General features: G+C 47.8%; 194 protein-coding genes, 6 pseudogenes and 1 riboswitch (2 of these 201 cut by a window edge). Of the genes and pseudogenes, 26 read left to right on the plus strand and 174 right to left on the minus strand.

The window, feature by feature from the left end:
- Positions 1-293, minus strand: partial view of a histidine kinase gene (locus tag MKY82_RS17380; RefSeq protein ID WP_339293949.1) — the 5' portion only. 1459 nt of this gene lie to the left of the window's left edge; 293 of the gene's 1752 nt are visible here — the first part of the coding sequence; it begins with the start codon at positions 291-293; its stop codon lies off the left edge, out of view.
- A 348-nt stretch (positions 294-641) separates the two neighbouring features.
- Between MKY82_RS17380 and MKY82_RS17385 the strand changes: the two genes are divergently transcribed.
- The 3 genes from MKY82_RS17385 to MKY82_RS17395 all read left to right on the plus strand — a co-directional run bounded on the left by MKY82_RS17385 (position 642) and on the right by MKY82_RS17395 (position 4284).
- Positions 642-2342 (plus strand): extracellular solute-binding protein, encoded by a 1701-nt coding sequence (locus MKY82_RS17385; RefSeq protein WP_194542899.1) that lies wholly within the window; start codon positions 642-644, stop codon positions 2340-2342.
- Between the two features lie 96 nt (positions 2343-2438).
- On the plus strand, positions 2439-3329 hold the full coding sequence (locus MKY82_RS17390; RefSeq protein WP_339217440.1) for an ABC transporter permease subunit: 891 nt from the start codon (positions 2439-2441) through the stop codon (positions 3327-3329).
- Positions 3330-3393: 64 nt separating this feature from the next.
- Complete coding sequence (locus MKY82_RS17395) at positions 3394-4284, plus strand: carbohydrate ABC transporter permease (protein WP_194542900.1); 891 nt, start codon at positions 3394-3396, stop codon at positions 4282-4284.
- 306 nt (positions 4285-4590) lie between these two features.
- Here MKY82_RS17395 and MKY82_RS17400 read toward each other — a convergent pair whose 3' ends face one another.
- From MKY82_RS17400 to MKY82_RS17435, 8 genes are all read right to left on the minus strand, one after another.
- Positions 4591-4971: a RidA family protein gene (locus MKY82_RS17400; RefSeq protein WP_339293950.1), complete on the minus strand. Its 381-nt coding sequence runs from the start codon at positions 4969-4971 to the stop codon at positions 4591-4593.
- 57 nt (positions 4972-5028) lie between these two features.
- Positions 5029-5925, minus strand: coding sequence for an effector binding domain-containing protein (locus MKY82_RS17405; protein ID WP_339217445.1), 897 nt, complete (start codon positions 5923-5925; stop codon positions 5029-5031).
- Positions 5926-6214: 289 nt separating this feature from the next.
- Entirely contained in the window at positions 6215-7930 is a 1716-nt protein-coding gene (locus MKY82_RS17410; RefSeq protein WP_339293951.1) for an ABC transporter substrate-binding protein, read from the minus strand.
- 117 nt (positions 7931-8047) lie between these two features.
- On the minus strand, positions 8048-8950 hold the full coding sequence (locus MKY82_RS17415; protein WP_339217449.1) for a carbohydrate ABC transporter permease: 903 nt from the start codon (positions 8948-8950) through the stop codon (positions 8048-8050).
- Positions 8951-9021: 71 nt separating this feature from the next.
- Entirely contained in the window at positions 9022-10002 is a 981-nt protein-coding gene (locus MKY82_RS17420) for an ABC transporter permease subunit (protein ID WP_071219042.1), read from the minus strand.
- A 206-nt stretch (positions 10003-10208) separates the two neighbouring features.
- Positions 10209-12449, minus strand: a complete 2241-nt coding sequence (locus MKY82_RS17425) for an AraC family transcriptional regulator (RefSeq protein WP_339293952.1) — start codon at positions 12447-12449, stop codon at positions 10209-10211.
- A gap of 403 nt (positions 12450-12852) precedes the next feature.
- Complete coding sequence (locus tag MKY82_RS17430; protein WP_339293953.1) at positions 12853-15012, minus strand: amino acid adenylation domain-containing protein; 2160 nt, start codon at positions 15010-15012, stop codon at positions 12853-12855.
- A gap of 205 nt (positions 15013-15217) precedes the next feature.
- Positions 15218-15312, minus strand: a riboswitch (cyclic di-GMP riboswitch).
- Between the two features lie 574 nt (positions 15313-15886).
- A complete protein-coding gene (locus MKY82_RS17435) occupies positions 15887-18718 on the minus strand; it encodes a hypothetical protein (protein WP_339293954.1) in 2832 nt (943 codons plus the stop codon).
- A gap of 173 nt (positions 18719-18891) precedes the next feature.
- Between MKY82_RS17435 and MKY82_RS17440 the strand changes: the two genes are divergently transcribed.
- Positions 18892-19116: a hypothetical protein gene (locus MKY82_RS17440; protein WP_339293955.1), complete on the plus strand. Its 225-nt coding sequence runs from the start codon at positions 18892-18894 to the stop codon at positions 19114-19116.
- Positions 19117-19148: 32 nt separating this feature from the next.
- Here the strand turns inward: MKY82_RS17440 and MKY82_RS17445 are convergent, their stop codons facing one another.
- The 45 genes from MKY82_RS17445 to MKY82_RS17665 all read right to left on the minus strand — a co-directional run bounded on the left by MKY82_RS17445 (position 19149) and on the right by MKY82_RS17665 (position 70227).
- A complete protein-coding gene (locus tag MKY82_RS17445; protein WP_194542906.1) occupies positions 19149-19709 on the minus strand; it encodes a methyltransferase domain-containing protein in 561 nt (186 codons plus the stop codon).
- A 7-nt stretch (positions 19710-19716) separates the two neighbouring features.
- Positions 19717-19917 (minus strand): hypothetical protein, encoded by a 201-nt coding sequence (locus MKY82_RS17450; RefSeq protein WP_194542907.1) that lies wholly within the window; start codon positions 19915-19917, stop codon positions 19717-19719.
- Between the two features lie 21 nt (positions 19918-19938).
- Positions 19939-21171, minus strand: coding sequence for a glycosyltransferase family 4 protein (locus tag MKY82_RS17455; protein WP_339293956.1), 1233 nt, complete (start codon positions 21169-21171; stop codon positions 19939-19941).
- Positions 21168-21899: a glycosyltransferase gene (locus MKY82_RS17460; protein WP_220685103.1), complete on the minus strand. Its 732-nt coding sequence runs from the start codon at positions 21897-21899 to the stop codon at positions 21168-21170. The genes MKY82_RS17455 and MKY82_RS17460 overlap by 4 nt, the downstream gene beginning before the upstream one ends.
- A gap of 35 nt (positions 21900-21934) precedes the next feature.
- Positions 21935-22531, minus strand: coding sequence for a hypothetical protein (locus tag MKY82_RS17465; RefSeq protein ID WP_162487533.1), 597 nt, complete (start codon positions 22529-22531; stop codon positions 21935-21937).
- A gap of 314 nt (positions 22532-22845) precedes the next feature.
- Positions 22846-23535, minus strand: coding sequence for an alpha/beta hydrolase (locus MKY82_RS17470; RefSeq protein ID WP_339293957.1), 690 nt, complete (start codon positions 23533-23535; stop codon positions 22846-22848).
- A 271-nt stretch (positions 23536-23806) separates the two neighbouring features.
- Complete coding sequence (locus tag MKY82_RS17475; protein WP_339293958.1) at positions 23807-24334, minus strand: GNAT family N-acetyltransferase; 528 nt, start codon at positions 24332-24334, stop codon at positions 23807-23809.
- Between the two features lie 26 nt (positions 24335-24360).
- On the minus strand, positions 24361-24672 hold the full coding sequence (locus tag MKY82_RS17480; protein WP_339293959.1) for a hypothetical protein: 312 nt from the start codon (positions 24670-24672) through the stop codon (positions 24361-24363).
- A 289-nt stretch (positions 24673-24961) separates the two neighbouring features.
- The gene (locus MKY82_RS17485; protein WP_339296685.1) at positions 24962-25948 is read right to left on the minus strand and encodes an aminoglycoside phosphotransferase family protein; all 987 of its coding nucleotides are present in this window, start codon (positions 25946-25948) and stop codon (positions 24962-24964) included.
- Between the two features lie 377 nt (positions 25949-26325).
- The gene (locus tag MKY82_RS17490) at positions 26326-27408 is read right to left on the minus strand and encodes a Gfo/Idh/MocA family oxidoreductase (RefSeq protein ID WP_339293960.1); all 1083 of its coding nucleotides are present in this window, start codon (positions 27406-27408) and stop codon (positions 26326-26328) included.
- A gap of 18 nt (positions 27409-27426) precedes the next feature.
- On the minus strand, positions 27427-28410 hold the full coding sequence (locus MKY82_RS17495; RefSeq protein WP_339293961.1) for a Gfo/Idh/MocA family oxidoreductase: 984 nt from the start codon (positions 28408-28410) through the stop codon (positions 27427-27429).
- A 130-nt stretch (positions 28411-28540) separates the two neighbouring features.
- Positions 28541-30232, minus strand: coding sequence for an extracellular solute-binding protein (locus MKY82_RS17500; RefSeq protein ID WP_339293962.1), 1692 nt, complete (start codon positions 30230-30232; stop codon positions 28541-28543).
- A 56-nt stretch (positions 30233-30288) separates the two neighbouring features.
- Positions 30289-31209 carry a carbohydrate ABC transporter permease gene (locus MKY82_RS17505; protein WP_194542918.1) on the minus strand — a complete coding sequence of 307 codons (921 nt, stop codon included), beginning with the start codon at positions 31207-31209 and terminating at the stop codon, positions 30289-30291.
- Between the two features lie 32 nt (positions 31210-31241).
- The gene (locus tag MKY82_RS17510) at positions 31242-32192 is read right to left on the minus strand and encodes an ABC transporter permease subunit (RefSeq protein WP_113059358.1); all 951 of its coding nucleotides are present in this window, start codon (positions 32190-32192) and stop codon (positions 31242-31244) included.
- A 512-nt stretch (positions 32193-32704) separates the two neighbouring features.
- Complete coding sequence (locus tag MKY82_RS17515; protein WP_194542919.1) at positions 32705-33847, minus strand: GntR family transcriptional regulator; 1143 nt, start codon at positions 33845-33847, stop codon at positions 32705-32707.
- Between the two features lie 317 nt (positions 33848-34164).
- Complete coding sequence (locus MKY82_RS17520) at positions 34165-35082, minus strand: GNAT family N-acetyltransferase (protein WP_339293963.1); 918 nt, start codon at positions 35080-35082, stop codon at positions 34165-34167.
- A gap of 64 nt (positions 35083-35146) precedes the next feature.
- The gene (locus MKY82_RS17525) at positions 35147-36262 is read right to left on the minus strand and encodes a hypothetical protein (protein WP_339296686.1); all 1116 of its coding nucleotides are present in this window, start codon (positions 36260-36262) and stop codon (positions 35147-35149) included.
- A gap of 179 nt (positions 36263-36441) precedes the next feature.
- Positions 36442-37368: a DUF2268 domain-containing protein gene (locus MKY82_RS17530; RefSeq protein WP_339293964.1), complete on the minus strand. Its 927-nt coding sequence runs from the start codon at positions 37366-37368 to the stop codon at positions 36442-36444.
- Between the two features lie 234 nt (positions 37369-37602).
- Positions 37603-39312 carry an iron ABC transporter permease gene (locus tag MKY82_RS17535; RefSeq protein WP_339293965.1) on the minus strand — a complete coding sequence of 570 codons (1710 nt, stop codon included), beginning with the start codon at positions 39310-39312 and terminating at the stop codon, positions 37603-37605.
- Positions 39309-40337: an ABC transporter ATP-binding protein gene (locus MKY82_RS17540; RefSeq protein ID WP_339293966.1), complete on the minus strand. Its 1029-nt coding sequence runs from the start codon at positions 40335-40337 to the stop codon at positions 39309-39311. The genes MKY82_RS17535 and MKY82_RS17540 overlap by 4 nt, the downstream gene beginning before the upstream one ends.
- Positions 40338-40424: 87 nt before the next feature.
- Positions 40425-41543: an extracellular solute-binding protein gene (locus tag MKY82_RS17545; protein ID WP_339293967.1), complete on the minus strand. Its 1119-nt coding sequence runs from the start codon at positions 41541-41543 to the stop codon at positions 40425-40427.
- A 41-nt stretch (positions 41544-41584) separates the two neighbouring features.
- Positions 41585-42403: an MBL fold metallo-hydrolase gene (locus tag MKY82_RS17550; RefSeq protein WP_339293968.1), complete on the minus strand. Its 819-nt coding sequence runs from the start codon at positions 42401-42403 to the stop codon at positions 41585-41587.
- Between the two features lie 39 nt (positions 42404-42442).
- A complete protein-coding gene (locus MKY82_RS17555; protein WP_194542925.1) occupies positions 42443-43594 on the minus strand; it encodes a GntR family transcriptional regulator in 1152 nt (383 codons plus the stop codon).
- 372 nt (positions 43595-43966) lie between these two features.
- Positions 43967-44761: a sugar phosphate isomerase/epimerase gene (locus tag MKY82_RS17560; protein ID WP_339293969.1), complete on the minus strand. Its 795-nt coding sequence runs from the start codon at positions 44759-44761 to the stop codon at positions 43967-43969.
- Positions 44762-44775: 14 nt separating this feature from the next.
- Positions 44776-45774: a phytanoyl-CoA dioxygenase family protein gene (locus MKY82_RS17565; protein ID WP_339293970.1), complete on the minus strand. Its 999-nt coding sequence runs from the start codon at positions 45772-45774 to the stop codon at positions 44776-44778.
- A gap of 104 nt (positions 45775-45878) precedes the next feature.
- On the minus strand, positions 45879-46763 hold the full coding sequence (locus MKY82_RS17570; protein ID WP_339293971.1) for an AraC family transcriptional regulator: 885 nt from the start codon (positions 46761-46763) through the stop codon (positions 45879-45881).
- A gap of 262 nt (positions 46764-47025) precedes the next feature.
- The gene (locus tag MKY82_RS17575) at positions 47026-48255 is read right to left on the minus strand and encodes a serine hydrolase domain-containing protein (RefSeq protein WP_339296687.1); all 1230 of its coding nucleotides are present in this window, start codon (positions 48253-48255) and stop codon (positions 47026-47028) included.
- 97 nt (positions 48256-48352) lie between these two features.
- Positions 48353-49021 carry a pentapeptide repeat-containing protein gene (locus MKY82_RS17580; RefSeq protein WP_339293972.1) on the minus strand — a complete coding sequence of 223 codons (669 nt, stop codon included), beginning with the start codon at positions 49019-49021 and terminating at the stop codon, positions 48353-48355.
- A gap of 117 nt (positions 49022-49138) precedes the next feature.
- Complete coding sequence (locus tag MKY82_RS17585) at positions 49139-49804, minus strand: TetR/AcrR family transcriptional regulator (protein WP_220685084.1); 666 nt, start codon at positions 49802-49804, stop codon at positions 49139-49141.
- Positions 49805-50174: 370 nt separating this feature from the next.
- Positions 50175-51110, minus strand: a complete 936-nt coding sequence (locus MKY82_RS17590) for an aminoglycoside phosphotransferase family protein (RefSeq protein ID WP_339293973.1) — start codon at positions 51108-51110, stop codon at positions 50175-50177.
- 88 nt (positions 51111-51198) lie between these two features.
- Positions 51199-52485: an FG-GAP-like repeat-containing protein gene (locus MKY82_RS17595; RefSeq protein WP_339293974.1), complete on the minus strand. Its 1287-nt coding sequence runs from the start codon at positions 52483-52485 to the stop codon at positions 51199-51201.
- Positions 52486-52513: 28 nt separating this feature from the next.
- Complete coding sequence (locus MKY82_RS17600) at positions 52514-53311, minus strand: polysaccharide deacetylase family protein (RefSeq protein ID WP_194542933.1); 798 nt, start codon at positions 53309-53311, stop codon at positions 52514-52516.
- Positions 53312-53486: 175 nt separating this feature from the next.
- The gene (locus MKY82_RS17605) at positions 53487-55754 is read right to left on the minus strand and encodes a rhamnogalacturonan lyase (protein WP_339293975.1); all 2268 of its coding nucleotides are present in this window, start codon (positions 55752-55754) and stop codon (positions 53487-53489) included.
- A 29-nt stretch (positions 55755-55783) separates the two neighbouring features.
- The gene (locus MKY82_RS17610; protein WP_339296688.1) at positions 55784-56818 is read right to left on the minus strand and encodes a glycoside hydrolase family 88 protein; all 1035 of its coding nucleotides are present in this window, start codon (positions 56816-56818) and stop codon (positions 55784-55786) included.
- 90 nt (positions 56819-56908) lie between these two features.
- A complete protein-coding gene (locus tag MKY82_RS17615; protein ID WP_339293976.1) occupies positions 56909-57643 on the minus strand; it encodes a DUF1961 family protein in 735 nt (244 codons plus the stop codon).
- Positions 57644-57737: 94 nt separating this feature from the next.
- Positions 57738-60314: a hypothetical protein gene (locus tag MKY82_RS17620; protein ID WP_339293977.1), complete on the minus strand. Its 2577-nt coding sequence runs from the start codon at positions 60312-60314 to the stop codon at positions 57738-57740.
- Positions 60315-60573: 259 nt separating this feature from the next.
- Entirely contained in the window at positions 60574-62898 is a 2325-nt protein-coding gene (locus tag MKY82_RS17625) for a helix-turn-helix domain-containing protein (RefSeq protein ID WP_339293978.1), read from the minus strand.
- 334 nt (positions 62899-63232) lie between these two features.
- Positions 63233-64828, minus strand: coding sequence for an extracellular solute-binding protein (locus MKY82_RS17630; protein ID WP_339293979.1), 1596 nt, complete (start codon positions 64826-64828; stop codon positions 63233-63235).
- A gap of 125 nt (positions 64829-64953) precedes the next feature.
- Positions 64954-65838, minus strand: coding sequence for a carbohydrate ABC transporter permease (locus MKY82_RS17635; RefSeq protein ID WP_071219006.1), 885 nt, complete (start codon positions 65836-65838; stop codon positions 64954-64956).
- Between the two features lie 24 nt (positions 65839-65862).
- Positions 65863-66825, minus strand: coding sequence for an ABC transporter permease subunit (locus MKY82_RS17640; protein WP_194544812.1), 963 nt, complete (start codon positions 66823-66825; stop codon positions 65863-65865).
- Positions 66826-67081: 256 nt separating this feature from the next.
- On the minus strand, positions 67082-67915 hold the full coding sequence (locus MKY82_RS17645) for a nucleotidyltransferase domain-containing protein (RefSeq protein ID WP_233355113.1): 834 nt from the start codon (positions 67913-67915) through the stop codon (positions 67082-67084).
- Between the two features lie 85 nt (positions 67916-68000).
- Positions 68001-68324: a hypothetical protein gene (locus MKY82_RS17650; RefSeq protein WP_194542939.1), complete on the minus strand. Its 324-nt coding sequence runs from the start codon at positions 68322-68324 to the stop codon at positions 68001-68003.
- Between the two features lie 15 nt (positions 68325-68339).
- Positions 68340-69068 (minus strand): NAD(P)H-binding protein, encoded by a 729-nt coding sequence (locus MKY82_RS17655; protein WP_339293980.1) that lies wholly within the window; start codon positions 69066-69068, stop codon positions 68340-68342.
- A gap of 315 nt (positions 69069-69383) precedes the next feature.
- Entirely contained in the window at positions 69384-69716 is a 333-nt protein-coding gene (locus MKY82_RS17660) for a helix-turn-helix domain-containing protein (protein WP_071219003.1), read from the minus strand.
- A 139-nt stretch (positions 69717-69855) separates the two neighbouring features.
- The gene (locus MKY82_RS17665; protein ID WP_194542942.1) at positions 69856-70227 is read right to left on the minus strand and encodes a helix-turn-helix domain-containing protein; all 372 of its coding nucleotides are present in this window, start codon (positions 70225-70227) and stop codon (positions 69856-69858) included.
- A gap of 246 nt (positions 70228-70473) precedes the next feature.
- Between MKY82_RS17665 and MKY82_RS17670 the strand changes: the two genes are divergently transcribed.
- Positions 70474-71052: an NAD(P)H oxidoreductase gene (locus MKY82_RS17670; RefSeq protein WP_339293981.1), complete on the plus strand. Its 579-nt coding sequence runs from the start codon at positions 70474-70476 to the stop codon at positions 71050-71052.
- Between the two features lie 48 nt (positions 71053-71100).
- Here MKY82_RS17670 and MKY82_RS17675 read toward each other — a convergent pair whose 3' ends face one another.
- Entirely contained in the window at positions 71101-71697 is a 597-nt protein-coding gene (locus tag MKY82_RS17675; protein ID WP_194542943.1) for a DUF1349 domain-containing protein, read from the minus strand.
- 247 nt (positions 71698-71944) lie between these two features.
- On the opposite strand from MKY82_RS17675, the gene MKY82_RS17680 reads away from it, so the two are divergent.
- A complete protein-coding gene (locus MKY82_RS17680; RefSeq protein ID WP_194542944.1) occupies positions 71945-72403 on the plus strand; it encodes a DinB family protein in 459 nt (152 codons plus the stop codon).
- Between the two features lie 156 nt (positions 72404-72559).
- Here the strand turns inward: MKY82_RS17680 and MKY82_RS17685 are convergent, their stop codons facing one another.
- From MKY82_RS17685 to MKY82_RS17730, 10 genes and pseudogenes are all read right to left on the minus strand, one after another.
- Complete coding sequence (locus MKY82_RS17685) at positions 72560-73708, minus strand: enolase C-terminal domain-like protein (RefSeq protein ID WP_339293982.1); 1149 nt, start codon at positions 73706-73708, stop codon at positions 72560-72562.
- Positions 73709-73873: 165 nt separating this feature from the next.
- The gene (locus tag MKY82_RS17690; RefSeq protein WP_071218998.1) at positions 73874-74224 is read right to left on the minus strand and encodes a DUF1048 domain-containing protein; all 351 of its coding nucleotides are present in this window, start codon (positions 74222-74224) and stop codon (positions 73874-73876) included.
- A 10-nt stretch (positions 74225-74234) separates the two neighbouring features.
- Complete coding sequence (locus tag MKY82_RS17695) at positions 74235-74582, minus strand: DUF1048 domain-containing protein (protein ID WP_194542946.1); 348 nt, start codon at positions 74580-74582, stop codon at positions 74235-74237.
- Between the two features lie 328 nt (positions 74583-74910).
- Entirely contained in the window at positions 74911-76608 is a 1698-nt protein-coding gene (locus MKY82_RS17700) for an NPCBM/NEW2 domain-containing protein (RefSeq protein ID WP_339293984.1), read from the minus strand.
- 22 nt (positions 76609-76630) lie between these two features.
- Entirely contained in the window at positions 76631-77686 is a 1056-nt protein-coding gene (locus tag MKY82_RS17705; protein WP_339293986.1) for a LacI family DNA-binding transcriptional regulator, read from the minus strand.
- A gap of 286 nt (positions 77687-77972) precedes the next feature.
- Positions 77973-78068 (minus strand): annotated as a pseudogene (locus tag MKY82_RS17710) (acetyltransferase); the annotation flags it as partial.
- Between the two features lie 102 nt (positions 78069-78170).
- Complete coding sequence (locus MKY82_RS17715; protein WP_194542950.1) at positions 78171-78395, minus strand: hypothetical protein; 225 nt, start codon at positions 78393-78395, stop codon at positions 78171-78173.
- 175 nt (positions 78396-78570) lie between these two features.
- A complete protein-coding gene (locus tag MKY82_RS17720) occupies positions 78571-79056 on the minus strand; it encodes a DinB family protein (RefSeq protein WP_194542951.1) in 486 nt (161 codons plus the stop codon).
- A gap of 184 nt (positions 79057-79240) precedes the next feature.
- The gene (locus MKY82_RS17725) at positions 79241-80053 is read right to left on the minus strand and encodes an arsenite methyltransferase (protein ID WP_339293987.1); all 813 of its coding nucleotides are present in this window, start codon (positions 80051-80053) and stop codon (positions 79241-79243) included.
- A gap of 370 nt (positions 80054-80423) precedes the next feature.
- Complete coding sequence (locus MKY82_RS17730; RefSeq protein ID WP_194542953.1) at positions 80424-80873, minus strand: MarR family winged helix-turn-helix transcriptional regulator; 450 nt, start codon at positions 80871-80873, stop codon at positions 80424-80426.
- 250 nt (positions 80874-81123) lie between these two features.
- Here MKY82_RS17730 and MKY82_RS17735 point away from each other — a divergent pair, with 250 nt between their 5' ends.
- From MKY82_RS17735 to MKY82_RS17745, 3 genes are all read left to right on the plus strand, one after another.
- Positions 81124-82077 (plus strand): ABC transporter ATP-binding protein, encoded by a 954-nt coding sequence (locus MKY82_RS17735; protein ID WP_339217517.1) that lies wholly within the window; start codon positions 81124-81126, stop codon positions 82075-82077.
- A gap of 2 nt (positions 82078-82079) precedes the next feature.
- A complete protein-coding gene (locus MKY82_RS17740; protein WP_194542955.1) occupies positions 82080-82913 on the plus strand; it encodes an ABC transporter permease in 834 nt (277 codons plus the stop codon).
- 292 nt (positions 82914-83205) lie between these two features.
- Entirely contained in the window at positions 83206-83922 is a 717-nt protein-coding gene (locus MKY82_RS17745; RefSeq protein ID WP_339293988.1) for a GNAT family N-acetyltransferase, read from the plus strand.
- Here MKY82_RS17745 and MKY82_RS17750 read toward each other — a convergent pair.
- The 20 genes and pseudogenes from MKY82_RS17750 to MKY82_RS17845 all read right to left on the minus strand — a co-directional run bounded on the left by MKY82_RS17750 (position 83906) and on the right by MKY82_RS17845 (position 105941).
- Positions 83906-84223 (minus strand): hypothetical protein, encoded by a 318-nt coding sequence (locus tag MKY82_RS17750; protein WP_339293990.1) that lies wholly within the window; start codon positions 84221-84223, stop codon positions 83906-83908. The two genes, MKY82_RS17745 and MKY82_RS17750, sit on opposite strands and share 17 nt — an antisense overlap.
- Positions 84224-84274: 51 nt before the next feature.
- A complete protein-coding gene (locus tag MKY82_RS17755) occupies positions 84275-84430 on the minus strand; it encodes a hypothetical protein (RefSeq protein WP_339293991.1) in 156 nt (51 codons plus the stop codon).
- Positions 84431-84449: 19 nt separating this feature from the next.
- Complete coding sequence (locus MKY82_RS17760) at positions 84450-84872, minus strand: DoxX family protein (RefSeq protein ID WP_339293992.1); 423 nt, start codon at positions 84870-84872, stop codon at positions 84450-84452.
- Positions 84865-85353, minus strand: a complete 489-nt coding sequence (locus tag MKY82_RS17765; RefSeq protein WP_339293993.1) for a phage tail protein — start codon at positions 85351-85353, stop codon at positions 84865-84867. The genes MKY82_RS17760 and MKY82_RS17765 overlap by 8 nt, the downstream gene beginning before the upstream one ends.
- An 86-nt stretch (positions 85354-85439) precedes the next feature.
- Positions 85440-85686, minus strand: a pseudogene (locus MKY82_RS17770) (effector binding domain-containing protein); the annotation flags it as partial.
- 287 nt (positions 85687-85973) lie between these two features.
- Entirely contained in the window at positions 85974-86462 is a 489-nt protein-coding gene (gene tnpA / locus MKY82_RS17775) for an IS200/IS605 family transposase (RefSeq protein WP_071223663.1), read from the minus strand.
- Positions 86463-86633: 171 nt separating this feature from the next.
- Complete coding sequence (locus MKY82_RS17780) at positions 86634-87902, minus strand: cytosine deaminase (protein ID WP_339217531.1); 1269 nt, start codon at positions 87900-87902, stop codon at positions 86634-86636.
- Positions 87871-89148: a cytosine permease gene (gene codB, locus MKY82_RS17785; protein WP_339293994.1), complete on the minus strand. Its 1278-nt coding sequence runs from the start codon at positions 89146-89148 to the stop codon at positions 87871-87873. Before codB ends, MKY82_RS17780 begins: the two co-directional genes overlap by 32 nt.
- A gap of 661 nt (positions 89149-89809) precedes the next feature.
- A complete protein-coding gene (locus tag MKY82_RS17790) occupies positions 89810-90817 on the minus strand; it encodes an SGNH/GDSL hydrolase family protein (RefSeq protein WP_339293995.1) in 1008 nt (335 codons plus the stop codon).
- The gene (locus MKY82_RS17795; RefSeq protein ID WP_339293996.1) at positions 90814-92190 is read right to left on the minus strand and encodes an FAD-dependent oxidoreductase; all 1377 of its coding nucleotides are present in this window, start codon (positions 92188-92190) and stop codon (positions 90814-90816) included. Before MKY82_RS17795 ends, MKY82_RS17790 begins: the two co-directional genes overlap by 4 nt.
- A 39-nt stretch (positions 92191-92229) precedes the next feature.
- The gene (locus MKY82_RS17800) at positions 92230-93243 is read right to left on the minus strand and encodes a glycoside hydrolase family 130 protein (RefSeq protein ID WP_339293997.1); all 1014 of its coding nucleotides are present in this window, start codon (positions 93241-93243) and stop codon (positions 92230-92232) included.
- Between the two features lie 34 nt (positions 93244-93277).
- Positions 93278-94180, minus strand: coding sequence for a carbohydrate ABC transporter permease (locus MKY82_RS17805; RefSeq protein ID WP_220685061.1), 903 nt, complete (start codon positions 94178-94180; stop codon positions 93278-93280).
- A 142-nt stretch (positions 94181-94322) separates the two neighbouring features.
- A complete protein-coding gene (locus MKY82_RS17810; protein ID WP_220685060.1) occupies positions 94323-95222 on the minus strand; it encodes a sugar ABC transporter permease in 900 nt (299 codons plus the stop codon).
- Between the two features lie 72 nt (positions 95223-95294).
- Positions 95295-96701 carry a sugar ABC transporter substrate-binding protein gene (locus MKY82_RS17815; protein ID WP_339293998.1) on the minus strand — a complete coding sequence of 469 codons (1407 nt, stop codon included), beginning with the start codon at positions 96699-96701 and terminating at the stop codon, positions 95295-95297.
- A gap of 130 nt (positions 96702-96831) precedes the next feature.
- A complete protein-coding gene (locus tag MKY82_RS17820) occupies positions 96832-98457 on the minus strand; it encodes a response regulator (RefSeq protein WP_339293999.1) in 1626 nt (541 codons plus the stop codon).
- Positions 98444-100198: a sensor histidine kinase gene (locus MKY82_RS17825; RefSeq protein WP_220687398.1), complete on the minus strand. Its 1755-nt coding sequence runs from the start codon at positions 100196-100198 to the stop codon at positions 98444-98446. The genes MKY82_RS17820 and MKY82_RS17825 overlap by 14 nt, the downstream gene beginning before the upstream one ends.
- 190 nt (positions 100199-100388) lie before the next feature.
- Positions 100389-103463, minus strand: a complete 3075-nt coding sequence (locus MKY82_RS17830; protein WP_339294000.1) for a family 16 glycoside hydrolase — start codon at positions 103461-103463, stop codon at positions 100389-100391.
- Positions 103464-103807: 344 nt separating this feature from the next.
- Positions 103808-104638, minus strand: coding sequence for an isocitrate lyase/phosphoenolpyruvate mutase family protein (locus tag MKY82_RS17835; protein ID WP_339294001.1), 831 nt, complete (start codon positions 104636-104638; stop codon positions 103808-103810).
- A 190-nt stretch (positions 104639-104828) separates the two neighbouring features.
- Positions 104829-105398 carry a YdeI/OmpD-associated family protein gene (locus MKY82_RS17840; RefSeq protein ID WP_339294002.1) on the minus strand — a complete coding sequence of 190 codons (570 nt, stop codon included), beginning with the start codon at positions 105396-105398 and terminating at the stop codon, positions 104829-104831.
- Between the two features lie 78 nt (positions 105399-105476).
- Positions 105477-105941, minus strand: a complete 465-nt coding sequence (locus tag MKY82_RS17845) for a VOC family protein (RefSeq protein WP_194542971.1) — start codon at positions 105939-105941, stop codon at positions 105477-105479.
- A gap of 98 nt (positions 105942-106039) precedes the next feature.
- On the opposite strand from MKY82_RS17845, the gene MKY82_RS17850 reads away from it, so the two are divergent.
- On the plus strand, positions 106040-106960 hold the full coding sequence (locus MKY82_RS17850; RefSeq protein ID WP_339294003.1) for a YafY family protein: 921 nt from the start codon (positions 106040-106042) through the stop codon (positions 106958-106960).
- A 19-nt stretch (positions 106961-106979) separates the two neighbouring features.
- On the opposite strand, the gene MKY82_RS17855 is transcribed toward MKY82_RS17850, so the two are convergent.
- The 18 genes from MKY82_RS17855 to MKY82_RS17940 all read right to left on the minus strand — a co-directional run bounded on the left by MKY82_RS17855 (position 106980) and on the right by MKY82_RS17940 (position 132691).
- Positions 106980-107474, minus strand: a complete 495-nt coding sequence (locus MKY82_RS17855; RefSeq protein WP_194542973.1) for a DUF4358 domain-containing protein — start codon at positions 107472-107474, stop codon at positions 106980-106982.
- Positions 107475-107478: 4 nt separating this feature from the next.
- Positions 107479-108618: a DHHW family protein gene (locus tag MKY82_RS17860; RefSeq protein WP_339294004.1), complete on the minus strand. Its 1140-nt coding sequence runs from the start codon at positions 108616-108618 to the stop codon at positions 107479-107481.
- A gap of 12 nt (positions 108619-108630) precedes the next feature.
- Positions 108631-110037: an MBOAT family protein gene (locus tag MKY82_RS17865; RefSeq protein WP_339294005.1), complete on the minus strand. Its 1407-nt coding sequence runs from the start codon at positions 110035-110037 to the stop codon at positions 108631-108633.
- Between the two features lie 35 nt (positions 110038-110072).
- Positions 110073-110756 carry a GDSL-type esterase/lipase family protein gene (locus MKY82_RS17870; protein ID WP_339294006.1) on the minus strand — a complete coding sequence of 228 codons (684 nt, stop codon included), beginning with the start codon at positions 110754-110756 and terminating at the stop codon, positions 110073-110075.
- A gap of 10 nt (positions 110757-110766) precedes the next feature.
- The gene (locus MKY82_RS17875; protein ID WP_339294007.1) at positions 110767-111468 is read right to left on the minus strand and encodes an N-acetylmuramoyl-L-alanine amidase; all 702 of its coding nucleotides are present in this window, start codon (positions 111466-111468) and stop codon (positions 110767-110769) included.
- 180 nt (positions 111469-111648) lie between these two features.
- On the minus strand, positions 111649-113469 hold the full coding sequence (locus MKY82_RS17880; protein ID WP_339294008.1) for a HAMP domain-containing sensor histidine kinase: 1821 nt from the start codon (positions 113467-113469) through the stop codon (positions 111649-111651).
- Positions 113466-114143, minus strand: coding sequence for a response regulator transcription factor (locus MKY82_RS17885; RefSeq protein ID WP_113058367.1), 678 nt, complete (start codon positions 114141-114143; stop codon positions 113466-113468). Before MKY82_RS17885 ends, MKY82_RS17880 begins: the two co-directional genes overlap by 4 nt.
- 412 nt (positions 114144-114555) lie before the next feature.
- Positions 114556-116007 (minus strand): extracellular solute-binding protein, encoded by a 1452-nt coding sequence (locus tag MKY82_RS17890; protein ID WP_339294009.1) that lies wholly within the window; start codon positions 116005-116007, stop codon positions 114556-114558.
- A 92-nt stretch (positions 116008-116099) separates the two neighbouring features.
- Entirely contained in the window at positions 116100-117128 is a 1029-nt protein-coding gene (locus tag MKY82_RS17895; protein WP_339294010.1) for an alpha/beta fold hydrolase, read from the minus strand.
- Positions 117115-119022, minus strand: coding sequence for a hypothetical protein (locus MKY82_RS17900; protein WP_339294011.1), 1908 nt, complete (start codon positions 119020-119022; stop codon positions 117115-117117). The genes MKY82_RS17895 and MKY82_RS17900 overlap by 14 nt, the downstream gene beginning before the upstream one ends.
- Positions 119003-120241 (minus strand): DegT/DnrJ/EryC1/StrS family aminotransferase, encoded by a 1239-nt coding sequence (locus MKY82_RS17905; protein WP_339294012.1) that lies wholly within the window; start codon positions 120239-120241, stop codon positions 119003-119005. The genes MKY82_RS17900 and MKY82_RS17905 overlap by 20 nt, the downstream gene beginning before the upstream one ends.
- A 23-nt stretch (positions 120242-120264) precedes the next feature.
- Complete coding sequence (locus tag MKY82_RS17910; protein WP_339294013.1) at positions 120265-121968, minus strand: hypothetical protein; 1704 nt, start codon at positions 121966-121968, stop codon at positions 120265-120267.
- A gap of 130 nt (positions 121969-122098) precedes the next feature.
- Positions 122099-123694 (minus strand): extracellular solute-binding protein, encoded by a 1596-nt coding sequence (locus MKY82_RS17915; protein ID WP_260067807.1) that lies wholly within the window; start codon positions 123692-123694, stop codon positions 122099-122101.
- A gap of 88 nt (positions 123695-123782) precedes the next feature.
- Positions 123783-124658, minus strand: coding sequence for a carbohydrate ABC transporter permease (locus MKY82_RS17920; protein WP_194542985.1), 876 nt, complete (start codon positions 124656-124658; stop codon positions 123783-123785).
- Between the two features lie 33 nt (positions 124659-124691).
- Entirely contained in the window at positions 124692-125654 is a 963-nt protein-coding gene (locus MKY82_RS17925; RefSeq protein WP_194542986.1) for an ABC transporter permease subunit, read from the minus strand.
- The gene (locus MKY82_RS17930; protein WP_339294014.1) at positions 125642-128146 is read right to left on the minus strand and encodes a heparinase II/III family protein; all 2505 of its coding nucleotides are present in this window, start codon (positions 128144-128146) and stop codon (positions 125642-125644) included. The genes MKY82_RS17925 and MKY82_RS17930 overlap by 13 nt, the downstream gene beginning before the upstream one ends.
- A gap of 276 nt (positions 128147-128422) precedes the next feature.
- The gene (locus tag MKY82_RS17935) at positions 128423-131452 is read right to left on the minus strand and encodes an Ig-like domain-containing protein (RefSeq protein ID WP_339294015.1); all 3030 of its coding nucleotides are present in this window, start codon (positions 131450-131452) and stop codon (positions 128423-128425) included.
- A 330-nt stretch (positions 131453-131782) separates the two neighbouring features.
- Positions 131783-132691: a LysR family transcriptional regulator gene (locus tag MKY82_RS17940; protein ID WP_339296689.1), complete on the minus strand. Its 909-nt coding sequence runs from the start codon at positions 132689-132691 to the stop codon at positions 131783-131785.
- A 152-nt stretch (positions 132692-132843) separates the two neighbouring features.
- Between MKY82_RS17940 and MKY82_RS17945 the strand changes: the two genes are divergently transcribed.
- Complete coding sequence (locus MKY82_RS17945) at positions 132844-133863, plus strand: alpha/beta fold hydrolase (protein WP_339294016.1); 1020 nt, start codon at positions 132844-132846, stop codon at positions 133861-133863.
- A gap of 173 nt (positions 133864-134036) precedes the next feature.
- Here MKY82_RS17945 and MKY82_RS17950 read toward each other — a convergent pair whose 3' ends face one another.
- The 4 genes from MKY82_RS17950 to MKY82_RS17965 all read right to left on the minus strand — a co-directional run bounded on the left by MKY82_RS17950 (position 134037) and on the right by MKY82_RS17965 (position 136903).
- Complete coding sequence (locus MKY82_RS17950) at positions 134037-134396, minus strand: DUF6463 family protein (RefSeq protein ID WP_339294017.1); 360 nt, start codon at positions 134394-134396, stop codon at positions 134037-134039.
- A 532-nt stretch (positions 134397-134928) separates the two neighbouring features.
- Positions 134929-135324 carry a VOC family protein gene (locus MKY82_RS17955; protein ID WP_194544817.1) on the minus strand — a complete coding sequence of 132 codons (396 nt, stop codon included), beginning with the start codon at positions 135322-135324 and terminating at the stop codon, positions 134929-134931.
- Between the two features lie 23 nt (positions 135325-135347).
- The gene (locus tag MKY82_RS17960) at positions 135348-135743 is read right to left on the minus strand and encodes a DinB family protein (protein ID WP_339296690.1); all 396 of its coding nucleotides are present in this window, start codon (positions 135741-135743) and stop codon (positions 135348-135350) included.
- A gap of 269 nt (positions 135744-136012) precedes the next feature.
- Entirely contained in the window at positions 136013-136903 is an 891-nt protein-coding gene (locus MKY82_RS17965) for a chromosome condensation regulator (RefSeq protein ID WP_339294018.1), read from the minus strand.
- Between the two features lie 152 nt (positions 136904-137055).
- Between MKY82_RS17965 and MKY82_RS17970 the strand changes: the two are divergent.
- Positions 137056-137484: pseudogene (locus MKY82_RS17970) on the plus strand (SDR family oxidoreductase); the annotation flags it as partial.
- Between the two features lie 277 nt (positions 137485-137761).
- On the opposite strand, the gene MKY82_RS17975 reads toward MKY82_RS17970, so the two are convergent.
- The 5 genes and pseudogenes from MKY82_RS17975 to MKY82_RS17995 form a co-directional block, all read right to left on the minus strand.
- Positions 137762-138856 (minus strand): alpha/beta hydrolase, encoded by a 1095-nt coding sequence (locus tag MKY82_RS17975; RefSeq protein WP_233354963.1) that lies wholly within the window; start codon positions 138854-138856, stop codon positions 137762-137764.
- A 282-nt stretch (positions 138857-139138) separates the two neighbouring features.
- A pseudogene (locus MKY82_RS17980) lies at positions 139139-140645 on the minus strand (dienelactone hydrolase).
- Between the two features lie 279 nt (positions 140646-140924).
- Entirely contained in the window at positions 140925-141557 is a 633-nt protein-coding gene (vat(I), locus tag MKY82_RS17985; RefSeq protein WP_194542997.1) for a streptogramin A O-acetyltransferase Vat(I), read from the minus strand.
- A gap of 415 nt (positions 141558-141972) precedes the next feature.
- Positions 141973-142617 (minus strand): arginine deiminase-related protein, encoded by a 645-nt coding sequence (locus MKY82_RS17990; protein WP_339294019.1) that lies wholly within the window; start codon positions 142615-142617, stop codon positions 141973-141975.
- Positions 142580-142714, minus strand: a complete 135-nt coding sequence (locus MKY82_RS17995) for a hypothetical protein (protein WP_259445240.1) — start codon at positions 142712-142714, stop codon at positions 142580-142582. Before MKY82_RS17995 ends, MKY82_RS17990 begins: the two co-directional genes overlap by 38 nt.
- Positions 142715-142883: 169 nt before the next feature.
- Between MKY82_RS17995 and MKY82_RS18000 the strand changes: the two genes are divergently transcribed.
- Complete coding sequence (locus MKY82_RS18000) at positions 142884-143792, plus strand: NAD(P)-dependent oxidoreductase (protein WP_233354965.1); 909 nt, start codon at positions 142884-142886, stop codon at positions 143790-143792.
- A 159-nt stretch (positions 143793-143951) separates the two neighbouring features.
- Here the strand turns inward: MKY82_RS18000 and MKY82_RS18005 are convergent, their stop codons facing one another.
- From MKY82_RS18005 to MKY82_RS18040, 8 genes are all read right to left on the minus strand, one after another.
- Complete coding sequence (locus MKY82_RS18005) at positions 143952-145370, minus strand: FMN-binding glutamate synthase family protein (protein WP_339294020.1); 1419 nt, start codon at positions 145368-145370, stop codon at positions 143952-143954.
- Between the two features lie 383 nt (positions 145371-145753).
- Positions 145754-146557 (minus strand): undecaprenyl-diphosphate phosphatase, encoded by an 804-nt coding sequence (locus MKY82_RS18010; RefSeq protein WP_194542998.1) that lies wholly within the window; start codon positions 146555-146557, stop codon positions 145754-145756.
- 121 nt (positions 146558-146678) lie between these two features.
- Positions 146679-147455 carry an NAD(P)-dependent oxidoreductase gene (locus tag MKY82_RS18015; protein ID WP_194542999.1) on the minus strand — a complete coding sequence of 259 codons (777 nt, stop codon included), beginning with the start codon at positions 147453-147455 and terminating at the stop codon, positions 146679-146681.
- Positions 147456-147701: 246 nt separating this feature from the next.
- Positions 147702-149069 carry an FAD-binding oxidoreductase gene (locus MKY82_RS18020; protein WP_339294021.1) on the minus strand — a complete coding sequence of 456 codons (1368 nt, stop codon included), beginning with the start codon at positions 149067-149069 and terminating at the stop codon, positions 147702-147704.
- A 247-nt stretch (positions 149070-149316) separates the two neighbouring features.
- The gene (locus MKY82_RS18025) at positions 149317-149736 is read right to left on the minus strand and encodes a VOC family protein (protein ID WP_220685024.1); all 420 of its coding nucleotides are present in this window, start codon (positions 149734-149736) and stop codon (positions 149317-149319) included.
- Positions 149737-149992: 256 nt separating this feature from the next.
- Positions 149993-152650: a phosphoenolpyruvate synthase gene (gene ppsA, locus MKY82_RS18030; RefSeq protein WP_339294022.1), complete on the minus strand. Its 2658-nt coding sequence runs from the start codon at positions 152648-152650 to the stop codon at positions 149993-149995.
- Between the two features lie 508 nt (positions 152651-153158).
- On the minus strand, positions 153159-153623 hold the full coding sequence (locus MKY82_RS18035; protein ID WP_194543003.1) for a phage tail protein: 465 nt from the start codon (positions 153621-153623) through the stop codon (positions 153159-153161).
- 76 nt (positions 153624-153699) lie between these two features.
- Positions 153700-154179 (minus strand): GyrI-like domain-containing protein, encoded by a 480-nt coding sequence (locus MKY82_RS18040; protein ID WP_071218938.1) that lies wholly within the window; start codon positions 154177-154179, stop codon positions 153700-153702.
- Positions 154180-154291: 112 nt separating this feature from the next.
- Here MKY82_RS18040 and MKY82_RS18045 point away from each other — a divergent pair, with 112 nt between their 5' ends.
- Positions 154292-155254 (plus strand): HTH domain-containing protein, encoded by a 963-nt coding sequence (locus MKY82_RS18045; RefSeq protein WP_194543004.1) that lies wholly within the window; start codon positions 154292-154294, stop codon positions 155252-155254.
- 25 nt (positions 155255-155279) lie between these two features.
- Here MKY82_RS18045 and MKY82_RS18050 read toward each other — a convergent pair whose 3' ends face one another.
- The 3 genes from MKY82_RS18050 to MKY82_RS18060 all read right to left on the minus strand — a co-directional run bounded on the left by MKY82_RS18050 (position 155280) and on the right by MKY82_RS18060 (position 157698).
- Positions 155280-156221, minus strand: coding sequence for a hypothetical protein (locus tag MKY82_RS18050; RefSeq protein ID WP_339294023.1), 942 nt, complete (start codon positions 156219-156221; stop codon positions 155280-155282).
- An 83-nt stretch (positions 156222-156304) separates the two neighbouring features.
- A complete protein-coding gene (gene dnaN, locus MKY82_RS18055; protein WP_220685021.1) occupies positions 156305-157447 on the minus strand; it encodes a DNA polymerase III subunit beta in 1143 nt (380 codons plus the stop codon).
- Positions 157444-157698: a hypothetical protein gene (locus MKY82_RS18060; RefSeq protein WP_071218935.1), complete on the minus strand. Its 255-nt coding sequence runs from the start codon at positions 157696-157698 to the stop codon at positions 157444-157446. The genes dnaN and MKY82_RS18060 overlap by 4 nt, the downstream gene beginning before the upstream one ends.
- Before the next feature lie 272 nt (positions 157699-157970).
- On the opposite strand from MKY82_RS18060, the gene MKY82_RS18065 reads away from it, so the two are divergent.
- Entirely contained in the window at positions 157971-158717 is a 747-nt protein-coding gene (locus MKY82_RS18065) for an EcsC family protein (protein ID WP_194543007.1), read from the plus strand.
- Between the two features lie 147 nt (positions 158718-158864).
- On the opposite strand, the gene MKY82_RS18070 is transcribed toward MKY82_RS18065, so the two are convergent.
- From MKY82_RS18070 to MKY82_RS18090, 5 genes are all read right to left on the minus strand, one after another.
- Positions 158865-159389, minus strand: a complete 525-nt coding sequence (locus MKY82_RS18070; protein ID WP_220685019.1) for an N-acetyltransferase — start codon at positions 159387-159389, stop codon at positions 158865-158867.
- Positions 159390-159413: 24 nt separating this feature from the next.
- Positions 159414-159866 carry a MarR family transcriptional regulator gene (locus tag MKY82_RS18075; RefSeq protein ID WP_339294024.1) on the minus strand — a complete coding sequence of 151 codons (453 nt, stop codon included), beginning with the start codon at positions 159864-159866 and terminating at the stop codon, positions 159414-159416.
- A gap of 157 nt (positions 159867-160023) precedes the next feature.
- The gene (sigJ, locus tag MKY82_RS18080) at positions 160024-160875 is read right to left on the minus strand and encodes an RNA polymerase sigma factor SigJ (protein ID WP_339217606.1); all 852 of its coding nucleotides are present in this window, start codon (positions 160873-160875) and stop codon (positions 160024-160026) included.
- Between the two features lie 45 nt (positions 160876-160920).
- Positions 160921-162111 carry an FAD-dependent oxidoreductase gene (locus tag MKY82_RS18085; protein ID WP_339296691.1) on the minus strand — a complete coding sequence of 397 codons (1191 nt, stop codon included), beginning with the start codon at positions 162109-162111 and terminating at the stop codon, positions 160921-160923.
- Positions 162112-162233: 122 nt separating this feature from the next.
- Positions 162234-162893: a DUF6273 domain-containing protein gene (locus MKY82_RS18090; RefSeq protein ID WP_339296692.1), complete on the minus strand. Its 660-nt coding sequence runs from the start codon at positions 162891-162893 to the stop codon at positions 162234-162236.
- A gap of 319 nt (positions 162894-163212) precedes the next feature.
- Between MKY82_RS18090 and MKY82_RS18095 the strand changes: the two genes are divergently transcribed.
- A complete protein-coding gene (locus MKY82_RS18095) occupies positions 163213-163554 on the plus strand; it encodes an MmcQ/YjbR family DNA-binding protein (protein ID WP_220685016.1) in 342 nt (113 codons plus the stop codon).
- Here MKY82_RS18095 and MKY82_RS18100 read toward each other — a convergent pair.
- From MKY82_RS18100 to MKY82_RS18110, 3 genes are all read right to left on the minus strand, one after another.
- Entirely contained in the window at positions 163532-164119 is a 588-nt protein-coding gene (locus tag MKY82_RS18100; protein ID WP_339294025.1) for a dihydrofolate reductase family protein, read from the minus strand. The genes MKY82_RS18095 and MKY82_RS18100 overlap by 23 nt on opposite strands.
- Before the next feature lie 224 nt (positions 164120-164343).
- Positions 164344-165138, minus strand: coding sequence for an SDR family oxidoreductase (locus MKY82_RS18105; protein WP_194543013.1), 795 nt, complete (start codon positions 165136-165138; stop codon positions 164344-164346).
- 477 nt (positions 165139-165615) lie between these two features.
- On the minus strand, positions 165616-171540 hold the full coding sequence (locus MKY82_RS18110) for an S-layer homology domain-containing protein (RefSeq protein WP_339294026.1): 5925 nt from the start codon (positions 171538-171540) through the stop codon (positions 165616-165618).
- Between the two features lie 561 nt (positions 171541-172101).
- Here MKY82_RS18110 and MKY82_RS18115 point away from each other — a divergent pair.
- Both MKY82_RS18115 and MKY82_RS18120 read left to right on the plus strand, forming a co-directional pair.
- On the plus strand, positions 172102-172695 hold the full coding sequence (locus MKY82_RS18115; protein WP_339296693.1) for a class I SAM-dependent methyltransferase: 594 nt from the start codon (positions 172102-172104) through the stop codon (positions 172693-172695).
- 84 nt (positions 172696-172779) lie between these two features.
- Positions 172780-172953, plus strand: coding sequence for a hypothetical protein (locus MKY82_RS18120; protein ID WP_181469777.1), 174 nt, complete (start codon positions 172780-172782; stop codon positions 172951-172953).
- A gap of 102 nt (positions 172954-173055) precedes the next feature.
- Here MKY82_RS18120 and MKY82_RS18125 read toward each other — a convergent pair whose 3' ends face one another.
- The 7 genes from MKY82_RS18125 to MKY82_RS18155 all read right to left on the minus strand — a co-directional run bounded on the left by MKY82_RS18125 (position 173056) and on the right by MKY82_RS18155 (position 178025).
- Complete coding sequence (locus MKY82_RS18125) at positions 173056-173490, minus strand: SRPBCC family protein (protein WP_220685013.1); 435 nt, start codon at positions 173488-173490, stop codon at positions 173056-173058.
- Between the two features lie 2 nt (positions 173491-173492).
- Positions 173493-173993, minus strand: a complete 501-nt coding sequence (locus MKY82_RS18130) for a MerR family transcriptional regulator (protein ID WP_220685012.1) — start codon at positions 173991-173993, stop codon at positions 173493-173495.
- A 244-nt stretch (positions 173994-174237) separates the two neighbouring features.
- Positions 174238-174831: a YdeI family protein gene (locus MKY82_RS18135; RefSeq protein WP_339294027.1), complete on the minus strand. Its 594-nt coding sequence runs from the start codon at positions 174829-174831 to the stop codon at positions 174238-174240.
- Between the two features lie 220 nt (positions 174832-175051).
- On the minus strand, positions 175052-176149 hold the full coding sequence (locus MKY82_RS18140; protein WP_339294028.1) for a hypothetical protein: 1098 nt from the start codon (positions 176147-176149) through the stop codon (positions 175052-175054).
- Positions 176041-176601 carry a pyridoxamine 5'-phosphate oxidase family protein gene (locus MKY82_RS18145; RefSeq protein WP_194543019.1) on the minus strand — a complete coding sequence of 187 codons (561 nt, stop codon included), beginning with the start codon at positions 176599-176601 and terminating at the stop codon, positions 176041-176043. The genes MKY82_RS18140 and MKY82_RS18145 overlap by 109 nt, the downstream gene beginning before the upstream one ends.
- Before the next feature lie 437 nt (positions 176602-177038).
- On the minus strand, positions 177039-177443 hold the full coding sequence (locus tag MKY82_RS18150; RefSeq protein WP_194543021.1) for a nuclear transport factor 2 family protein: 405 nt from the start codon (positions 177441-177443) through the stop codon (positions 177039-177041).
- A 111-nt stretch (positions 177444-177554) separates the two neighbouring features.
- Positions 177555-178025, minus strand: coding sequence for a DinB family protein (locus MKY82_RS18155; protein WP_194543022.1), 471 nt, complete (start codon positions 178023-178025; stop codon positions 177555-177557).
- A gap of 193 nt (positions 178026-178218) precedes the next feature.
- Here MKY82_RS18155 and MKY82_RS18160 point away from each other — a divergent pair, with 193 nt between their 5' ends.
- On the plus strand, positions 178219-179121 hold the full coding sequence (locus MKY82_RS18160; protein ID WP_339217628.1) for a LysR substrate-binding domain-containing protein: 903 nt from the start codon (positions 178219-178221) through the stop codon (positions 179119-179121).
- Positions 179122-179294: 173 nt separating this feature from the next.
- A complete protein-coding gene (locus MKY82_RS18165; protein WP_339294029.1) occupies positions 179295-180218 on the plus strand; it encodes an LD-carboxypeptidase in 924 nt (307 codons plus the stop codon).
- Between the two features lie 335 nt (positions 180219-180553).
- Here MKY82_RS18165 and helD read toward each other — a convergent pair whose 3' ends face one another.
- The 18 genes and pseudogenes from helD to MKY82_RS18255 form a co-directional block, all read right to left on the minus strand.
- Positions 180554-182971: an RNA polymerase recycling motor HelD gene (helD, locus tag MKY82_RS18170; protein ID WP_339294030.1), complete on the minus strand. Its 2418-nt coding sequence runs from the start codon at positions 182969-182971 to the stop codon at positions 180554-180556.
- Positions 182972-183259: 288 nt separating this feature from the next.
- Positions 183260-183741: pseudogene (locus MKY82_RS18175) on the minus strand (aldo/keto reductase); the annotation flags it as partial.
- Between the two features lie 629 nt (positions 183742-184370).
- The gene (locus MKY82_RS18180) at positions 184371-184985 is read right to left on the minus strand and encodes an NAD(P)H-binding protein (RefSeq protein WP_339217636.1); all 615 of its coding nucleotides are present in this window, start codon (positions 184983-184985) and stop codon (positions 184371-184373) included.
- 24 nt (positions 184986-185009) lie between these two features.
- A complete protein-coding gene (locus MKY82_RS18185; protein WP_339294031.1) occupies positions 185010-185315 on the minus strand; it encodes a MarR family transcriptional regulator in 306 nt (101 codons plus the stop codon).
- A 462-nt stretch (positions 185316-185777) separates the two neighbouring features.
- Positions 185778-187721 (minus strand): family 20 glycosylhydrolase, encoded by a 1944-nt coding sequence (locus MKY82_RS18190; protein ID WP_339294032.1) that lies wholly within the window; start codon positions 187719-187721, stop codon positions 185778-185780.
- Positions 187722-187821: 100 nt separating this feature from the next.
- The gene (locus MKY82_RS18195) at positions 187822-190047 is read right to left on the minus strand and encodes a glycoside hydrolase family 3 C-terminal domain-containing protein (protein WP_339296694.1); all 2226 of its coding nucleotides are present in this window, start codon (positions 190045-190047) and stop codon (positions 187822-187824) included.
- A gap of 35 nt (positions 190048-190082) precedes the next feature.
- On the minus strand, positions 190083-192629 hold the full coding sequence (locus MKY82_RS18200) for a glycoside hydrolase family 3 N-terminal domain-containing protein (RefSeq protein ID WP_339294033.1): 2547 nt from the start codon (positions 192627-192629) through the stop codon (positions 190083-190085).
- Positions 192630-192676: 47 nt separating this feature from the next.
- On the minus strand, positions 192677-193561 hold the full coding sequence (locus tag MKY82_RS18205; RefSeq protein WP_194543030.1) for a carbohydrate ABC transporter permease: 885 nt from the start codon (positions 193559-193561) through the stop codon (positions 192677-192679).
- 12 nt (positions 193562-193573) lie between these two features.
- Entirely contained in the window at positions 193574-194443 is an 870-nt protein-coding gene (locus MKY82_RS18210; RefSeq protein WP_194544829.1) for an ABC transporter permease subunit, read from the minus strand.
- A 396-nt stretch (positions 194444-194839) separates the two neighbouring features.
- Positions 194840-196354 carry an ABC transporter substrate-binding protein gene (locus MKY82_RS18215; RefSeq protein ID WP_339294034.1) on the minus strand — a complete coding sequence of 505 codons (1515 nt, stop codon included), beginning with the start codon at positions 196352-196354 and terminating at the stop codon, positions 194840-194842.
- 95 nt (positions 196355-196449) lie between these two features.
- Entirely contained in the window at positions 196450-198069 is a 1620-nt protein-coding gene (locus tag MKY82_RS18220; protein WP_220685002.1) for a response regulator, read from the minus strand.
- The gene (locus MKY82_RS18225) at positions 198044-199828 is read right to left on the minus strand and encodes a histidine kinase (protein WP_220685001.1); all 1785 of its coding nucleotides are present in this window, start codon (positions 199826-199828) and stop codon (positions 198044-198046) included. Before MKY82_RS18225 ends, MKY82_RS18220 begins: the two co-directional genes overlap by 26 nt.
- 85 nt (positions 199829-199913) lie before the next feature.
- Complete coding sequence (locus MKY82_RS18230; protein WP_339294035.1) at positions 199914-200912, minus strand: alpha/beta hydrolase; 999 nt, start codon at positions 200910-200912, stop codon at positions 199914-199916.
- Between the two features lie 303 nt (positions 200913-201215).
- Positions 201216-202295 carry a glycoside hydrolase family 88 protein gene (locus tag MKY82_RS18235; protein ID WP_339294036.1) on the minus strand — a complete coding sequence of 360 codons (1080 nt, stop codon included), beginning with the start codon at positions 202293-202295 and terminating at the stop codon, positions 201216-201218.
- A gap of 69 nt (positions 202296-202364) precedes the next feature.
- Positions 202365-204008, minus strand: coding sequence for an extracellular solute-binding protein (locus MKY82_RS18240; protein WP_339294037.1), 1644 nt, complete (start codon positions 204006-204008; stop codon positions 202365-202367).
- A 53-nt stretch (positions 204009-204061) separates the two neighbouring features.
- On the minus strand, positions 204062-204961 hold the full coding sequence (locus MKY82_RS18245; protein WP_220684997.1) for a carbohydrate ABC transporter permease: 900 nt from the start codon (positions 204959-204961) through the stop codon (positions 204062-204064).
- A 14-nt stretch (positions 204962-204975) separates the two neighbouring features.
- Positions 204976-205941 carry an ABC transporter permease subunit gene (locus tag MKY82_RS18250; RefSeq protein ID WP_233354967.1) on the minus strand — a complete coding sequence of 322 codons (966 nt, stop codon included), beginning with the start codon at positions 205939-205941 and terminating at the stop codon, positions 204976-204978.
- A gap of 210 nt (positions 205942-206151) precedes the next feature.
- A complete protein-coding gene (locus MKY82_RS18255; RefSeq protein ID WP_339294038.1) occupies positions 206152-208422 on the minus strand; it encodes a helix-turn-helix domain-containing protein in 2271 nt (756 codons plus the stop codon).
- Positions 208423-208818: 396 nt separating this feature from the next.
- Here MKY82_RS18255 and MKY82_RS18260 point away from each other — a divergent pair, with 396 nt between their 5' ends.
- Genes MKY82_RS18260 through MKY82_RS18275 form a run of 4 tightly spaced genes read left to right on the plus strand, consistent with a single transcriptional unit; the run spans position 208819 to position 213420 of the window.
- The gene (locus tag MKY82_RS18260) at positions 208819-210942 is read left to right on the plus strand and encodes an MMPL family transporter (RefSeq protein WP_339217652.1); all 2124 of its coding nucleotides are present in this window, start codon (positions 208819-208821) and stop codon (positions 210940-210942) included.
- 23 nt (positions 210943-210965) lie between these two features.
- Positions 210966-211637, plus strand: a complete 672-nt coding sequence (locus MKY82_RS18265) for a response regulator transcription factor (protein ID WP_194543040.1) — start codon at positions 210966-210968, stop codon at positions 211635-211637.
- Positions 211634-213052, plus strand: coding sequence for a HAMP domain-containing sensor histidine kinase (locus tag MKY82_RS18270; protein ID WP_339217654.1), 1419 nt, complete (start codon positions 211634-211636; stop codon positions 213050-213052). Before MKY82_RS18265 ends, MKY82_RS18270 begins: the two co-directional genes overlap by 4 nt.
- Positions 213025-213420: a hypothetical protein gene (locus MKY82_RS18275; RefSeq protein ID WP_220684992.1), complete on the plus strand. Its 396-nt coding sequence runs from the start codon at positions 213025-213027 to the stop codon at positions 213418-213420. Before MKY82_RS18270 ends, MKY82_RS18275 begins: the two co-directional genes overlap by 28 nt.
- A gap of 138 nt (positions 213421-213558) precedes the next feature.
- Here the strand turns inward: MKY82_RS18275 and MKY82_RS18280 are convergent, their stop codons facing one another.
- Positions 213559-213921, minus strand: a complete 363-nt coding sequence (locus MKY82_RS18280) for a DUF4181 domain-containing protein (protein WP_220684991.1) — start codon at positions 213919-213921, stop codon at positions 213559-213561.
- A gap of 176 nt (positions 213922-214097) precedes the next feature.
- Here MKY82_RS18280 and MKY82_RS18285 point away from each other — a divergent pair, with 176 nt between their 5' ends.
- A complete protein-coding gene (locus MKY82_RS18285; protein WP_194543044.1) occupies positions 214098-214487 on the plus strand; it encodes a hypothetical protein in 390 nt (129 codons plus the stop codon).
- Here the strand turns inward: MKY82_RS18285 and MKY82_RS18290 are convergent.
- The 9 genes and pseudogenes from MKY82_RS18290 to MKY82_RS18330 all read right to left on the minus strand — a co-directional run bounded on the left by MKY82_RS18290 (position 214482) and on the right by MKY82_RS18330 (position 224320).
- Positions 214482-215360, minus strand: coding sequence for an ADP-ribosylglycohydrolase family protein (locus MKY82_RS18290; protein WP_339217659.1), 879 nt, complete (start codon positions 215358-215360; stop codon positions 214482-214484). The two genes, MKY82_RS18285 and MKY82_RS18290, sit on opposite strands and share 6 nt — an antisense overlap.
- A 245-nt stretch (positions 215361-215605) precedes the next feature.
- The gene (tnpA, locus tag MKY82_RS18295; protein WP_339217207.1) at positions 215606-216079 is read right to left on the minus strand and encodes an IS200/IS605 family transposase; all 474 of its coding nucleotides are present in this window, start codon (positions 216077-216079) and stop codon (positions 215606-215608) included.
- Between the two features lie 124 nt (positions 216080-216203).
- Positions 216204-217561 (minus strand): IS3 family transposase gene (locus MKY82_RS18300; RefSeq protein WP_194543387.1). Its coding sequence is split into 2 segments (ribosomal slippage): positions 216204-217108 and positions 217108-217561, totalling 1359 coding nucleotides; the frame shifts between segments, so codons are not numbered across the junction.
- Positions 217562-217832: 271 nt separating this feature from the next.
- Positions 217833-219083, minus strand: a complete 1251-nt coding sequence (locus MKY82_RS18305; RefSeq protein ID WP_339294039.1) for an MFS transporter — start codon at positions 219081-219083, stop codon at positions 217833-217835.
- 251 nt (positions 219084-219334) lie between these two features.
- Positions 219335-219678, minus strand: a pseudogene (locus MKY82_RS18310) (SRPBCC domain-containing protein); the annotation flags it as partial.
- Positions 219679-219873: 195 nt separating this feature from the next.
- Entirely contained in the window at positions 219874-220371 is a 498-nt protein-coding gene (locus MKY82_RS18315; protein ID WP_339294040.1) for a DinB family protein, read from the minus strand.
- Positions 220372-220415: 44 nt separating this feature from the next.
- Complete coding sequence (locus MKY82_RS18320) at positions 220416-222671, minus strand: excinuclease ABC subunit UvrA (RefSeq protein ID WP_339294041.1); 2256 nt, start codon at positions 222669-222671, stop codon at positions 220416-220418.
- A 240-nt stretch (positions 222672-222911) separates the two neighbouring features.
- The gene (locus tag MKY82_RS18325; protein WP_194543049.1) at positions 222912-223688 is read right to left on the minus strand and encodes a TerC family protein; all 777 of its coding nucleotides are present in this window, start codon (positions 223686-223688) and stop codon (positions 222912-222914) included.
- Positions 223689-223948: 260 nt separating this feature from the next.
- Positions 223949-224320 carry an iron chaperone gene (locus MKY82_RS18330; RefSeq protein WP_194543050.1) on the minus strand — a complete coding sequence of 124 codons (372 nt, stop codon included), beginning with the start codon at positions 224318-224320 and terminating at the stop codon, positions 223949-223951.
- Positions 224321-224808: 488 nt separating this feature from the next.
- On the opposite strand from MKY82_RS18330, the gene MKY82_RS18335 reads away from it, so the two are divergent.
- Entirely contained in the window at positions 224809-225216 is a 408-nt protein-coding gene (locus tag MKY82_RS18335) for a FixH family protein (RefSeq protein WP_339294042.1), read from the plus strand.
- A 6-nt stretch (positions 225217-225222) separates the two neighbouring features.
- Here the strand turns inward: MKY82_RS18335 and MKY82_RS18340 are convergent, their stop codons facing one another.
- The 8 genes from MKY82_RS18340 to MKY82_RS18375 form a co-directional block, all read right to left on the minus strand.
- Complete coding sequence (locus MKY82_RS18340) at positions 225223-225909, minus strand: sulfite exporter TauE/SafE family protein (protein ID WP_339296695.1); 687 nt, start codon at positions 225907-225909, stop codon at positions 225223-225225.
- Positions 225910-226004: 95 nt separating this feature from the next.
- Positions 226005-226628, minus strand: coding sequence for a flavin reductase family protein (locus MKY82_RS18345; protein ID WP_339217670.1), 624 nt, complete (start codon positions 226626-226628; stop codon positions 226005-226007).
- Between the two features lie 177 nt (positions 226629-226805).
- Entirely contained in the window at positions 226806-227234 is a 429-nt protein-coding gene (locus MKY82_RS18350; RefSeq protein WP_339217671.1) for a disulfide oxidoreductase, read from the minus strand.
- 231 nt (positions 227235-227465) lie between these two features.
- Complete coding sequence (locus MKY82_RS18355) at positions 227466-227879, minus strand: nuclear transport factor 2 family protein (protein WP_220684981.1); 414 nt, start codon at positions 227877-227879, stop codon at positions 227466-227468.
- 20 nt (positions 227880-227899) lie between these two features.
- Positions 227900-228376 (minus strand): MarR family transcriptional regulator, encoded by a 477-nt coding sequence (locus tag MKY82_RS18360; protein WP_339294043.1) that lies wholly within the window; start codon positions 228374-228376, stop codon positions 227900-227902.
- 282 nt (positions 228377-228658) lie between these two features.
- Entirely contained in the window at positions 228659-230203 is a 1545-nt protein-coding gene (locus MKY82_RS18365; RefSeq protein ID WP_339294044.1) for a right-handed parallel beta-helix repeat-containing protein, read from the minus strand.
- Positions 230204-230279: 76 nt separating this feature from the next.
- Entirely contained in the window at positions 230280-230591 is a 312-nt protein-coding gene (gene trxA / locus MKY82_RS18370; RefSeq protein WP_220687390.1) for a thioredoxin, read from the minus strand.
- Positions 230592-230604: 13 nt separating this feature from the next.
- Positions 230605-230686 carry the 3' portion of a class I SAM-dependent methyltransferase gene (locus MKY82_RS18375; protein WP_339294045.1) on the minus strand. It continues 809 nt past the right edge of the window, so the window shows 82 of its 891 coding nt (coding positions 810-891); its start codon lies beyond the right edge, outside the window; its stop codon occupies positions 230605-230607.

Below are 230686 nucleotides of genomic sequence, written 5' to 3' on the forward strand. Positions count from 1 at the left end.
AACATCTCAAGCTGCCTACCGACATTCCCATTAAAGGACAGTTGTTGGGATACGTGATTCAGATTGTTCAGCGTGTTCTCAAGCGACAATCTGACCTGCTTTAAATTGCTTTGAATGCCGGATTGCAGCTTCGTATTCAGAATGGATGTAATGGTGTTGTATGAAAGATAACAGGTGCAGATGAAAGGGATCAATGTTGCTGCGGCGAACAGTAAAAGAATTCTATTTTTCAAGGTCAATCGCTTCAGGCGGGACTTCCAATTCTTTTCCGGTTTCAACGCTAGCATCCCCATCGATTATTGACTCCTCCTCTCTTCGAATCAGGTCTAAGACGTGCATAAATAGAAACAGGTGGGAAAAATCTTTCTAGAATATAACACAAATAAAAATGATTATTGAGCAAAGATTTCAATAATTCAGATGCCTGATCTGTTATCTTTCAGTTGAAAAAAACAGGGTAGACAAATGTCTTCTCCTTAGTGGGTGAAATGTCCAGCCACCCGGAACAGCCATCAATTTTTGTACATATGACCCCCTCATTTAGAAACCACCTTCTATCCTTGAAGGCGGTTTCATTGTGTTACAGTTAAATGGTCCATAGGGATAGTTATTCCATTCAATCTGATAGAAGGGGTGTAATTATGAAAAACAAGTCAAAAACGTTAGCGCTATTACTTGCCTGCTTTCTCGTTCTAGGTGCTTGCAGCAATACAACTAATAACACGCCGGCTGCACCGGAGAAAAGCGCGGAATCAAGCGAACCCGCTGATCCATTTGGCCGCTACGAAGAACCTGTCCAGATCAGCATCAGTATTGAAATCGATCCCACCGATAATGAATTGCCGCCTGGCGACACGCCGCTGGACAATCAATATACTCGTCAGATTAAGGAAGCGCTTAATGTGGACGTCGATCATCAATTCGCTGCCTCCGGCCAGAATCTTCGCCAGAGAATTAGTCTCGCCATTGCAAGTAACGATTTGCCGGATGCTATGGTCGTCAATGCCGTTGAGCTGCGCCAACTGGTCGAAGCCGACCAAATTGCCGATCTTACTGAGGTGTATGAGCAATATGCATCCCCGGAGATAAAGACCATCATTGAAAACACCAACGGTGCTGCCTTGGAGGCAGTTACATTCGACGGCAAAATCATGGCCCTTCCGGGTGTGCAGGCAAATGCCGACGGCATTCACCTCCTGTGGATCCGTCAGGACTGGCTGGATAAGCTGAACCTTGAACCGCCAACCACGATGGCAGAACTTGAGGCCGTCGCCCGTGCTTTCGTCGAAGATGATCCGGATAGCAACGGTCAGCGCGATACGATTGGGATCACTGGTCCGGAGAGTGGCGGTAAGCTGTATGCGAACTTCCTGGAGTCGAAGAACAATTTGTACGGTTTTGATGCCATTTTCTCCGCACACGACTCGTTCCCTGGATACTGGCTCGAGGGCGAGGATGGCAGCCCTGTGTACGGCTCAATTCTGCCGGAGACTCGCGAGGCGTTAGCTAGTTTAAGAGATTTGTATTCCAAGGGACTTATTGATCCTGAGATGGGTGTTCGTAACAAAGCGGATGAGCCCATTATCGCCGGAAAATCCGGAATGTTCTTTGCACCATGGTGGATGGCTTACGGCCCGCTAACCAATGCCGTTAAAAATGATCCCGAAGCCAACTGGCAAGCTTATGCCCTGCCTTTGAATCAAAATGGCGAATTTAGACCACATGCTGCTACACCTTCAACTGAGTTTGTGGTGGTTCGGAAAGATTACGAACATCCGGAAGTTCCGATGAAATTGCTAAACAATTTGTTTAAAAACGAACAAGAGAACACCTTTGACCCAAGCAAAGGCGGTCCTGGTTACTATCCGCTCCGCGTGGTGTACGCTCCATCCGATGAAATTGAATTTACAGTCAGAGCCCTCCGTGATGTGCTGGCTGGAAATAAAACCGCAGAGGATTTTGCGGATAACAAAGCTTACAAATTGCTGCCTTCGGATATCGCAAGCATCAAGACGATCAAAAACGAGCCTTACGATTCTATGGATCTTTCAACATGGAACCCTGAAGCGAACTGGGGAGCATGGACACGAGCGTACTCCATGATGGTGGGCGGAAGGCCGCTGGTTGATACCGAGTTTGAGGAGGTACCCAGTCTTCTGTATGAGCAGACGCCATTAATGGAGAGCCGTTGGGTGAATCTGCGAAAGTTAGAGGATGAGACCTTCCTGCGCATCATTATGGGCGCGGCTCCACTGGAGACATTCGACTCCTTCGTCGAGAACTGGAAACGTCAAGGCGGCGACCAGATTACCCAGGAGGTTAAGGACGCACTTGTGAAGTAATCTTAAGGCATATTACGAACCATATAACCAGAGCTCCCAGCACCTGTCAGGAGCTCTGGAACATTCGAAGTAGGATTCGGGGAAAGGAGTGCTGTCATGCGAATGAGAGGTTTCGCCAAACATTATTATCTGATGCTGATCCCGGGATTTCTATGGCTGCTCGTCTTCAGCATCGTTCCGATGTTCGGTATCATCATTTCGTTCCAATATTTTAATCCAGGCAAAGGAATCCTGGGCTCGGATTGGGCGGGACTTGAGCACTTCAAGTATATGTTTTTGCTGAAGGATACACAGGAAGTCTTCATGAATACGCTTGTCATCGCGTCCATGAAGATTGTCGCCAATCTGATTGCGCCTCTGCTGTTTGCACTGATGCTCAATGAGCTGCGTCTGATGATTCTCAGACGCTGGATTCAGACCATTGTCTATCTGCCTCACTTTTTATCCTGGGTTATTCTGGGGGGCATTGTACTAGATCTATTCTCCTATAATGGACCCGTTAATCAACTGACTGCTTTGTTCGGATTCCAGCCCAAACTGTTCTTTGCCGATTCCCAGCTGTTTCCGTTCCTCGTAGTCGGCAGTGACGTCTGGAAGGAATTCGGTTTTGGTACCATTATCTATCTTGCCGCGCTTACCGGTATCAACCCGGCACTGTACGAAGCTGCCAACATCGATGGCGCAGGACGCTGGAGAAGTCTCTGGCATATCACGCTGCCCGGGATCCGCACGACAGCCGTATTGCTTACGGTACTCAGCTTGGGTAATGTGCTTAACGCGGGCTTCGACCAGATCTTCAATCTGTACAACCCGCTCGTCTATTCTACAGGTGATATTATTGACACCTGGGTCTATCGTACAGGTTTGCTCAACCTCCAATATGAACTTGCGACCGCCGTCGGCCTGTTGAAGTCCGTTGTGGGCTTCCTGCTGATATCCGTCTCGTATTATCTGGCTTACCGTTTTGTTAACTATCGCATATTCTAAGGATTCATCCTGATGAAAGCTATGTAAACTCATACCATTCCAACTAGAGTAGGAGGTGCTGACCGTGGTCAGAGACCGGACGTTCGGCAACCGTGTGACGGATATTATACTGATTGTAGTCCTGATAGGCATTACTTTGTCATGCGTCCTGCCGATCTGGTACACGCTCTCCCTTTCGCTTAGCTCCAACTCTGCCGCTGCGGCCGGTAAGGTCTGGCTATGGCCAGTCGATTTCAATCTCAACGCATATAACCAGATTCTCAATGACAATCAGTTCTTCCGGTCCTTCTGGACATCGACCGAGCGAGTGCTGCTGGGGGTTATTCTCAATTTTATCATGGTTGTGCTCATGTCTTACCCGCTCTCGCGGACAGCGAGAGAATTCAAGGGGCGCAATGTGTTCATGTGGATTCTCATTTTCACGATGTTGTTCAACGGCGGTCTGATCCCCCTATATCTGACGGTCAAAGAGCTCAACATGCTGAACAGCATCTGGGCACTTGTCCTGGTCGGCGGCGCGCAGACACTCGTCTTCAATGTTATCCTCACGATGAACTTCTTCCGCAACCTGCCCAAGGAGCTGGATGAAGCCGCCCTTGTCGACGGCGCGGGACCATGGTACATCCTGTTCAAGATCTACATCCCTCTGGCCGTGCCGGTGCTGGCGACCGTCTCGCTGTTCAGTATCGTGTATCACTGGAATGAATTCTTGTACGGTCTGATCTTCATGTCCCGTGAGCAATTCTATCCACTCCAGACGTATATCCAGCAGCTTGTCGTCTCGGTCGATCCATCGACGATGTCCGAGGACCAGTACCGTCGCTTGTCGGAGTTGTCCAACCGGACACTCGATGCCGCCAAAATCTTCATCGCGATGCTGCCCGTCCTTATCGTTTATCCCTTCCTCCAGCGCTTCTTCATTCACGGGATTACGCTGGGTTCGGTTAAAGAGTAGCTCACACAGCAAGGACAACAGCAGGTTTCAGAGATCCATACCATTTTCTTAACCTTTATAATAAAACATATTGTAAATAGGGGCCGTCCCAAATGATCTTAGATCTTGAGAAACGGCCCCTTTTTACTGTTGCTTCGTCTATAAAAAACTCTAATATAATGGGACCATGAGCTTGTCTGTCTTCCTCTTTAACACGCATGCCGTATGATGGGTTAAGGCATATGGTGTTATCTAAAGGAGTCTGTTCTCTGTTCCCTGGTAATCATCCTTCCCCGTAACTTGGGTATCAAAATTATAGTAACAAAATTACTTCGCTGCAACGGCTTCGATCTCAACAAGCAAATCAGGCGATGCAAGGGCTTTGACAATAACTAACGTCATCGCCGGGGGAGGAGTCGGCAAGGCCCCTGCTCCAGCCTCCATGAAGGCACCCAGTTGATTTTCATCCGTTAAATAGATCGTGGATTTCACGATGTCGTTGGCATCCATATTCGCACCTGCAAGAACCTTGTATAAATTATGGATCGCCAATTCCGTTTGTTGCCGAATACCTACACCGGGAATTCCATCAGGACCTACACCTACTTGACCTGAGATGAACAGCATTTGTTGGAATGATGTGACCTCTACTCCGTGGTGATAAATGTCCGAGGAAACCATACCTGGAGGGTTGAATTTTCTTAGCATCTTTCCCATCTCCTTTATTAGCATATCGGGATTCGTGTTCAAAGTCGGATGCAGGCATTAGATTTTCCTAACGGCGAACCACAGTTCAACAGTGTGAAGGCCGCCTCTTTCGCCGCAAACTTGCATTTCCATTTCATCCACCTGCTCATTGCCTGACGTCGGGAGCCATTCCGCATAAAATCGTCGATACAACGTCTCAATGGTTTCACCAAATGCATCCGAAGCAATCGGTTCGGAGGGGAAGATGGCCCATGTTTGTGCGGGAATCGTTATGGTTGAATACCCTTTTGTGTTGCTGGTTGCGCTCTTAAAGGAACACAACATATAAGGGAACGTGTCGTTTCCTGTTTTTTTATAACTGCAAATTCCATGTACTTTGTTTGAATCTTGGCTTACAAAACGGGGCAAGTCGCCGGCGTTACAAGCAAGTCTCTCAACTTCGCCATTGGCGTGGGATTGCTGCCAGAATTGTGCCGGCGTGCTCGGTGCATCACCACTTTCATCACTTTGAAAAACTCGTTCAATACCGAAAACTTCGAATGATTCCTTCGTTTCAATACGATAATTCACCGCATCCACCCCCTTAATCGTAATCAGGAATGAGAGGCGTGGATAGGCTTTAAGAGCAATTCCGTCTTGGCGAGCCATTGCCGGCGTGATCCCATGAAGCGATTGAAATGCCCGCGCGAATGAAACCGGAGACTCGTAACCGTATTTTATGGCGATATCGATCACTCTAATTGCTTTGTTATTTTGCAATTCGAGCGCGGCAAGAGTGAGCTTTCTGCGCCGAATATACTCTGCCAGCGTTACATTAGTAATGAATGAGAACATCCTCTGGAACTGATGAGATGAGCAGCATGCTCTACGAGCAACTTCACTCAGTTCAATCTCTCCAGCTAAGTTTAATTCGATATAGTCCATCGCCCGATTCATCCGTTCAAGCCATTCCATCAGATTCCTCCTCTCGACAAAAGTATAATATCCCGACAATTTCGTACCGCAACTATTTGTGCACAAATTAGTTGCGTCTTCTTGGACAATGTTAATGTACATTCATTGTAGTACAAAGCCGAGCATGGACAGCGCCATCAAGGGAGCCGTTACAAATATTTTCGTTTAATACTCGCATTATCCTGCCCGTTAGCTTAATGAAATGTCTGGCGCCGAAATGATATCTCACAAGAAAAAAGGGCCCCGCTCGGCATAGCCGACTGCGGAGAACCCCATAACGATTCATCATTTACTTTTTCGCTTCCAAGGCTTTTTGGTAGATTTCAAGGTATTGGGTTAGCTGGAGTCCGTCTAATCCCTTGACGTAAGCATCCCATTCCTTATTGATGTCTTTAGAACCGGTAATAAATTGAGCCATGTTGGACTTCACGTAATCGATCAACGCAGTCTTGATTTGCGCCGCGATCTCCGCGTCTTCCAGCGCAATAAAAACTCCATTTGGGTATTGCTCCTTGGAATGGAACGCCTCATATTCCTTGGATACCTGATTCAGCCGCGTCCCATATCCATCCGGTGCCAGCGGATCTTGCGGTGCGGTCCAGGAAGCTCGATACGCATAAGTTCTTAAAGAAGGCCCGATCTGTTCCCATCCGTCATTATGCGTTGGCTTTTTGTCCGTTTTCGGAATCGACGTATATTTCGCTTGATTTCCGTTAATATCCAGCTCTCCGTCTTGTGCCTTTCGCCAACCTTTGCCTTCCGGGCCGTTCTCCTGCAGCAGAATTGCTTCTTCGGTGTAAAGGTAGTCCGCGAGGCGGATCGCTGCAATCTGCTGGTCGTTGGTCGCTTTATTCGTAATGGCAAACTGGGAATTACCAATGCCGGCAAAATTCAGGGTTTGCTGAACGCCGCCGGGCCCTTTTAGAGGTGGAACCACGACGTAATCCTTATGCCGCGGCGCTTTATCATCCATGCTGTAGGCATAACTGATCAGCGCGGTAGACAAAGCTCCCATAACGTTGTCTGGTTCCCGGTTGGCCATTTGCTGAACCGCGTCAGCGTTTTGTGTAAAGGCCGCCGGATCAATCAATCCCTCTTTGTATAACTTGTTTAAGTAAATCAACCCTTGCTTCCATTCATCCTTATTTGCCGTAAAATCAACCTTGCCGTCAATGACCCTTAGGAAGGTGCCCGCATTCTTCTCGGTATAATCATCTAAAATAAAGGAGTTCATCAGAAATGCCGAAACGTTTCCCGCCCACATCTCATCTGATCCCGAAAGCGGGAGTTCGTCGACCTTGCCGTTTCCATTCGGGTCCTTTTCCTTAAAAGCCTTCAGGACATTGTAAAACTCTTCTGTGGTGGTAGGAACGGATAGTCCCAGCTGATCGAGCCATTTCTTGTTGATCCACATTTTCAATGCGTTATCGCAGTGATAACATTCATTTACTTGAGGAAGGGCGTAAATATTGCCATCGGGGGCCGTTATTGAATCCTTCATATATGGGATATCCTGCATTGCCTTCTTTATATTCGGCGCGTATTGTTCGATCAGGTCGTTCAACGGGATAAACACGCCTTGCGATCCATACTTCATCTGTTCTTCCTTGGAGAGGTCCCCATGCAGGATGACTTCCGGGTAGTCTCCACTGGCGAGCATTAGCTGTTTGCGATCCTTCAAGGCATTGTTCGGAACCAGATCCCAATCGATTTTGATGTTCGTTTTCTCTTCCAGGAACACGGTAAAGGCATTGGTTTTCATATCCTCGATGGTCGGAAACTGCGGCGCAAACATTCTTATCGTCATCGGCTGCTTCACAATCGGATAGGTGCCGACCTCTGTAAACAATTCACTTTGTTCGGGAGGCGATTCCGCCCCTGTCTCACCAGCAGCAGCGTCCGGGTTCTCCGGATTGGAGGATCCTCCACAGGCACTCAGCAGCATCGTCAAGGTCAACAGACAGATTAACAACGCGATTAAAGACTTCGTCCACCCTTTGCGCATCAAAACAACTCCCCCATTCTTTTTCATGTTATTCCTGATCACAATCAGTAAACTTCCAATCACCCGTATCTTCCTTGAATAAAAGACCGCACCACCTCCCTTAAGCTGGTTTCCCACTTATCCTTTCAAGGAACCGATCATGACTCCTTTGACAAAGTGCTTCTGAACAAACGGATAAATGATCAGTACCGGTGCACTCGCGACCACGATCAGCGAATATTTTAATAGATCCTTCAGTCCTTGCTGCGCCTGCACCTGATCCACATTGGCCATCATCGACGGATCCACCGTGTTCAGAATCAAGACGTTGCGTAGAATGATTTGCAGCGGGAACAAGTCCGGAGATCTCAGGAAGATCAAGGCGTCAAAATATGCATTCCAATGTCCAACTGCGTACATGAGCGTCATGACGGCAATAATCGGTTTGGACAGAGGCAGGACGATGCTGAGAATGAACCGGATATCGCTGCATCCGTCCAGCTCCGCCGCTTCGGACAGTTCATCCGGGATGGTCGTCTGGAAGAAGGTGCGGGCAACGATAACCTGGATCACTCCCATGGCTCCCGGCAGAATCATCGCCCAACGGGTGTCGAGTAACTGAAGATCCTTCACCAGGAGATAGTACGGTATCAAGCCCCCGTCGAACATCATGGTAATAACCAGCACAATCATAAAGAAATGTCGGCCGTACAGCGTCCGCTTGGCAAGCGGATATCCAAACATGATTGTCAGTGACACGTTGATCGCCGTCCCTACGACCGTGTAGAACAAGGAGTTCATATAGCCGACGCCGATCTGCGGGTTCTGGAATACCGCCTTGTATCCATCCAATGTAAAATCGACTGGGAAGAGCCATACCTTTCCGGACACGACGGCCTGCGGCGAGCTTACGGATGAGCTGAGAATATAAATCAATGGCACGGCCACGATGATAAGAATCAAGGTCAGGAAAGCATAGATCAAAGCGACAAATATGCGGTCCCCCCGGGATTCCCGAATTACGGTTGTTGTTTTGGGCATTTTGTTCCCTCCTTGGCACCTTTTTCATTTAGGTATGGTTTCAGTCGGCCTCGGCGATGAATTCATTCGACTCACCACAGACTGCTGCTCGACAGCTTTCGGGCGATGTAATTCACGGCGATCAACAGGAGCAAATTCACCACCGAGTTGAAGAAGCCGATCGCCGCCGAGAAGCTGAAGCTCGACCCAAGCAGACCTACTTTATACACATAAGTAGATATGACTTCGGAAGAGGCGAGATTGAGAGGGTTTTGCATTAGATAGATTTTTTCGAAACCCAGCTTCATAATGTTACCAAGATTCAGGATCAGCATGATCACTGACACGGGAATCAGGCTGGGGATATCAATCTTGAGGATCTTCTGGATGCGGGAAGCCCCATCCACCCTGGCCGACTCATACAGCTCAGGATTTACTCCGGCGAGCGCAGCGATATAGATGATCGCCCCGTATCCGGTGTACTGCCACACATCGGACCAGACATAAATGGATTTGAACAGATCAGGCATACCCATAAAATTCGTATTGGTTACTCCCATCATTTCGAACAGCTTGCTGACCATGCCCACTTGGGGCGTCAAATTGACGATAATGATCGATACCATGATAACCGTCGATATAAAGTAAGGAGCGTAAGTTATCATTTGTACGCTCTTCTTGAACAGCCCATTTCGGATTTCGTTCAGGGCGAGCGCCAGAATAATCGGTGCCGGAAACCCGACGGCCAGACCATAGAAACTGATCCCGAGCGTATTTTTGATGTAGAGCCAGAAGTTTGGGGATTCAAAAAATTGTTCAAAGTATTTGAATCCAGCCCAAGGGCTTCCCCAAATCCCTTTAATGACGCTGTAATCCTTGAATGCAATCACGATCCCGGCCATCGGCACATATTTGAATACAATCAAGTAAAGAAAGGGGAGCAGGAGAACCAGATACAGCTGCCAGTGGCGCCTGATCCGGATCCACGTCGTTTGCGGGCGGGAGCGGGTGCCGACCTGAGCAGGACCGGGTAGCCCGGGACCGCCATGTAACTTATTGTTGAGACTTCGCATCAGCATGAACTCCTTTTCGTTGTATGTTGCGGATATCGTTAGCGCCCTTTTGGATGCGGCGGAATGTATTGCCATTGTAAACGCCCGATCTTGCGATCAACAAGAAACAAGAATAAACGGGTTAACCATTTTCGCCTGCATGATTTATAACGAAAAAGGCAGCGATGAGCTCGCCACCTTAACCGTTTTCTATAAAGAAACCGTTTTCAACTGTTCGTTTTGCGGAGCTGATTGCTGCGGTATTCGCCCGGTGCCGTTCCCATAATCCGTTTAAATACTCGCGTTAACGAGATGGCGTGGGTATAGCCAACCCGCTCCGCAATCTCTTGTACAGAGGCATCCGTCTCCAACAACAGCTTCACTGCTTCACGCATCCGTACCTGGATAAGAAAATCGACGAACCTCTGTCCGGTATGTCCCTTGAACAACTTGCTTATATATTTGGGATTCAGCTGAAAACGATCCCCGAGCATCTCCAGCGACAAATCCGGGTTGGCATAGTCCTGTTCGATCAGCTTGCAGATCTCCCGGATAAGCGCTGCATACTGCCTGCCTTCTTGTAGCTGACCCACGGATTCGAACAAACTGGTCATGACCTGCTTGATTTCAATCCGCAGCTGCTCCAGTGAACTGCCATGGTCCAGCATTTCCGTAAGTAGGGGAAGCTGTACCTGGGACCACTCGCGGTAGACATCCTTATTCATGTCCGAAAGCTCCCGGCCGACGTTATACAGTAAATAATTCATCAGGTTAAATATCTCTTCATTGGTAAGAAGGCTGCCCTTTAACTGTCCGAACCATGCCTCATATGCCTCCTCCCACCCTATGTTCAGCATTCGGTAGGATTGAATAATCGAGCTGATTTCTCCTAGGTGAGCGTACACTTCGGCATGGCTGGTGCCGGCGATATCCTCGCTGCGGATCAGTCGGTTTTCCCCGAGCACGATTTTGTATTTAAGCGCTTGGGCTGCGCTTTTATACGACTTGGACAGGTCTTGGATCCGATAAACCTCCTCGCCGCTTCCAATCGTAACGGTAAATTTCAAATTTTGCTCGGTCCAACCCCGCATTTTCGCGCCAAAACGGGATAAAGCTTCTCCCTCTCTCTCCTCTGTCTCGTCCCCCTCAAAGTAAATGACGGCAAGGCAGGAGGGCGACGTCCATTCCGACCACAAACGAATACTCTCCTTCATCGCAATCTCGTTCACCACGTTCCGGAGGACGAATTTCAGCAGATTCTGATCACTCGCCGTATACTTCCGGCAGAACTCTCCGTAGTTGTCCATTTCAATGATGAGTAACCTAAACCGGTCCAGCGGCTCGGGTAAATTCAGTATGGCGGCTTCCTCCTGCCACTCTTCCAGACTCATATCGGTTTGTCCCTCAATCAGCTGATGGAACAGATACCTTGTCCGCAGATGAAGATCTTCCTGGTATTTTTCCTGGTATTGCCTGGACTGCTCCAGGATATGATCGAACGCCGACTCAATAAATGCGAACTCATCGGGACTGCCTTTCCATAAGCCCGCGCCCCTTACAGGCAGGGAATAGTCGCTGAATCGCTCGGCGATCCGCTCGATCGGTCTGGCATTGCGCCGAGTCACATAGATCATCCAGATGAATCCGGCGGCGATCATGAGGAGTCCGATCACAAACCACAGATTATAGAGTTCTGAAATCGTGTTGACATATCCGCCATTGATGAGACCGCTTCCATATTTCCAACCGGTGTAGTCCGAGGTATATTCCGAGAAGAGCTCGGATTCTTTAACTTTCGCCTCACTCCCGAACAACAGCTGACCGGAAGCATCTTTAGCTTGGATAAAGCTGACCTTGGATTCGTACATATTCTCCGTCAATTTTTTCAGCGAATCTGCCGAAACGTTAACCACGATCATGCCGAGATTATTTTTCATGTATGGCGATCCCCGCACCAGACTGGCCACCTGTTTACCGCCAATCATTTTGAATTGCTCGAAACTGCGCCCACCAGTCCACTTCGGAGTCTTGGACACCTGATATTCTTCGATAAATTTGCGGTCAGGATATGAACCGATATAAGCGTTGGTTGCATCACTCAACACATATCCGTCCGAATATCGCACCAAGTAAATGGAATCGATCAAAGGATAGTAATTGATCAATTCCTTAAGCTTCTGCACGGCCCTGATGTTGATGTAGGCATCACTTCCTGAGTTTGCCTTAAAAAAATTGTTCAAAGACTCGCTGTTGATACTCTCGAGGACGATCATATTATCGATCACTTTGAGCGACGTATCCACGATCCGCATCGCCTGTAGGGACAGCGTCTTATTGGCATTCAGCGCCTCGCGACGGCTTTGCTCACTGAACATTTGAAAGAAAACAAAGAAAATAAACGTGATGACAATCATAAATACCGGCATGTAGGACAATAGTAGTCGTTTAAACCATGATTTGCGCATCATAACCCCGCCCCTATGTAATGTGGACATGCTTTTGTATTAATGAATTATACAACGGGGGGCAATCCCCTGTCGGTTGAAGTAACTTTAGAATAATTTTGATGATAATCCGACAGTGGCGGATGGAATAGCAAGGTTAAACTGTTCACAAAAGAAAAAGCAGTCAACCTTTGTTTAAGGTGACTGCTTGCCGTCATCATACTTTAGCCTTGACTTCTCTTTATCTGTTTTGTTCACTTTTTTCCTTCCTTGCTCCCTACCCAAATTAGTGTGCTCCCATCCATCATTGGTGATGACTGGACGATAAACATCGATAGATCGGGTCAAATGCGGTCTCGATTTGCTCCACATCCTTGTACAGCCAGATCTTTTTAAGCATTTGCTGCGTTTCGTTTAGCGGTTCGTCTCAGTTGACGAGCATCGGACGAAGAAGATCAGGGTCCGGCAGAGCTTTTTTATCGACTTTCCCGTTAGGGGTAAGCGGCAAACTTTCCATCTGCACCACAAGTGAAGGCAGGAAATATTCAGGCAAATTCCGGGCTAAATACGCCTTGACTTCCGTTTCGGACAACACCTGTTTCGCAACAAAATACGCACATATTATCGGATTTCCACTTCCGTCTGCTTTGACGGCTACCGCGGCTTTCGAGATTGCGTTGTGTTCCAATAGCCGGGTCTCGATTTCTCCCGGTTCCACTCGATACCCTCGGATCTTTACTTGATCGTCGATTCGCCCGATCATTTCGATATTGCCATCCGGCAGCCACAGGGCCAAATCCCCCGTTCGATATAACCTTTCCCCGAGGAGCGGATGTTCCACAAACTTGGCTTCTGTCAATTCCAGCTGATTCACATACCCCCGCGCGATACCGTCTCCTCCGACGCAAAGCTCTCCTACTACTCCGATCGGCTGAAGCTTCAACTGTTTATCAAGAATATAAGCGGATGAATTGCATATTGGTCTGCCAATTGGAATGGTCGATTCGAAATCACGTTCGATCGGGAAGTAAGTGGAGAACGTCGTGTTTTCCGTTGGACCGTACATATGGATCATCCGCAGATCGGGGCACCTCTTCCTTACGGCATTTACGTGCTTCGGCGATAACGCTTCTCCGCCGATTAGCAAGGTGTCTAACATACGAAAGGCGTCTGGGTCCTGTTCGGCCAGATTATGGAATTGAGCCGTAGTCAGAAACCAAGCCGTAATGCGGTGGCCGATGATGGTTTCCTTCAATTTGTAAAGGTCAAATAGGTCCGTGTCCTTCATCAAATACAAAGTAGATCCGTTCAAAAGGGATCCCCAAATTTCAAAGGTCGACGCATCGAATGTTATTGTACCGGTTTGCAAAATTCGATGCTCCTTGGAAAAGTTGAAATAATTGGTATTCTTGACCAGTCTTACGATGTTACGATGCTCAACCATGACTCCTTTCGGTGTCCCCGTTGATCCGGAAGTATAGATGATATAGGCTAGACTTTGCGAGGTTGCTGCAGATATCGTATGGGGACAGCTGTCAAGGCTTAGCTGCGCGTTGTCCCAATAAATTACTTTTCCCTCAAATGCTATGTCAGGCTTCCAGCTGGAAGGAGCCAGTAAAAATCCCGCTCGACTGTCCTTGAGCATATATTCGATTCTTTCGCACGGAAAATCGGCTTCGATGGGCATATAAGCGCCGCCAGCTTTCAATATGGCTGTAAGCCCGACAATCATATTGACAGACCGATCCGCGACAATGCCAACAACGCTCTCCGGCTTAATGCCGTGATCCTGCAGTGCTTTTGCAAGCTGATTCGCGCGTTCGTTCAATTCCCGATAGGACATCTGATGGTCCTCGGTCATGACCGCCGGGCGATCGGGGGTTAAACGGACCTGTTCCTCAAACAAGTAATGGACCGTTTGGCTGGAAGGATAGTCCGTCTTGGATCCGCTGAAAGCCTGAATCTGTCTCTCCTCTTCTTCCGACATCATACGTATGTCGGCAATCACCTTCTCGGGGAAATCAACTACTTCATGCACGATTCGGCTCAAGTGGCCGCTCATCTGCTCGATCGTTTCTTTTCTGTAGGAGCGGGTCGAATATTCAAGGTGTATCATGATAAATTCCTTCTTAAAAGCCGTCAAAGCAAGCTCAAACGTCCCCAGCTGATCGGATTCATAAGGAGTGGCATTGGCGTTTTGCCAAGTAAACGCCGCTTTGATGAACGGGTTGCCGCTCAAATTCTTTCGCATATTCCGATCTTCGAGTGCTTGCATCGTGGTATGCTTGACTTCTATCAGAAACTTACCTAATGGCTTATGTACAGTAGGAGAGTAACGTATAGGAAACATCTGTCTTTCCAACAGATACCCAATTACAGGATCATCCTCGCCGGTATATTTGGCAAGCAGGATCGCATAACAAGCCATAAGTGCCATATCCACAGTTATTCCGAAATTGAACGCAAGTTCATGGAGTTTTCGGGTCGTTGCAAAATCCAGGGAAAAACGAACCTGGTTTCCTTCATCGTTGGCCCATCCCCCCCTCGGCAATTCGTCAATTGATACATCACAAGTCGTTTGTTCCATGACCATCAACCTCCCGGATAATCGATTCATTAATGTCTGATTGTTAACGAACAGAAAAATCCTCTTCGCATTCTGCGATCAAGTAATGTCCCCCTTCAACCCCAAACTAGTTTTTTATAGCGAAGCCACCGTTGTTTTTTGGAACGTCAAAAAAACCCCTTTCTTCAATTCAAAATAATGAATAAAACGGAGGTTTCCCGTTGTATTCGGCAACTGGCTGGCATTGCGGTCGCAGTAGATCCCGCATTAGCCCCTATAGCTTTGCGTCGCCACCTTTCGGTGGGTTTGCTATTGTCGTACAAAAATAGTATTTAAATTGTAAACCATGATTATATTATGTATTCGATTTACAATTACTGTATCTTGTTTCCAAATGAAAATCGATAGGTCTTTTGTTCAATATTGTCTTTCAAGAATGGTTTTGATGATATTGATAACCCTCATGAAACACTAGGTCGTGATAGTTAATCTTTACTAATTTTTTCCACTCCTCGACTTCACTACACTTCATTTAACTATGTATTAAAGCTATTCTGTTCAAAAGAAAGGCTGCGATTTTCTGTAATTACTTGGATATTAGATGATGGCTGATCAAGAAAATAGTTCTATTTTTTAACTTCACTCCTATATCCATTGACCTAATTGCGACAGCAGAAATCATCAAACACTATAACTTTTGCCTCTTGTCAAACGGGACTAAATTACCGTCTTTAACTGGTAAGGACATCTCGCTTCCGATCAGAAAACTTTCATAAGTTCAACCCACTTGGTAATTCCATCCTTCAAGTTCCCGGTCTAATGGATCACTGGATAATAAAATAAAGAGCCGTTGTCCAGGACAACGGCCTCATATTGCTATATGTCATGAACAGTTTTAAAAAGGTCCGGTTATTTTCACCTTGATTTTATTGGATTCAACTGTTACCCCGTTCAATGTAATTCGAATCGACAATTCGGCTTGCCCCGGATGCTTGGCGATAATCTTTCCTTTGGGGTCGATCGCCGCCTTATCCGGACGGCTGCTCAAATACTCAATGTGAGCGCCGGATAACTCCTTAGTCGTTCTTCCTCTCTCAAGGAAGACTTCGTAGGAATAACCGACCTCATCTCCCGGGTGAAGCTGGAGCGATTCAGCCTCGAGTTGTACTTTGTCCAGCGGCATGACCAGATTCGGGTCGCTATACTTCATTAGCTCGCTGCCATATTTGAAATAGAAGTTGCCAAAGTCGTCCTGCGCCAGCTTTTCCGCATTGCTCTCCAACAAGATGGACAGCGATTTGCTTGCTGTGTCAATCTTAAACATCTTGCTCGTATAAGTATGGTCAGCAACATATCCCGTATAAATGGTACCGTACACATAGCCGTCCGTTCCAATGGTCAATCGAGGATTGCTGTGTGCATAATCTGCTGTAGGAAACATATCCTCACTGTAAATAATCTCTTGGCGTTCCGTATCATAGATGAACAGAGCCCCCAGCGCCATTCCCCATATGTTACCGTCCGGGCCCCATATCAAAGAGGTTACTGCTTTTTTGCCCGGAACAGGTACCTGTTCCAGCTCTACTCGGCCTGATGCTGTATCGTAAATGGCAAGTTTCCCCTCTCCGCCGGTCATCGCGCCGGTGGCCATAAACAGCTTTCCATTTTGGTAAAGCAACGAATTGATCGAATGACCGGATATAATGTCGCGCTTCACATCAAACTTTCCGGTAACAGGATTGTAGACGGTAAGTGCCCCGCCTGTTTTGCCTGCAATTGGATAGGAACCGATGTATAACAGGTTTTCTTCCTCGACCCCGAGCATGGCTACGGGCCGGTCTTGCTCCGAACCCAACTGACCAAGCCGCAGCGGATTATTCGGTTCTGATGGGTCCGTCCGGTTCCAAGGTTTGGCTGGATCGTATTCAAAGAGGGTCGCTCTAGGATAAACACCGAGATACATCTTTCCGTTCAATGAACCGAACCCTTCGACTTGACCGATTTGAGGATAATGCTTGGTCTCGTTACGGGTCGGCGAGTAAATTCCCATTCCCCCGCCTGAAATGAAGCCCGAAGACAGAATCTGCCCGTCTGTGCTCTTCCCGATATTAAACAATTCCACAAACTGTGCCGGAAACGGAAGCTCCGGCGTCTCAATCAAACCGGTTTCCAGATTGTAATAAAATGCCCTGCCGCTATTTCCGGCCAATCCGACCAAGGTCCAGCCCGGATACTTTGCCTGATCCAGCTGAACATAACCAAAAGCGACGCCTGCTCCTTTGACATCCACGCCCAGCGAGCCGTAAACCCCCGTATTCACATCATACGAATAAAGCGACCACTGCTGCCCGCCTCCCGGGAGAGTCTCATAATAGGTGTAGAACACCGTTTTGCCGTCTGGCGATATTGGTGAGAATCCCCGGGCATTATAGGCCGTATTTTTATTTACGATCCAACTGGAGGTATCGGGATCATAGACACACATAACGGGTCCTGGATCCACGCGCACGAAAAGTTTGCCCCCTGCATACCGGAGATCATAAACCGAAGTCATGCCGTTAAATTCAGGCGGATGAAGCGCGGTGGATCTTCCGCTTGCGAGATTGTATTGATAAAGCTTGGCGACATCGGCTCCCCCCACATAGATCACTTGACGATCGGAATCGTAAGCAAGGCTGCGGATATGAGACTCTTTCGAAGAAGTCTTGAAGGATTTAAGGATTCTGGTCTGGTCGGATGCGGGATCATATTCAAACAGCGTTTGGGAATATCCCGTTCCTCCATATACTTTGCCATCTTCCCCGGCTACAAGCGTCCAGATCACGGTATCGGTAGGAACCGGTTTGCCGATCGCCCGCAATGTATCCTCTGCCGGATCATATTGAAACAACGTCCCGTTCGGCGTACTGCCGATGTATACCTTTCCATCGGAGGCTGTCACAATCGCCCAAGCTGCCGATACGTTGCTTCCGTCAAGCGCAACCAGTGGATGTGTGGATTTCACTTCTTTCGAAGCTACATCCATTACGATGAATTGTGCCGGATCACCCTGTGCGACCGTAAACAAAGCATCCTGACCATTCTTGTCTTTACCGAAGGCTGCAGTCATCAGAGTTAGACTCGACGATTGCGGTCCCAAATTCGTTAAGTACGGTGAGGACGCATGCGTTTGCAATGTGACGCTGTCAACGAAATACCTGCCGGTTTGATCGCCATTAAACTTGAAGGCGACTTTGACCTCTGCAGCATTTTTAGGTGCCGCAGCAGCCACTCTTAAACTCTGCCATTGGCCCGATGGTTCATCGACCAGGCCGCTCACTACGGAGACAAGCTTTCCGTCTGCATCATAAAACCTGAGGTCTGCTTTGCCGCCTTGACCTTCATCCGAGAGCACACTTGCTGTCATGATGACATTGCCGAATGGCTGGACGGCGTATGCATCGCTGACCGCTCCGGAGCCTGCATCGGGCGACAGGCGTTCCACCTGAAGACTTCGTTTCCCGTCTGCGTACACGGACTCACTTACGGTAATGGCAGCTGTGTCTTCATCGGGCTGCCAGCCCGGCAAACGTCCATTTACTTCAGAATCCTCGAAGCCGCCGTTGATCATAACGTTGGTCAATTCTTCATCTGCGGCATACGTGATCGGCATGGCCCACGGGATAATTGCGAACATCATGATAACCGTTAGGACTGCGGCAACTCGACTCTTCCACTTGCTTCTCACTAAACTCTCCCCTTTACGAATAAATTTTTTCCCGGTTAGTAAACGCTTTCAATACGATCTCATCTTATCATATCCCTTTATTTGTATACAAGTAAAATACATGTAAATAACATGTGGACTCACTAGTCCCTTATGAGATTTAGAAATGTTATCATGGTGGTTCCTGTCTCTGATTGCAATATGGATATGCTCTGGCGGCAGCGGTCGAGCTGAGCCTGACCGACAGCAGCGTCAAAATCCGGTTGGCAGCCGTTCATGGTCTAACGCCAGTCAGCTCCGTCCTCTGGCGCCGTCATGAATTGAATACAAAAACAGCCGGGAATAACCCCGGCTGCTGCATTTGCTGGACACCCCAACCATTATTGTCTCTACGCCTGTCGATGGAAATGAATGCCTAATGCAAACATTTGTTATTCCATCGAAACCCTTATCACTCCGAAGAAAATAAATACGTTGAAAAATCCCGGTTAATATAGTCTTTAAAATGCCTTTTGGCTTTAACGGGGAAAGCATCAAGTTCCTCGGTAGTCCAGATGCTGCGGTGGGTCTCGAATTCATTGCCGTACACCGTGCCTTGCGGCCATTCCGATCCGATGGGAATGTTAAGCAGAACGTGCTTGCCTCTAGCAATGCTGGCATTCAACAGGGTAAGCGCCTTATCCTTATCGAAATGCTCCAGAACATCGCCCATAATCATGACGTCATATTCTCCGGGCGAAGTTGACGGAATAAATTCAAAAGCATCAGCGATGTGAATTTTATCGTAGAAATACGCATGGTAACGGTCAATGTTTTTGGGGAATATTTCAATTCCCTCCACCCTTACCTTCCAATCCTTACGAAATACCCGCCCTGACCACACATCGAGGAATTCGCGGCATAACATGCCCCAGCGGCCAAATCCAACGCCGACATCAAGTACCGAGGACGGCGATATCTGCCGGAGCAGTTCCACGCAATACGAAATATTTTGCCAATTGGATGTCCCCATATTGTTCTTACCACCCCACTTCTCGTTGAGGCGATGGTTCATCATTCATCATGAGATTGATGATGCGAAAATCTGGAATGGCGTACTCTTGAGGAAGTTTGGCGGCAATCTGATCCCATACCTGTCGGTTGACAACTATATGCGGCTGGGAAAGCTGGGTTAAAAACAATCCGTTGTATCTATCCCCGGGAACGTGATGCATGTTCATAACAAACACCGCCTTTTAAAATTAGGATTGTTTTTTTAGAGACAACTGCTCCGAATAAACCCCTGTCAAATGTTTGATCATCGTATGAAGTGACCGGTTTTTTAAGGCCCACTCCAGCGCATTGTCCCCAAGCCTGCGCCGGAAGGAAGGATCCGACAGCAGCTGACCCAAATACAGATAAAGTACATGCGCGTCTCCCGGAGGAGACAGCAATCCGTCAACATTATGCCGTACCGCTTCTTTTAATCCGCCTGCACTGGATGATACGATGGGCAGACCTGCTAACTGAGCTTCCATAACGGAGTAGGACAGGGTTTCCATCAAACTGGGCATTGCGAAAATTTCGGCCTGACTCAGCAAATAGGGGACGTCCTCCCGGCTTCCGAGGAAACGAACCGCCGACTGAATACCCATCTGGCGACATAACTCCTCGTATTCATATCGTTTATCACCGTCTCCGACCAACCAGCATTCCCAATCCTGGCGGTCCACGTGCAGCCTGCACAAGGCATTCAACAAGACGTGAATCCCCTTCTCGTAGCTAAGACGCGATGTGCTGATGATCACGGTTTTATCCTTGGGCTTCATGATCGGATTTCCGGAAACCTTACGCATGCTGCTTTGAAAAAAAGGGATGTCGAGGGCGTAAGGAATAAGGACAATTCGATCGGAAGGAGCCCTAAATTGATGGACCATCACTTCTTTAAGCCATTCGGAAGCAAGAAGGACTTTATCGCTTACCGAACTCCCCAAGTATTCCATAGATTTATAGTATTTCCAGACCAAGGAGCTAGTGGGGTCTTCCGAAGAAGTTTTGTTGTTCTCAAGCATATCCCGTACTGTAAGAGCTGCAGAAGCGTGAATGGAGGTCACTAACGGTATTTGTCCTGGTTTTATGCGTTTTATGGCAGCGGCGGCAAGAACGTCTTGCGCGTGTATGATATCGTATTGATCAAGACCGATAAAGGCGAGTGATAACTCCATGCAATACCTGTCGGTCTCCGCTTCCCTGACCCAGGGATGCTCCGCAATCAAAGGCGCGGTGGCAGGGGTTATCTTGTAATCGAACATTTCCTTGAAATGAACCTTCGGAACCTCCTGATTACTGTTGAAAATATAAAACCGATCCAGTCCGTTCCCAAAAAGATCCACCTGATGTCCCTCTCGTTCAAGCCCCTGCTTCACCTGCAACATATATTTCCATAATCCACCGACGTACGGGATTTGAAAAAAGGTAGCCAGCAAGATTTTCAAGGCTGCCACCCTCCTGTCAGTAATACCTGTCTCCGCTGCTCCAGTCTGTCGCCGTATATGGCCTGAAGGGTCCCGATTTCCCGCTTAAGGGCGTCTTTGTGCTTTAAGGTTCCCATGTTCGGATGATATCGGTAATGCAGAAGAATATCATGCAAATAATGAAATTCGTACCCGGCGAGCACGACCCGGCACCACATGTCGTAGTCCTGCGTGTATTTAATCTCTTCATTGAACATGCCGACATGTTCAAGGAGCTGCCGCTTCATCATGATCGTACAGCCATTAATTGGACATTCCCTCTTCAATCGATCAAGCAGCTCCAGATTCGAAGTAAACGAAAAATTCGGTGCTTCCATGAGCACTAAGTTCCGATCGTTGACGAAGTTGAAGTTTGTACTGCTGATCCATGCCCCACGTTCCAGCATAAACGACATTTGTCTTGCTGTTTTGTTGGGAAGATAAAAGTCGTCCGAACTGAGCCAAGCAATATAATCCCCTTTAGCTTCTCGAATACCGGCGTTAAGGGCGGAAGCCGTTCCCCCGTTGATCTTTCGGATATACCGGATGCGGTCAACATAAGGATTCAGGAGATCCATATGTTCGGTAGACCCGTCATCGACCACAATAACCTCTATCTCGGGATAGGTTTGCGCCAAAGCACTCTCTACGGCCTGTTGAACATAAACACAGTTGTAGAAAGGGATAATAACCGTTACCTTCGGTATCATGTTATCTTAACCTCCTACCCGCGTATTGACCCCGGTTAGGAAAGTACCGGTTTTCCTATCGGACTTTTTATAAATTCATTTTGGGTTAGATAGATCAGCTGATGTACGCTCCATTGAAAGAAGGAAAAAACGGAGGGGCCTTCCACTTTTCGCAGCGTTCGCCGCTCGCCGTAATAAATATGACCGCTCGGGGAGCTGTACAGGCGTCCGTTAAGCACCGGGTACTGAAGAAAAAAAGAGGCGTCGATGGTGTGTCCAATCTGCAAAGATTGAACCAAGGAATCCGGGACATGCACGATTTCGTCCATTTGACACCGCAAACGTTGGAAGACTTCTCCAGACTGGATCGGGAATAAACAATTGTCCATCCACAAAAAGATCCCGGATCCACCCCCCTTTACGAATAGCGTCGCCGGGGCGCACTTCGCCCACTGTCCCGTAACCGTCACGCCTTCTCCAAGGGGATACAGGTTAAGCAGCATATCCTCAAGCGGTATGATTTTCCTGGCCATCAGTTTGTAAAAATAAAAAGAATCGATATCCATAATGGGCCGTTTTTGGCCGTGTTCAATCAAAAATACAGCCGAGCCCGAGTCGCGGACAAGCGTTCCATCCGGGATCTTGGTAATCATGTTCTGGACATGGTTATTGTAGATAACAATCCCTCCCTTCACCAATCTTTAATAATATACTCTTTGTCTTAGCGGCCTGAGCCGACGCGTGACTATATCTTCAAAAAAAGACTCTTTGCAAGAGTGACTTGCAAGAGTCTTTTCCTTTCAGAAAATCGCATCCATGAAAAGTTATTCGTCTAGACTCGGGACACAAACTTGTACCGAAAAAACAAAAAAGCCGCTAAAATAGCGACTTTCAATATCACAACGCTAATTTCCCCCCACAGTCTCCTATCCGCAATAGCCATATCGGATGTGAAGCGTTCGGAAACTTACAAATCAAGGAACTTTTTTACGGCAGACAAGAAAGCTGGTAAATTATCATCATGCACAAAGTGCCCAGCATCCTGTATCATTACCAACTCGCCATTCGGAATAAGCTCAGAAACTTCCTGCAATTTGTTTTGAGGAATATGACTGGACCCACCGCCTATAATAAGAGTCGGCATGATGATGTCGTTAAGACGCAGCCACCATTCGGGATTAGGTTCATTAAGTTGCCGTAAAATCGAAGGCACTACCAGCCAATCAAACGGCATAGGATCAGAAGGTTCGGCAGGAACTTCGATCGGCTTATCCGGAAAGGGAGGTGGAGTGTCTTCAACGATCAACTTTTCTATCCTCGAAGGATATGTTTCCGAGAAAAGGTAGGATACTGTTCCCCCCATGGAATGCCCAAGAAGCGTAAATCGTTCCAAATTCATAGCATTTGCAAAATGAAACAAGTCATCGCACATCAGTTCAAAAGTGTATTTACCTATTCTTGCGCTCCCACCGTGACCCCGTTGATCTAAAGCTAAAACGCGGCATTTTTCTCCTAATGCAACTGCGACTTGATCCCATGATTCTGCGCTTTTTCCCAGCGCGTGAAGTGCAACAATCGGCGGTGCAGAAGGTTCCCCACTCTCTCGATATTGAAAAGTGCGTCCATTCAATTCAATTTGATTCACACGTGTTTCCATCTCTGATCATCCTCAAACCAATTTGGCCCAATAATAGAAGGCGCCTACTGGAATTTTTAGTATTATTTTATTATTGAATGAACATTTAGTCAATATAAAAATGAGGACTGCATCATATCAGCCGCATTCCTTGTCATTTTGCTCGTTACCTAAATAAAGCTGTTGTCAGGAACTTGACTGCTTATAACAAAAAAAGGGTATCCCTCCGTCATCTACTGATGACTTTCGAGACAGCCCCGTCTATTTTCATTATTGAGCGATCGTTTCCCGTTTAGTTAATCAAACTTTTTTGCATATAAATCACAACTTCTGTTCCAATTCCTTTATTTCCATTTTCGTCAATCTGTTCCCAGCTGATTAAAAAATCCCCGTGCCCCCAATCCACATAGTCTAATTTTTCATAAAGTCGTTTGGCTTCCGGATTATTTATTCCCACCTCTAACCCTATACACGTACAACCCTTTTCTTTTGCTAAACGTTCGGCTTCTCGGATTATGGCTGTTGCAACACCTTGCCTCCGATATTCATATACTGTTAACCCAGCCTCTAAGAAAGCGCTATGGGTAATATCCACTAATTTAGTTACAGGTTCATCATTAGGACCACTCCAGCGTAATAAGAAATGCCCAACAGGGGTGTTATGATGCCAAGCGATTAAGTATAGTCCCTCACCTCTCTTTTGTGCAGCATATCGGTTGTACTGAAACATGGGATTACCAGGTGAAAACTGAGTAACAAGTAAACTCAACTGGGATTCTTCTGCTTCTTTTATTTCCAAGCATAATTTGTCTTTATTCATTTCATCTTCTTTTCCTCTCGATATTCTTATACGCCTCTGCGTCCCCAGCCAAAGACTTTGACGTGCACGATGGCTTTGGTTACCCAATGCGAGAGCACATACAACACGATGAACAGGATTAACAAAGGCCTAAATAAGAGCACTGCCACAACCCAAGTGAGCAGAATCTGCCAATTCTTCATTTTCCGCAAAAATTTGACTGGCCACAAAAATATTTTAAATAACATTTCGTTATGTTGAAGCGCCTCTAGAAATTCATCCTGGTACTGTTTGTCTTCTGGATCTAAGCGAACGGCATTCCATATATACGTCTCTTTCAGCTTGTATTCCACAGCCAAATATAATGGTGATTCCGGACGCAGTTCAAGTGCATGCGAAAGTGCCGTCTTCGCTTGGCTTGGCCTGCCCTTTGTTCAGCATATTGGCTTGCAGATAATAATAAAAAGGCTCATATGGATCTACTCGTAAGGCCTCTTGCAGAGCTTCTTCGAAAGCCCGATCCTTATCCGTAGCGTAGTAAACGCTGACCCGCACATACCAGGCCAGCTCTTGCTGCGGCTCCCGTCTAAGCGCCTGGTTCGACCAATGAAGAGCTTTTGTTGTCCTACGACATTTTTGTCGGAGGAATCACTGTTCATTCCTTATCTCAAAGATTTTTTGCAGGGTATGGATGTGCAGTGTTCTTTCATCGTCCGTTTCTTGGAGTTTGTTACCTGATCCTGCGTCCATATACCACTCTACAAGCCTGTACCCGAACATAAGTAGGATCAACTCATAAACGCAGTTATCCGTTATGTGTGAAATATCCGCATATTCCGAAAAGCCCTTGTAATACGCCGGGATACATCTACGGTAGTATTCAACCATGTCTTCAACATCGGCTTCGTCTGCGATAAGGCTTGCCATATCTTCACCTAAATAGCCCCACCCCGCGGTATCCCAGTCCATGAGTATGGTTTTGCCGTCTGAATAGAATATGTTTGCTACCCAAAAATCCCTGTGGCACAGCACGATGGGGAGCTTTTCAATACGGCTCCATATTTCGTCTGCGTTTTCATCAATATCGATGAGCATTTGGCATAGGTATTTCGGGATTTTGCATTCGTCGGAGCGTATATAATCGTATACTCTATTCCATGACCGATAATGAAGATAGAAATTTTTCATATAGTCCGCTTTGCTCAGGTTGGTCAAGCTCTGTAAAACAGCTGGCTGTTCGGCATATAACTTGCCTTGGAACCGTCCTAATTCCTCGGCTGCGCGTTCATACATATCGCCGGTCAAATCTAAACCCGATATGCCGTCGATATATTCCATCCATATCTGCGTTTCGTTTTCTTCTTCGTTCATTTCGACGTGATAGCATTCAGGCCAACGGAATGATTCAGAGAACAGCGCGCCGAAATTGGATTTATACAAATCATATTCCCTACGCCATGAATCGGGATCGTTGTAGCGCTCCCATTTCTTCTGCGTTTTTAATACGATTTTATAGGGTAATGTCTCACCGTCAGTGGTTTTGACATTACCCGTAACAAGCTGTACATTACCCACTGTACCGCCATGTAACGGTTTGGTTTGGAAATCGGTGCAGATTATTTTTGTACCGAGCATTTTGTTTAAAACCTGTGTTAGAGTTTCAGCTTTTATTTCGTTCAATACGAAGTCCTCCAATCGTTTTTTTAACATGGGAACGCCTATGCATAATCATATTGGAAAAGAAGCCAACGATGAAAGGTGGACTATGGATTTATTCATTTATTACCTCTTCCTGCCAGCTAGCTTAATGAAATCGCGATTGGAGAATGGTTAGATATCGTCTATCCGGTAATCGGAACATGTTCTCGTCCTTTTCGGGATAAAACAAAAAAGCCGCTTAATTAGCGACTTTCAATGGGAAGATGTTTTTGTCCCCCGACAGATGGACTCTTTTTTTCACTATCTATCATGAAGGGAAAGCACCACGGAAAAGTGCTCTTTATTTCACATCCTTAATCCTTATCAAAATAAACGGTTTTTCCTGTATCTGCGGATATATACACCGCCTCTAATATTTGTGAAACAATCATCGCTTCTCTTGGTTTAACCAAGGGTTCGGTATTGTTCACGATACTGTGAATCCATTGTTTGGCTTCATATTCGAAATCGGTCATCTCTTCTCCCCTGAAAAGGTCTCTTGCATTCGGATTCACCTCGATTTTATTGAGGAACAAGCTTCCGTCCCGCTCGCCGTTGATCCGCAGTTCATTTTTGGCAAAATCCGCCCCGCCCTTCGTTCCGCACAGCAGGTTGCCGCCGCTTTCCGCAAGGTTGAGGGCCCAACTGGTTTCAATGATGACCGTCGCACCATTTTTAAATTTCACATACCCGAACGCCGAATCTTCGACCTCGAATTCGCTCGGATCCCAGGATCCCCATTCGTTCGCGGCATTTTCGGTAAACTTCAGCTTATGGAAGGTACTACCGACGACACTCTCCGGTTCATAGTTATCCATCAACCATAGGATCAGATCCAGGGAGTGGGTTCCTATATCAATCATAGGACCGCCCCCCTGCTTCTCTTTATCCAGAAACACGCCCCATGTCGGCACGCCTCGTCTTCGGGTAGCGACCGCTTTTGCAAAATAGATATCTCCAAGCTCCCCATCGGAGATCATCTTTTTTAGCAGTTGACTCTTGGCGTTGGAGCGATTCTGGTACCCGACGGTTAGCTTCTTGCCTGTTCGCAAGTGGGCTTCGTACATCGCTTTGGCCTCCGCACCTGTGACGGCCATTGGTTTTTCGCACATGACATGTTTGCCGCTTTCAAGCGCATCAATGGAAATCGCTGCGTGCGAGCTGTTCGGTGTTAGCACATGGACGACCTCAATCTCTTCCATGGCAAGCAGATCCTTATAATTTGTAAATACCTTTGCGTCTGGCGTGCCGTACTTTTGGGCGGCTTCTTCGGCTCGTTCCGGCTTCAAATCGCAGAAGGCCACCATCTGTACGTTATCTAACTTGGACAAACACGGCATATGCTTCCCGCCCGCAATCATCCCGCAACCGATAATCCCTACTTTTACGGTCCTCATCGTATTCCCTCCCCCGCGTTATTTGAACTCTACCGTTCGATTTTCCTTATGCGCGATGTATGCCGCTTCCAATAGCTCCGTCAATTTCGTCCCGTCCTCCAGTCCGAAGGGCATCGGCTTGTCGTGAATCAATGCATCCGCCCACTGGATAATCGGAAGGGGCTGCCCTTTAGGGAGTTGAGCGGGTGAGATCCATCCGGAAAAAGGTAACTCGAGCTTCTTCGAGATGACTCGAACGGTATCGTCTGAGATCATCAAAGTGCCCTCCGTACCGTAAATCTCAAGGGCAGAAGGGGTTCTGTACGTCACAAGGCTGGTTTCGACCAGAGCGACCGCATTGTTGACGAACTCAATGGAGCATTGTGCGTTATCCTCCACTGCCCGATTGGTGAAGTAATGAAACATGGATGTGATTCTTTTGGGTTTACCGAGCAGCCAACTGGCGATGTACATCGGATGACAGCCCAAATCCATCATGGCTCCGCCCCCGGTTTGCTTCTCATCATACCAGTAATCGGGGAGCCAATTATTCAAAGCACCGTCGTGACCGTTACGAATACGCAGCAGCGTAATGTCCCCTAATACATGGTCATCGATCAGCTGCTTCGCAAACAATTGATGCGGCCTTGTACGGGCGGGAAAAGAAATGCAGAACTTGACGCCTGCTTTGCGTACCGCCGCAGAGATCCGATCGCATTCTTCAACAGTAAGAGCCATGGCTTTCTCGGTAAAGATGTGTTTGCCGGCCTCAGCGGCAGCCACCATGACGTCTGCGTGCATGCTTGTAGGGGCATCCACCACGACGCCATCAATGTCTTCCCGCTGCAGCAGCGCATCCAAATCTGCTTCAAAATCCACTCCCAAGCGGGCAGCCCATTCGCTTCCGCGTTCAGGCTGTTCGTCCCATACGGCCGTGAGCTTCACGTTACCGTGAGATTGCAGCTTTCTTGCGTAATCCTCTGCATGCACATGCCACTTACTTAGCATCGCAACGTTCAACATGCGTCTTCCCTCCAACGTTTATATTTTTCACTAGATATGAGTTCTCTTCAAAGGGAGGTAGGTAAAAATAAGGTTAGAAATGAATGGGGATGGAGTGACATCACCCACACCATCCCACAAACTTCCTTCACTAGAACCCTACATCATCCCGTTCTGCAGCTTTTTGAGCCACGAACTCCGCCATTTCCTCCACGCCGGCCGCTCTAAATTTTTCCTGAACACTATGAAGCATATTTAGAGCCTCTTCGTCGGACGCTGCAAAAAATGCTTTCTTAAATTCTTCATCGAAATTCAAACTGCTGGTTTTATCGATATATTCCTGATATTTAGGCCACTCTCTGGCAAGGTAGCTTGCGCTTACTTTGTCTATGATTTTGATCGGCATTCTTGCAGAGAAACTCTCCTCCAGCTTTTGCCACTCCGTTTTTTGATCTTCAGGCGTAGGCCAGGTGACTTCAGACGAGAAGGCGCCGATGAACCTTCCCGGAAGATAATTGAGTCCTGCGTCTCTTTTCAGATCCGGGTTGTCATCAAATTGTTTTTTTACATCAGCAATCCACTGGGGTATCCCGTTTTCCATGTTGTAGTGTGTTCCTTCGATCCCGAAATTCGCAAGCAATCGGCCTTCTTCGCTGTTGACATAATCAATGTACCGCAATGCCGCATCCGGATCTTTGATGTCCGCGCTTAAGAATAGGACAGGGAAGCCGGAACGACCGGGCTTTTCCACTTGCGTTCGAATGTTTCCGCTCTTATTCTTCATCGGCCCGAGTAGTTCATATTGCATTTCCGGATTCGTCTTATACAGCGTTTTTTGTAAATCAGCTAACATCGGCTGGGCTCCGAATATGGCAAGCTTGCCCGTCGTCAGCTTTTCATTCGCTGTTGTACTCGTATTGTTGAAGGCTTCAAGATCAAACAAACCTTCCGTTAATAACTTCCTCATGTATAACAACCTGGCTTCATGATCCTTCGTTTGCGTCCAGTGAATCAGTTTTCCATCCACTTCACGGAAGTCCGAAATCGTGTAATCCGTCCACCCGGCAAGGAATTGGCCGTAATCCCATCCATTCCACATGGTTCCGGCCGGGATGACCGGCTTTCCGCCAATATCCTTGAAACCGCCGTCTCGGATCTTGACCAATAGATCATATAATTCTTCTTGCGTATCAATATCCTCCGCTTTTACATTTAAAGCTTTCAGGATATCTCCCCTGGCAAAAAGGCCGTAATTCCAATTATGAATGCTCTCCGGGGTTCCGTCCGGGGTTTCTGTAGGAATGAGATAAGTCTTGCCTTCAAATTCGGGACTATTGAGATCGAACTCGGCAAAATCCTTCGCAATCCCGGTTGTCACAAGTCTTTTAACATTCGGGTATTTATCGAGATAAGGGGTTAAATCCAGAAGCTGTCCTTCCGTGGCCGCCTTCTTGATGACTTGTCCTTCTCCTCCTGTCGTAGACCAGAAAGGTGCATTAACGATATCCGGAACCGTACCGGAAGCAAATATGGTGTTTAGTTTTTCTACTTCGCTTGTTGTGATGGATTCGAGTTTTAACGTGACCCCGGTTTTCTCCCTGATCTGCCCGGCTACGGGATTATTCTCCTGGTCCTGCGGGAAACCGGCTCCGCCGCCGTTCCACGCACTGAGAAAAGTCAAGGTTACCGGTTTTATTTCTTCAGTACCTGACTCCTTCGGACCCGTGTCAACCGAGCCTGCCTCCTTTTCTCCGCCTGTTCCCGTGCATGCCGTCATGGTCACGAAAAGCAGCAAAGCGATTAGTATCATGCCAAGAACACTCCTGCGCTTGTTCTTTCTCATCCTACAATCCCCTTCCATTGGAAGTTTTATATAAGAGGCTTAGCCTTTTATACCAACTACTCCTTCAGAGAACCTACCAATACGCCTTTTACAAAATACTTCTGAAGAAATGGATACACACAGATGATCGGGGTTGTAATAATAATAACGAACGTCATCCTCAAGGCTTCCGGCGTTACGCCTCGCAGCTCCATCTGCGTCTCGGTCATGTTTTGAATCGCAGAACCGCTATTACCCGACGATGACGTCATCGACTGGAAGGACGCTTCGCTGATCATCTTGTTCAGGAACGTGGCTGCAGGCTGCAGGTTCTCATTCTGTATGAAAAACTGACCGGTAAACCAGTCATTCCACACGCCCACCCCGACAAACAAGGCAATGGTAGCAAGCACCGGCATCGAAAGAGGCAGGATGATTCTTGCAAATACCGACAACTCGCTGGCTCCGTCGATTCGGGCCGATTCCGACAGACCTTCAGGGATCCCGTCGAAAAAGGTTTTCATGATAATCGCATTGAAGAAATTGTATAGGGACGGCAGCACCAACACCCAAAACGTATCCAGAATGTGGATTTGCCGGAACAGGATAAATGTAGGAATAAGTCCTCCGCTGAACAACGTGGTAAAGAAAAAGAAGAATACGATATATTTTCTTCCGGGCAGTCCTTTCCGCGAAAGCGCGTAGGCTAATAAGGCCGTCAAAAATACGGAGGCAACCGTAACGACAAGGGTTCGGGTTACGGAAATATAAAACGAATTTAAGATCAATGAGTTGCTAAAAGCTTTTGCATAGTTTTCTAGTGTAAACACTCTAGGAAAAAAATAGATTCCACCCTTCATCGCATCGTAGCCGTCATTAAAAGAAAGGGCTAGAAAATAGATAAATGGATAAAGTGCCGTAGCGCAGAATAAAAGCAGCACCGAATAGTTGAGCGTCATATACAATTTATCTGCTGGCGTCAGCCTTCTCGCATCCATACACACACCTCCTCATCTTGAGTGCCAGCTGATTACCATAACGATACGTTACTCACACGCCTGGATATATTATTGACAGCAACAATGAGCAGCAGCGAAATCGCTGACTTGAATAATCCAATGGCCGTGGAATAGGCTAATTGCCCCTGTTGGAGGCCTGTTTTTAAGACATAGGTGTCCAAGATCTCCGAGACGCTTAATGTTGCTGGGGACTGCATCAGCCAGATTTGATCAAAGCCCGCGTTCAGTATTCCGCTGAGGGAGAAGATAAGCAATATGCCGATCGTTGGAGTAAGGCATGGAAGCGTGATCTTAAATAGTTTGCTCCACCTTCCAGCCCCGTCGATTTCGGCTGCCTCATACAAATGCGGATCGATATTCGTTAACGCGGCTAAATAAATGATCGAACCCCAGCCTACCCCTTTCCAGATGTCGGAAATGATGACCAATGGATAGAATAATTCCGGTTTTCCCATGAAAAAGATCGGATCCAAACCCATTTGGTACCGAATGTCATTGATAAGCCCTACGTTCGGAGACAGGATTTTTTGAAGCAAGGTCACGACAACGACCCACGACACGAAGTGCGGCAGATAGGAAATCGTCTGAAACACTCTTTTGATTCTCTTGTGCATGACGGCATTGAGCATTAAGGCCAGGATCAATGGAGCTGGAAATCCGAAAATTAGTTTCAGGGCGCTGATGGATAACGTATTTCGGAGCACATCGTAAAAGCTGGAATCGTTTAAAAACTGTTCGAAATATTTAAAGCCTGCCCACGGACTCCCCAAGATCCCCAGATTGAATTTGAAATCTTTGAATGCGATTAATATGCCGTACATCGGATAGTAAGCAAACACCAGAAACCAGATGATCGCAGGAAGCAAAAATAAATATATATGTCTAAATTGCCATATCTTCGTTAATTTCTTATTCTTTTTTAACTGCTCAAATCCAGGGATAACAACACCTTTTGGTACCATTCTCCGAACACCTCCTCCATCATCGTCGGATCGGATTTTTACGAATCCATACCCGATAGCCTAGGTACAGAGCCATTGCCAACGGTTTTCGAATTTCGACGATATATAGCGACTGCCTCCCCCTCCTTACTGCAAGCGGTTTCATTAAGATAGTTTAAATATATTCAATATACTGTAGGAATCATTCCATAATTTCTTCATTTGGATAAAAGTAATCTTCGGGTCAAAAAAAGTATTGGTGATTTCTTTAAAATAATGAATCGGGGGTACATGAAAAAGAAAGCTGCTGTTAGCCTAGGGGAGGCTCATGTTCTTTAGGTTATAAATGAACGGGGTAAGCCCCCTTCTCCCGCCCATATTTTTGAGGCGTTTATTCCTTGGCGAGGATACATTATATTCAATATATATTTATACAATGGTTTGAAGAGCCTCTACTGAATTTCGTTATGGATGTAGGACCTAATTACGGGAGGATTTCATGAGAGAAAGTTGCGGTAAGCGGGTGTGGAATATCATGAAGTGAAGAGAACGTTTTTTCCCGTCGTCTCGCCAATCACCAATTCCGGCTCCACGAGGGTTTTAAAGTATTTTCCGTCTTGTCCGTCATCACTGTTAATGACTTCAAGCAGCGTGTACGCCGCGCGGTAGCCCATGTCCCGTTCAAACTGTTTAACATGCGTAAACGTGCTGTAGCCTTCGATGATGGAAGTCGGATCATCAAAACTGATGATGGAAATGTCCTCAGGCACCTTCAATCCAGCTTGACGCGCAATCTGGTAGATTTTCACGCCAAGACTTCCATTTAGCGTGATATAGGCGGTTGCCATTCGATTTTGGATATAGCGGTACAGGGGATGGGTTTCAGCTTGCTCCAAACTTCCGATTTCAAAATCGGTCACGATGTGGGCAGGATTAATGAGGGATCCCTTTTCCTTGAAGGCATTCATATATCCGTCGATCCGCTCTTGAACGGTAACGGTTTGTATGGGGGAATCGGAGCATATGGCGATTTCGCGATGCCCCAGCTCCCACAGGTAGTTTACAGCCATGTTAACGCCAAGCCTGCCGTCTGATGCGATATAATGCGTTTCGACCCCTGGAAGGTAACGGTCGATGAGAACGAACGGAAACCCCGCAAATTTCATGCTTAGAATTTCCTCGTTGAATAATTCCTCGTCAACCGGGAAAATCAGTAACCCTTCCACTCCGATTTTACAACATGTCTTGATTGCCTCTTTTTCCTTATCAAGGCTGCCCTCCGATAAATAGATGACGCAGCGGTAATCGTTCTCGTTGAGTGCCTGCTGAATACCTTGTATAAGCCGAATCGTAAAATAATCATAAATGCTGGGCAGAATCAGGCCTATTAACCGTGTCCCCATTTCTCCGCCAGCTTTATGAATAGACTTTACGGCGTTTATAGGAGAAGTCGCCGACATTTCAGATTCAGGTTCACTTACAAAAGTCCCCTTTCCGGGCACTCTGGTTATGATTTTTTCGTTAACCAAGCCGGCCAGGGCATTAACGACCGTAATCTTGCTGACTCCGAAACGCTCCATGAGTTCTTTTTCCGTAGGAATACGGTCTCCAACCTTCAATACTTGCGACGATATCAAGTCGCGTATATACTCTTGAACCCTCTGATACAACGGCATTCTTTCCGTAGAGCTCAACCGAATCACCACATTTCATTCAATATGTTTAATATATACATTACGAATGGCGCAAGCGCTTTATTCCATATCCTTTCTTTGTTTGTGTAGAGCCGGGAGAATGCATCGGATGTATTCTCCCAGCTCCTCCATTACTTAAAATAAAAAAATGCTTGCTTGCAGTTGTCATGGTCTATATGTTCTTGTCAAAATATATACAGCGTAAAGAGAAGCCGCATATTGACGATCGTCCATGCGGGGTGCACAAAATAAACGGACAGTCGAGATCTGCTCAACTGTCCGTCCATTAAATCAAGCTGTCATGAGAATGACTTACACCATACAAACATTTTCCCAAAGTCTTGGAAGCCAACCCTCTTGTAGACGCGCATCGCGTCATCCGGTTCAGAATCCAGCGTCCACATTCCTCCATGATTAATGTAGAGCTTGCTGACGCCGAGTTCTTTCAAGCTGCGCATACACTCGTATAAAAGGTTTGTCCCCAATCCCCTTCTTCGATGGGTAGAAGCTGTTCCAAACGGCTCGATAATCGCGATGTTGTTTTCGCTGTCATGCCAGATATTTGCAAAGCCGACGACTGTATTCGCTTCGTCTATTATAACCAAGTCCAAATCCTGACTGTACGTTGGACAGGACATCAAACGGCGGTATATATCCATATTCGGCGCAGTCAACCCAGCTGAACCGCTCATAATCATAATCTTTTGCTCCAAATTATCCGTCTCAATTGGACGAACCTTGAACCCCTCGGGAAAACGAGGCTCGTGATTCGCAGTTTCCAAATCCATGACCCCGGAATACATGTACCATGTATGCTGCTCATATCCCCTTGCCTTTAGCGTCTCTACTCGCTGATTATCTTCGACATAACCCCAAATATAAACTTCCAGTCCACTCCGATCTTCAAGCGAACGACCGCAGTAGTGTCTTTCCACCCAGGCGAATATTTCATCTTCCAGGTGAAAGTATTCAGGCCCGGTAAAGATATAAATAATTCGGTGATGCCCCGGCCAGATCGCGCCGATGATCGTACCGTCTTCAATTTCGCAGATTGTCAGGCTTTGAAGGAACTTATCACCACCAAAGGCGCGGTTGTAGTCAAAATCTCCAAGACTCGGGTAAAACCGGCGATTCGGGTCGGCAAACTTTTGGGTGATCAACTTGCGAAGCGTCATGTAATCGCTCTCATCCCTATAGTGCCGAAATTGTACTGTCACGTCTTCTCACTCTCCGTTTCTCACTTCAAAACACCCATAACCTTGCCCTTGTCTCGACAAGTAATCAAATTCTGCTTACATAAAATGATTCGAAATCAGCAACTGAGTCGAACTGGTTCAAAGATACACCTTCTGTTCTTAGATGATTCTCTAATTGTTCGATCAGCTTCAGGACAGCTATTCGCAATGGTTCGAAATCCTCGGGATCCAGAAGCGCAGTGAGATCCGGATAGCTGAAGCGATGATAATATTCCCGATACTCCCCCAAATCGAAAATGGCAGGCCAGCGTCCTGTTTCGGCTGCGTACAAAATACGTGCCAAACCATCTTGTACGCCTGTAGCAACGAAAAACGCGGTTTCATAGTGGCCTTTTTCGCAAGCGGTTAGGAGCTTGTTAAGCATTCCTTTTTCCTCTTCATAGTATCCCTTCATCCAAGTATGGTATGAACGTAATCCTTTGAGCTTGTTTCTTCGTTCTGAAATTATATGAAGGGTGTCTACAGTCAGTTTCTCGCAAGCAGTCTTGATTTCATCTTTAGAATGGCTGAACATCATTGTATCAAGGTAGAGATCCAGTTGGTCTGGCTTAATTGGGAGATTGTTGACTTGCTCGCGATAATGGCCCCACATGCGTGTATAGTACGTTTGGTTTAACAACGCAAGAGATTTAAAAATGGTAGCGGCAGTTTCTTGCGCCAGTATCCGACAAAAGGATAAATCCATGGAGTCTCCGGCAAAACGAAGCTTTATCAAGCTAGTAAAACCATCACGCACGACAACCTCAGCTCTATTGATCAATGTTAACGTGTTGGACGGCTCCCCCATGGAAGAGATGGTCTCACGGAGTTTCATGAATTTCGCCAGGTCTTCATCGGAACGCACATACAATAGTTCACAATCCGCAATAATGGTCGTACTCCAATCTTCGGAAGCTGACATTCTTTCAGCACGATCCCATCCAATTGGCCAAAAATCAAAACTGATACCGTCGATTATAAACTGTAATTCCACTTGTTTTCCTCTAGGTGTGGCCGGAATGAAGAAAAAGTCTAAGTCCGATCGCTCTGTCGCCCTCCCCTGCAAATAGGATCCGTAATATCCGACAATCGCAACATCTTGCGGGTAATGGGTCTTAATATGTTTGACAATGACATCGGCTACAGCAAAAACATCAACCATCAAATCCCCCCCTCCTACATACATCCTCTTGATCACGTATTGGAAATACGAATCATGGCATATGCTGATCGTATCGCTCATTCTAGTGGCTGATCTCTCAACCATTCATCCTGATACGGACAGTTGTATGGGATAACGAATTGTATTGAAGCTAAATGCTAAAATTTTGAACAATATCTTTAACAGCTAATCATGGTTTCTTCATTCCAAAATTCTTTTACTTCGTCTAGGATTTGAGCAGCAGGCGTTATTGTGGCCTCGAAAATCGTTCTTCCTGTTCTTCGTAAATAATATTGGATTAAATGATATCCGCAAGCGTATCCGGCGCTATAAGGCATGTTGACCGGTGTAAAGTTTTGAAGTTTTGCGATCTCGTCACCGTAAAGATAAGGAGCAAATTGATCAAACCCCGTTAATTGCAATTTCTCTCTAAGCACAGGCTTTATGCGTGTGTTAAGCGTTTCTGCGTTAGTTTTCGTTACCCAGGGACCGAGCAATTCTTCTCCAAACATGAACGTAGCATAGTTCTCAGCTAATCCTTCACTTACAATGAGCTCGCCCAAATTAACGGTGTGATCCCACTGAATAAATTGATAACGCACATTATGGTTGCATTCGTGCGCCAGCGAAGCCTTCATTCGAGGAATCGTGTACTCGTTTGGCAAGAGTGTACCCCAGATAAACCCGGGAATGCCCCCAAAGCCGCTATATCCTTCGTTTATTACTAAAGCACGGCTTTCCGGATTCCCTAGTTGAATCGTAAACAAATAGTCGGTTACAGGGAGATTAATTTCATGCTCTGCGAATAGATGCAGGCTTTTCTTCACAGCATGCTCACACTCTAACCAAAATGATTCGGACGAAATCAGCTCGATCTCTGCCGAAATCTGAGGGGTAATCTGATCTGGGGATCGATGCATCATACTATTAAACGTAATAACGTCAAAACCATTCGCCTCTTCAGCTTTAAAAGGAATCTGTTGAATCTGCCATTGTTTCATAAAGGGAGCCATCATTTCGTTTCTGAACAATTCAAGCTTTTCCTCGGGCGAAGCTTGAGCAACTTTTTGATAAATATGATCTGAGCGCAGTGATTTAATATTCATTTCTCACACTCCTAGTTATGTATTCGTAGAGATAATACACAAACATCATATTTGAAAAGAAGACAACGATGATACACCAACTATAGATATATTCATTTATTACCCTCTTACCTCTAATGGAAAAGGGAGCAGCTGCCGCGGCATCATCTGCTCCCAAGTCATTCAACTCGATCCTTGTTTATTTTTGGTAATGCAAGCCGGGCATGTCCCTATGTGGCATGTTAACCCGGCAACTCAAGATCTGCTGTTTCTTCCATATACGAAATATAAAGTAACGGATGACATGATCATCAATATCACCGAATAAACCAATGTCAACGCTTTGGTATCTGCTAGCGCCTGAGCATCCGTGCTGTTCTTGATGACGATTCCTAACGGCTGATACAAAGGATGATAGAGGAACACGGTTACGTCATAATCGGCCAAAATTCCGTTGAAATTCAAGGCAAGAACAGCTAGCGTCGATGGCAGAATGATCGGCAGCAATACTTTTCTGAACGTATAAAACGGTTTGGCACCCAAATTCCTTGCAGCGTCTTCCAAATTGCTGTCCAAGCTGAAGAAGGAGGCCTTGACCATTCGCAGGGTAAAAGGAATATGGATGATGACATACGCAATCAGAAGCATCCAGACCGTGCCAACCAACACCGTATTCCCGATCATCAGCTTCGGCGTGTTAAAGGTTACGATCAGTCCGATCGCAATCAGCGTTGACGGCAGAATCCACGGAATCAGCAATGCGTATTCCAGGGCAAGCGCCCACTTGTTCTTATATTTATGCAATATCCTTGACGCAACCAGCGCCAATGCGACAACAATGACCGAGGCAGCTGCGGCATATAGAATACTTACGAGATAAGGCTTGAATGCCGACATGGATGAAAATACTTGAATGTAATTATCCAACGTAAAGCTGTTCAAATTCAACGTGGCGGTAGAGATACTGGCCGCATCGGTGAACGAAAAGATGATGATCAGCACAACCGGAATGATGTAGAGAACAAACAGGCCGTAAGCCAGAATATGAGCGGCTAAATTCCCGGATTTGCTGCGGATTTTTTGTTTGACCAGCTCCGATTTGACTTTGGAGACCGACATGAAGTTGCCTTTACGTTCGAACCGGATCATCACGGTCAACAACACCAATGTGGCCACTCCGAGAATAAGGGCCAGCAGCGCAGCCAAATCTCTTGACGTCATGCTTCTCGAGAACGTCAGAATCATCGGCGTAATCGTCTGGAATTCCTTGCCTCCGAGGATAAGCGGCGCGGACGTGGCAGCCAGGCCGGTGAGAAAAGTCAGAATCGTCAGCGCATAGATCGTAGGTTTCAGGACCGGGAGCACGACCCGCCGAAAGATATACCAAGTAGACGCCCCCATATTTCTCGCGGCCTCCACCGTTTGAAAGTCGATTTTGCGAATCGCATTGCTCAGGAACAGGAAGTGGTTGGACGTGCAGGCGAACGTCATGACGAATAGAACCGCCCAGTAGCCGTGAAACCATGTCGTATTAAAAGAAGGGAATAATTGAACCAGGAGCTTGGTCATAAACCCCTCTTCGCCATAGACGAATTTATAGCCGGACACCAGCACGACTCCGCTGTAAATCAGGGTCGTAAAATAACCCAATCGCAAAATCTTCGCGCCATTGATATCGAAATATTCCGAAATCAAAACCAGCGTAATCCCCACCACATTTACCGTAATAACAAGGGAAAAAGCGAGAATAAAGCTGTTATATAAACTTCGCATCGCGCGTTCGGACGACAGCAGCTTCTCTGCCGCTTCCAGCGTAAATTTGCCGTCCTTCATGAAAATTTCGCCGTAAATATTCAAGTTCGGATAAATCAGAAAGGCAATGACAAACCAGACAATCAACCCGTATAAAAGGATCGAGACAGGGTTTATGGAAGCCAGCCGGGTGCTCAGGTTCCGGGCATTCATGCTTCGCCCTCCCTCATCGGATATTGCAAAATATCGCGGGTCGGGAGGTAGATGTCTACATCGTCGCCGACCTCATGATGGACGAGCCTGCTTTCTATTTCGATGGTCTTTAACCGTCCGCCGCCGGCAATCTCCAATACGTACTTGCTGTATAAACCGTAAAATTCCCGGTCCGCGATCTTGCCTTTCAATTGGACCGTATCGATACCCTGCAGGGGCTGCAGACTTACCTTCTCGTTGCGGATATAGGCGATATTCCCCGGCTGAACAACATCATTCAACCGGCTGTTCTCTACCATCCGCGGATCGATCCGGTTAATATCTCCGATGAAATTGCACACAAACTCCGTTTGGGATTGATTGTAAACTTCCATGGGCGTGCCCACTTGCTCCAGGACTCCATGATTGAATACTCCGATCCGGTCGGACAGCGTTAACGCTTCTTCCTGGTCGTGCGTGACATATATCGTTGTGATCCCGAATTTTTTCTGCAATTGTTTCAGCTCATTGCGCAGCTGTACCCGCAGCTTGGCGTCCAAGTTGGATAAAGGTTCGTCCAGTACCAAGATGCTCGGCTTCAAAACCAGCGCCCTGGCAATCGCAACGCGCTGCTGCTGGCCGCCGGATAGTTCCGATACCTTCTTGAACAGCTGATCATCTTTCAAATCAACCTTCCGGGCAATGTCCCGAACCTTCTGATCCAATTCCGCCTTGGGTAATTTCTTGACTCGCAAGCCAAAAGCGATATTCTCGTACACATTCATCGTTGGAAAGAGCGCATAGCTTTGAAATACCATCCCGATCTCTCTTTTTTCGATCGGCAAACGGGTAATGTCGGCGTCTTTCAGCAGGATCTGTCCGCTCGTAGGCATAATAAACCCGACCAGACTGCGAAGGGTCGTCGTCTTCCCGCAACCCGAAGGACCAAGGAACGTGAAGAATTCCCCCTCCTGAATATGCAAATTAAGGTTTTTGACCGCATGAAATTCACCGAATTTAATATCAACGTTCTGGAATGTAATCATATTATTCTCTTCCTTTTTGTTGTACTTGAATGAACGGCTGCATATTGGCATCCCCAACATGCAGCCGGCTTGACTCCATTCCGTTACTTAATGCATAATCTCCAACTCGATTTTCTCCGCCCACAGATCCATGTTTTCAGCAATAAAAGCCCAATCGAAATCTTGTGGTTTTAACGAAGTAAACAGTTCCTTGACGGACTCATTGGCTTGCTCAACCGCTTTCGTATTTGCCGGCATGGCATTGAACTCAGCCGCAAATCCCCCTTGAACTTCGCTGGATCCGAGCCATTCCACGAACCGCTCCGCCGTTGCCTGCTTCTTCGTTCCGTTCACGATTGCCGCATGTTCCACGACCATAGGTACGCCGATTTCCGGACTGACAATGCCTGCTTTCACGTTATATTGCTCTTCCTTCTGCTGCAGGGTTCCGGAGACGAGCGCTCCTAGCGGCGTTTTACCGCTGGCCAAATTGGCATAGAAATCTTCTCCCTCGACTGCGCTGACGCCGTTGTCATACAATTGCTGAATTTCATTCCAGCCTTCCTCGGATATGCCGAGATCACCATTCGGATCTTGGAAGCGGGTCAGAATCCCCGCTACAATAAGGCGAGGCGTATTTTGTCCAAGCAGCGTAGGAGCTTCGTACTTCCCTTTATACGCATCGTTCTTATAAAGATCCGTCCAGTCTTTTGGCGCGGTATCGGCCGTGAATTCGTTCGGGTTATAACCAAGGAGAATCGCTTGCTTCACAAGACCATGATAGTAGCCTTCCGGATCATTTAAACCCTGCTCAACAACAGCGGCCCAGCTTGGAACAAACTTAGCCAGAGCGTCTTCCTTTTTCAAATTCTCATAAAGCATATTATTCAAGCCGTATACGACGTCCGCGATCGGGTTGTTCTTCTCGGCAATCAAGCGGTTCGTCAAGTCGGCGCCGCCCGCTCCGACAATTTCGATGTCAAAGCCCGCACCTTTCGCTTTCTCGATCAGCCATTCGCCGCGGCCGTCAGAGTTCGCGTTCGTGTACACGATCAGCTTTTCATTCTGGTCTGATTCCGTAGACGACGATTCCGTTGAAGCCGGTGTTCCGGCCGGCGCTCCGGACTCCGAAGTGCCACCGTTTGCATTGCCGGCATTGCTGCCGCCTCCGCAAGCCGAAACAATCACACACATAATGAGAAGTAGTGCCATTGAAAGTTTTCTCATGATTCCCTTAACTCTCCTTTGATCGTGTCATTTTGTTTGGTTTAAATGTTGATGATCAACCCGTCATATGCCGGTACAATTCCGGCGGGGCTGAAGATACGGACAAAATCCTCATGTAGCAGCTTGGAATTATGGCTGAAATGTGTGACGACGATTTGGCCTTCAGGCTTCAGGATATTTTCTTTTTGGAACTCGCGCTGGACTTCCAGCACCGTTTCCACGCACATATGATTGCGGTCGCGGGCATTCCCTGTATATCCATGCGTGCAGTCGAGGATGGCGCAATCCAGGTTTTTGCCCTTTAACCATGCCCAAGTCGCATCCGGGAACCAGCCCGAATCATGCCCGTACAGCAGTTTTTTCCCTTCCTTTTCGATCACGTATAATAGACAGGTTTCCATCCGGTCATGATCGGCCAGCAATGGCGTTACCCTTGCATCGCCCATAGCAAAGGTCTCATACGGGCGCAACAGATGGAATTGATACCTTTGACCTTCAAAGCGGCCGATGGCGGCACGCGTGTGATGCATCACGGTACCATTCCCATAGATGTGCATCGGATGCTGGAGGCCGTGCGCAATCCCTTCCCTGCGGCATTCCAGATCCGCAGCATTGAAATGGTCCGAATGCGAATGCGTGACGAGCAGGTGCTCGATTGCCCCCAGATCGATATTGTCCCGCAGCGCCTGCATATAGGAATCCGGGGAATAGTCAAATTTGATTACATCGTCCATGATGGCCGAAGTTCGTGTACGGATATTTTTTCCACCAAGCTCCCGTGCCTTGGTACAATGCTCGCAGCGGCAAAATGCATTGGGAAAGCCCTCTGCGGCTGCGGTTCCTAGAAAGTGAATTTTCAAAGTCATTTCTCCTTGCCATGCAAACTGTAGTGATCCATTTTAGGTCCTGGACAGAACGGATTGTCGTTCTACAATCGATGTTTGAATTTTAATGGTGATTGGATTCTCGTTGGAGTTGCCAACGCGTTTCATCAGCAAATCAACGGCCGATCGGGCAAGCTTCTCGGTATCTTGTCGAACCGTCGTAAGCGGGGTTGGAATATATGCCGCTAACTGGATATCGGAGAAGCCGACGATGGACAGCTTTTCAGGAACCGGAATATCCATCTGCAGTGCGGTATGAATGGTCGAGATGGCGACATGGTCATCCCCGCACATGATGGCCGTCATCCGGGGGTTGTCCTGAATAAACCGCTCCTGCTCCGGATCGAGCTCATTAATGCGTCTGGTATCGCAAGCGACGCTTCGAAAATGAATGTTCTGGTACTTGACCGGAATTTTATGGTCGAGCAGCGCTTGGATATAGCCTTGGTACCGCTCCTTCCTGCTTGTGATATGATCGATCGCGTTCGAAGTGTATCCGACTTCCCGGTGCCCCTTCTCGATCAAATACTTGGTCATTTGATAAGAGCCCATATAGTGGTCGTGATACACGCAATCGATCTCCACTTCATGAAAAATACGGTCGATGATCACCAGCGGCAGTTTGCGAAGCTTTAATCGCAATACTTGATCGCTGCAGGTCTTCCGCCCCTGGGGAAACAGAATGATACCGGTAATTCCTCCTTCGGCCAACCTCTCCAGACAGAGATCCTCATCGTCGCAATCCTTCGTCATTTTCAGAATGAGGTCGCACCCGTGCTTTCGCACTTCAGCCTCGGCGGCGGCGATAATCCTGGAAGTGTAATCGGACAAATGGGGCAAGATGAGCGCGATCTGTCCGAACGGCCTCTCCACGTCCGGCGCCGCCACGGTGCCCTGGGTAGAAATCCCTGAATCGACCATCAATCCTTCTTGAGGCTGGGCAAGGAAGGTCCCTCTTCGGGGCAGGCGGTACACCAATCCCTGTTCGGCCAGCTTTTGAAGCGCCAGCTTGCTTGTCATTCGGCTCACGCCGAACAGCTTGGCAAGCTCTCCTTCGGATGGAACCGGATCATGGGGCCGCAGCCTGCGGCTCTTAATGATCTCGATCACCTGATCAGCCACCCGGTGATATAATTGATTCTGTTTAATCAAACGTACATCTTTCATCAAATTATCCCTCAAATCATTGAGTCGACTCGTATCCGCAAGGGATCTAATTTGACGTTAAGTTATGTCACTGACATATTCAATGATATATATGTAAAATTCTCGTAAATTCTATGTTAAATCGCAATTCTGCGTTCCTATATCAAGAAATACATATCAGTGATATATTATTCGCTTCACATAAAGCTTTACATCCGTGATCGCTCCATAATCGTTAGCAAATGCATGGGATAATGCCGCACCCCAAGCAAAAATGTCAAATGACACACAAAATAGCCGCCAGTCTAAACCTGGCGGCTATTTTTAACCTGATCCCCGTTCACGCACTGCCCATTAAAGTCTCAAAGTTCTCTGACTGCATAATCCCTTGGTCTAGCTGTATTTCTGCCTAAAGCGGTCCGCGATCCAGTGATTGGTCTCAAACAAATCGGCCACAGGTTCTCCTGTAAATGGAATGCGAGGCATGTAGCTGACCGGACCGAACTCAGGGGTTACCGTGAAGTACGGCTTGCCTGCTTGGCTGCAATGCGCCCAAATCTGTTCCCACCAGCCTTCGAATCTTGCCAGTTCCTCCCCATATTCAGGTGCTGCCGGATGAGGAACCTGAGGACCGTTAACATATCCCACTCTTCCATGAGTATGCAGGGTACGCCTAATCATAAAGGCCATATCCTCTTCTTGATCATGCAGCAATGATTCGCAGACACAGGTAAAGTGGCTGAAATCCGCCGTGATTTTCAATTCCGGGAATTTTTTCAGCAGCTTCACGGTTGCACGAGGAGTGAACATGGCGCGTCCTCTATGGGTTTCATGCGCCACGTCAACGCCCAGCTTCTTTTCCATGCTCAAAGCGAACTCAAAAAGTGAATCTTGTTCTTCCTCAGAAAAGTAATCTTTACCGGTATGGGAGTTTACGAAGATCGGCGAAAACTCCAATGCACTTTCCAATTGCTCGTGATAAACCTCCTTATGATTTCCATAAGTGAATATCTGAGGGATATATAACAGCTTGAACTCTTGCAGCAGCTCCATAAATTCATTCTTGTCAGCATCATTCGGAAGCCCTGTTTCAATACCTTGATAGCCGTTCATATAAGCTCGCTCGAATTTCTCTCTTAATGTCCCCTCCATGCCCCAAAAAGCATGAAATAATTGCAGCTCCATCATAATCCTCCCTAGATTTAATCGTCCTTCGTCATCCCCATCGGCATCATCATGCCATTGTCCATTCCCATCATGGTCACGCTATTCGATTCTGCTTCCTCATCAGACAGAAACACCTCGGTACCGAATACAGGCTCGGCATATGGCAGATGCGTGCTTCCGCGCGCCAGAATTTGACGGTAATTACCCGAGTTTCCTTCGAATCCGTCAGGATCCCAAGGAACCCATGACCGGGCGTTGCAGTAATGACACACATAAGATCGGCGGTAACGGTCCGAAGTTCGATTAGGAAAAGAACGGTGGAACAGATGTGAATGGAAAAACAGCACGTCTCCCGGGCTCAAAATAACAGGAATTGGCGACGGATAGCCGGCGACTACCTTTGAAAGCGTATTCACATTATCGTCTGTATGGCTGACGTTCTGGACGCTGTTTAAATCCTCAAACGCATCCACTGCATGAACGTTCCCTCCACCGATTCCATCAGGCGGATACACAGGTTCGTGGTTCGAACCCGGAACGACCCATAAGCAGCCATTCTCTTCATCCACTTCCTCCAGTGCAATCCACGCTCCAATCAGTGTGTCGGGGTGCGTCTTGATATAACAGGAATCCTGGTGCCAGCCCTGTCCTCCCTTCCCGGGCGGGTTCAGGAAGAGCATGGACTGAAGAGCATAGACGTCAGGGCCGATCAGTGCTTCAGTCACATCGAGAATACGTGGATGGAGCATACCTCGCTCAGCCGCCGCTTTCACCCGGGAAAGCATATGAATCCGTGTCGCCTTCGCGAATTCTTCCTTGAGCGGGTCCGTGCTGTCAGCATCCGCCGTCTTGTACGGCTGAAGACGGTTGAGCCTAGAATCCTCCGCCAGCTCAAACAGTTCGGCGATATCATCTTTTGACAACAAGCCTCTAACAATCAGATAGCCTTCCTTGTGATAGTTCGTATACTCCTTCACACTAACCAAATAACGATTGTCCCTTGCGCGTGATTTCGGGACATAAAATGTACCCATTATTTGAATCCCTCCGTCATTAAGAATGTCTGCACATTCATTGTACCCGCGCTGGAATCGTGCTCTCAATGGCCTGAAACCGGAAAACGTTGTGTTTATTTGATCTAGGGTTTGACTAAGATATATCGATTAACCGGGTATGGCGTGCGCGAATCCAAAAGGTCGGCCGTATGACGAAATAATGGATCATTGCAGCGTTTAAGATAATCAGAGGCCGTAATCCCCCGAATCCGTTTATACATTTTGGAGAAATGGTGTTCATCCCCAAAACCAACCGAAAAGGCAATTTGTTTGACCGAACCTGCTCCCCTCATCATCAAAAACTCTGCGCGGCGCAGCCGTCTTTCCAGCAGCATTCGTTTCGGAGTCATACCCAGGGACACAACGAACACGCGGGTGAAATGCTCATGCGACCATCCGGATCGTGCCGCGATTTCTTCGATGGTTATGGGCTCCGCCAGATGCTCCTCCATGAATTCCAGTGCCCGTTGAATCGGGACTGGCAAGGAGAGTACGCTCCCTTCATCTGTATATCCAGAATGAGACGACAATTCTTCAAGCGAAGCGGCAACAAGCACAGCCAGCCGTCTCCGCCAATAAGAAGATTGGTGATTCGCAATCCAAAGCATCTTCTGCATCATACCAGCAACAAGCGTATGCTGGTTGGAGAGAAACCGATTGCCCTGGCTAAAAAGAGGTTCGAACCTTTCATTCTCTTCCTGAAGGGCTGCGTAGTCAAAGTGGACGAACATATGCCGCACATTTTTCTCCGAGCAGAAACGATATGAATGCTGTTCTCCTGGACGAGTGAAGATGAAACAAGGCTCATCTAATAGAAAGGCTTGACCGCCTATCTCATAGACTGTTCCAGAACCGTCGGGGAAGTAAACCAGTTCGTAATCGTTAATGGTTCTCGGACCGAGTATGAAACCGGCCTGGATAATAATGTCGCCGACGTTATGAACTACCGGCCATTCTAGCTCAGTCATTCCTCTCTACCGCCTTCCTCCCTGCTTTTGTCTGTTGTTGTAACGATTGTACCAAAGGTCTATGGTTAACCATATATCTTCTTATCATTTTCGACTAAGTATATATGGGGATTTAACAAGAACAATTATCGTTAAAGCACAAAAAGCCGCAGCTTCGCGGCTTTTAAGCGAGTTTATTTTTGTGAAATGGTGGAAACATCGACGGTTCGGCCACCAGGGCGGCTGAGCGTTAGATGTCGTGGGTTGATGGCAGACGTACTAGTCAGTCTTCGATTGCCTGATAGACCATAGTCCAGAAGTCGTGGATAAGATGCGCCGAATCCGGGGTGGACATTCCGACTTGAGTGAGCAGGATTCCGGTAAGCTGTTTGTCCGGGTCGGCGTACGCCGAGGTGCCGCTTCCGCCGTCCCAGCCAAATTGGCCGATGGAAGCATAGTCGCCGCGGTAGGTGCGTACCGCCATTCCGAAACCCCAACCGCCGTGCTGCCCTTGGCCATGCGACAAATGGACATTGTTTTTGGCCAAGTCGTCTCGGAATGCTTGCTGCTCGGGCGTAAGGCGGTTCGTGGTCATCAGCTGGACAGCAGGCCGGGACAGGATTCGTTCGGTCCCGTGCAGCCCTTGGTTTAGCAGCATCTGTAAATACGCATGATAGTCGTCTACGGTTGACAGCAACCCACCGCCGCCTGCTTGGAACGCTGGCGGCTTACTGTAGCGTCCGCCTGCAGCCTCATCCCACACGATGAACTCTCCGGTCTGCGGATCAGGGACGTAGGCGGGCGGCAGCCGGTCAATCTTGCCTTCGGGCACGTAGAAGCCGGTATCCTTCATCCCCAGCGGTTCAAAGATGCGTTCGCGCAGGAACGTCTCGAATGTCTGACCCGTGACCCTGGCAACGAGTACGCCGAGCACTTCGTTGCTCATGTGGTACTGCCACCGCTCTCCGGGCTGGTAGCATAGCGGGAGCGTACCCAGGCGGCGCATCCACTCATCCGGCTCCGGCATCTCCTGCCCTGGCGTGTCAAATAAACCATTCTCGAAGATCGCGTTTTGGATTGGGGAGCCCATTAACGTCATATCCACTCCGAGTCCGAACGTAGAGGTCAACAGATCCCGCACGGTGATCGGCCGCCGTGCCGGCACGGTTTCGTCCAGCGGGCCGTCGGGTCGCTTCAGCACCTGCCGGTTGGCGAGCTCGGGCAGCCACTTATCTACCGGGTCATCCAGATGCAGCTTGCACTCGTCGAGCAGGACCATCACCGGCGCGGCCCCAACCATCTTGGTAGTGGATGCCATCCGGAAGATCGTGTCCCGACTCATAGGAGCGCCACCGTCATGGCGCATCGTGCCAATCGCTTCGACGTGCGTCTCACCATTCCGGCTGACTAGTGCGACAAGCCCAGGAATCTTTCCGGAATCGACATGCCTTGCCAGCACGTCGTGCATTTTGCGCAACCCTTTTTCAGTGAATCCTTTGTTGCTATGTCCCATTGCAATCTTATTCATTTGATATCCCTCACTTTAATTTTTTTGTAAATCCCATTGTTTTAAACTACACTTTCGCCCGGCTTTGCGTTTTCCATTTGTCTTAAATAACCGTAACCTTGGACAAATCGGCCTCCAGGCCTTTAAGCGCCGCATAGGTCAGCTTATCCATCGTTGCGCCGTCAAAGCAGATGGTTTTGATGGCACGGTAATACTTCTTGGACAACAAAGGTCCTTGGAAAGACGAATTCTTGATTACCGCGCCCTTGAACGAAACGCCGTTCAACCCTGCTTTGTCAAACTTGACGCCGATGAAGGTTTGGCTGTCAAACACCAGCCCAGTCAGATCGCTATTTGTGAAATCTACCCCGTCGAACATACAATTTTCAAAGACGGTGTTTCTAAGATCGGTCATCGTCAGATTGACGTCGGTCAGTTTGGCGCCCAAGAATTTTGCGCCGGCCAACCTCGACTTACTGAAGTTGGTGCGCACAAGGACCGTTTTATTGAAGCTTGCATGGGCCAGGTCAAGGGTGGACAGGTTGCAGTCCGTCAGATTCGTGCCGTCAAAATGGGTACCGTGTACGTCGCTGCTCTTAAACGAACTTCCGGTCAAATCAGCGCCCGAAAAGTCGGAACCGGAGAGCGAGCTGCTTTTAAACTGTCCATTATGGGCCGTAACGCCTGCAAAGTCGCTTTTCGTCAGATTGCTTGCGTTAAAGTTTGTCACTACTTGCCGTTCCTGCGAGTTAGAGGTTTTGGTTTGATTCATAAATATTCACGTCTCCCTTATAATTAGTTTTCTAACACCATTACTTTGAATCCGGATCACCTATTCATACCAACCGTTGGTATGAATAGGTGTAAAAATAAGCTGCCTCTCGGCAGTTTAGTTTTCTTTGCTGACATCTCTCGCTGACACTCGAAACAATTCCTCGTATCGTTGATACATTTGCTCATCGAACAGATCAAGCCCCAGGCCTTTCAATATTTCATCGAAAAATCTTACCTTATGAAGCATCATCTCGGGCGAAGCCTCAATGACCTCCGGGTTTAGCCAAATATTGGTGAGAATCACCAGGACTTCGCTAAGCTCCCTTGGGTAGTCGGTTCGAATCGAGCCATCTCGCATTCCCTGTTCGATGATGGGCTGGATATAGACGGGTACGGCTTTTTCGAGGATGTTCTCGATCTGGGCCGCCAGCAGCTTCGGATTGCGCAAGAGGTTCGGCGCCACCGATGCCAGTTCGTTGTGAGCAGCATTGTCGAGAGAGAGTTGGGAAATCTTCCGTAGCTTCTCCAGGCCGTTCAGCCCATTGTCATCCCGGATGCCGGAGAGCATCTCGTCAACGCCTTTGAACGCGTGATCGATGACGGCCTGCCAAATCTCTTCCTTTGACTTGAAGTGGTGATAAATCGCGCCTTTTGTCAGCCCGCCCAGTTCATTGATGATATCCTGAATGGAGGTCTGCTCGTATCCTTTTTGCATGAACAGATTAAGCGCCACGGTTAGAATTTGGTTGATGGTTTCTTCCGGATATTTATTTCTTGCCATTCGCCCGCAGCTCCTTTCATACATTCGGTTGGTATGTAACAAATATATCCAATCATCCGTTTGCTGTCAACCCCCTTTTTGAAGTTTATTGATTTTCGTTTTTCATTGCCAGAGTTATTGGCTTCTGTATTCAATAGAAGGCGCGGATACGCGGCTATACCACCATCCCCAGGCAAAAAAAAACCACACCAAACTAGGGGCGAGGTTTCTGATTGATATCCACTTCCTTTATTTCAAGGTGAATCATCTGGTCTTGCAGTCCTGTACCATCCGGCAAACTGCTCCGATATGTTAAACTAACGCTTCCCGTTAATCCAATCATTTTCTTCACCTTGTTTAACTGAGATACATAAGCATCGTTCAATCTCTGCTAGTCCATCATCATATCAACAACTTTTTTTGCAAACGCAGCATAGGATTCGATCAGATCCGGATTTCGATCAATGGCCCATCGAAGGTTATCGAACGCGCTTAATAGCTGCAAATGTCTCATATCAGCTAGGTTTTCTGCACTTATGCCGTACCCGTCTTGAAATGCTTTGAATTCTTCCGTATTCGGATTTCCGTCTAGCATTTGGCACCGCATCAGCCAAATCATATCCCCATGCGGTACCGTTCTTACTTCTGCATTGCCCCAATCCAATAATATGACTTGTCCCGACTGATTGATAATCGTATTCTTCAATGAAAAGTCTCCATGGTTTAAACCGAAACGGAACCTTTCTTTCTTCAAATTCTCAAACAGTTTTCGCACTCTCTGCGATTTCGTATGATTGATTACTCCGAGCTCAATCAATCGATCATTCTCCGTCAAACTATTGATATTATACTGTACATATCCTAGCCAACTGCCGTCCGATCCTGCATGAGAAGGGGAATGAAACTCACCATGGACCGGATCTATTAGATTTTCCCCATATCCCTTCACTGGGATCGAATGAATAAGTTTGGCATATTTGCCAAGCTGCCTCCAAACATCGATCTTGAGAGCCGTACTATCTACCCCGTTGTCTCCCTCAACGAAAGCTTGAATCATATATGCGGTTTCATCAATTACACCAATGGTCAACACCTCAGGTCCGGGAATACCAATCGCGGCAGCTTGTTCAATACACCATTTTTCTTTCACATAGCTTGGAAATGCAGCTGAGTCGTTCATGCGAACTACGACTTTACGACTCTTGGTTTCAACTACGAAAACCTGATTTACGATGCCTTTTCCTATGATCTGGTAAGATGTTTTTATTTCTTCATGAAGAAAATCGCTTGCAATTCGTTCTGCTTGCGTAGCTACAGACTCTCCCACAGTTTATCACCCTCTAAAGTGTCGTATTTCGAATAGATTACCACACTTTTTTTGGAAAGTACGTTTATAACTAAACTATCCTTGTGCGTTAACTTAATGAGATAGCTGGGGGAACCTCCCCGCCCGGATACAATGTCGAGCAGGACAAGCGTTTCGGCTGCGACAGCGGAATACCCGAAGGGATCTCGCTCAGATCCGCAGGCATGCTCGAATATATGGACGCGGTTTCACTGCTGTATATAATGACTTGCTCCGTATGGCTGCCCCATAGGTCAGCATGGACGGCATAGCCCTCGGAAGGAAACTCCACGACCGCGTTCATATGACCGTCATACAATGTTGGGAAGATGCCCCCACCGCGCCGGTATGCCAAAATATAGTCTGGTGCGCCAACCGCCCACCCGCTCAAAGGCTCGATAATCGTAAGCCAGCCGGGTGTCTTTCGGTCTTCCTTCCACACCTCTTGTCCGCTGCTGTCAAGCAGGAACAAGGCGTCCTTGCCAATTAAGCCCTTACCGTCGTCCTCTCTCACGAGTCGATCCAGCCCGGCAATTTGCATTCCCGGCAAGTCGCTTCGGAAGCGCCCGAGCGCTATATGCTGTGACTCGATTGACCCTTCGTAGCGCCATAATTCCTTGCCGTAACGGTCATACATGACCGTTACGCTCCCTCCGATCACAAGCTCAGGCTCTCCGTCGCCGTTCACATCACCGATCCAAATGCAATCGGCGTGATCATCCAATTCACGGCAGCTCCATAACGGCGTGCCGTCATGGTCCAGCAGCGTATAACCGGCCATCACTTCGTCGTATCCATCACCGTCCAAATCATATGCCCAAGGGAAATGGCCGGGGTTGCCCTCGTGCGTCCAGAGCAAATTGAAGTTCCGGTCCATAGCCCACATGCGATGATAACGATCCTTAAGAATGAAATCTCGCCCATTCGGGTTGCCTGTCAAATTCGCAATGATAATGCAGTCGTGCGCCTCAGGGTCCGGAAGCTCATGGGACGACCTAACGCTTCCGTCGTGCCCGTTGATGACGATGAGCCGGCTATCCATAACGCACAGCACCTCCAACCGGCCGTCTCCGTCGATATCGACAATTTGTGCCGGATAGTCCGACCCTTGGCTGCCTGCTCCCGGATCCGGCTTCCCCGTTTGCCAGAGCAGATTCCCCTCTAGATCAAACGCAGTGACGCACTGCACCTGATGGGGAATATAACGCACGTCTTGGCGGTTGTCGGGCTGCACGAGCAGCATCTCCATCCGGCCGTCTCCGTTTAAGTCGCCGAGCAGCATTTTACAGCGTGGACCTGCCCCCCGTATATCCAGCTTGCCGATGAGTATAGGTTCTTTGGTCATCCCTTGGTTCATCCTACTTCCCTCCATTCCTCTCTTCGTATTAAAACTTGATTAACTCGCCGCCTTTCACTTCGACGATCTCTCCGTCCACGTTCAACCAGACGTTTAACGCTGAAGGGTTGTAAACAAAATCCAAGTCAGCTGCAAACTTCAACCTTTCGAATGCCTTGGCGTAATCGACAAGCTCAATGTTGGTACAATACCAAATGTCCGGATTGCCCCCAATATAGGCACCAAACTCTTCCATAAGTTCCCAATTATCGTCGTTATCGAACTCGTAGCTGTGGCCCCATACGTACATCAGATACAGATATTGCTTTTTGTGCAAGCTGACGAAGGTTTCCGCATGCTTCATCAGGTCACGATTATGGTGGCATGTCGGCTTCCATTCCAGAAAATCGTCCGGCATTCCGAAATGTCCAGTGCTGTCAACGACTCTGGCATACTCCATGCCGAGACCTGGCAGCATCTCTTTGATTCTGTGGTTGTAAGAGCCGTTCGGATACGACATCCCACGCACCGTATAACCCACGATACGTTCCAGATTTCGCCGATCTTCCATGATTTCGTGCACGATTTGCTCGTTCGGGCAGCGAGCGATCGTAGGGTGAGTCAGCGTATGTGCCGACACCTCGTGACCTGTATAGAGCGTTTTGACCTCATCTGCACCCACCTTGTCATGCGTTCCGACCAGTCCGGAATTGATATGAAAAGTTCCTTTAAGCCCATTTCGGTTAAACGTGTCTACCAGCCGCCGATCGGCGAATCGGCCGTCGTCGTAGCTCATCGTTAACGCTTTGTGCCGCCCTTCCGGAAAGCACATCAAAATTTTCGCCATCCTGTTTCCTCCTTAGCGTATATACTCCACAGCAGACGTACTGCAAATTCCCTTCGTCAATGAGCGGAGCGCAACTGACGGATAACCTGGTTTCACTGAGAAGCGGCCAGTACTAAACTGATCATTTGCCCCAATTAATAAAGTCAACAAACATGGATGGCCACCCGCGGAAACATCAGTTGCGATCACGTATGCATACACGAGGTAAATATAGATTTGGGGTAGGGACCTTCGCCCAATCGATATCGGAAGCAAAATAAAAGCTTGTGTAGCAGGGCTGGTTATAGACCACATTCTGCCATGCGACACCGGTTCTGTACTGGGCATCATGCATTAACGTATACAATTTTCGGTCGGTTACCTCAGTGCTCAGGTAGATCCGAATCGCCGAGCTATCCTTTGTTCGTACTAGCAGCTCTTCTCTCCAATCTCCGAAAACATCAGCGACAAGGCAAGGATTTCCCTTCGTTCCGTTATTGGAAACTGCACCTTCTGCCGTAAGCAGCCTGCCTTGTTTCCAATCGTCGATTGTAACAGGCTCGTCGAAACTTCCGTTGATCACCTGTGTTGTCATGTTGGCCGACCACTTGATGCTCATGTTCGTGCCCGGAATCTGTTTTGCCATTTGGTCTCCTCTACATGTCATCAAGCCGAATGCTTCATCGCTTTCATAACCCTCGCTGCACCATATTTGAAGCCCCTTTTGGTTCGGATCAACCTGTCCGATCATCCCGCGCCCTACATCATCGACGGCGAAACCGCCGTGCAATACCTCGCCAGTGGCCGCGTCGCGCAGAGTGAATCCGTAAGGTCCCGAGCCACCGCTTTCATGCACCATGAAAATCTCCAATCCCTGCCGGTCTGGATCAACGTTCGCTACATGAAGGGCATCGCCGTGACCCAGCTTGGCGATTTTTCCAGGTGCCTTGCTTTGCGGTGGCATTACACCTCGGGAGCTGTATAAAATGGATCCGTCATGATCGATGGTCGCCGACCCGTAAATAATTTCATGGCAGCCGTCTCCGTCTACATCTGCAATGCTTAAGGAATGCGCCCCTTGTTTAGCGAGGCTGCCAAAGTTCTCATTCCGGCCGTCCTCCAGACGGAGCGTATCATGAAAAGGATTATTCATCGAAACCCAACCGCTGTCAACGAACCAGTGCTCCTTAAGGTGCGTTCCGTCCCAGGAATAAGCTGCGACGGCAGCCCGGGTATAATAACCGCGAGCAAAGATCGCAAACGGTTTTTTCCCGTCCAAATAGGCAACTCCTGCCAGGAATCGATCCACGCGGTTTCCGGGCTCGATGCGATTCCAAGCATAATCCCCCCACATCAGACCGTCATCATGCCGCCCCGGCTTATAGGGGATCGTCTCCAATTCTTCGCCTGTTTGTCCTTGGAAAACAGTTAAATATTCTGGCCCTTCAAGAATAAAGCCCTCGAATGATCGCAAGTTGTTGCGCCCGCTCCGGCTGGGAGCATAGACGTCAAGAAAATAATCGGCCAGCCGCTCCGCATCCTCCATTAGCAAAGGATAACTGTAACGATGATCGATTCCGAAGCATTCTTCCAGTGTAGAGGGCCAACGACCGGTCACTACCTCTTCATGCGAGTGCCAGCTCATAAACATATGGACAATATGCCTATAGTAGTCCGCGCTGCACATTCGATAGTCGTCCTGATGACTATACCCCGCAGCCACATCCTCCGGAGGCATGGTTATATAGGTTTCGGAGGACATTATACCTTCCTGATCGTACCTTATGACCTTCGTACCGGGCGCTGTCTTGAACATCAGCTCAGCTTTCCCGTCTCCGTCAAAATCATAGACCAGAAATTGTGTATAGTGAGCACCCGCCCGAATGTTCACACCAAGCTCAATCCGGTAGAGGAGAGTACCGTCCAGCTTATAGCAGTCGATATATACCGGACCGGTGTAGCCGGAATGCGATACATCCTTGGCATTGGACGGATCCCATTTTACAAAGTACTCGTACTCACCGTCGCCATCTACATCCCCGACGCTCATATCATTTGCCGCGTATGTATAGATTTGGCCAGTTGGCGTGACGCCGTCCGCCGGTTTTCGAAGAGGTAATTCATAGTACGGACCGACCCAGGGAGTGACATCGCCACATCGGTCGACTTCCTGTCCGTCCACAACGGCACAAACATAATAAACCGATGTTAATGTCCCGCTGGGGTCCAAATAGTTGGTGCTGTCGTGGACAGCTGCGATAAAGTCGCCACTACGATACAGGTTGAAATTGGTGCCGATCATTCCGTTACCGCTATAACCGGTCACTTCATTCCCGAGCAATCTCCAGCTGAGAAAAATTCCTTCTGTTGTCGCTGCTGCAACCAACCCCCGGTCCAGAAATTCCATCTGTACCTCGGATGTCTTCTGTGCATCAAACTTGTGCTGCTCATGGACGGTTTTCATAAATCGACACCCCTCCTTAATATGAACATCTATCCGTTATCCTGTTCTCCCGTGTTGTTCATTTCGATAACTGCGGAAAGTAAGGCAAGCGCAAGTCCCTGCCCCCAGCCCTGGGCCCATTTTTTATCCACTTCGAGATAACCCCTGATGTCGTTCATGACGGCGGTTCCACCGGATACGTTAAGCACCCGTCCTCGTTCGGAAATATTAGCCAGCACGCCCTTTAACGCCCGCTCTACATGTTTGGCATGAAGCGGATTATTCTGCATCACCATTGCCGCGGCAATGCCAGCCGTGGCTGACACCTCGCCATAAGCTTCCGGGTAGTCGAGCACGGTGCCCCAGAGGCCGTCATCCTTCTGCAGCTTTTTGATGGCGGCAAGCTGGTCTCGCAGCGAGCTTAAAATATGCATAAATGGTGGGTACAGGTAAGCTTGCGGCAGCACATGTCCCACGCGTGACATCGTATAGGCCGCCCAAGCGTTGGCGCGTGCCCAATACATTCCTGACATATGATCCTTATTAAGGTGGTTATATCCGTGATACCACAGGCTGGTATTCTCGTCCTGCAAATAATTAATATGCCAATAAAACTGATGAAGTGCATCGTCAATAAGCTGCTTCTCCCCAAGCACCACGCCTGCGCGTAATAGGAAATATCCCGCCATAAACAGAGTGTCCGCCCAGCATTGCTCCGGAAAATCGTTTTTAGCCGACACCGTGTGCTGGAGCACACCGTCACCGAAACGCAGGGCGTTGTTCTCCAGATAGTCCACCTTGCTCATGATGATATCGAGGTATCTCTGATCCTTCGTCTGTTCGTAAAGGGTGAGCAGCATATGTCCCATCGAGCATGTGTTGACCGTCCATCCCGGAAGTCCTGCTTCGATATATTCATCGCACCACTCTATCATCCGTTCCAAATATGCTTGCTCGCCAGTCACTTCAAAGGCACGGCTGATCCCGTAATAGGCGACGCCGCAAGGCCAGTCCCAAGTGAGATCCATGCCGAAGGTGTAGTCTGCAACGCACCCGACAACCTGCTTAAGATCGGCATTAGCAATAGTTAACTTCAATTTGCAAAGCCTCCTTGGTCAAAGCCTCTACTGAGATGGAAGAGGCTTTGACAGTAATTATGGAATTAACGGTGTTTACTACGATTTACTTTCGGCATATACGGTTAAATTCGCGTATTCTCCAATCAGAGGCGCCATCTGGCGGAAACCGAGCTTTCCGCCAGCGATTGGAAGCCCGTACGTGACGCCGTCGTCTTTCCACGAGAAAAGCGGAAGATTGTTAACGGCAAACGTAATGCGATGTCCGCTCTTAACGATCAGCATCCGGTATGGTCCGACTGCGTCCATGACACCCGGAATCGGGTCGGCACCTTGCGCGACCAGGTGGAAACCGTAGCTTTTACGCAAATTGCATGTATGAAACTTCCGCTCCTCCGCCCACTTCCTCCGGAAGTAAGAAACGTGGAAAGCGTTCATTTCGCCGTGATGATACTGGTCGTATTCACCAGTCCGTGGCTTGATGGAAGAATCGAGCAAATCCCGGCCTTCCGTGCCGCTTGCGCTAAAAAACATAATCGCCAGGCCCGGCTCGCGTACCGGCCAAAAATCCCATGAGACGGCGGCGTCCGCCGGAAAGTTCTCCGGGCACCACAATACGAAATTGGCTCGCTGCCCCTCCGCCTCGTCGCGGACGCTTTCGAGCCGCATACGTCCCAAAGGAAACGTGATGGCTCCTTCTCCCTCCATTCGAAAATCCGCGACATGCTCGGGCTTGGCGAGTGGGTTTGCATAAATCGCACGCCAACTTTCGGGAATCAGCGGGCTTTTAGCAGTATGCACGACCCCTGTTTCGGTTGGTTGATCTGTTGTCATCGTATTCACGCTCCTTTCTTCCCATGTCTGGGTTACCGCGCATGGGCGACGAGCGATAACCGAGCTGCATTACACATTAGCTTCCTGGCGGGCCTTAGTCTACATGGTCAGGTAAAGAATCTGGGATCAGTTCCAGGCTGATGATCGTGTTCAAAGACCATTGCGACGCCCCATTCGTATTCATCCAGTCAATCTCCTTCAGCTTGTCGACGTACGTAACGTCAACGGCATCTTTTTCCAGGTCTGTGGTTGCAAAAGGGTGTCCCAGCAGCGTCGACCAGGCAACATCGGCTGTACGCCTGTCCTTACGGTACCACGCGCCGTAAGCGACGAGGGCCAGCGTCAGAACTGGATGCTCAAACCGCTTTGTGCTGATGGCGCCGCCTGTGATTTGATCCTTTTCTTCCTGCGAAAGATTATAGAAAACACCGAAATCGGCCATCATGTCGTCCCACTGCTTATCCTTCAGCAAGCCGGACAGCTCGAACCATACCTGCGGCGCGCCCATGCATAACGCCAGATGGCGCCCCCAGTTGTCGTCACCCATCGACGTCAGCAAGCCGGTATTCGGATCATAACCGTAAGTCGGACCGGAGATCAGACCGTAATTCGCCTGTTTAATGCATTGAATGCCGGTAAGCAGTTTATCGCGGTAAAACATATCCTCTTTGCGCTCCCAGCGGGTCATCCAGTTGGAGCTGAAAGCCGCCCAATCCGGGCCGACCCGGATATGGGTCTTATGCTCGTCCTTGGGAAAATAGGCGCGCATCGGATCGATATGGACGGTCGTATAGTCGGCATCCTTCGCCTCGTCCATCATATCCCCGATCCGCTCGTCCCCCGTTAAATAATAATAGTAGCGATGGAGTCCGGCCATGCCGATCCGTGCCTCCTTGCAGCCGCAGCCCCAATGGACGACGTTATGCCGCGAACCGAGCCCGGCGTATTCCCCGAAATGATAGACGTCGACCTCGCTCGTATGGCGCGTCATCGCCTCCGCCATCCGGAAAATGTCTTCGCGTCCCGAGCGCAAAAACATCAGCCACAGCCACATGTTCGGGACCAGCTCCGTATTTTGCCAAGCACAGCCGCCGAGGTCATAATTCCAGACATGGCGCGCAGGGTCGTAGCTGTGCATGAAATCGCCGTAATCCCAGAAGCCGTACCAGCGCCTCTGCTCCACCTCCCTTTGGTAAAAGGCGATGATCCCGTCCAGCTTCTCTTCGAGGCGGGATTTGGCGGGCGTTCCCCTGTCCGGCAAGCTCCAAATGCCAAAAGCGCCTTGGCTCCGCAAATAAGCCGGCTCGCATACAAGCTGCGGAGGCGAGTCGTTATAGCTCGCGTAAGCCTCCAGCTCAACTGGCGACGGCGTAAACGCCCGGCACCAAATCGTCAGCTCGCTCGTATTGCCGACGCCGTACGGAGTTGCCCGCAGCTCTTCCGCGCCTTCGTAGGAAGATTCAACATGCGTTAACGTATCGTAATGGCGCATGTCCATGGCCGGCGCTTCCGGGGACCAGAACCAGGCGATCAGCTGCGCCTGGTCCTCTGTGAGGCCGTGCGCCTCCATGCCCGAAGGATGCTTTTGCCAGAAATTGCGCATCGCAAGAGCCAGTCCGCCGCCGGGCCCACCGACATATGCAACACCACGCGCTCTCCGGCCTTCTCCGGATTTGATCCAGCTGCAGCCTGCCCTGGTCCGCTTGGCCATCAGATAATGGTCGGCTGAGAACTGCGTCACCTTAAAGCCGTCCCAGCTTGCGGAGTCGTGCAGCAGATTCATAAAGTACTCGTCGTCCATTTCTTCGTCGGTCAGTGTTTCCCCATTGAGCTGACGCTTGAACAGCTCCAAATATCTGCCTTTTGTGCGCCGCGAATGAAGCGTTTTGGGCGATTCGCTTAAATAACCGGTATCACCGGCAAACCGGACGTGGCGGTTGTACAGCGGCCCACGGATCGGCAGGATGAAACGGATGCCGAGTCCCTTCACGAAATCCTGGTTCGGATTGCCGTCATAAAAAAACGTATGCACCATCCGGATCGACTCCAGACCCGCGTAAGCGTACAGGCGAAGCGAAAAAGGAAGCCATTCACCAGTTCCGTTCACGGCACGGTGGCGGCCCGTCAGCTTGACGACCGCTCGTACCGGACCTGCTTGCTCCACCTTCGCTTCGTAGATTTGGGATTGATAACGTTCCTCCCGGATCGTTCGGCTCCCGGTCAGCTCGCTTACGCTTTCCTTGATAGCGATCAACTCGCCATAAGAGCTTATACTGACACCGTTTCGTAGAACATCGGCAATCATTTGGCTACCTGTTTTCGGTACCCGAAAGGAAATGACGCCCGTGTCGATGGTAAAGCCATCCTCTGCTTCACGTACGGACACTGAACCCGCTGTTGGTGAATGTTTGGAATCTCCCTTCACGATGGTATACCCATGAGGGGCACCAGTCGGAAATGCGGCGGCATGCGCCGTCCATTTGACGCTGCCGTCCGGCCAATATGCAGTCGGCCAGCTTTGCAGTGCAGGGGCAGTCCCGCCCTCCAAGTGCAGCGACAGCCGGTCGTCCCGTGAAAGCTCCCCCTCCTTCCACGGCATTCCCCAAGTCAGCCCGGCCGGAATATCAGCGGCTGCCTTTAACCAACGCAGTGATACTCGCGTGTCGTTCATGGCATCATCTCCTAAACGTTTTCTTGGCTTCCGTTCTTTCAACGCCCTCATTGTAGACAGCTGCGGCTTTCCCGGCAATGGCACTTTCTTGATGGCATCCGCCGGGCTAAATTGCACGATTTCGCGAGAATTGCACTTTATTGCACGTTATGGTTTTTCTGGTGCTTCGCAGCCCTGCGCATCACAATAAAGCCGGAAGCGGTCACATCATGAACCGCTGCCGGCTGCTTCTTTCGATCTGTTTATCGCAGCTTACTTCCTAATCTGCCCGGCTAAGTTCACGATAACGGGTAGGAGTCATGCCCTCGAGCTTTTTAAAGATCCGATTAAAATAGCTGTGCCGATATCCGACTTGTTCGGCAACCGTGTTAATTTTCATCTCCGATTCCCGAAGAAGCTCCTTCGCTTTTTCCATACGCAGCTCGGTCAAATAATCGATAAAGTTTTTGCCGGTGACCTGTTTGAATGATTTGCTCAGGAAAAACGGGTTCGTGCCGATGTGGTCGGCGCAATTGTCGAGCGAAATGTCGTGCATATAGTTTTGCTGCATATAGATCATGGCATGCTCAATCAGCCGTTTGACCTGGCCATCCGTTCGGGTCGTCAGCTCCTTCATGAAAGGGGCGATCACCTTCACTTGGAACCATTCCCTGGCGCCGGCAGGTTCTTTAATCTGGGAAAGCTGCTCATACAGGTTGGCGCCCTTGAACAAACGATTCGGCTGAATACCGGATACGAGAATCGCATGCTGGACGGAACCCAGCAAATGAAGCATCCCCTGCTGGACATCTATCGCTTTTGCCTCCTGCACGGACAGCGCATTCTGGAATTCAACGAGCAAGGCGTTGGCGTCCGCTTCCTGTCCGGTTCGAAGCGCCTGAAGAAATTCTCTTTCCAGCGTAAAGGGATACTGCGGTTCGGACGAATCCTCGAAATTCAGCTGCTCCATTTCGATAATCTGGTTATCGTTATCGAATTTGCGGAAGCTGGCTGCGTGTTTCACGCCTTCAAATGCGAGCGGTATGTCGCTTACACGGCCGGTAGCCCGGCTGATCGCCACCGTCACCACCATGTTCAGCAACCGGTTAACCGTCTGCGCAAGCTTTTCGCAAAACGATTTGATCGTTTCTGTACATGGCTCCCCTTCCGGCAAGATGAGCAGCACCCCTGATCCAAGATCATGGAAATTGATCGTGCTGCTTTGCTCGAAATACGAATCCGCCAGCTCTTCGATCATGTTGACGGATGCGAAGGTAACCAGTCCCTCGTCGCCAAACTTGAATTTCCCTTCCATGCTGGCGATCCCGGTAAGCTGTACGTACAGCACGACAAATTGCTTGCCGCACACCTGCCATTTATACCGTTCCATCCGTGACCGCAGGTCCTCCTCCGTATAGGCGTACAAATAGCCCTGAAGGAGCTGATGGAGAAAGCTTTCCTTTACATGCGGCAGCTGCTCGAGCCACTTGGCGTTCAGCTCCCGACTCTCCCTGCTTAAATGCTGCCATTGCCGCTCGATTAGCGTAAACTCGTCCTCCCGGCCTCCGCCCGATAAGGAGGCGCTTGGCAGCAAATCCTTCATTAGCCTTTTTACAGGTAAGTACATTCGGATCGATGCAAGCCAAGCAAGCCCTATTGCCAGCAAGAGAGCGCTCAAGCTGACCGTCAAAATGACTTTGGATATAAAAACGACCGGTGCCGTTATATTGGTGATCGGCGAAGCCGACACGTACAGCCAGTTATCCATGATTCGTGCGAAATAACCGTACGTGACCGCATAGGTCTTGTCGTTCCATTCATAAAGAAACGAGCCTTCCTTATTCACGTTTGACTCGACCTCGCTTCTGACTGCCTTTACGAACGTCGAATCTATCGAGCTCCCGTTGGCGGATACGAATAGATGACTGCTCGGCTCCGTTAGAAAATTTTCGCCGTCGGCATAAGGGGTAATGGTCTGCAGCGCTTCCGCGACTTGATCGCTGTCCAAGCGGACGATCAAGGCTCCAATCGGTTTTTGGCTGCCACCGGGAACGAGATGCACAAACGTCAATTCCCGTTTTCCCGGCTGATCGGGATCCAGCATTAGCTGTGTCCAATACGTCGTTTTTCCTGCGTCAAGCAGTTGGTCGTATAGCTTGATGACACTTGCATCATGTAAAGCGGAATATTCCGGATAAAACAATACCGGCTGGCTTCCGCGCAAATAGAGGCTGACGTTACGAATCATCGTATTGGAGCCCTGCATGACGAGCAGCGTATTCGTAATATCGCGGGTCTTCTCAAAATCACGCACGAAGTCGCGTTCGCCGAGCGAATAATCGAAGCTCGTATCGAACGCCCAATGCGCCAGCATCATTTCGAGATTGGACAGCTGTTTATTCAGGTTCTGCGACCGCTGCTCAATCTGGTTGTTATGGAGCTTCAGCAGCTCCTTTTCCAGCTTACCACCGGCCATCGAATATACGAGAACCCCGGTAATAATGCCGGGAATTCCGGCAACAAACAGGAACATGATTAAGCTTTTCCTATAGAAGCTGCCAGATCTGCCGGATAAGCGGGCCAATAACATTTTCCATCCATTCATCGTCAGCTCACCAACCATATCTAAAATTAGTTTTGCCTTCCTTTGTTAGGCGGTCCTTTGCCTTTCAGATATGTAAGCGTATTCAAATATAGCAACAGCGAAATAAAATCGACTGTCTTAATTAGCATAACGCGGTCCTACTAATAAAACCTGCATATTTTCAGAGTAAATTGTTTAAAAAACAGAGGAATTCCAAAAACCGGCCATCGTGGAGTCTTGGCTACAGAGCAGCTACCGTCACTTTGTGGGGACTCTCGGAAGAAAAATTCGGATAGAGAAAAAAGAGGCAGTTGGCCTCTTTTTTCCGCTGAATATCACTGCTAATTGACTTCGTCTAGGATTTGGACGCTGCGTACAGCTCGTTGATTTCCTTCACGTAATCGTTGCCCCCGGATTTTTTCCACAGTTCGATTGCATCGCGCCAGCCTTGCTCGTCGATTTGGCCGACGATGAATTTAATGCGGGCATCATTAATAATATTGCCAAGCTGTTGTCCTTTTTGCGAATACACCTCAGAAATAAACGGCTCCGCCGGATTGGCGACGATGGTTTCCCGGTTTTTTATTTGAACCTCTGTTTGTTTTAAGCGAAGCGGTGTCTGGGCCACTTGCAGCCCTTTTCCTTCAGGAATGTAAGGTACCATCTGGTTAAGACCTTCGACTTCAGACTCGAGCAGCACGGAATCCGTACTTCTTTCCAGCGTTGTATCGTCGATCTTGGTATAATGCACGCCTTCAAGGCCGAAGCTGGTCAGCGTTTGCAGGTCAGGCTCGTTCAGCTGGTCTAGAAATTTTAGAATGCGGTCGACTTCCTCCTCAGTCTTCACACTCGACTTCGGAATGGCCAATAGACCGGCAAAACCGGAAGTAGGCAGCGTACGAATTTGACCATCCGCACCGGTTACTGCACCGAACACATCCATGTAATGCTCCCTTGAATCATTGCCCGCCGCCGCGTTCGCCGCCTTGATTTTGTCATCGACTCGAGCCGCTCCGTCGACGACGTCGATAATCACGCCGGCTTGCCCGTTAACAAGCGGATCCGTCCACTTCGCCGAGTCCATGACGGCAAAATCTTGGTTGACGAGTTTTTCGTCATACAGCTTTTTCATGAACTTGAGCGCTTCGAGATATTCATCGTATTCGAACTCCGGTACGAGCTGGCCATCCCTTTCACCCCAAACGTTAGGTGCACCAAACCACAGTTTGATCTGGTCGAAGCCCGCTCCCCAGCCGGCCGTCCATTTGACCATAACCAGTCCGTACGTGTCGTCTTTACCGTTGCCGTCCGGATCCTTCTCTTTGAACGCTTTCAGCATGTTGTAAAAATCGTCGATCGTTTTCGGTTGCTCAAGTCCGACGTTCTCCAGCCAATCCTGGCGGTAATAAACGCCGTTGCGGCCAAGCTCGCGCCCGCGATATACGCCGTACGTTTTGCCGTTAATCGAGGAGTTGTTCAGAATGATTTCGCTGGCCTGGCTGAGGTTCGGATAATTTTTGAGTTTGTCGGTCAAATCCCAGAACGCCCCCGATTTTACCGCACTAACGAAACTCGGGCCCTTTGAGTCCGGCACGTAAATGATTTTCGGCAAATTGCCCGAGGCAAGCGTAATGTTGAATTTATCCGCATAGGAAGCGTTAGGCACCCATTCGAAATGAATGTCCGTGCCGGTCAGCTTCTCGAGCTCAGCCGCTACGGGACTGTCGTCCTTCGGATAGTTCGTTTTAAAAATCGGGAGCATGATGTTCAGCTTAAACGCTTCTTGCGTATCTGCGGAAGCGCTTGCAGGGGGAGCCACCGTCGAATTGTTGGAAGAGTCTGTGCCACCGTTGTTTTTACCGGACGAGCAGCTTGCCATCAGTACGATACAAACCGTGCCTAGAATTAGAAATGTGGAAGCACGTTTCGCCTTCATTGTCTTTTTCTTCATTAAATAGCCTCCCTTTATCATTAAGATCATATTGCAAACCGCATGAGCTCCAAGCAAATCAATCAGCGTGTCTTGGGTATTAACAACAGAGCCAAAGCGGAATCACACATTTGGAATAACAAACTTTAGCCTTTTACCGAGCCAAGCAGGACGCCTTTGGCAAAATGCTTTTGCAGGAACGGATACACACACAAGATCGGAACCGTGCCGACAACGATCACGGCCATTTTGATCGATTGATCCGGCGGCTGCACGAAATTAGGGTCCATCGAGTTCAAATCGCCTGCAGCCGCTTGCGACAGCAGAACGATCTGGCGCAGCATGACCTGCAGCGGCCATTTTTCCGGATCGTTAATATACAGCAGTGCCGCAAAGAAATCGTTCCAATGCCCGACGGCGTAAAACAACGTAAACGTAGCGAGGACGGGCATTGAAAGCGGCAGCACGATCCGCCCTAAGAGGCCAAGCTCGGAGCAGCCGTCGATGCGGCCGGCCTCCTCGATCTCCTTCGGAATTTCCTGAAAAAAGTTTTTGACGATGATCAGATTAAACGCGCTGATCGCCCCTGGCAGCATGAGAGCCCAGAGCGAATCGAGCAGGTTCAGCTCCTTCACGACCAGATAAGTCGGAATCATGCCACCGCCAAACAGCATGGAGAAGATGACGAGATTCAGCACCAGATTCCGGCCGTACAACCCTCTCTTGGCTAAGGAATAGGCCATCGTAACCGTGAAAAACAGGTTGACGAGCGTGCCGATGACCGTTATGTAGACGGAGACGCCGATGCTTCTCATGATCGTATCTGTCGAAAAAATAAACTTATAAGCGTTTAATGTAAATGTTTTGGGTATGAAAAATACCGCTCTTGACGTAAGCTCCGCGTCCGAGGCAAAAGAGCCCGCAATCACGTAGACGAAAGGGAGCACGGCAGCCAGCCCGAACAACGATAGCACGATGTAGTTGGCAGCATCGAACGTGACACCGGCCGCGGATTTGTATTGCTTGGCCATGGATTGATTCCCCTTTCTTGCTTATCAGTAAAGCCCGGATTGGCCGAACTTTTTCGCCAGCCAGTTCGTGCCGAGCACCAGCGTTACGCCAACAATCGATTTAAACAGCCCGACAGCCGTGCTGTAGCTAAAAGCGCCTTGTGTAATGCCCATCGCGTATACGTATGTGTCGAACACTTCGCCTACCGAGCGGTTAAGCGGATTCAACATTAGATAAATCTGTTCGAAGCCGTTGTCCAGCACGCTGCCCATCCGCAAAATCAAAAGAATTACGATCGTGCTGCGGATCGCCGGCAGTGTTATGTGCCAGATTTGTCTCCAACGGTTTGCCCCGTCAATCGTCGCCGCTTCGTACTGTTCCACATCGACGGCCGCCAGCGCCGCCAGGAATATAATCGTTCCCCAGCCGCATTCCTTCCAGATCGTCTGCAAAATAATCACGGGGCGGAACCAAGACGGATCGGACAGAAATTGGATTTTGTTCCCCGTATATTGGAATAGCAGTTCGTTGACGGTGCCGCCTTCCGTGGTTAGGAACACGTACGTCAGGCTTGCCACGATTACCATCGATATAAAATGCGGAACGTAAATCATCGTTTGAATCGTGCGCTTAAAGAACGAAAGCCTTACTTCGTTTAACAAGAGTGCCAGTATAATCGGAGCGGGAAAAAAGAAGATGAGATTATAGAACGATAGCAACAGCGTATTACGCAGCAGCATTAAAAACTCTGGATTGTTAAAAAATAGCCGAAAATGCTCGAAGCCTACCCATTCGCTTTTCAAAAAGCCGGTAAACGGCTGATAGTTTTGGAATGCCAGCATGACCCCCCACATCGGCACGTATTTAAAAACCAAAAAATAAAGCAAGCCTGGGAGCAGCAGCAGGTAGAGCCATTTGTCCCTGCGAAGCCTCGCCGCGAAGCTCGTGCGGTGCTCCACCTGCTTGGACGTTTGCGGGAAATCCCTTTGAGCCGTAGCTTGCTTCATCATTCTCCACCTCCATATGTCGTTCATCACCTCGCGAGCGGTGTGGCCTTATTATGCGGCAGCGCTTTCTTTTCCCGCAATGAGACATTTTTGAAGAGTAAAAAAGCCTCGTTTTTCGGCATTTTTAAAGAAAGTGCAAAGTCGGCAAACGAGTGGTAAGACGCGTATAACCCTGTATAAACAAGCACTTCTCGCAGAAACAAAAAAAATAAAACCTCCAAGTATCTGGAAGTTTTATTGTGTAGTATTGTCTTATTCAACTAAAGCCCCCGTTAGCTTTATAAGGAATGTTGGCTTCATTTGTAAAGTTAGCGCCAGCCCATTCCCCCTCAATCTTAAACAACTCATACACAGCCTTATGGTCTGTAGGCGGTTCATCTATCCAATTTAGCAGAGTGCGAACGATTGATTCTTTTTCTGGAAAGTGATGAAGAAAGACTTCAGACTGTTCGTGAAGTCGTGTCGTCCAAATCTGAGAACGCTCCATCACCATTGAATAGTATGTTCGAATGAGTTTACGAGCGAAGCTTTGTGTAATTTTTTTGAAATCTTCTCCAGAAGCTGTTGTTAGCCTTGTTAACGTCCGATTAAGAACTTCATTAATATCACCATTAAAACGGATGGCTATCTCTGATGTAAGTTGATAAGGACCAAATCGTTCACCTAGATCCTCTCCATATACACAAACACAGAGTTCCTTAAGAAATGCATTTTCGTAATAATTTGAGGGGTCAAGCGTATATTCATAATAGGCTACAGCAATACCAACATCCCGAACTATAAAACGATAATTATTAGATAGTTCTCCAGCAAGTTTCTTTAATTCAGCTAACTTATCAGAACTTAATTTGGTATTGAACATAGCGATAAGGTCTAAATCTGATTTAATTGCAATCGCTTCTCCTCTGGCTACGCTACCGTACACATAAACACTATGCAAATGTTGATGAAATAAATGTTTAAGGCTCTCGATCGATTCATGAATGCAAGTCGCATAGACATCCGCAATTTTGTCTTTACTCACATCGCTTACAATAAAGCCATTTTGGTCTAAACCATAACCCGCTTTTAAAATCCCTATTTCAATCACCAACTTTCCTTTGACCCAGCATTTTCCTAATTATAGCACCACAATCATGTGACTAAAAGCGGGTTAGGACGCTCCATCGCCTTCTTTAAAATGGCTTAACGACCATGAGCACCAATATGGCAATCATCAACAGCTGTGCTGCCGTCTCGATGGGTACGATCTTTTTGATCAGCTGGCCGAACTCGGCGGGTATATCATTACCCTGCTCTTGACTTTCAGATAGGATCTTAACAAGTACGAATCCGCCAATTTTAGGCATGATGGCAAGCTTGGTCGATATACCAAAAGTAAAGTGCAGCTGGCCGACGGTTCTTGCTGATCTTCGAATGATGGGCATCACGAAAGCGGGGCCAATAATGGCGATCGAAGCTAATATATGCAAAACGAGCAGTAATCCAAACAAATCCATGCCCCTCCCTTCTTCTCAGCTTACCGATATCTTGCTTTGATAGGCTAGACCGACCCTTTTCCCCTTAAACGCTCCTCCGAGCACAAGATGGTCCAACATACACATTACGACATCGTCATAAGCAACATTCAGCTCTTGAAATCGGCAGAACAAGTGACCGGCTATTTCTGCCTCGGAATATGCCTTAATCGTCTCCGGCATCGGAACGGGCAAGGTATCCGTTGTTACATGAAGATGAACCGGCTCTGGATGCTCGCTTGAATCCATCATGGTTCCCGGACACATCATGGACCAATCGAGCCCAGTCCGTTGCAGCCTTTCGAAATTCCGGTTGTGATTTTTATACTCAGGTGGGAACCCCGGTAAATTGTTGCCGATAAGTTCGGTATATGGAATATCCAGTAAGCCGGCTCCTCCCATGACCCATACCCGCCCAGAGAAACTAGGCTCCAATTCACATTGGCTTATAATGTTATCGACGATACGAACAAACTCTTCTCCCTGGCCTGCATGGCCTGCTGCAATCATAGCGGCGTCTTGATTCACGAGCGCCTGACGGACACCTACCGGGTTCATCATATCGTCCACGATCACCTTCACATGCTTTGCGGAATGATCACCTAATTGATCATATAGCTTCTCGGAATTCCTCACAAATGCGGTCATTCCATGCCCCATTTTTATCCCTTGTGACAGCACTCTTTTCCCTGTATTCCCTGTCGCTCCAAAAACAATAATTCTCATTGTTCGTTCCTCCTCTTTTAGGGTCCCAAATTTTGGCTAACTCAAGCTTAGCATCGCTTCAATATGATGTTAAGAACCCACTTTAAAGTAGGGTGCTTACTTAAAAGTAAGCATGCAGAAAGGGATACATATTAGCGGAGGTTGGGAGGAAGGGGGAATTTTAGACAGTTTGGCGACAATTCTACTCTAATAGGAGTTTTGTTATCCATTCATATCAGGATTGTGCACTGTAGGTAAACAAAAAGCTGCCCGGAACCCCGTGGCAGCTTTTTGTTTGAGTTGATTGAATTCGTGTACAAGTTCAATGAACCGGCTTTATGACGCTGGCTCTTCATATTTCCGCTTATTATGATTTTCTCCCCAAGAACACATAATTTCTGCTACAGGAATCAATGTTCTGCCGTATTCACTAAGAGAATATTCCACTTTTGGAGGGATAACCGGGTGAACCGTTCTATCGACTATGCCTTCTCGTTCCAAATCTCGGAGATGTTGTGAAAGCATTTTTTGTGAAGCATCAGGTATAAGCTTTTCCAGATCGTTGAACCTCTTCTTGGATTCAATCAAATGCCATAAAATCATGGGTTTCCATTTACCGCCTAAAACATGAATGAGTGTCTCAATTGGACATTCGCGCTGATGAATCATTATTGAATCATCCCCTTACTTTTAAGTAAGTGCATTACCTATAATTGACATAACAAAATTTTACGATAGCTCTACAATCAAGTCAATCATTGAAGCTTAAAAGGATAAATACCCATTCTTTTAGGTGTATGATATTGCCTTAAAACTCCTCCAAAACCTTGGATTTATCGCCATAAATCTTTTCCAGGTGATCTTCTCCCCAATAGCATAAATGGTCTAATGCGGGTTTTAATCCCCAGCCGTAGACCGTTAACTCATACTCCACTTTAGGTGGGATCTCTTTATAAACCTTTCGTGCAACAATCCCGTCCTTTTCCAGGCCTCTTAGTTGAGTGGTCAGCATTTTTTGCGTGATGTCGGGCATTAACCGTCGAAGCTCAGACGTCCGTTTCCGTCCTGTCATCAAATGATAGATGATTAAAGGCTTCCATTTTCCCCCCATTACTTCTAATGCCGCCTCCACTCCAACTTTATACTTCTTTTGAACGTTATTTTCCCTCTTCTCAGTCATCTCTCATTCCCCCGTTAAAAGCCTGGTTTTTCTAGGAACATAAAATTCATTTCAGTCCGTTACTCAGGTAAGTTTCTAGGGCAACTGTCTAGGGCACTTCGATGTTTCTAGGGCACCTGTATCATCCTATAGAACTTGAAAGTGCGTACTTCCTGATAATTTTATTACTGTTTATAATAGCATCAGCCATTGATCGTGGCTATATGATAGCTGTTGAGAAATGAGAAAGGTAGTGAAGAGACAAGTATGAGAGTATTATGCGTTGTTTCCCACCCAAGAAAAGATTCCCTGACCTTTAAGGTTGCCGATCATTTCGTAAAAGGTCTTACTGCGGCGGTCCACGACTATGAGATCTTGGATTTACACGAGATTGGTTTTGACCCTGTTTTAAAAGGAATAGATGAACCTGATTGGTCAACAGAGGAACAGTCCTTTTCCCCTGAAGTAGAACTGGAAATAAGGCGAATGAAGAAGCACGATGCCTTGGCATTTATTTTTCCAATTTGGTGGTGGCATTTGCCTGCCATGCTAAAAGGTTATATAGACCGTGTATGGAACAATGGGTTTGCGTACGGTTCGAACCAGCTTCATCATCAGCATGTCTTGTGGATTGGTTTGGCGGGCGTTTCGAAAGAACAGATGAAAAAGCGTAACTATGATGAAATGATGACTCATTTGCTCAATGTGGGAATTGCAGATTATTGCGGTGTATCCAATTCCAAGGTTGAATTTTTATACGAGACCTTGGAATCCAATCCCAAGCATTATGAGACGCTGCTTAACCATGCTCATCACTTAGGGTTGAATTATGCGAAGGAACAGTAAGCTTTAGATTAAGTCTGAACTGTCTGATTGCTTTATTATGCGTTTACTTTAAAACCTGCTTCTTTCATCAGATTCGGATAAAACCAAAGACAGAAATTCGACTCGACAACCTGCTCCCTTCGGTGATTGGGCTACCACACCCGCTGTAAACGGTGCTGAGGTGTTCATTCCAAAGTATCGAATCAATTTCCAAGCTTCACCATCTGATGAGTAATAAAAAGAAATAAGTTGATCATTCTTCGTTATTTTTAAATAAGGATTGCTTACTAATACACGCTCAGAGTTACAATCATCGGACAAACCGTTCTGCGTAACAACAGACACGATCGTAGCATACTCACCGTTGAACTCAAAACAAAGCTTAGCCCAATTGTTCTCATCTGCCATCAACATCAGACACCCGGAATCATACAATTCGTTCATGTCTACCTGAAGCTGCGTTATAAGCTGAAATGTTGAATTCACCTGGATGTGCAGATAGGGTGCAGAATGAGCAACATGTTTACCTCCGGGGTCTTTGAAAAAGTCAGCATTCGTTGGAGCATCAATGATTAGCCTGCCATCTGCTGTAAACTCCCAATGTTCAGGTTCATTTAACCACATTAAATTCTTTCTTGTTTCTGGCTGAAATAAATTCTTAATCATAACTCATTCTCCTCTATTGAATTAACTTTTATTTCTTAAGATGGGATGTTCAACAAAAACCCATCTTTCCCCTTCTAAATATATCATTTATAAAACAATTTTGTGATATTTTACATCTCTACCCAGCACGAATACTCTAGCGCTTTGCCCCAAACTTATTCGTCAGTTGTTCCCATCTCTAAAAATAAGTTACAATGACACATGGTAGTAAATACCTGTAACAACTCTATTTTTCTTGGAGGATTTTATGAAGCTCACTACCTTTTTTCCTTATCGAAACGATGCAAGAAAGATATTGATCCCTTATTTAAATCAATTGACTGAGGAACAGTGGCATGCAAGGCATCCGGATCATCCGAATTCGATCGCTTGGATCGTTGAGCACATCGCGCGCAGCGAAGACGAATGGATTAACGTGATCGTACTTAAGGGAGAGCGACGACTTCAACGAGTCTTGGATCGTCCTCAGCAAATTTTGCAGGCATATATCGACATTCGAGACCATACAGACCATAAACTCGACTTTATGGAATACGATGAACGCGAGCCAGTCGTAGAGCTCCCTCGTTTTTCAGACGGTTGGGAACCGCCTTCGCCGCCGACGCTACGATGGATTATCCATCATGTTTTCGATCATGAGTCGTACCATGTCGGTCAAATCGGCGTCATAGCACGTTTAAACGGATTCGCCGGCCCCCTATTCTGAACGTAATGACTCGATAGCTAATCGTATAAGTTATGTCCATTTCGGTAATCGGTACAGTTCCTTGTCCCCGGCTCGAGACAAGAAATTGTACCGATAAAATAAAAAAGCCGCTAAAATAGCGACTTTCAATAAAAACCATGCAGTTGTACCTCGACATCAGGACCAGCCGGATCGCTTTATAAGGTTAGTTACAAGTTCATCGTCGAAGACGATTCCGAAACCCGGCGTGGCCGGAATATGAATCTCTCCGTTTTCGATTCGATAGCCCGATACATCCATTCCTTCGATTGTAATGTCGTCATATTCCACAAATTCGAAGTTCTGCACCGCGGCTGACAAATGTCCAGACGCGTAAATACCATAGGCATTTCCGTAACAATGAGGCGCAGTCCGCAAACCATGGGCATCCAGTTTCTCGCCTAATTCCATCCAATGCGTGAAACCGGGCCTGATGATATCGTACTGCAGCACATCGACAAGGCCGCGTGTCGCCCACTCAATTAGATGCGGTGAGGCAAGCCCTTCCCCATCCGCGATAAGCACATTCTGCCCACGTTGCCGGAGCCACTCCTTCAGATCCTCGTACAAGGCATCATCCTCATGGAACGCTTCTTCCAGCCAATACAGATTTACATCCGCTAAAGCCCCCAAGACCTCTTTGGTTAAGTTCAAATTATATGCATTATTCGCATCGATCATGATCTTACCTGCGGGACCTGCCACTTCCGAGATCCCCCGAACAATTGCGATATCTCGTTTCGTCCCTTCCCAGAGTGGCATATGGCGTCCGCCACGGCCAACTTTAATCTTAAAATGACGTTGACCCTTCGCATATCCTTGCATCGCTTCTTCCTGCATCAACGCGACTGCGGTCCTCTCATCGGACAAATGCAAATCGTCGAAGTACAGTGAGGTATCATAGCAGGGAACAACCAATGGGACTCCTCTTTCCATGTGGCCACCGGACACCAAGTCATACACGGGTTTGTCTTGTCTCTTTCCTAACCAATCGAGCATTGGGTATTCCAATTGCAAACGATACGCTTCGAGCAGTCTGCCCCGGTCATCGAATAAGTCAAGCAATCGGCGGCCTATGATGTCTTGGGCCCATTTCGGCGTCATATGAATCGAGCTACCGTACCCTGTTTGTCCATCGATCGTTATTCTGGCGATATCCACTGTGCAGCTTTTGCCATGAATGCCGATCCTGCCATTGGCCCCCGCGCTTCTGGCTCGTTTTCCCGTTAACTTGGCGAATTCGATCTTTTCCACTTTCCAATCAGATTGTATACCCGTAATATTCATAGAATCCTCCTTCACCGACTCGACGGTTTCATGTCCCGATGTGATTCGTAAGCAGAACACCATATTATAGAATTATACTGTTAGAAGATAAGAACATTCTTCTTCCGTTGGAAATCTGTAAATGACCTTTCACTTCAATTGCTGTTTCCAGACTGATATCCCACTTTACTTTGTTTTATCCGTATCCTTCTTTATGGCTTTGTTACCCTCTTGATCCAGAGATTCTTGATAGATGTCAGCGTAAGTTTTTGAATCTTTGATTAGATCGTCGCAGAAAGCCGCTACGTCACTGCCCGTCACTTCGAGCACGCCTTTCCTTAAGGCCGCACCCTCTTCAAAAAGATCAATTATCCCCGAAAGCAAACCCGTCCCGTCCGTTAGCTCAACAGGACCGACCTTAAAGAGATATTTTTGAATCTCTTTATAAACAATCTGATAATCTTTCGGGAGCGCTTTGACACGCGCCACGTGCGCCCGCCACTCTTTTTTGCCTTCAATGATATCTTGGATTCTCATTTTCATCCTCCTATTTACCTAATTTTTTAGCGATATTGTCGTTGAGTTGCTTGCGCCACTTGTCGCGAAAAGATTTTGCCTCATCGATGCCGGCCAGCGCTGAACAGAAGCCTTTGATATCGTCACCCAAAACCTCTTCGATACTCTGTCCGTCTGCCGCCGTTTCTTCGAGCAGGCCAAGCACACCGTCAAGAATGGGCATGAGGTTGCGACCGGTGAAATCTGAGTGCGGCCAAAGATGCGCATTAATTTTTTCCCATGCCGCTTGATAATCAGGTGGTAACTTTTTGGCTCTCAATTCAAAAGCTTTCATTTCCTTAGTCATGTCGCTGCCGGTGATTTTCTCCCAAAAATTCATTATTTTATCTCCTTTAACTCGTTAATTTTTTCCCGTTGCTATTCTGTATCACTGGTATAAAGTAATACATACTACAGCTATAAAGTAACACCCAGTAGATGGATTGTCAATAGCGTTTGTTCTGATACGGATTGTACGTTTTCAACTATCCTGCCGTTAGTCCATGGGGACAAGAACTTGCACCCTTAAAGGAAAAAAGCCGCTAAATTAGCGACTTTCAACGGGAGCATGTTTTGTATCCGGCAATTATAGTCAGATCCTTGTTATCCGTTGTTCATATTCAAATATGTTTTGCACTAAGCCTTTGTAACAGCGGATATTAGCCTTCCTAACGGTTTACATCGGATCTAGCAATATGAGCATTTGCCCAATCCGCATGGTCGTAGCCAGTTCCGTCTCCGCCATCAGTAACGACCAGCTTCAGTACGTTTGCACCGGAGATATCCGCATGAACTTTTTTGACGGAATCAGATCCGGTAATAAGCCCGCTGTCATATACTTTCTCGTCGTCTGCCCAAATTTGAAAGACAACCGACCCTCTATTCCCCACTTCATCATCGATTCCGATATCAGCGGCAAACGTTGAGAAGTTGCCGCCTATATAATAAGCAATCTCAGCATTCGCATGTACACCTAAGCCTTTCGTATATTTTTCACCGCCAATGGTTATGGTTTTTCCGTCGTCTTTTGCTTTTTCACCGTTGCTCTGATCCCGTTCTACGGGCCCCCAATGATTAGTGGAATGAATCCATTCCACATCACTTACATAAGAATCTTCAGTTGGGAGCCGTTCTGGTATCCAGACTATGGAGTCGGCACTCCATTCTGATTGCTTATTATTTTCCCCATATTCAAATGAAACGGTGGCATTTAAATTTGCGAATCCAGGCTCAGCAGTATCTGGGGGAGTCACACGCCAATCCGTTTCAATCGAACTTCCAGGCGAAAGGTTCGTGACCAGAGGATCATTTACTGCCTCTATGCTCCAACCATCAGGGGCCGTTAAGTCCAATTGGATGGCCTCGATTGTGTTTTGTCCATAATTTGTAAAGGTTGAGGTTAATAGGGTAGTTTCACCCGGAATAACATAGTTATTACGATAAGAAAAAGTTGTTGCCGATTGAACATCTATCGTGTAATGCACTTCGGGAATCCATTGCTTACGGTAAAAGTCGCGTCCTTGGACAACGACCCTGTCATCGTAAATTTGCACATACAATCCTTGGCTTTCATCCCAGTTTACTGTTGGTGCGAAGGTTGTATAATAAACAGAAGCTGTATTGATACTCGTAAATTTATTCTGCGTTAGGTTAATATTTGGAAGTCGCATATCCCGATGAGTATGGCCAGTGAATAAAATAACTTGCGGATACTTCGAGAAGAGATCGGTTAGACGCTTTCCTGCTGTTTCATGTACGGCGGAAAGAGGCTGATGAAGAAAAACAAACATAGGCTTCTCGCTATTACTGCGCTTCTCCAACGTATCTTCCAGCCAATTCAACTGCTCGTCGCTCAGATAGGCGTGGTCTTTGGCGGGAGAATCGACGGGCCCCCAGCTTTCAGAGCCAAGAAATATAAAAGGATAGCCTTTCACGATTTTCTCGTAGTATACATGCTTCTCTTCGATAAAGTCTGCGAACCGACTGGTGTTCACTTCATTTCCTTCTCCATTAAAAAACTCATGATTCCCAATGGTCATATACAGATTCTTCGGTTTAGGAGATTGATCAAGAAGTTCGCGAGCCTTCGCATATTCTTCGGGAAAACCGTTATTCGTTATATCTCCGTTGATGACCATAGCATCTGCCAGCGGATCAGTGGAATGAAGATCTTGAAGCGCTTTCAATAATTTGTTATGAGAGAACGATGTATCCCTAATATGCAGGTCACTGATCACTTGAAAGGTTGCTTTTGGTTTTTTTTCATATGCATTTGTGTCCCCTTGTGCTGATTGTGCGTGCGCTGGAGCAACCAGGGGGATAAGCATACAAGTTGCTAAACTGAGACAAGCCATTACTTTTTTCATTATTATACCCTCCTCAAAACCTTCAAATTTTTTTCAGTTCGCTTTTCTCGGTACAGCTACTGCGGACAATAAGTTTTGTCGGCAAATAGCTGATCAATGGCAAAGGTATCCCCCCTTTCATGCGCTGAAGCAGGAATTTGACTGCGATTCTCCCCATTTCCTCCTTGTGTACCTGTACCGTAGTTAACGGAGGGTTTATGAATTCTGACATTTCGACATTATCAAAAGAAACAACAGATATATCATGGGGAATCGATAGCCCATATTCACCAATTGCCTTATACGCCCCGAATGCCATTTTGTCGCTAGCTGTAAATACGGCCGAAGGCGGACTCTGCGTGTTTAAAATTTTTTTCATGGCTTCATAGCTCTTGGTCAGATCAAAGCAGCCGTCTTGAACCCACTCCGGAACAATTTTAAGATGGTTCAACTCCATCGCTTCTTTATAACCATAGAAACGTTCTTCTTGGTCAATCGGCATTCCAACTTGTGAGCTTCCGCCAATAAATGCAATATTTCGATGACCGAGATCTACCAAATATTGAACTGCTTGCATTGCCGCATGACGAAAATCCACCGTAACGTAATCCATTTCCAACTTAGGTATTCCGCCCACCGATATAACAAATGGAACCCGCTTATTCAGCTCATTTATAAAATCATGCTTAAGCGGTCCGATACAAATAACTCCTAAGTCACTCTCGTTCATATCCCCAAATAAATTGAAATTGAAAATATCCTGCACCTCAAATGTAAAGTCCAATATACATTCTTGATCAAGTAATTCACTTTCGATTCCGTATATAATTTCTGAAAAATATGGATCCTGGTATTTAGCTTTTACATCATATAAAACAAGTCCCACTCTCTTTGGGACCTTTTCATTCTCTGAAAATTTTTCGTTTTTTTGCAGTTTATTTTTAAACTTATAGTAACCCAGGTCCTTGGCAACTTGAATAATTCGCAGACGAGTTTGGTCGTTTACAAGTGCTGGCGAGTTTGCGTTGTTTAAAGCCCTCGAAACCGAAGAAATAGATACATTGGCATGCTCAGCAATGTCTTTTAAAGTTATTTTCATATCGGCATAACACCTGTCTGTTATAGTTTTGGAAAGCGCTTACCTCCCCTTTGTTGAAATCTTATACTGATTTAGCAAATTATTCAATCATTTTTGCGCAATTTTTCACTTTTTTGCTGCAAATCATTTCTGCGATTGCCCACATGATCACTTGAGTAAGCCCTCTACTTCTGCCAGCTAGCCTCTGAACAAGATCTTGTACCTCAATGCAAAAAAAGCCGCTAATATAGCGACTTTCAATGGGACAATGTACTTGTCCCTCGACCTTACTACTATCTTTTATACTTCAATCTTTAATCACTTTCGCTGGATTACCACCAACAACCATCATGTTGTCCGGCACATGCTTAGTCACCACGGCTCCTGAGGCGATAATGACGTGGATGAACCTTTCATTTTGATGAAGCACTGCAGTTCATATCAAACCCGGAAGATGTCTATTTGAAGAAGGAACCACGGCAGCCCCTGTTTATCATGGTTAAGCTTAATCCTGGGATGGATCCTCATCCATGCCAACGGCAGAATCAAAAACACTGTCTTGCGGAACGCGCGTGAGATCCAGCTTTTGCTTCACCTGATCGTTGATATCCCCATACCAGGCCTCAAAGGAGTCATCCAACTGCTCTTCTCGATTACGATCCTCGTTCACATCCGAATCCACTTCGATTTTATTGCCTAATACCCCATAGTCGTCTTTGGGATGGATCATACTCTTTACTTCAGCTCCTTCGCATACGGATTGAATTAAATTTCCCTGGAAAAGCAATTCTATACATATCTGCTTTTCCAACTCCGTCGCACAAACATCGTTACCATAAAAAAAGCCGCTAAATTAGCGACTTTGCATGGTACTTTATTCTTGTATAGCGACATGTTTCTACATTCTACCGCGACTTATCGAATAACCCTCTACGAATCAAGTTTGCTGTAACCGGCGTCTTTCCTATTTCTCGAGACCATATTGACAATTGACCGATATGGTGAATTTCGTGGGCAATCACGTGTCGCATCACTTCACCGAATGTAAAGCTTTCCTGCTCTCCGTTTTGGTTTGTATCATACATGATACGGTCTTCCAAGCTATCATTCCAAGCGTAGATGAAGGGTGCAATTTCCGCATGGCATCGTGCCGAATAATCTCTTAATCCCTGTACGCTGGCACAATCCTCGAACGAAGGGATGTCCAGCTCTTTTCCTTGTAAATCCCCGCACAACCAGGCATATTCAACGGTCACGATGTGATAGAGTGTATAGAGAATGCTTCCTATGCCCCCGGTCCGTCTTTTCAACAGTTCTTCCTCACTCACCGTATCGCACCAGTCAAACCAATCTTTGCGAACTTGCCAGTTATACTCGAACAGTTTCAACATGTCACAGCCTCCTGTAATACAACTTTGTTGCTTCTACCATGATTCGCCATAAAATCTTGTTATCCTCCAATCTGTGAAGATCCCTGATCCCGCACATATGGATAACAAAATATAACTCCTAGGATAATTGATGCGGATACGGCCTGTTACGGGGGGCTTAAGATACTCATAACCGCACCCTAATTTAAGGCTTAATTGCCTTGATTACCGCTGAAACGATGTAATCCTCGATATTGGATCCCTTAATCCAATCTTTAATAAAAGCTTTGGACTCATCCTTCGGTTCAACGGAGATATCTGTAAATCCACTTTGACGGAGCATGGCCTTAATTTCGTCGATTGATGATGCCCCTGAAATGCAGCCAGAATACAGTTCATTCAAATCGTCCTTTATTTCTGGAGGAAGCTCTGCTGTCGTTACAATATCAGATATCGCTAATCGGCCGCCTTTTTTAAGAACGCGAAAGGAATCATGAAATACCTGCTGCTTATCCGGCGAGAGATTCACTACACAATTCGAGATGATGACGTCCACCATGTTATCGGCAACCGGAAGATGCTCAATTTCCCCTAAACGAAAATCTGTATTCACGAAATTCCCCTTAGTTGCATTGCTACGAGCCCGGCTAACCATTTCAGGCGTCATGTCCACACCGATCACTGACCCTGTCTCCCCCACCTGCCGGGACGCTAAAAAGCAGTCAAACCCACCACCGCTGCCTAAGTCCAGTACCACCTCACCAGGCTTCAACGATGCAATAGCTTGGGGATTGCCGCACCCTAACCCCAGATTTGTACCATCAGGTACCGAGTCTAATTCTTCATTTGAGTAACCTAATTCGCTTGAAATTGTATTAAAATCAGAAGATGTAGTGCAGCAACTGGTTGCTTGTATATTGGGATGGCAACACGATTCAGCACTAGCTTCTTGAACGGCCACTTGCTTATATCGGCTTCGTACATTCTGGCGGATTTCATCATTCGTTAACTTTGTCATGGTAGACACTCCTTAGGATTGGTTTCGATACAAGCAGCATTCATTGCGGATTTAGCAGCAAGCCTGAAGTGATTGCGTACAGCACGGTATTGCTTCTGGTTGGCGAAAACCGGTTAAGATACGATGCCGTTTAGAATCGGACTTACCGGTAGACCATTTCCATGCTTCTCGAGCGTTCTTTTGTATCTCTATCTCTTGTGCCTTCATCATGTACTCAGCATAGTAATAATTGTAATTCATCCGGATCCTCCTTCATTCAAAATTGTTTATGTTAATGACTCACAGCGAATCGCTGATGCGCCAATTGACATTATTTTAAGCAAGTCTCCCTATTTATTTGTATTTTGCAAGTAATTGAGAAGAAAATTTTTTACCCGATTATTGGTTTGCAACAATGATCCGATTTAGCCATGGCTTCATTCATCAACCTGATTGAGCGCAGGACGGTTTCTTTCTCAAACTCAGTCATTGACGAAAAAATATCGTCAAAATAAGCATTCATCTGGTGATCAATCGTTGTAGCAACGTATTTCCCTTCAGCAGTTAAGGAAAGTGTATAAACTCGGCGATCGGTCGGATCTGGTGTCTTTTTAATTAGATTCATTTTGATTAACGCCTGTACCTGCCTGCTAAAAGTGGTAATATCCGTCCCCAATGTGTCTGCGATTTGTTGAATGGAAGGATGATGTTGACGATCGACTTCGAATAAGATATGGCTTTGAACCGGCGTAATGTCATTACCGCCTACGGTGCAGCAATTTTTGTTCAATAAGCCGAAGCGGCGTGTCATAATCTGAAATAGTTCACGTGTACTTTCCATTTGTTCTCTTCACCTCTTACTTCAGTTATACACTTATTATTTGCAAAACGCAAATGTTATTTGTGTAATTATTTCCCTTCACTTTTTATTATCAGATCTGATTTTCCGCCGATCGAAGCCCTAGATACGGGAGCTCAGCATGCTGTCTCCGTCCTGAGACGGAGACGAAAACCATTCTGCCGCCCGTCACTCCTTAGCAGAGCTATGCGATATCTTTAAACCAAAGTACGAACAGAAAGGGGCAAGAAGGATGAAGCTGATTTATCAATTAGAGCATGTGAATAAAACATACAAAAAAGGAAAGGTTGTTGCCAATCATGACATAAGCTTTGATGTGCAAGAAGGTGAAATTCTCGGTTTGCTCGGTCCGAATGGAGCAGGCAAATCCACGCTAATCAAGCAGATGGTAGGACACCTTGCTCCCACCTCAGGTACAGTACGCTATAAAGGAACCAGCGTGAAGACGCAAACCAAGCGAGTTGCCCAGGAGGTAGCCTACTACTCGCAAGAGCCTCACGCCCTGACCAGTTTAAAAACGTGGGAAGCTTTGTATTTTACGGGAAGGTTGCGGGGGTTGACGAAAGAGTCCGCCGTAAAGCAAACAGAGGAATTGTTGGAACGCTTTGGAATGCAGGACCTTCGTCATAAGCTGCTGAAGAACGTTTCCGGTGGACAGAAGCGTTTAATCGGAATAGGAACTTGCTTGATCGGCTTTTCCCCCGTCATGATCCTAGATGAACCGACCAATGAGCTGGACCCGAAAAAGAGAAGACTCGTATGGGATCTGATTCAAGAACGGAATCGGCAAGGAGTAACCGTAATCTTGGTGACACACAACGTGCTGGAGGCCGAACAGGTCGTGGACAGAGTAGCTGTCGTAAATCACGGCAAGCTGCTCGCCATCGATCATGTCAGCGTATTAAAACAAAGGGTCGATCAGCGGATGAAGCTGGAAATTACGACTTCCTTTGGTGAAAGCGATCATGTATGCCGAAGCTTAATCGCGCTGGGACAGTGGACCAAAACGGGAGAAAACCGTATCCGGGCACTGATCGAGAAGCAAGACGCCAGCTACGCGATTGACTTCATAACCAAGCAGCATTTACCGATTGAAGAATATTCCTTAGTCCCGCCGAATCTTGAAGATGTCTATTTTCATATCGATGACGAACAGGATAAGCCTGACAAAACGGAGGTGATCTAAACATGGAAAATACTCAACCATCTATGCAAAGCAAAGACTTGCAACTGCAAGAAGCGGTCTTTCTTCAAGAGCACGAGCAGCAGAGCGTAATCCATCGCAGAATAACAGAATGGCTGATCCTGGCCCGCATTCAATTCACGATCATCCGCGAGGCATGGGTTTGGATTTTTATCATGGCATGCATGTTTCCATTAACGACGCTGCTGTTTCTCAAATTCTTTACGGTCGACCCAACGCCGGCTGTCATGACCCGTATTATTACGGGGAATATGCTCTTCGGCTTAATTGTCATGGGACTCAATTCCATGGCTCAGGAGATATCTTATCAGAAGCACCAAGGGCACTTCACGTACTATTCGTCCCTGCCGATTGCGAAGGTAAACTTCATCTTTGCCAATCTGCTGCGCGGTTTGATCATGAGCGCCCCCTCTTTTATCATCTTGGCGATGATAGGTCAGCTGGCTTACGGCATTCAATTCCACTACAGCTGGGGACTTGTCCCTGTACTGTTGCTTACCGTCTTTAGCGTGGTTGGCGCAGGTGTGCTGATCGGCTTCTGGTCACCTAGCCACCAATTGACAAACATGCTGGTCCAGGCGCTGATGATGTTCATCTCGTTTTTGACGCCAGTCATGGTGGATATGGATCAATTGCCTGCGATCCTGCAGTGGTTCTCTTATCTCTTCCCAACCACTTACGCCGCCGAGGCTATGCGGGAGGTGCTGATTTCGGGCTGGTCCGGGTCTGTCGCCTGGAACACGCTTGTACTCTTGCTCTTTTCGCTGATTTCCATCATATTGATCTTAAAAAAGGTAGATTGGCGTGTTGAGAAGTAGGGATATGTTCTGCCCTGTCCTTCGATTAGTCGATGGAAGAGTGCTCTTTCCCTCCTTCTATACTTATTAGGCCCAGTATTCTCCCACATGTTTAATCCTCCCATTGATCAAGCGGCTCGCGGCTTTTACCTGTGAGTCGGTGTTATGCATAAAACAATTATCAATTGGATTATACATTTTATTCATCTGATGCCATCCCTATAATGATGTCTAAAGGCAATTATAAACGGGTTGATCAGCTTGAGTATCTCGCGCATGAAAATGACCATATTGCTAATTGGAGGATTTTTATATGTGGAAAGAAACGGAGTTAAAAAAAGCAATTGATTTTTTTGTTCGAGGTGAATATACCTGTAGTCGCCAACCTGCATCCCAAGTATATGATTACGATTCTATAAAACATCTTGCTTTTGGTACACATGTTGATGGCAGAACGGACGAGTTTGTCGTATATAATTCTAATTTTGCACACGTTATGGATACCGTAAATAAACTAGATGTAAAAAAAGACTATTGGCTTACCGTGTTTTCAGATGAAGAACATCGTATTTATGAGGCAGAGGGATATAACATCAAAAGTTCAGAGTTTCTTATGATTTTATATCTGGATAACTGGTCTCTTGAACCAGATAACAAGATCATCAAGTGTGTCAAAACGGAGGAAGAAGCTCGACGTATCAATCATTTTTTCAATAAGGCTGTTATCGATCTCAAGAAATTCAATGATCCAAATCTGCATTTTTACGTTGCTGAGGAAAACGGGTATCCTGCATCTTTTGGAAGCTATGCACTGCTAGATAAAACCGCATTTTTGAATAATGTCTTTACACCAAAAGAACATAGAGGTAAAGGATTAGCGAAAACACTTTGCCGAAAAATGCTTTGTGATGCCCAGCAGGAAGGCGCTGTCCAGAGCGTTCTTGTTGCTAGTCAAATGGGACATCCTTTATATCTAAAAATGGGTTATCGAGATGTATCAAAAATGTGGGTGTTTACAAAGCAAGCCTAAGGGCAAAGGATGAATCAAAATGAAAAGATGATGGCAAGGATAAAAACAACGATCGGATGCCGATCCGGACCAGCCAAAACTTTTGCGCAATCCGTTCATTGATCGACTCCATATAATAAGCTCCACCTGCAAGGAGAAAGAACAGCACATTAAAAATGTAATCTCCAGCCGTTTTTGGCTCGGAGGTGTAAGCTTGGAATCCGATGGTATTTCTCATGCTTTCATCCCTAGCGAAAACCGCCATGATGGCAGCCATGATGATGTGTAATACCAAAAAACAAATGATAATCGTCCCGACCATTGATATGCCCCCTATAATGAAAAGAATCGATTTACAGTAGAAATTTCCTTTTTAAATATAGAGGAAGAGCAGCTGCCAGGGCAAGCTGCTCTCATCGATGTCGAGACACAGTCGAATTCCCAACGGACAACGAAATTCTCCAGGTACGTCAATAACGGCAGCCGATCCGGCTGCCGTTATTGACTTTTCTACTTCCAGAATAATCACGCCGTCATTTTCTTTAATCTTATAAGCGGCTCTTCGATGGCCGCAGCGCCCACGAAAAGATGTTTAACGCAGCGTATGAAAGCGGGAGGATCAGATTAAACCCGTAGTCACCGTAATCGTTAGCAAATGCATGGGATAATGCCGCACCCGTCATTAAAAAGAAGATACCAGCGTAAACCCATTCTTTAAGTCGAGGTAAACCTGGCACGACGAGAGCGATGGCTCCAAGCACTTTCCAAATCCCGAGAATGGTCAGGACGTATAATGGGTAGCCCAGATTCGTCACCAACTCGAGGTTTCCTCCAAATTGCATCAGTTGTCCGATACCACTTAACATAATAGCTGCCGCAAGCAGCAATGTGACTGTCCAATAAGTTACCTTTTTTCCAACAGGACGGTCATTTACTTTCATAGTTGTTTCCACACTGGTCATTTTATTCATGGGTTCCCACCTCATCAGTATAATTTTTCTTAATTACAAAGAACGAGCCCCGAATGGTTCCGGCTAATTTTGACTTCTGCCTAGCAAACTTAAACTTCCCTTCTAATTCTTCTGGTACCTCCATCCCCTCCGAAAGCTTAAAACCAACGGCTCGCTTCTTAGGGTCATCAACCGTATACATGACATTGAGTCCAAGACCATTCTCATAAAAGACATAGGCAAATTGGATGTTTTCCACTTGAAAACGCGACGTTTCTAAAGGTTTAGCCGCAAACTCAATATGTCGTTCTTCTTTCAATATTCGATTCACATATTCAAGGGTCTCCTTGCTCTCGCTGGCGGGTACAACCGTAAATTCATGCTTATACTTGTTCATAAAGTAACGGGCTTCATTCGCTCGTAAACCAGCAAGCGCTTCTGCTACGGGTGAAGATTCTAAACCAACGGTAGATACATTTTTAAAATCAATGATATTGGACATTGTTATCCCTCCTGAATGTTTTGTGAGCTATAATTCTATGATGCTACTTCGTGCAAAACATGCTTCGAAAGCATCCGCTAATCTCTTTATTTCCTGACAACGGGAATCCACATTTCACCAAAAACTAGGTCGTCTCGCTGACCCATCTCAACCGTTGCATTTGGCCCGCTAAACATAGGCGAAATTCTTGGCTACCGGCAATACTTGACCAAAGGCAACACCAGCAAGCATATTCCTCAACTCATCAGCCGTCTTCCCTTCCCCTTTTACTACGAGGTATTCCCCTTTAGGAAACTGAATACCTCGGGTTGCTTCGGGCACCGATTTCTCTGTCGTCTTCTTAAATTTACTTTTTACTTGATGGGTTTATCATATTCTTTAATCATGTCAAAAAGTGATACTGTTTAGGGAGCGATGAAAATATCATAAATAGGCCGCCGATTTATTGCTGTCGGCAGCCTTCTTCAGATGATATAGATCTAAAGTTTCTAAAATCAAAACCACCCGTGTGAACGGGTGGTTTGCTCTGCGGCTGAAAGCCTTTGTTACTGGCCAGCCCTAAAGGGCATTGAATCGTTCGCCAACCGCACTACTTTTTCGGCTACCCCTTAAGGGGTCTTCTAGTTCTTCTTCTTTCGTTTGCTTCCTGTTTCTTCTCCTGTGAATGGATCTATATACTCTTCCAGCGTCATTTGCTCTGCAACCACGTCTTCTTGTAACTGATTTCGTATATACTCTTCAATCACTTTCTTGTTCCTTCCTACCGTGTCCACATAAAACCCTTTACACCAGAATTTTCGATTCCCATACTTATATTTTAAATTTGCATGGCGATCAAATATCATTAAGCTACTCTTCCCTTTTAGATACCCTATAAATGATGACACACTTATTTTCGGCGGTATACTTACCAGCATGTGTATATGATCTTTACATGCCTCTGCTTCTATAATTTCTACACCTTTTCTTTCACACAATTGTCTTAGTATTTTTCCTATATCTCTTTTCAATTTCCCATAGATCACTTGTCTTCTGTACTTTGGTGCAAACACTATGTGATACTTACAATTCCATTTTGTATGTGCTAAACTGTTCACATCAGATGCCATCTGATCTCCTCCTCGTGTTTTAAATTTGGTTGGCGAACCGAATTTATCTTAACACTTCGGAGGATTTTTTTTATACAACGCTTAAGCTATCCTGAACCATACGCATAGCGTATGGTTTTCTTTTTACAAACAAAAAAATCCGCGAATTCCGCGGATTTAATGCATAATAGACTATTTATTGAAAGTGACCTGCTCTGAACCGCCCTCAAAAACGATCGACGTGTCCCGCGGCTTCGTTTCGGCGATTTTGCGGCCGCCTCTGAACGAATAAAGCGCTGCGGCTTGTTTGCGAATGGCCTCATATTCGTTCTCTGCTTCAAGAACGATGAAGTTGGCAGGCTTGCCTTCTTCAATACCGTACACATCCTCGATATGCAGCGTTCTTGCACTGTTTTTCGTAATGAGATCAATCGAGTTCACGATCTGATCGTAACCGAGCAACTGCGAAGCATGGATGCCCATGTGCAGCACTTGAAGCATGTTGCCCGTGCCTAGCGGATACCATGGATCAAAGATGTCATCGTGACCGAAGCACACATTAAGACCGGCTTCCTGCAGCTCTTTGACGCGAGTCAGCCCTCTTCTTTTCGGATACGTGTCGAAGCGTCCCTGCAGGTGGATGTTGACCAAAGGGTTGGAGACGAAATTGAGGTCTGCCATCTTCAGCAATCTGAACAATTTGTACGTATATGCATCATTGTATGAACCCATCGCCGTCGTGTGGCTTGCCGTCGTGCGGGAGCCCAGCCCGCGTTCGTATGCTTCTTTGGCGACGACTTCCACGAAACGGGATTGCTCGTCGTCGATTTCATCGCAATGGATATCGATGAGACGGTCGTATTTTTCGGCGAGGTCAAACGCAACCTTCATCGAATCGACGCCATACTCCCTCGTGAATTCGAAGTGAGGAATACCGCCGACCACGTCAACACCCATTTTCAGCGACTCTTCCAGCAATTCCGCACCGTTCGGGTAGGAGTGAATGCCTTCCTGTGGAAATGCTACAAGCTGGATGTCGATGTACGGTGCCATTTCTTCTTTCACTTCCAGCATCGCTTTAACTGCGGTCAAGCTTGGATCGGTGACGTCCACATGCGTGCGCACATGCTGGATGCCCTGCGCCATCTGCCACTTCAGTGCAGTTTTAGAGCGCGTTTTGACGTCTTCATGCGTCAGGAACGCCTTGCGTTCGGACCAACGCTGGATGCCTTCGAACAACGTTCCGCTCAAATTCCACTCCGGCTCGCCCGCCGTTAATGTTGTGTCCAGGTGAATGTGAGGTTCAATGAACGGTGGCAGGACCAGCGAGCCCCCCACATCAATGACTTCCTCATTCGCAGTTGTTTCCAGAGACTGCGTGATTTGCCCAAACTTCCCGTCTTTCACGACGATATTCCATAAACCTTCTTTACCCCGCAATTTTGCGTTCTGTATAATCATTTGATTTCCCCATTTCATTGGATTCTTTGGCAGGAACGATCAGCATTAACACGATGTAGGCCACTGCCGTACCGATCAGTGCGTTCAATGGCGTTATTCCCGGAGCCAGCTGGGCAAAAGCAACGCCGATAGCCCAAGCCGCCATCGCTATCCAGTTTACCTTCTTGAAAGTCATGTCGGCAAACGGTTTATAGTTTCTGCGCTTCACAAAGAAGTAGTCCGCGATGATGATGGCTCCGATGGACGGGATCGCCGCACCCAGCACATTCAGGAAACCAACGAAATTGTTGTACATCCACATGGCCAATACGGTACCCACGATGCCGTTTACGATGACGAAGAATTTCTTTGAAATTTTAGTAATGTTGGCAAAGCCCAGTCCTGAAGCATAAAGCGCATTATCGTTGGTCGTCCAAATGTTCAGCCCGAGTACGATGATCGCGGGAATCATCAAGCCTTGCAGGAACATGACCTCCGAGATATCTGCCAGGTTGTACGCCATTGCGCCGACTGCGCCGAACAGGAACATGAGCGAGTTTCCAAGAAAGAAGGCAAGGACCGTCGCGGTCACCGCCTGCCGGGACGACTGGGAGAACCGTGCAAAATCCGGCGTCAAGGTCCCGCCGCTAATGAATGAGCCGATACAAATGGTCAGTGCTGCTGCCGCTGTGAGGCTCTGTTCCGGCGTGTAATCGAGTAAGCCTTGAAGGCCGCCAAGCGAGCCTGCGCCTTCGAACATGGAATAACTGCCGAGAATGGCAATGGCCGGAACCGCAATATAACTCAGAATGACAAGCGACTTCATGCCGTAGATGGCTGATGCCGTCATGGCGAGACCAAACAAGAAGATCAACAGGTAAACGTTCCAACCCATCGCTTTGGCGACGGGTATCGCGAACATGGCTACTCCGACGCCGAACCATCCGACCTGCGTGAAGCCAAGAAGGAACGATGGCAGGTACGACCCTTTCTCACCGAACGCATATTTTGCCAGCAAATGCGTGGAGAGGCCTGTTTTGGCAGCGATATGCGCCAGCGCTCCTGTATAGATGCCGAGTGCCAAATTGCCCGCGAGCACGATTCCAATGAACTCCATGAACGTTAAGCCGACTCCGAGCGTCCCCCCTGCCAGCATGCTTGCCGAAAAGAATGTGAACCCTAACATGACGGATAACGTCTTCCAAAAATGGTTTCTCTGCGTGTTCGGCACCGCTTGCCACGAAAACTCTTGATCTTGATTGCTCATCAGAATACCTCCAGGTTAAAGTGTTCTGATACCAAAGAAGCAGAAAAAAGAGGCTACTCGTCAAGTCTTAACTGACAAGTAGCCTCTTCTTCACATCATAACCCGCGCGAAGACGCAGAGCATCCCTTGACGGAATACACACTGATCCTCGCGTGATTATAAAAAATCCGCTGCCCTTGCCAGCCTCTCTGGACTGAATTAAAGGTACCAGTATTCAATTACATTCTATTATTTTGGAAAAACCTAAAGATGTCAATGTTATAATTATCCAATGGTTAAAATCCGACAGCTCTCCCCAGACTATAAATTCATTTTTTCTATCTGGTATCTAGGAGTATTTAATAGCTGCTATATGAAGTCGCTAATTTACGCGTATAATAGTTCATATTACAGTCGAAAAAATAGTTTAGCATACCAATTCATCAACCTTAAATAAATCATATATTCCATAAAGGTGCGTCCGTTGCTAAATAAGTTGTAAAGGCACCTGACAGTAGTTAATCTTTTAATCAGTGCAGTGAAGAATTTATATACTTCATACCAAAAAAGCCGCATAGGATGCGGCTTTAAGGTCCTCAAGTTCTTTTCGTCCAATCAAAACAAAGTCCAAAAATGATCCGCCATGATTCCCATTGGTAATCCCAAATTTTATAGAAACCCGTCACTCCGCGTTTCGATGTACAGCCCGTAACGCAAATTCATGAAGATTGCGGAAACGCTGCCCTAGCAGCTCATATCCCTCGGCTCCAGGGTGCAGACCATCCGTCAGAAAGGCTTCATCCTCCGGACCGAACCACTTCAAGCCATCCTGATAGTATAACTGGCGATCGCCCCGATCCCTTAGCAGCTCCACGGTCTCGCGGATGAATTCGCGCATGACGGGCAGGGTGAAGCCCAGCGAGTTGAGCTGCCTTTCGCGGACGGTGCCATAAATCGGAGAAATGACAAGCAGCGGGGTATCCCTGTGTTTGTCGCGTATCGTCGCCAGCAGGCCAATCAGCAGCGGCTTGAACATGCGAGGGCTTATGGTGCCCCCGCCATAGATGTTCACGCCAACACATATCGAGATAAAATCGGCCGGCAAGTCGCGAATCAGACGCCCGATCATAGGTTCCATGTGGCAGTTGCCGGAGAAGCCGAGATTGGTCAAGCTGAAGCCGCAGGCTTCGGCGGCAATGGCAGGCCAAGCGCGGGAGGGGCTGGAAGCCCCGACGCACTGGGTAATGGAGCTCCCGTACGTAATCCAGCGGGGACGGGTATCCTGCAGTGTGACTCCGACGGCATGGGCATCAATCCGTAGGCCGGAGACGGTTATTCCTATATTTTGAGGGAGCCAAATCTCCAAATCCTTGATTCCGTCCTTAAGTCCGCTGAACAAGGCTTCTGTGGCTCCAACGGGCAGGCTGAGCGTCTGGCATAATTCCCCGTCTGCCATGCAATCCATGGCGGCGGCGTCCGAAAGCGGTGCAAAAGAAACTGCCACCTCGGTGGAGTCCGTCCGCAGCCGCAGGCGAACACCGGCACATATCTCGGCTTTGCCATCGATTCCCGCAGGCGGGTACAGCTCGTAATCCATGTAAGGAATCCGCCATGGCTTGATACCATCCTCCCGGTGCTCGAGCGACACGGCACCGTGAAACCACTCATCCGTTAATGGAAGCTGCCTCACGGTGCACCCCCTTCCTTCTGCTTCTCAGCCGGAATGAAATCTTCTCCCAGCCATACATCCTGCTCCAGCAGCCGCTGCTGAAGCTCGGTTACGGAAATGCCGCGAGAACCGGTGCCGTCCCGCAGCGCCAATGCCGCTGCCGTTCCCGAGGCCTGGCCCATGGAGAAGCAGTTCGGCATCACCCGAAGGGAGCCTTGCACTGCTCGGTCCGAGGATACGCAGCGTCCGGCAACCCAAAGATTGTCGATGCCAACCGGCAGCATGATCCGGTACGGTACGCCGTGTGAAACCCCGGGCGGCAGATGGTTAAAGGTCATCTCGCTTTTGCTGTTGGCGAGATGAATATCGATGTAGTATGCGTTGCGGGCAATGTCGTCCGGGAAGGAACGCGCAGCAAGGAAGTCATCGACCGTCAGGATATAGTCTCCTTCAATCCGCCGCGTCTCCCGGATGCCGAGCTGCTCACCGCTCGCTACCATATGGGCGCGCTCAAAGCCGGGCACATAGCGGCGGAAAAACTGCAACTGGCGTTCCGCTGTGCGGCGTCCTTCAATCGCCCCCCGCGTCAAATCCTCGGCACGGGTGCCGTCCACGCCGAATACATGGCCGAAGTTGACGCCTACCAAATCGTCGCTGACCCAGGCAAGGCCGGAGATCGACTTACGGCCCTCCGGCAGCGCACCGTCCTCGATCGCCAGCTCCACCGTCTTGTGCAGTTGGCCCGTATCCCCGCTCTCCTCCAGGTAACGTCTGAACGTTGGACGGTCCACATTCGCAAGCAGATAGCACATGCTGCCGGGCTGAAGTTCGCCCGCTTCCCCGCCCTTCTGAAAAGGAACTCCCGCCAGTGCGGCAATATCGCCATCTCCCGAGCAATCGATAATATACCTGCAGGGGATGAAAGAACGTCCTGTTTTGTTAACAATAACGACACCTTCAACCTTCCGGCGATCCTCTGACCGGACAACATCATAAACAAAGGTGTGATACAGCGGCATCACACCGCTTTCCAGAATGGCATCGTCATAAACCCGTTTCAGCACTTCGGGATCGATTGGCACCCAATCCAGCATTTCTTGATATTCCTCACGGTACTGAGGATCGCATGCCTGCTTCATCCGTTCCATCAATTGAAGGCCGAGACCGCGGATAATCGGCTTCCGCTTATCCGTAAAGGGACAGAAAGCCGGAACGAGCGCAACCGTACCCATACCGCCGAGGAACCCTCGCTGCTCCACCAGCATCGTTTGCGCTCCACCTTTCGCAGCGGCAATGGCCGCGGCGATGCCGGAAGCGCCTCCGCCGATGACAAGCACATCCACCTCGCGGGCAACTGGAATACTGGCAGATGGCAACGTAATATGTCCTTTCATAGAAACCTCCCCATTCTGTATAGCTTTAACATGTCATCATTACGTATGGACTGTGCCTTTCAGACAAAGATGCAGCAATTCATTTACATGCGCTGTTGCCAGGCATTCTACGGTATCGGCAGCGCCGTAGTAGATTTTGACCTCCCCGGTATCTTCCAAAATCATGCCCCCAGGAAAAATAACATGATTGCGGAAGCCCCCATCGGTCTCATAATCGGCTTCCGGAGCAAGCAGCGGCGTCTCGGCTCTGCCGATGATCCGGCTGGGATCGGCAAGATCCAGCAGTAAAATCCCGGACGTATAACGCTTCTTCCAGCTGTCCTCCCAGCCGTTCTTGCCTCTGCTGGGATCAATGTCCACGGCATGGAACAGGGTCAGCCAGCCTTTGTCCGTTTTGACGGGGGGAGCGCCTGGTCCTACCTTGTCATTGGCATAAGCTACATCTTCAACCGCCAGCAGCAGCTTGGAGTTTCCCCAGTATTTCAGGTCAGGCGAGTCGCTCATCCACATGTCGAAGCGGTCTATCCCGCCCCGGCTGTATACAGGCATCGGACGCTCCAGCCGGACGTACTTGCCCCCGATCCGCTCCGGGAACAATACCATGTTGCGGTTATCCGGCAGCGATAGGCTTAGCACCTCGAAGGATCTGAAATCTTCGGTGACGGCGATGCCGCCGCGGAGCCCGTGCTTGGTGTCGACCGCAAAGCACATATAACATTGTTCGCCGATTACCGTTAGACGCGGGTCATACACGCGGATGACCTCTTCATCATGCCAGAACCAGCACGGTTCCGGCTGCACATCCCACTTTATGCCGTCATCGCTGAAGGCCAGCCCAAGATTCGTTGTATGATGAGGGGCAACAATCCCTTTAAGTTCATCACCGTAGTCATTGCGAAAAACCATCACATATTTGCCTTTAAATTTGGTGACTCCGGCATTAAAGACCATCGCCGGACCGTAGGGCACATCACCCGGAGTCAGAATCGGATTCGCGGAATGCCGGGTCATGATCGGGTTGGAAAACAAAGGTCCCACTATAATATCGCTCATATGCATCAAACTCCTTATATATGGAATTATGAAATTAACCTTTGACTGAACCCGCCGTCACTTGAATAAAGGATTTGTTCGCCACAATATAAGCGAGAAGCATCGGCAAAATCGACAGGCATGCTCCCGCCATCATCAAATGGATCTGCATGGCCGCGGAAGAACCGTAACGGAGATTCGCCAGCCCGACGGTGAGCGTCTGCAGCTGCGGATTCGTCATCGTGAACACCAGCGGCAGAATGTATTCGTTCCAGGCATGGCGGAAAGCAAACAGCCCGGCCACGCCAAGCCCTGGAGTCAGGAGCGGGAGAATAATCCGGAAGAAGGTTCGGACAAAGCCGGAGCCGTCCACCATGGCCGCTTCGTCAAGCTCTCGGGGAATCGCTTTGAAGAAACCCAGCAGCATAAAAAATGTGCTGGAATGGGCGCTGATCAGAATCAGGATCACGCCCCACAGCGTGGTATTCAGGTTCAGCGCGACCATCAAATCAAATTGCGGGCGCAGCACGATAGCACCGACAGATATAAACATCATCGACGCCTGCGTCGTCACATACAGGGATTTGCCTCGAAATTGGCGACGGTCCACCACATAAGCCGCCATGGCAGCTACCAGCAGGGTGCCAGCGGTAACCATAATGCTGACAAAAGCGCTGTTCCAGGTATAGCGGGCAAAATTAGCCTGCTTCCAGGCTTCGGCGTAATTGACGAACTGCAGCTTGGCCGGCAGCAGGCTGCCGCCGGTCATCATTTCGGCGCCGGTCTTGAGCGAACCGGACAATGTCATCAACAGCGGAAATAATGTCAGTATCGCCGTAATCAATAAGAACAGCCACATCACCGTACGGCCCACAATTCTGCCTGTGTGACCGGAAGGCGGGCGGGCGGTGATTTTGCCGCGCGCATCCGGCTGTTCGGGTAATACCTGTTCGTTCATCTTCTGAGCCTCCTGCACGCCTAATGATCAATCGATCTACGGCGTTGTTGTCAAATCGTAAGGGCCTTCGCTAAATTGGCGTCGAATGTTGCTTATAATACATGTTCACAAACCACGTGAAGTGGGCTTTTTTATAGAAACTCTAATAAAGCTTGTTCATTTTACGGCTTAATAAGAAATACAGGCCCGTAATCGCACCCACAATAACAGCGGTTGCGAAGCCTACCGCGCTGCCGTATCCAAGCTGCTGCTCCACTGGAGAACCCGTGGATACCGGGAACAACAGTTTGTATAGATAGAGATACATGACCTCGGTTTTGCCTATCGGTCCGCCTTCCGTGATGAGCATAATGCTCTCATAGCCTTTCAAGGATGCGATAATCGCGAGCATAATGACCAATTGGGCAACCGGAGCCAGCATCGGAAGCGTGATGCTCCAGAACCGTCTTCCGGCATTCGCGCCGTCCATGGCCGCACTTTCGTACAAATCCTGCGGAATGCTCTGCAATCCAGCCAGAAACAGCAGCATATAGTTACCAACCGCGCCCCATACCGCCACAAGAATGACCGTAAGCATCGCATGCTTTGGGCCGAGCCAGTCGATGGGCTGCGAGACAAGATGAAGCTTCATCAGTACAGTGTTTACCATCCCGTTATAGGAATTAAAGATCGTATAGAACACTACGGATATAACCGCAGTGCTGATGATCGTCGGCATAAAATAGATCCCGCGCAGCAGTTTTCCGCCCCGCAGCTTGCCGTTCAGGATGACTGCCAGCAGGAGGGACAACGGCAGCGTCAGCAGCAGCTTGCCTCCGGCATAGATAAAGGTATTGCCAACCGATTCCCAGAACAGCGCATCGCGCATAAGGCGACGGAAATTGTCCAGACCAACGAACAGCGCATCTCCATATCCCGCATAGTCATAAAACATATAACGCAGCATCCATAACAAGGGATAGATGCCCAGAGCCACCGTCAAAATGATGCTCGGGGACAGAAACAGAGCATTCTCCCCCAGCCGTTTCCATTTAATACTCACGATTGCTTCCTCCTTCGGGGAAAGAAAAGGGGCATCCGCCAAAAAAGCGTGCGGCAGCCCCATCCTTGCCTGTTATTCTCCCTGCGGTTTGGTTGGATTAAAGGCAGGGTTCGGCGTTACTTTGACCTCGCCTTTCTCCACCGCTTTGGACAATGCGGCGTTGTATCTTGTGTTTAAATCCTCCGTAACCGCTTTCAGGTCTTCATCGCTAAGCATATATTTGAAGAATGCATCCGCATAGGTGGATCCCTCCGGAGTAACGTTTGGCGAAGCAGGCCAGAGCGAGTCGTGTTCCCCGACCAGGAAGCCTTCCATGCCATTGATGTCCGGATCTTTTGCCTGTTCTACAATGCTGGGCACAATGGCAATACCGAAGCCTTTTTCATGATAGGTCTTCAGAACCTCATCGCCGTACATATACTGCATGAACTTCCAAGCCGCTTCCTTATTGGCCGATTGGGCGCTGATGCCGAGCCACGTTCCGGCTGACACAATTTCGGAAGTTCCCTTAATCTGACCATCCAGCGTTGGAGCCAACGCGCCCCCCCAGTTGATTTCGGTCGGGAATTGGTCCATGTACACGCCTGGCTCCGTCGAGAAGGATAGATACATCCCGATTTTGCCTGCGGCGAATTGTGCGCGCAGCGGGTCGATGTCCAGCGCTTCCGCTCCAGGTAGAATGCTTCCGTCTTTATGCATTTGCTTGAAATATTCAATGACCTGCGAGTAAGGTTCAAAATCGAATTGGCCTGTTTTCAGATCAAAGCCTAGTCCCTGATGACCGCTCAAAGAAAGAATCTCCCGGACGGAACGGTCAAATGCTTGCTTCGGATTTTTGAAGTTCAGCGCAAAACCATAGATGCCCTCGGCCTTGCCGACTTCTGTAATTTTCTTGGCATCCTCCACCATTTCCTGCAGCGACTTCGGAGGATTCTCGATGCCCGCTTTGGCAAAGAGATCCTTGTTGTAGACCAGGCGCATGGTGAGGCCGGTATTGGCGAGCGAGTACACCTTGCCATCAAAACGGTTGACATCGTCGATCAGCAGGCTGCCGAACTTCGCTTTCAAGTCATCGGTAAAATACTCGTCAATCGGCGCGAGATACCCTTTTTTGACAAATCCGGATGTATTGGCGCTCTTTAGACGCAGCACATCCGGCGCCTGGTTGCTGGAAAATGCAATGTCGACGCTTTGCGCGTAATTCTCGGACATGACCGTCAATTCCACCTGGATGTTATCGCCGTTAGTTTCATTGAACTTGTTGATTAATTCCTTGATATACTCCTGGTCATGACGGTCGTCAGTCCAGTATTTAAGCTGTACGGGTTGGCCCGTCTCGGTTGATGGTGCTGCCGTTCCTCCGTCAGACTTGCCATTCGTCGTACCGCCATTGCCATTGTTGTTGTCGCTCCCGCCGCAGCCTGCGATTCCGGCGGCCAGAATGAGGCTCAAGCCGAGACTTAACCATTTTTTTCGCATACATTCTACCCCTTTGATTAACGTTTGTATTGTGAGCTCGTTTTTAATTATAGAATCCCGTTCTCGGAAAAGGAGTGAGGCAAATTCACTCTCAAGGGATAGAATTCTATGGTCTCCTGCAGCACTTGCCTCATGCCTCCGGCCGGTCCATGTGATAGCCCGCCCTGAAATCCGACGGTGTCTGGCCGGTGATCTTCTTAAACATCTCGCTGAAATATCTGCGCTCCTCATACCCTACCGCCGCAGCCACCTCCTGCACCTGCGCTCCCTCCACCAGCAGCAGTCTCGCTTTTTGAATGCGTTCCGAGGTGATAAACTGCGTGACCGTCATCCCTGTCACTTGCTTGAATAAGCTGGAAAAGTAGCTGGCACTGAGATGCACATACGCGGCACATTCGCCAACGGTAATATCCTCGGACAAGCGGCCCTTGATATAGCCTATGGCATTATAGATAACCTTCTGTCCTTCGGATAAGCTGTTCCGGCGAACCAGCTCGGCTCCCTTCGTGCACAAGGCATGCAGATGACGCTGCAAAGAGGCCAGCGGCAGCCCCGCCGTCCCTTGTACCGTTCTGAATTTCTGAATCATCGGCTGTATCTCCGAATATGGAACCATTTCGTAAAGCGTGCGGATTGCTGAAGCGGCCAGCTCATCGTACAGGCTGAGGAGATAATCCGGATTTTGCCGGGAGATCCGTTTCTGCAGCGCTTCCGAAATCTCGGACAGAATCGCGTCCGTCCGGACAGCATTGCCGGAACGAAGGGCCAGCAGGAGCTCGTCCTTGTACTCCAATGCCAGCGGCTCCTGTCTTCCTCTCTGATGGATATCGTCGTGCATAATGGCAGCATTGCCTTCGGTGAACAGGTGATGGGAGAGCGCTTGATGAGCCTGGCGATAGGAATCCGGGAGCCCGCTGATCTCCTCCACTCTGCCGCCGACCCCGATCGAGACCGTAAACTTGGTGAATCGTTCAATATTCCGGCAGCACTGCTCGGCAATTTCGATCGGACTGGACGGTCCTGAAACGTTCAGTATGGCCAGGTACTGATCATGACGGGCACGGAAAAGAACGCTGTGCGCATAATGGGCAAGCGTCTCCTGCATAATATTCAACAGCGAGAACCGGATCAGCTCCATCTCTTTCACGGACTGCTCGGCAACCTGCTCCCGAAAACGATCAATTTCAATCAGCATCACCACGAAGCCGTGCGGATCAAGCTCAATATTCAGAAACTCCCATCGTTCCGATGCCTCTTCCCATGAAGTGCGGTGGCTTACGAGCAGCGTAAAGTATTCCTGCCGCAGCGCCGGCATGCTCTCGCGAAGCTTGTTCTCCATTTCCCTCAAACTTATCTGTTTGGACCTCTCTTCCATAACCTCTGCTTTGGCTCGCAGAACAGCCGACATCATATCTTCTTCGGTGAAGGGCTTCACCACAAAATCAAACGCCCCCAGCTGCACCGCCTGCTGCGCATATTCAAAGTCGGCGTAGCCACTAATCAGAATGACCTTGCAGTTGGGGTTCTCTTCCAGCAACAAACGCAGCATGCTCAACCCGTCCATGATCGGCATCCGGATATCGGTAATAACCAGATCCGGACGCAACCCGTTGATCAGCTTAAGCCCCTCTTCCCCATTGCTCGATACACCTGCAACCCGAATCCCCTGCTCTTCCCAGTTCATCGCGGTCAGCCCGTCAACAACGCTTTTAATGTCGTCGATAATGCAAAGACTGATCGCTTCAGGATTGCTCATCCAAATGCTCCCCTTTCTTGGGCAATGAAATCCGTATTTCGGTTCCGCGTTCCGGGGCACTGTCTACGTGAAACTCCGCACCGTCCCCATAATAGAGCCTGAGCCGCCGAATCAAATTGGACACCGCATATCCCTTCTTCGACTCCAGCAAAAAGAGTGCGCGCACTTGGGTCTCATCCATGCCCCTGCCGTTATCACGTACGGTAATCGTCCAGCATTTCTCATCCCCGCTAATTTCAATTTCGATTAGGCCGCCGTTCTTCAGGTCGCGAAAACCGTGCAAAATGCTGTTCTCCACCAGCGGCTGCAAAATGATTCGCGGAATCGAAAGCGATGACACCTCCGGTTCGCGTACATGGATCTCATAAGTGAATAAGTCTTCATAGCAGCTTAACTGCAGTTCCAAATACTGGCGCACATGTTCCAGCTCTTTCGACATTATCGTGATTTCCTGTCCATTGTTCAGCCCGAGTTGGAACAGGCGGGAGAGCGACATGACCATTTGCTGCGACGGTTCGATCTGCTTCAATTTCAATTTCCAGTAGATGGTGTTGAGCGTGTTGTACAGAAAATGCGGGTCCATCTGCGCTGACAGCGCCTTGATCTCTGCCGTTCGCTTATGCGTCTGCGCTTCCGTTACCTCATCAATCAACACCACAATCTGTTCCAGCATCCGGTTAAACCGATATCCCACTTGAGCCAGTTCATCTCCGCTGCCACTCTCAAAACGGGCGGTCAGATCGTTGTTCTCGACCCGCTTCATCACCTTCAGAAGCCCTTGCAGCGGCTTTAGCAAATAGCGTGAAAATGCGCCCGAAATCAACGTGGTCACGGTAAAAGCAGCCAGCGTAACCCCGGCGATCAGCCATTTGACGAATACCATGTCCTGGAGCACGTCAGCCCGGGAACGGATGGTGGTCATCGTCCAATCCGCTATGCCGAGACGGGCATAATTAAGCAGATAGGTTTGGCCGTCCAGATCAAAAGCCTGACTTCCCTCCGAGCGGTTCATCATGCCATTCAAATCTCCCGTCTCCACCGCCTGCCTGATCAGCTGTTCCTTCACGGGGTAAACCGTCTCTCCATCATCGTTAAGCAAGAAGCTGGACGCTCCTTCCGCGGTGTTTCCCTGCACGAGCTTGCGGAAGCCGTCCTCCCGGATATTCACGACAATATAAACACCGCTGACCGGTGTGTCAAAGATCGGCTCCAGAATGAGCGAAATGACGCGTTCCTTCCCGGAGAAGAGCATATCCTCGTGACCTTCCACCCACAGGTTCTTTTTCTCCTGTTCGATGCGCTCATATAGAACGGTATCCTCGAATGCGGTGAGCCGATTGCGGTTCATGGAAGAAGGATAAAATTCGCCAATCGGCGTAAATACGTAGATCGATTGGATAAGCGGCTCGGCGATCCGCGCCTGCGAGAAAACGTTATCAAGATCATTCAGATGCGTATAATATCTGCTGGCATCCCCGGAGGCGGCATCTTTCAGCATGTCGTAGAAAGGCTGGCTGATCATAAACGTCATCATAATCAGCATCAGTTTATTCAGCTTCTCATCCACGATCTGTGCGGACCTGACCACCGTGTCCTGCGTGAGCTTCAGCGCATTCTTTTCCAGTGTGGCAGCCGAGATATAATAAGACAATCCTCCGGTCATCAAGACAGAAAGCACGATGACAGCCAGAAAAGCGATCTTGAGTTTGTTGCGGAACGATTGCCTGCGGAGATACTCCAAGCTTTTCACGCCTTCCGTTACATTCTATTCTTTGATTATGTCACTGCATCCCCTGTACGACAATGCAAAAAAACGAAGCTGTCCCAAAGCAGCCATTCATGGCTTTAGGGGCAGCTCCTTCGTATGATCCCATTAACGCTGACCGACCTGTGGATCGGCTCTTATTGACATGGTACGGGGGCCGTTCTAGTTAGATCGGACCAGGTGCCAGTACCACAGCATCATCAAAAGCTACGCCTGCCGAAGTGGTCCGAAATCCTATTTTTCCTGCTGTCAATTCCGTCTCGGGATTGGTCCATTCCACTTTTAATTCTCCATCCACATAACCTTTTATTGTGTTCCTTTCAATGGAAGCCTTCATCGTATACCACTGGTTCGCCTGAGTTGTAAACGGAGTACTGGATACAAGAGTCATGACGTTGTCCACGGATTTGTACAACTCCAGCTTTTGGACTGCGGAATGGATTCGGAACATATAGAAATTACCCGCATCCTGTACCCTGAAGAGAATGCCTGCGTTGGCATTGGTGATGGGCATTTTCGCTTTGGCTTCGTACGTATAATCCGTCCACGAATCGCCGGCAGCAATGACTGCAGTGGCAGCTTGATTCTGAATCAAGGTTTTTGTGCCGTCCGTTGTTACATCCCAGGAACCTGAAGCAGACGTCCATCCTCCGGCATTTCCATCTTCGAAATCGTCGCTGAATCGGATGACCGTAGGATCCGGATTCACGGGTGATTCATTCACGTCCGTGACTTGGATCGTAAAGGTCTTCTCAACATACAGCCCGCCTGAGTCTGTACTCCTTACCCGGATGCTGTAGTTATCCTTAGCTTCGTAATCAGGCGTTACGGCTAGAAACAACTTATTGTCCGAAATGCTGAAGCTGTTGTTGTCCATATCCCCTGCCCCTGCTATCAGCATGTAAGCAAATGTTTCCTCCGCATCAGGGTCGCTGGTGGAAAAGGTTCCGACCACACCTCCCGCCGTCGTGTTTTCAACAACACTGTTGTGTGAAAGGGCAATCTCCTCAGGCGCTTTATTGAGGAGACTAACCACGGCATCGTCAAAGTGGACGCCCGCTGAAGTGGTCCGGAATCCGATCCCCCCAGCCGTCAATTCGGTGACAGGATTGGTCCATTCCATCTTTAATTCTCCATCCACGTAACAGGAAATCGTGTTCCCTTGTATAACCGCCTTAACCTTATACCACTGTTTCTCAATGGCCGTGAAGGGTGTACTGTTTACAAGTGTCAATTGTCCATTCACGGATTTGTACAACTCCAGCTGTTGATTCGATGAATGAATGCGATACATATAATAATTGTTTGCATTCTGCACCCTGAAGGCCAAGCCCGCGTTGGCATTGGTGATGGGCATTCTCAATCTGGCTTCATAAACGTAATCCGTCCATGAACCCCCGCTGTTAGCGGTAATCAGAGAGGTGGTTGTCTGGTTCCCGCTGGACAGCACGTGATTCGTGCCGACTGTCGGGACGGTCCAGCCACCGGACATCGACGTCCAGCCCGCCGTGTTACCGTCTTCGAAATTGTCGCTGAATAGCGGAGGTTTTGAATTGGAAAAAACGATACCATTTACATTGTTATTGACGGTAACATTCAAGTCGTCCAGGGTTGTTGCAAGCTTGCCTCCGACATAAACATCCGTGAACGTGACGCCGTTAACCCTTCCGCCTTTCGTGGCATTCCCGGAAATTCTGGATTTCTGGGTGCCGGTCTCGCGAACATGGATGTTCTTGACTACAACATTGCTTACATCGCCGGAAGTGCTGGTGGACACTCCAAGCCAATAGTTCCCGAATTGATTGATACCGACGCGTTCGATATCGATATTCTCAAACGTAATATTTTGGGCGTAACCTTCCTCCGGGAGCGTATTCAGTTGGTATCCATGATCAATAAGCAGTGCTCTGGCGCTTTGATACACATACGAATTTCGGATGGTTACGCCGATTTGCGGCTGGGCTACACCCATGCCAATCTTGAAAGCCGCGCATCTTGTCCATGCAAAAGCGTCATCAAAGACCACGTTCTCCAAATGTTCAAGCTCGCCCGGCCAGTCTTTGGACATCCCCGTTTGCAGCCAGGTTTTAGTGGAATACGTGTCATCATCCGAGATGGCAATCGAATGTTGAACAAGCACGTTCTGACTTTCATTAATATCGATAACGTCATTCTCGATTTTGTATAAATCCTGGAATCCCTTAAGGTTGTTTATGGTCACATTGTCGGAACGAACCACCATAAACGACCAGAAACCGCCATCCCGCAATATTAAGCCGTCAAAAGTAAAATTGGATGTTGCGATCGGAACGAGCAGGTTATTGAGGAACCCTTCATTCTTATTCGGCGCCGGCATCTTTCGCTCTCGCATCGCAATGCCTTTTCCATCAATGGTTCCCCGTCCCCGTATCGTAATATTGCTGGAGTCTACGGCAGTACGAATAAAATACGTTCCATCCGCGTTTCGTGAATCCTTGCGAAAATCAATCACGTAGTCTTCCCCCTTGCCCGTGCCGACAATGACGGCGCCGCCGGCCAGGTAAAAGGTTACATTGCTTTTTAATGTCAGGTTCCCGCTCTTATAAACACCTGCCGGAATGAATACAACGCCGCCGCCGGCTTCATGGGCGTCATCGATCGCCTGCTGAATCGGACCCGATGCCAGCGATGTGCCCGTGTTATCCGCATGGTATGGCGACTGCGTCACATTATAAATCCCGGCACCTGTGGACGGGGGAATATCCGTCTCCAAGGGATCTGCTGCGATGACAATCTTCTTCCTCTGGTCATTGAGTTTCACGATGACATAGGTTGAGGATGAAAGCGAGAAGGTTAGCTTGTTCCCGTTGACCGTGCCTTCGATATTTTTAGCCTGAGGACTGATGGAGAATGATGTGATCGGCACATTGTTGGTAACTTCGATACGGACCGTCCCGGAAAAAGAAAATTGAGCATAATCATAATCAGCCAGATAACTGATTACAGGAATCGCTTCGTTATTCGCTTTCAACGAAAACACGCTGGATGCGGTATAGATGGATGGCATCGGGTAATTTTGTATCGTGGCCGGAGCAGCTGCGGTCTGCGCCAAAGATGCCGGATCAGCGGCATCCATCATATCCATTGAAGAAATGGAATAGCTATCGATTTCTGCAGCACCCGCAGTTCGGGGTGAGAATCCTGTAATCATTACGGCAAGCACTACCAACAAACTAACTGCTTTTCTTGTAATGGTAAGCATAAATACCTCCTCAAGATTATTCATCTGCCACACGATAATAAGGCACCGCAGCTTCTGTTCTCCCGGTTGTATTCTTGCTTGGTTTTTTGTGAAGGCGCTAACATTTTATCGGAAGCAAGCAGCCCGCTTTCTGACGTTCACTCCCCCTTCCATCCAAACTTTTCACTGTCACGATGGATTATAATCCCTGCCCATAAAAAAAGGAGTGGGGCAAGCCCACTCTTCAGGGATACATTTTAACTGTAATCCATCACTCTGCCGATTCACCAGCAGCCATAGCGTTGCGGGAATGAGGATCTGCGCAGACGCTAGCTTCGTTGTTTGCTGCCAAGGCTACTTTTCCATTAAGGTGTTTCAGTATTCGATAAATCGTCGTAAGACAGGACTCTCGAAGTCATGTGCTCAAAAGTTCCCTCCTCCAAAATTTCATGGCCCATGCGTTGCAGAAGCGATATTGCGGCGCGAAAAGGTCCTGAGCCGGTGCTGATACGCTGAATCCCTAGCGCTTTAAGTTCATTTGCAGAAGGCATTCCCGGCCCGGCCAATACATTGATCGGACAGCTTACTTCATGGCGCAGTGTTTGGATGTCGGAGATTTCCTGGATTCCGGGGACAAAAATACAATCTGCCCCGGCTTCCTGGTAGGCATGGGCCCGCTTGATCGTCTCTTCAAGCCTCCCTGCAGGCGGCATAGACTTGATCCAGTAAGCATCGATCCGGGCATTGATAAAAAGAGGATAACCCATGGCATTCCCCAGCCCTCGGATCACGGCTATTTTTTTTTGCTGGACCGGAATATCAAGCAGCGGCGCTTGTCGGTCCATTCTGCTGTCTTCAATGTTAATTCCCGTTGCGCCCGCCTTGATCACCAGCTTAACCGACTCTGCGACTTCATCAGGTGTTTGTCCATACCCGTCTTCCATGTCCACGGTAACCGGAATATCCACGGTTTGCACAATCCTGCGTACCGTATCCAACATCCTATCAAAGGGCATATTCCGATCCGCATACCCATGGGAAACCGCAATGCCGGCACTTGTCGTGCCAATGGCCTTGAAGCCGCACTTCTCAAAAGTTTTCGCGCTTGCAGCATCCCATGCATTAGGCAAAATAAAGAAATCGGAATGAAGCTTTTTAAAGGCGGCAAGCTGTTCAAGCTGTTTTGTCATGTCCATACCATAACCCTCCCCATCTACATTCTGGTGTACTTTTGTATATAGTATAAACCGAGTACTATTCGATACACATCGAAATATGGAATGCACATTGCGCTTTAGAAGGATATGGTACAGTCTGTTAAGAATAATAATCAAAAGCTATAAGAAATTGAGTGAATACGGTTGTTGGCCTTCGACCCAGGAAATATTAATAATCTAACAGACGGCCATTATCGTTCCATTGACCGTACATCTTGTTTTCTCTCGTGTTGGTTATGAATTTGTCTAATCTGCTCTTAAATAATTCCGGCTGATTCTTATAGCTTTGTATCGTGTCGATCCGAACTCTTTTATAAAGATCCGGAAATGCCATGAAATTCTCATATACTTGCTTTTCCTCTTTAAGCCTTTGTTCGATGACCCCATCTATTCTGAAAGAACCGGGATCCATGTCAGGAAGAACCCTCCTGCCTTCGTCACTCATGAACCCCAACTTTTCGAGGCGGCGGACACGTTCTTTATTTAATTCGGTCCATGTGCTTTTTTTACTTCTAGGAGACAGTCTCTGGGCCAGCCCGGTTTCGGACACTTTCTTTTTGACTCCGTCAATCCATCCAAAGCATAAGGCTTCCTCAACGACGTCCAAATATAACAACATATCAGGGGCTGGTGTCATACTTACCAAGACCAAGCAAGACTTCTCGGTCTTGCCATGGTTCTGCAGCCAAATTCTTAAATCCTCTCTCGTTTTTGCTGGAATGACATTCTCAATTTTCATAGCTATAACCCACCCTCCTCCTTTCTAATGAGAATATAAAAACATGGCCTTTCATTGGAAGGCCATGTTTTGAATGAGTTACTGTTTGTTGGAAATGACACGATCAAGAAACTTATCTGCGTCGCTATTAAATTTCCAGGCAATTCCGAATTGATCAACCAGCATGCCAAAGCACGAAGACCAAGGGGTATTGGATAACGGCATTACGACATGACCGCCAACAGACAATTGGCTAAAGTAGTCTTCCAATGTTTGTTTATCATCCATGACTACACTAATAAGCACGTTATTTCCTTTTACCAACTCACCCGTTACCGCCTTCATGGAAGGCAAAATATCCGACATCATGATTTTTCCGCCTGCAAATTCTATTGAAGACTCCATGATCATATTTAATTCATTTTCTGGCAATGGATAATTTGGATCCTGCGGAAAATCCCTAAATTTCACTTTTTTTACCTCGTTCGCATTGAGAGCCTCCGAATAAAATTCAATCGCTTTTTCGGCGATTCCATCAAAATTCAAATATGCTATAGCTGACATAAAGTTGTACCTCCTTCTTTTGATAAATGAAGTATAATTTATTAGTGGTGACAGACGCATGTCACCATTTAAAAATTTGTACCAAAAGAGGGGCAGCTATGGAGAAGGTTGAAAGATTAATATCGATTATCATGATACTGCTAAAAAAAGATATCGTTTCAACAAAAGAATTCGCACAATTATTTAACGTTTCCAAAAGAACGATTCTTCGCGATATGGAAACACTGAGTTTATCCAACATCCCCATCTATTCTGTTCATGGAATTCATGGCGGATACGGTATTATGGATGAATACAAGGTGGATAAACGTCTTTTAAGCAGCTCCGACTTGGAGAATATTTTGACTGCGCTCGGCGGATTGGAACAAATTCTAATTAGCGAAGAAGTTGAAGTAACTATTAAAAAGATAGAAGCCATGGTTAGCCCATTGTCACTGAAAGGTTCAGTCCGACTGTCATTTTATGATTGGGAGGGTCGGTCCGAGGTTCTTCAAACCTTGAAGACATGCCAGGAATCGATCTCAGGGAAAAAGTTAATTTCATTTGATTATATAGATAAAAATGGCATGATAACGAATCGAATCGTCGAGCCTTATCAGCTTCATTATAGCGAGACGAGTTGGTATCTGAAGGGATTCTGTTTACATCGTCAGAGCTATAGAGCATTTAAATTATCCAGGATCGATAATCTCAATATGAATGAAGAAACCTTTAAACCGAGAGATTATGCATTAGAACAAGAAACAACCCGTTATCAACCGCAACTAGTCGCTATAAAGGCATTGATTTCGCCAAGCATAAAAGATCAATTCATTGAAAGGTACGGTCGAAAGAGTATTTCAATCTATAATTCTGAATATTTCTTGGCAACCATTTATGTACCTCAAAACCATATAGGATTTCAGTTTTTAGCAGGTTTCGGCACGAATCTGGAAATCGTAGAACCTGAATCATACGTGGAAGAGTTTCGAAAGTATTTATATAAAATGGTGGAGAAATATTCTTATTTGGAAAATTAGGATTTGAGCTGGGCTTCTGTTAAAAAGCACTGTCAAACATGCGTTCCATTGATTCGGCGTCTTTAGAAACCGCGAAGAAAATAAATCGCCCCTTCGTCTTTAACACGTGATTATCGACCAGAAAATATTCATCGGGGCGATAGTCCTTGAATTTCATTTTCTGTGCTTCGATTCGTTGCTCCATATTCACTTTGACGCTTTCTGCCTGACTCTCATCCTTCAGCTTGATAATGGCCAATTCATCAGCTTTTACATTCGATGTAGACGTATAAAGAATAAAATCATCCATGCTGTCTGCATCCATCTTGTACAATTTCTGCAGCTTATTCAGATCCTGCTTTTTCATGTCTTTTAGGCTAACTGCCTGCTCGATACTTTTTCCGATTTCGGTGGCAGTCAATTGTTCTGAAGTCTTGTCATCCTTGCCTGCGCAACCGGACAATACGCCAATTACGACGATGAATGCAAGCATAACGGGGTAAAAACTCCTTTTCCCGCTCCATTGTTTCTTCATTTAATCACTCCGTTACATTTTTGATGGATGGGTCCTCGAAAAACGTATTCGCATTATAAAGCAATAGCATGTCCTGGATCCCCTGCTCGTTCACGAAAGACGCTAAATCCTCATCATAATACCGAAGGTCTACCACATGTATTTCGCTAAAATGCTTAATTAAGAAAGGAATCAGGCTGTTAGCGTACGAATCTTTGACCACCAGCAGCTTTCTATCGCTCGGATTAGCCGTTTTAATATGGATTCGTGCATGGTTACCGTTAAGAAACACCGCATATTTATCCTTCCTGAGCAGCTGCTCCATCGCATACAATGAATCCGTGGTCTTCTCTTCATCGACATACGTTACGGTATATTTCTCTTGATCCTTTGACATATAAAGCTCCAAACGATCGGACTGTACATGTCTGAAACCGCTTTTTGAATAAAGCGAGCCGTAAAATACATCGGTTACTTGCTGGATGTTAAACTCTTCCTCTTCCTGTGGTGTCAGCCCCATTTGTCTGCAAAGTTCCAGGTAAGCGATATAAGCGCCTTTCGTCGTCCAATGATGATCGGTTTTATAATATATAGGTTGATCACGCGCAGCATATAAACTTGGAAAAACATCGATAAAACGTATATTGGGATTCAGCCATTGCTTTACTTTTTTCAAGTATGCTTCTTGATCGCCGATGATCGCATATTTCGGGAGCTTGTCTTTATATAGAGCGGCTGCCGTTGGTACCAGCATCACATATTTATTCATTTCCGTCGTGGCCTGGTCAAACGAATGAATGGCTTCGAGCTTCTCCCTCAAGTCCTCTTCCGCCGGGGAAATAACATCCTGAATCAGATACCCGTTTGTTCCTAGGTAAACTCCGTTGCTCTCCTTTTTTCCCAAGAGCCGGTCCACATCGGTTTTTGCCCCGATCCAAAAGTCTCTGAAAACAAATTGGTCGGACACATATTTTTCGAAATCGGCTGTGAAATCTCCTGACAGCAATGCTTTCAGCGACAAGTGCGGCAGCTGCTTCAGCATCCGGTTTTCCGACTCCGAAAATGAACGATCCACCGCCAAAAGATGAAGAACTGCGATTACGCTAATAAATAGGAGCAGCAATAAGGCCAGCAATTTATTTTTTAAATTTTTGTAATATCCCATGGCTGTCCCCTTTTAAAATCGAAAATATAAAAACGGATTGTAGGTTTCATTGACCAAATAAGCCGTCGACAGGATCATGAATAAAAAATAGATAAGCGGAACGGTAATCACGCCGGCGATTCTCCATTTTTCCCTCATGCAGGATAACATCTTTCCTGGAAGCGGAGTAACACAGATTGCCAACACGACAAACAATACACCATTCGCAGACAAATCATAGAGCGCCTGCTGATCCGCAAAAGCATGCCCGCCGAAACCGAACATCACGCCGATGAAACGCCAAGCGGAAGCCAGTTGCTCCATTTCGAACAATACCCAGCCGATCACAACGACCAGAAGCGTGTAAACATGGCCGACAAAAGCGGGTAAACGTCCAAGACTTTGCAAAAGAAATCGTTTCTCGATGATCACAAAGAATCCGAAATACAAACCCCACATGATAAAGTTCCAGCTGGCTCCATGCCATAATCCGGTTAAAAACCATACGACCAGTAAATTCCTGAGCTGCTTCATAAAGCCTGACCTATTACCGCCAAGCGGTATATAAACGTACTCCCGAAACCAGCTGCCGAGCGAAATATGCCATCTGCGCCAAAATTCGGTTACGCTTTTTGAGATGTAGGGGTATCGGAAATTTTCCATGAAATCAAATCCGAACATTTTCCCTAGTCCCCGAGCCATGTCAGAGTAACCACTGAAATCAAAATAGATTTGCAGAGTAAATGCGGTAATGCCAAGCCAGGCGGAGAGTACGCTCAATTCCTCGATCGGCGTCGCTTTAACACTCGCCCACAATAATCCGATATTATTGGCCAACAGCACTTTTTTGGCAAGTCCCCTGATGAACAGCTCCGCCCCTTCGCCAAAACGGTCCAGCGACACCTTACGGGAAACGAGCTGTTCCGCGATATCGCCGTATTTGACGATGGGACCCGCTACAAGCTGCGGGAACATGGTCACATATGCCCCAAAAGAGATGAAATTCTTCTGCACCGATACTTTATCCAAGTATACGTCAACGACATAAGACATCGTTTGAAAGGTATAGAAAGATATGCCAACAGGCAGCGGCAAATCGGTCGCTTGGATATTCATATGAAACAACAGATTGATGTTGTCCACGACAAAATCCGCATATTTGAAAAATCCGAGAATACCCAGACTGCCGACCATCGAGCCGATAAAAATCGATCTGGCCATCAGCTTCCGATGTCTATACTTATCGATCAGCAGCCCGTTGATATAATCGAAGACCGTGGAGAAAATCATGATGAAAATGTATATGGGCTCTCCCCATGCATAAAAAATCAGGCTGACAACAAGGAGGACAGCATTTCTAAAATTCATCGGAGAAACGTAATAGATCAGAATGGTGACCGGCAGAAAGAGGAACAGGAATATTAGGCTGCTAAAGACCAATACTCACACCTCCATGTTGATTGATCCATAACACGTTATTCCACTTGATCTTTTACCAGGTCCAGCATGCTTGAGTAAAACTCCGGTTTAAAATGAATCCCGTCCGAATCGTACAGATTATTTGAGCCGTTTGAAAATATCGGGGACAAATCAACATATCCAATGTTCTCTTTCTCCGCCAACTCTTTTAAGCCTTGGTTATAATCATTGATATTTTTATATCTTGGTTCCAGCTCTTCCGCTTCTGCCGTTACCGGGGTTACCGATAAAAGAGTTATTTTCGCTTGTGGAAGCTTTTCCTTGATTATACCGATCAGCTTCGCATAGTTTTTCAAGGAATAGGTTTTGGGGTTATCCGTTGGCCATAAAATGTCATCCGATCCCAAGTGGATAAAGATATGTTCTGGATCCCGCTTAGTCAACTCAGCCATATCTTGAAGTGCAAACTCCGCCGTTTTTCCTGCGCCTGCCAGAACATTCTCCTCTTTAAGCACATCATGAAATGATAAACACTCCGTAATGGAATCCCCCACAAAAACGCTGTTCTGGAAAAGTGCTTGATACTCGGTTTCTACGGAGCCTTTTGATTCCGTTGCCTGTCCTTGGTTTCGTGTGGTCGGTTGCTGCGGACTCGAGCTTGAGGATTCGTTTCCGCATGCTGCCAATACAAGTGCAATACTCCCAAGGAGTAGGGTTGCAACTATTTTTTTCATGTTCATGTTCCTCTCTTTAATTTAAATTTAAAGCTTCTTTAATTCCGTCCAGAATGGAGCTTGCCATCCGGTATTGGAAATCTTCCGTCAGCATTTCATTCTCTTCTTGCGGATTCGTTAAATAACCCATTTCGATTAGAGCGGCCGGCATGTTCGAATCCTTCAAGACAAAGAAATCCTCTTTTTTTACTCCCCGGTCCCGAAATCCGCTGGTCTGAACCATATGCTTTTGCATAATTTCCGCCAGGAACTGGGAATCTTCATGATAATAGTAGGTTTCTGTACCCGAAACACTAGCGTCTTCGTACGTATTTCCGTGAATGGATATGAATAAATCCGCCCCCAGTCGATTGGCGATTTCCGGCCGTTCCCGGTCAATCGAAGATATAAAGCGATCCTCTGATCGAGTGAGAACCACTTCAATCTGCGGCTCTTGTTTTGCCAGTTCTTCTACCTTTAGCGCTAGCTGCAGCGTAAAATCCTTCTCAAAACTACCACTGGCTCCCGTTGCGCCGTTATCCTTACCGCCATGTCCTGAATCAATCACGACCTTATAAGGCGTTTCTGACCGGTATTCTAGCGTTCTTATCTTATCCGAGCGGACATCCATGCCGGCTTTGCGGTCGCTTGGCGTCCCTTCCCTCGAAACAAGTTGACACAGCAGAACGATCACCAGCGCAGACATAAGAGTGATTATAATCGAGCTGCCTTTTCTCATACGTTCTCTCCTCCTCCTGATAAAAGTGTAGTAGCCCGAGATCAAGATAAGGTGCAGATGATATCAAACTTTCATAGAGTAATAGGCTTTGGCGGCGGCAAACAAAAAAGAGCTGTTCCTGACAGGTCCATAAGAACCTTCAAGAACAACTCTTCAATTAAAAAAGCGCAGAACCGGGTTCTACGCTTTCTTATTCAAATGAAAATAGAATAGGACTCCATTAGGAGTGTTGGTTACACCATATGAGACACCATGCATTTCCAGAATCTTTTGGGAGATGGAAAGGCCCAGCCCGGTCCCTCCAGTCGACCGTTTTCGGGAAGGCTCGCCGCGATAAAACCGGTCCCAGATCTTCTCAAGCTGTTCGCTTTGAATGTGGGCTCCTTTATTTTCGATGCATACTTTAACGGTGTCCCCATCTTCCAAGATACTGACGAGAATGGACTCCTGCTCCGGCGTATAGCGAATCGCGTTGCTGAGGAAATTGACAACGACCTGCTCCATTCGCCGCTCATTTGCCAGCACTTCGACTGGCTTCAGTGACATATCAAGATGTAACTGCTTTGTTTCGATGTCCGCAGCCAATTTTGTACATACCCGCTCGATAACGGTGTCGATATAAAAAGAATCAATGTCCATGGTATACGTTCCGGATTCGTACTTGGCCAATTCCAGCATATCCACGATCAGCAGATCCATTCTTTTGACCTCGTCCTCCATCGCCTTAAAGTAATAATCCCTTTTATGGCTTGCCACCCCGTCCTTCATAATAGCCAGACAGCTCTGAATAACACTTAACGGAGTTTTCAGCTCGTGGGATACGCCGGATATAAATTCTTTTCTCGTATTCTCCAGCTGCTTTTCTTTCTCGATATCCTGCTCAAGCCGAAGAATATGAGAGTGCAGGCGCTCGGAGAGCTCATTAATGTTGCGTGATAAGTCCCCGATTTCATCCTTCGTTGTAATGGGGATTTTCTCCGAAAAATCAAGGTCTGCCATTTGCCGTGTGGTACGGTTGATGCGCAGCAGCGGCCGTGTGATCTGTCGAGAATAATAGAACGATGCCAGCACCACGAGAAGCAGAGTAGCAATAATGATGTACACATAGTATTCCTTGATCATCCCTGCGGCTTCATTAACCGGCTGGAGTGACGCCATCGCGAACAGATATGCGGGATTTCCGTCGCGATCTTGGATGCGATTCACGATAATTTTGTAATTCACATCATTTTCTTTATAATCTACGATCTGATTGGGATTCTTGCTATCCTTCCAGTCGCCGTACAAAAGATCCGATTGGAAAGCCTTGATGCGGTCCAGCAACAAGTGATTGGTATAACGCGAGACCCCTGCGCCTTCCGGTAACTGGACCTTCATAATGGTTCCCTCGACCAGAAATGTGGGATATTTCTCAAAGTATTGGTTCGGACTCGCAAATCGAGTGACGACCTCGTACTCTTTTCTCACCATCTGCGAATTTTCCAGCCTGCTTTCGTCTCTTAGGTTAGAATTGCCCCTTCCCATCCGCTGGATCACCGGCTGGCCATTCATAATCAAACCTTCCATGGCGATCTCTTCCCCTTCTTTAATCCAAGGCGTGAGGAACGGATTATCACTGCTGAAGTCCTCTACGTCGATCACACTATACAGAGGAATGGTCATCGTTTTATTGGAAAACATGGTTTCTTCCGAATGTCTTAGCTTGACTTCCATGAAGAAATCATCGGTGTACTTTAAATTACCTTGGGTGTCCACAGTCGTAACCCAGATGTTATGCTTTTGATAAAAATCTTGCTCCAGCTTTGCCGTCTCCTGCGTGTCCGTTGTTTGATTCAGGTAGTCTTGTTCGTAAGCCTGAAGCGCCGCGCTCACGTCCTTCACTTTCTGATGAACATAATACTGTTTGAAAAATACGGTCTGCAAGGTAAAGATAATAGCTAGAATAAATAAGCATAATCCCGTCGTAAATAGAAACAGCTTAAGAACAATGCCTTGTTTCATAACTTGTCCTCGAACTTGTAACCTGATCGAACGATCGTAGCAATATGCTTGGCGTGCTCTCCCAGCTTGGAACGCAGATTGCGGATATGACTGTTGACCGTACGCTCATCACCGACAAAATCATACCCCCAGATTTTTGTAATCAGCTGTTCTCTGGTTATAATAATTCCTTTGTTTTTCATCAGATAAGCCAAAATTTCAAATTCCGTATGCGTCAAACTGCAGTTTTCCCCATCCACCGCCACCGTTCGGGATGGAAAGTGGATGGAAATACCGTTGCTGGACAATGTATCGTCTTCTTGTTCCCGAGTCTGTCTGCTCTCCAAAAGCCGCTTCGCCCGTGCCAGCAAGATTGGAGGGCTGTACGGTTTGGTTACGTAGTCGTCGGCTCCCAGTTCAAAACCCATCAAGGTATCATCCTCATCCGAACGGGCCGTCAGCATGATAATCGGAACGTTAGATACTTTTCGGATGCGTTTGCATACGGACCATCCGTCCAATTCAGGGAGCATGATATCCAGTATGATCAGATCCAGCTCATGTTCCTGGAATAGCGCCAAAGCTTTTCTGCCATCATCCGCTTCGAGCACTTCATAACCTTCTTCAAGCAAATAATCTTTTATGATTTCTCGTAAAATATGCTCATCTTCTACAATCATTATTGTTTTAGACATGTGACAACCTCTCAAATTTTTATGAGCATGAGCATTAGTCCCTCATACTCACCAGTGTGTAATTCAGTTGGATCGTAACACTTTTTCAAAAACTAGACAAACGTAGTCATCTGAGACACAACTCTAATTTATATTGGGACTAATCATAGAATAGAGAAATCAAGATCGGGTGCAGACAAGATCAATATGGAGTGATTATGTAACAAGCTTCGTCTTAAGCTCTTGTCGTTCAATTAGGAAAAAAAACTGATACTACAAACTGAAAAAAGCCGCAATTTATGCGGCTTTCAAAATCCATATGTCATTGTCATCTGAGTCATCTGACAATTTCGGCGTCCTGCCATGAAGTTCCTTCATACATTTAATTACCGCTCAAACTACCTGACGTAATGAGACGGAATAAGAGTTTCGTTCACTTCTCCATTCCCGTACCGGCGCCCGTCAGGCCCAGACGGCTGTTGAACAGCTGCTCAATTCGGGTGCAGGTATCCGCCGGGGTTTCCATGCCGGCCCACAGCAGATTCAGCTCATCCAGGAGCGTCGATATTTCAGATTGGCTCAGGTTGAGGGTATGAAGCGGATAAGCGTGAGGCAGCACCTCCAGAAAACGGTTATAGTGCTGCGGATGAATGTCCGGATTCAGCAGACGGTCATCTTCGGCCACCGACCGCAAAGCCGGAATGGTGCAGCCGTGCTTCTTCAACAGCGTCTGCGCCTCCTCACCTGTCATAAAATCCACGAGTTTCTCAGCGATATTCCGATGACTGCTCGCAGCGTTGATCGACAGCCCCCCTCCAAGCAGCATCGTTGCGGGCTTGGTGCCGTTCGGCAGGGTCATTACATCCCAGTCGATGGAATGATCGCGGAATTCATTCATGAAGTAATAGGTGGACATGATCATGGCAACCCGTTCCTTCATAAAGAGGCTCTCGGCTAAATGGCTGCTGCCATGGGAGAAAATCGGCGACACATGCTCCTTGTACATAAGCGATACGCAAAACTCCAAAGCTTCGATATTCCGCTGATCCGCCATCGTGCTCCGGCTGCGGTCTGCAGCCATAATGCTGCCGTCATTTTGAAGCAGGAAGACCGGCCAGCGGTTCGGAGACGAGGAGAAGCAGAAGCCGTAATGATCGGTCATTCCGTCTTCGTCCGGGGCCGATGTGCAGGCTTTGGCCGCCGCCAGCAGCTCCTTCCAGTCGCCAAGACTGATAGGGTAAGGCAGGCCGTGCTGACGGAAGATCGAACGGTTGTAGCAGATGACCACCGGAGAGAACACAAACGGCGCCGCAAGCATGCTGCCCTCATCGTTGAACAGGTCGAACACCCTCGGATAACTGACCCCTTCCTCCATGAGACGAGGAGGAACATATCCTGTCAGCAGATTCGCTCGCCCGCTTTCGGTCCATTCCCGGAAATGCTGATCCGACATAATAAACAGATCGGGGCCCTGACCGTCATCAATGGATCGAATGATGGTTTCGGTGTAGAAGTCCTCGGCGTACAGCACCATTTCCACCTGAACGAACGGATGCTTCCGCTCGAACGCTTCGATCATTTTCTCGATAATCGGAATTTCATAGGAGGAGGAGAACCAGGCGAGTTTCAGCACGACAGGCGTTCTGTCCTCATCCGGCTCCTTCACACGGTTGCCCTTGCCCGCAATCTTCTCGATCAGTCCTTCGTTCACCAGCTCATCCAGCGCCTTCCGGATCGATACCCGGCTCATTTCATACTTCTGGCTAAGCGTATTTTCCGGCAAAATAAATTCACCCGGCTGCAGAACGCCGGAGACGATTTCATTTCTCAATTCCTGGACAAAGCGTTCATAACGCTCATGAAATTCATTTCTTCTACGCAACAATATATACCGCTCCTATACATGTCTATAACAATCAGTATATCATGAGGAACATCAGGATTCCATGCACTCCGCTTAAAGAACGCGTATATATTTTACTCTGCAAGCTTCTTCTCAAGAAAAGCATAGGCACGCTGCCGGATATCCCTCGGGAAGTCATGCCCTTCATGACCGATCCAGCACTCGAAAGCAGATGAAGCGCCCAGAAAATCATACAAGCCATCCAGTTCCCCAAGACCCGATGCAATCTCACGCCAGTTCGGAAAAATCGGATCTCGCGTCCCGCACCACATCAACATCGGCACCGGGGCCGCAAGCGCAGCGATTTCATGCCACTCGAACGGAAGGGAGCCGTTACTCAGGCTGTCCGTTATGGAAGGGATATGGGAAAACCACTCCCGCTGCCCCCAGCGGTTCGGCTCCGGATCACCGCGGAACATCGTAAACCCGCAGCTCGAGACGACAGCCTTGATGCGGTTATCCATTCCGGCCAGAAACCAGCCATTATAGCCGCCCAGCGAATGGCCGATGACGCCGATCCGGTGGGAGTTTACCTGCGGCAGCGAGGACAGCACATCGACCGCCGTGATGTGATCGGAGAGCATTTTACCAACCGCAGTCCACGCGGGGTGCTCTTGATAGAACGGAGCGGTTTGAAAAGGCTCTTCCCCTGGGTAGACCCGGTCGCCGAACGTGATGGAGTCCGGTGCCAGCACGGCAAATCCGCGCTGAACCAGCTCCAGACCATACCGCCGATTCTCCCGACCGGAAGGCAGACATACATCGTCTTTTCCGTTCTCGGTTGTCGGATGAAGAGCCAGAACAGCGGGATAACCTCCCTCAGCTGGCTTTCCATGTGGAAGCAGAAGATAAGCATGGATTGGATCCCCTTCCGGGGAATGGTAAACGATCTTATGTCTTGTGTGATCTTCCTCGTCATGCTCTGATATCACCCGGAAGCCACCGCTGTTTGCGGCCACACTCGGCTTGTAATCAACCGGCCCCGGAGGCTCCCCCAACAGCTGCAGCCAGCGCTCTCTCAGTCTGGACTTCTTCTCCATCCAAGCATCAAGGGTATGTATTCCCTCTAACAGCGGCATCATGTCCCCATTAAACCGATTCATAAAAGTAATTCCCCTCCTCTTCCAGCCGATACCGCCATAGCTCAGCAAAGGAACCGAAATACACGTCTCCGTTCAGGCAGGCGATCCCGCTGGTCGCTTCAGCCGGAAGCCGGTCCAGCAGCTCTGGCTGCATGTTTACAGGATTCACGGTGAACAAAGCCCTGCTCAGCAGACCCAAGAGGAATGGACGGCCCTCCCGCTCGGTCATGAGCAGCCCCTGCCGGACAATACGGCCCCATGAAGAAAGATCGCTCCGGTGAACCACTTGTTGCAGATCAGCATCATAAACGAAAAATATCGATTCCGAGGTCAGTCCATACAGGACGCCGTTCACGCCGGGAGCCAGCTGGGCAATCTCTTTGGCTCCTTGGATCGGCACCCAGCGCCGAATCACTTTCCGGTCAGGCCAACTCAACTCATACATCGCCGCTTCCCCCGCCTTGCTGATCCCACCGCCAGGAGTTTCAATGCTGGTGCCCCCGAATACCCTGCCGTCCGGCAGTGCCGCCAGTGAAATCGTGCTCTGCCCGCTGACAATTTCCTGGTGCTCTAGCATCTCCACCTGACCGGCCTGCACATCCACGATGCCGAGCCCGCCGCCTGCGGCACCATAACCGGGAAATCCGCCATACAGAACATGACGGCCGTCCGGATGCGCGGCCGCACATCTCGGCCTGTGGACAGCGGCATTTTCATAGATCAGCCTAGGATTCCGGCAGGGTCCTTCTTCCGTATTCCAATCTTTTGCCGTATCCAGCAGATGGACCATGCCGCCTGCATATGCCGCACCCACGATGATGTTCCCTTGAGCCGCATAAGCGGCTATATTGCCGCCGCCTCCCCGCTCCACGATATCGTCTCCCCAATCGGTCAGACGCCCGGCTGTGGTATCATAAGTGAACAAATGCAGCGGGTGATTGGAGGTGCCGTACAGAATGCCGTCCGGGCCTCCGTACAGCGGGGAGAGCGATGTTCCGCCTCCCTTGTAGGAAAGCGGAATCCGGCTCAAGCTCCCGTCCGCTTCCATGATGACGACCTGTCTGTCGGACAGCTGCCATTTCAGCAGTGTTCGGCCACCGTCAAGGTCCAGATGCAGCTTGTTGTAACCTGCTCCCTTATACAGGGATGGACCGACTTCCTCCGCCGACACTGGCTCCGCCCCGTGCTCGCCCAGCCGGTACCATCGTCCGTCTCCATTCTCCCCTGAAGGCAGCCAGCCGTAGACAGAGCTGTTGCAGCCCTGGAGAACGGCAGCGCTCCCGGGCATATCCGGGGGGCCCTCGAGCAATATCTCCAGCTCGCCGGTTTCCTCATGGAAGCAGACGATGGCCGACGATGTCGTGCCTAGTCCGGCATAGATCTTCCCGTCGCTTCCGCATGCAAGCGTCATGGCATACTTCCTCTCGGAATCCAGCCTGCATAAGGTACGTGATGAATCTGACGAAGCGTCGAGCTCAACCAGATAGCTTCCCGGGTACGTTGTGGCGTAAACCCGTCCATCCCCTTTAACGGCAAACGCAAATCCCGCTTCCTCTTCCCCTTCAGGAATCCGGTGCTGTCCAACAAATGCTGGAGTGAACGGATCTACAATATAAAAATAGCGGCCTGCTCCCGTATAGAACCACCCCCGGGGATCACTGGCCGACGCGAACGGATACTGGCCCTCGCCCCCCGGAAAATAAAGCTGGCTGCAGCTTCCCGTCTCGGGATCCACAATCAGCACGTATCCCCGGGCAGCGATTACGATGCGTTCGGCTCCGTCGTCTCTACGACAGACCGCCGCTGACCGGCTCTCATCCACGTCCGCGGGAACGCCGATCCGCTCAAAAGCCCCCATCCTCTCCGGGATCTTACCGCCGCCCGCTTTATCCGTATTACTCATCGCTTTTGGCATAACAAGCACCCACCTTGGCAACCGCGTGAATAATATCCTCAATATCCTCCAGCGAGTAGAATTCGTTCAGTGGAATCTGAACCGCCGTGACCAGAATCTCCTCCGCTACCGGACACAGGCCAGGTTTATAGGAAACGCTGCTGCCGTCAAACGGAAAATGGCTTCCCGGATAAGCCTGCCGCTTCTGGAACAGCGGCTGCAAATAGCACACCTGTGGGATATAGCCGGCACGGTTCGGGATGCCTTCCGCCTCCAGCGCTCTGCAAAACTCTTCGCGGCTGCAGGTCAATTGATCCAGGTCAAGCCGCAGCATGTAGAACCAGTATGTACAGTTATGCTCCGGGTCAACCTGCGGCGGAATGACACCCTGGATTCCCTGCAATCCTTCATTGAGCCGGTCGCCGTATTGCTTACGCCGCTCGCATATCCAGGGCAGCTTCTTCAGCTGGGCGATTCCGACGGCTCCCTGCAGCTCGGTCATCCGGTAATTCGGTGCAATATAACTCGTTCCTCGGTCAACCGTGGTGCCTAGACGGCGATAGTTTTTGTCCGCAAAGGCGTGAGCGGTTTCGTAATCCTCGCGCGCTCCCGAATTGATCAGCACCATACCGCCGTCCCCGGTGGAAATATGCTTGAAATCATTCGTGCTGAAACAGCCGTAATCTCCGATGGTCCCGGTCAGCCTGCCCTTGTACCGGGTCAAATAGGCCTGTGCGCAATCCTCGATAACCTTGATGCCATGCTTCTTCGCGATCTTCATAATCGGTTCCATATCGCACGGATATCCCGCGAGATGGACGACGATAATGGCCTTGGTTCTCGGTGTGATGCGCGCCTCAACCGAAGCCGGATCCAAATTGTAAGTGTGCGGCTCCAGATCGGCAAACACCGGGATGGCATTCTGATACAGAATGCCGATCAGCGTTCCCTGGTCCGTAATCGGGCTTGTTATGACCTCATCCCCTACGGAGACGCCAGCCGCACCAAGCGCGACATGAAGGGCTGCGGTGCCGGAGGATGTCGCCACACTGTATTCCCGGCCGTACATCGCATTGAAATCGGCCAAAAACTGTTTTACCTTGGAGCCGAAATGATAAAACAGCGTGTTTTGCTCCAGCGCCTCAAGCAGCTGCGCGGCCTCCTCATCCCCGAATCTTTTACCTGTGCCAAAAGGACCGGTCTTGACTGGCGCTCCGCCATGAATCGCTAACGTTTCCACGATCTGATTCCTCCTCATCGTCGTTATTCAGCTGCTGTTTTCACGCTGCTCGATGCTTCTGCACACGGGCGCCCAAAGCGAATTTCCGTCCGTGAAGCTGACGGGTCCGCCTCCGCATTCAAAGGCTGACGCAATACCGCTCCCTGCGGAAGATTCTCGGCGATCAGGATTCCGTCTGCGCCGACCCGCAGTACCGCAGATCTTCTGGCCTGCTCCCATCGAGTGATCTCCTCGCTCGTCCAGAACGCATAACCAAGACGCTTCGCGGTTTCGACGGCAAGCGAAAGCGCATGCCGGACCTGCTCCAGGTTATGGATATGCTGCTGGTGAAACAGAAAGTGAGCGACGCCGCGGACCTCCGCCACCTTTTCGAGAAACGGGGCAATCACCGACACATCCGAAAGTGTGGGATGCTCCAGATCCTGGGTCAGAAAGCCGATCTGCAGCACCAGGTAAAGCCGATTTCGCTCATGAGAACGAGCAATAGGATAATAGGGGTGGCAGGTACCGAACGGAAAGCCGACATTTCCTTTTTTGCTCGGCCCCCGGGTCTGATCCGCTTCAATGCCGTTCAACTCGCACCATTCATAGAGCTCTCCCCAGCCCTCAAACCGGGTATAGTGGTTCTTGTTTGATACGATTGGCGATCCGCTGGTGCTCCGGATCACGCTCAGTTGACGTGTGAATTCTTCGGCGCTCCATATGCCATTCTCCTGCTCCAAAGCATTGAAGTGAAAAGCCAGCTCATGCCCGGCTGCCTGAATTTCCTTGTACAACGAAGGAGAGTAACCCGGCTCGATCATGCACCAGGTCGATCGGACGCCGTTATTCTTAAGCACGCTCAAGGTCGTTCGGGCCGCCTCCTCAACGTTGAAGTCGCTGTCGTGCGAAATCATGGCCACCTGATGGACGCCTTCCGGCCAATAATCCAGAAACGGAAGCGACAATCCAAGCGCATCCGCTTCCTCCATTAGCTGGCGGACAATCACCTCGCGCCACCAGTCTGCATACGGCGTATCAAAATAAGGCATCCCGGTCACTGTCACCGAGCGGTCCTCATTCCAGTCCAGCTCACACCGGTCATCCGCCTTCAGAATGCCTTCGTCCACCGCTCCTGTTCCGTCCGGAGCAGGTATGCCGTCCTGCACGACCGGCCCTCCGCCCTGCTGCAGCATGACGATGTTCGCAGGAATGTCCACGTTCCAACGTATCAGCCGTCCGCCGCCGAGTGGGAACTTGATGACGGCCGCGGACGCCTCGGCACCATCTTTCCGTAGCCGGCGCAGAACGCCGTCTGCTTCAACCGGCATGACAGATGTCTGCGATACCATCCACGGATCACTGATTACCGCCCTCAGAACCGGAATGCCTTGCGCATATTTTAACCCCGACAGATCGCCATACACCGCATCCCGGATGGCAAACCGGGTACAGCCCAGCCGGCGGGCCATACGATTCAATCCACCGTAGCTGATGAGCGTCGCACCCTGTCGGGCCCACTGCTCCAGTCGGTTCAGATCCTCTTCCTTCTCTCCAGCGTGCAGCACGACGATGATATCGGGATGATAGGACTCAAGGGTATCGGCATCATCAAACCTTGTATAAGGAATGCCGGCATGCCCAAGCACCTCCTCCAGATAAAGCTGAAACTGGTCCTGGCCGTGTCTCCAGAGATACTCCGCCGACCGCTTGTTAAACCATAAACCGATTTTGGCTGTCTTTCTCATGATACATCTCTCCCCCTTCCCCTGCTCGCATTCGCATAGGTGCCTGTCATCCAATGCAGAACAGGGGCAAAATGATTTGCCCCGCCCCGCCGTTCTACAGATCATTTATAAAGCGTCACTTTAACCAATCTCACTTAAAAAGTGCTTTAGGATCCTTCTCTTTTATATTCGCGTTGTATTCCTGGACGATCTGGGCTCCGCCTTTGTCCATGTACTCCTGAACCAGTTTATCCCAATCGGACACGGGACGGGTGCCTGCAATCATTTTCACCTGCTCATCCATGACATACTTTTTCAGTTCTGCGCCTTTCTCGTTGTCCGTCGGCGACTCCAATCCATTGATCGGGTTGATATAAAGCTTCATATCCTTGTACATCGTTTCAATGGCGGCTACAAGATCCACCAGCTGTTTGGTCTGATACGTAATGGAATATACATTGTCCGAGTCCTGCGGTACCCAAGATGAATTATCAACATAATACGTTGATGGCCCCAGGCCGTCTCTGCCGAAGTTCTCGTTGAAGACAGGCACGCCGTCTTGCATAACGTAACCTGAACCGACTTTGCCTGACCACCAATCAAAATCGGCGTTCTTCTCATTCTTCTGATCCTGTGGATAGAATTTGCGGCCGAAATCGATCATTTCCAGCACTTTCTTCAGCTTTTCCGGCTCATCTTCCAGTTTGGCGCTCAGCACGGTAAGGCCGTTATACCCTGCTCCAGCCGTCAGTCCCTTGTTTCCGTATGGGTCCTCGAACGGCTCCAAGTGTATAAACTCGGCTTCGGGATGTATCGCCAGCAGCCCGTTCATATAGTCCTGCGACATGCCGCGCGGCGTTCCGATGAAGATGCCTGCCTTGCCGGAATAAAATTCCTTGTTCGTGTCTCCCCAGTTCAGGATCGCGTAGTCCTTCGTCATGGCTCCCTGCTTGTAAAGCTCGGACAGCATCGTAATAAACTCCCGGCGGCCTTCACCGATTATGCCCGGGATGTAGTTGCCCTGCGCATCCTGATGGTACCAGGCATCCGGGTCCCAATAGGGTCCCTGGTTAAAGTTTGGATTAATATCCTGGCCGATGGCGATCCCGTACGTGTCCTTTTTGCTGTTGCCGTCCGGATCTCCGTTCGTAAACGCCAGCGCTACCTCCTTCAGCTCCTCATAATTGGTCGGTGGTTTCAGGCCAAGCTTATCAAGCCAGTCCTTGCGGATCACCGGTACCACCTGATACTTCGGGGCATATTGTGGAATCGCATAAATTTTGCCGTTTACTCGCATCGAGTCCCATATGTAATCGGGCACGGCCTTCAAGGTCGGATAATCGTTGATGTACGGCTCGAGGTCCAAAAACGCACCCTGCTTCGCAAACTTGTTGTAGCGGTTTTTCAAGTCGGTCGACATTAAACCGATCATATCCGGAATCTGACCTGATGCGAATACAGCGTTGATCTTTTCATCAAAAGCGGTGTTCGGTACAAAAACAGGCTTGTAGTCCACATTGAATTTCTCGTTGATCATGTCAATGCCGGGACTTGAAGTCGGCGGCGGATCGCCATACCGGAAATCGATTGCGGTAATCGAAAACTTTGGATCCGCCTGCGCCGGGCTCTTATCGCCCGAAGCCGGGGCTTTCGGCTGCTCCTCCGCTTTCGGTTGGCCGCCGCATGCAGCCAGGCTGATAGAGAGCAAGGCCGCCATTACTGCGGTAAGTCTGCGTTTCTTTAACATGAGCTTTCCCCCATTCATATCAATGTCGGAGTGTGACCTCCATCTATGATTCATTCGACAGCCGCCATGGTCCGGCCGTGCGAAGTCATCAACCTTTAACGGCGCCCAGCATGACGCCCTTGGCGAAGTGCTTCTGCAGGAACGGATACACGATCAGGATCGGCAGCGTCGCCATCAGAATGGCGGCCATCTGAATCGTCTCGGGCGGAGGCGGATTTTCGAGGAACATATTATCCCCCCCGAGCGTGCCTGTCGTTTCCCCCACCACCACAATCTGTCTCAGCACCACCTGAATCGTCCATTTGGACGGATCATTGATGTACAGAATCGGCGCAAAATAGTTGTTCCAGTGCGTAACTGCATAAAACAGGCTGAATGCCGCCAGTGCAGGTTTCGAGAGCGGCAGGATGATACGTCCGAAAATCTGCAGATCATTCGCGCCATCCACAATGCCTGCCTCGATCATGTCGCTTGGGATGTTCATAAAAAATTGGCGGATGACAATCAGGTTGAAGGGCGCAATGGCCACCGGCAGAATAAGCGACCAGATGGAATTAAGCAGTCCTGTTTCCTGCACGACCAAATAGGTCGGAATCATGCCGGCCGAGAACAGGAGCGCAAATACGACCATAAACATAACGGTACGCTGACCAACGATCGGACGGGACAAGGCGTATGCCATCGTCGCCGTAAAAAACAGATTGACGATGGTGCCAAGCACGGTAACCACCGAGGTGTTCAGCAGCGCCTGCCGGAACGTCCTGGAGGCCCAAATATATTCATAGGCGTCGGTCGTCCATTTAGACGGCCATAGCAGCAACTTGCTGCCCAAAAAATCCTCGAACGAGGAAAATGAAACCGAGAACAAATATACAAACGGAAACAGCATGACCGCGGATATAACAAGCAGCAGACTGATATTCACACCGTTAAACAAACGGTCCGCGATGGATTTTTGCTTCATGTGTCGATCTCCTCTCTGAAAGAATCGAATCGCTTAATATACGCCCTGCTCGCCAAAGCGCTTGGACAGCCTGTTGGCGGCCATAACCAGCACGAGACCAACCAGTCCCTTGAAAACGCCAACCGCGGTGGAGAAGCTGTAGTCCGACTGTTGAATACCCTTGTAATACACAAAGGTGTCGAGCGTATTGCCGATATGCATGTTAAAGGCGTTCAGCTGAAGGAACACCTGCTCGAAGCCGATCTCCAGCACGTCACCGAGTCGTATGATCAGCATGATAATGATTGTGCTGCGGATGGCGGGCAGCGTAATATGCCAGATTTGGCGGAAGCGTCCAGCGCCGTCCATGACGGCTGCCTCGTACAGAGCCGGGTTAACGCCTGCGAGCGCCGCCAGGAAGATAATCGTCCCCCAGCCGGCTTCCTTCCATATGACCTCCAGCACCAGAAAGGCACGGAAATAATCGGGTTCGGTCAGAAAAGGAATCGTCTGCTGCAGACCGAACAGCTCGCGGAGCACATCGTTGACCAGACCTTCATTGCGGAAAAAGATCGTCACGATGCCGACCACCACGACCCAGGACAGAAAATGCGGCATGTAAACGATGGATTGCAGCCCTCTTTTCAGGAGCGGATTGGCCACCTCGTTCAGCATGATAGCCAGAAAGATCGGTGCCGGAAATGCGAACGCGATTTGCAGGAAGGAGATGGTCAGGGTATTCCAGATCACCTGGATCACCTCGGAGCTTTCGAAAATACGGGCAAAGTTCGCGAATCCGACCCAAGGACTCTCCGCAAATCCCCGGAACGGACTGTATTCTTTAAAGGCAAGTGATATGCCCAGCATGGGCAGATACCGGTACACGATAAAATAGAGCAGGCCCGGCAGCAGCAAGAGGTACAAATAACGGTCCCTCCACATACGAGTTCGAATTCGTTTCCATGCGCTCGTTTTGGTAGGAGTTGGTTTATTGATTTTCGAAGTCACGGTTTCCACTTAGCTTCTCTCCCTTCCGCCTGACCACCTCTGCCGATGTTCATAAGATTCCATTCATAATAACCGGGTGGCGTGGTTTGTTCGACTTCCACGCCGGCAGTTATCAGCTTCAGCTTGAAGAGAACTTCTACCGGATGAGGATTATGCACGAAGCAGGTTGAATCGCGGGCATCGGTGTATATGCTTAGAGGCAGTTCCGCCTCGAAAGCGATGTCCCCGCCGGACAGACGCTCCGCCTTCCACAAATGAAGCTTGCCGTCACCGGAGATGTGGGCGGTATCTCCCAGGAAGGTAATGCCCCGGTAGCGTGCTTCCGCCGCGTCAGCGCAGAACAGCCAGATATCCTCCGCCCTATTCTGCCTTACCACAGTCAAACCGTAGGTAAGGCTGCCGGCATTCTGTTCCTTTTGACGGATTTCCAGCCTTTCACCATATTGGAATCGCGGGTTGATCAGCGTGAGAAACCGCCGTCTTTTTCCCGTCGCGCCACCGACAGCAACATAAGGACCGTAGCTCTCCGCCCCTGGGTATTCACGGAGGGAAAGCATCTTCTCCTCGGGAAAGGGGAACATGAGCTGCAGAGCGGCCTTCTCCCCCTGGAATACAATGGAGTCACTTTCCAGGTTCTCGCCCGGGGCCTTGGGCTCATCACCGTCCAAGACCGCCGAGGTCGTATGAAACAGCAGTTCCGCCTCATCTGAATCCTGATGCAGTTCCACATCATCCACGACGACGTAATAAGCCGAATCGATATGTATGACAGATCGCTGGTAGCCTTTCAGCAGCCCCCCATAACTTTCGGTAGCGTCCCCGACAACCGCCTCGAATGACGGTAGCAGCAGTTCCTCCCGAAGATCGCCTCCTCCCAGGTGGAGCTGTCCCTGACCCTTGACGAGCAGCGAATTGTGTCCTACCGTGCCGGTAGTGTAATCCGCCTTCGGACCGGGTACATAATCCTGATAGCCAGGATTGGTCAGCAGCCATTCTCCGCCGACATTGATCACCAGATTGTTCTGGTCTCTGTGATTATGGTCCTTCGCCGAGCTGCTTGAGGCAAAGCACAGCAGATGATCCTCATCGCCCCATCCTGACCGCAGGGCGGCCCAGCCTACGCTCCGGAAGACCGCTGAAGCACATGCGCCGTACAGCTCCGACGGGCTCTTTGGGGAGGTCTCTTTCCGCAAATAAAGAAGCGAATTGTAATGTGCCGCTGCATGCTTCTGCAAGTACCACACCGCTGCCGGATGGCCGTAATGGGTAGCTGTCATGGCCATGAGGTATGTGATATCGAGCTTGGAAAACGAATCCGACAGATTCGGGAACGAGCTCTCCTCCCCCGGCGCCATCAGCCGAAAAAAACGCTCGGGAAGCTCTTCCCGTAAATACGGGTCCTGTACCAGGCTGTCATCGCCGCTGATTCTCCGGTAAAGATCCGCCGCCATCCAAGCATGTCGTGCTGCCACATTGTCGTACAGCAGCCCCTCTGTTTCGCCGGACACCCGTTTTCGTTCCAGATAGCTTTGAAGATAAGTAAGTCCGGCGTTTAAATATTTGGCGGCAAACGAGATCTCATCCATGATAGCCGCCGCACCGTACACCATCGCCACCTGCTTGGCTGCGACAATATTGTGCATATCGCTGCTTCCGATATCGATGGCCAGCGGCTGCAGTCCTTTTTCCAGAATGGCTTGGCGAATGGATCGCCGCTCATCCTCCGTTAGAAGACGGTGAATCGCATCATAGGCACTCGAAACGCCAAGCAGCAGGTGGGCGTTGCTCAGATTTCCTTCCGCACCCCGCTCGTCAAACTCATACCATTTACCGAAGGAAGTCAGGGACAACAGATGCTCCTTCACTCGCTCCGCATATTTTCTTTCATTCGTCACCAGGAAGGCCGTGGACATGACGACCAGCCGATCCTCAATCGCTCTGGCATACATCGTCCAGAAGGGGAAGAAGGTATGTCCTTGCGGTTCGGGCGCCCGCTTCGGCTCTGTCAGAGGCAGCTCAACCTTCCACTGCTCCGATATGGACGGATACAGCACCTCGAAGCTTTCTTCCTCCACATAGGCGTCCGCTTTTGCCAAATATTCCTCCCATAGCCGAGATGCATCGATGATCCTCGAAGAACGGCCCTCGCCCGGCTTAATCCGTTCCCGAAATGCCTTGAGTTCTTCTTCCGAAAACAATATTCTCGGATGGTCCTGCAGCTTCATGACTGAATCCATACCTGCCGGCTGTACCCGCACCTTCCAGCTGCACGCTGATGGGCTATCGCCCTGGAAATATACGGATACCTCCGTCTCGCCCGGCTTAAGCCCGGTTATCAGACTTCCGTTCACCCCAAGTGTCTCCGGATCGCTGCAGGTAATTCTATACGCTGAATCCGATTGGGGTTCTAGTCTCCCGCAGGGCTCCGCTAGCATGAAGCTCAGCCGGTGCTCTTCCCCCGTCTCCAGCAGCGAGGGCTTTATAAATTCCGTTCGAAGCATTAATCTCAGCTCCTCCGTTAATAAGTGAGTTTCATACTGTACAACCGACCAAGAAAACGCTGTCATAATTAAATGGCGAACAATACCCAATGGAGGTCAATCTGCGTTTATACCCTTCTGGGCAACTCGCTTACATTCGGCCTCTCATTTACATACATGTATATTACTTGTATTTTTAATGATCTGTCAATTCAAATTTTTGTCGTATTTACTCCATTGCGAAGGTGAAGCAGCACCAAATGTTCCAATTGGTGCTGCTTCTTTTGCAGTTCCGAACTAATTAACGGTAACTACGCATTCCGCCGTCTTGCTGCCGTCTAAAGTTGTAACCCTAATAACCGTCGTTCCCGGCTGCAGGCCTTTGACGACTCCGGTAGCGCTGACGGTGGCAACGGCGCTATTGCTGGAGGTCCACGTGACGTTCTTTACTGTTGCAAATGATGGATGAACCTCCGCTTTTAATTCGGCCGTTTGATCAACGGACAACTCCAGCGTGCTCGCGCTCAGACGCACCTCGGTAACCGCAGCTCTGTTATCCTCGATCACATGGCGCCAAAGCTCATTATTGGTCACAAAGTACAGGTTGCCCATGTTATCCCGCGACAACCAGGCAGCCTGGTTTCTCATGACGGTTAATGTTTTGTCGTCAGGATGGATGGAGAACAGCTTACCGCTCATCGTTCCATAGACGAGGCCGTCTTTCCCGATAACGAGGCTTGCATCTCTCCACTGTCCGCCCGCATCCGGAAACTTCTCGTCCTGATATATCACCTCTCCTGACGACGGATCATAGATGAACAACGTTCCCATGGCAAAGCCCCAGATGTTCCCGTCCGGACCTTCTATCAGCGAGGTGATAGCTCCTTTTCCTGGAACTGGCACGATCTCTTTTTCCTTTATTCCTCTCGCTATATCCCATACAAATAACTTCGCTTCATTTTCGGTCGGTGTGCTGCCGAGGCCTCCCCGGATGGAGCTCCCTGCATAAATCTTTCCATCCTTGTAGGCCAGGGATACGATGCTCTGATTCGGCACGATCTGTGTATGAACCGACAAATTCTTGGTGGCCGGGTCATAAACACTGAAGGCTCCTCCTAGCTTCCCGTAGTCCGGAACTGTGCCGATGAACAGCATGTTTTCCGCTCCTAGCATGGCAAATGGACGATCCTGCAGATGCTCGGTTTTCAAATCAAACAGCTTGTTCACGGTTCGGTTGGTACCGGAGCTTCTCCACGGCTTGGTGGTATCATATTCAAAAATATTTGCGCCCGGATAGGTACCAAAGTACATTTTGTCTCCAATGGAAGTCATCCCTTCAGTCTGCCCGATCGAGTTATTGGTGGAAAGGCCTGTGTCCGGATCATAAATGCCCATACCGCCGGGAAGGAATCCGCCGGCATAGATTTTGCCGTCCGGCCCCTGCCCGGTAATATGCAAGTCGATCGGTTGCTTTGGCAGCGGCATAATGGCCTGCTTCAGCGTGCCACGCTCCAAATTGTATTTGATTACTTTGGCCGAATTATTTCCAGCAACGCCGATCAGCGTCGGACCTGGATAATCGGGATCATCAATCATAGCTGAGCCCCAGCCAATCACGTTGGAGACAAAATTGATTACTTCACTGCCTGTGTATATCTCTTCCACTTGGTTGGTCGACAGATCATAGCTTTTTAGAATGCCGCCGTAGGTAAAGTATACCTTCCCTTCGTGCGGCTCGGACACACCTCTGGAGTGGATAAGCTCATCGTCTTTAATTACCGCACCGGTGATTTTGTCCAACACGATCATCTTGTAGCCTGGGTCCATCTTCAGGAACAGCTTATCACCGGCGATGTTCAGATCATAGGTGCTCGTCAGATTATACTGTGCCGGCATGATGTTGGTCTTCTGATCGGTGTTCAGATCATGGCGAATGAGGTAGTTTTTCGTTCCGCCGCCTCCGACGTACAACATGTTCTCTTCCTTGTCGTATGCCACGCTCCGCGGATAAATCTGGCCAGGCACAGGGTTGCCGAAATTCGTAAAGCCTTTTACCGGGTCATATTCAAACACCGAACCTGACGGATAGACACCGCCGTAGATTTTGCCGTCCACTCCCGGGGTCAGCTCGAAAAACTGAGTGGTTGGGCTGGCCGTGCCCTCGGCCGGGTCTCCCAGATTGACGATCGTATCGGTAGACGGATCATACCGGTAAAGTGAAGCGGTGCCGTAGGAACCGAGATAAACCATGCCGTCCGCAGCTACGGCCATCCCCCAGGCTCCGGTTGCCCCCGGCAGATCGATCGCCTGTATCGTCTCCTCGGTCTGAATATCGACGACAACGAGCTGGGCCGGATCGCCGACCTGAACCATATAAGCGACATCGCGTCCGTTTTCTTTTCCGAATACAGCCCGCATGACATAGTTGTTATACACCTGGATGCCCAGATTTTGATAGGCAGGAACGACTTCCACCGATTCCTCGTCTTCAGCCAGCACATCACCGCTTTCGCTGTCGATCAGCCGGTAGCTGAAGGTGTACGAACCGATTTTCGAAAATTTGACGCTCCAATCCTTGGTGGAATGGTAATCTGCTGGCAGTTCGAAGCCCGGCCTGGCGTACTCCCCGTTGTTCAGTATCGACTGATAGTGTCCCTCTTCGTCCTGAACGGTGAAGATCATATCTCCTTCTCCTTGGGTCTTGGAAACCTGCAGATAGGCACGCTTAATGCCTTCTGTTTCGCGGGCTTTCGTGGAGATCGTGACGGGCATAGACAGGTTTTCCCCTACGCCAGCCTGATCCAGATCCATGATCTCGATCTGATACTGCGATTGGCCCGAGGTCACATTGACCTTCTTCACCGTGGCAGCAACCACCGTTCCATCCCGGCTGATGACTTTATAGGTCACGACATATTCTCCCGGCTGATCGAACTCTACCGTCCAGTTCGAGGTGTTAGAATATTGCGGAGGCAGTCGGAATCCCTCTTTATGCAATTTCGAACGGTCAGTGAAGGATACCTCCCCAGCTCCTGGAACCTCGGCAGAACTATAAACCGCGTGCCCCGGCCCGCTTGTATCCACTTCAAAATAAACATTTCCATAGGTTGCAGAGGCCGTCTCATAAGTGGCAAGCGTCACGGTGTAATCAACCAGGTTACCTACATCAACCGTGTCCGGCAGCGTTAGGTCCAGACCGTACGACGAGTGTGCGGGCTTAGTGCTCCCCTCAGCATCGGCGCCCGCCGGCATAAACAGCTGGGGAAAAATCATTGCGAAAGCAAGGGTCCACGTCCAACCTTTGGATCGAAACAATCTGAGCTTCATTTCATCAATTCTCTCCTTTGGCTAAATCAAATGGTAGCGCTTTCAATCCTGAAAACATAACTTTCCTTTCTGCTCTCCTGATATGTATGTGCTATCCCCTCCTTGACGAATACATGTATTTAACATGTATTTTATGTTCATAAGTTACCACGTATCAAGGGGCAGCGTCAACGCCTGATTCGCTGCTTTTCCTTTCATCCCAATATGGTTATCTCTTTCTATTTACCTCATTTTCAGGACGAGGACTTGGTTTCAAAAACAAAAAGCCGCTAATTTAGCGACTTTCGAATGATATTTGATTCGTTCTTGTCTCTCGACAGCTACTTTAAGCTATACGATTTTCTCCTCCTCCTCTACAGCAATTACCTCCCTTGCTGCTTCTATGAAAGATAATATGATAGGTGAAAGCCACTTATCTTTATGCCATGACATTTGTGTATACACGTGCAAGTCCGGAATCTGCCATGGAAGGGCAACAAGTACGCCCCGTTCAACTTCGGCTTCCGCGACGATCTCAGGAAGAAAGGCAATGCCGATTCCCGTAATTGCGCATTGTTTAATGGCTTCGGCACTTTGAAACTCTAAATAAGTAATACTATCAATGCCCTCTTTCTCAAACGACCGGTCAAACATGGTTCGATAGGGACAACCCTTTTCATTCGTCAGAAACACTTCTCCGTGAAAATCTTCCAGCTGCAGCACAGTGCGTTTTGCAAGCGGGTGGTTCGGAGCGGCGAATAATCGGAAAGTTTCTTCCACCAACGGCTCCACCGCAAGTCCGCTTGAGCGAATAGGTTCGTCCAACATAAAGACGACATCCGCGGTTCCCTCAAAGAGCGTTTGCTTGAGTTCCTGATTGGGAACGGAGCGGAAGATGAGGCGCACGCCCGGATGGCGCGAACGAAAACGTTGAAAGACAACGGGAAGCCGATAGGCGCAAAGAACTTCGTTAGCGCTAATCGTTAGAGTGCCGCTTAAGTTATCATTGTCATGTACGACGCTGCGTGCTTCGTCCAATTTGTTTAGCACCCCTTCGACTTGAGTCAAAAAACGCTTTCCCGCAGTCGTCAGAACGAGCTGCTTGCCCAAGCGGTCAAAGAGACGAACACCAAGTTCATCCTCCAATGCTTTCATTTGCATCGTGACGTTGGAGGGGACATAGTTCAGCACTTCCGCAGCCCGACTAAAATTTAAAGTTGTGGCAACCGTGCGGAACGTGTTCAGTTGGCGCAATTCCATCATACGATCCCCCTTTTACCTTTTTACCTTCAAAATTATTGAATATTGCTTTGAAATTCATTCACTTTTATTGAGAGTATCACGGAACTATACTAACAACAAGAACTACATTTTAAATATATGGTTTCATTTTGAAGGGAGTAAACAATACGATGGATCATGAGATTTTTAATTTGGGTGACGTTACCTTGCAATCCGGAGTGACGTTACCGAACGCTTTTCTTGCTTATAAGACATATGGACAATTGAATGAGAAGAAAGATAATGTCATCGTCTATCCAACGGCTTTTGGCGACCACCATGTTCAGAATGAGTGGTTGATTGGAAACGATATGGCGCTAGATCCGAGAGAATACTTCATTATCGTACCAAATCTGCTGGGCAACGGATTATCTTCGTCACCCAGCAACACGCCTCCCCCATTCGACCGGGTTAATTTTCCGCAGGTAACCATCTATGACAACGTTAAGTTCCAGCATCGGCTGGTCACCGAAAAATTCGGCATTCATAAGATTGCACTCGTCGTTGGATGGTCCATGGGAGGCATTCAAGCATTCCAGTGGGGAGCAAGTTATCCAGACATGGTGGAACGAATTGCCCCCTTCGCCGGTGTTGCAAAGACTTGGCCTCAAACGTATGTCGTCTTGGAAGGGATGAAAGCTGCACTCTTATCTGCAGTCGGCTCCAATTCAAGTAAACTAGACCAGTTGACTTCTGCTGACATGCGTGCCGTTGGTCGTGTCTATGCGGGATGGGGGGTATCTCATGCGTTTTACAGAAAGGAACTTTATCGTGAGCTGGGATTTGACGCATTGCCGGATTTTGTGGCTGGTTTTTGGGAGGAAAGCTTTATGCAGATGGATCCGCACAATGTCCTGGCCATGTTATGGACAGGGCAGCATGCAGATATTAGTGCACACCCCTCTTATAACGGAGATTTCGATAAGGCGCTCAGAAGCATCAAAGCACTTGCGTGTGTGATGCCAGGGAGCACGGATCTTTTCTGCACGGCGGACGATAACGAATACGAGGCTAAGCTTATTCCTCATGCTGTGTTTAATCCGATCGAGTCGATCTGGGGACATTTTGCTGGTCGCGGTATCAACCAAGCCGATAATAAAAGTATTGATGACAACCTTAAACGCTTGTTGGCGCTTAGGACAAACGGATAGATCATCACTCGATACTGCAAATATCAACTTGATTTCTCGAACTTCTTTATACTCTAAGTATGGTTGAAACATGGCTCTCGTCTGTCATAACTCTCATGAAGTAACGACCCTGCACGATCGTAATATGAGGTCACCAGAACTTGCTGGTTGACCTCTTTTTTTGTAGTGTCCTTTCACGTTCGTAATAAAAGCCATGCCTGAGGCAGGCCAAGCCAAAAACCCGAAGCTGGCATTACGATAGCGCCGATCAAGCAGACACTTAGCAGCATCCAACCGAGAACTGCGGGAGGAACGATCTCCTTCTTTTTAATCAGCCAATCCACCATATAGCCAAGCAACATTAGCAGAAATCCAAACATCGTGAACCAGAACGCGGTTCCACGATCCCACTGATCATCCGCCACTGTACCCCACAAGCCTTCAGTGATGAGGGCTTGTAATTGACTTGCGTATGCAAAAAGTCCATAAATCACATGCAGTAACCCGGTTAACATAAGCATCAGGCCAACATGGCGCTTTGCCCCACTTACCATATTGTTCCCTCCTTTTCTTCATAGCGATCAAGGCGCTGACGCCGAGGATCCAGTCGATGTGCTGAACTGTATGAATCCCGGCACGATCCGTCTGATTTCTGCGTCGGGGAATAGTGATCTCCTAATTCGCAAACGGCCTGACCAACGTCCGTTGGGTCAGAATGCCATGAACCAACGCCACTCCGATTCCTATGATCCGCGCCACTATTAATGCTATGTCATGCCAATTCAACTCAATACGTATCAGCAGCCGCAGCGGTCATTGCATATTTAGTACGATTTCGTAATAAATAATAAAAATAAAGCGCCAGACTAGAATCAGTCACTCCTAGATTTTGGACTTTAGTAGATGATTGGTCGCCATACCGGTCCTCGAACGTAGCGGAGCCCCCATTCCGACCGGCGACTTCTTTTTTAGTACGAACTCGTAGTAAGTGGCTGCATCAAATTTAATACGTTTTCGTAGCAATGTCAAGATGCAAATGCCGTAGTTATTTTGTGAATAAACTCTTTACGACCATTTCATTCGTCTCTAGGTTAATTGCTGCGCTATCTCCCAGACATGTCCTGCCGGATCCATGAAGGCAGCAGTGCGTACTCCCCAAGGCCGGTCCATTGGACCGTTAAGTAGAGTTACGCCATGTGGTTTCAATTCATCACACACTGCATCTACATCATCCACCCGGATAGTAAACTGGAAACGAGATCCGGAATCTCGGTTTGCGACTGTTCCAGGATGGATCAGACCATATGCTTCAGAAATATCCAGGAGATTTATGCTCATATTTCCGAAGTTGAATACCGCAGAAACAGCGTCTTCATATACGACGGATAATCCGAATACTTCTTGATAGAACGCCCTCGCTCTTTGCAAATCCTCTACAAATAAAGTTATCACATCCATATTCAAGGATCCTAAAGTTTTCATACATATCCCCCTTCACGTTAAAATTAAAACTCAAGTTTTAGATCCAGTTCGGCCTTCTGCCGTAAGTGATGGCGGAAATGCATACCGACCAAATCGAACCACTCCCGTGCGTTGAGCCACCCAAATCCCCCATGTCTGACTTTATAATTTGGGTTTATTGCATTTAAGTTTTCCTCCCATTCATACATTCTCTGAAGCACCGTAGCGAGTCCGCGAATGAGATCATCCACGGTTTCCGAATTACTTGGGGTATTCTCGGGCCCATCCGGTAATCTGATTTTTATCGGAGGAAATGAACCGGCGCAAAACAATTGATCACCAGCCTCTGTCTTTCCTTGCAGTTGCTCTTCACTCATGGACGCACATCTTTGCACTTGGTCAAGGTAATCGAGAGCAGTGAGGATCATATGGTCATACATTTGGCCGAGTGACCATACGCCTCGATCAGATACATGTCTTAATTGGTCGATGGAATACTGCTGCAGATTGATCTTGTATAAATCGATTAGTTCCGAATAATTCAATTGCCTCACCTTTCCATCATGTCAAATCAACTCATTCTCATCCTATTACAGTAGAGTATTGGATATTTCTTTTTATTTGCTATTTTGTCTTACTTTTCAGAGTCAAGCAATTTCACAATTCAGGCATGGCTCATAATAGTATATGTATCCCTTAATATTGGAAATTAATTACTGGGCAGTTGGATGTCATGCCAACCGCTTACATCACATTGGCCATATTCATTATCGCCTACAGCCACCACCGTGCCGTCCGATTTTACGCCGAGAGTATGAAGGCAACCCGCAGCAATTGATACAATATCGCGCCAGCCGCTTACATTACATTGGCCATGCTCATTCCAACCCACAGCCGTCACCGTACCGTCCGATCTTAGGCCGATGGTGTGATGACTACCCGCCGCTATCGCCATAGTATCGCCCCAGCCGCTTACATCGCATTGGCCATGCTTATTCAAACCCGCAGCCACCACCGTGCCGTCCGACTTAAGCCCGACAGTATGAAGGTACCCTGCCTCAGCTGCCACAATGTCGCGCCAGCCGCTTACATTACATTGGCCATAACGATTGTTACCCACAGTTGTCAGCATTCCATTCGATTTAAGCCCGACGGTATGCCAGTCACCAGCCGCAACCGCAACCATATCACGCCAGCCGCTCACATTGCATTGGCCTTCATGATCTCGACCCACAGCCACCACCGTGCCATCCGATTTAAGCCCGACGGTTCGACGCCAACCCGCCGCAACCGCCACGATGTCACGCCAGCCATTTACATTGCATTGGTCATGCTTGTTCCAACCCACAGCTGCCACGGTGCCGTCCGATCTAAGCCCGACGGTATGAGCATTACCTGTGTTCGTCGCCATATGAACATTCCCCGCCGCTACCGTCACCATATCTCGCCAGCCGCTTACATCACATTGGCCATATTTATTATCCCCTACAGCTGTTACCGTACCGTCCGAATTAAGTCCTACGGTATGACGGCAACCCGCTGCTATGATATCTTTCGGAATTGTCCATACCTTGCTAAACCCAAGTTCACCCTTTTCCATTAAGCTCTCCTCCTCGTTTGTTCTTGCTAACTTCGATCATACAACATTCATGCAAGTACTCGTTTGATATACCCATAATCCTTGTGGGGATGGCTGTAAATCTCATAATGTTGTCATCATACTTCAGAGTTTGACTTTAAGGAAGGTGTAGCCAAGACGAGTGGCATCAGATGGTTGACGTAAATATTAAAGGTGTATTGAATGGTATCGCCGCAGTATTGCCAACATTCACATCGCAAAAGTCTGGACATATCATCACTCCTTCATCCGTGGCCGGACTCAAAGCTTACCCAGGCGGTGCGGTTTATGGCGCAACAAAGTGGGCTGTTCGGGATTTGATGGAAGTGTTGCGCATGGAATCTGCCCAAGAAGGTACGAACATCCGCACAGCAACGATATATCCCGCAGCAATTAACACGGAATTGCTGGATACGATTACGGATAAGAATATTTCTGAAGGAATGACTGCGTTGTACGAACAATATGGTATTACACCCGACCGGGTTGCCAATGTTGTCGCATTCGCGATTGATCAGCCAGAAGATACGAACGTTAATGAACTTACAATTGGTTGTTCATAATAGAAAGACCCTCAAAGAGAGCCTTTTTTAGGTTAATGCTAAGAATGTTGATTAAGGATGATTCAGCTAACACCTATACTCTGAAGTCGTTGTAGCGGGATCCAAAAAACCGTCGAGATTGAGCTGCCTTTTGCCAGCCAACCCGCGAAGATTAGGGCGCAGCGTATTTCAGTCGGTCATTACACCGCTTTTGAGATCCATCCGACTTGCGGGCTAGGTACGCGCGAGAATTTCCCTGAACGGGTTATCAAAAAAATAAAAAGCCGGTTACTCAGGATTATCCTGGGTACCGGCTTTCATTGTAACCATGTTTTTTTATTTTCTTCAAAAAATCAACCATGATCCTAATAAATTCATCCGGCTTTTCAAAATGAATATCATGCCCGGATTTAATCGTGTTCATCTCATTTCCTTTTAAAAGGCTGTGTACCTTTTCAGCATCCTCATCACGGTTTGCCGCATAAAGCACTCCATCTTCGCCAAATTGTGTGGCTGCCTTAATATATACAGAAGGAGCGTTTATTCTGGACAAGGTTTCTTCCTGATTAAATCCTTTAAACCAATCACCTGTATAAAAAGTCTCAGCAAAATCGAGGTCAAACTGGTCTAAATAATGTGTGCCATGTATCCATTTATAGGGGACGTACCATAATTTCAACGGCTCACCGGGATGTGCTTTCCGGTACCCTCTTGTACTCCTTGCAATAAGTTTTCTTAAATCGCCAAACTTTCCCCATAAATAACTGTTTTCCATATAGTACACGACATAATCATCTTCAACGGTTTGATTCTTAAAGTTATGGATGAGTTCAAAACTATCAAGCCAGACAAATGTTTTCTGCATTTCATGCGGCTCCACACTAAAAAACGGCGGGTCCTCCAAAACAATGCCTTGCACGGCTTCGGGTGCATTAGCTGCAATCCATGCTGCTAAAATACCGCCGGAAGAATGGCCTGATACCACGGCTGGTTCACCTATGACATTTTCAATAAACCAAACAAAATCCTTTCCCATAGCAACAGCTGTATATTTTGAAGCATCATGACTAGACTCTCCATGCCCGTGACAATCAACTGCAAATACATGATAATATTGAGCGAGCTCCGGAAGTACTCTAGCATAATCTTCCCACAGCATGGACTGCCCGTGTATTAACAGAAGAGCCGGTCCATGAGCTGGTCCTTCAGCGTAATTTAATATCGTTCCATCATCAAGAGTCACCTGTTTTTCTATGTAGCCGGCACGATATGTTTGCTCTAACGGTTTTTTATCATAATTCATATTTAGATAAGCATAAATGACTAGGGTAATTGCGACAATTACACCAATGATTGCAAGTACCAGTAAAATTACTCCTTCACTATGTATCACTCCCTCTACTCCTCCTCCGAGAATACTTCAGCTTGGATTACCTTCACCAAAAGCCAGTAACCTACTTCGCATTATACTATTCTCATTCGGATTATCTACCAATCATCGGTAACATGAATTGTTATTTTGAGTTAACATTCCATTGCGTCGACCACGGCATGAATCTCGGTCGTCAATCCGCCCCGTGATGTCCGATCGCTTGCTTGGTCCCCTTTTGGCTGGCCCCATGCTGGTGGACTCGGACAATCGTTGTATCAATAAGGGAGCATGTTGTTCCATCATTTATAATAGTGAGGTTGCGAACTTCATCTCGGGAAAGCGGTTATCCGGTCCTTTCATTAAGTTTCCACCTTGATTTTTCAGATACATGTCGAAGAAATCCAGCATATAGGCATTAATAACGGAGCTCGCTCTTTCAGGTGCAATTTTTCCTGTAATGCCCAGTATTTTGAAAATGGGAGAAATGAACTGGACATCGGCAAAATTCAAATGCTCCGTATGTTCAATATAGAGGACTTGTCCCCCTTCGCCGACCGTTTCGCGCATCCGTTTAAGCTCCAGCTTTTTATCTTCCGTTACTTGATCCATCCACTCTCGTGTTGAGCCCATACGGTCAAGCTCTGCATCCGTGTAAATTCGGTTTTCCCTCACCATTTGTAATTGTTCAAATCCGCTTTCCGAGTGGATGAATAAAAACGGCTTTTGCAGACCCTCTCTGTCACGCAGTCGGTAAAGCCCTCCGTCCAAGTCAATTCCAGCCGTGATTCGCGGATCGTATGAAGCGTCATAGGCCGTCGCTCCGCCGATGGAATGACCAAACACCCCGACATGTTTGAGATCAATCTTCCCTTTAAAACGACTTGGAATCTTCCCCGATTGGATAAGCTCGAACTGGTCCAGCCCAAAAGCCACATCATCTGTTAAAACTTTTCCCAATATGTCGCGATTTCCGCTTTCGGTCCGATAATCGTGGTCGGGCGAAAATAAGTCGTTGGTTGTGCTGGTCGTGATTTGACCGTTCCGGAAACTCAGTTGCAAATGTATTGAAGGTGTGGTCGATCACGGCCACGATATATCCGTGACTCGCGAGATTTTCGGCTTGCGACGTATGGAGGAACCTGGAAGAGCCGAAGCCGGGATTCGCAAGGATCAGCGGGTATGAAGTCTGTGCTGAAGAGACTTCGGCCCCAGAATAAGCATGACTGGATACGTACTTCAAGTGTTGAAAAGTAAACCCGGGAAGGCCATAGTTCGCTGCCATGTAACGTAAAATTCGGGTATCGGGAATAAAGGGAGCATACTTGCCGGAGCCAGCTTGGGCCGGATACCACACCTGAACCATCAATTCCCTCTTGCCTGTCGCGGTTGTGCCTAATGTCTCCTCCCGGCTTGAATCGATGAAATGAAAGACTTGTGTACTTACCGTCAGCTCGCCAGTTGGCTCCGGAAAGTTGAATACGGGAAACACATAGAGGAAGCATCCCGTTGCGATTAACCCAAATCCGATAAAAAGGCGGCCCAGCACCCTACGGATTCGCGAAGCAGTCTGAACGACTGCCGGTGTTTTGAAAGCGTCTATCAGTGAAAGAATAAGCATCAGGAGCGTAAATCCATATAAAAATAAAAGCTGAACCCTGTATCCTTCGACAAGCAAATGGATCACCAAAAAAAAGGAGCCTGCTCCGCTTGTCAGGAGCAAAGCTGATCTTCGGATACGCTGATTAGCAATGAACTGGAATGCCAACAAACACGCACTCGAAAAGAATAGCAGCATTTCAAAAAACCTCACGCCAACTCCCCCTTAAAAATAATCCTATCAAGTGAGTATTTTAGAGGAGCAGCCAGGTTGGTACCATTGATTTAGATGACAATTACCTTACACGCTTGTAAGCTTGCACGATGATGGTGGCAAGGCCCGGATCATCCAAGGATAAAAATGACCGGCGGTTCGACCGGTCATTTACCTCTAAACCCCTATGACAACATAAGTCTCTACATTCGTTTAAGAACCCTTTTTTCGCCCATGACGTTCATCATATCAGATGGCCATTTTTCATTAAAAAGGACTCTAATTTTGTCTCATCTTTCTAAGCAAGTTCATATCTCCGCTTACAATTGCGCCAATATATTGATTTATGACTTCGATATCGCAATCCCACCATTTAATATCCAATAACTCTTGAATGACTTCGGTGGAATATCGCTTGCGAATTTCCTTCGCAGGGTTGCCTCCAACGATCGTATACGGCTCCACATCCTTTACAACGACAGCTTCAGCGGCAATGATAGCCCCGTCGCCAATCCTTACACCGGACATGATCGTTGCACGCCTTCCGATCCACACGTCATTTCCAATGATCGTATCTCCCTTGATCGGTAATTGATCTAATGATGGAGTGAATTTCTCCCAGCCGTTTCCAAAGATATTAAATGGAAAGGTTGAACCGTCCATCCGATGATTCCCTCCATCCATCATAAATCTGACCTCGGAAGCAATGGAACAAAACTTGCCGATCATTAATTTAGTTCCAATGAATTCATAATGATACAATACTTGATCCTCAAATGATTCTCCGTTTAAGGCATAGTAGTATGAATAATCCCCTGCGATAATATTAGGCATTGTAATCGTGTTCTTGATAAACTGAAGATTGTTATCTCCGGGTATAGGATATCTCTCATTTGGATTCGGTCCTGTCATTGTTACATCATCCCTCTCTTCGCATTTTATCTGGCTGATACGATAACTTCGTTCACACAACTATCGGCCACACAAAAAAGCCTCCTTTCCGGTCATCGGATAGGAGGCACACATACAAACAAAAAGACGCACTGCTATACAAAAAACAGTCGCACTTTATGTTAATATATAAAAAGCCCGCACGAATCCTATCCTGAAAACCTGGAAATATCGTTTTCTTTGGTGGATAGGATTAGTAGATCATCGGCTTTTGGTCACCCTTTCATTACTGAATAAGATAAATTTACCATATTCCCCATATGGAATCAACCGATTGTGTGTTTTACCGAGGAATCACGCCGCCAATTTCTATGCAGCTTTCAAACCCTCTTGGTCTCAGACATTACATACGGAGGCTATTTTATTATCGGGACGATTATTCAAAATCACTTCTCAACAGCGGTTGAGTGCTGCATCGGAAAGATCCCCCGAAACTTCTTGATATTTTAAAATCTACATACTCTACTTTAACTCCTCTTTTTTCTAACTCATCTCCAATAAATTTAAATTCATGATCTGTAATATATACATTTTCATTCACAGGAAGACCATTTGTTGCAAGTCTGGAAGTGTCTTCTAATGTTACATGTATTTTATCCCAATCTTTAAACTGTTCAGGTATTCCATCTAACAATGCTTCTTCGCATACTATCATTAGCCCTTCTCTAACCAGGCTAATCGCACAGTCAAGATGAAGGATGGTATGGTGAAGTGGTACCTCGACTACCTTATATCCAAAATTACTCATTAAATTTCTCAGCCATCTAATACCATTTCCATTGGATGCAAGCCCGGACCTGCCTACAAATAAAGTTTTATCCAGGACTAAAACATCTCCTCCTTCCAAAAATGGCCCCTCTTCTGAGTAATGCCCTTTTGATATATCTGGCTTAGGAATAGATAAGTATAAGCACTTATTATTGTCTGACTCCATTGCTAATATATTTCTAACGGGTAGTATCTCATTTCTTCTATGTGGAAATCTAAGAGAACCTTCTATTAACAGATAAAAACTCCTCATCACCTGAATCTTCCTTCGATGGAAATGCAAACTCAGATTGAGCCATCACAACTCTTTTCAAAGGAGCAAACTCACTTTTTACAAAAACATTACTCATACAAATACCTCCTTGTATTTAATATTGCAAACGATTTCCACTCACCACAGACGACGAACTTGATCGCATGTCGTGAAACTGCAGAGTAATAAAACCATAAAGTAACGGGAAGTCTAACAGCGATCTAAGGTCAACTTGCTGTGCCGGAAATATGAATAAGGAGTGGGAAATGATGAAAGTAGTGGTGACAGGAGCAGCCGGAAAAATCGGCCGCTGGACAGTAAGAACCATATTGGAAGCTGGCCATGATGTTATAGCCACAGATCGATTACTACGGGAAGAATCAGCATCAAAAAATTTTATACAAGCAGAGCTGCGTGATTATGGTCAAGTCTGTCAGCTTTTAATGGGAAGTGACGCCGTTGTCCATCTTGGGAATATCCCAACTGATGTAAGGAATACACCCCAAGCGATATTCGAGAATAATATGCTCGTTAATTTTAACATTCTAGAAGCATGTAAAGATTTTAAAATTCCCAAGCTGGTATGGGCTTCAAGTGAAACGGTTTTGGGTTATCCGTTTGTACCGGAGCAACTGGATTACCTCCCTGTTGATGAAGAGCATCCAACTACCGCGAAGTCATCCTATGCCATGGCGAAACTGCTGACGGAACACCTAACAGGCATGTATCATAAACTTACGAATCAACAGCTCGTCTCGCTTCGCTTCGCAAATATGTATGAACCGGATGAGTATGAAAAAATCCCTATCATGCATTGGAATGATGAACAAAAAGATATTCAAAAGAAAAACGCCTGGGCCTATTGCGATGTTAGAGATGCTGCCAAAGCCTGTCTTCTTGCAATTGAGAAGGATAATTTAGGTAATCAAGTATTCCATATCACAGCCCCGGACACCATCATGCCGGATCTTAGCCAGGATTTGGTCAAACGATTTTTTCCCAATGTGTCCTTAAAGAGAGAGGTACAGGGACATGAGACGCTGATGGCAATTGATAAGGCAAGAGATATACTTGGATATGAACCGCGGTATTCATGGCGTAGTGTTCTTCATAACGATGGTTCATCGAAGGCGCTGCCTGAAGATCAGCTTGCTTTATCGAAAACAAACATATAAGCCACTACACATATATTCATGTTCGAAAAATACACCAAAAAGAAAATGAGCTCAGGCAATGAAGGCCTAGCTCATTTTTCTTTGACTTGGGATAGAACCAGATGCTAATCGGGTTTAGTTTAATCAACTATGGTGGGCGCCCCCAATGAATAAGGGAGTTTACTGTAGAGACAGAGGTTCATCCGGATCGTTCATTTCCATTACGTCCGGAATAACGTTAGATGCCGTGGATGGTTTTGGCTTTCCTGGAGGGAAACCGGCATAATCGATCCGCAGTACTTGGGCTAAATCCCGGTCCACTGTAACCAGATCACTTTTGTTGATTTGTGCCAAATCCGTTTTCCCAAGGGTATACGCGACTAATTTCATTTCCTCGACAGACGATTTGAGGAATTTAGCCAAATGTTCGGCGCCCCTATCAACATCCAAACCTTCTTTGAACTTACGCCAATCGATAGGAACTTGCTGCGGTTGTTCGGTCGCCAGCGTCTTAGCCGCTTGCGTCTGTAGGGCTATCAAGGCGATTGAACCGATATAGACCGCGTCCGCCCCTAACGCCATTGCCTTTAGGAAATGCCCCGGCGTCGTTAACCCCCCACTAGCGATGACGGAAATGCTTTGTTTAACCCTGCGTTCTTCCAAATACTGAACCGTTCTTGCGAGCGCAAATAACGTTGGGAGCCCGACGTCATCCAGAAGTGTCGGCGGACCTCCCTGCGTTCCTGCTTCCGCACCGTCCACGACAAAATAATCCACTCCCGCTTGAATGGCGACCTCCAACTCCCGTTCCATAAAATGAGTCGCACAGATTTTAATCCCAACCGGCACTCCGTATTTATTCTTCAAGTCCTGCACCAGAGTAATCATGTCCTCCGTTTTGTTTACTCCCGAGATACGGGAATGAATCGAGGCATTTTCGCCGGGTTTCAGTTTTTTGGCAATCCGCAAATCCTCCTCAATCTGCTCCGACGCCATCGACATCGGAGCGGCTGCGAGGGCCCCTTGACCGAGCTGGATTTCTATAGCATCCAATTGCCGGAGAGATTCATCGTCGTTCATCCACCCGCCGCGATGAAACTGGCCGATGAACAACTTGGCTTCCCTTCGTTCCTCATCGACTAAAGGCGCTTCTCCTGAATTGGTTGCCGTACCTGCCATACTTGCACCACGAGCCAAAGCGACCTTTACCTTCAAACTTAATGCTCCACCATATGACATACCGCTAATGAGAATAGGAATTTCTAGATTTAGTGGCTTTTTCGCTTGAGGACCAATCGTGACGCCTGTTTGGATTTGCACGCTGTCTTCTGTGGGCAGGCGAAACATATGTACGGGGTTAAGCAAAATTTTATGCCAGTCGGATAATACCATCGGACTCCCCAAAGTGCGTTCGATTGCTTTTCCGCTTTCCGCCCGCATCCCGGCTTCAATGATTGCCCGCGGCGTCAGCTTTTGCATGGTTGTAAACATGAAAAACGCATGTTCCGTATATGGATCTTGTAACATACGCTTCATATAATGGTCCACAATCTCGTCCATTACACCGTTCGTCATCTTGCGAATCATCCAACGAAACAAACTAATCCCCCTCTTGTATGCTAATTGCTATTACCGATTCTATGATGAAGGAAATCATGAATTTACTTATTATTTGTTAACCGTCTCATCCTATTCATGGGATTACCGTATAGCTCTATGCTTTAAATTGTGATTAATCTGTAATTTTATCCGATAAAGTATTAAGATTGAACCCTTTAATGATCAGCCATATAGCCAAAACCAATTGATGAAAGGCTATTGGAAAGTTCAACATCATGTAGGTTGCATCCAGACCGATGAAGTGGATCATAAATAATAAACTTGCCCATGCTGCGCTTCATCTTGCTATGCTTCAGATACTCCCTCAACCACCACGCGCTCCCTCATTTCGTGTGTTTTGACTGAATGATAGCGAATAGGGGTTACCGCAAGATGATCAAATAGAAGAGAGCCGCTAAGACAAAACGATATAGAGCAAACCATTCCAACCGAAGTCGCTTAATCAGTTTGATAAACGTCACGACGGCAATCATGGCGACAAGAAAGGATGTTGCAAAGCCAATAAACATTAGGACGAAATCATCAGAACTCAGCAAATCCCGACTATCATATAAATCTAGCAAGCTTGCACCAAACATAACAGGCACGGAGATTAGGAACGTAAAATCCGCGGCGGCTTTTTGGCTGGTGCCAAGTAAAAGTCCGCCTGAAATCGTCGAACCCGATCTCGAGAATCCCGGCCATAAAGCCAAACACTGAAACAGGCCAATCCCGAAGGCTTGTTTATAATCAATCCGATCCATTGTATCAGCGGTTTCGGTTCTCCTACTCCGTGCTGCAATGATCATTAACACGCCACCGGCCACTAGCCCGATTAAGACTGGGGTTGGGCCGAATAATTGGCTTTTTATTGTGTCCTTGAGCAGAAGATATACAATTAATGCCGGTAACATAGCCAAAATCATATGTATAGCATTTAATCCTCGACTACGGGAAAAGTCCATTCGAATCAGATTAGTCCCAATCGCCAAATACCTTTTCCAGTACAGAATGAGAACGGCCATTACCGCACCCAGCTGGATAACAATTTTAAAAGTTATGGCGGCGTCTCCCTCAAAGCTTAGCAAATGGCCCGCTAAAATTAAATGTCCAGTAGACGATACCGGTAAAAATTCGGTTAAGCCCTCTATTATGCCGAGTATGATTGCTTTAATTACATCCGTCATTAGTGGATATCCCCCTTTGGAAATCTAACATTTCCAGTATAAGGGGGACATCTATATATTCCCATCGATTCATATAACATTATTTCATTCCAAGTGACAACATTGTCACATTGTTCAATTGCTACTGTTCCTGTCCCCCCTGATAGATCGTTTCATCCTGACGCACTTTGCGTCCCGCTGCCTTGGCCAGCTCAAGCAGCTTTGTCGCATCATCCTGAGGTTTGTATCCGATCAGTTCCTCCAGATAATCGATATTGTAGTAGTTATCACTGTTAGCAGAGGTGCCGTACAGATTCAAAAATTTCAGTTCGTCATCTGCCTCAATGCAACAAACGATCAATTGGAGCATATCGCGTTCGGATATCCAGATATGCCCCGCACGTTCTGAATGAGGACGATTGTCCCCGGGAAAGTTGCCAATACGAATATTGAACGATGAGATCTTGCCTTGGTCCGAATACAGTCGGCCCAGCAGCTCGATATAACATTTGCTGAGTCCGTAAAAGCTATCTGGACGATATGGATCTTGGGGCCCTACCATCTCATTTGTCTTGTAATACCCGGTTGCATGATTCGAGCTGGCGAATATGATACGGCGCACGCCATTGTGCACCGCCGTCTCAAATAACTTGTAGGCACCGCTCACATTTCCCGCAAGCACTTTGCCAAGAAAATCCCCCTTGTCCTTGATCCATGCAAAATGAAGCACCGTATCAACTCCTTGCGTCAGCTCCGTCAGCCTCGTTTCGTCTCCGATGTCCATTTGTACAATGCCCAGCTTCTCGTCCGCCTGTATATCCGCTCCAACAACCTCATACCGGTTGTCTTTAAGCAGCCCGTTGTAAATGACATTTCCTATGGTGCCTGCCGCTCCCGTTATTAACAATTTGCGTTTCATTTGTCGATCCCCTTTCCCGCTTCATAGTCACACGATTGGTGTGCTGTTAGTAATTTAATTACCCGGAACGAGAAGGATATATACGAAAATCCGGATTAGGTGAATAGGTAAGGGAAACCCCAAAAGCAAGCCGAGTGATTTTTCGGCTTGCTTTTGGGGTTTGGGATCATTTATTTGGTATAAACCATGGTTAACTACTTCAAAAATGCGACTGCAATAGCACATATATCGACTACTTTGTTTTGATTAAGCTGGCGGAATGCTTTGCGGGTTGTTAAATACATTACTCGGATCGTATTTCGCCTTTACTTTCCTCAATCTGGCGTAGTTCTTTCCATAATAGACCGATCCTGAATTTTTTATGCCCTGATCCGGAACGTTAATGTAGGACCCCACGATATAAGGCTGCAGCTTCTTCCTGGTGTTCCGGGCTAAGGCAATATTTCTAGCCGCATGGGATGGCTTCACCCATGAGCTGTTCCATTCGACATAGAACTTCGCTTTTCGCCAGTAGAATGCGGTGGATTTAGGTGCGATACGACTTATGGCGCCACCCCAGTTGAGGAAGAAAAATCCGGCTGGAGTCCCTCCTTCTGCTTTTTCTAGAAACTCGCGCATGATTTTAAAGGCTTTATCCGGGAATGGGCGTCTGCCGAAGCTGCTGGAGAACTGATTGCTATATCTTTGAGTAAGAACTGGATCGGGAGCTAGCAGAAATTTCGTAGCTTCCGTGTATGGTAGGAATCGGATGGTTTTTTGAGTAGGTGTCCCCACGCTAAGAATAGGTTCCAATTGGCGAAGGGCTTCGCTTTTTGATCCAAGGTACAGTCCCAACATACTGACGTTTCCGCCTTTTTTGGGACCGACGTTTAATTCGCTGCCCAACTTGGTGCTGGCGTTAGGAGCCCATATTTGCCATTTTTTCACGACTTTTTCGAATTGTGCCCAAGGCCAGGTGATGCTGAATACGGTAGCTTTGGCTGGTGCTCGCAATACTTTGAATTTATATTTGGTGTATACGCCGAAGTTGCCGCCACCGCCGCCGCGGGAAGCCCATAGGAGATCGGAGTTTCGTTTTTGGTTTGCCCGAATGATTCTTCCCTTAGCGTCAACCATCTCAAGCTCGAGTAAATTATCGCTGATGAGGCCAATCGTCCTTTGCAGCGGGCCAATTCCCCCGCCAAGCGTAATTCCGCCGATGCCAACCGTCGGACTGTCACCAAATGGTGCAATATAGCCTTGGCGCGCCAGCGTATCAACGATCCTACCTACCCGATTCCCTGTTTCGACGACAACGGTGCCGCTTTTTTTATTCAGCTTGATTTTCTTCATCTCGCTTACGTCGATGACTATGCCTCCATTGACCTGTGAAAGGTTGGTCTCTAGGGCATGCCTTCCGCTTCGCGGGCGAATAGGGACATTATTTTTCCGGGCCCATCTTATGGCGTTTGCTACATCCTGCGTTCTTTGAGCGAACACAAAAACTTTGGGAAATCTGTCCGTATGAGGATCCCAATTCTTGCGAGCCGACTCATAACCTGGATCCCCCCTAAAAATCACTCGCCCTGTAAGCTTAATGTCTGATTTCACCGAGCTATCCAACTCCTTAATCATTAGTGAGCATTCTTTGCTTCAACAAATTAGGCAGGTACCATATAACGTATGAGGAAGCTCAATGTCCCGTATGGGCTGGAGCTGATAAGGCTTTTAAATACTGTTCTACATCCTGCTCTATCGAAATCTGCATTAAAAAAAAAGCCTGGTGAACCAGGCTCTTCTAAGAATTCTATATAGCCGCTTACTCCATGTTACGCCCCGACATGTACCGGAAGATTGAAAGCAGGCCAGCTCTTTATTTGTGTTACCTTGTAGTGAAAATCTGAAAGGTAATTCCGAACTTATCCGTAACCATTGCGTAAGCTGGGCTAAAATACATTTCTTGCAGTGGCGTAATCACTTGACCTCCTTGTTGTAAAGCCTCATAAAAGTGTTCTGATTTTTCAATATCGTTTGTCGTAATACAAATGCTCAACCGATCTCCCGGCTGCGTTTGCTGACCAGGTTCCGTATCGGCTACAAACATTTCAATTTCACCGATCCTTAAGACGGAGTGAGCCACTCTATCCTTTACATCTGACGGCATGGCGTTCTGGATACTCTCGGGTGCCTGTCCAAATGTTTGCTTTGACAAGACTTTAGCATCCAATGCTTTTTCGTAAAATGCAATCGCTTCATTGGCGTTTCCGTTCAGCATAATGTAGGGAATGAATTGTAACTTCATTTCTAAACAGCTCCTTTAGCTTCATTTTTTGGATTCTACTTACTTCCTCTTGTAGCTTCATTTAACATGCCTAAGCGCATTTAGGCTTTGAACCTATTATGATTGATAATAGTGACAGTTATTGTCATAAATATAAAAAATGCCGGGACGTTTACAGCTTCCAGCGTAAAATGAAAAAAAGCCGCGGATTCCGCGACTTCTTTTGCATATTGTTGATTGTGGTCTTGTGACAAATGCCTCCACTTGTCGTATTGAGCTATGACAATATTTCAATATAGCCTTCGGACCCATGTACGCGAATGCGCTGCCCGTCCTTTATCCGTTTGGTAGCATTCTCCACGCCGACAACGGCCGGTAAGCCATATTCACGCGCGATAACGGCTCCATGGGTCATCAGGCCGCCCACTTCGGTGACCAGCCCTTTGATGGATACAAACAATGGCGTCCAGCTAGGGTCTGTAAAGGAGGTGACTAAAATATCCCCCTCATCCAGATCGGCGTCTTCCATGTTTAAGATGACGCGTGCGCGTCCCTCGATAACGCCGGAGGAAACGGCTAGACCTGCAATTGCTCCGACAGGAAGATTTTCTCGGTTGTAGGCCCCTGTGATGATTTCACCCTCCGATGTGATGAGACGCGGCGGCGTTAATTTTTCATATACTTTGTACTCGTCTTTTCGTTTGCTGATCATCTGTCTGGTCGCAAGCTTCCCTTGCTGCTCGACTATGCAACCCGGATCATCCAATTTATTGGTGCGCACGACTTCGTGAAGTTCCTCAAAAGTAAGATAATAAATATCTTCCTTTTTCTGAATAACGCCCGCTTGCACGAGCCGTTCAGCTTCTTTCAGCAAAGCCTGCTTATAAACGAAGTACCGACTCACCATGCCGTATTTGGGATATTCGCGGTAGCCGATGAAATTCCGGATGAGGTCGATCTTTCGTTTGGTTTCTTTGGCTTTTTGTTCACCATCCGGCAATTGTTTCAATCGCTCTAACAGTTCTTTTTCTTTTTTCAAAGCTTCCTGTTGCCCATTCTCAAACTTCCGAACACTTTCATTCGGTTCAAAGTTTTTGATGTTGCCCAGGATCAAAGGGATAAGCGTACTTGGTTTTTCACTCCAACGAGTTCTGGTGATATCGATTTCTCCCGCACATCGCATGCCATATTTGTCGAGAAAATCAAGGATCGCGTAAAGGGATTCCTGTCCACCATCCAACTTAACCAGTTCATCCAAAAAGTTGTCATCTTTGACATGCTGTAAGTAATCAATGACTTTCGGATGAGGACGGACTGCATCTGCGACATCGAGCAGCGCTAAACCCATTTCCGAAGTAATATTATGGGGCACAGATTGAGAAAGCGTGTCGGCAGCGTTTTTTTCACCTAACCACTCGTTCATTTTTTCATTGATCCATGATGAAGCATTCATGGCAGCCATAAACACAGACGAACTTTGGGGGTCAAATAAGATCTTCTTCAGTTCCTGGATATCTTCCAATATAAAATCAAATAAATCGGATCCGGATTTCGTTTGGATGGTTTGTTTCAACACTTCGATCGATGATTGAGTGCGTTTCATTAAATCAGAAACGATTGTCGGATCGTTTTCGAATTGTGGTTGAGCACCGGCAGGCGGCATAACTTTATTGCTCTTACTGGGACTCGTTTCTTTTTTATCGTTTGGTAATGGTTTTATGAAATCTCGATCTATTATGGTCATAAGTGCGTCTTTTAAGAGCGGATCGTGTTGTCCCATGCCATTCAGTAAAGATTCTCTGCTCTCAGGTGATGCCAGATGATGTGTGACATCAACAAACAACCTTCCGCCGGCTGTACGCATGGGTGCAGGAGTCGTTAGCAGGAAAAAAGACAATCCCAGTGGTTTCATGGGATCCGTCATCATTTGTTGATGACCAACAGAGATATAGACGTGGTTTTCTTGATCGCTCGCTTCAGGAATCGGATATAAAGTCGTGATTGGCCGACTCTGAACGATATAAAAGGTATCCTGGGCCAAACACCATTCGATATCTTGGGGCTGGCCAAAATGAGCCTCAATCTGTCTTCCGATGCGTGCCAGTTGTAAAATTTGCTCATCCGTAAGAGTTTGTGACGTTTGCTGATCGGGATCGATTTGCTTTGTTTCTGTTCCGCCTTCTTTTCGTCCGTAGATTGCCAATGTTTTAGCGGCTATCCGCTTCTCGATGATTTCTCCTTCCCGTACTTTGTAACCATCGGCAGATACCAAGCCAGAGACCAGCGCTTCTCCAAGTCCGAAACCGGCATCGATGGATAGCAGATTTCGGTTAGAAGTCATCGGATCTGCGGTGAATAATATCCCTGAAGCCTCTGGGAAAACCATCCTTTGAACGACTACGGATAAATAAACTTGACGATGGTCAAATCCGTTTTGCATACGATAGATCACCGCGCGATCTGTAAACAAGGAAGCCCAGCATTTGCTGATATGCTGCATGATGGCATCGACGCCGATGATGTTTAGATAGGTGTCTTGTTGACCCGCAAAAGAGGCATGCGGTAAATCTTCAGCAGTTGCACTGGATCGAACGGCATATGCCTGTTCCTCGCCAAACCTGGAGAGATAGCGAGTTACTGCTGTCACTACATCGGATGGAATTTCTAACTCCATGATGGTTTGTCTGATCTTCCTGCTAATTTCAACAATTTGATCTCGATCCTCTGCTGATAGCATGGTTAGTCGATTGAGCATAGATTGATACGTTTCGTTTTGTTCGATGGCTCGTTGATATCCTATGGTTGTCACGCAAAATCCTTCGGGAACTCGTATTCCTGCAATTTTTGATAATTCCCCTAAGTGGAGCCCTTTTCCGCCAACGAGCCCAAGCTGCTTTTTGTCCATTTCCTGAAAATCGAGAACCAACGAACGCATTCAACATCTCTCCTAACCATTAATTTGAGAAAAAACATTTGACAAGAGTTTCTCAGCATGATACACTTAGATTGTAAGATAAGATAATTATGTCCATACACTAAATCTCAGTTGTGATCTGATTATATCATCGCGTCTGTTTATATGCAATAAAAAAGAATCTGATGAAACTGCCAGGTTCTTTTTTTAGTTTCGCTACTATTGTTCTTGTCATCAGGCTAAGATGTCTCGCTTCTTCCGACCCAGCTACATCTTGCCCAAAGTTTAAAAGGTCAGGTAAGCCGCTGGCATGTTTGCTACTTAGATCTAAAAGCGCTTCTCGGCACGTGGAGTACATCTCACAGCACTACTGAGGTTGATTCTAATCGATGCATTGGCCGCAGCTTGCAATCTTAGCGCCACCCATTTTCGTCGCACGTTTCAGGCAAATAAAAAGAGCTGCGTATTATCGCTGCTCTTTTTATGTATTAAAAATGGCTGGAATCCTCCACATGCGCTTTTGCTTACTTCAGTATTCTCCTTTTATGACAAAGAACGAACCCCGAATGGTTCCAGCTAGTTTAGACTTCTGCCTGGCAAATTTAAACTTCCCTTCTAACTCCTGCGGTACCTCCATCCCCTCAGAAAGCTTAAAACCGACGGCACGCTTCTTCGGGTCATCAATCGTATACATGACATTGACCGCAAGACCATCCTCATAAAATACGAAAGCCCATTTGATATTTTCCACTTGGAAACGAGATGTTTCTAATGGGTTGGCCGCAAACTCGATATCACGTTCTTCTTTCAAAATCCGGTTCACATAGTCGAGGGTTTCCTGGCTTTCGTCGGCTGGTACGACGGTGAATTCATGCTTATATTTGTTCATAAAGTAACGGGCTTCATTCGCTCGTAAACCAGCAAGAGCTTCTACTACGGGTGAAGACTCTAAACCCACCGTAGACACCGTTTTAAAATCAACGATATTGGACATGTTCATCCCTCCTAAAAGTTTGGTGAGCGTTAGTTCATGGACCTACTTCGAGCAAAGATTACATCGAAACATTCACTCATTTCCTGACAACAGGGATCCACAACTCACCAAATACCAACCCGTCTCGCTGTCCCATCTCTACCGTTGCATTTGGCCCGCCTACATAGGCAAAATTCTGAGCTTCCGGCAAGACTTGTCCGAAGGCAATGCCAGTAAGTTTATTACTCAACTCATCTGCCGTGTTCCCTTCCCCTTTTACTACGAGGTATTCCCCTTTAGGAAACTGAATAACCCTAGTTGCCTCGGGTAGAGATGTCTCTGTCATGACGCCAGCATAATACATCATCTTGTTATTCACCGCTTCGTTTACGGCAAAAATGTAGTCATTTGCGGCAACAGCCTTTAACGTATCAAGGCTTCCATCTTGTTTCACTGCTTCCCAAAAGTCTGCCTTCTCCTTGTTTATGCCAGCATAGTCTGTGTAATCGCTCTGAAGCTCAGTCCCAATTCCCAAAACGATAAAGCTGTCTTTTTCCTCAAGCGTATAATTTGTCATATTCAATCCCTACCTCTTTTTTTATTTTTATCAAATGATTTGTCTTTTCACTTGATGGGTTTATAATAACCTTAAATCATGTCAAAAAATGATACTGTTTAAAGGAGAACCGATGAAAAAAGTTGAACGGATCAATATCATTATGCGGTATATCAACAACCGTGCCCACTTTACCATTTCTGAAATCATGCAGGAATTTAACATTTCTCGTTCGACAGCGATTCGAGATATTAGAGAAATTGAAGCCATGGGGATGCCGCTTGTCGCTGAAGTTGGGAGGGATGGGGGTTATTTTGTCATGAACAACTCTGTCCTGCCCACAGTCCGCTTTACCGATAATGAAATTAAAGCTCTGTTTATAGCCTTTATGGCCACAAGAAATCAACAACTCCCTTATCTGAAGAGTCGTCAATCTTTAGCAGAAAAATTGCTAGGTCTCATCTCGGAAAACCAGCAAGATGACCTTGTTCTGTTAAATCAAATTTTGCTTTTTGAAGGGACTAACCCTCATAATCCAGACCTGCTTGATCTGTCTGACCTGCCCCACCCGATGTTAGAAAAACTCATCCAGATCCTTCTGGTGGACCGGTATCTATTGGTTTCCGTCAAGGAAGAGAAGATCATAAAGTCTTATCCCATTTATCTCTTGCATCTTTATCGTGAAAAAAGCCTATGGCAAATCGAAGGTTTTGACTTAGAGGATGGGAAGAGGCGGATTATTCCTGTCGACAATCTCACCGACGTACAACCATACCCCGTGAAGAAAAGAATAAGTAAGAAAAAGATTCTAGAGCAACTAAGTAAGCAGGAAGAGATCATCAATCTTGTCCTTGATCTTGGCCCAAAGGCGATTGCTCAGTTCAAAAAATACCATCCTTTAAAAGTTTCAATTTCTTATACGAATCCATACCAAACCACCGCCACTTTAAAGACATTTATCAATGTTCTTCATTCGGAAGAATTAACCGAAATGACCAATTGGCTGCTTTTCCTAGGTGGAGATATTAAGATCAGGGAAATACCGGATGAAGTCGTTTCAGGTTTAAAAGAACGATTAAGCCACTACTGTCCGTAGGTTTTGCCTTTGGAAACATCCACTACTAAGGTACTCTTCCCATTGTCTTTGATCGTAAGGTATATTCCGGTCCCAGCCGTTCGATTACTCGATCCAATTGTCTGGTTAGATAAGGCGAAACGACACCAATGCCGGCCGTTGCTTCTAACAAGGAAAAAGTTTGCCCACCCCACGGGCCTTGTGGATCAAAGACTTGTCTACCGATTCGCAAACCATCTGCTGCCATTGATGTATTCAAGCGTTCCAATCCTTCATGAATTAACCCAACCGGAAGCAGTTTGTTCCTACGCCGAGACCATTCTGCTAAGAAGGACATGCCGCGCAATTTATCATATTCAAAAAACCTCGGAAAGCAAGGTTTCAGCCAATCGGTATCGATGACATTCCCATTTTGTTTAGAACAAACAAGTCGATGCTCAATTAAATAACGTGCACCTTCGTCTAAGAAAACAGCTTCCTGTTCAGTGAATTCCCGATCAGTATGCCATAAGATAGCTTCAAGCGGAGGCAATGTTGAGACAATAGAGCTTTTTTTAGAATGAGTATAAGCATCAGGATCGCAATTCAGTCCGCCATCAGGAAGCTGATGCTTTAAGAGCCATTCACGAATCCAAGGCAGTTCCTTGTCCAAATCACAGCCATACCCCATTAGAATCATATAGAATACGGCAAGTTCACAATGGCAGCAATCCAACTTCATCTTATCACTTTCACTTGTTGGATGATCATCGGCGGATATAATAAAAGTTGGCCAGACCTGGGTTTTGAGAAGGTGTATCGCTCTTTCAATAGCGGACTGGGGGATTCGTTTCACTTCTCCCATTTCATAAAGAGCAGCCATATGCCACCAAGCTCCATCCCATTTTCGACGAGTGTACTCGCCGTGAGCCATCGTAAAATGCGGTGCAAATTCAAGAAACTGAATAGATTCTTCAATGGCCAAACGAATAGTTTGATTATTTTCCATCTAGTATCTCCTTTTTTTAGACTTCGCATCGTAATGTACCGCCCATCGGATTGACTGCCCCAGTCATCCCCTAACTATATCGTTTATCTTGTCATGACAGGACTTAACAAGAACAGACATGCTCTATCTTCCAAGGCTGGAAGCAATACAATGGGACTTTTTCGACCAGCAAACCGTACTCGGATACTATCTGACTCGATGCACCGCAACGTACTTATGAGATATTTCACATTAATCGTAATGCTAAAATTGTCTCCGATCTTATCTTCCAAAAGCAGCACATCACTTACGTCACCAATTTCGGGCGTACTGGATGTAAGCTCCAATTTGTTTTCTGTTACATGCATCGTAACTAAGTGATAGTCAGCCAATACAGATACGCGGTCAACCATTTGTCTTAATGATTTGATGTTAAGGACAATCTCGGAAACATGAGAAGCAGGAACAAGATTTCTAGTTGAAGGGTACATACCTTCGATTAACACCGAATTAATAAGCAGATTCTGCGTCATAAATCTGATCTCATGATGATTAAGCTCTATAGTTACCTTTGTTAGGCCATCATCAGCCAGTATTTTGGCTATCTCCATTAAATTTCCACCAGGTATTACAACGCTTCCATAGACCCCTCCTTCGTTCTCAATACAGATTGATAAAGCAGCCATTCGTATAACCCCGTCTGTAGCAATCAAATTAAGCTGGTTCCCTTGAATCTCCAGCGATACTCCTGTCAGTATCGGCTTTGCCTCAGATGTTGAAGCTGCTCCTGCTACCTGGTTAATCACAGATATGAATAAGTTGCACGATACATTTATGTAATTAGCTGATTGATGATAATATGGTGGCCGGATGAAAGGGTATTCAATAGGAGACATACCACTCAGGCAAACTCGTGTGTTCTCAGAACTAATGCTTAGCACAAGGTGCTCATTGACCTCCAAGGTCACATTCCCATCCTCTAATTTACGAATGATCTCAAATAGGTACTTGCCTGGGCAGACGACACTCCCCTTGTTAAGGATACGAACTTTACTATCCGTTATACAAACCTTATATTGAACCGTAAGACTTGTATTACTGCCACTAAAAAATACCCCTTCTCTTCCGGCTTGTATGTATAGCCCGGACAATCTAGATACCGGACTATTACTCGATACAGCTTTATAGACATGTTGAACAGCCTTAGCAAGTAAATCCCTTGATATGTGCACTAACAACTTATTCACCTGTCTTTCTTATTAGCGGCGGCGTAATAGGACTCCATAATATTTCTGAAGAATGAAGACCGAGAGATCGCTCGTTCTTCACACTCACGATCAATTTCTTCCCAAATATCTTTTGTCAGAGTCAAGGATATCTTCTTTGTTATGCCGATTCCCTTTCTTCCTGCCCCCTCGCGAGGCCCTCCACGATCAAAGACGAAGCCGAGCTGACCGTCTTTTTTAGAAAGACCGATCTTGAATTGTTCATCCTCCACTGCCAAGTCACCCCATTGAATTGAGTTACTTAAATCAATAACACATATTCATATTTTATCATAGATTTCTATTTACTGCCAATTAGAAATATCAAAATAGTTGTCTTCTAACAAGCTGCTGGATACCGAAATCATCAGGAATAACCCTTGATAAATCATAAAATCAATGTGAAACTGGACTTTAGTCGAGGTCCCCTCCCTTCCGCAGTCTGTTTCGAATCACGGAGTTAATCGTTACAATATAGCTAAGTATTTTTGAGGAGCGAATGATCATGAATTACGAACATAAAGTACAAAGGGAAATTGCCGACTGGGAACAGAAAATGTTCAAACCGCCGGGATGGCTGGAAAAGACATCGAAAACCATTGGCAATCGAATCAATCATTTGATTCCCCCGAAGGTGCACAGCATTATTACGACCACCATACGATCGATCGTGCGCACAGCGTTGTTCGGTGCGGAATATACGCCTAGCCGTCCGGTTCAGCATACGCTGGAACTGGAGACTGCCGATCAAGAAGCGAAAGAGTTATTTGCCCTGTACCAGAAAATTGCGGTTGCCGAAGGCGCTGGAACGGGTGCTGGCGGCATTATGTTTAGCATGGTAGACTTTCCAGCTTTAATTGCGATCAAAATGAAATTTTTGTTCGAGCTGGCCCATGTTTACGGTTACGACACCAAACACTTCTCCGAACGGGTGTTCATTCTCAAGGTATTTCAAATGACCTTTTCAGGGCAGGAAAACCGTGCGAGGTTGCTCCATTCCATCAAACATTGGCATATGGAAAAGGAACAATGGCTCTCTGACGCAGAATACGCCCAGAATATGGACTGGGAGACATTTCAGATCGAGTATCGCGACGCCATGGACTTTCGGAAGATGCTGCAGATGGTTCCTGGGATCGGCGCTGTCGCGGGCGCGTGGGCCAATTACACCATTCTCGAGGAGCTGCGCGAATCCGCCATGAACGCTTATCGCCTCCGCAGATTACACGATGATTTCGTGGATTTGGGTTAATCCTCTCTATATCGCCATATGCATATCCAAGAACGTTGCTTGAACAAAAACAAAGGCAGTTAATCCGCAGATTAGCTGCCTTTAGGTTTGCCTTGAACCCACATCCGATATCACGAACCCAATACCCGTTTTTAGCTAAAATTCTTTTTAGTGCTCTATGCATGTTTTGGTCATGATAAGGTCCTTCTGTTCTTCATCACCCATATAGAAAGAATGGGTTCCTGTTTGAACAAACCCCCTATTCTTATAAAAAGCAATGGCATTTTCATTTCGTTCCCAAACGCCTAGCCAGACGCTCTTTTTATTTCGTTCCATCGCGATCTCCATGGCTTTATTCAGCAGGAACTTGCCAAGCCCAAGTTTTTGATATATGCCCTTAATATATATCCTCTCGATTTCAAGCGAATCATTGCCCATCATTTCAGTTTGGGCATCATGGGTGTTGACCTTTAAATACCCGGCGATTTCCCCACTAGAATAAATAAAATAGAACTCCGAAGAGCTATTGCAAATCTCTTTTTCTAATTGGTTTAAGTTAAATGCTCTTTCTAAATAGGCTTTCATATTTTCAGGTGAATTTTGACCTTTAAATGTCTCATTAAACGTCTCAACACTAATGTCTTGAAGTAAGCATAAGTCCTCTAACGTGCACTTTCTTATTTTTAGAGTCAATGGGTTTATCCTCCATTTAGTAATTCAATATAATCTCTTATTGCCCTTTTTTACAAACTCCCAGTCTTTTTCAACGTTCTTCCTGACTCTTTGTAGCAGATTAAACATGACTTCTGCTTCACTTTCGGAAAATCCCTCTAATGCAACCGTATTGGAGTAATCATGTTCTCTTTTTATAAAAGGATACACATGTTTCCCTTTCTCCGTTGGAAAGAGTTTTTTGATTTTTCTATTATGTTGATCTTCTTTCTTCTCAATAAAGCCACGAAGTTCAAGCTTTTTGATAGCACGGGCTGCAGTTGTTCGATCTACTTTTATCATCTCAGCTAACTTCTCTTGAATGATTCCTGGGTTTTCACATACTCGCACAAGGTACAGATACTGTCCTTTCGTCAGGTCATATTCTTTAAATTCAATATTGCTTATCGAATCTAATGCCCTTGCGATCATTCCAATTTCACGAAGAATTCCTTTCATACATTGACTCCCTCGTTTTCATTTATATTGTAAATGCAATAAAACGTATGTTTATTTTAATATAACAATGTTGTATTTGCAATAAAACAAATGACCACTTCAATGAAATGTCCTGATTCATCGAAATGGTCATTAGATTGAAGCTGCATTCAAGGACCTAAACCCGAGCAAGCTTATCCGGGTTCCGTACGGCATACATTCTGGCAAGCTTTCCGTGCCGGAGTTGTATGCATATCGCCGCCAAAATTTCGTTCCCCGAACGGATGACGAAGCCGGTCTCACCGTTAAGAGGTGCGGGCTCGAGGTGAAGTTTCCCCTGTATGCTTTGGAACCCGTCGAGCAAGACTCGGGCCACATAATCGCGCGTTTGTATGGGGCGCTTGTACGCCAGGGCTTTGCCGCCTCCGTCGGCAACGAACATGACGTCTTCGGTAAGCAGAGACAACAAATGATCGATATTCCCTTGATCGAGGGACACGAGGAAACGGTTTATCCATTCCTTTTCATCTGCGTCGTTCTTTACGGGCTCCTTCTCGGAAACCCCCATCTTGCTTCTTGCCCGGCTCATCATCTTCCGGCAATTCGCCTCTCGCTTCCCGATCAGATCGGCAATTTCTGCATATTCGAAGCCAAGTGCTTCACGCAAAACGAAAACCGCCCGCTCTGTCGGGGACAGCCGCTCGAGCAGTACGAGCATGGCGTAAGATAGCAGATCGAAGCGGACAACGGTTGTTTCGATGGTATCCGCCTCAGGCGTCCGAATCGGTTCAGGGAGCCAGGGACCAACGTAAATTTCGCGTCTCTTCCGTGCTGATTTTTGCTGATTAAGGCAGTGGTTGGTTACCATTCTGCACAAATATGCCTTCGGCTCCTCCAAACGCTCGGGATGTACGTCGTGCGCCTTAACAAACACGTCCTGCACCGCATCTTCCGCATCTGCCACAGAGCCTGTTAATTGATAGGCCAGCGTGAATAGGAGCGCTTTATATTGATCGTACAGTTCTTCCACTTCGTCTTCTCACCTTCTCTTATCTGCAAGCTAGATCTCTTCTTTCTATAGAAGTTTACTGCCTGCTTTCCATGCAATATTCCTGAATTTCCATGCAAGTTTTCCGGTTATAATCAGGTTGCCCCCCCTTTTGCGTCCCCACACCAACCCGCGGTTTTTCCCAAGTCCAATGCAGAAAAAATCTAAGGGAACCTTCTTGTGAACCGGAGCGGGGCGTCCCTCCAAATCGGCCATAACGATTTTCCCCAATCGTTCTCCCTGTAGGCCGCCTTCTTTGCACGTCATTTGATCTGCGATGTCGTTTCTCGGATCGACGATTCTCGTACAGTCGCCGATGCTGTATACACCCGTTGCCCCTTGCACGCGATAGGATCCATCCACTAGAACTTGACCGTCCGGAGTAAGCGGCAAGCCCATACTGCGAAGGTCCGGATTCGGAATCAGACCAATCGTCCATATACACAGGCCAACCGGCAGACGATCACCATTGCTGACCGTCACCACGCCTGCTTCCTCTCTTAGCGCCGTACGATTATGAAGCACGGTCACTCCGCATTTGTTAAGCGTCAATTCCAGCTTATGTCCCACTTTCTCGGGTGCTTCTGGGAATAACCGCTCCTGCGCATTCAGTAAATAGACAGCGACTTCGGACGAATGAAGTCCCAGTAAAGCTGCTTCCTTCTGCATCTCTAGCGCCAGCTCAGCCGATGTCTCAATGCCACTGATACCCGCTCCCGCAACTGCGACGCTCATCAGTCGCTTACGTTCCTTAACATCTGTCTCGTGAACAGCTTGCCGTAGATTGGCGCGCCAGCGCTCCCGGATGACTGCTGCGGTTTGCTGATCGGTTAAAGAAATGCCTCCCCGATCAGGATCAGGGCGCCGAACGACGCTACCGACCGCTACAACTAAAAGATCATAAGGAATCCAGGCCTCATCTCCATGCGCATCCTTATATTGAATCTGCTTCCCCCCGCTATCCACGGACGTAACCGTTCCTTGCACGAATTCGGCTCCTTCTGAAAAACTATAATGCGTCCAAGGAATCATAATCACTTCCTCACCTACGGCCGGACGGAACAACAGTATTTTGCGCACATGACCGGGCTGCTTGTCAAACAGAACAAACCGAATCCGCCGTCCATTCGTCATGTTCCGGGTTGTTTCTTTTATCGCTTTAAGCGCTGAAAGCCCTGCATGGCCGCCTCCAATAATGATGCATGTCAAGTCGTTCATCATTCCTCAGCTCCTTTGCATTTTGCACATAAAACAATATAGGGGGCTGATTTGTGACATTTCCGACGGCGATTCTTTAAGATCCGGGTTAGAGCGCCTCCCCAATCTGGGAAAGCCCCGTTCTATTTCAGAGTAAGTTTTAAAGCGGGACGAACGCCGTCACGGGAGAGACTGACATTCGCATAGCTGCGAATACTGCAGCTTGGACCGACAAAAAACGCACGCGAAGGCTTGTTTCCTTGTGTTCGCAGCCACCACCAGGAACAGCCGACTTCTTCGCCGTTTCTGATGATGTAGTTATCCTGGTTTGTTTTATCGTATACATATAAACTGCATCCATCGTATTTTTTCGATTTGGCAAAATCCGTTCCAACGGCACGCCGTAACTCCTTTCCGTGAATCTCCGATAACTCCTTGATCTCTGTAACGCTAAGCAAAAAAACTTTATCCTCCGTATCCGGGCTGCCATCTCCGTTGTCCGAACAATGCGACGTCTTTATGAATTTTTTTTCTGTCGCATTAAATGCGGTGTTGTAGAATTCATCGTTCAGCCACTTGCGCAAATCACAATCATGCCACGTAATATCCACGCTTTCGCCGTGATACCGCCTGCAGTCCAAAATGTACTCGCTCAACAGGAACAGCTCTCTTCCTGAATTTTGCAGCACCCTCCACAGGATCGGGGAATTGTCTGCACCGTCAGAAGACTGCGGGTAAGTGCCGAAGGTAATGAAGCCGCCAGCCTTTGCGCTTCGGGACGGGGTGGAAGCAAAATGATCCATTCTCAAAAAGATCTCCTCCTTTACGTATCTAGTTGGATTGTACAACATGGATGCAAGTGCTAAGTTAAAGTCGGCACACCCTTGATCCTTCCCATTTCAATTTATAATAGCTTAGCTAGGTACTTTAATGTTTGTTTCTAAGGCTTGTGGGCGTTGAATTTGTTTGATGCCCATGAATTCCACCTCAGTTATGGCTTGTCCTCCGACAATCCTATTTGTTATGGTATACGTAGTCCTACGCTTGATGTTGATTAGGAGAGCACAAAAATGCCGTTAAACTTACGGTATTTTTATATGTTATAGGTTGGAGGAGTTAGGGATGAGAAGTAGACAGGAAGCCATCGATTACTGCTTGAGCTTGGACCATTCGTATGAGGATCAACCATTTCGTGATAAAAATTGGACCGTGGTTCGACATAAAGATACAAATAAAGTTTTTGCGTGGATTTTTGAAAAAGAGGATCATATTTGGATCAATGTAAAGTGTGAATCCGGCATGATGGAGTTCTTACGGCAGGCATACACTGCAGTAGTCCCGGCCTTTCATCTTAATAAAGACCATTGGAATTCGATTATTCTTGACGGCACCGTACCTGAAGAAGAAATCCGTGAAATGATCAAACAAAGCTATGTTTTAACTAAGGCGTCTTCTCGAGGTTAACATCGTTAACTGCATTCCTATCCAAATGATAAATGAGCTGCACGACCCCGGAGGAGAACGTTTTTGTATTCACCATCTTTAAATTCAACCTTTGCTTGATATCCATAAACAACGGTTTTCCTTCTCCCAGGATGACAGGGTGAACCGATAATCTGAATTCATCAACCAGCCCTAACTGAATAAAGGTTGTAATAAGGCTTGCTCCCCCATATAACCAGATGTCTTTACCCGGCTTATTCTTTAATGCATTTACTTCTTCAAGGATATGATCATTGATGTATGTCGCTTTATGATCGCTCCCTGTTTGCGTCCTGGAGAACACATATTTTTCTTTACTGTAAACGATTGACCAAAACGCTTGTTCATCATCCGAAAGCTCCGGATTCGGGGTGAATTGTCCCCATAAATCATAGCTTTTTCTTCCGTAAAAAATCGTATCGATTTGATTCAAGAAATCCATAAACCCCATCTCAGGATCCATGATGCACCAGTCAACTTCCCCGCTCTTCCCTTCAATATAACCATCCAAAGTAACGGCTAAATCCAAAATGATTTTACGTTTCACGATTTGTAGCTCCTTTCGGGATATATCACTCATTGTAAATTATAATTATGTCATCTTATGTCTTATATCATAAATGTATTTTATCTGCCCGTTAGCTTAAAAAAGACAACCGATCATAATGATCGGCTGCCTTCTTCTGTCATGATTAAACTTTGGTTCTCTGATAATACAATGACAGCTCGTAACTCGTACGTTACAATGCTAGACGGTAAAGTAAATCCACTTTAGAAACCGCCTCTGGAATGAATAATTTGTCCGGTAATCCATTGTGAATCTTCACTTGCTAGAAAAGCGATCAGACGGGCCGCATCTTCGGGAAGACCAATCCTCCCCATCGGAAATCTCGGAAGCAGGGCTGTTTTCACCTCTTCGGACATCCAGCCCGAATCAGTAGGACCGGGATCGATAGCGTTCACAGTGATATGAAGCGGAGCCAGCTCTGCAGCCAATGATTCGGTATAAACGGAGATGGCTCCTTTCGTTGCAGCATAGATGAGATTACCGGGCATTGGGCCTTTTCCTTGTCCAGAGGTAAGATTAATGATTCTTCCGCCGGGTAACCCGTCGTTATGTGCACGTTGCTCTGACTCAAGCATACGAGCGAATTCGGCACATAGCATGAAAGTCCCTCTAATGTTTACAGCACAATGGGCATCGATAAGAGCTTCATTTAATTGACGAAAATCGGCATCGACGCTATACGTAGCATTATTGACAAGGATTGTCGGAAGACCGATCGTAGTTCGGACTTCTTGCAGCAGTTTGACAGCCGAACCGGAATCGGCTAAGTCCAAATTCATATGTGCGGCTTGAACGCCCAACTGGCGAAGTTCGTCGGCAAATAAATTTGGCCAACTCTTGTCTGCGTCATTTGGATATATTGTTTTATCATAGTCATATAGATGAGTGTAGAATAAATCGGCACCTTCGCGAGCCAATGTCCGGCATATCGCGGCTCCGATTCCCCCCGGACGGCTTACGCCAGTTACGATGGCAATTTTCCCTTGCAGTCTCTTCAAGATTAGAAATACCTCCTACGGTTAAGAGAAGACAAGAGAATCGTTCATCATGGGAGATGAATTGCTTCCGCTGCCTTAACCAAAAAAAGCGGATACATCAAGTATTCGCGCAGCGGATGAAATAAACGGTCTCTCGCATCCCTCGAAATGGTTGAGGATGGCATGATTCACCAAACCTATGGCAATTAGCCAAGGTCGAATCACGCGATCACCTACAATCAAACCATTACAAGGAAGTCCACATTGGAATACGAGTCCCCTTTCCTTCATCTCCAAAAACAGATTACAAAATATAACCAGAACAAGTCAAGGAAGATATCCAAAGTATAGTACCTTAATTGAACGTATCTGACAGTTAGTTTAATAACAGCCTGAAATCACAGCCGCAACCGAACGGCAACAAAAAGAGCGGGAGGCTCCTCCCGCTCTAACTACGTTAATCCATGAACATGATATAACTGATCTTTATTCTGATTCTTAAGAAGCTTCCCGGCTTTTGACCAGGTAGTTGTACATCAGCTCTGCTGCCATTGCCCGATCGGTAACGGACTTCGGTGACAGCTTGCCTCCACCTGTGCCTTGAATCAATTCGGCATCCAGCATGAAGTCCATCGCTTCCTTCGCATAACCGGATACGTCTTTCGCATCGGTATAGCGTTCGATGTTATCATCTCCGCCCGGCAACTCGCTACCGGCCGATTCCATGATCGCATGGAGCATGACGACCATATCCTGACGCGTGATCGAGTCCTCCGGTCTGAACCGGTTATCTCCCGTTCCATGGACCAGTCCCAGCTTCTTCGCTGCGGATAAATACGGCGTATAGTACCGGCTGCCCGCATCGGCAAAATTACCTTCACCATCCGTATTCTCTGGTGTGATCCCGAAGGTGTTCATGGCCATGACCAGGAAATCGGCCCGGCTGATCTCCTTCTGCGGGAGGTACCGTCCTCCCCCTGTGCCCATAACAATGTCCCGGGCAGAGAGGAAATGTATAGCATCTGCATACCAGCTGCCAGGGTCTACATCCCGATAGGATACTTGCTTATATGCGACTGCATACGTGCCAAGCTTGTCCGTCTCGAAAGTCAAGGTGCGAAGCTCGGCATTGTAATATCCGTTCAGCACAGCAGATACGGAGCCCATCGCATCGACTTCCCACGCGACTAACTGATCCACTCGTTCGTCAGCCTTGGCTTCATAATGGAGCGATACCGTTACAGGGGTGCCGCTTCCCGACCCTTCCACCGTCTTGCCATCGATTTGCAGCAGCAACTCGACGACCGGTCTGTTCCCAATCTCGACAAGTCGGTCCGCCGAAAGCCCACTTCGATTACCCGGCCGAATTACGAGGCTCGTCAACTTCCCTGCTTCTGGCAGACGGTTCAGCATATCGGATGGCAGCTTCATAGTTGCCTGCGGAGTAGCAATCTCGATCCGTTCCCGCGCGTGATTGCGGTTCAAGTAAGCTGACGGAACCTGGATGACGATTTCGCCGTTGAACGACTGGGCACTTTCGTCCAGTTGAATTGTCACGGTCTTGATTCCGCGCGCGTTTGCTGCGACGCTGTCGAAGGCACGGCTGAGCTCTGCTTCGCTGATCGCTGCCTGAGCCCTCTGACCATTGATGGCAACTTTCGCCGTAATCATTCCCGGTCTGGAAGGTCCGGTGGTCGGCGGCGTTCCTCCTGGCTTGCTTTGACCCGGATGATTACTGCTGCCTCCGTTATTGCCGTTGTTTCCGTTGTTGCCATTGTTGCCGTTATTTCCGTTATTTCCGTTGTTGCCGCCGCCCCCATTGTTTCCGCCTCCGTCGTTCCCGCCGCCCGGAGGAGACGTTTTCTTCGAGGTCGTAAAGCGATAGATTGGGCTAAGCTGCTTGGCGCCGAATTCATCGGTAATATCCATATACCAGTAATACGTCTCACCGGCTTCGCGTCCATTCCATACGGTAGAGGCGATTTCCCCGGACTTCACGTCCTTTTGCTCGCCAATCAGTGTATCTTTGTACACGTTAACCGCAAAATAATCGGTTGCCACCCGTTTTTGAATGTCCCTGAACGCAAACGGCTCGGTAAAATCCTCGATGGCATCATCAAAGAAATTATAATCGTCTAAGTAAGGTGAATACGTATCCACGTCCAGCGTACCGGAGGTTGGATCGAATTTCAGCAGGCGCAGATACCCGTTGCCTCCGTTCGGTCCTCCCTGATAGTCCGCCAGCATTTCGATGACCTGCCTTGTCGATCCGTCCGGATGCGTCACCGTCTTCACGACCCGGTTCGCAGCATGATAATGTCCGCTTAGCACCAGCTGTACGTTTTTGTTCGGCGCGATGACCTGGTCATAAACGCTCTGCGCCATATTGGACAAGGTGCCGTTGCTCTCCAGATATGCATGCATGCCGACGATCGCAATGCGGTCCGCATGCTTCTTCAGCGCCTCGTTGGCCCAAGCGATCGTCTCTGGCGTGTCCTCTAGTCCAAAGCCGATATACAGGAAAATAAAGTCATGGCCTCCAAACGACACGAGGTCGTAATGGTTGCGGTTGTTATCCATTTCCCCGCCATACCAAGGATTGTTCTTATACCGGTCGGCCCCGACATACTTACCGTAGTAGGAGTAATCCACACCATCAATGATGACGTCGTGATTGCCCGCGAGTACACCATACGGTACGCCCGCTTCATCCAGCTTCTTCAAGTTGCGGTCGGCTACCACCCACTGCTTCTCGTCGTCAGCCACGTTCACGATATCGCCGGTATGGATCACATAACTGAACAAGCCCTTCTTATATTCTTCTGCGATCCAATCGCCCAGTTTATCGAATATGTCCGGGTACGATTCCGCGTAATACTGCGTGTCCGTAAACCACAAAATGTTGAACGGCGCATTCGCGCTCTTCACTTCATCCTGAACCATGGCCTGGATTTTGTCGTTTCGCACGTAACGCTTAGGATCCACTTCTGCTGTCAGGGTAATGTCGGATTCGGCTTCATCACCGGTGGCCGACTTTAGCGCGGTCCACTTGCCCGTCTCATAATCCCATGCATACAGCGTCACGATGCGTCCAGGAAGCGTACGTCCTTGCCAGTGCAGCTCTACCGTATCCTGTTCCGACCATGCTTCGTCCAGTTGGACTTCGAATCGATGATATGGGAAGCCGGATTCCGTATCCGTAACAAGATACTCTCCGTCAGGGTAAGCAACTTTGTCGGCCTCCTCCTTGCCGATTCCCTTTTCGCCGTCCGGCGCCAGTACAAGCGGCGGCTCCCGGTCTGCAACGTTGATATGGCCTTTGATCCCGTCTTCACGGGCAAAATCGTATTTATCCCCTTCCAAGAAGCGAACGTCCATCGAGTCCCCGCTCGGATCGCTGAGTCGAGCTCTCAGGCTCGGATTCAACCCTGTGTTCTCCGCGAAATCGGCTGGGGAAACTTCGCCAGGAAGAAGAGGTATCTCGTCTTCAATTATGAAGTTACGGGAGATGTCCGCCGAATTGCCTGCTCCGTCGATTACGGTCACTTTTAGAATATGCTCGCCCGGTGCAAGCAGCGCGGAAGACGTTTCGTAAGGAAGTGAGATTGGCTCGCCATCAAGCTCCGCCGTAATGTCGGTCACGCCGCTTAGATGGTCCGATGCGACCACATCCAGCGTGAACGCCCCTTTAAGCTGCATGGCGTCGGTCAACAACTGCCCTTCCCCATACGATATTCCTTCAATCTCGGGAGCGGTATTGTCCACAGTCACGTCGATGGACTGGAAGGCTTGTCCGTTCATTGACATGCTTAGAGGATACACCCCATCCTTTACGGAAGCGGTGTCGAGCTCAGCATATCTTGCCGTGAACTTGTCCTCCGGAATCGGAAAATGGAAATCGCTGATCATCGGCTTGTTCGGGTTGCTGCCGTAATCCGCATCTCCGAAACCGTAATACGTATCCTCCCGGTAATTCACGGTCGACTGTCCGAGATTGCCCAGGTAGTTCAGCACCTTATCCGGTTTGACTACCGAACCGTCCGGGAGCACGAGATGGAGATTCATCACTTCGAAATCGTCATGATTGTTCTTGCCGAATACCTTGTCGTGATCTTTGAGTTGATACGGCGCATTCTCATTCCCGGTATGGACGGAAACAGTCGTTCCGGTCACGAAGAGGTCGGGAGCCATATCGAACATCGACCATGCGCCGTCGATATATTTGGGCAGTATGCGCCCGAAAAATTCCGTCTCTCCGCTTGCATTGAGTGCGCTTGCCGACGCTTGATAGATCTGATCGATCCCCCGGGTCTGCATGCCCAGCTTTACCTTGCCCGTCAGCGCCTTGCGAAGCGGCAGCGGATTGCCGTCGAAGCGAACTTCGATATCGTCCTCGGCGCGGGAGCCGTAAGCGTAGAAGGATGCCTTCCCGCTCAGCATGCTGCCTTTTGCTAAGGATAACCCCGGATCCGGCAGCTCCGTCCCCGTGCTTTCTTCGTTAACTGTCAGAAGCCCGCCTCTGGAGTTATATGGGACCCGCGTGCGGTTGCCGTTTCCGTCGACTGCATCGATGATATAACGATAGGCTCCGATTTCATTCAGCGTGATCGAGCCTTGGTAGACATAACGTCCATTATCCTGGGACGCAAGCGTCAGCGCATGTTTATCCGTAAAAGCCGTTGGCTCCTCGGAGGCTGCTCCAATCAACACCTCGGCGGAAGCAAGTGACTCGTCGCTAGTGACGGTAACTGCATATGGCTGACCCTTGCCCAAATTATAGGCGGTCTGCTCATGCTCGAGCGTCGGGGCTATCATGTCGACGCCTGTTACCGGCGGCACCTGCCCCGGATCAATGCTGCCGGGATTGGCGTACATCCGGTTATCCAATCTTCTCATGGTCGTCCCTGCATCCGGATAGGCATATCGAACGACTGCATTACGTACGTCGTTGACCAGCCTGTCCGGGCTGTCCGGCGTGCTGGGATCATACCAGGCCTGTACGATGTACGAATGGGCTTGTCCCGGCGCGGACAGAGCAAGCCCGCGATGCAGGGAATTCGGAAGATTGAAATCCGAAGCTTTCGAATTATCGTAGAAAATAATGTCGTTATCGTTCAGTGTGCTGTTAAAGTGCAGGTTGAAGTCGGCCGTCGTTGTGTATCCTTTGCCGTTGGCCACGGCTTCCTTCGCGAACCAGATGACGGCCGAGCTGTAAGGCTCGATTGCGGTATGATCCGGGATCATCCAACTCTTAGGTGCCGTCTGACTCGGGTACAGATACCAGAGCGTATAATCCTTAAGGTCCAATACCTGATTCGAATTATTGTAGATTTCAACGTATTCGTACTGGTTGCCGCTTCCCCACCGGTAATCCCCGGCCGGATTCGGCAGAAGTTCAGTAATCAGGATGCGCGGAACGGTCCCGCCGGCAGCTCCTCCGGTTAAAGCCGTTTCATAATCGGCGGATCTCGCCTGCTGAATTCCATCCGCTGCCTCGATATAATACTGCAGCTTCTCCCCGATCAACTGATCGGCCGGAATGACCGCATCAAATTGATCACTGCCGCGACCGACCATGTCGATCATGCTGTAGGGGCTGCTGACGGCCGTTTTGTAATACAGCTTTACTTTTAGCGCATCGCCGTCTGCGTCATAGACACTTGAGCTTACGGTCAGCGGCTGCGTCCGATCGGCCGAAGCAACCGGCGTGTGACTGATATCAGGTACACGATTGTCAGGCGGCGATAGCTGCCCCGGATCGATGATTCCGGCGGAAGGCGCAGCTTCCCGGGCGTAAGGAATCATTCCTGTACCGTCGGCAGGCGGCTGAAGATGCACGCTCTTGCCGTCGCCGACATCCTCGGCGGTATAATAGAAGCCGCTGATCACGGCGGCGTCATCGCCTTTTCGGGTTATGTATAAGCCGCGGTCCGTGTTGTTGAGGCCGTCCTGTCCCCGAAGCTTGAATACCGGCACATGGCCGGGAACAGAGTGATACTGACGAAAATCGGATTCGGTCAATGCGGCGGCCGCCCCGGTAATGGACGAGCTTGTCCGTTCCACCCAGAGCACAGCCGGGCTGTCTGCCGGGATGACCACCCCATCCGGATTGCCGTAGACCGTGTCCGTCACCGTCAACGTCTTCACGCCCGTATTATAGTCGTAACGAATGTTGAACTCGTCATTAAACGAGATCGGTGCTCCCGAATGATTATAAAGCTCAACATATTCGAACAGATCGGCCCCGCCCGCGCCCTCGATTGTTTGCTGATTCGACCGGTCATCGGGATACACTTCCGAGATAAATACGGGCATCGCTCCCGATGGCGCAGCATAGGCCGGGGTACTTGCAAGTGCAAGCTCAAATAAGCTGCTGCCGATCAGTATGCCGGATAATAAGCCGGCGATCCATTTTCGCTTCATGTGCTCCTCCTTTATGCTTTTATCCTCTAAAATCCTAAAGCATAAAGGTCAAGCGGATATCAAACGAAATCGCATGTTTCGTAAACGAAAGTAAGGGGAACGTTTAATCATACATGGAAACAAATTGCAGCATCATTATACCCATCCTTTTTCTGAATGAAGAGTTCATAACGTACCCATAATACGATGGTTCGGAGCTCGAACAAATATTTCAGATGAAGGAGTGAATGAAATGCAGCGGATGATCCCTTTCAAAATCAATAATCAGAAAACCGTTATATCTTTATTGGCTGTTGGGGTGGGTGCTACACTGATTGGAATGGCATATAGACGCAGGCTCAACGGAAATGCATGGAGTCGTATGCTCAGGTCTATTCGATAATTTTCCTGAAGAGTGAACTTAATAAAGCAGTCGGATGACAAACTCCGGCTGCTTTATTTATATAAATAGTTTATTTGCCTTTATCGATGGGAATCGGTTAATTTTTCTACGTATAAGGAATGGGACGATGAGTCAGATTAACCTTTGTGCTATATAAAAAGGGTGGTGACTTGTTAGAAATGCCTCTGTCTCCGCGTTTGTATCACTGGTTTGTCCGTCCCCAATGGATTACTAAAAAATATATCCATGACCATATTCAGAAGCACTTCCAATTGGAGAATAAGTTCATCCTTGATTTTGGTTCGGGTACCGGAGCAAATTGCTCTATTTGTCATTCAGATCGGTATCTTGGCATTGAGCCCAATATGGATCGGGTTCGTCTGGCCAAAAGACTGTACCCCAACCATACATTTGAAATATTTGATGAACGCCAGATCCCTATAGAAAACAACTCCATTGACTATATCTTTGTCGTTGCTGTTCTTCACCATATATCAGATGAGCAGATTCGTTCATATTTGGTCGAGTTTGAACGCATTTTGAAACCAGGTGGCAAGGTTATCGTCATGGAGCCGTATTTTTGTATGAAAAGAAGATTTAACAATCGATTTATGAACTGGTACGATGATGGAAAGTATATCCGCAGCGAAAACAGCTACCTAGATTTATTCCAAAACGGGCAATACCGATGTGAGGTACTTAAGAAGTTTACAAAGTGCATGGTATATAACGAGATTTACTTCACGGCGGAACCAACCAGGCAACTAAATTAGAGTCCTCGAGCCGCCAATCTGCATAAATCTGGTCTCAATACACATTCTATGTTGTACATCTTAGAGAAAAGGGTGGTATGCGAAATGGCAAATAACAGGAACTATAATCATAATCAGCATGATCGTACGGATAATAATGGTCAGCGCCAGAACAAGGTTCATGGTGGTGAGTATCGCAATGGACGTCTTAGCCAAATTAAAAACAATAACCCGGAAGGTGAAGATATTCCGAATGAGTTTATAAGTCGGAAAGAGTAATAGATATCTATTTAACAATTCTTCACTCTAGCCTCTATTATCCAGGTTGTGGTTAAACCCCACTGATTTTTTTAACAGTGGGGTTTAACATGCTGGAAGCCGCTATTCGAGTGTCTTTCCAAGTGCATTAAGCATCTCATTTGTCCCATGCTCACGCACTTCAGGCGTATCATACCCGTCTAAGAATGCCCCCTGCTCCGTGAAGACCAGCTTTGTGCCATCCTCGGTCGGGATGAGCTCGACCGTTGTGATTGAAACGGAGATACGTTTGTCATCCGAATCCAGGGTATAGCTGTAGACGATGCGCTCTTCCGGCACAATCTCTTGGTAGCACGCGTCAAACGTAAAGACGGGCCCCTCTGGCGGGCCACCGCTGCTATATTCGCGTCCCCCCACATGAAACTCGAAAATATCGGGTTTTGAGAACCACTTTGCTTTGGCAGCCGGATCGGCCCAAGCTTGATAGACCCTCGCAGGCGAAGCTGCATAAGACCGTTCGACGACGAAAGTGGCATGTTTAACAAATCGTTCGTTCATAATTAATCCTCCCTAGATTTCGATTTTTTCTCTTCCTCGGCAATAAAATTACCCAATACATCCAGATGGTGTTCCCAGCTCGTTCTCCGCTCGATGACTAACTTCTCATGGCTTTTTTTAATCGCTTGCATGAGGTCAGTGAAGTCTTCAACCGCTAATGGCGCCATCCCCTGCATCGACTTGGATAGATGATGAAGCTGTTCAAGAAGCTGCTGCTGCACCTTGATTTGTTCCTTGATTCGGGCTATTTGCAGCTTGACGATCTCTAGAGGGCTGATCTGCTCGTCCTTCAGGATGAGCTTTACATCCTCCAAAGATAAGCCTAATTCTTTAAGCGATATAATCTGCTGCAGGCGTGACAGGTCAGATTCGTCGTACAGCCTATGACCGGACTCCGTCTTACCCGATGGAGAGAACAAACCAATTTGATCGTAAAATCGCAAAGTCCGCACGGTGAGCCCCGTTTGTTTGGCAAGCTCCCCTACCTTCCAATTTCGTTTCATAAGAGCTCCTTTAGTTAGCGCTAACTATGTACCGGTAGCTTAAGTATAAAAGATGACGTTACGTTAGGTGCAACCGAAATTTATTTTTTTGTTGAAATTTGTTTGGATTGCTCTCTTATCTAAAGCAGTGAGCCATAGGATAAGGAAGCCACCCCAATAACGATTAATTGCAAACAAAAAACTCCGCGTTTAACGCGGAGTTTAATCTATGTATGTTCTCTTCCTCCCACAAAGATAACATAATTTAATCATTTAATCCCTTCCCATCCAGGATATGCGCAATATATTTTTCAATCCTTGACTCTCGGGTTTTGGATTGCTTGGGTGTAGAAAAATGTAGAATATATGCTCTTTGTCGTCCCGGTGTCAATGCTTCAAAAGCCGCTTTTAAATCGGGCATGTCCACGAATTTGCTTTCTAATTCTTCCGGTATGGTGTATTCCGTATTCTTTTTATAGTTCACTTGCAAACCGGCTTTCTCAACTTCGATGGCTTCATCAATATATGTTTTCAAGATAAGTTGCATTTCATCGATCTCTTGAACATTGGTGAACCGAATCTGACGCGCCGCCTGAACATTCGCGGTTTGTTGGATTAGAATCCCATGGGGATCTTTTAACAACGCCCCTTTGTGAAACAGAAGCGCACAGTAATCCTTAAAGCCATGAATCAAAACGATGTTTTTATCGTCAAGCGTGTAACATGGATGCATCCACTTAAAATCCTCGGTCAACCCGCAGTCAAGAGCGATTTCTCTCAGCAGCTTAAATTCTTCCTTCCACTTCTTAAGTTTGTTAAAATAGGGATCTATCTTTGAATTCCTTTCACCGTTTACCATCGAGGTCCCCCCTCAAGTTTTTTATGCAGCAAATCCAATCCATTCTCGAGCTCCAGAGCGGTTGCAATTAAGTATAGGACACTGTTTGGTGTCGTGTCAACGGAATCCGCGACCCTCGCATGCGTAGATGAAGTTTTTGCTGCCGATCGCAGATTCAGTTCAGTTTAGCAGCAGTTCAATCGAATTGAATCGAATTCGATTTTGATTGAAACTGACTCGTTCATTGAATCATTCCGGTGATCAACTGTAATTCCATGCCCGTCCCGCTAATCAACAATCGTTCCTTCTTGTTCCCGAGCAATTGCTGGGTCCAATCCACGAAACCGCCATCTACTATATTCACTCCATTCACATTCACTTCGAAGTTCAGGCCTTTATAATACTGGTTGCTGCTCTCTACCCTGTCTTCGATAAATAAGCAGGAGGGAAACTCTACATTCAAATGATCGACCATTCTGTCCAGGAAACCTTCTGAATCGGTATAGCCCTTGCGCATATGAAGAAATACCTTTGTCTCCTGACCAAGCTTCCCACCATAATAATTGAGATAGAATGCGATGTGCCGGGTCAGTGTATCTTTCTCGAAGCGATATGAACCGGTATCTTTTCCTGAACTAACCAAGGTAAATAAACCGAAATGAGGCAGGACGTTGGCCTGTTTATACCATTGCCCTCGAGTGACTCTGCTGGCTGCGCAAACATGCACATCGTTGATGCTGTTGTTTATTGATTTGTTCTTTATGCCATTCGCCAGATAAATCGCAAGCATATTGGTGCTGTCCGACATCAATTCAACGCCTCTTGTTGCTGATATCACCTTGTTTTGATCAACCTTTGCAATCACTGAACAGCTTCCCAACGGACTAGCTGGAGAAAGCTCCAATGAGGTAAATCCGCTATTTTCGGCCAATTCGAGCATATCAAGCTCTATTTTCTTCAGTTTAATTGGACTGATTTCGGAAGGCTTCACAAAACGATTCGTGGCATATTTGTTTAACAAGTCGACGGGAGAACTTTGAGCCGTCATTTCTTGTGAAAGCGCGAGAAGAAGCGTAGTCATCTCCGATTGCGACAATTTTGTTGTCAGTTCCGTAATCAAACGTTCATTTCCTAATTTTGCAAGGATTGTATGTACGATTTGGGAATGTTCCACCTTCAACCTCCTCAAAGTCACTCTTGTCCCATCGTCCAGCCGCGAGATACCAACCGCTATGTCCTTATACGTTTCCCAAGAGACGTCGGCAATCCGTCGAGGCTGCTCAAATTCTTTTCCTGCCAGTAACTGTGCAAGCCTTCTTCGCCTTTTTGCTCCGCCCACCGCTGGAGCGTCTCTCGCTCCTTCTCGTACGACATGAATGGAACCGCATAGCCGCAGGACGTCTGGACTTTATGTATGTCGACCATAATTATCTGCCGGACTCCAGGCAGCGGCTCGAACATTTCGTACAGCTGCTCCCACTCGTTGTCCTCCGGGAGAATCACCGTTCCGGTCCCGTATAGGCGCAGGATGTTCGGCGGCCCCTGGAATGCGCAGAACATCATCGTGATACGACCATTCTCTTCGATATGAGAGCTGGTCTCATTGCCGCTTCCGGTCAAATCCAAATACGCAACCTTACGATCGGACAATATCCGAAACGTGTCATATCCCTTCGGCGACAGATTGACATGCCCATCCCTCGACATGGGCGCCGTTCCGACAAAGAACAGCTGCTGCTTTCGGATGAAGGCCATATGCTCGGGGAGCATGGCCGGAAACTGTTTTCCCATTCGAATCCCCTCCGATAAACTTGTAGTTGTTTGATTCAACCGTGAACACCGGCCAAGTCGCGTTCTAAGGCGGGCCGGATCGCTGCTTCAGGCTTGATCTCGTGCTTGGCTATACGTACATTGTATTCGAAGACGGCCCATAAATATAATATATTCTTAACACGCATAGATACACTTCGGTTATGAATGAGACAACGAGCTCTTCGCGGGAGGCAAGCAACAATTACTCGGCAGTACTGCCTGAAGGCGGGATGATGGTTTTTGGTGGTAAGGTGGGGTTATTAGAATTAATCTGAAGGATAAGTAGACTTGCAGCTCGTAAAGCATACTGGACAAGGCCGAAAGTGTTTAATTGAGCGTGTACGTCTGGAACATGTATTGGAAGCCTGATCCGAATGGAGTCTGGCTTCCAATATACACTGCAGCTTTTATATCTATTATGGGTTCTCGTAGTTTTTTAACGGCATACCTACATATTCGCGGAAGGAGCGGATCCGCCCTGCCTCAAATTCAAAGACGATTGCAAGCTCATTACGAAAAGGCCGCCCATTCAACAAGCCTTCCGAGCGAAATACCACCATCCCGTTGTCCTCATTCTCAAGAACGATGAGCGGAGTCAGCTGCATCTGAAATACGGAGCGCTCGAACCTGATCAATTCCTCAAACCGCTCTTTGCCTTGCTGTTCATGATTCCACCCCTCTAGCGGGAGCGGAACAGAGAAATGAAAGTCTTCCGTAACCTTATTAAGAAAATCAGCTGTATCCCCCGTTTCCAACGCATGCCTAAAGGCATCAAACCCTTCGCATGTTCGGGATTGGACTGAGTCTAGAGATTTCTCCATAGAAAATTCCTCCTCATTACGGTTTATTGTTTGCTTCAAATATAATTGAGTTTTCATTGAGTCGTTTTGAATGGTGAGACGTCTTGAAATAGGAATCTTGCTTAACATTGGTTAACTCGACGAAAGAACCTTTAACTGGCTCGAAATCGTTCCAAGGTGAAAAGCTTCGTGAATCAGGATAAAGTTTAACAGCTCACCAGAGGTGTTGAAATGGAACGGTCCCAAGTCAAACGGAGCCGAAAGCTCCTCGCCCAGCATTTCAGGCTTCAACTCAGTGATACGGGAAAGCTGCGCCGTTAACATCTCGACCATCGCTTCCTTCGATGGTGGAGCAACCGTCCAATCCAAGGGCTTTGTGCCAGAGTTAAACAGCGTTTCATAAGAGCCCGGTACGATAGGCGTGGAGTCGAAGATCAAGGGAGAATACTTATCCATCCAATAAATCATATGGCCGACATTCCAACGGACCGTATTGTTGAAACCAGCCGGTTGGATATCGAACAGTTCCTCCGGGATCGCCTGCACCTGCTGCTGCAGCACTTGACGTGCGGTTGTTGCCGTATTGATAATCATTTCAGACATGCTAATTCCTCCTTTATCGTGAGAACCGCTTGATATGTTCCCATTTTATGTCTTACGGAACTAACCATCAATGCAGTGGGCGTTACCGGAACGTTAAGTATCAGTTAACGATTATTCGTTGACAGAAGAAGAAGTCGGAGCAACAATAAGGATTGAGCATGATACACGATGCATTAGAAAGCAGGTGCGAGCATTGGAGTTAAAACAACTGCAATATTTCATGGCCATTTGTGAAGAGCTTCATTTCACGAGAGCTGCCGAAAAAATGGGAGTCAGCGCACCCAACATTAGCCAGCAGATAAGAAGATTGGAAGAAGAACTCGGAGTTCTGCTGTTCGATCGTGTGGGAAAAACCATTGTCCTTACAGACGCTGGAGCCATTCTTCGCGAACACGGTGCTGCCGTTTTCAGGCATCTGCAGCAAGCGGGCGACGCCATTGCAGATCTGAAGCAAATGCAAGGCGGGTCCCTTTCCATCGGGGTCTTGCCCGGTGACGCGGATCTCATGTTCAATGCCATGCTATTAAACTTCCATCAGACCTACCCCACCCTCTCACTGTCCCTTTTGGAAACCACGAAAGTAACCGAACAAGTCCTGGACCGAAGCATCGATGTGGGCGTAACCATTGGACCTGTTATCGATGAACGTCTCACGACAATTCCCCTGTTTCATGAGGAGTTCTCATTGGCTGTAAGTAGGAATGATCCCCTTGCCACGGAGAATTTCATCCCCTTGAACAGGCTGCAAGGCTTAAAGATGGTCATGTTCCCAGGAGACCACCAATGCCGCAAGGTGATTGACCGCTTTTGCATGGACAACGGGTTTACACTTCAGTCGAATTTGGTGACGACAACGTTATCTTCCCTCCTTCAGATGGTACAGAGCGGAGTCGGCGCTTGTGTTCTGCCGCGACTTCTATTGGAGAATCTTCACAATCCGGACATCAAGGTCGTGCACCTCAGGAACCCTACGCCTTCTCAGGACATTTGTCTGATCTACCGCAGCGACAGGTATGTCGGATACGCCATGCGTACGTTTATCAAGACCTTGAGAGCCTACATCGACACAGCTATCCATCAATCGAAGTCTTCGTAGAAGGTAGCACCACCAGTAACAAACCCGCTCAAGCCTTCTCCCTTCCCCTCTCTCAACTAAGAATACAAACTTTTCAAAATTCTTTTTTAGTACTGCATTGCGAATCTAGCCAATATATTCTAAAGACATGATCACGATGGCTTCTTCTATTCTCAGGAAGGGAAGAAAAGAATATGCCGATATCTCCGCCAATCTTGCAGAGGGGCGATACCGTTGGAATCGTTACCTTGGGCAGCCCGCTCGCTGCAGGCATCATTAATGCACGAATCGAATATTTGAGAGCAATGGAGCTTAATGTTGTATTGGGTCAATATGTATATGCGCAAAACGGGTTTCTTGCCGGCACAGACGAGCAGCGAGCCTCCGATTTAATGATGATGTTTCGAGATGAGCAGGTAAAAATGATACTGCCTACCAGAGGCGGTACAGGCGTGGCCGGAATTCTTCCCTACCTGGATTACGACGAGATACGAAGTAACCCAAAAATCGTCACGGGGTACAGCGACATCACGGTACTATTAAATGTTCTGCATCAATATGTAGATTTAATAACATTCCATAGTCTGATGCTTATTGACTTCAAACCCGAAACGCCCGCTTATAATTTCGATCAGTTTTTTTCCGCGACATCCGTGTATTCATTAACCCGGCCAATCTTGAATCCGCCGGGGATGCCGTTGATAAGCCGTATTCCGGGCAATGTGACGGGGCAGCTTGTTGGCGGTAATCTCACATCGTTTGTCGATACGCTGGGCACGCCATTCGAAATCGATACACGGGGTAAAATTCTCGTTCTTGAAGAAACGCATGAACCCACCAATACCGTTTACAGATACTTGAACGATTTGAAGCTTGCCGGTAAATTTAATGACTGCATCGGCATTATTATGGGAGAATGCTCAGGCTGCCAGGCGGCTTATGGCATATCCTATGAAGATTTAATCAACGAATTTGTTGTACCTCTCGGTAAGCCGCTTATAACGAATCTTGCTACAGGACATGGGATGTATAAAGCCGCCTTGCCGATTGGCGCAACAGTGCAACTCGATTCCGTCAATAATAGAATAACTACGGTTGAACCTACAGTCAGCGTTTAACTTCGGCTAGGACGATAAAAGGTCATGTCTATCGACAAGCTCCACAATTCTGAGCCGGCAAGGCAAAGTTCCCTACCCTTGTAATGAATGACGTACGGTTCAGATTTATAAGCGCAAAAAAACAGCCTTGGCCGAATAACGGCAAAGGCTGTTTACATGTTTTCATACAAGCGAGTCAGCACCTTTGTTTGCATAGGAGCTGACATGATCCCTTCTTTCTGATCATCGAGCTGAGCATGGTTAAAAATTAGCTCGAGGATCAAATTGATCTGTTCTCGAAGAAATGGCTAAATCATGAGCAGAACCTTGTGGCGGAGGGCGTCATCACCGATCCGTCAATATGCCGCTTTCTCATATAAATCAGCTGGCAATGCCTGCACGAACGGTGACCAATCGTCCGTTGTGTATACATGAAGTCGGTGCATGGCCCGCGTACATGCTGTATACAGAAGCTTGCGATCGTTTTCCCGGCTGTAAGCTTGAGGTGATGCCTCATAAATCAGAACGGCATCAAACTCAACACCCTTGGCGAGATATACGGGGATAACCATTACTCCTTTTTCAAAGGTGACCGTCTCCTTCGTAATGAGCTGCAATCCTTCGCTTCCTTGCTCCCTTAAAGATTCAAAGGCTGCGCGGCTTTCAGCCGCAGTCTTCGTAACGACGGCAATAGAGTCTAAGCCCTCGGCTTTAAGTGCCGCGATGTCTTTCAGTATTCGTGCTTCACGCATTTCTTGGTCATCTAACTTCACAAGAAGCGGCTTATGTCCGCTCCTGTCAAAGGGGACGATTTCCGACTCAGCAGAGAGCAGCGTTTTCGTAAATTCCACAATCTCCCGTGTTGAACGATAGCTGCGAACAAGGCGGATCAAACAGGTTTCGGCTTCACCATAAAGTCGAGTAAGCGGCGAATCGGACTCATGCAGCTTGGTAGACTGCGTAAAGATCGCCTGCCCGAAATCACCGAGTACCGTCATGCGGGCACGCGGAAATAGTTTTTTGAGATACTCATATTGAAACGGCGAATAATCCTGCCCCTCATCGACGAACACATGCCGAATCTCCGTGTTCGTTCGAACGCCTTCGATCAGTTCTTTTAAATACAGATACGGAGTCGCATCCTCATAGAATAATTCGAGCCGGTCCAGCTTTTCTTTGGTTTGCCTACAAATTTCAGACCATAGAACAGGGATCTCGGTCTCATTTGTCTTCTCTCGATAAGCAGCTTCATCATCAAACAATTGGACGTATAAGCTTTGGACATCGATAAACGAAAATCGCTTCACGCCTTGCCTTAGCGGTTTGAAGCTCATCTTCACAATCCTTTGGCTGAGGATGTCTTCCTCCCGCTCGGCGAAGTCAAAGTCACCTTCATCTTCTCTGCGCTTATTGCTTATTTTCTCGTAAACAACGGCATAACGCTCGGCGATATCAAACACTTCCCTATCCTTATGCAGCTCGCTGAAAACTTCCGCATATTGCTCGTTGTCGAGGTATTGAAGCTCCTCCTCAACCCAGGACGCCCTCCGCTCTTTGCGCTCTAATAATGAAAGTTCCTTCAGAAGCCACTTTTGTAAGAGATCAACACGATTGGCTAAGCTCAAGGAAGGATCGTAGCTGTAAAATTGGGTTCTCATTTGCTCCGACGTTATCAGAACACGATCCCGAAACCGAATGCCTTTGAACAGGATGCCTTCCCGCCCCAGCCACTTCGCATAGTTTTGCAGGGCCCTCATGAAAGCTTCGGATGCCTTGTACTTCATCCCTTGAAGACGCGCCTCGTAATTCGGAGTTGATTGTGCGGTCAGCACATATTCGATCTGATTGAAGGGATCCTCGACATGGAAGGATGAACCCAGCCAATATTCGAGATATTCCTGAAAAGTCGTCTGCTGCATGTTCTCCTCGCCGAGCTCGGGAAGGACAGTGGATACATAACTGTTGAACATTTGATTTGGCGAGAAGAGAACGATCTGGTCTGCCTTAAGCGAATCGCGGTTTTTGTATAGCAAATACGCCACACGTTGCAAGGCTGCGGAGGTCTTCCCACTGCCAGCCGCCCCCTGGACGATAAGCAGCCGGCTAAAATCGTTTCGGATGATGGCGTTTTGTTCCTTCTGGATGGTTGATACGATACTCTTCATTTGGGAGTCCGCGCCTTTGGCCAGCATTTGCTGGAGGAGCTCGTCGCCGATCGTTACGTTCGCATCAAACATATGACGGATTTGTCCATCGTGAATCTGATACTGCCGTTTCAACTCCATCATACCCGTGATCTGCCCGACCGGCGTGACGTAAGAGGCCGCACCGGGTGAATGGTCGTAGTAAAGACTCGCGATGGGACTGCGCCAATCATATACCAGGAAGCTCAATTCATCTTCATCGACGAAGGATGATACGCCGATATAAATCTGCTCGCTCACATTCAGGCCGTCCTCTAGAAAATCAACACGCCCAAAATAAGGAGACGGCAGCAGCCGATGTAAGCTCCTCCATTGCTGCTTCAGAAGCCGGTGACGACGCTCCCTTTCGGATAACACCGCAGCCTGTTGTTTAATCGTATAAAATGTTTCTTCAAACTCTTCGTCCGAGCTCGTGTTGACCGTAACCTCTTCCCAGAATCGCCTGCGAATCTCAGCAGCCTGATCGCGCATCCCGGTAACGCTTGGTTCCAACTGGTCGATCCTCGCCTTCATCTTTCCCCTTACCTGATCCAGCCGTTCTTGTTCTAACTGCCATTCCTTCGCTTCCATGTTTTCTGAACACACTCCTTCTCAATCTGGTCCGAAAAAAGTGCATTGACAAATCAGGATCACCGATGTACAATTAGATTAGGATAAGGAATTATAATATCGGTTTCTTCATGACTTTTCAATTGCGCTACTGATTATATCATAGCGCTTTTTTGTGTTCAATTGTTTTTTGTACTCCTTGGCGCATCTGCCAAGCTTTTTTTATTTTCCCATAAAATCAAAAAAACCGCGTTGTAGGAAGAGGTCCCGCAACCCGGTTTTATCCAATGTAAGTCCGCTGGCGTTTAACATGGCTGAAGCTCCGATATAGCGGGCCTTTCCGGCTTTCACCACATCATGAAGAGCCTCCATTGTTTCTTCGATAGGCGTATCATAATCCCATCGATGGATCTGGTACAGATCAACATAATCGGTACCCAAGCGCTTGAGGCTTTTGTCGATTTCACTCATAATTGCTTTCCGGGACAGACCCATACCGTTAGGACCTTCGTGCATACGGAAATGAACTTTGGTCGCAAGGACGATTTCATCCCGATTGGCATAATCCTTTAATGCGCGGCCCACATCTCCTCACTTGTACCGTCTGAGTACACATTCGCCGTATCGAAAAAGTTGATGCCTAGCTCCAATGACTTTTTAATAATAGGACGACTGTTCTCCTCATTAAGCACCCATTGATGCACCCACCGCTCTGCTGCGCCAAATCCCATGCATCCAAGACAGATGCGGGATACGTCGAGCCCGGTATTCCCTAGTTTCACATATTCCATGAAGATCCCTCCTTGCATTTAAGTCTATCACCTAGAGTTAACTCTAGATCAATCCTTATTTCATAATGTACCGCTTATTTATATTGGCGCGATTTCTGTGACTTAGTATGCCTATTGGATCGGCAGGCTCTCCCAGGTATTATACTCATACCTTAAAATGCGGGCTTAATTACCATAAGGAGAATAATCATGACTCCTATTAGGTTTGCCACCGTATCTCGGGATTGCTTTCTTTGAAATAACATCTTATATTCTGAGGAAATCTCGTTAGGCCCTGACGAATTGGACGCGATCCCTTGCATTTGTTTCAGGATGGGTTCAACCGCAAAGATCGCATACATGCCTGAGATAAAAAACAACACTAGCGAAGCGATGTACCATTCCGTTTGAAATAAGTAAGGGTTTATCCAGCCCATCAATAATCCTGATATGAGGATAATACCAAAGGAAACATTGGCATTTCGGTTCAATTTTTCAACGATATGATGAGCATATTTCAACTGTTCCGCCGACTTCGCCCGCTTCAAAATCATATTGAACAGAAACACCGGCCCAACTCCAAAAATTGCGGATAGAATATGGAACACTAACAGTGAAGTATACAGGTAATACATCTCATCATCCCCTCTCTATTCCTTGCTCCAAGTAACACAATATATTTTCCTGAAGTTCGCATTGTTATCAAGAGCATCAACTAACACCTTGGCCAAGTCTGCTCTAGAAATTTGATATGGACCGGAAGCAAAACCATGACGTTGTTCCTGAACTCTTATCTTTCCGGTTGAAGGGTTATTATTTAATTGAGCTGGTCGGTAGATACTCCAATCAAGGTCACACTCCTGGATGATTTTCTCGGCTTTATCAAGTTCCGTCAATTCGTGACGAAAGATCCATCTTGCGAATGAAGCGAAGATTCTGGGGCGTTTGGCTTCGAGTAAATAAGAGCTGACAAAAATGAGACGCCGGGTTTTTCTTTCCTGCATCGATCTAATAATTGTTTCCGTAACGCCGGCTATATCGGTTTTGCCGCCGATAATCGCAATTACAGCATCACTTCCGTCAATCGCATGAAGAACGTCAGATTTATGAAGTCCATCTCCAGTTACGATCTTGTCAAAGCTCTGATCCATACTTAACAACTGCGGGCGTCTTGTAAACGCAATAAGCTCGTGCCCACGCGTCTTACCGTACTTTAGAACCTCCAGTCCTGTCGGACTCGTTGAACCTATGACGGTTATTCTCATATCCATCTCCCCTGCTCATTAGAATCACTGACGAGTTGAAGTTTGTACATGTTTGTTCAAATTGTTTAATATGATTTTTAACAACCTTATTAATTCCAGGTACTCTTCTGCTGAGATCCCTTCTGTTCCAATCTCCATTACTTCTGCTAGCGCTTCCTCAATCTTCGGAACGACAGCCCTTCCGGAATCGGTTAGATATATCTTTTGGTTCCGTAGATCGATGGGGTCAATTTCTTTGCGAATATAACCCTCAGATTCAAGCTTTCGGATCGCCTTTGCCGTCGTTGTCTTGTCGACCATCAATTGCTCGCTTAGTGTTTTCTGATTCACCTCCTCTTTCATTGAAAGCATTAGCAAAAACATGTGTTGCCCAAATCCCAAGCGAAGCGGGGCTAGACGCGGAGTAAGCAGCATATGCAAATGTCGATTGATTGCGGTTATTTCTTTTCCGTACGATTCGTTCTGGAATTCAATCCTTTTCATCATATTCAACCCCAATAGTATTATTAACCAACTATATACATTTTAATTGAATTTAGTTGGTTATTGCAACCAAATTCAACGAAGTTCTGTTTGTTTACCATTCCAAGCTCCCGCTTTCGAATATTTTCTATCCATTTAGATAATAAATAGCGATCCTCCATAAAAAAAGCCGCGAGTATCGCGACTTTAAATGCTATGAGTATATCCTCGTACAAATGAAATTTTCTCCTGTAACTCACCAAACATGACTCCAGACTACCTCTTTCAATTATTGGCGTTTGAATGTGTTGAGGTCTGCTGCTCTAAAACTTATTCTTGAGTTTGCCGAATCCCTTCGTATTGTTCAAGCAGCCTATACATCGCTCGGGTGCTGGTTGTAAGACCGCCTTCCTTATTGCGAATCCGCCATAATCGATTAAATTCTTCAATAACCAGCTTGAGCTGAGATTCCAGATCAATGATGCAATTGACCTCATCTTGTGCATCAGACATATCGATCCGGCACATATATCGGTGAATGCCAACTGCCTGTTCAATCAATCGCAGGGTATTACGCAGTTCGTCTGTAATGACGTCGGCATCGCGAACTTGAGGATCAACTCTTCCCAGCTGTTCTTTAAGCTTCTTCAGCCACGCCAGCATGTCATGATATTGAAAATTCAGCTGAAACGAATCGACTGTCGTGCCGTTAAGCTCTGCAAATATCCGCAAAAACAAGCTAAGTTCTTTCTCCAGCTGCTCCCGGCTCTTTAATCCGCGGGTCAGCAAAGCACTCAGATAGGTGCCGTTATCAAGCGAGCTGTTCTCCAAATGGTAGTATCGTCCCAATTCCATCAGGAAATGCCCGATCTCACCGCTGGCGTCTTTAAATACGTACTCCGACAGATAGCTCTTCAGTTCATCTTCCCGATGCAGGTTGCCTTCCGTGCACCAGCTTAACCCCGCTGCATACGCATACCCTGGATAGCTGATGACCGGAACCTGCCAATGTCCGTTATCTCCCCAGTCGGTCACGATAAGTCCTCCGGCTCCGTATTTCTGACCTTGGACCGCTGCGTCCGCGATATTGTCCAGCATATTGTCGGTCCGCCCGGACAGGGAGGACCAAGAGCTGGTACCCGGACAGACGAAATACGATATTCCGTGCTTTTGCAGCATGCTGCAGTGCTCAGCAAAAGAAATGCTGCTGTCATAATTCCAGTCGAGGATCGTCACATCGTCCGGGATCCGTTCGGCCACTTCCGGATGGCGGGTCAATACATCTCCCCACATCATCGCTTTCTTTCCGTGGCTTCGAACGATATCCGTCACGCCCACTGCATACTCCATATACAGCGGGCCCAATCCGATCGCATCGCAGCGCTCCTTGCTTTTGCCGGATCCAAGACCAAACGGCTCATCCATATTGATGTTCACCCAATCGGATGTGAACGCGGGCAGCAATTCGTCGAACATCCCCCGGATCAAATCTAGAGAACGCGGGTCCACAGGATTCAAGGTGGTGGGAGGGAATGTCAATGGATACGGACCATCAATCGGCATTCCATCCGGATGCTCCGCAAGGTCACGGTATGCCGGTTTACTGAGCCAATCTCCCATGTGGCCCAGACAATTCTGATTCGGCACCAGATCGATAAATCGGCTTGCGGCGTATGCGTCCAATCTCCGGAAATCTTCCGCAGTCATTGGCGTGCTTTCAGGGAACGCCGTCTTATGCTGCGTATATTCGAAGCAGTATCCCTCCATATACAGCTGCAGATGATTCAGCTTTAAACTCTCCATCTGGTCTAGCAGCTGGAACAGCTCGGTCAGCTTCGGAATTTTGCTCCGTCCGATATCCAGCATTAAGCCGCGTACCGGGTAATCGGGCTCATCTTCTATTCGGAAGCAACTCCAAGTAAGGCCTTGGCGAGAGAGTAGCTGCTCCAAGGTAACCACTGCATAATTCAACCCGGCCGGTTGACTGTATACGATATGGAGTCCTGCCTCATCCCATTGTAAGACATAGCCTTCCGGATGCAGCCTCTCCTGTAAAGAGACCGATATCGGAATGGACGAATCTGTTGAAGGATCATCCCGAAAAGAACCAGACAACGCCTGCTCCAATCGAGTTTTCAGTCTCACCTGCTCCACGGCTGGGACTTCTCTTTCCTGAATTTCATACGAAACGCTGCCCGACCAGTTCTTCTCTCCACCCAGCCATTTCACAAGTCGCGGCCGTGGATACAACGGCATGGGTTGCTCCTGTTTCATTGAATAGACACTTCCTTTCCCTGATCCGACACATGAAAAATTTTTTCATATCATGATTGTGGTAATGTTTGAATCAGCTATTCTTAGCAACTCATTCCAGTCAGTTATTCAAATAGTCAATCAAGTCACTCAGCTGCTTCTCTGTCGTTTTGCCGCCGCTGAACGACAACAAGCCGCGCAATGGCATGGCGTCCAGGAACGCCCGAAACATTTCCGCATGGGAACTGTCTTCAATCGCGGATGCAAACGGGAGCTTGCCGATAAAATCCTCTACAAAAGCCGCGCCTTTGACGGTCATTTTCAAATCCGATACGGTGGAGTTGCGATGGAATACAATCTCCCGCACCGTTGTGGACTGCACCTCAACGATCTCCGTAAGCACGATGTCCCGGGAGGACTTGCCGATTCGAATTTCAAATTTGCCGCACTCGACGACCCAGTCCTTCAGCTCAACGTCATAATAGGCGAAGGTTCTGCGATCCAGTTCGAAGGTAATGGTCTTGGCTTCCGCCGGAGCCAATTCCACCTTGTCAAAGCCCTTCAGCTCCTGTTCAGGCCGAATCACGCTGCTCTCCATATCATGAACATAGAGCTGAACGATCTCCTTGCCAGGTCGGGCTCCCGTATTCATCACATCGACGGAAACGGTGAGCTTCTCATTATCTTTTAGCCGCTTCTTATCCACGGTCAGATTGGAGTATTCGAATCTGGTGTAGCTCAGCCCGTGACCGAAAGGAAACAAGGGAGCCAGCTTTTTCGAATCATGATAGCGGTACCCGACAAACAAACCTTCGCGGTATTCAACACGGTCGCCTTCCCCGGGAAAAAACAAGTACGAGGAATTGTCGCTCAAATTAACTGGGAACGTCTCGGCCAGCTTTCCGGACGGATTCGCGTCACCGAATAGAATATCGGCGATTGCTCCGCCAAGCGCCTGTCCGCCAAGATACGCTTCCAGCACCGCCTTGGCTTCTCCAAGCCACGGCATTTCCACCGGTGCGCCGTTGCTGAGCACCACTGCCAGATTCGGCTGCACCTTCGCTACCGCTTCGATCAGAGCGATCTGATTCGGCGGAATCCGCAGATGCTTCCGGTCAAAGCCTTCCGATTCATAACGGTTTGGCAACCCGGCAAAAACAACGGCAACGGTAGCCTCGGATGCGAGGGCAATCGCTTCCTGAAGCAGCTGCGGGTCAATGTCCTCTTCGTTCAGTTTATAGCCGGGGGCGTAATGGACCTTCGCATCGCCGGCCGATGCCTCTAATTCCTCTAAGATATCGTCCAGCCGGGTCGGACGAATCTTGGAGCTGCCGCTGCCCTGATAGCGCGGCTCTTTAGCTAATTCGCCGATGACGGCAATGCGGCCGCTTCGGGCCAAAGGCAGCAGTCCGCCTTCATTTTTAAGCAGCACCATACTCTCTTGAGCCACCTCGCGAGCCAGACGGTGATGCTCCGCCTGATCGAAGGCCGCATCAGGCTTTCGCTGATCTACGGCCTTGAAGATCACGGCAAGCAGACGCTCCACCGCAGCGTCCAGCTTGGATTCGGGCAGCTGGCCGTTTCTTACGGCCTCTACAATTTTTGCATCCCCCTCGCCGTGGCTTGACGGCATCTCCAGCTCCATTCCGGCCGCAAGCGCCTTGGCCCGCTCATTAACCGCACCCCAATCCGAAATGACAAAGCCGTCATGGCCCCATTCGTTTTTCAAAATATCGGTCAGCAGCGTCTCATTCTCGGAAGCAAATTCTCCGTTCACTTTATTGTAGGAGCACATCACCGTCCACGGCCGTGCTTGCTTGACGGCGCCTTCAAAGCTGGCCAAGTAAATTTCACGCAGCGTCCGCTCGTCGACCACCGAGTCCGACGTCATTCGCCGATGCTCCTGGTTGTTGGCCGCGAAATGCTTGAGTGAGGTCCCGACCCCTTGACTCTGCACCCCTCTGATATGGTGAGTCGCCATCTCGGATGATAAATAAGGATCCTCAGAGAAATACTCAAAGTTTCGTCCGCATAGGGGCGAACGCTTGATGTTAGCTCCAGGCCCCAGCAATACGGCTATGTTCTCCGCCTGGCATTCTCTGCCGAGCGCTTCGCCCATCCGGTAGATCAAGTCACGGTTCCATGAGCTCGCTACGCCCGCCGCCGACGGAAAACATGTTGCAGGCACGCTGTCGAACAAGCCCAGATGGTCAGCCGAGGCCCGCTGCTTGCGAAGCCCGTGCGGTCCGTCCGTCACCATAACGGATGGAATGCCCAGCCGCTCGATCCCTTTCGTATGCCAATTGTCCTTACCGGAGCAAAGACTCGCCTTCTCCTCCAAGGTCATCTGCGAAACCAGTGCCTTCAAATCCCGCTGATCGCTCAATTCAATTCCTCCCCGTTATGATTCAATTCATCCAGCAATTCAAACTCTAACCCATCCGATAGATCCCGGCTGCTGGAGCCGATGTACACCTTGAATGTGCCGGGCTCAGCCGCGTAGCCGGAAGCCGGCGACCAGAACGTCAATTGCTCGACTTTAATCGTAAACGTAACCTCCCGGCTCTCTCCCGGTTCCAGCCATACTTTCCGGAAGCCCTTCAGCTCTTTAACCGGTCTTACAATACTCCCGCAGCAGTCCTGAATGTACACCTGAACGGTTTCCTCCCCGGAAACACCGCCCGTATTCGTCACTTTCACCGTTACCGTAATCGTACCGTCCGCCGTCATTTCGCGTCGGTCCAGGGTGATCCCCGAGATATCAAAAGTCGTATAACTCAGCCCATATCCGAATGGATATAACGGGTCATTCGGTCCGTCCAAGTATTTGGATATGAATTTATCCTTTCCATTCGTATCAGTTACCGGTCTGCCGGTGTTAAAGCTGTTGTAGTATACCGGCACCTGCCCGATGCGGGCAGGAAAGCTCATCGTCAGCTTCCCTGACGGGTTGTAATCTCCTGTCAACACGTCTGCGATGGCGTGACCTGCCTGCGAGCCTAGGAACCAGGTTTCCAGAATGGCATCGACATGCTGGTCATACCAGTCCAGGACTAGCGGACGTCCGTTCGTCAGGACAAGAACCGTCGGTTTGCCTTCCGCGATCACGGCTTCCGCCAGCCGCTGCTGCGCCTCGGGAATGACGACATCCATGCGGGAAGCCGCTTCACCCGACATATCGCTGCTCTCACCCAGCGCCAGAACGACGATATCGGCCTCTCTCGCCTGTAAGATTGCAGCCTCGATTCCGCCGTCAATCGCTTTATTCACGCCGCTGCCTTGAGCGTAGAGGAGGCGCTCCGCAGGAATGCCTTTCTCCAGCAGCCCTTCGTACAGGGTCACCGTTTCATGGCCGTACCGGGAGAACTGCCACGGTCCGAGCAGATCCTTGCTATCGGCAAACGGACCTATCAGCGCGATTTTGCCGGCATCCTTAGCCAGCGGGAGCACGCCGTCATTTTTGAGCAGAACGGCCGATTTGCGCGCCAACTCCAAACTTGCCTGCAGATGCGCTTTGTTAAAGTGGTATTCGATTTCTTTCTCAGGGCGAATATATCGATATGGGTCGTCCATTATACCGGTTTTGTACTTCAAGTATAAAATGCGGCGAACAGCATCATCGATTTGCCGTTCGCTCACCTTACCTTCCCTGACCAGCGCAGGCAAATGATCGAAAGCGCGTGTCACCATTTCGATGTCCATCGTGGCATGAACTGCTTTTAGCGCAGCCTCCTTCGTATCCTTCGCGTGTCCGTGAATCCGAATCTCGTCAACAGAGCCGTAATCGGAAATCAGGATTCCGTCAAAGCCCAGCTCTTCCCGCAGCAGCTCTTTCAGTACGAACATATTAGCCGCAACCGGGACGCCCTGATAAATATTAAAGGCATTCATCACCGAGTCGGCTCCCGCTTCCAGTGCAGCCTTAAACGGCGGAAGGTACACGTTTCGCAGCGTGCCCTCCGAGATGTCCACACTGTTATAATCCCTGCCGGCTTCTGCTGCACCATAGGCAATGAAGTGCTTCAGGCAGGCGACCAGCGTCTCTTCGTTATGCAGAGACTCTCCTTGGTACCCTGCAACTTGAGCTTTGGCAATTAACGCCCCTAAAAACGGATCCTCGCCGGCTCCTTCCGATACTCTGCCCCAGCGGGCATCACGGGTAATGTCGATCATCGGGCCGTGATTGAATATCGTTCCGGAAGCGCTGGCCTCCTTAGCGGCGATCGCGCACGCTTCTTGGATCGCTTCCATGTCCCAGCTGCAGGACCATGCCAGCGGAATCGGGAAAATGGTCTGCGAGCCGTGGATGACGTCCGCATGAAACAGCAGCGGAATGCCGTGCGGCGATTGCTCGACGGCTATTCTCTGCAATTCGAATACTCTTGTGATGTCAAAGGCTCCCAGTACCGACCCTGCCCTGCCCTCAGCAATCAGCTTCTCGGGCGGGTCGGATTCCACGGCATTCCCGAAGGAGAAATTGGAGGCCTGGCACTGGCACATTTGACCAACCTTCTCCTCCAGCGACATGTCGGCAAGCAACGCTTCTACAGCCTCTGCAATCTCTTCGTCCGTACGCTCCCGTACCCCGCTCTTTCGATGCACCGCTGCTTCCTCCAGCAAGGATTGCGCTAGATAGGGCCCCCGCCCCCTTTCACCTTGAAGGGGGAAGCTCCCGAACGAGGGGATGCGGAGCTCGCCGGTGAACGAATCCCCGTCGAACGACAGCTGGACGGAAAGATCCTCATCCGGCTTCCAAAACACTTTACCCAGTCCCCGTAGTTGGCTGCCCTGCACCGTAACGTCGGGGAATGAGAGCGGAACCGGAAGGGGCTCCATGACGGCATCGAGGGTGTAGTCTGCTTTTTTGCTGATTTTAAACTGTATTTTCATTCGCGGTTTGTCGATGATGCAATGCCAATTTCCTATCATTTCGACTTCACTCCTGTCCTTGGTCATCTTGTTTTATACGTTCTGGTTTAGCCCTTTACCGCACCGATCGTCATGCCTTTAACAAAGTATTTCTGGAAGAACGGATAGGCGACGAGGATCGGCAGGACGCCAATGACGGCCACGGCCATCCGGAATGTCTCGCTTGGTAGCTGCTCCAGTGCATTCCCTGAATTCATGCTGCTGTTGCGGGTCAAATACTGGATATCGCTCATGATCCGGTTCAGAAGATTTTGCAGGCTGAACAGCTCCGGATCCGTTACAAAGACCAATCCGTTATTCCAGTCGTTCCAGTATGCCAGCCCTTGGAACATGCCGACCGTTGCCATAATCGGCAGCGACAGCGGCAGAATGATCTTGTAATACATTCTGAACTCCCCGGCACCGTCCATGCTGGCCGATTCCAGCACCGCCGAAGGGATCGTGGTGGCAAAGAAGGTCCGCATCAGCAGCACATTGAAGCCATTCATGAGCAGCCAGGGGATCAACAGAGCTAGCAGCGTGTTTTTCATATCGAACAGCTGGGTATAGACCAGATAGGTCGGAACCAGTCCCCCGTTAAACAGCAGCGTAAAGAACACGATGAACGACAGCACGACGCCGCCGGGAAGATCCTTGCGGGATAGCGGATAGGCCAGCAGCGAAGTGATGACAAGGCTTGCGCTCGTGCCGATCACTGTGATCAGGATCGTGATCCCGTACGCATGGAAGATCTGTGCCGATTCTCTCCATAGATATTCATATGCGCCCAGGCTGAGCTTGGAGGGGAAGAAGGAATAGCCCTCCACGGCAATCGTGTGATCGTCCGTGATCGATGAGATGAACAGCAGGATGAACGGAAGAATGCACGCCAGGGAAAAAACAATCATGATAATGTGCGCTGCCCATTGCAGACCGCGAGATTCGTTTTTCATATGGTTCGCTCCTTAGAACAAAGCATTGTTTTTATCAATTTTCCGCACGACATAATTGGAGACCAGCACGAGAACGAAGCCGACCAGCGACTGATAGAATCCTGCCGCCGAGGACATCCCGATATCACCGAGCTGCATCAACCCGCGGAATACGTAGGTGTCTATCACATTGGTGGTCGAGAACAGTGCGCCGGAATCCATCGGCACCTGGTAGAACAATCCGAAATCCGAATAGAAGATGCGCCCGATACCGAGCAGAGTCAGAATGGTGATCACCGGCGTAATCATCGGAAGCGTGATCTTGCGGATCTGCATCCATTTGGAGGCCCCGTCCAGCTTTGCAGCCTCGTAGTATTCGGGATCGATGCCGATGATGGCTGCCAAATAAACGATGCAGGAATACCCCGCTGCCTTCCAAATATGCACGACCGTCAGAATGAAGGGCCAATATTTCGGCTCCGTATACCATGAGATAGGATCCAGCCCAAGTGCCGGAAGCAGCGTCTTGTTCACCATTCCCGTATTCACGCTGAACATGGCGTAAACCAGGTAGCTGACGATAATGATGGAGATAAGGAACGGCAGAATGATGACGCTTTGATAAAAGCGAGATGCCACTTTGTTTCGGATCTCGTTCAGCAATATCGCGACACCAACCGAAACGATCAAGCCGAGAACGATAAACGCAGCATTGTAAAGAATCGTGTTACGCGTAATGATAAATGCATCATCCGTTTTGAACAGATACTCAAAGTTTTTGAAGCCGATCCAGTCACTGTCCCATATCCCTTTGCTGTAGTTCACGTCCTTAAAAGCGATGCTTAGACCGAACAGCGGCAAATAATTGTTGATGAGCAGGTAGATAAGCCCCGGCAACATCATGATGTATAGCGGAACGTACTTCCGAAGGGATCTCCGTCCCTTACGGCGTGTTGTACTTGTCACCGCACTTCCCCCCTTTGCGGCTTTATAGCCGAATCTATAACTTCATTTTAAAGAGCAAGCACACGGGCCACTACCGCTTTGACGACTTCACATTTGTGCTTTCCCGACTTCAGCGTCAGTAGAGTAGAACCTAGGACAGAAAACGCGCTGGATCATCCCAATTCCCTTGGAAGCGCTATGTCAACAAGAAAAAAGCAGGCTGCACAAGGCTATATCCTTGGCAGCCTGCCGTTAATCCTTCACTTGATCGATGAGCTTAAACTTTAAACATTTCCTTTCACTATACAAATCAGAAACAGTCACGGGCTAACCCGTGACTGTTCACATGATGCTTTACTTCACGCCGTTGGTTTTAGCCCATTCATCCAATTGCTTCTGTTTCTCCGCAATAATCTTATCGATTCCGGCCGATTTCAATTTGGAGATGAACTCCGGCAAAATTTGTTCCGGGTCTACACTGCCTGTCTCCAGCGGCATTTTATATTGCGTAATGACGTTGCTTACGGCTGCATACTCGGTCTTCACCGGAGAAGCATCAAACAGGAAGCCCATCGCTTTGGAGCGCTTGGAGCTCTTGTTGAATTCATCCATCTTGGACCAAATTTCCGGATCGTCGCCATTTATGACATAAGACAAGAACTGATTCCCGAACAGCCAGCCAAGCGGCATTTTATAACCCACCGAGTTGTAATCAACACCCTCCGGATAATCGATCACATTGTCAAAGCCGTCCACCTTTACATAATGGGTGCCTTCGATCCCCCAGTCATACAGGTTCACGATATCCTTGTCGGTGTACATCAGATTTAAAAATTCCATCGCTTTCTCAGGAGTTTCGGAATTGACCGGAATGCCCCACATCGCTCCCGTTACCGTGCTCGTCGTAGCTACAGGAGGTACGAGTTCTGCAGTGACCAGCTCAAGCCCGGACAGCTTCTTCTCGCTCTCCGCAAAGCCGGGTTTTTGCATAGCCATATAGGCAAAGGCTTTGCCTGCCTTAATCATGTCAAACCGCGTTGCCTGCGTTGTGGCCATATCCTGTGGAATCAGCCCGTCCTGATACCAGCCGCGAATCTTGTTGACAAAGTCGGCATATTCCTTCGTCTCGTAATAATTGACAATCTTGAGGCCATTGTCATAGCTCGGAAGAACACCGATCGTGTCGTTCAGACTATCGTAGTTGACATAATTCTCTCGGAAGGATTGCCCCGCTGCACCGGTAACCAGCGGTGTCATGGTAGGCCCCTCTCCTTCCTTTACCTTCCGCAGCACGGCCTCCACGTCATCAAGCGTCTTGATCGAGGCAACATCGATCTTGTATTTATCAACCAAGTCTTTGCTCATGGTCAGCCCATAGCTGGCCGCCAAATCCCGCACCGTCGGCGTTCCATATATCTCGCCTCCGATGCGTGTAGCTTGCAAATAATCTTTACCCAAGGCGTCGGCGATCCCCTGACCATGCTGCTCAAGCAATTGATCCAGAGGCTTCAGCTGACCTTTCGCAACGATGTTGCTGAAGTTATAACCGGATAAGTACAGCAGATCCATTTTCTCACCGCTTGCAAACATCAGATTCGTTTGCTGCTCCCAGTCTCCGACAGAAATATGCTCAAATTTGACCTTGGCCTGTATTTTCTCGGCCGCGATCTTGTTGATGGCGTCTTCCACTTGCTGCATATCCTTCGGTATGGAGCCTGCCACCGGAAGCACGACCGTCAGCTCCGTGAGGGCTTTTTGTTCACTTGCCGGCTCATTGTCTTGGTCGGCTGCTTTCCCTCCTCCGCAGGCCGACAATAGTATGACGGCGCTCAAGAGCATCGTGGATAGTCGTGCGAATGATTTTTTCATCTGTTCCCCCGCCTTTGTGATTGATGTATTTCTAGCTATATTGTAAGAGGGGACGTGATTGTGCACTGCTCTTGTAACGACTTTTCACTGTCACTTTACCGACTTTCCCCGGAGCTGGTGATGCCGGCATGCTCTTGCCGGTACTCGACCGGGCTCATATTCATATATTTTTTGAACATGCGGGAAAAGTGAGAGAAGTTGGCGTAGCCGATTCGCGTCGCAATCGAACTGACGGACAGCTCGGTATTTGCGAGCAGCCCGGCCGCCATGCTCAATCGCTGCTGGAGCAGGTAATCCGAGATCGACATGCCGGTCCCTTTTTTGAAGATTCGGGTCAAATAATCCGGATTCAAAAACACATGACTCGCGATATCCTCCCTCGACAGATCCTCGGATAGATGCTCGCGGATATAAGCCTTTACTTTCTCTACGATGCTTGGCGAATGCTCCACCGATGATGCAAAATCCATCGCCCTTTGAACGATATGATGAATCCAGGCCAACGCATCCGTAGCCGAGCGCACCGATCTGGCATATAACTCCAAGGAACGGCTGTCCCTGAGAGGCTGATGCGCCTGGATCCCCTTCAGATGAAGCACATAATAGAGCATTTGCTGAAAATCCTGAATGAATTGATTCAGTAAATCCGAAGTGAGTGAGTTACCTTCGATCTGAGATCGGATGTAAGCCTCCGCCTCCTTCAGGACCTGTCCGCTCGCGCCCTCCTTTAGCAGAATCGCCCACATGCTCATATCCGGAAGCATCTGCTGGAGGGCAGCCGACGGCTTCTCTTCCTTCAGCAAAAAGACTTGCTGATCATAAGCCACATTCATTTCGTTCATCCGATCCAATTGAATATACATCGAAGGGACTTCATGTCCGTGACCCGGCTCCCCGATATAACAGGCGACGCCCGCATAGAAATATTTCCTGCAAGCATCGATATACCTCTCACACATATCCTTGTATGCATCATCATCCACCGATGCCGTATCCCTGTTGATCAAGGCGAGCCAGCGCCCTTTCTCCACCGGCACCAGCATGCCATGCTCGGCCCTCTCTTGGATGTGCTCCTCGGCGGATTTGCGTATCGCGTATTCAATGATTTTTTCGTCCCGCAGCGTGACTTCCTTATACCATCTCCGAACTTGAATCAGTATCGGGGTAAAGATCATATCCTCCGAATACGGAATATTGCGATTCTCCGCCTGCTCCTTGATTGCAGCGGAGCGGCTTGGAATCGTTTGATTCAGGATATCCAGCCAGAATCGTTCAACCAACAGGGGCTGATGCTGCATCCAAAACTTCCCATATTGACTGAACTCTGATTGCTCGCGCTCCTGGTCCAGCTTCTCGATCGCTTTACTTACAACGGATTCAAGATCGGCAAAAGGGACCGGTTTCAGTAAATAATCAAAGCTGCCCAGCTGAATGGCCTGCTTGGCATAGTGAAAGTCGGCATGACAGGTAAGGAATATCGCAACGATATCCGGATGATATCCCCGTACCCATTCCAATAGATCCAAGCCGGACCCATGCGGCATTTCAATATCGCATAACAGAAGATCCACGCGCTCCCGCCGGATGATCTCCATCGCCTGGCTGGCGCTATGGGCGGTAAATACAGCGGAAACACCCAGCCGATCCCAGTCCACGCCATGTTTCAGTCCCTCTACAGCAATAACCTCATCATCCACGATCAGTACATGACGCATTGGCGTCCTCCTTTCCATCTTGTCCAGGGCTTAACGGAATGAAGAGTTCGACGACCGCCCCGTGCGGATCGTCGTTATAGCAATCCATTACGGCCCCATTCCCATACTGCAGACGCAGACGTTCCCGTACATTCCACAAGCCAATATGCGCTCGCCCGGCGTTTGCACCTTGTCCGCCGCAGCGGATCGCCTCCAATACCTCATCCGAAAATCCATCTCCGGTATCACGTACGGTCAAGCAAACGGTCGGCTCTTCCGCCAGATCGTCGAGGATCGCTTCAATGACCAGCATCGTCCGAACATCTGCCCTTACGGCATGCTTGATCGTATTTTCTACAATCGTCTGAAGCATTAGCGGAGGAACTGGGGTCTCCAGCAGATAATCCGGAACATGAATCTCGCTTTCGAATTGATTGGGAAGCCGCAGCTGCTGAATCCGCAAATAATTTCTCGTATGCTGCAGCTCATCCTTTAATAGAACCAAAGCCTGGTTATTGCTCTGGAACATATATCTGAAGTATTGAACCAGACAAATCGTCATCTCCTGGATCAATTCATATCGCTTCACCTGTGCCAAATGGTACAAAATATTCAGGGAATTCATGAAAAAATGCGGGTTGATCTGGAGCTGCAGTTGCTTCAGCTCCGCCTGCTGCTTGCTCAATTGCTCTTCATAGACGTCAATCTTCAGCTTTTCAATTTGCGACACCATCTGATCTAAGGTGCGATATACCAGCTGAAACTCCTCGGGAGCGGTCGGTACTTTCTCGATTCGCAAATTGAAGTTCCCTTCCCCGATTCTTCGCATTAATTGAACGATCTTCTGCAGCGGGCGAAGCAGCACTTTCCGCAGGAACCACAAGCTGACCGGCAGCAGCAGAACAGCGAATGCCGACAGGATGGCAGCCGTCTTTTTGAGATATGGCAGATTTTCGAGCGTCAGCTTGTCCGGAATGACGGCGACCATGCTGATGTCCGCTTTCTTCGAAGTCTCCCCCACGATGAGATAGTCCTTGTCCTTGCCTGACATGTAATAGCTGTTGAAACCATGGGTGAAATCCAACGTTTCATCCTGCAGGGGCTTCGTGTTATAAAGCGGCTTCCCCTGGGCGTCGACGAACAGCATTGCTCCGGTTTCACCCGTGTTCAGAACCGACATCGGCGACATCAAGGTTTTGAGGGATACCCATGACCCGATGCTGATATTGTCATCCCTGAGCACCTTGATCGCGTAATAGGACCCTTCAATCTCTTGCAGCTGCCAGTTCGCCTCCATTCCATAGAAACGGTTCTGGCTCGTGCTGCTTTCCTGCAGGTAATCTCGCATTTTCAATAATCCGTTATAGGTCATCGACCCTTTGTAGGCTTCAACAAAATCATGCCGCGGCAATGAATATACGAAAAGTCCGTCAATATAAGGATAAACCGATAGATCGGAGGACAGCTTCCGGGAAACATCGCTTTTGGCCATCATATACGTATTGTCCGGCACTGCGTCTTTCATCGTCAGCACACTGACTTCCGATCTGGACAGATTCACCAGATGCCGTTCGATCTCCGCGAGCTGGTTATCGATCTGTCTCATTTGGATGGAGATCATATTTTTATTGGAGACCGCCACCTGATTATGAATGACGTTCACACTGTAATAGCTCATATAGATCAGTAAGGCGATTAGAGGGATTGCCACGCCCAAAAGGCCAAGCACCAGCTTGACGCGAATCGAATTCCAAGGAATTGCCTTGATATGGCTGTACATGATGAGACTCCTCTCCCTGGTATTGAGCTATCCCCATTTTACTACTTCTCCCGATAAAAGTTGAAGCACCAGTCTTTGTCATTGTTTATCCCCGCTCTTGCAATTGCTCTTCCAAAAAGGATAACGTCATCTCAAAGCACTCCATGGCCTCTTTAGTGTTAAGCTGAAATTGATATTCGTGCTGCACGACGCCATGGGACAGCGGGTAAAACAATGACTTCACGGGCACGTTTGCCTCTTTGAGCCGCGCCTCCAATTCCTTACCGTGTTTTTCAAAAGAACCCGTGTTGCCGTCCGTTATAAAGGTTGGCGGGAAATCAGTTGTCACATGGTTTGTCGTTGAAGCTTCTTCTGCTTCGGTCCCATCCTTCCAGTTCCGTGTTCCAATATAAGCCCACCCCAGCTGATTCAGGAAGAACTTCTCTAATCTGCCGGTAACGCTCGCCAGCTGTTTGACGTTATACGGACCGCAATACAGCAGCGCCGCTTGTATGGATTTCTCCGGAACCACCTGTTCAATCCCTGTCCGCTGCGCCAAGTCGGCATTCGTCTGAATTGCGATGAATTGGGATGCAATTTGGGCGCCGGCTGAGTCTCCGCCGACAATTAGACGGTCCAAGTCCAAGGACGGGAAATCCGAAAGCTCCTTAAGATGCTGATAGACCTCAGTCATCTGAAGGACTGGTGCCGGATATCGTGCCTCGGGAGCCACCTCGTAATTCATGCTGACGACCGCATAACCTTTGCTGGCCATCATCGTACACCAATAGGCGGTGCCCGATTTATCTCCTGACACAAAAGCGCCGCCGTGAACCCATAGGATCGTAGGCAGTTTGCCCGCACGGTCTTTGGGGAGGTACAGGTCCATTTCGTTGGATTTGAATGTCGAAGGATACTTGAGGTCTTTATGAACCTCTACCACCTGCCTAAGCTCCGCCCAATTCGAAGGTGCTGCAGGCGCTGCTTCCGGCTGGCTGCGCAGCCAATGGATAAATGGAACAGGCGTTAAATTTACAAGCAGAAGCCCCCCTATGATAACAAGAACAATGACGGACAGCATCCATTTTATAATCTTCAGAATCAATATGCTTCTCTCCTTAATGCTTCTTTGGTGACGACATTCTACCTCCTTTGCATCCCTGTGATCTACCGTTAATCCGACTTCTTCGTTGTCATATGACGACCTGCGCCAGCATTCCGCGTGTTCTATAGAGTAATGATCCGAATCTAAGATATGGAGCATCCTCAGCTAAGGACAAAACTTACATCGCTATAGTAAAAAAAGCCGCTAACTTAGCGACTTCTAAATCATCTATGTTCATATCCTCCGGCATGCTCCATTCGAATCGCCGATGTCCGTTGTTATGATGAGCAAGTAGCCTGAGGTCTAATCGACTTGATCGCTACGTTTGCTAAGCTCGCGATCTCCTTGGGCTTCGATAACGTCAATGACCGACGACAGGAACGCTAGCGCCAATCCTTGTCCCCAGCCTTGTGCCCATTTCCGGTCAATGCCGAGATATCCTTCGATGTCGTTCATGACCGCCGTTCCTCCGGACACGTTCAGAACCCGTCCGTTATCCGCTATATTGGCGAGAACGCCGGCCAAGGCTTTTCTCACATATTTCGCGTGCAGCGGATTGCCCTGCATCACCATCGCTGCTGCAATACCCGCTGTAGCCGATACTTCGCCGTAAGCTTCCGGGTAATCGAGCACGGTGCCCCACAGACCGTCCTCATGCTGCATCCGTTTAATTGCCGCCAACTGGTCGCGTAAGGAGCTCCATATGTGCATCATGGGAGGATAAAGATAGCCTTCCGGCAGCCCTCTTGCCGCTCGGGACATCGTATAGGCTGCCCAGGCGTTGGCGCGCGCCCAATGAATGCCGGACATGTGGTCCTTTTTGACATGGTTATAGCCATGGTACCACAGCCCGGAATCCTCATCTTGCAAGTAATGAATATGCCGTTCGAATTGATGGAGCGCGTCGTCGATGAGCGCCTTCTTTCCGAGGAGCACGCCGACCCGAAGCTCCAAAAATGCCGCCATGAACAAAGTATCCGCCCAGCACTGCTCCGGAAAGTCATTGTCAGCCGACACCGTATGCTGAAGGACCCGGTCACCGAATCGCAAAGCATGATGCTCCAAATAATCAATCTTGCTTAAAATGAGATCAAGATATTTTTGATCCTTCGTCTGTTCATACAGGGTCAGCAGCATATGCCCCATCGCACAGGTGTTCACGGTCCATCCTTCCGGAATGCCCGCCTCTAAGTACTCCTCAACCCAATCGATCATCCGTTCCAGATAAGCATGCTCGCCAGTCACCTCGAACAGCCGGCTAATCCCATAGAATGCGACACCTCCCGGCCAATCCCACGTCAAATCCATCCCGAACGTATAATCTGCAACACGCTTGGCGGTTTGCTTTAAATCTTCTAAAGCGATATCTAGTTTCAGATTCATATTGCCCTCCATATCATCCAGAGCCCCGCTTTCGGCAGGGGCTCGGAGTTTTGGTTTAGATTTTCGTGATTACCGGAATTGACCTGCATCAATCGCTTTTTGTTTCTCGTCCAAAATCTCTTGATAGCCGGCGTCGAGGAATTTCTGCTTGGCCGCTTCGTATTTCGCATCGAACTGGTCTGCTGGCGCAAGGATAATGTCGAGATACAGCTCTTGGAAGAGGTTGTTCAAATCCGCCTTATACTCGGTAACCTTCTCGAGGACTACGGTGAACAGCGGATCCGGCGTCTGGTATGGCTTGGTCTCGTTTCGATATTGAATCATGTCTTCGACAATTTGCTCATAGCCCGCAGGCGTCCAGTTATTTTTGTTAGCTTTAAGCGTTAGCTCTGGCGTTGCGAAGGATGGCGCTTCCGTTACAAGTGCCCAATAGTCCTTGTTATTGTTCTGAGAGAGTACGGATTCGCCCTTGAAATCCGGTCTTTTCACCGGCAAGCCATCGGAATCGAGCGTATAGTTCTCACCTTCCACCCCGTTCTGCAGGAACATCAGGTTCTCCGCTTGGCTCATCCACTCGAGATACATCCATACAGCAGCACGCTCCTCTTCCGTCGATTCATGGTTAATTCCCATGATCAACCCGAACGGCCAGTCGGCGCGTCCTTGGGGCATATTTCCCTCCGGTACGCCGGAGCCAGGGGGAAGCACGGCAAATTCAGCTTCCGGATTATTCTTCAGCGTTGCTTCAAACGCATCGGTGTTATTGGTCAGGTACAAACCGTAGGTGCCCGTATTTCCCGCAACAAACTCGGCCTTGAGCTTGTTATCATCGTCGCGCAGATAGAACTCCTTATCGATAAGTCCGTTATGGTATTGATAGCTTAGGTTACGCAGCCAGGCTTCGGTTGCCGGTGTCGTAAAATCCGCAACGGATAGATCGGAATAAAGCGCGTGCGTCTTCGGATCAACCGGCCAGTCACGGAATCCGTAACTATAGTTGAACACGTTCCGTGTCAAACCGGCCCCGGCAACGCCGATTCCTTCTTCCTTCCATTTCATGAGCATTTCATTGTACTTCTCGAGCGATGTCAGGTCCTCGATTTTCATTCCTACTTTCTCAACCCAGTCTTTACGAATGATATTGACAAAGTTGCTGAAATCTGGACGTGCAGCGAAGAAGAAGGTGTTTTTTTCATCAACGACGCCGTATTGCAGAATCGTCTCGCTCAAATGGCTCCAATAGGTTGGGGCATAGTGCTCAATCTCTTGCCAGTCCAGCTCCTGCATGACACCTTCTCCATAGTATGCAAGCGCTTGCGGCATGTCGTAGTGGAAAATGATATCCGGCGCCTTGCCGGCTGCGAGCAGCTGCTGATAAGTCGTGACTTCGTTGGTACGGGCGATCGGCGTAAACTTAACCTCGATATTGTATTTGTCGCCGAATTCCTTCTGAATCCAGCGTGTATAGTAGTTGTCGGTTACGTTCCAGCCTTCGAACGCACGCTCATACACTGGAATTTCGAGTGTAACTCTTTCCGGGAAGCCTTGCGAATAATCGGGGTAGCTGCCTTCCGCGTTTTGGCTTGGCGTGTTACCCTCATCCGATGGAGAAGGCTTCTTCTCACCATTGGTGCTGTTCCCCGTACATCCCGCTATAAGACCGGCAATTAATATAAAAACCATGAACATAGACATGATTTTCGGTTTGCTCATCGTATTTCCCCCTTATCATTCTCATCATATCGATGCAAAAGAATCTGGAAATGCTATTCCTTGATAGCCCCAAGCATGACTCCCTGGACAAAATACTTCTGAATGAACGGATAGACACAAATGATCGGTAAAGTTGCAAAAACGACACATGCTGCTTTGAGCACTTCAGGATTGCTGAGCGAGACTTGCGTCATCTCTAGCTGAAAGCTCTCGCTGGCCTGAACCACCAGGTAATATAGTTTCAACTGCAGCGGCCGCAAATCGACATTATGCTTAATATAGAATAGGGCGTCCTGATAAGCGTTCCAGCGTCCGACCGCGTAAAAAAGGGACAATGTCGCTAGAATCGGCTTGGAGAGTGGAAGTACGATGCTGAACAGGATCCTGAAATGCCCCGCTCCATCCATCCGGGCCGATTCTTCCAGGCTCGCCGGAATATTGCTGGAGATCGAAGTCCTTAAGATCAGCAGGTTAAATGCGCTAAAGGATAGCGGTAATATAAGCGACCACATCGTATCAAGCATCCCCAGGCTGTTGATCAGCATATATTCGGGAATAATGCCGCCTCCAAAGAACATCGTAAACATAAAGATGAAGTTAAAAAACGAACGGCCTTTAAGCTGCTTACGGGATAGCGGGTAGGCTGCACAAATGGTGACGATCATGCCGATCAGTGTGAACAGCACCGTAATGATTACGGATATGTAAAGAGACCTCAGAATACTCTGATCGGCAAAAACTTTGCCGTACGCATCCAGAGTGAACCCCGCCGGCCAGAGAAACACCTTGTTAGCGATGACGTAGGCGTCTTCGCTTAAAGATTTTGCAACGACATGAACGAATGGCAGCAAGCAGGCAAGTGAGGCAGCAATAAGTATGAGCCGTATTAGAATATCCCATATGTCCAGTTTCCTGGTGCGGCGCACCGCATAGCTCCTAGTGAATGCTTTCATCGCTTCCCTCCTTTCTAAATGACTCCATCTTCACCCAGTTTCTTGGCAACCCGATCAGCAATTAAGATAAGGACAAGCCCCACGACAGCTTGGAACAACCCGAGAGCGGTTGCTCGGCTGAAGTTGCCGCCTTCAATTCCCCAGCGATATACCAGAACGGGAATGGTCGTGGTGAACTCCGTCGTTGCTTTGTTCGCTAAGGCAAAAACACGCTCAAAGGAACCCGCCATCACGTGGCCAAGGTTCAAAATCAGCAATGTCACGATCGTCACTCGGATCGAGGGCAGAGTAATGTTCCACATTTTCCGCCACCGGCCTGCACCATCGACGACCGCCGCTTCATACAGCTCGGGGTTAATGCCGCTAATTGCAGCCAGGTAGATGATGGTCCCCCAACCCATGCTTTGCCATACGCCAATAAAGATGTAACTGATTAGCCAATTGACGTTCTCTTGAAGGAACGGGATCCGTGTTCCCCCCAGATTCGCGATCAGATTATTGATCATACCGGTTCCTTCACCCAACAATTGATAAGCGATTGCGCCGATAATGACCCAAGACAGAAAGTGCGGTAAATAAAGCAGAGTCTGATTCACGCGTTTGAAGAAAGCATTCTTGACCTCGTTTAGCAGCAAAGAGAGAATAATCGGCATTGTAAAGCTAAATATAAGGTCCGACACATTCAGCAAAAGCGTGTTGCGGATGGCGCGAGCGAAATCGGGCTTTGCGAATATGTCTTTAAACACTTCCAGACCGACCCATTCGCTGCTCCAGAATCCGTGGGCAATCTTGTAATCCTTGAACGCAAGCACAAGACCGCTCATCGGCGCGTACTTAAAGACCAAGACAAACGCTAAAGGAATGAGAAGCAGAAAATAGAGCTGCCAATCCCGACGAAGATAATAGAGAGTTCCCTGTTTCTTGCCTGCGAAGGGGATTAAAGCGGTTTCATTTCCTGGTGCTGCATCTTGGACTTTCAAAATCTCACCTCCTCCATGCGTGATCTCCCCCCGGTTCATTTCCCTATTTCGGTGGCCCCGAGGTTGGATTTATCATATCGCCCCGTTCGTCCGAAGGTAAACGCCGAATATTGATAAGCTGCAGCCACTATTGATCCAAATTGCAGCTGATCCGTTATTCCTGAGAACCCAAGAATCATTTTTGTCTATTTGAATCAAATATTGTCCTGCTCACGAGGTTTTGGATCTCTGCAGCTTGAAGCTGCTCGGCGGCATGCCTTCAAATTTTCGGAACAGACGATTGAAGCTTCGAACATTCATGTAGCCTACCTCGGATGCAATCTGTGCAATCGACAGGTTACTCTCAAGAAGCAGCTCTTTTGCCTTCTCGATTCGGAGCAAATTGAGATAGTCGGACAAGCTTTTACCCGTATGTTCATAGACAATTTTTCGCATGTAGGAGTAACTGATTCCGATTTGCTTAGCCATTTCTTCAAACACGACTTCTTCACGATAGTGCTCATTCAAATAATGGATAATGCGATCGGCATACTTGTTGGACCCGCCCGGTGACCGCGTAAGGTAGTGAACAATCTCGCTGTAAAATTCAATAAGATATTCTTCAAGCTCGTCAAGCGTATCAATAGAAGCAAGGGCTGCGTAAATGTTCCCCCGCGTCGAGAAGATCCGCGCCGTGCTAACATTATTCTCCCTAAGGTGCTTAATGGTCACGCCAACCAATTGATGATAGATGAATAGGATATTATCGTAGGACACGTATTCGGCAGAACGGATTTCGTTACGAATGATTCTCAGTTCTTCGATGATGCTATCCAGATCGCTATGACCAAGGAAGTTCAGAATTCGTCTTTCGCTGTTAACAGGGTAAATGTATTTTTTATCCCGCCCTTCTTCCTCCTTCCAGCACGTAATGCCGCCATTGCCGGCAATCATGCGCTGCTTGATCGCTTCCATCGCCTCTGCAAAGCAATCCGAGATCAGGCGAATTGAATCTGCCGGACTGCTTACGCCGATCGTTACGGAGTGCTCGAGCAATTCCGCCGCACTGTTCCTCAACATTTCTAAAGCCGCATAAATGGCAAGCCTATAGTTGTCATCTTCCTCCTGTCTGTAGTTGATCAGGATTGCGAAGTGGCCGTCACCATGATAGACGCAGCGCGCGTGAACATCTTTCGGGAATAAATCGTCACATTTGGAGATGAGCAAGTAGCGATGGTAACTGCGCGTTTCCGGATTATTGAGGCTTATATAAGTTCGGTAACCGTCGATGGAAACGACGGCTACAAGAAAGTGCAAGTCCGGGAAAATCTCTTCCGCTTGTGGGGTCACTTCACCCCGCAGCAAACTATGGATGGCGTGGCTTTGGGCATCCTGCTCGCGGATACTTAGCAGCTTATAAAGCCCTTCTTCCTCTTCCTGCATGCGTCTGAATGCCGCCTCCAGAAAGACGAGCTCATTCTTATCGCGCACCCCCGGATTGACTCGGCCGCGTACCGTACGGACCAATTCCCTGGCTGGCTTGGATAACCATGTCGCAATAAAAACGGTCAGTATGGACCCCGCAAAAATAATAACGATCGTAAGCAAAAGGATACTTCTCTGCAAGGTAAGGGGCTTATTCATCAATTCGTCGACCGAGTAGATGCTTACGTTCGTCCAACCGAATTCTTTCGTAGGGGACCACGCATATAGCAATCGCTCGCCGTTAAGCTCGCGGAACATGTACCCTTCAGGCAATGCTTGCCGGGCGATTTCGCGAATATACGGCTCCTCGTAGGCGTTCTTGAGCAATAAATCTTTGTCGTGATGTGAGATGATGGTACCGCTTGACTTCATAAGCAAATAGCCTTGCTTGCCTGACTTCGATGATTGCAAATACTGCTCGATTTGACTCTCCTTCAGATTGACAACGATCGTTCCGCGTGTAGCGGTTGACAGCCGGTTTAAAGGCAGTGCGAACGATAAGACCTTAACGCCCGAATCGAGCTTGCGCGGATACCATACGCCGCGTATCCCTTTTTGCTCCATAAGCGCCTCGTTCAGCCAGTCGATGGACTCGTATCTGTCCAAGCTCGTTATGCCTCTGTCCGTAGAAATCACGTAATTCGCGTCGTCCAGGTAAAAGAAAGATGAATACACCCCATCGACGCTCTGATTCAGATTCAACAACTCCTTGAGCACCGCCATCGCTTTGCTTACATTCACGTAATTCGTCTTAAGCTCTGCAAGAGACTTATAAGGACGGATTCGATCGAAGACGTCGGTGCCTCCTAGGCGTACCGTATTCTGGGACAAATTGTTCAACGCATTCTCATTAAGCTCGCGATTGGCATTTAATTCTGCAAGCGAAGTTTCCGCAAAGGCATGCTCTGAATTCTGTAGAATCTGAGAGCTGCTATACCAGGTTAAAATCGCCATCGGAATGGCCATGATGCAAAATAGGATTAATGCCAATTGCATCATCATTGGAATTCGCTTCATTGGACCCCTCCATACCCTTATTTTCTATAGAAAATCACTTATGTATTAAGATAACTAAAGCGCTTACATTTGTCTTCGTTTTTATGTTTATGGTGGTTAGATCTGAGTTTCGTATTATCTGAGTTTCCCATTATAGGTTAAGTCAATCTTGTTCAACTCGTAAATCGCCACAATTGATTTTCTTTATCAACATCTGATTCTCTTCGTATAAAGGATCATTTCTTACCATGATGATCAATAATGGCATGCCTAATATTTTGCAATTACCCTACCTTTTCCATGTTATTAAACTTGGTTGTTTTGCTGCCGCTCGAATGGCCGGACTTTCGAGTTTATATTAAATTTATTTAGCTGTGCTAGAGTAAGTGCGACAAATTAAAGAGGGGGAAACAACCTTTGAGGAAGCTATTAAGTCCCATCACCGATTGGGTCTCAACCAAAAAAGGGATGTGGATTACGATTCTGGTCTGGCTGATCGTTATGGTCGGTTTAAGCGCGGGTCCCACGCTTGGCGATTACAAAGCCACCAACTTCCAGTCACTTCCAGATGAAGCACAGTCCATCATAGCCGAGAACAAATTGGAGAACACATTTCCGAATGAGCAGGGAACGCCAGGAATCCTGGTTTTTCATAATGCATCAGGAAACGTAAACCTGGATGAAGTAAAGCATATTTTGAATGGAGTCCTATCCGCCAAGATTCAGGGAGTCAAATCCATAGTCGATATCGGCACCCTGCCGCCTCAAGCCCTGAAGGGTTTTACTTCGGAGGATAACTCTACCATCATCGTTCCCATGAGCCTGGAAGCCGGTCTTGGCAGCAGCGAATATTCGGAAATCAATGACGAAACCTCCAGACTTGGCAACGAGATTGCCAGGGGTCTGAGTACAGACTTCTATATTACAGGTCCAGCCGGGATAGCCGGCGATACGATCAAGCTCTTCGAGCAGGCGGATTTTGTTCTGCTACTTGCCACCATTGTCATCATTCTTGTATTATTGATCGTTATTTACCGTTCACCGCTGCTTGCCTTCATTCCTCTGCTTGCGACGGCTATCGTATATCAGGTCGTCAACCAATCTGTAGCCTTGATGGGCTCAGCCGGACTCGAAATTAACAACTCGACCACCTCCATCATGAGCATCCTGCTGTTTGCCGCCGTCATCGACTACTCACTGTTTGTGTTCTCGCGATACCGCGAGGAATTGAATAAACATGAAAGCAAATATACTGCAATGCAGTTTGCCATGCGAGCTACCGGGGAACCTGTGTTTTTTGCAGGCGGCACCGTGCTCGCCGCGATGCTCGTTCTGTTCTTCATGGATTTCCGTGATTATCAAAATTTTGCGCCGGTATTCGGTTTGGCCATGCTTATTATTATGCTCGCTTCCGTCACCCTTGTCCCAGCCCTGTTCACCCTGTTTGGGAGAAAAGCGTTCTGGCCTAAGGTTCCTCAATTCGGTCAGAACAATGAAATCAAACACGGTTTCTGGGGGCCAGTAGCCAAATTCGTGGTGAACAAGCCGCTGCTCACCGGTGGAATCGTGGCTGTCTTCATGATCGTGACCGCCTTGAACGTATTCAACCTGAATTATGAATTCGACACCGTCAAAAAATTCCCCGAAAACTTGCCTTCGCGTGTAGGTTATGAGATCGTGGAATCTAAATATAACAAAGGCGAGCTTGCACCCTCGACGCTTCTTCTGGAATCCGAGAACGCGCTATCCGACGAGCAGATCGATCATTTCCTGAAAAAGCTGGAGAATTACGAAGAAATCGACTCCGTCCGCTTGGCCGGCATCACGGAAGATTCCAAGGCGGCAAAACTCAGCGTTGCCTTGACGATGAATCCTTATTCCACCGAAGCTATCGATTTTATTGAAAAGCTTCAGGGCCAGACTGACGCCCTTCTTAACGAGTTGTCTCTTCGGGGCGATGTTTACTACGGCGGCGTGACAGCCAAACTAGTCGATGAACGGACCGTAAACAACGGTGACATTATCAAAGTCATCATGCTGGAAACGGCTCTGATTCTCGTGCTGCTGGTTGCCTTGACTCGTTCGTTAAAAATGTCGATGTATATGATGGCCACCATCCTCATATCTTACGTGTCAGCCCTTGGCCTGGGCATCTTCCTGATCGATATGCTGTTCGGGTACGAATCCATCAGTACGCGAGTTCCTGTCTATGCGTTTATATTCTTGGTGGCGCTGGGGATCGATTATAATATTATTCTTATATCCCGCTTCCTCGAAGAGAGAAAAACATTAAAGATCAAGGAAGCTCTTGAAGTGGCCATCCGCAATACGGGTGGCGTCATTTCCTCGGCAGGCGTGATCTTGGCGGCAACCTTTGCCGCATTGACCACCATGCCGATTGCCGATCTCTTCGTGTTCGGTTTTATGGTTGCGATTGGTATTTTATTAGATACATTCCTGGTAAGAGGCATTCTGCTTCCATCCTTAATTCTATTTTTCGAAAAAGATAAGGATCCTAGAAAGCTCTCATCCCAGGCATAATGTAAGGTATGGAGGAGTCTTCCGTGAAAATTTTAGTCGTAGACGATGATTACGATATCCTGCAGCTTGTGACCATCCATTTGACGCGGGAAGGCTATACGGTTTTACAAGCTCATAACGGGAAGCACGCGCTGGAGCTTCTGGAAGAGTCGGAGGTAAACCTGGCCATCGTGGATGTCATGATGCCCGGGATGGATGGCTTCTCCCTGACTAGAATACTAACGAAAGAGCTCGACATTCCTGTCATCCTGCTGACCGCCAAGGGACAATTATCCGACAAGGAACAGGGGTTCAAATCAGGCTCCGAGGATTATCTTGTGAAGCCTTTTGAGCCAAAGGAGCTGCTGTTTCGGGTTGCCGTTGTTCTTCGCCGCTATGGCCGCGCAATGGAAAGTGTTTTGAAGGTCGGCAATGTGAAGATCAACCGGAACGATTTTGAAGTGATCATCAAGGATGAAACCATTCTCTTTCCTCTAAAAGAGTTTGAGCTGCTGACTATGCTGGCAGTACGGGCCAACAAAGTCACTCCCCGGTCCGTTCTTATCGAACAGGCATGGGGCGAGGATTATCAAGGCAACGAGATGACATTGAATACGCATATGAACCGGATTCGCGACCGTCTCAAACGTTACAACGCTTCGATCGAGATCCAGACCATCAGGGGCATTGGTTATAAATTAGAGGCGGCCGAATGAAAACATTATATCGGGAGTTTATATCCACAACACTGCTCATTCTAGGGATCAGCATTTTTATCGGATTTATTCTGGCAAACGTTGTCTACGTGATATTTACCAAAGAAGAAATCACGCAGCAAAACATGGAGGTTGCCGAACAAATCGTCCACGTTCTCGAGGAAATGCATGTATCAAGCCATACCGTGCACCCCTTCCTTGAGTCCGTCGGACAACTAGGATACCAGATATATTTGGCTAACCGTTCAGGGGAGGCGTATTTTTTCGGTGAGCCTTTTGAGCATAGAAGGCTGCCTGACCACACCATGGACCAGGTGTTAAGCGGCACGCCGTATATGGGGAAAGACGGCATATGGGATCAGCTCTGGATGATGGGGCATTTCTCCAATGATATTAGAAACACCGTCGGGCTCCCCCTTCAAATCGGAAATCAGACTTATGCTCTATTCGTCAAACCGGCCAGCAAAATCCTATTTTCCGATATCCATATGATGCTGGCGGGATTTATCGTAGCTGTCGCCATCGTGAGCCTATTGGGTGTAATCAAAATGACCAAACGGCTAATTCACCCCATCTCGGAGCTGTCCGAAGCGACGAAAGCGATCACCAACGAAGATTTTACGTATTCGCTGGATATCCATCGTAAGGATGAGCTGGGCCAGTTGGCTGAGAACTTCCTGCGTATGCAGCAGCAGCTGCAGCATAATGACGTCGCCCGGAAGTCCTTCATCAGCAACGTGTCTCATGATTTTCAATCTCCATTAATGAATATTCAAGGGTATGGAGACCTGCTCCTTCTTCCGAATCTGGATGAGAAGACGCGGCTGCAGTATGCGGGTATCGTGAGCGATGAAGCTAGACGATTATCGAATCTGACCAAGCAGCTTCTGCTGATTACGTCCCTGGATCAATCCGGTTACCCGGTGAAAAAGAGCCCTCTCCGACTGGATCTGCAAATCAAGGAATCCATCAAAAAACATCAATGGAGTCTGCAGGACCGGAACCTGACCATCTCGTACAAATTAGATAAAGCCGTGTTGTACTCCGATCGCGAGCTGCTGGCGATCGTGTGGGATAACTTGATAACGAACGCCATTAAGTACAACCAACCGAACGGCCATATCTTCATTTCCTGCACCACCGCCGGAAACAAGATCATCCTCACATTCGAGGACACCGGTGTCGGTCTGTCGGAGGCATCAGCCAAGCAAGTGTTCGAGCGCTTCTACCGGGTGGATGCAACCCGCAAGAAAGACGGGACAGGCCTTGGCCTGTCCATTGTTAAAGAAATCATCACACTATTAAACGGAACCATAACGCTCGAGAGCGAGCTTGCGAAGGGTACGACCTTCACCGTTATTTTTCTAATGGAAGGACATGATGAATCATGGAACAAAAATGGAGTTTACGGTTAATTCGATATGCAGCGCTGTTCGGCATTTTTGGAACCTATCTTGGTTCCAAAATGTCTGGCGAGATGGACTACTCCCTTCGTCCGATCCACGCCCACATTTTACTGGTCGGCTGGTTGTCGGTATTTGCTTGGGGAATCTTCTACAAGGCATACAAAGTAAGATATAAGAAACTGGTTGCTGTCCACGGCTGGCTGGCGATCCTGGGGTCCTTCGGCTTAACGTTCGGAATGTGGATGTACAATTTGAATCCTTTTCAGCTGGACGACAGTTTGGTTTTGGTCTTGTTTATTGTGGGCGGTTCGCTCCTGCTGCTTGCCTTTCTGTTATTTGCCATCATTACATTTTTTACGGAAAAAGAACAACAATAAGCTTCTTCTAAATAGAAAACAGCCAATCCCTCTCCAAGCGAAGGATTGGCTGTTTTTCATTAGTGGATGCTGCGTCAATTTTATGAATCATCAAGGATTGAATTATAGATTTCTATAGGAATAGTGCTTCTTGTGTTGTTACGCAAACATCTCAATGCCAAGGAAAAGGAGCAGACCGCTAACACTTGCATAAGCACTGAGGATGTGCTGTTTGGAATCTTTCTTATAGCGTCTTTCAACAACGGAACGGAAAGCGTGTAGAACAGCTACCACAAGTATAACGTCCTGATAAGCCGACGATCTCCACTCCCAAACAATCCTCATGAAGTAAAGGGCGGTTAGGGACAAAGCTATGATGATCAACTCCCCAATCAGATGAAATCGATTGATATGCTTATAGAGCAGCTGATTTGAATCGTTGGATACCTTGAGCTTTTTTTTGATCCATAAGTAACCGGAGACGAATACGATCGAATATAAAATGAGACTGAGTAAGAGCATGCTTAAGTCACCCCTTTCCAAAGTTAGCGGCCGTGCAACAGCTGGTATTCCCGTAAAGGTGGTTGCAACGGGTTTAACCGAAGCACCTGGACACAAAGTATAACTTTTGGCATTGCAGGATAGTAAGAGGAATATAATATTCTTAAAAATAAACTACCAATTAAGAGGAGAAATGTATGGAAGAGAGTATGCTCTACATATTATCCATTATTGTCACTTTTATGTTTATTTCTATCGCCGTTTTTCAGGTGTTGCTCGCGCTTGGTTTGCCTTTAGGCGAATTTGCAATGGGTGGATATTATAAAGTGCTGCCCTACAAATTACGTGTTGTAAGTGCTATAAACGCTATTATTCTTCTCGTTATGGGAGTTGTTTTTTTGCAGCATACTAACGTCATAAATATCTTTAATGTTCTGCCTACGAATATTTTAGTTTGGGTAATTACTGTATTTCTTGGCATAAATACGATAGCAAATCTAATATCCAGAAGTACAAAAGAAAAATATGTAATGACACCATTATCGAGCATTGCGTTTATATTGTGTTTCATGATCTCTTTATCATAAAGTTTTCAATGCATACAGTTGCGAAATGATCCGGTCGAGTCTATCTTTGATGAGGATCGCCTCTGCATATCGGACAGGAATTCCTTCATACCCATAATAGATACCTGCCAATCCACCGGCAATAGCTCCGATCGTATCCGAATCATCTCCTAGATTTGCCGCCTTTTGAACGACTCCTGCAAAATCCGACGTATGGAGCAAAATATGCAGTACCCACCGGAAGGTATGGACCACATAACCGCTTGCCGGGCAGTCCGGCTGTGCTTCAATGATGCCTTCGTAATCGCTACCCACCACCTCGGCCATGATGGCTGCTCTTAAATGTTCACCCTGCAAAAGGCGCTGTGCCATTCGGTTGTACATGACGCAGACTTCGGCACACCTTGGATCATAATGCGTCATCCGTGACTGCATGACGGTCACTCGGTCAATGTCCGCCGGGTCCTTGTAGGCAAGTGCTGCAGGCAGGCATCGCATGAGGGAGCCATTCCCGCCGCTTTGCCCCATATCCATGTGCGCCACAAAGGCCGCTTCGAACCAGTCTCCCTCATACTTTTGAAAAACTTGACGGATGATATTCCCGATGTCTTTGGGCCTCGATTGGTACCATTCCATGAAGAAACGCCCGATCGCCTCCATTGGCTCCCCTGGATTTTCGTGAATTCCTTCTGCCACGCACAGCGTCATCATCGTATCGTCGGTCACTTCGCCCGGTTCCAGCTGCCACACCCCGCCGCCGATGATCTCCGTCAAATAGCCGTGCTTCTCCTTAATCTCCTGCACGCTCATAAACTCCGTCGTTCCGCCAAGCGCATCGCCTACAGCCACTCCATACAGGCCGCCTTTGATTCGGTTATATAATATATTGTCCATACAACCACCTCGTATCTGTTCATTAAATAAGAAATCCATTAAGTTAATTATAACAAAATGGACAGTGGTCATCTTCTAAATATAAAGAAATGGGGCATCGGTAAATCATGACCACCCGTCCAACGGGTGGTTTGCTCTTGGGGTATAACCCCTTGTTGCCAAACTGCGCCTAAAGACGCTAGCCTGACCATAACTCTGTTCAGGCTCATTGTTATTTGTCACTTTCACTTACCAGTTAAACTGGTTTATTTCTTTTTGCCCCTGTTGCTGTTGAATGGATCTTCGTACTCTTTTACACTCAACTTATCCATGGCTTGATCATGTGCCTCTTGTTCACGAATGTACTTCGCTACTGTTGCTTCATTCAAACCTACTGTACTCACATAATATCCTTCTGCCCAAAATTTTCGATTCCCGTATTTATATTTTAGTTGTGCATGCTTCTCGAAGATCATTAACGAACTTTTCCCCTTTAGATATCCCATGAATGATGAGACTGAAATTTTCGGCGGGATAGCCACCAACATATGGACATGATCGGGCATCATGTGGCCTTCTATAATTTCTACTCCTTTGTACTTACATAAGCGTTTGAAAATTTCTATTAAGTCTCTTCTTACTTGATTATAAATCTCTTTCCGTCTATACTTCGGGGTAAATACAATATGGTATTTGCACATCCACTTTGTGTGAGCTAGGCTGTAGCTCTTGGTTGCCATTTGAGACCATTCCTTTCTTTGAGCCTGAACATCTCAATTTTATTGGAATGGTCTCAGTGGTCAAACCCTTAATCCCTCCACCCGCATAGTGAACTGACCCCATAAAGTTAGACATATTATTTTATTAGGCAATTTGTTGGGCATGAGTTCGGTACTGTACCGGACTCATGCCTTTTAGTTTTGCTTTAATTCGCTTGTGATTGTAATAATCGATATATGTAGAAAGTTCTTGTTTAAACTGCTCAATACTTTCAAATTCATTAATATATAGAAACTCAGATTTTATGATTCCAAAAAAGTTCTCAATGACCGCGTTGTCGTAACAGTTACCTTTACGGGACATACTTTGCTTAACACCGCGTTGTTCGAGGGCATGACGATACTGTTTCATCTGGTAATGCCAGCCTTGGTCAGAATGAATCAGAAGAGTATCTTCATCCGTTAGTCGATCGAATGCTTGATCTAGCATGGTTGAAACAAGGGAATAGACGGGTCTTGAACCGATCGTATACGTAATAATCTCCCCATTAAAAAGATCTAACACGGGGGATAAGTACAGTTTTTCTCCAAATAATTTAATCTCTGTTATATCCGTTACCCACTTCTCATTTGGCTTTTCAGCGGAGAAGTTACGCTCTAGAATGTTTGATGCAATCTTGCCAACCAAACCTTTATATGAACGATATTTCTTCATGCGTACTAGACACTTCAATCCCAACACGTTCATCAAACGCTGCACCTTTTTGTGATTCACATGGTGACCGCGATTCATTAACTCGTCTCGAATACGGCGATAACCATAACGCCCCTGATGCTCCTCATAAATCGCTTGAATAACGTCCTTTAACTCAGAATCTTTGTCCGGCATACCGAATGTATTCACCCAGTAGTAATACGTGCTACGTGGGATATCTGCGAGCTGGAGGAGTGCTTTCACCGAAAATTCGTTCCTTAGTTCATAGACTACTTGCGCTTTGTCTTGTTTGGTGATTTTTCCTTGTTTTGAACTAAGGTATTCAACTTTTTTAAATAAGCATTCTCCATACGCAAAAGTTCTATCTCTTTCTGTAAAGCCTCTACCGACCCCTTTACAGACTTTTGATCATTCAGTTGTTTTGGATCCTTTTTCATGGATGAACGCCCCTTTTTCTTTGGTTGTAGGGCATCTATTCCATGTAACTCTAAGCTTCTTTGCCAGCTTAGAATGGTACTATGACTCGCAATATTAAATACTGCAGCTGCCTCTCTAATAGACGTCCCATGTTCTTTTATATAATGAAGTACGTCTAGTTTATCCTGTACAGAATACGGTGTATAGCGCTTTTTAAAGACTTCTTCACCATGATGCTCATATTGTCTAATCCAATGTAAAAGGACAGTATGATGGAGTCCTAGTGATTTCGCAATCGATTTCATGCTTTCTGATCCATTTTGATAACGCATAACTGCTTGTAATTTTTCGTCCGAACTAAAATTAGCCATAGAAAAAACTGCACCTCCAATGTTAGATGGTGTCTAACAATTGGGGTGCAGTTCATAGCGGGTGGTTTTTTGTTTCGCGCGTTTCACGCACTCAACTGGCTAAAGCCATAATTAAAAAAGCCGCGATTTTCGCGACTTCGGCTGCGCATATGCTCTAACCATCCCGATTCGTAAAGGTATTTGTGCTGGAAGTTCCCCCCGTGGGAATGAGGGAGAACCGACTATTTTTTTAGCCGGCCCTTCTTCACATAACCTTATCGATCGTGCGAGATTATGTCTCTTGTGCAGTAAGTACATGTTCCGGCGCTTTTTGGTTCATGATCGGCACCATGACGAGTGAGCCAAGAAGAAATAGTAATCCTGCTCCGCTATAGATCGTACTCAGCGAAAAGGCGTCCTTTAATGCGCCCGCGAAAGACATGGAAATGACCATCATCCCAACAAACATCGGATTCAGAACCCCATTCACCCGACCGACAATGGAAGCATGCGACCATTTCAGGATCATGGTACTGATCCCGATATGAATGCAAGGAAAAACAAGCCCATTTAGAAATTGAACGGTCAGCGTGACCGGAACACTAGTGGAATACCCCACAATGGTTGTACAGACCGCCCCTGCCAGCATGCCTATGGCAAGAAGAACCTGCGGCGGAACCCGCTTCGCGAAGACGGCCACGATCCCGCCCCCGATGAGCATGGCTGCGCCATTCACCATTAGCAGATATTGCAGGAACTCCTCGCTCCTGCCCAGCCGCTCCGTTACGATAAACAGGTTGAGCGCTTGGGCTACGCCAACAGCGAGTCCGGCGAGAATAAACGCAAGCCCGAGCATGCGCAGCACTTGACTTTGCCAAACATAGCGGAAGCCTTCAACGAAATCTTTACGGAATTGCCCTTTTACGGCGGCTGTTTGAGATTTCATATCATCCTCCGGCAGGCGAATCAGGACGAGCGCGGATAACAGAAAAACTACGCCCATTACAGCGATCGATGTTTCAAGGCCAAACGTGCTGTAAACAAATGTACCAAGCATAGGGCCAAGGACCATGAAGATGGCCATCAGCGATTGGAACAAAGCCATCCCTTGCTGCAGTTGTTCTTCAGACACGTGATACTTAAACAATCGCATACTTGAAGGTTGAGAGAACTGCGAAAGAATAGCTGAGATGAATGCGACAAGGTAGACGGATTGCCATGAACCGTAATGGATGGTCAGAAGCACTACGAATACCGATACCGCGGATAATAAATCGCACCAGATCATCGTTCGCTTTGGCTTCCATCGGTCCGCAAATGTACCTCCGATGAACGAAAAAACAAATATCGGGGCAAATTCTGCTACGCTGATTAGCGAAATAGCGTATGGATCATTATTGGTTCTATCCGCTACATACAGGAGGATAGCAAAATTACGTACCCAGATTCCGATCTGCAGAAGCACGCTTGATAATAAAATCGTCTGCAGGAACCGATTGCGAAGAAGGCTTGGTGCAGTAGTGCTTGTGTCGTGCCTATTCAATCTTTTCAACCTCCAATTTGTCTATAAAAATGCCAGCTTGAGTAGTGGTATGTCTCTCCTTTCCAATCCTTATTATACGGACTTCATCATCGTTGACCTCCTCCTTAAGACTGAATTTACATATTCAATATTCGAATCTACTCACGACGTAAAGTACCATTTCATTTAACCAAAAAGCCGCCAATAGCAGCTTTTGCATGCTGATTAAATCGGGCTCGGAACCAGCGTTTGCCGTTAGTGTCAAGACATATTGCCAGATGTTCCTCAAGACGGTCCATGGTCTGTTCGACACCTGAAACGGCATAGGTTTTCACCTTATCGAATACAGCGACCGTTTCCTCAAAAACGGTTTGATACGTCAAATGTGTCTTACCTTCCAGTTCCTCAACGCTTACTGACGCCAGAAAATGCGGAAACACGGCATGTTTGATAACGATTCGCTCGGGTTTAACGACCTCAACAAACACGTTGGTGTTGGGAAAATCAACGCCAACAGGACCGTGCATAATAAACTCCCATGTGCCACCCGGTTTCAAATCAAACTGCTGACTAGTCATCGTAAAACCTTGAGGCCCCACCACTTCGACGAGTGCTCCTGTTTTCGATCATAGCAGGTTATTCATTCATGGATTTCTTTCAGATTGCTCACTTCTTTAACCCAATCGTCGCATACGATAACGCCCGATTTCGGAATATATTTTCTTGTCCATATCGGCTGACAAAAAAAGTCGCGATTTCCGCGACTTCATATGTCCTCATCCTCTGACCATGTCCTGCGACTTTCCTTACTTCACTTGCCTTCCTCATCGGCTGAGGGACCGTACATGCCCGGCACCGGAACATCAAGCAGCCGTAGATAAACTCCGAGCTGCGCCCGGTGGTGAACCATGTGACTTAAGCCGAAAGTGCGAAGCGCGATTGCACGTGGTTGACGCTGGAGAATATGGTCGCCGTTCCGCAAGGTCCATTCCTCGGCGAGCGATTTCTCGTCGCATTCGGCTAACAGCTTATTAATCTGTATAACGTTCGCGTCAAATTCCTCCAGCACGTCTTCGCGTCTTTCCAAAGCTTCCCGCCGAATCGGCACGGATGAAAGATCGAATTCCGGGTATAGAAGAATCGCGACTTGCCAGTTCAGCAGGTTGATCAGATGCGTGGCGAGCCCGCCTAATGTCATTGATTTTACGTGGGGCTTCCAGGTCATATGCTCCTCGGGTAAACACTCCAGGATTCGGCGCGTTTGAGCCAATTCATGTTCGGCATCTCCGACAATTAATGGTTTCGTCATAGTTTCCCTCTCCTTCTTATATGGCAGACACAAGTGGGTTAAGATTACATCAAATATCTTCCCGTGATCGACTGCTCCGCATGGATGATCTTCGAAGGTGTGCCCTCGAATACCACTTGGCCACCCCGGCTCCCCCCGTCCGGTCCCATATCGATAATCCAATCCGCTTGACTGATCACGTCGAGGTTATGCTCGATGACGATCACCGTATTGCCTGCATCCACGAGACGGTTCATGATCCCAAGCAGGTCACCGATATCTGACATATGTAGGCCCGTCGTCGGCTCATCCATCACGTAGATGCTCCCCTTCTTATACAGCTCGCTTGCCAGCTTGATCCGCTGGCATTCCCCGCCTGAGAGCGTACTGAGCGGCTGGCCGAGTGTAATATAGTTCAGCCCTACATCACTCATTGCTTGCAGCTTGCGCACAACCTCTTTTAGTTCAAAAAATTCCAATGCCTGCTCCACCGTCATCTCCAGCACTTCTGCAATGGATTTGCCGTTTAATTTGTACTCGAGCACCTCTTCCTTAAACCGTCTGCCTCCGCATACTTCGCATGGCAGCTTCACGTTCTCGAGGAATGCAAGATCTGTATACACTACACCCAGCCCTTGACAGTTATCGCAAGCCCCTTTGGAGTTGAAGCTGAACAAACCTTGATTGACCTTGTTTGCAGAAGCAAACGCTTTGCGAACATCGTCCATTATGCCCGTATAGGTTGCAGGATTCGAGCGTGTTGACACGCCTACCGCCGATTGGTCAATGACAATCGCATCCGGATGGTGGCTGAGGAATACTTCGTTAATCAGCGTACTCTTGCCAGAGCCTGCAACGCCAGTAACGACGGTCAGCACGCCGGTTGGAATATCTAAACTCACGTTCTGAAGGTTGTGAAGTGTGGCATCCTGGATAGATAGCTTGCCGGAGGGTTGCCTGCAATCTTGTTTCAGCTGCAGCGGCCGCTTCATATGAGTGCCTGTCAGCGTGCCTGCCTCCAATAAGCCTTCGAAGCTTCCTTCATATACGATCGTCCCGCCGCGGCTGCCGGCGTGAGGTCCTACGTCTACGATATGATCCGCCACCTTGATCACATCGGGATCATGCTCGACAACAATCACGGTATTGCCCTTGTCGCGCAGTTTCTGAAGCAATTCATTTAACCGGTGTACATCACGGGGGTGTAGGCCCACGCTGGGCTCATCGAAGATGTAGGTGACATCTACCAGACTGCCGCTCAGGTGCTTCACCATCTTGACGCGCTGCGACTCGCCGCCGGACAAAGTGTCCGTTTCGCGATCCAGCGTCAGGTAGTCAAGCCCGATATCCACCAGATGCTGCAGCCGCTCCGTTAGTGACTTCACCATCGGCGCTGCGACCGCGTTGTCAATCTCCCGGATAACTCGAATGAGCTGACCAACTTCCATGGAGGACATTTCCGCAATGTTGAGTCCATTGATCCTGCAGCTAAGGGCTGCCTGACTTAGTCTGGCACCGCGGCAGCTGGAACACGGGCCCTCTGAAATGTAGGGTGCAACAGCTTTTTGTGTGCGCTCGGACTTCGTCTTCACATCCTGCTTGATGTATTTATTCGTGAACTTCTCAATGACGCCTTCTACTGTAATATTCGTTGCCTTGCCGGCGAAGTCCATCTTTACTTTCCTTGCCTTGGCGTACAGCAGCTGATCCAGTTCATCATCCGAATAGTCGTTCAGCTTCTTATCGAGATCAAAGTCCCCGGTCTGCACGATCATGTTCCACTCCCAGCCGTTCACCGAATAGTCCGGCAGCATAATAGCCCCTTCGTTGAGCGACTTTGACATATCCAGCGCCCTGCTCATATCGACGCCTAATTTCCGACCAATCCCGTTACATTCGGGACACATGCCTTGCGGATCGTTAAACGAGAACATGTTCGCTTGTCCGACATAAGGCTGTCCCACTCGGGAAAAGAGAAGACGGAGAATGGGAGAAATATCGGTAATCGTGCCCATCGTGGAATGGGAACCGCCGCCTAGCCGCTTCTGATCAACGATTACAGCCATGCTCAGATTCTCGATCGCGTCCGCATCTGGCTGCGGATAACGAGGAAGAAAGTTACGCACGAACATACTGAAGTTCTCATTCAGCAAACGCGTGGATTCTGCGGCAATCGTATCGAAGACGATCGATGACTTGCCGGATCCGGATACCCCGGTGAATATCGTGATCTTCCGCTTGGGAATGCGCAAGGATACGTTCTTGAGATTGTTTTCCCTCGCAGCCGAGATTACGATATATTCCTGATTCGATTCGCTCATGGCTAACATCCTTCCGATCTGGGTTCAAACGCAACCTGTTTTGTAATATGAAGAGTGGGCTGAAGTGTGGTATGTATAAGCATATACTAATTGGACACCATTTAGTGACACAATGATTATAGGAAACTACTTCGTGTCATGTCAATCCATAATTTTGCTCATATTGAATTTTAGACAGGCATGCAAAAATGGCCATCCCTTAAGGGAAGGCCATCTGTCAACTATGATCGAAAGACGGAACTATAGTTGCTCGGTCTGTGATTGTTTGCTTTTACCAGGTGCAAACCAACCGAGAAGGGCTATCGCCACCAAGACACCATAGAAGATTATGGTCCAGACTGTGCTATGTGGGAAATGGTGATCTAACACCCCAATATCTTCATGGGCTAAGGTAATCACAGCGAGCTTGACACCGACCCATGCCACGATTGCATAAGCCGTGGTCTCCAGCGCTGGCCGTTGAGCAAGCAGCTTAACAAACCATGTGGCTGCAAATTTGATCAGAATGAGCCCGGCGATTCCGCCAAGCACAACAACCAAGAATTGACCTCCGTCCATGCCACCGAAATCCGGAAGCGGTGAATCCGGGAGACCCAGTGCCAGAGCCACAGCAGCAAGAATGGAATCAATCGCAAAGGCCAGATCCGCAATCGCAATTTTGCTTACCGTTGGCCAGAAGCCTTTACCGGCAGCATCTTTCTTTATGTCCTCGCGAATATTTTTATTTTCCTTACCGAAACGTGCTTTGATGATGTGCTTTAATCCGAGGTATAGAAGATAAGCAGCTCCAATCGCCTGTATTTGCCAGACGTTCGCAATAAACGATATCGCAAATAAAGCCGCGAAGCGAAAAACAAAAGCCATAATGATCCCGTAATTGATCGCTTTCTTCTTCTGGTCCTCCGGTAAGTGCTTCGCGATAACTGCCAACACAAGGGCATTATCCGCCGATAGTAAACCTTCCAATCCAATAAGAATTAGTAATGCCCATGCATACTCTAGCCAAATTGATTCCAACAGTACTTCCCCTCTCTATATGTGCGATGTTCATGGTTAAACTTCTGGCTGAAAACATCTAATCTCCACTTTAAAGAGCAGAGGTTTTTCCCCAGTTTTGATTGTTCCATGACTTCCTTTCGTTATTACGTTGTCAAGTAACGTCTCGTTTCATTCATTTCAGGCCAAATTTTCAGACCCACGGTCAGCTTGGCGACTTCCCGAAGCCAGCATCAAAAATCCCCTTTTCAAAGGGGATTTTCCTATACATTCTTTTTTTGCTATTTTCGCCAAAAAGTTGTACAGTCAGCCTTATCCATAATATTAAACTCGATCATTTTCTCAAGTAATGAGAAGTCCACCGGTCTTTCCCACCGGATACGTACTAACTCTTTGGTGTGATCATAGCCAGCCTGTACAATTTCATCAGAAAAATGCTGAATCACTACTCTTTCAGGTGCAACAGCCAAATGTTGTTTGGCAATGCTAAAGCCGATGATAAATGTGCCGTGGTCGGTAAACATAGGCTGATTCCACGCCATTTTCGGCATTAATTCCGGAAATTTTTTAGTTACCCAAGCCAAAACCTCTTCCGTACGTTCACGATGTTCAGGGTTATCAATGTGTGCTAAATATTCTGCAAAGACTTCCATGTTGTTCCTCCTAATATGAAAATGATGTCGATCGGAGAAGCAACTATATATTCTCAACATATACGATCCCCACACAATTCTAATACAAGAGGATTTTCTTATGCAAGAGAGTTTTTTATTTCTCCCATCAAGTTTTTTTTTCAATATATAATGATATGTCTTGGTTTCTACGCTTTTGTATTCAAATAGAAAATGACCCCATATTGCGATTCACCTTTGTTATCATGGCCAATTTATCCACATTGTAATTAAACGCCCCTGGTTGGCATCAAAAGCGGAGCCTACGGGAAACTTAATGGTGCATTAAGATAAAAGTTCATTTGGCACAAAAAAACCTCCGCAGCCATTTCACAGGGAAGTTCCTACATCCCTAGAAAGTTGTAGAGGGTCCGGACCGGTATTTCTTGTCATCCATATGTGCATGTTCTGACCTTTTTTTACATACCTATGAGAGAATACTCATGTTTTCAGGCGAAAGAAGGGATATCATGAAGACAAGATGGGGCATGGCTTTGTTGTTGCTTTTTATAATCGCGGCTATGATTCTTTACCGGCAGGTTCATGATCGTTCCAAAGTAGAAAACCTGTATACCGATGGGCAGCTTCGCATGGAAATACAAACCGTTCAATCTGTCGCAGAACCCATGAAAGAAACGACCTTCCAGGTTTTCATTACCGAGCTGCCTGAGAAGCCCATTGCTAATGCCGATATTAAACTAAACCTCAAGATGCCCGATATGTTTTGTGGTGTGTTCCCCGCCGAGATTGTCGAATCAAAGCCGGGTGTATACAGCGCAACGGCCGTACCTGTTATGCAAGGACTTTGGCAAGCGGAAGCGGTCCTTCGTTGGGAGGATCAAAATGTCACGGTGAGGACGTTGTTCAACGTTCGCTAGTCCTGCTTACCATAACCATGGGTGAATTCCCGGGATCCATCCGTTGGCGCTAATTCCTTTTAAAATGGAAAGCACTCCCATTAAAAAGGCCAGAAATCCGCCGAGTTTACGCATTCCTCTGCGCCACTTTTTCGTTAAACTGCCGGCGGACAGCGCCGTTAGGAGTAGAATGGGAAAAGTCGAAAGTCCAAATACCAGCATGATCAAGAGGCCTTCCAGACCAGATCCGGATGCCGCTGCATTCATGTGCATCGCATAGGTCAAACCGCATGGAAGAAAACCGAGCAGGAGGCCCGTTAGAAAAGTCGCAAACAACTCATACCTCTGACCAAGTCGTTCCAATTTCAGATGCAACAAAGAATGTCTCGGCAGATGCGCGTTATAAATGGGCAGTGTGTACCGACGAAATGTCCACAGCAGAATGAGCAGACCTCCAATGATGCTGGCCGCGCCTTGAAAGCCAACAAAGCTGCCAGCCACATCCAGGAAGGAGCCCACCATCCCCATAAAGCCTCCGATCACCGTGTACGTTGTCACTCTGCCAGCGTTGTAGGCTAACGTAGAAGCAAGCGGAGATCTGCTGGTTCGAAGGGCCAAAGAAGAAACGATCCCTCCGCACATCACCAGGCAATGCGGCGCCCCCATCAAGCCTGTCAGAGCTACTAACAGTAATCCGCTCCCCGTCCAGTCCATGTTCTCAACCCCCTTCCCGGCCGGACAATATACGCCGTTCTTCATAGGATCGCACATCCATTCATTGTATGAAGGTGCACGAATATTAAGAATAGCTATTCTACTGAATCAGGTCCGAATACCGGCGCTAATTTTGATGAGGACAATTGCTCGCTTAGACCGAAATATTCGCAAAAATTCATAATCATCGGATTCCATTTCGAAGGATCAACATAGTTTGAATGGGCATCCATAAGAAGATCTGCCTCGACATGCACTTTATCGATGCGCACTTCGATAGCAACAAGTGAGCTTGGTTCTTCAAAAGGATGGAGCTTAACAAAACTGGCTTCCAGATGGACAGGGCATTCTTTCACACGCGGCGCTTGAACGAGCTGGGACGGAAGTGGTGTTAACCCTGCGACACCGAATTTATTCGCCTCAAACTGATACCCCCTTGCTGCTTTCGACTCAGGGACCGGGTTGCGACCTGTTAACAGGGTCAGACGCTCAACTGCGGGAATCAAGTCAGTCGACGGGAGATTAAGCACGCACTCCCCTTCACGAATGATATTTTGAACAGTCTGAGACTTGCTGCTCATACCAAGCATGCATGATTGATTGAGCCACCAGGCTGAGGACATCGGAGCCAGGTTGGGTGTGCCATCTTCGTTGATGGTACTTATCAACACGACCGAAGTCCCGAAATAATGAATTTTTGGATGTATGACTTTATGCATATCAGATTCCATCTCCTCGACATGATTTTTATGTAATGTATCACAAGCTCGTTATTGGAGCATAGGGTTATGGAATAAGACCGCAAGATATAAAAACTGGATCCCTACCATTCATTGTTGATTGAAAACAGCCGACCCTAAGGACGGCTGTTACAGGTCATATAATAAGAGCAGCTTTCATCGCTGGTTTGTATGTTGCTTCTGCGAGCGGAGGGCCAGCAATAGAGCCACGGCGATGAGCACGAATGCGGCAAATGCCAGCATCGGAATGGTCAACCAACCGAACCAATTCAAATAGTCATTCAAGCAGGACACCGGCCCGCATGCGGCAATATCTGACTCTTTGGGGAGTTTTTGAATGATACTATGATATGTAGATATGCCTGCGCCAATGATGACAAGGGGTAGGATGTATGGGACAATGTGCGTCTTTTGCCGATATGCCGCGATTCCCAAGACAATGACTAATGGATACATGAAGATCCTTTGGTACCAACATAAGACGCATGGCGTAAAATGCCATACTTCACTAAGAAACAAACTTCCGCTAGTTGCCACAGCTGATACAGTCCATGCAAAAAACAGCCATACTCCCGTTTTATTCATTGTTCAAACGACCTCCCTTCTATTTTTGTTCTAGCCATCATACGAGATTTGGTCATATGTTTTCTCATTTTCTCTTAATTATCTATAAATGAAAATGGCTCCTTCGGGCTATAGATTCATAAAACACGTTCCTTTCAACTTTCAATATCCTTATCCACTCCTTAGATCATGAGTCAAAAAGACTGCCGGTAATAATACCGACAGTGTTAATTGCGCTCCAGGACACCAAGATTAAACAACTGGAGAAGAAATGCTTGCAAGTTCCTTAAACTCGTTAACATGATGAAGGGCATGCGAGATTTCATTACAACGAACAATCTTGCCGTTTTTTATTTCAAAAATCGCGATAAGCTCAATTAATCCCCGGGTTCCGCTTTTCTTGGTAACATCTACGGTGTATCGCAATGTCAAAGTTTGAAGCTCTTCGTCATAGAGGGTATCGTAAAATGGAGAAACGGTAATTTTGTCTACTGTAGCTTTTAATGCAGTTAGATGATCCTTAAATGCTTCCAAGTTTATCTTTTTGCCATCAGTCACTTGATAGTATTGGTTATGAAAATAATCGGGTATTTTAACAAAATCAAAATTAACTATAATGTCGTTATACATTTGCGATATAAAACGAATAGCTTCCTGCTTGTTCATTTTGGTCATCTCCTACAGAGTTATTTGGATTCCGAAGTCATCAGCAGCCACGTATTAAGAAAGCGAATAATCACATCGATTTCGTTATCATTAAAATGACTGAACAGTTCGTAGTACTTCTCTTCAGCGTGCTGATGCAGCTTATCGTGCTCTGCAGCCAACTGCTTCCCTTGATCTGTAGCCTCATAATAAATTTCTTTAAGATTGTCCGTTTTCTTTGCAGTCACGACTAAATCGTGTTGAATCAATGTATTTATGGCTTTGGTTATAGCGGATTTTGATAAATTTAATTCCGTTGCTAAAGACGTATTATTTAATTGACATGGGTGACGCTTTACTAAAGATAAGATGTGAAGTTGCGTCATGGACCAGTTTTTTACTGAATCTGAACCAACAGCACTCTCAATCGACGTGTTCCGAGCCCTTAAACTTTTCTCTCTATTCATAATGAAATGTTGGACAGCTTCAATCGCTTCTTTACGTTTATTTGAGATCATGGGAGTCACCTCCTTTGAGAATATTGTTAACCATTCAACAATTATAGTTTACCAGTTAACAAAAATATGTCAAGAAACTAAGCTCATAAAACATATTGGGGAAAAGTAATAACAGGAAGACAAAAAAGCCGCCAAAATTGGCGACAGTTGATGGGTTCGAAGATGTTAGCTTAAAATAATACAACGTTGTCCACATAAGAACATACGATTGCTGCCGAAACAGCCTATTATTAGTCTCTCTTAACATTCCAACTCTGTTACTCGTTTCTAAAAAGCATAACATTACTCATCTGCGCCAATGTTCACATCGGCCCCTTGCACTCTTGGCTGCCCGTCAATGTCCTGGGTACCGATGATCCCGTTATCCGTCGAACCGGCATCAATCGCTGGGGACGAAGATTGAAGATGAAAGTTGCCTCCGGAAGCATTGACGAATGCAGGATCCTTGAAGAATGAATGCGCATCGTTGCCGGTTCCCGCTTGATATGCGGAAAAGCCAGCATAATCTTTGTTCTTCCATGTCCAGAAAGCATCCGTGCTACCGCCTGGTGAAAAATATAGATTGTAATCCACCACGTTACCTGAATTTTTTGTATATTCATTGTAGATCAGCACACCCGTTGAACTGGCCACAAAGATATTGTTCTTAATCACGTTATTCTTCGTATCATACTGCACATAGAGCTGACCGCTGCCCTCACCTAAAAGATCGTTATTGTAGACGGTGTTGTTCACGATCTTGCAATTCACCGTTGACCCCCGTTCGTCGTCGTATCCACCCATGGCGATGCCCGTCAACCGGTTATTGTGCACCACGTTGCTTCGGATCGTAATATCACTGGTGGATTTGCCCGCATGCTCCGAGGCAATTTCAATGCCGATGTCATTGTTGTTGCTGTAGTTCTGCTCAATAATGCTGTCTTTACCGCCATCAACATAAATACCACCGGCTGCATTACTGTTATTCGGGAGTTTTTTCCCATAAGAAGGATTGTTGTTGGAGGAAATATTATATACCCGATTGCCTTTCACCAAACCATTTCGGGCCTGGTCGTATGCTTCTTCCGGCGCAGTTCCCTCGAAACCGATAATATCGATCCCGATGTTGTCGTTATCGTGAATGAGATTGTCCGTTACTTTAAACGTATCTACATTACCATTCAGCACCAGTGTTTCACTGGAACCCAAGATTAGATTGTACAGCTCATTCCCGTGAATCGTAATGTCATGAAGCGATTCCGGAGCTTTGGTGCCGTATACGGCGATACCATGAGCATCTCTGCCAAGCAAATCGCTGCCGATAGGTGTGACTGTGCTCTTGATATCATGGATTTTGTTATTCGTCAGATTTATAATGCCGCCAGAACCTTGAACATAAATTCCAACAGGAACCGCGTTTCTGGAAGTCGTTGTAAAGTTGCGAATCTCCAAGCCTTGAATCGTAATGTAATTCACATTGGTTAGCTCGACAAGCCCTTCGATCCCGTTGACTGAAAGTCCAGTACCATCGATGATAGCTTTCTCTGAACCATAGTTCTTGAAAGTTATGGGACCCTGCGAGGCTGTACCGGAACGTGTTATCTTGAGTTTTTGATTATATACGCCGCCCCGAACGTAAATCAAGCTGCCCGGATCAGCCTCCTCAGCCGCATGCTGCAGCGTCTTCCAAGGCGCAATCATCGTCCCTGGATTGGAGTCACTCCCGTCGGTAGCTACATAGTACTCAGTACCGGCTGCCGACACGGGGGAAGATTGTACATTTCCAGAATCCAAACCAAATACAGTTATGCTCAATCCCACCAGCAACGCCTTTACTAATTTCAACATCGTTCCTCATCTCCCATCTGTTCCTATTTATATTACATGGAGATCAATACTCGAGTCACTACGAATATGGGAAAGCCTAAAAGGCAGTGCGTTGTTTCAAGACATGTTTCGGCAATATGCCCGCTTCTTTATATAGAAGCTTCCCATCTTTGAAAACAAGGGTGGTCGGTATGCTCATAATCTGAAATTGGGAAGACGTCGCCGGGTTTTCGTCTACATTTACCTTAACTACTTTAATGGAATCTTTTGCCTCCCTTTCAAATTCCTCAAGAACAGGTGCAAACATTCTGCACGGACCACACCAGGAAGCCCAAAAATTCACTACGGTTACTCCGTCGGTTTGGATCATCCCTTTAAAAGTAGAATCTGTTGCGTGTTGAATCGCCATCATCATCATCCCTTCAAATTTTTCTTGTGTACATGCTTAGATCCTGCATTCGAACCAGTACTTTGCCATAACGACCACTCTGTCGAATCGTTACT

This window comes from Paenibacillus sp. FSL W7-1279 (genome assembly GCF_037969845.1).
Classification (GTDB): domain Bacteria; phylum Bacillota; class Bacilli; order Paenibacillales; family Paenibacillaceae; genus Paenibacillus_AQ.

Coding starts and splice junctions, on each gene's coding strand:
- MKY82_RS17625 (WP_339293978.1), bottom strand. CDS start 62,898: ATGAATGGATGGAAAATGTTATTGGCCCGCTTATCCGGCAGATCTGGC.
- MKY82_RS18255 (WP_339294038.1), bottom strand. CDS start 208,422: ATGAAGCGAATTCCAATGATGATGCAATTGGCATTAATCCTATTTTGC.
- MKY82_RS17585 (WP_220685084.1), bottom strand. CDS start 49,804: ATGGCAAGAAATAAATATCCGGAAGAAACCATCAACCAAATTCTAACC.
- MKY82_RS17860 (WP_339294004.1), bottom strand. CDS start 108,618: ATGGGATATTACAAAAATTTAAAAAATAAATTGCTGGCCTTATTGCTG.
- MKY82_RS18090 (WP_339296692.1), bottom strand. CDS start 162,893: ATGGATCATTTTGCTTCCACCCCGTCCCGAAGCGCAAAGGCTGGCGGC.
- MKY82_RS18020 (WP_339294021.1), bottom strand. CDS start 149,069: ATGATTAAGGAGTTGGATAGCTCGGTGAAATCAGACATTAAGCTTACA.
- MKY82_RS18350 (WP_339217671.1), bottom strand. CDS start 227,234: ATGAATAAAACGGGAGTATGGCTGTTTTTTGCATGGACTGTATCAGCT.
- MKY82_RS18110 (WP_339294026.1), bottom strand. CDS start 171,540: ATGAAGCGAAAATGGATCGCCGGCTTATTATCCGGCATACTGATCGGC.
- MKY82_RS17545 (WP_339293967.1), bottom strand. CDS start 41,543: ATGAGAAAACTTTCAATGGCACTACTTCTCATTATGTGTGTGATTGTT.
- MKY82_RS17490 (WP_339293960.1), bottom strand. CDS start 27,408: ATGAGGACCGTAAAAGTAGGGATTATCGGTTGCGGGATGATTGCGGGC.
- MKY82_RS18015 (WP_194542999.1), bottom strand. CDS start 147,455: ATGAAACGCAAATTGTTAATAACGGGAGCGGCAGGCACCATAGGAAAT.
- tnpA (WP_339217207.1), bottom strand. CDS start 216,079: ATGGCAACCAAGAGCTACAGCCTAGCTCACACAAAGTGGATGTGCAAA.
- MKY82_RS17575 (WP_339296687.1), bottom strand. CDS start 48,255: ATGGGACATAGCAACAAAGGATTCACTGAAAAAGGGTTGCGCAAAATG.
- MKY82_RS18275 (WP_220684992.1), top strand. CDS start 213,025: ATGGAACAAAAATGGAGTTTACGGTTAATTCGATATGCAGCGCTGTTC.
- MKY82_RS17935 (WP_339294015.1), bottom strand. CDS start 131,452: ATGAAGCTCAGATTGTTTCGATCCAAAGGTTGGACGTGGACCCTTGCT.
- MKY82_RS18180 (WP_339217636.1), bottom strand. CDS start 184,985: ATGAGAATAACCGTCATAGGTTCAACGAGTCCGACAGGACTGGAGGTT.
- MKY82_RS17555 (WP_194542925.1), bottom strand. CDS start 43,594: ATGAAAGATGTACGTTTGATTAAACAGAATCAATTATATCACCGGGTG.
- MKY82_RS18235 (WP_339294036.1), bottom strand. CDS start 202,295: ATGAATCTGAAACTAGATATCGCTTTAGAAGATTTAAAGCAAACCGCC.
- MKY82_RS18000 (WP_233354965.1), top strand. CDS start 142,884: ATGATGAAAGTAGTGGTGACAGGAGCAGCCGGAAAAATCGGCCGCTGG.
- MKY82_RS18355 (WP_220684981.1), bottom strand. CDS start 227,879: ATGAACAAGCAGGAAGCTATTCGTTTTATATCGCAAATGTATAACGAC.
- MKY82_RS18200 (WP_339294033.1), bottom strand. CDS start 192,629: ATGATAGGAAATTGGCATTGCATCATCGACAAACCGCGAATGAAAATA.
- MKY82_RS17715 (WP_194542950.1), bottom strand. CDS start 78,395: ATGATCCATCCCAAAGACGACTATGGGGTATTAGGCAATAAAATCGAA.
- MKY82_RS17405 (WP_339217445.1), bottom strand. CDS start 5,925: ATGGAATGGCTTGAACGGATGAATCGGGCGATGGACTATATCGAATTA.
- MKY82_RS18340 (WP_339296695.1), bottom strand. CDS start 225,909: ATGGACTGGACGGGGAGCGGATTACTGTTAGTAGCTCTGACAGGCTTG.
- MKY82_RS18240 (WP_339294037.1), bottom strand. CDS start 204,008: ATGAGCAAACCGAAAATCATGTCTATGTTCATGGTTTTTATATTAATT.
- MKY82_RS17515 (WP_194542919.1), bottom strand. CDS start 33,847: ATGCCGTTGTATCAGAGGGTTCAAGAGTATATACGCGACTTGATATCG.
- MKY82_RS17470 (WP_339293957.1), bottom strand. CDS start 23,535: ATGGAAACACGTGTGAATCAAATTGAATTGAATGGACGCACTTTTCAA.
- MKY82_RS17915 (WP_260067807.1), bottom strand. CDS start 123,694: ATGTTAAAGAAACGCAGACTTACCGCAGTAATGGCGGCCTTGCTCTCT.
- MKY82_RS17990 (WP_339294019.1), bottom strand. CDS start 142,617: ATGAGGAGTTTTTATCTGTTAATAGAAGGTTCTCTTAGATTTCCACAT.
- MKY82_RS17705 (WP_339293986.1), bottom strand. CDS start 77,686: ATGAAAATAACTTTAAAAGACATTGCTGAGCATGCCAATGTATCTATT.
- MKY82_RS17650 (WP_194542939.1), bottom strand. CDS start 68,324: ATGGATTTGTTTGGATTACTGCTCGTTTTGCATATATTAGCTTCGATC.
- MKY82_RS17495 (WP_339293961.1), bottom strand. CDS start 28,410: ATGTTGAACGTTGCGATGCTAAGTAAGTGGCATGTGCATGCAGAGGAT.
- MKY82_RS17660 (WP_071219003.1), bottom strand. CDS start 69,716: ATGATTCATCAGCGCGAATGTCCAATTGAGACACTCATTCATGTTTTA.
- MKY82_RS18040 (WP_071218938.1), bottom strand. CDS start 154,179: ATGACAAATTATACGCTTGAGGAAAAAGACAGCTTTATCGTTTTGGGA.
- MKY82_RS17735 (WP_339217517.1), top strand. CDS start 81,124: ATGAAGCTGATTTATCAATTAGAGCATGTGAATAAAACATACAAAAAA.
- MKY82_RS17525 (WP_339296686.1), bottom strand. CDS start 36,262: ATGGTTGATGTTTTTGCTGTAGCCGATGTCATTGTCAAACATATTAAG.
- MKY82_RS18365 (WP_339294044.1), bottom strand. CDS start 230,203: ATGTTGAAATTAGTAAAGGCGTTGCTGGTGGGATTGAGCATAACTGTA.
- MKY82_RS17600 (WP_194542933.1), bottom strand. CDS start 53,311: ATGGCGAAAATTTTGATGTGCTTTCCGGAAGGGCGGCACAAAGCGTTA.
- MKY82_RS17680 (WP_194542944.1), top strand. CDS start 71,945: ATGAAGCTCACTACCTTTTTTCCTTATCGAAACGATGCAAGAAAGATA.
- MKY82_RS17540 (WP_339293966.1), bottom strand. CDS start 40,337: ATGATTACATTCCAGAACGTTGATATTAAATTCGGTGAATTTCATGCG.
- MKY82_RS17725 (WP_339293987.1), bottom strand. CDS start 80,053: ATGACAAAGTTAACGAATGATGAAATCCGCCAGAATGTACGAAGCCGA.
- MKY82_RS17900 (WP_339294011.1), bottom strand. CDS start 119,022: ATGCCAAAAGCGATGAGTAATACGGATAAAGCGGGCGGCGGTAAGATC.
- MKY82_RS17930 (WP_339294014.1), bottom strand. CDS start 128,146: ATGCTTCGAACGGAATTTATAAAGCCCTCGCTGCTGGAGACGGGGGAA.
- MKY82_RS18335 (WP_339294042.1), top strand. CDS start 224,809: ATGAAGACAAGATGGGGCATGGCTTTGTTGTTGCTTTTTATAATCGCG.
- MKY82_RS17410 (WP_339293951.1), bottom strand. CDS start 7,930: ATGCGCAAAGGGTGGACGAAGTCTTTAATCGCGTTGTTAATCTGTCTG.
- MKY82_RS18190 (WP_339294032.1), bottom strand. CDS start 187,721: ATGAAACAGGAGCAACCCATGCCGTTGTATCCACGGCCGCGACTTGTG.
- MKY82_RS17530 (WP_339293964.1), bottom strand. CDS start 37,368: ATGAATATTAAATCACTGCGCTCAGATCATATTTATCAAAAAGTTGCT.
- MKY82_RS17955 (WP_194544817.1), bottom strand. CDS start 135,324: ATGAAAACTTTAGGATCCTTGAATATGGATGTGATAACTTTATTTGTA.
- MKY82_RS17665 (WP_194542942.1), bottom strand. CDS start 70,227: ATGACTGAGAAGAGGGAAAATAACGTTCAAAAGAAGTATAAAGTTGGA.
- MKY82_RS17620 (WP_339293977.1), bottom strand. CDS start 60,314: ATGAACGACACGCGAGTATCACTGCGTTGGTTAAAGGCAGCCGCTGAT.
- MKY82_RS18130 (WP_220685012.1), bottom strand. CDS start 173,993: ATGAAACGAAATTGGAAGGTAGGGGAGCTTGCCAAACAAACGGGGCTC.
- MKY82_RS17850 (WP_339294003.1), top strand. CDS start 106,040: ATGGAGAAGGTTGAAAGATTAATATCGATTATCATGATACTGCTAAAA.
- MKY82_RS17465 (WP_162487533.1), bottom strand. CDS start 22,531: ATGATTACCAAGATCCCGGATGGAACGCTTGTCCGCGACTCGGGCTCG.
- MKY82_RS18330 (WP_194543050.1), bottom strand. CDS start 224,320: ATGGAAGTCTTTGCAGAATATTTAGCACACATTGATAACCCTGAACAT.
- MKY82_RS17965 (WP_339294018.1), bottom strand. CDS start 136,903: ATGGAAAAGGGTGAACTTGGGTTTAGCAAGGTATGGACAATTCCGAAA.
- codB (WP_339293994.1), bottom strand. CDS start 89,148: ATGAGCAATCAAGATCAAGAGTTTTCGTGGCAAGCGGTGCCGAACACG.
- MKY82_RS18145 (WP_194543019.1), bottom strand. CDS start 176,601: ATGGGAAAACAGTTTCCGGCCATGCTCCCCGAGCATATGGCCTTCATC.
- MKY82_RS18025 (WP_220685024.1), bottom strand. CDS start 149,736: ATGAAGTTACAATTCATTCCCTACATTATGCTGAACGGAAACGCCAAT.
- MKY82_RS18270 (WP_339217654.1), top strand. CDS start 211,634: ATGAAAACATTATATCGGGAGTTTATATCCACAACACTGCTCATTCTA.
- MKY82_RS18210 (WP_194544829.1), bottom strand. CDS start 194,443: ATGATGTTGCCGGGGCTTATCTACCTGCTCATCAACAATTATTTGCCG.
- MKY82_RS18125 (WP_220685013.1), bottom strand. CDS start 173,490: ATGAACGAACGATTTGTTAAACATGCCACTTTCGTCGTCGAACGGTCT.
- MKY82_RS17640 (WP_194544812.1), bottom strand. CDS start 66,825: ATGAAGCAAGCTACGGCTCAAAGGGATTTCCCGCAAACGTCCAAGCAG.
- MKY82_RS17815 (WP_339293998.1), bottom strand. CDS start 96,701: ATGCGAAAAAAATGGTTAAGTCTCGGCTTGAGCCTCATTCTGGCCGCC.
- MKY82_RS18075 (WP_339294024.1), bottom strand. CDS start 159,866: ATGAAAGGAATTCTTCGTGAAATTGGAATGATCGCAAGGGCATTAGAT.
- helD (WP_339294030.1), bottom strand. CDS start 182,971: ATGGAAGCGAAGGAATGGCAGTTAGAACAAGAACGGCTGGATCAGGTA.
- MKY82_RS18205 (WP_194543030.1), bottom strand. CDS start 193,561: ATGAAAAACGAATCTCGCGGTCTGCAATGGGCAGCGCACATTATCATG.
- MKY82_RS17720 (WP_194542951.1), bottom strand. CDS start 79,056: ATGTTGAAACTGTTCGAGTATAACTGGCAAGTTCGCAAAGATTGGTTT.
- MKY82_RS17730 (WP_194542953.1), bottom strand. CDS start 80,873: ATGGAAAGTACACGTGAACTATTTCAGATTATGACACGCCGCTTCGGC.
- ppsA (WP_339294022.1), bottom strand. CDS start 152,650: ATGCGTTCGTTGGTTCTCGATTTTCAGGAAATGGACAAAAAGCAGCTT.
- MKY82_RS18215 (WP_339294034.1), bottom strand. CDS start 196,354: ATGAAAAAATCATTCGCACGACTATCCACGATGCTCTTGAGCGCCGTC.
- MKY82_RS17920 (WP_194542985.1), bottom strand. CDS start 124,658: ATGAAGCAAAAATCCATCGCGGACCGTTTGTTTAACGGTGTGAATATC.
- MKY82_RS17385 (WP_194542899.1), top strand. CDS start 642: ATGAAAAACAAGTCAAAAACGTTAGCGCTATTACTTGCCTGCTTTCTC.
- MKY82_RS18225 (WP_220685001.1), bottom strand. CDS start 199,828: ATGTACAGCCATATCAAGGCAATTCCTTGGAATTCGATTCGCGTCAAG.
- MKY82_RS17560 (WP_339293969.1), bottom strand. CDS start 44,761: ATGATGGAGCTGCAATTATTTCATGCTTTTTGGGGCATGGAGGGGACA.
- MKY82_RS17700 (WP_339293984.1), bottom strand. CDS start 76,608: ATGAAAAAAGTAATGGCTTGTCTCAGTTTAGCAACTTGTATGCTTATC.
- MKY82_RS18045 (WP_194543004.1), top strand. CDS start 154,292: ATGAAAAAAGTTGAACGGATCAATATCATTATGCGGTATATCAACAAC.
- MKY82_RS18095 (WP_220685016.1), top strand. CDS start 163,213: ATGAGAAGTAGACAGGAAGCCATCGATTACTGCTTGAGCTTGGACCAT.
- MKY82_RS17950 (WP_339294017.1), bottom strand. CDS start 134,396: ATGGTAAGTGGGGCAAAGCGCCATGTTGGCCTGATGCTTATGTTAACC.
- MKY82_RS17430 (WP_339293953.1), bottom strand. CDS start 15,012: ATGGAACAAACGACTTGTGATGTATCAATTGACGAATTGCCGAGGGGG.
- MKY82_RS17675 (WP_194542943.1), bottom strand. CDS start 71,697: ATGATTAAGAATTTATTTCAGCCAGAAACAAGAAAGAATTTAATGTGG.
- MKY82_RS17570 (WP_339293971.1), bottom strand. CDS start 46,763: ATGACTGAGCTAGAATGGCCGGTAGTTCATAACGTCGGCGACATTATT.
- MKY82_RS17500 (WP_339293962.1), bottom strand. CDS start 30,232: ATGAGAAAGAACAAGCGCAGGAGTGTTCTTGGCATGATACTAATCGCT.
- trxA (WP_220687390.1), bottom strand. CDS start 230,591: ATGGCGATTCAACACGCAACAGATTCTACTTTTAAAGGGATGATCCAA.
- MKY82_RS18085 (WP_339296691.1), bottom strand. CDS start 162,111: ATGAACGACTTGACATGCATCATTATTGGAGGCGGCCATGCAGGGCTT.
- MKY82_RS17830 (WP_339294000.1), bottom strand. CDS start 103,463: ATGCTTACCATTACAAGAAAAGCAGTTAGTTTGTTGGTAGTGCTTGCC.
- MKY82_RS18320 (WP_339294041.1), bottom strand. CDS start 222,671: ATGAGCGAATCGAATCAGGAATATATCGTAATCTCGGCTGCGAGGGAA.
- MKY82_RS17475 (WP_339293958.1), bottom strand. CDS start 24,334: ATGAATAAAGACAAATTATGCTTGGAAATAAAAGAAGCAGAAGAATCC.
- MKY82_RS17535 (WP_339293965.1), bottom strand. CDS start 39,312: ATGAATGCCCGGAACCTGAGCACCCGGCTGGCTTCCATAAACCCTGTC.
- MKY82_RS17745 (WP_339293988.1), top strand. CDS start 83,206: ATGTGGAAAGAAACGGAGTTAAAAAAAGCAATTGATTTTTTTGTTCGA.
- MKY82_RS17505 (WP_194542918.1), bottom strand. CDS start 31,209: ATGGATGCGAGAAGGCTGACGCCAGCAGATAAATTGTATATGACGCTC.
- MKY82_RS17740 (WP_194542955.1), top strand. CDS start 82,080: ATGGAAAATACTCAACCATCTATGCAAAGCAAAGACTTGCAACTGCAA.
- MKY82_RS17940 (WP_339296689.1), bottom strand. CDS start 132,691: ATGGAATTGCGCCAACTGAACACGTTCCGCACGGTTGCCACAACTTTA.
- MKY82_RS17960 (WP_339296690.1), bottom strand. CDS start 135,743: ATGTATGACCATATGATCCTCACTGCTCTCGATTACCTTGACCAAGTG.
- MKY82_RS17460 (WP_220685103.1), bottom strand. CDS start 21,899: ATGATACCGAAGGTAACGGTTATTATCCCTTTCTACAACTGTGTTTAT.
- MKY82_RS18155 (WP_194543022.1), bottom strand. CDS start 178,025: ATGTCTGAAATGATTATCAATACGGCAACAACCGCACGTCAAGTGCTG.
- MKY82_RS17565 (WP_339293970.1), bottom strand. CDS start 45,774: ATGGGTACATTTTATGTCCCGAAATCACGCGCAAGGGACAATCGTTAT.
- MKY82_RS17995 (WP_259445240.1), bottom strand. CDS start 142,714: ATGAGTAATGTTTTTGTAAAAAGTGAGTTTGCTCCTTTGAAAAGAGTT.
- MKY82_RS17800 (WP_339293997.1), bottom strand. CDS start 93,243: ATGAGCGATATTATAGTGGGACCTTTGTTTTCCAACCCGATCATGACC.
- MKY82_RS17895 (WP_339294010.1), bottom strand. CDS start 117,128: ATGAATCGGTTTAATGGGGACATGATGCCGCTGTTAGAGGGAATACAT.
- MKY82_RS17605 (WP_339293975.1), bottom strand. CDS start 55,754: ATGAAAACCGTCCATGAGCAGCACAAGTTTGATGCACAGAAGACATCC.
- MKY82_RS17615 (WP_339293976.1), bottom strand. CDS start 57,643: ATGACAACAGATCAACCAACCGAAACAGGGGTCGTGCATACTGCTAAA.
- MKY82_RS17630 (WP_339293979.1), bottom strand. CDS start 64,828: ATGAAGAAAAAGACAATGAAGGCGAAACGTGCTTCCACATTTCTAATT.
- MKY82_RS17450 (WP_194542907.1), bottom strand. CDS start 19,917: ATGAACATGCATCACGTTCCCGGGGATAGATACAACGGATTGTTTTTA.
- MKY82_RS17485 (WP_339296685.1), bottom strand. CDS start 25,948: ATGCTCGGTACAAAAATAATCTGCACCGATTTCCAAACCAAACCGTTA.
- MKY82_RS17635 (WP_071219006.1), bottom strand. CDS start 65,838: ATGGCCAAGCAATACAAATCCGCGGCCGGTGTCACGTTCGATGCTGCC.
- MKY82_RS17750 (WP_339293990.1), bottom strand. CDS start 84,223: ATGGTCGGGACGATTATCATTTGTTTTTTGGTATTACACATCATCATG.
- MKY82_RS18135 (WP_339294027.1), bottom strand. CDS start 174,831: ATGGTAAACGGTGAAAGGAATTCAAAGATAGATCCCTATTTTAACAAA.
- MKY82_RS17400 (WP_339293950.1), bottom strand. CDS start 4,971: ATGCTAAGAAAATTCAACCCTCCAGGTATGGTTTCCTCGGACATTTAT.
- MKY82_RS18220 (WP_220685002.1), bottom strand. CDS start 198,069: ATGCGTCATGTACTGATCGTGGATGATGAGGTTATTGCTGTAGAGGGA.
- MKY82_RS17510 (WP_113059358.1), bottom strand. CDS start 32,192: ATGGTACCAAAAGGTGTTGTTATCCCTGGATTTGAGCAGTTAAAAAAG.
- MKY82_RS17425 (WP_339293952.1), bottom strand. CDS start 12,449: ATGATGCGCAAATCATGGTTTAAACGACTACTATTGTCCTACATGCCG.
- MKY82_RS17880 (WP_339294008.1), bottom strand. CDS start 113,469: ATGAAACAAGGCATTGTTCTTAAGCTGTTTCTATTTACGACGGGATTA.
- MKY82_RS17875 (WP_339294007.1), bottom strand. CDS start 111,468: ATGAGAAAAGGCAGCTCGATTATAATCACTCTTATGTCTGCGCTGGTG.
- MKY82_RS17885 (WP_113058367.1), bottom strand. CDS start 114,143: ATGTCTAAAACAATAATGATTGTAGAAGATGAGCATATTTTACGAGAA.
- MKY82_RS18315 (WP_339294040.1), bottom strand. CDS start 220,371: ATGACGAAACCATTAATTGTCGGAGATGCCGAACATGAATTGGCTCAA.
- MKY82_RS18360 (WP_339294043.1), bottom strand. CDS start 228,376: ATGATCTCAAATAAACGTAAAGAAGCGATTGAAGCTGTCCAACATTTC.
- MKY82_RS17685 (WP_339293982.1), bottom strand. CDS start 73,708: ATGAATATTACGGGTATACAATCTGATTGGAAAGTGGAAAAGATCGAA.
- MKY82_RS17445 (WP_194542906.1), bottom strand. CDS start 19,709: ATGGGGACATCCAATTGGCAAAATATTTCGTATTGCGTGGAACTGCTC.
- MKY82_RS17780 (WP_339217531.1), bottom strand. CDS start 87,902: ATGATTATACAGAACGCAAAATTGCGGGGTAAAGAAGGTTTATGGAAT.
- MKY82_RS17795 (WP_339293996.1), bottom strand. CDS start 92,190: ATGAAAGGACATATTACGTTGCCATCTGCCAGTATTCCAGTTGCCCGC.
- MKY82_RS18150 (WP_194543021.1), bottom strand. CDS start 177,443: ATGGAGAAATCTCTAGACTCAGTCCAATCCCGAACATGCGAAGGGTTT.
- MKY82_RS18065 (WP_194543007.1), top strand. CDS start 157,971: ATGAATTACGAACATAAAGTACAAAGGGAAATTGCCGACTGGGAACAG.
- MKY82_RS17420 (WP_071219042.1), bottom strand. CDS start 10,002: ATGCGAAGTCTCAACAATAAGTTACATGGCGGTCCCGGGCTACCCGGT.
- MKY82_RS17835 (WP_339294001.1), bottom strand. CDS start 104,638: ATGGACATGACAAAACAGCTTGAACAGCTTGCCGCCTTTAAAAAGCTT.
- MKY82_RS18050 (WP_339294023.1), bottom strand. CDS start 156,221: ATGGAAAATAATCAAACTATTCGTTTGGCCATTGAAGAATCTATTCAG.
- MKY82_RS17690 (WP_071218998.1), bottom strand. CDS start 74,224: ATGAGAATCCAAGATATCATTGAAGGCAAAAAAGAGTGGCGGGCGCAC.
- MKY82_RS17910 (WP_339294013.1), bottom strand. CDS start 121,968: ATGAGAAAGACAGCCAAAATCGGTTTATGGTTTAACAAGCGGTCGGCG.
- MKY82_RS17655 (WP_339293980.1), bottom strand. CDS start 69,068: ATGAGAATTATTGTTTTTGGAGCGACAGGGAATACAGGGAAAAGAGTG.
- MKY82_RS17820 (WP_339293999.1), bottom strand. CDS start 98,457: ATGAGCAATCCTGAAGCGATCAGTCTTTGCATTATCGACGACATTAAA.
- MKY82_RS17415 (WP_339217449.1), bottom strand. CDS start 8,950: ATGCCCAAAACAACAACCGTAATTCGGGAATCCCGGGGGGACCGCATA.
- MKY82_RS17945 (WP_339294016.1), top strand. CDS start 132,844: ATGGATCATGAGATTTTTAATTTGGGTGACGTTACCTTGCAATCCGGA.
- MKY82_RS17695 (WP_194542946.1), bottom strand. CDS start 74,582: ATGAATTTTTGGGAGAAAATCACCGGCAGCGACATGACTAAGGAAATG.
- MKY82_RS18195 (WP_339296694.1), bottom strand. CDS start 190,047: ATGACCTTGGAGGAGAAGGCGAGTCTTTGCTCCGGTAAGGACAATTGG.
- MKY82_RS17595 (WP_339293974.1), bottom strand. CDS start 52,485: ATGAACCAAGGGATGACCAAAGAACCTATACTCATCGGCAAGCTGGAT.
- MKY82_RS18285 (WP_194543044.1), top strand. CDS start 214,098: ATGGAAGAGAGTATGCTCTACATATTATCCATTATTGTCACTTTTATG.
- MKY82_RS18245 (WP_220684997.1), bottom strand. CDS start 204,961: ATGAAAGCATTCACTAGGAGCTATGCGGTGCGCCGCACCAGGAAACTG.
- MKY82_RS18280 (WP_220684991.1), bottom strand. CDS start 213,921: ATGCTCTTACTCAGTCTCATTTTATATTCGATCGTATTCGTCTCCGGT.
- MKY82_RS18035 (WP_194543003.1), bottom strand. CDS start 153,623: ATGTCCAATATCGTTGATTTTAAAACGGTGTCTACGGTGGGTTTAGAG.
- MKY82_RS17840 (WP_339294002.1), bottom strand. CDS start 105,398: ATGAAAATTGAGAATGTCATTCCAGCAAAAACGAGAGAGGATTTAAGA.
- MKY82_RS17580 (WP_339293972.1), bottom strand. CDS start 49,021: ATGAATCAAACCAAAACCTCTAACTCGCAGGAACGGCAAGTAGTGACA.
- MKY82_RS18345 (WP_339217670.1), bottom strand. CDS start 226,628: ATGCATAAAGTCATACATCCAAAAATTCATTATTTCGGGACTTCGGTC.
- MKY82_RS18290 (WP_339217659.1), bottom strand. CDS start 215,360: ATGGACAATATATTATATAACCGAATCAAAGGCGGCCTGTATGGAGTG.
- MKY82_RS17870 (WP_339294006.1), bottom strand. CDS start 110,756: ATGAACATGAAAAAAATAGTTGCAACCCTACTCCTTGGGAGTATTGCA.
- MKY82_RS18120 (WP_181469777.1), top strand. CDS start 172,780: ATGGCAAATAACAGGAACTATAATCATAATCAGCATGATCGTACGGAT.
- MKY82_RS18115 (WP_339296693.1), top strand. CDS start 172,102: ATGCCTCTGTCTCCGCGTTTGTATCACTGGTTTGTCCGTCCCCAATGG.
- MKY82_RS17845 (WP_194542971.1), bottom strand. CDS start 105,941: ATGTCAGCTATAGCATATTTGAATTTTGATGGAATCGCCGAAAAAGCG.
- tnpA (WP_071223663.1), bottom strand. CDS start 86,462: ATGGCATCTGATGTGAACAGTTTAGCACATACAAAATGGAATTGTAAG.
- MKY82_RS17855 (WP_194542973.1), bottom strand. CDS start 107,474: ATGAAGAAACAATGGAGCGGGAAAAGGAGTTTTTACCCCGTTATGCTT.
- MKY82_RS17765 (WP_339293993.1), bottom strand. CDS start 85,353: ATGTCCAATATCATTGATTTTAAAAATGTATCTACCGTTGGTTTAGAA.
- MKY82_RS18165 (WP_339294029.1), top strand. CDS start 179,295: ATGCCGATATCTCCGCCAATCTTGCAGAGGGGCGATACCGTTGGAATC.
- MKY82_RS17760 (WP_339293992.1), bottom strand. CDS start 84,872: ATGAATAAAATGACCAGTGTGGAAACAACTATGAAAGTAAATGACCGT.
- MKY82_RS17670 (WP_339293981.1), top strand. CDS start 70,474: ATGAGAGTATTATGCGTTGTTTCCCACCCAAGAAAAGATTCCCTGACC.
- MKY82_RS18010 (WP_194542998.1), bottom strand. CDS start 146,557: ATGACGGATGTAATTAAAGCAATCATACTCGGCATAATAGAGGGCTTA.
- MKY82_RS17390 (WP_339217440.1), top strand. CDS start 2,439: ATGCGAATGAGAGGTTTCGCCAAACATTATTATCTGATGCTGATCCCG.
- MKY82_RS17805 (WP_220685061.1), bottom strand. CDS start 94,180: ATGAACGAACAGGTATTACCCGAACAGCCGGATGCGCGCGGCAAAATC.